Origin of the sequence: Curtobacterium sp. 8I-2 (assembly GCF_902506155.1) — a bacterium.
Lineage (GTDB): Bacteria > Actinomycetota > Actinomycetes > Actinomycetales > Microbacteriaceae > Curtobacterium > Curtobacterium poinsettiae.
Genome location: NZ_LR732827.1, coordinates 762527 through 987684 on the forward strand (window position 1 = coordinate 762527; position 225158 = coordinate 987684).

The following is a 225158-nucleotide window of genomic DNA, read 5'->3' on the forward strand; positions in this document are numbered from 1 at the left end:
CGCACGGTGTCCGTCGGGTGCGCGTGCACCAGGTCGGGCAGGCGGCCGTCCTTGCCGGCGATGAGCGAGCCGACGGTGCGCTCGTCGTCGGTCTCGGCGAACCCGTACGAGCGCATCCACCGGTCGTTGAAGATCTTGCCGAGGTACCCACGTCCGCCGTCCGGCAGCAGCACCACCACGACGTCGTCCTCGGTCAGGTCACGGGCCGCGCAGAGTGCCGCGACGACGGCCATGCCGCTCGACCCGCCGACGAGCAGTCCTTCTTCACGCGCCAGACGGCGGGTCATCGCGAAGGAGTCGGCGTCCGACACGGCGATGATCTCGTCCGGCACGCCGGCGTCGTAGGCGCTCGGCCAGAAGTCCTCGCCGACGCCCTCGACCAGGTACGGACGACCGGTACCGCCGGAGTACACGGAGCCCTCGGGGTCGGCCCCGACGATGCGGACGCCGCCGCCGGACGCCTCCTTCAAGTACCGTCCGGTGCCCGAGATCGTGCCGCCGGTACCGACGCCCGCGACGAAGTGGGTGATCTGCCCCTCGGTGTCGCGCCAGATCTCCGGACCGGTGGTCTCGTAGTGGCTGCGGGGACCGTTCGGGTTGGCGTACTGGTTCGGCTTGTAGGCGCCCGGGATCTCCTGCACGAGCCGGTCCGACACCGAGTAGTAGGACTCGGGGTCCTCGGGCGCGACCGCGGTCGGGGTGACGACGATCTCGGCGCCGTACGCCGTCAGGACGTTGCGCTTGTCCTCGCCGACCTTGTCGGGCAGCACGAACACGCACCGGTAGCCGCGCTGCTGTGCGACCAGGGCCAGGCCGACGCCGGTGTTGCCGGAGGTCGGTTCGACGATGGTGCCGCCGGGACGCAGGTCGCCGGAGGCCTCGGCCGCGTCGATGATCCGGGTGGCGATGCGGTCCTTCGACGACCCACCGGGGTTCAGGTACTCGACCTTCACCAGGATGGTCGCCCGCACCCCCTCGGTCACCCGGTTGAGCTTGACGAGCGGGGTGTCGCCGACCAGGTCGACGACGGAGTTCGCGTAACGCACGGCATGGAGTCTAGGACGCGGTCCCCGCGTCGCGCTGGGATGTGTCGAGCGCGGACAACGCATCCTGATCGCCCCGCCTGTTGCCCCGCCCTGGTCGCGCTGCGCGGCGGACGGGAGGCCCGTGCGGACGCCGCCACGGGCCTCCTGTCCGGCACCCGGTCCGGACCACCGCCGTCAGGGGCGGACGACGTCCGCCGTCGTGTTCTGCTGCCGGTGCAGCTGCGCGTACGTGCCGTCGAGGGCCAGGAGTTCGTCGTGTGTGCCCTGCTCGACGATCCGGCCGTGGTCGAGGACGAAGATGACGTCGGCGTCGCGGATCGTGGAGAGCCGGTGCGCGATCGAGATGGTGGTCCGACCGGCCGCCGCGGTGTCGAGGGCCGTCTGCACGACGTGTTCAGAGATGGAGTCGAGCGCACTGGTGGCCTCGTCGAGGACGAGCACCGGCGGGTCCTTGAGCATGACCCGGGCGATGGCGATGCGCTGCTTCTCGCCACCGGACAGCCGGTAGCCGCGCTCCCCCACGACGGTGTCGTAGCCGTCCGGGAACGACGCGATCGTGTCGTGGATGTTCGCCGCGCGGGCCGCTCGCTCGAGCTCGTCGTCGGTGGCGTCGGGCTTGGCGTACCGCAGGTTCTCGCCGATCGTGGCGTGGAACAGGTACGTCTCCTGGCTGACGATGCCGACGTGCCGCATGAGGTCCTCGTGCACCAGGTCGCGGACGTCCTGGCCGGCGAACCGCACGGACCCCTCGGTGGCCTCGTACAGCCGGGGCACCAGGTAGGACACCGTCGTCTTGCCGGCGCCGGAGGGCCCGACGAAGGCGGCGAACTGCCCGGGGTGGAGCTCGAACGACACCCCGCGCAGGGTCGGCTTGTCGGCTTCACCGTCGGGGTAGGTGAAGACGACGTCCTCGAAGGCGACGTGGCCGACCTTCGACTCGTCCACGGGCTGCGCGGTCGGCGAGTCCGTGATGGCCGGCTCGAGGTCGAAGTACTCGAAGATGCGGGCGAAGAGCGCACCGGAGGTCTGCAGGTCGAGGACCACGCGCAACAGCCCGACCGTCGGGAACAGCAGGCGGGACTGCACCGTCGTGAACGCGACGATCGTGCCGGCCGTGATCGGGACGTCGCCGAGGATCAGGTACGCGGCGACGACGTAGATGATCGCCGGGATGATCGACAGGAAGATCTGCACGATGGCGAAGAACCACTGCCCCGACATCTGCTGCCGAACCTGCAGGGTGATCTGGTTGCGGTTCTCGTCCCCGTAGCGGCGGGTCTCGCTGGCCTGCTGGTTGAAGCTCTTCGCGAGCAGGATGCCGGAGACGCTCAGTGCTTCCTGCGTGATGGCCGTCATGTCGGACAGCGATTCCTGCGTCTGCCCGGCGATCCGCGCTCGCACCTGCCCGACCCGGCGCTGCGCGATGACGAGCAGCGGGAGCAGGACGACCGCGACGAGCGTCATCTGCCAGCTCAGCAGCAGCATCGCGACCACGGCGGCGATCACGGTCACGGTGTTGCCGAGCACCGACGAGATCGTGTTGTTCAGCACGCTCGCCACACCACCGACGTCGTTCTGCAGGCGCGACTGGATGACGCCGGTCTTGGTTCGGGTGAAGAACGCGAGTTCCATCCGCTGCAGGTGCGCGAACAGGCGCATCCGCATCGCACCCATGACCTTGTTGCCGACGGTCGCGGTCAGGTACGTCTGCCACACGCCGACCCCGGCGCTCGCGATCCAGAGCAGGACCATGGCGGACACGAGCTCGACCAGCACCGGGACGTCGGGGCGGCCGGACGGCGGGAACAGCCCGCGGTCGAACGCCTGCTGGGTGAGCAGCGGTGGCACGACCGAGATGGCCGCGCCGACCAGCACGAGGACGATCGTGAGCCCGATCGCCCGGCGGTGCGGCTCGAAGAGCGCGGCGATGCGACGGACCAGGTGCGGGATCTTCGGCGCCTCGGCGTTGGCGGCCTTCTGCGCGCGGAAGTCACCGCTCGAGATGCGTCCGCTCCCGCGCGGACCACCACCCCGCCCGCTGTGTCCCATGCTCATGGAGCCACCGTAGCCCCGCGCTCGGACATCGACCGTCCTCTCCACAGCACCGCAGTATTTGACCCCGTTCAGGGGGCGTGCGAGCATGTGCCGTCCCCGTCCCCGCACCACCGAGGTCCCATGTCGTCCGCGCCGTCACGTCCCACGTCCCTGGGGGCGCAGCTCGCCCGCCGCAAGCCGATCGAGCAGCTGCAGGCCGAAGCCTCCCGCGGGGTGAACGGTGAACCGCTCCGTCGGTCGCTCGGGGTCTGGCAGCTGACGATGATCAGCGTCGGGGCCACGCTCGGCACCGGCATCCTGGTCGTCCTCGGTACCGCGGTCCCGCTCGCCGGTCCCGCGGTCTGGATCTCGTTCGTCGTCGCGGGGATCGCCGCGCTGCTCTCGGCGCTGTCGTACGCCGAGATGGCCGGTGCCGTCCCGACCTCGGGGTCCAGCTACTCGTACACCTACGCCACGATGGGCGAGGGCATCGCCTGGATCTGCGGCTGGTGCCTGGTGCTCGAGTACGCCGTCTCGGTGGCCGCGGTCGCCGTGGGTGCCAGCGAGTACGTCGACGAGACCCTCCGCGTGTTCGGGCTGCACCTGCCCACCGCGCTCGCCGCTCCCCCGGTCGACGGCGGCGTGGTCAACCTGCCCGCCGCGGTCCTGGTCCTGCTCGCCACCGTCGTGCTGCTGCCAGGAGCCCGCGAGAGCGCCTGGGTGAACACGGTCATGGTGGTCGTGAAGATCGCCCTGCTGGTCTTCTTCGTCGTCGTGGCGTTCACGGCGTTCCGGGCGCAGAACTTCGAGCCGCTCGCACCGATGGGCGCCGCCGGGGTCACCGCAGCGGCGTCACGGCTGTTCTTCTCGTACATCGGCTTCGACGCGGCCTCGACCGCAGGTGAAGAGGCGAAGAACCCCCGCCGTGACCTGCCACGGGCGATCATCGGCTCCATCGCGCTCATCACGGCGCTGTACATCCTGGTCGCGATCGCCGCCATCGGGGCCCGCTCGTGGACGGCGTTCTCGTCGTCCGAGGCGTCGCTCGTCCGCATCGTGGTCGACGTCACGGGGCAGCCGCTCGTCGCCCTCGTGTTCTCGATCGGGGCGGTCGTCGCCATCGCCAGTGTCGTGCTCACCGTCCTGTACGGCCAGACCCGCATCCTGCTCACGATGTCCCGCGACGGCCTGGTTCCGAAGGTCTTCGGCCGGGTGTCCCGCCGCACCGGCACCCCGATCGCGAACACGCTGATCATCGGCATCGCCGTGACGATCGTCGCCGCGCTCGTGCCCCTCGGGGAGCTCGCCGACGCCACGAGCATCGGGACCCTGGTCGCCTTCGCCCTGGTGAACGTCTCCGTCATCGTGCTCCGTCGCTCGCAGCCCGACCTGGAGCGCTCGTACCGGGTGCCGCTGTTCCCCGTCGTCCCGATCCTCGGCGCCCTGAGCTGCGTGCTGCTCGCGGTGTTCCTCGGCGCCACCACCTGGATCGCGTTCGGCATCTGGATGGTCGCCGGCGCCCTGCTCTACCTGGCCTACGGCCGCCGCCACAGCACGCTGCGCTGACGCGCCCCGCTGCCCCGCGGCCGCGCCGCGGCCGCGCCCCGCCCCGCCCCGCCCCGCCCCGCCCGCGACGAGTCTCGGCCAAGCGGACTCTCTACGGCTCACGAAAGCGCGAGAGTGTCTGCCCAGACGAGACTCGGCACATTCCTCGGGACAGTCGTGCACCTGCGCTCTCCACAGATCCCGCCGGAGGGCACACAGCGCACATCCGAGTCCGCACACTCGCATCATGCAGCTTCACCGGACACGCCCCGATCTCCTCCGCGCCGAGCGGTCGGATCCATCGCGAGCACGACAACTCCGACGGCTCCATGCCGCTGGGCGAGTCATCCGGCTCCGTGCGGGTGTCTACCTCGACAAGCGGGTGTGGGATGCACTCGACACGTCGGACAAGCACCTCGCCATGGCTTGGGCTCTCGCTCCTGACCTGAGTCCGACCAGCGCGTTCTCGCACGTCACGGCTGCACTCATCCATGGCTGGCCGTTGATCGGACCGGCTCCGGCGCGGATCCACGTCGTCGACTGGAAGCTGGTCGGTGTCGAACACCGGGTCGGGCTCATTCGACACGGCATCGACCCCGCTGGCCTGTGCCTCGGCCCCAGTCGATTCGACGGCGTCCCTGTGGTCGATGCGCTCGGAACGGCGGTGGCCGTCGCGCGAACGTGCGACCCGGCGGTCGCCGCCGTGGCCATCGACCATGCAGTGCGCATGAAGGCGATCGACAGGAAAGTGTTCGAGGAGCACCTGCCGCCGCCCGCATCGCGCGGTGGCCGGAGGGCTCGGCTCGTCGCCACCGCGCTCGATCCGGCACACGAGTCACCCGGTGAGTCCTACTCTTCGATCCGACTCGTGCAACTGGGAGTGACCAACATCCACCCGCAGCATGAGTTCATCACGAACGGGTTCCGTGACCGAGTCGACTTCTGGTTGCCCGACGCCGGAGTCTTCGTCGAGTTCGATGGCAAGCAGAAGTACGTCGACCGCGAGATGCTCGCAGGTCGCGATCCCAGCGAGGTCCTCTGGCAGGAGAAGCGCCGGGAGGACCGCATCCGTACCCACCGAGAAGTTCGGTCCGTCATCCGAGTGACCTGGTGGCACCTCGAGAGCCTCGACCGGTTCCGTGCGCTGCTCCGTTCGCACGGGGTGTTGATCACTCCGTGAGCAGCATCGGCGACAATCGAGTCTCGGCTCAACGGACAACTTCCCGCTCCAGCGGCCGGCAAAGTGTCCGCTCAGCCGAGTCTCGGCGAAGGTGCCGCACACAGCCCCCACCCCGCACACGACGAAGGCCGCCACCCCGAGGGGCAGCGGCCTTCGTGACCGGAACGGTCGAGACTACGCGAGCTCGATCGTGGCGCCAGCGGCCTCGAGGGTCGCCTTCGCCTTGTCGGCGGTCTCCTTGTTCGCACCCTCGAGGATCTTGGCGTCGGCGGTCTCGACGAGCGCCTTGGCCTCACCGAGGCCGAGCGACGTCAGGCCACGGACCTCCTTGATGACCTGGATCTTCTTGTCACCAGCGGACTTGAGGATGACGTCGAACTCGGTCTTCTCCTCAGCGGCCTCGGCCGGGGCAGCGGCGGCCGGAGCGGCAGCAGCGGCCGGGGCAGCAGCGGTGACCTCGAAGACCTCTTCGAACTTCTTCACGAAGTCCGAGAGCTCGATGAGCGTGAGCTCCTTGAAGGCCTCGATGAGCTCGTCCTGCGAAAGCTTCGCCATGATTTTCTCCTACTACTAGCTAGTACGTGTGGTTGATGAACGCGAGCCTGATCAGGCCGCGGACTCCTGCTTCTCGCGAAGGGCGTCCACGGTGCGGACGGCCTGCGAGAGGGGTGCCTGGAACAGGTACGCAGCACCGAACAGCGAGGCCTTGAGTGCGCCGGCGAGCTTGCCGAGCAGCACTTCACGGGACTCGAGGTCGGCGAGCTTGTCCACCTCGGTCGCGGTGAGCGGGTTACCGTCGAAGTAACCGCCCTTCACCACGAGCTCGGGGTTCGCCTTGGCGAATGCACGCAGCGACTTCGCGACGGCGACGGTGTCACCGTGGACGAAGGCGAGAGCGGACGGACCGGCGAGTTCGTCGTCGAACGACGAGATGCCGGCGTTGTTCGCCGCGATCTTGGTCAGCGTGTTCTTCACCACGGCGTACGTGGCGTGCTCACGGATCGAGTTGCGGAGCTCCTTGAGCTGCGCGACCGTGAGACCGCGGTACTCGGTGAGCAGAACGGCGTTCGAGCTACGGAAGGACTCCGTGAGCTCGGCGACCGCAGCTTCCTTGTTCGCCATGGTTCTCCTTGGGGGTCTTGCCGGCAGCCCCAGGTCCACGAACGAAAAAAGCTCCGGCGCAGAGGCTCGGAGCTGCTCTCACCAGATGGTGGGAGTGGTTCGGAACACCTGCGCGGGATGCCTCACGAGTGAGGACCTTCGGTCACGATGTTCACAAACACGTTGCAAGCAGCACGACATCCGGCGGTCTTTGGCTTCGAGAACAGTAGCAGATGCCGTGGACGAGACCAAACAGCGGTCGGGAGGCGCGGTGCGGGCCCGCCCCGCGCCTCCCCTCCGTCAGTGGGTGCGGTCCACCGCAGCGGGCGTCGCCGACCAGTCGGCGGACCCGGCCCCCTCGGCCGGCTCGGCCGACGACGACGACGACGCGACCGACCCCGCCGCGGCAGCAGCCGCAGCGGGGTCGCGCGGCAGGTGCACCGTGAACACCGTGTCCCCGGGCTCGCTCGTGACCTCGACCCGCCCGCCGTGCGCCTGCACGACCGCGGCGACGATGGCGAGCCCGAGCCCGGTCGACCCGACCGTGCGGGAGCGCGAGCTGTCGGCACGGGCGAACCGCTCGAACAGCTTCGGCAGGAACTCCGGGTCGATGCCCTGGCCGGTGTCGCGCACGGTCAGGTCCACGCCGCCGTCGACCGGGGCGAGCCCGACCGTGATGCGGGTGCCCTCGGGCGTGTGGGTCCGGGCGTTCGTGACGAGGTTGACGATGACCTGGTGCAGGCGTGCGGCGTCCCCGGTGATGGTGACCGGCTCCGGTGGGACGTCGACCTCGATGGGGTGCTCGGGTGAGGCGGCGTGGGCGTCGTTCACGGCGTCGAGCACCAGGCCGGTCAGGTCGACCTCGGCGAACTGGATCTCGCGGCCCTCGTCGAGCCGCGCGAGGAGCAGCAGGTCCTCCACCATCGAGGTCATCCGGATGGACTCGGACTCGATGCGGCTCATCGCGTAGACGACGTCCTTCGGCAGGTCGCCGCCCATGCGCCGGGTGAGTTCGGCGTACCCGCGCACCGAGGCGAGCGGGGTCCGGAGCTCGTGCGAGGCGTCGGCGACGAACTGCCGCACCTTCTGCTCCGAGCGTTCCCGCGCCTGCATCGCACTGCCGATGTGCCCGAGCATCCGGTTGAAGGCGCTGCCGACCCGGCCGACCTCGGTGCGGGGGTCGGTGTCCGGCACGCGGACGCCGTCGAGGGCGTCACTGCGGTCGAGCGGCATGCGCGCGACGGTGGAGGCGGTCTCGGCGACGCGGTCGAGCGGCCGCAGGGAGCGCCGGACCACGAGGGCGGCGACCAGTGAGGCGGCGAGGAGTGCGAGTCCGGTGACGACCAGCACGACGCCCAGGAGCTTCCAGACGCTCTCGTAGACGGGTGCCATCGGCAGGCCGACCACGAGCACGGCAGGCCCGACGGTCGCCGCGGTCACCCGGTAGCGACCGAGGTCACCGCCGAGGTCGATGGTGTGTGGACGCCCGTCGACGTGCACCCCGCCGAGCGGCGCGACCACCGGCGCCGAGAGACGCTCGATCCCCCCGGCGTTGTCCAGCACGCTCCCGACGATGACGTCCCCGTTGAGGAAGTAGACCGTCAGGGTCCCGGACGCTTGTCCGGACGGGCGGCCGATGTCCAGACCCGGCCCGCTCCCGCCCTGCTGCTCGACGGATCGCTGCGCACGGTTCGTGGCGAACTGCAGCTGCTCGTCGATCGCGGAGCGCTGGATCGAGAACAACGCGATGATGCTCCCCGCCCCGATCACCGCACTCACGGCGACGACGAGGGCGACGATGCTCAGGACGAGCCGACGCCGCAGGGTCACGAGGTCGGCTTGATGACGTACCCGACGCCGCGCACCGTGTGGATCATCGGCGTCTCGCCGGCGTCGATCTTCTTGCGCAGGTAGGAGATGTAGATCTCGACGACCGAGGACTTGCCGCCGAAGTCGTACGACCACACGCGGTCCAGGATCTGCGCCTTCGAGAGCACGCGACGGGGGTTCCGCATCAGGAAGCGAAGGAGTTCGAACTCGGTGGCCGTCAGTTCGATCGGCCGGCCGGCGCGGTGCACCTCGTACGACTCCTCGTCGAGCACCAGGTCGCCGACGACGATGCGTGAGTCTCCGGCCTCGGAGATCGAGATCTGCGAGCGGCGGATGAGCCCGCGCAGACGCGCCACGACCTCTTCCAGGGAGAACGGCTTCGTGACGTAGTCGTCACCACCGGCGGTGAGTCCGGTGACCCGGTCCTCGACGGAGTCCTTGGCGGTGAGGAACAGCACCGGGGTGTCGTCGTTGTTCTGCCGCAGCCGGCTCAGCACCTGCAGCCCGTCGAGGTCGGGCATCATCACGTCGAGCACCATCGCGTCGGGCTTGAACTCCCGCGCGGTCGTCAGGGCGTCCTGCCCGCCGTTCGCGCTCTTCACGTCCCAGCCCTCGTAGCGCAGCGCCATGGACAACAGGTCGGTGAGGCTGGCTTCGTCGTCGACGACCAGGATGCGCAACGGGGTTCCGTCGGCACGTGTGAGGCGCGGGGCTGCTGCGGGCTGGGAGATGGTCACGTCTTCGAGTATCGAGAAGTTCCTATGAGTCGTCTGTGGCCCGGCCCAGTGCGTTCTGTGGATCGAGGACACGTCCACTGCCCGACGCTCCGTACGTTGGGAGCATGTTGCGATCTGCAGCCTGGCCGTCGTCGGCCCGGCACCTGGAAACCGCGCGGATCGAACGGACGACCGGGAGGCCCGGCTCGACACCGACGGACCGCCTGACGGTCGCGCAGGCGGTCGCCGCCACCACCCCACCTCTGTCCGCCGGAACGGCCGGCGGCTTCTTCGGCACGCTCGCCGCGGTCGCCGCGGCGGACGTCGCCACTGCCCGCACCGTCGAACCGCACCTGGACGCCCTCGGGATCCTGGCGCAGGCCGGGGTCGACGCGCCGGACGGTTCCACGTGGGGCGTCTTCGCAGCCGAGGGCCTGGGGCTGCGGCTCGACGCCGCGCCACAGGACGACGGCACGGTCCTGCTCCACGGCAGGAAGCCGTGGTGCTCGTTCGCCTCGACGCTCTCGCACGCCCTGGTCACCGCGCACCTGGGTGACGAGCGCGTCCTGGTCGCCGTGGACCTGCGACAGCCGGGCGTCACCGTGCACGACGAGGCCTGGGTCGCACGCGGCATGCCCGACGTGCCGAGCGGACCGGTCGACTTCGACGGTGTCCGGGCACGAGCCGTCGGCGCCCCCGGCTGGTACCTGGAGCGTCCGGGCTTCGCGTGGGGCGGCATCGGTGTCGCGGCCTGCTGGTGGGGCGGCGCGGTCGGGCTCGCACGGGTGCTCCGCGACGCCGCGGCCGCGCACCCGGAGTCCGAGCTGCTGCAGGCGGCCCTCGGTGCCACCGTCGCCGACCTCGCCGACGCCGAGGACGCCCTCGCCGACGCCGCTGCCCGGATCGACGGCTCCGACCCGGCCTCCGACGACACCGACTGGCGGCTGCTCGCCCAGACGGTGCGATCGCGGGTGCGCCGGTCGGTCGACGCGGTGCGCGAACGGGTGGTCGCGACGATCGGCCCGGCACCGCTGACCGCCGATGCCGCCGTCGCCGCGCGGGTCGCCGACCTCGAGCTCTACGTCCTGCAGGACCACGGTGCACGCGACCTCGCCCGCATCGGCCGGATGGTGCTCGAGCGCGGCGGTGTCGCGTGGTGAACTTCGACCACCGCGAACCGGGGACCGACCCGGCGGCGTGGACACGGTTCCTCGACGGCGTGGACGCACCGGCGATCGACCTGGCCGACACCGGGTCCGTGCTCGTCGTCGCACCGCACCCCGACGACGAGACCCTCGGTGCCGGTGGCCTGATCGCGGCGGCTGCGCAGGCTGGCACCCCCGTGCACGTGCTGCTCCTCACCCGCGGCGAGCGCTCCCACCCGGACTCCCCCACGACGACCGCGGAGGCGCTCGCCGCCGCACGCGACGCGGAGTTCGTTGCGGCCGTGCGCGTCCTGCACCCCGACGTCACGTCGACCTCGGTCGGGATCCCGGACGGCACGACCCGCGAACACCGCGACCGCGTGACGGAGGCCGTCGACCAGGCGCTGGCCGCGGCCGCGCACCCGGTGCTCCTCGTCGCACCGTGGCCTGGAGACGGGCACCGTGACCACCGCATCGCCGGCGAGGTCACCGAGGCCGCCGCGGCGAGCGCCCCCGACGTCGACCTGCTCGCGTACCCGATCTGGGCGTGGCACTGGGACGAGCCGGAGCACACCGTCGCCCCGTGGGACCGCGCTCGAGCGCTGCCGCTGACCGAGGACCTCGTCGCCCGGAAGCGCGCCGCCCTCGATGCCTACCCGTCGCAGACCCGGCCGCTCTCGCCCGCGGTCGGCGACGAGGCGATCGTCGACGACCGGCACGCCGCACACCACCTGCGGACGACCGAGTGGTTCTTCGTGCCGGAGTCCGCCGCGTCGCGGTCTCGCGAGTCGTTCGACGCGCACTACGACCGGAAGCCCGAGGGGTGGGACTTCGACGGGTCCTGGTACGAGCAGCGCAAGCGGGCCGTGACGCTGGCGGCGCTCCCCCGCCCGCGTTTCCGCTCGGCGCTCGAGCTCGGTTGTGCGACCGGCGTCCTGACCGCCGCCCTGGCCGAACGCGCGGACGACGTGCTCGGCACCGACATCTCGGCGGCACCGCTCGAGCGTGCCGCCCGCCGTGCCCCGACCGCGCGGTTCGTGCAGGCGGCCCTGCCGTCCGAGTGGCCGGAGGGCCGCTGGGACCTGGTGGTGATGTCCGAGGTCGGGTACTACCTGTCCCCGGCCGACCTCGACGCCACGATCGACCGCGTGCTCACCTCGCTCGACGACGACGGCGTGCTCGTCGCCTGTCACTGGCGGCACCCCGACGACGAGGCCGTGTCGAGCGGCGACGCGGTGGACGCGCGGCTGACCGAACGCTGGCCGCGTCCCGCCCTGCTCCGGCACGTGGAAGCGGACTTCGTGCTGAGCGTGCTGCCCGGCCCGGCGGTCACCTCGGTGGCCCGGGCCGAGGGGATCGTCCGGTGACCGGACCCCACCACCGACCGCGCATCGACGTGGTCGTCCCGGCGCACGACGAGGCCGACCGGATCGCCGCGTGCCTCGGATCGCTCCTGGTGGCGGTCGACCGGCTCGCCACGGAGCGGCCCGGGGTCGACGCGGCGATCACGGTGGTGCTGGACGGTTGCACGGACGACACCGCTGCCGTGGTCGATCGGTACCCGGTCGACGTCCTGACCACGGACCGGGTCGGGGTCGGTCGGGCACGGTCCATCGGGGCGACGCACGCGCTGCGAGCGCACGACGGCGACCCGGTGGCTCGGTGGCTCGCGCACACCGACGCCGATTCGCGCGTGCACGAGCGGTGGCTCGTCCAGCAGTCCGACGCACTGGCATCCGGCGCGCAGGTGCTCGTCGGCGCCGTCGTCCCGGACCCGGACGACCTGGCACCCGCGGTGCTCGACCGGTGGACGCGGGCCCACCCGCCGGGCGCCGCGCTCGGTCACGTGCACGGCGCCAACCTCGGCGTGCTCGCCGCGGCGTACGTCACGCTCGGCGGGTTCGACCCCGTCCCCGAACACGAGGACGCCCGCCTGGTCACCCGGGCCCGAGCGCTCGGGTTCCGCGTGGACGCGACCGTCGAGCTGCCGGTGGTGACGAGCGGGCGCTTCGCCGGCAGGACCCCGGGCGGGTACGCCGAACACCTGCGCCAGCAGTACGGCGACGTCGGCTGACCGTCCTAGGTGGAGGTGGGGCGTCGGCCGGTGAACCGCTCCACCCAGCCGGCGACCGTCCCGAGGCGGATCGCCGCAGCACGTCGTCGCCGCCGGCCGAACGGTGCGCCCACGAGCGCCCATCCGGTCGCCAGGAGGTGACGGAGGACCTCGCGGGGACGCCAGGCGGCGCCGTGCGCTCGGTGCTTGTCGACGAGGACACGGTCCCAGCGCGCGTAGTGCCGGTTGTTCCGGAACAGCTCCCGGGTGCCTCGGCGGAGTCGGTACTGGACCGATGCGGACGGTTCGAAGTGGGTCGGGAACCCGAGGTAGGTCGCACGCCATGCCAGGTCGATGTCCTCGGCGGCACCGAGCGACGTGTCGAAGCCCCCGGCGGCTTCGAGGACGGTGCGCCGCATGCCGAGGTTGGCAGCGGACGTGTGCGGGAGGTGCCCGAACCGCACGATCGGCCACGCCTGCTCGGGCGCTTCCCACATCCACGGCTCGTTGAGCGCGTCGTGCAGCAGCGGCCCCGTGCAGACACCGGCATCGGCCAGCCCGCGGACCATCCCCGCGATCCAGGTGTCCGCCACGACGTCGTCAGCGTCGCAGAACAGCACGATGTCGGAGCGGAGTGCCCGCCAACCGGCGTTCCGCGCCGGGGCAGCGCCTCGGATCGCGGACGAGTCGATGGAGCGGACCGTCCAGCCGCGCGGCCACTCCTCTGCAGCGATGCGCGCGTCGACCAGGTGACGGGGTTCACCGTTGCAACTGACCACGATCTCGACGGGTCCGGTCCACGTCTGCCGGGCGAGCGCTGCGAACTGGGGGCCGAGCTCGACAGTGGTGCGCTGTCCGACCGGGATGACGACGCCGACCGTGGGCTGCGGTGCGACGCCGCTCATCGTGCGGGTTCCCGTTGGCCGGCCGTCGCGCCGATCATCGTGGCCGCCGTGGTGATCCCGGCGGCGGGGGTCACCCCCGTGGCGTGGAGGTCGCCGACGAGGACACCGCCGGCGAGCCCGGCGGTCCGACCACAGGCGAGGTCGGACGGACGGTCACCGACGATCCAGGACCCGGCGAGCCGGATGCCGAACGTCGCTGCCGCCGCGAGGACCATGCCGGGTCCGGGCTTCCGCCACGGGTCCGGGTCACCGGGCAGTCGAGCACTCCCGACGATCACGTCGACGTCCGCGCCGTGGGACTGCATGGCTCGGCGGATGCGCCCGTTCACGGTGTCGAAGCCGGACCAGTCGTACCAGCCCCGGGCGATGCCGCTCTGGTTCGTCACGACGACCACCGGGATGCCGTCGTGCCAGGCCGCAGCAGCCGATTCGATGGCGTCGGGGACGAGCTCGGTGCGGTCGAGCGACCCGACGTGTCCGTGGTCGACGATGAGCACACCGTCCCGGTCGAGGAACAGTGCATCGACGCCGTCGAGCGGCCGTTCGGAGAGCCGTTCCAACGACCGGTGGCGGTCACGCGACGCGGACACGGGTCCCGGTCTCCGAGAAGGCGAACGGGACGACGCGTTCGGGGCCGAGGGCCCGGACGAACGCAGCACGCTCGGACGGGGGCACGACGAACAGCATGTGCCCGCCTCCGCCGGCACCGAGCAGTTTCCCGCCGGTGGCCCCGAGCGTGCGTCCGTGCTCGTACAGCTCGACGACGGGGCTCGCCGTCGTTCCGAGCACCGCGGCCTTGAGCGTCCATGCCTCGTGCAGGGCCGGGCCGAACGAGTCGGTGCGACCGGCGGCGAGCTCGTCGCCCATCACCCGGGCGAGCTCCACCATCCGTGTCACGCGGTCCCGCGCTCCGCCCGGCCGCGACATCGTGCGGGACTGGCGGCCGAGTTGCTGTCCGGCGTCCCGCCCGATCAGGGTGTCGACCAGCACGAGCGACGATTCGAGGTCCTGCCTGGCACGCTCCGGCATGTCGATGGGCGTCGCGACCGTCGAGCCGTCGGTGCCGAAGTCGTAGCGACGGAGTCCCCCGTGGGCGGACGCGGTCTGGTCCTGCAGGCCCACCGGACGCGCGCAGCGGATCATCTCGATCTCACTGGCCGTGGCGGCGAGCGCGCTCGGCTCGAGGTCGGCACCGCGGAGTGCCGCCAACGCCGCCACCAGGCTGGTGACGACCGCGCCGGAGGTGCCGAGGCCGGTCCCGGAGCTCCGGACGTCGGAGTGGATCGAGACGTCGACCGGGACCGCCGGGGTGTCGTGCAGCAGGGCTTCGCGCACGAAGTCGTGCTCGATGGCTGCCGGGGAGTCCGCCGTCTGCACGCCGTCGGTCACGACGCGGATCCCACCACGTGCACGGGGGCGGACGACGGTCTCGACGGCCAGGTCGATCGTGGTGCTGACCACGCACCCGGGCTGCTCGGAGAAGTACGCGGGGAGGTCGCTGCCCCCACCGAAGAAGGAGACGCGGAGCGGGGAGCGGGCGATGATCACGAGCGGGCGACCTGGACGCCGGCGACGAAGGCACGGGTGAGCGCGTGGTGGTACGCGACGTGGAAGTCCTCGATGACGTCGATGTCACACGACGGCACCACGGCGGCGACGTCGACGAGGTCGAGGATCGGCGGGAGTCCCTGCATCGCCCCGGTGAAGGCGAGCGTGACGGCGCCGCGGTCGCGGGCGAAGTCGAGCGCGCGCAGCACGTTGGCGGATCCCCCGGAGGCGCTGAGCCCGAACACGACGTCCCCGGTGCGCATGAGGACCCGCAGCTGCTCGAGGAAGACGTCGTCGTAGTCGAAGTCGTTGCCGACGGCGGTCATCATTGCGGCGTTGTCGGTCAGGGCGAGGATCCGCAGCCGCTCGGCGACCGGAGCGAGCGGGTCGGCCTGCCGGGACGGAGCCAGGCTCTTCGCGAGGTCGGCCGCCATGTGGCTCGCCAACGCCGCGCAGGCCCCGTTGCCGAAGACGAAGACCGAGCGTCCGTCGCGGTGGGCGTCGACGAGCACGGCCGCGATGCGCGCGATCTCGTCGACGGGGAACCGACGGGCGAACCGGTCGACCTGGACGGAGTACGCCTCGACGATCTGCGCGGCGGCCCGCAGGTCAGGGGCTGTGGTGGTGAGCATGGCTGTCCTTCGTTCGGTGTCGACGACCAGCATACCCATTACACATGCGAAATATCAACGGTGGAGGGCAACCGCTGCGGCGAACGCGGTCGTGTAGCCGTCGATCGACCCGGTCTCGTGCCAGTCGCCGTGGATCCGTGCGGCCTGCACGCCCCCGTCGAGTGCGAGCGCGCCGAGCGCAGCACTGAGGTAGAGCTCCCCGTCGGCCGCGGGGGCCACGGCGCGCAGCGCTCCGAGCACCGCTGGCGTGACCACGTACCCGCCGACCGAAGCGAGCCCGTCGACGGGCGGGTCGACCGGCTTCTCGACGAGTTCGACGACCCTCCCGCTGGCGTCCACACGAGCGACACCGCAGCGTCGGAGCGCCGCACGCGGAGCACGCACGACGGCGATGACGGGCAGTCCGGTCCTGCGGTGACGGTCGAGCACGACGGCGCTGCGGTTCTCACCGAAGACGACCTCGTCACCCCAGAGCACGAGGAAGGACTCATCGCGCACGCGGGTCGCAGCCGACAGGATCGCTCCCCCGTTGCCCGGCCCGGCAGTCTGGAGACAGGTCTCCAACTCGACACCCCGGGCTCGGGCGTCCGGCCGGAGGACGTCCGTGACGTAGTCGTTCAAGGCCGTCTTGTCCGGCCGGGTGACGAGGACGATGCGCTCGATCCCGGCGCCGATCAGTTCGTCGACCACGATGTCCAGCGTCGGCCGGTCGCCGAGTGGCAGCAGCTCCTTCGGGATCGCTTGCGTCAGGCGACCGAGTCGGGTGCCGCGACCGGCGGCGGGGATGACAGCCGTCCGCACGGGTGGGACCGGGGGGACGGGATCAGGGAACCGGGCCACGGGCGAGCGCCTTCCTGGGACGGGGACGGGGAGGTCGTCGGCGCCGACGGGGCAGGGCCGATCGGACGTCGGGGAACACGAGGGCGACGAGCAGTGCCGCCAGTGCTGCCAGGATGCCCGGCACGAGCACGGAGCCGATCGGATCAGCACCGAACCCGACCCGGACCACGGCCGACACGAGGACCGCGGCGCTCGTGGCCGCGGCCGCAGGGAGGACCGGGAGTCCGAGGTCGCGCAACCGCAGACCGGATCCCTTCGTCGCCACCAGGAAGGCCGGCACCACGAGCCCGGAGCAGGCCACCGCGTACGCGGCAGCCATGCCCTGCGGCCCCCAGACGGTGCCGACGACGAGGGCGCCGACGAGGACCGGCTGGGTGACCAGCGCCCAACGGACCTGTCGCCCGGCGCGGCCACTGGCGATGAAGTACCAGACGGCCGCGAACCCGAGCGCCTGCGCCCCGCCCGCGACGACGAGGAACGGCAGGAGTGCCGCGGAGCCGAGCCAGTCGTCACCGAACAGCAGGTGGACGATCGGACCGGCGAGCACCCCGAGCACGGCGAGGACCGGCCACGCCAGGAGCGTCACCGTGCCGACGAGTCGCCGGAACCGCTCACGGAGCACCACGGCGTCGACGCCCGCCATCGCCGGGACCGCGATCCGTTGGACAGCCGCCCCGATCTGGTCCAGCGGCAAGGTCATCAGCTGCACGGCCTGGACCCACAAGCCGGACGCCGCCGGGCCGAAGAGCGCCGCCACCAGCACGCGGTCCCCTGCCCTGGCGACGAGCGAGACCAGCTGAACCAAGGACACGTCCCGCGCGAGCGCGGCCATGGTGCGGACCGAACGCCACGGTGCTCCGGTGCCGCGGGGTACGCGGCGCAGGACGACGACGCCGACCGTGATCACGATCCACAGGGCCACCACCTGCGCCACCATCGCGACGGGTCCGGCGCCGACGAGCGCGAGACCGATCGACAGCGTGGATCCGAGCACCACGGCGATCGACTCGACGAGTGCGACCCGTCCCATCTCGTGCTGGCGCACCATCGAGGCGATCGGGACGGCGACGAGGCCGGCGAGCGGGAAGGCCACTGCGATCGCCAGGAGCAGCCCGCCGGACGGCGACGACGGCAGCGCCCGGAGGACGAGGAGACCTGAGGCGGCGACGAGGGCCCCCAGCAGGATCCCAGTCAGGGAGCTCGCCCGGTGGAGTGCGACGTGGACGTCCGCCGGGAGCGCACCCGAACGCAGGACGACCGCAGCGAACCCGCTGTTGCGGACCAGCTCGAGGACGACACCGAGCGCGAGCACCGCCGCGGCGACCCCGTAGGCGTCCGGCCCCAAGACGCGTGCCACGACGACGTTCGAGACGATCTGCACGGAGGCCCGGAAAGCGGTCGCGGCGATGCTGAACACCCCACTCCGTACGATCGCCACGCATCCAGAATATCACGTGTCATCCTTTGCCGGGGGCGCTTACGCGGTTCATCGGAAGCAGCAGTGACCGCCACAACCACGCTGCCTAGGTTCTCCTCCGTCGGCCCCGCCGCGTGCTCTGCGCGGCCGGTGACCCCAGCCGGCCACCACCGAGGAGAACCATGTTCCTGACCTACCTCAGGCGCGAACTCACGAACCGCAAGAAGCAGACGGTCATCATCGCGATCGGGATGGCCCTGGCCATCGCCCTCGTGGTGATCGTGTCGTCGATCTCGGGTGGCGTGCAGGCAGCGCAGTCGAGCGTCCTGCAGTCCGTCTACGGCGTCGGCACCGACATCACCGTCACCAAGACCGCGACGGCGTCGACGAACGGCGGGCGTCCGAGCTTCGACTTCGGCAGCCGGGGCGACAGCGACGACGACAGCGGTTCGACCGACCTGTCGCAGTCGCGGCTCGCGGTCGCGCGCGGTACGAGCACCCTGGACGCCGCGAACCTGTCGACGATCACGAGCACCGACGGCGTCAAGGCCGCGACGGGTGTCCTGACCCTCGAGAACAGCACGTTCTCCGGCCAGGTCCAGCAGCAGTCGACCGACGACAGCAGCACGGACGGCAGCAGCGACTCCAGCAGCGACAGCACGACCCAGCAGGGCCCACCGAGCGGGGACACCGGCGGTGGCGGCGGGTTCGGCGGTGGGTCGTTCAGCGTCGACTCGTTCACGGTGACCGGCATCCCGGTGTCCGGCGCGACGGTCGGTCCGCTCACGAGCACCGAGCTCACGAAGGGGCGCACCTTCGCCGCGGAGGACGCGGGAAAGGACGTCGTCGTGCTCGATGCGTCGTACGCGAAGAGCGAGTCGAAGGCGGTCGGTGACACCGTCGACATCGGCGGCACGGACTTCACCGTCATCGGCATCGTCAGCTCCACCGGTTCGGCCTCGACCACGGGCTCGAACACCTACATCCCGCTCGACACCGCGCAGGCGCTGGCCGACCTCGACGGCAAGGTCACCTCGATCTCCGTCTCCGCCGAGTCGTCGTCCGACGTCAGCACCATCAAGTCCGCACTGCAGGCGAAGCTGCCGAGTGCCACCGTCTCCACCGAGGCCGACCTGGCCTCGAGCGTGTCCGGGTCGCTCAGCACCGCGTCGAGCCTGGTCGCGAACCTCGGCACGTGGCTGTCGATCGTCGTGCTCGCCGCGGCGTTCCTCATCGCGATCCTCTTCACGATCTCCGGCGTGACCCGCCGCACCCGCGAGTTCGGGACCCTCAAGGCGATCGGCTGGTCGAACGGCCGCATCACCCGACAGGTGGCGGGCGAGTCCCTGGTGCAGGGCCTGATCGGCGGCGTGCTCGGCGCTGCGGCCGGCCTGATCGGCATCCTCGTGGTGAACGTCATCAGCCCGACGATCTCGGCGAGCGCCTCGAGCACGACCGGCGGGGGTGCCGGTGGCGGCGGTGGCATGCCCGGAGGCGCAGCGACCGCGGCCGCGGGCAGCGGCACGACGGGCGGTGCACCGGCCGGTGGCTTCGGCGGCGGCGCGAGCACCGCGTCGACGACCGACGTGGTGCTGCACGCCCCGGTGACCGTCGAGGTGATCCTGCTGGCGATCGGCCTGGCGATCCTCGGCGGGCTCATCGCCGGCGCGCTCGGCGGCTGGCGTGCGAGCCGGCTCCGTCCGGCCGAAGCGCTCCGGAGCGTGGCCTGATGGCCGGCTGCACCGACACGACCGAACCGACGACAGGAGCACCCGTGACCAGCACCGACACCGCGACCGGCGAGGCGGAGGCGCGCCGTGCCTCCAGTCCGATGTACCGGCTGACGAACGTCAGCAAGACCTACCAGCAGAAGAACCGGACCGTCACCGCCCTGACGAACGTGCACCTGACGATCCCGCAGGGGCAACTCGTGGCCGTCCAGGGGCCGACCGGCGGCGGGAAGTCGACGCTGCTGCAGATGCTCGGAGCGCTCGACCGGCCGAGTGCCGGGTCGATCCACCTCGGTGGCGACCGCGACGTGGCGAAGCTCGGCGACGGCGCGCTGACCGACCTGCGCGCGACCGAGATCGGCTTCGTGTTCCAGAGCTTCAACCTGATCCCGACGCTGACGGCGCTCGAGAACGTCGAGACGGCGTTCGTGGGGTCGCTCGCGAACCGGTCCCGGACCGAGGTCCGCGAGCGTGCGGTGGCTGCCCTCCGCGAGGTCGGGCTGGGTGAGCGGATGGAGCACCTGCCGGCCGAGCTCTCCGGCGGACAGCAGCAGCGGGTGGCGATCGCCCGGGCGCTGGTGAAGAACCCGAGCGTGCTGCTCGCCGACGAGCCGACGGGTGCGCTCGACGAGTCGACCCGCGACGAGATCATGGCGCTCATCGAGAAGCAGTGGCGGGAGCGCGGGCTGACCGTCGTCATCGTCACGCACGACTCGTGGGTCGCGAAGCGGGCCGAGCGGCGCCTGCACATCAAGCAGGGGCAGGTGTGCGAGGTCTAGCGGGGCAGGCGGGTGCGCGGGCAGGCGCGGGGCGTCCGCCCGCGTTCCGCGCTGAGCGACAGTCCACGCCTCCAGGAGCGCGTGGACTGTCGCTCAGCGCGTGAGGACGCCGCCGATCCCCCCGGCGCTCCCGCTACCGCGCCACCGGGTAGTCGCAGTACGCGAACCACGTCGAGTCCGGCGCCCACGGCGGCACGTTGACCGTCCCCTGCCCGCCGTCGAGCGCCACCAGGGTCTCCGGCTGCACGGCGATCCGGGCGCCGCGGACGAGCGAGCCGGGCAGCAGCCGGAGCTCGACGCGGTGGTCGGCCGGGTGGCCCTGCACGCCGGGCTCGTACGACAGGGACAGCAGGTGTGCGCTGTCGGGCGACAGGTGCGGGAACCAGTTCACCCGCTCGTCGTTCGTGATCCGCACGGGGTCGTCGGCGCCGGGCCGGAGTGACGCGAGCTGCGCGGTCCCCGGTGTGAAGCGCTCGGTGTTCCAGAGCAGCGTGCCGTCGGCGGTGATCGTGCAGCCGTCGTCGGCGTGCTCGTCCCGCGTGACGAACGTCGGCTCACCGGTCGCGGGGTCGACCATCGCGACGTCGGTCGTCCAGACGCCGTCCTCGGACAGCTCACCCACGATCGCGGCGAGCGCGCTGCCGCCCGGGGCGATGCCGTGCAGGTAGAACTTCCGCTTGGTCGGCAGGGCCGCGGCGACGTCGGTGATCCGGGTCGCGGGGCCGCCGTCCGGCAACGGGACCCGGTACAGCTCGCCGTCGCGGGCGCTCACCACGATCGAGGTGCCGGACGGCTCGAGCACGTGGTCGTTGTTGATCTCGTCGACGCCGTCCATCGGCACCGGCACGAGCGCGGTCTCGTCGAGCACGGTGCCGCTGTCGGCCGACGGCAACCGCAGCAGCCAGAGGTCGCCGTCACCGTTCAGCACCAGGGTGTCGGCGTCCAGGACGTTCGGCGCCTCGACGAGCACCGTTGCCGACTCGAACACGAGCCGCGCGGTCCGTGACCGGACGTCGTACACGTGCACGCGGCTGGTCTGTCCGGGCAGCAGCTGCCGCCCCCGGGTTTCGTCGCTCATGCTTCCATCCTGTCGGTCGTCGGGTGGTCGGGGTCGGTGGGGAACGACAGAACACCGGTGTTCACGCTGCGCACCGCGTGATGCGGGGGTGTCGAGCGTGAACACCGGTGTCTTGCGGAAAGGGGCTCCGCCTACTTCACGGCACCGGCGGTCAGGCCGGCCACGAACTGGCGCTGGACCACGAGGAACGCGGCCACGACCGGGATCGACACGACGAGCGACGCCGCCATGACCTGGTTCCAGTACACGTTCGTCTGCGTCGAGTACTGCTGCAGACCGACCGCCAGGGTCGAACCGAGCCCGTTCGTCATGACCGAGGCGAAGAGGACCTCACCCCAGGCCGTCATGAACGAGTAGATCCCGACCGCCACCAGACCCGGACGGGCCGACGGCAGGATGACCCGGAACAGGGCACCCATCGGACCCGAACCGTCGACCATCGCGGCCTCGTCGAGCTCGCGCGGGATGGTCTCGAAGTACCCGGCGAGCATCCAGATCGAGAACGGGAGCGTGAACGTCAGGTACGTGAGGATCAGCCCGAGCCACGACCCGACGAGCTGGATCCCCAGGGTGTTGCCGAGGTTCGTGAAGATCAGGAACAGCGGCAGCAGGAACAGCACGCCGGGGAACATCTGCGTGGAGAGCACCGCGGTGGTGAAGGTGCTCTTGCCCTTGAAGTTCCAGCGCGAGACACCGTAGGCGGCGAACGTCGCGATGATCAGCGAGAACACCGTCGCCACCGTGCACACGACGAGCGAGTTGATGAAGTACCGGCCGAGCGGCACCGTCGACCACATGTCGATGAACGGCTGGAAGGTGATCCGCGACGGGATCCACGTGAAGTTGTCCTGCACGTCGCCGAGGGGCTTGATGGCCGTGGTGATCATCACGTAGAGCGGCACGACCGTGAACAGCGTCAGGACGACCAGTGTGATGATCTTGAAGGACTTGGCGCCAGTTGTCTCACGCACGGACGGACCTCCGGTTGGTCACGGCGAGGTAGATGCCGGTGACGACGAGCAGGAAGAGCAGGAGCAGGACGCTCATCGCGGCGCCGGAACCGAAGTTCCAGGTGATGAACGACGCGTTGTAGATGTGGAAGCTCAGCAGGTCCGCGGCCGGTGGCTGCGCGGTCGAGCCGAACAGCACGAACGGGGTGTTGAAGTCGTTGAACGTCCACAGGAACATCACGAGCACGAGCGTCACGTTGACCGGACGGACCATCGGCAGCGTGATCGAGCGCCACTGGCGGAACGGCTTCGCGCCGTCGACCGAGGCGGCCTCGTACACGTCGTTCGGCACGGACTGCAGGCCGGCCATCAGCATCAGGAACGCGAACGGCCAGGTCTTCCAGATGGCCACGACGACGACCGCGACGAAGGCGTTGTTGCCGATGAGCCAGAACGGGGCGTTGCCACCGAACAGTCCGAGCTGGTCGACCAGCAGGTGGTTCAGTGCCCCCGAGTCCCGCTGGAACATGAACTTCCAGGTGATGACGCCGGCGTACATCGGCAGCGCGTACGGCACGAGGAACAGGGTGCGGAACAGCCCGCGTCCGGCGAACGGCTTCTGCAGCGCGACGGCTGCGGCCATGCCGAACGTCCAGGAGAGCCCGACCACGAGGACCGTGAAGGCACACGTGATGAGGAACGAGTTGAGGACCCCGCGGCCGATCGCCTGGTCGAAGTCGACCACGACCTGGTAATTCCGGAACCCGGCGAAGGGCGCGGCGCCCCAGTTCGCGATGAAGTACTTGGTGAGCTGGATGAACGAGATCCAGATGCCGGTGAGCATCGGGACGATGTGGATGAGCAGCTCGAACAGGATGGCCGGCGCGACGAGCGCGTAGGGCAGCCAGTGGGTCTTGCGCTTGCGACCTGGCGGACGGCCCGACATCGTCGGGGCCTTCGTGTGCGTCAGGTCGATGCGCTCCGAGTCGGGCAGGACCGTCGTGGACATCTGGTGGGGCCTTTCGGCAGGAGGGGCGTGCAGGTGCGGTCCGCGCGTGCCGTGGCAGCCGGGAGGCGCGGGGTGCGTGGGGCGTGTGCCTCACGGCCGACGGGTGGTCGGCTCTGGAGCGTCAGGGGCTGGAGGCCCGGGCGCGTCCTGCGGACGCGACCCGGGCCTCCAGGGTGGATCAACCGGCGGCCTGGGACACCTGGTCCTGGGCGGTCTGCAGAGCCGACTTGATGTCGGCCTCGGAGACCTTGGAACCGGTCGCGATCTTGGCGAACATGTCGTTCATCGCCTTGCCGACCGTGGACTCGAACTGGTCCTCGGCGGGCACCAGCGGGAGCGGCTTCGCCTTGTTGTTGTAGATGTCGAGGAACGTCTTCGTCTGCTCGTCCGTGACGGAGTCAGCAGCCTTGGCGAGCACCGGCAGGGCCGAGTACGGCTTGTCCAGCGTCGTCTGCGTGTCCATGCTCGTCATGTACTTGACGAACTCGAGCGCGCCGTCCTTGTTCTTCGTGTTCTTGAAGACCGACAGGTTGATGCCAGCGGGGAACGAGGCGATCTGCTCGCCACCGCTCGGGGCGGGCAGGGCCACGACGCCGTACTCGGACGACTTCATGCCGAGCGACTCGATGGTCGCGTTCGCGTTGTTCTGGTTGAGGATGAACGCGGCCTTCTTCTTCGCGAAGTCCGTGGTGGACTGCGTCGCGTTGTCGTACTGCGCGTTCGACGGGTTGGCGACCTTCGAGTCCTGCATGAGGTCGAGGTACCGCTTGATGCCGTCGACGTTGGCCTTCGAGGTGAAGGTCGGCTTGCCGTCCTTGTCGAACCACTCGCCACCGTTCTGCGCCGAGTTGATGAACGCGAAGTGCGAGTTCTCGGTGTACGAACCGCCTGCGAGGCTGAAGCCGTAGGTGTCACCCTTGGTCAGCTTCTCGGCGTCCGAGACCATCTCCTCCCACGTGGTGGGCGGGGTGATGCCGGCGTCGGACAGCATCTTCTTGTTGTAGTACAGGCCGTAGGCGAGGCCGTAGAGCGGGACGCTCGTGACCGTCTTGTCGGGCGCGCCACCGGTGGACAGGGCGACCTTGCCGAACTTGTCCGCGCCGCCGATCGCCTTCATCTCGGCGTCACCGAACTCCTGGAAGGCGCCGGTGGCCTGGAGCGAGGTCGCCCAGGTGTTGCCGATGTTGACGACGTCCGGGCCCTGGCCCGAGGTGACGGCGGTCTGGATCTTGTTCTGCAGGTCGTTCCAGCCGATGACCTGGAGGTCGACCTTGATCCCGGTCTCCTTGGTGAACTTCTCGAGGACGGGGGTCAGCACCTCCTTGTCGTTCTGCAGGGACGTGCCCTGGTTGGAGGCCCAGTAGGTGAGCGTCTTGGAGTCGCCGGCGCCGCCGGACGATCCGGAGGAGCAGGCTGCGAGGCCGGTCACGGTGAGTGCGGCGGCCGCGGTGATGGCCAGTGCGCGGATGGCAGTGCGCATGACTCTCTACTTTCTCGTCGTTGAGATGGTGCAGGGATGGTACAGAGGTGGAGCTGGTGCTGCGGATGGTGCTGGTCGGGTGCTGCTGTGGGTTGCGGGCAGCACCCCGGCGGTCAGGCCAGGGTGCGATCCGCGGGGTCCCAGCCCTCGGGGAGGGTCGGGGAGGGCGACACGGTGCTCTCGACGAGCACCGCCTCGCCACGTTCTGCTGCCTCGGCGATGGAGACCATCACGTCGAGGACGTGGAAGGCGAGCGCACCGGGGACGCGGTTCGTCTCGCCGGCCCGCAGCGAGCGGGCCAGGTCGACCACGCCGGTGCCGCGCGAGGAGGTGGAGCCGACCGCGGGGATCGTCTCGGGCTCCTCGGCACCGAGCAGGTACAGCTCGGTGTCGCCGTCGAAGTTGTTCGGGTCGGGGAACACGACGGTGCCGGTCTCCCCCGCGATCTCGACGAAGCCGGTCCGGCCCCGGTCGGACTCGAACGAGAAGACACTCTGCGCGCTCCCGCCGTTCTCGAACTCGATGAGCGCCGAGTGGTTCGTCGGGACGTCCACCGGGAACTCGGTGCCGGCCTTCGGTCCGGAGCCGATGGTGCGGGTGGCGCGGGACTTCGACGCCGTCGCCGTGACCTTCTTCACCGGTCCGAACGCCTGGACGAGGGTGGTGATGTAGTACGGGCCGATGTCGAACAGCGGACCGGCGCCGTACGCGAAGAGGAACTCGGGGCTCGGGTGCCACGACTCCGGGCCGGGGCTCTGGAACAGCGTCAGGCCGTTGAGCGGCGTGCCGATGCGGCCCTCGCGGATGGTGCGGAGCGCGGTCTGCAGGCCGGCGCCGAGGAACGTGTCCGGGGCGACACTGACCGTCTTGCCCGCGGCGACCGCAGCGTCACGGAGCTCCGCGGCGCTGGCACGGTCGAGGGCGTAGGGCTTCTCACCCCAGACGTGCTTGCCTGCGGCCAGGGCCTGCAGCGCGACCTCGACGTGGGCAGCCGGGATCGTCAGGTTCACGACGATCTCGATGTCGTCGTCGGCCAGGAGCTCCTCGACGGTGCCCGAGCCGGGGACGCCCCACTTCTCGGCCTGGGCGGCAGCGCGCGGCAGGTCGATGTCGGCGATGAAGCGGACCGTCACGTCGGGGAAGACCGTGAGGTTCGACAGGTACTGGTCCGAGATGACCCCGGCGCCGATGACGCCGACGCCGACCGGGCCGGTGCGCAGCGTGCTGTCGGTCGCCGTCGCAGCGGCGGTCGTGGTGTCGGTCATGCGCGGGCCCCCTCGAGGAACGTGTAGGAGTCGGCGACGGCCTGGAGGACGTCACCGTCGTGGTCGTCGAGCTCGACGACGTGCAGGGCGTCGGGTGCGGCGGCGATGATGTCGCGGATCGGCATGATGCCGTTGCCGACGGCGACCTGCTGCTTGTCGTCGTGCGAGCCGTCGCCGTCCTTGACGTGCAGGAACCGGACCTTGTCGCCGTACTTGCCGATGACCGCGACCGGGTCGTCCCCGCCGACCTGCACCCAGTAGGTGTCGAGCTCGAGCACGACGTCGTCGGACAGGGCGTCGGCGAAGACCTCGTAGGCGCTGACGCCGTCGATGCGGTTCGAGAACTCGAACGCGTGGTTGTGGTAGCCGAGCACCAGACCGTGGTCGGCCGCCCGCGGGGCGAGCGCGCTGAGTTCGCGGGCGATCGCCTCGACGTCCTCGCGGGTGGTCCAGCGGGCCTCGTCGATGTGCGGGTCGATGAGCGTCCCGAACCCCAGGGTGGTGGACGCGTGGAAGATGCGCTCGAGGTCCTGCTCGCCGGCGTCGAGCAGCCGGGCGTGGCCGCTCGGGGCGGCGAGGCCTGCGCTCCGCAGGGCGGCGGCGAGTTCGTCGGCGTTGTCGACGAAGCCGAAGGCCTCGACGTTCGTGTAGCCGATGTCGGCGATGCGCTGCAGGGTGCCGGGCAGATCGGCGCTGAGGGCATCGCGGACCGTGTAGAGCTGGACCGAGAGCGGTTGGGTCACCAGGGTTCTCCTCGTCGAGATGGTGCGGTCGTCAGTGACCGATCGTCACACTACGAGCACTTTTGTCGGCGGTCAAGCAGAAGTCGAAGGAATGTCGACGGACTTCATTGCGTGGCGCGAACGATGTGTGCTTCACTCCCCACATGGTCGACTTGAACCGGACGGCAGCGTCGCCTCCGGTCGGGACGAGCGAGCTCTTCCAGATCCTCCGCGACGGCGTGCCGCGCACCAGGGCCGAGCTCGCCGCACTGACAGGACTCGCACGCTCCACCATCGGCGTGCGCCTCGACTCCCTGATCGACATCGGACTCGTCGGTGCCGTCGACACCGCCGTCTCCACCGGCGGCCGTCCGCCCGCCCAGGTGGCGCTGAAGCCCCGCGCCCGGCTCGTCATCGCCGCCGACCTCGGTGCGTCGCACGGCCGCGTCGCCGTCACCGACCTGGTCGCGGCACCGCTCGCCACCCGTGATGCCCGGATCGACATCGCGGCCGGCCCGGTGCCGACGCTGTCGTGGCTCGTCGAGACGATCGACGACCTGCTCGCCGAGGTCGGGCGCAACCGACAGGACGTTATCGCGATCGGCATCGGCGTCCCCGGACCCGTCGAGTTCTCCACCGGACGACCGGCCAACCCGCCGATCATGCCCGGCTGGGACGGCTTCGACGTGCCCTCGTGGCTCCGCCAGCACATCGCCGCCCACGTCCTGCTCGACAACGACGTGAACATCGCCGCGCTCGGCGAACGGGAGCACGGCTGGCCGGACATCGACCACCTGCTGTTCGTGAAGGTCGCCACCGGCATCGGTTCCGGCATCGTGTCCGAGGGCCGGCTGCAGCGCGGTGCCCAGGGCACCGCCGGGGACATCGGGCACGTGCGCGTCTCGCGCGCCGGCGACGTCCCGTGCCACTGCGGCAACACCGGCTGCCTCGAGGCCGTCGCCTCCGGTCCGGCCATCGCCCGGGCCCTCCGCGCGAAGGGGCACGACGTGCACACCGGAGCCGACGTCATCGACCTGGTGAACCGATCGGACCTCGACGCGATCTACGCCGTCCGGCAGGCGGGCCGTGACATCGGCGAAGTGCTGGCGACGTGCATCTCGCTCATCAACCCGTCCGTCATCGCGCTCGGCGGATCGATCACGCAGGCGGGTGAGCACCTGCTCGCCGGCGTCCGTGAGGTCGTCTACTCCCGCTCGATGCCCCTCGCCAGCGAGCACCTCGTCATCGTGCAGTCCCGTGCGGGCTCCCTCGCAGCGCTGCAGGGTGCCGCGGCCCTCGCCATCGGCTACGCCCTCTCCCCCGCCGGGGTCGACGAGCTCGTCGCCTTCGCCGAGGGCCGCGAACTGGCCTCCTGACGCACACCCGCCCGCCGCGTGAGCGCGTCGGTTTCGGTCCTGCCGGTGGTCGGGGGGACAATCGTGGGGTGACGATCGTGCAGCCCACCCTGTGGGGCGACCTGGACCCCGGTCTGGAGGCGTATCCCGCCCCCGGTACGCCGGTCCCGGCCGCGCGTGACGCGTTCACCGCCCTGCGCGGCCACACCGAGCGCATCGTCGCGCACTCCTCGGACCGCGCCGCGTGGCTCCGCGCCCGCGCCATGGGCATCACCGCCACCGACGTCGCCCGGCTCGCCTCCCTGCGCGCCGTCGAGGCCGTCGTCACCGAGAAACGCTACGGCTCCCGGTTCTCCGGCAACGCGTTCACCGAGCACGGGAAGGACCGCGAACCGGTCATCGCCGCCTGGGTGGCTGCCACCCACGGCATCCAGCCCTCGGCGCACCTGTTCCACGCCGCCGCGAACCGCGCGCACCTCGCCACCCCGGACGGCGTCGGGGTCGACGAGTCGTCCCGTGTGGTGCTCGCCGAGATCAAGACCACCGGCAAGGGCTGGCGGAGCATCCCCCGGCACTACCTGCGGCAGATCTGGTGGCAGCAGTACGTGCTCGGCGCCGACCGCACCCTGTTCGTCTGGGAACGCCACGACGGGTTCGTCCCGGTGGCCGACGAACCCGAGTGCCGCTGGGTCGACCGCGACGACGACCAGATCCGGGGGCTGGTGCAGCTCGCCGACCTGGTGCTCGACAAACTGCGCGGCTTCCGCTCCTAGACCGTCAGCTGGACCGTCTGCTGGACCGTCACCAGCTAGACCTTCACCAGCCGCAACCGGCTCATCCCAACGACCAGGATCCCGAGCAAGGTGATCGACACCGCGATCCCGACGACGTAGATCGCGACGACACCGTAGCCCTGCGCGGGGTCGAGGAACGGGTACGGCACCCACCCGTCGGTCGCACCGCGGACGAGCACCACGGTGGTCCAGACCGCCGGGTAGAGCAGGAACCACCACACGTGCCGGAGCAGCAGCCGTGCTCGGTCCGAGAACAGCAGCCAGTCGAGCACCGCGTACACCGGGATGATCTTGTGCACGATGTCGTTCGACCACGGCACCGAGGCCGACACGTTCGCGCCCGTGAGCAGCGTGTTGTAGACGATGCCCGTCGTCGCGATGTACACCGTGGCGGCACCGCGGAGCACCGAGACGGCGAGGTCCGCCCGCTTGCGACGTGCCGCGGCGACGAGCGTCACCGCGAGGGCCACGGCGATGATCAGGTTCGACTGGATCGTGAAGTAGCCGAAGAAGTTCCAGAACGAGTAGGTCGGGGACTTCGCGCTCTCGAGCCACTGCGCGACGACCGCGACGACGATGGCGATGACGGCGATCAGCCGGAGCGAGTTCACGAGGGTGCGCACCACACCACGTTATCGGGACACGCGCCCCACATGCGGAAAGGACCCGCACCGTTGCCGGTGCGGGTCCTTCCACGAGTCAGTGGACTCAGATGCTGTTGACGTCCAGCGGGATGCCGGGACCGAAGGTCGTCGAGACGGCGCCCTTCATGACGTAACGGCCCTTCGAGGACGACGGCTTGAGGCGGTTGATCTCCTCGAGCGCGGTCGAGATGTTCTCGTCGAGCTGCTCCGGCGTGAACGAGGCCTTGCCGACGACGAAGTGCACGTTGGCGTGCTTGTCGACGCGGAACTCGATCTTGCCGCCCTTGATGTCGTTGACTGCCTGCGCGACGTTCGGGGTCACGGTGCCGGTCTTCGGGTTGGGCATGAGGCCACGCGGGCCGAGCACCTTGCCGAGACGACCGACCTTGCCCATGAGCTCCGGGGTCGAGACGGCGGAGTCGAACGAGGTGTAGCCCTCGGCGACCTTCGCGATGAGCTCGTCGCCACCGACCTCGTCGGCGCCGGCGGCGATGGCGGCCTCAGCAGCCGCGCCCGTCGCGAAGACGATGACGCGGGCGGTCTTGCCCGTGCCGTGCGGCAGGATGACCGTGCCGCGGACCATCTGGTCGGCCTTGCGGGGGTCGACGCCGAGCTTGAGCGCGACCTCGACCGTGGAGTCGGTCTTCGAGGAACCGGTCTCCTTGGCCAGGGCGACGGCCTCGGTCGGGGTGTAGAACTTGTCGGCCTCGATCTTCGCGGCCGCGGCCTGGTAGGCCTTGGACTTCTTCGCCATGGTGGTCTCCTTGCGAGATACGTGGTTGGCGAGCCGGCGAGGCTCTCCCACGGAAAGGTGTCTGGTGGTGGGCCGGAGCCCGATCGGTGCTTAGGCCTCGACCGTGATGCCCATCGAGCGTGCGGTGCCGGCGATGATCTTCGCGGCCTGCTCGATGTCGTTGGCGTTCAGGTCGGCCTGCTTGGTCTCGGCGATCTGACGGACCTGGTCCATCGAGATCTTCGCGACCTTGACCGTGTGCGGGGTCGAGGACCCCTTCTGCACACCAGCAGCCTTCTTGATGAGCTCGGCGGCCGGCGGGGTCTTCAGGACGAACGTGAACGAACGGTCCTCGTAGACGGTGATCTCGACCGGCACGACGTTGCCACGCTGCGACTCGGTCGCCGCGTTGTACGCCTTGCAGAACTCCATGATGTTGACGCCGTGCTGACCGAGCGCCGGACCGATCGGGGGTGCCGGGTTGGCGGCTCCCGCGTTGATCTGCAGCTTGATCAGGCCCGTGACCTTCTTCTTCGGTGCCATGACTTGTCTTCCTCCTGGAATCGAACACACGGGGATCCGTGCACTCTCCCGCTGGTCCGGCCGTTCCGGACAGCGGTGAAGGCCCGCTCGCACGAGGCGCACGGGCCCAAACCCGTTCAGTGTAGTCGATCTCGGTGATCGCTACAGCGTGGTGATCGCTAGAGCTTGGTGACCTGGTCGAAGCTGAGCTCGACCGGGGTCTCGCGCTCGAACAGCGAGACGAGGACGGTGAGCTTGCCGCTCTCCGGCTTGATCTCGGAGATCGAACCCGGAAGACCCGCGAACGAGCCTTCCTTGATCGTGATCGTCTCGCCGATCTCGAAGTCGACCTCGGCTGCGGGCTGTGCCTGCAGCGAGCCGCTGCCCTTCGCGCCACCCTTGGTCGGGGCGGCCTCGGCCACCTGCACCAGGGACTTGAGCATCCCGAACGCCTCGTCGAAGCGGAGCGGGGTCGGGTTGTGGGCGTTGCCGACGAAGCCGGTGACACCCGGGGTGTGGCGGACGACCGACCACGAGTCCTCGTTGAGGTCCATGCGGACGAGCACGTACGAGGGGATCCGGACGCGGGTGACCAGCTTGCGCTGCCCGTTCTTGATCTCGACGACGTCCTCCATCGGGACCTCGACCTGGTAGATGTAGTCCTCCATCGACATCGAGACCATGCGGTTCTCGATGTTCGACTTCACGCGGCGCTCGAAGCCCGCGTAGGAGTGGATGACGTACCACTTGCCCGGCTTCATCCGCAGCTCGGCCTTGAAGGCCTCGTACGGGTCGACCTCGGCGGGCTCGTCGTCCTCGTCCTCGGCGTCGAGTGCCTCGTCGGCAGCGAGCGTCTCGTTGGCCTCGGCGGCGGTCTCGGACTCGAGCTCGACTTCTTCCTCGTCCTCGACGGCCTCGACGGCGGCCTCGGCCTCGTCGGCGGAGTCGATCTCGAGGGCGTCGTCCACGACGGCGTCGGCTTCGGGGTCGCGGGACTCCTGCAGAGCCGTCAGCGCTTCGTCGAGGCCGGCGTCGACGGTGCCGTCGTCGGGCTCGGAGCTGAGGCCGAGCGACTCGTCGTCGTCGCCCTCGATCGAGATCGCACGCTCTTCAGCGGACTCGACGGAGCGTCCTTCGCCGGTCTCGACGTCGCCTTCCTGGTTCTCCTCGACCTCGGAGGACTGCTCGGCAGCCGTCGCGAGGTCGATGTCATCGCGGGAGTTGTCAGACACAGTCGATTCTTTCCGTTCGGTGGTTCGGGTCGGGTTGGCGGTCGGTCATGGTCACGATCGACGCCGTCACGATCGACGCCGTCTCGGGCGACCGTACTCCTCGGAACGGCTGCGCACGGCAACCGACGTCGGGGTCAGGCCGTGGGCCCGTTGCCGAAGACGTACCCGACGCCGAGACCGAACACGAAGTCGAGGATCGACACCAGGATCATCATGACGACGACGAACACGAGCACGACACCCGTGTAGCTGAAGAGTTCCTTGCGGGTCGGCGTCACGACCTTGCGCAGTTCGCCGATCACCTGACGGATGAAGAGCACGATGGCAGCGATGGGCCCGCGGCGCTCGGCCCGGTCCTGCTTCGCCTGGGCGACGACGTCGTCCGCCGTCGTCTCCATGTCTTTGCTCGCCAACTTCTACCCTTCCAGAGTTGCAGGGCGGACAGGACTCGAACCTGCAACCTGCGGTTTTGGAGACCGCTGCTCTACCAATTGAGCCACCGCCCTTCGCAACACGGCTCGTCACCGATCCGCGTTCCGGTGGACGAGTCTACGGGAGTCCGTCACACGGTGTCCACTTGACCCCTTCCACGGCGTGCCGCGCCGGTAGGCTGAGCCCCGTGAGCACCGCAGCCCCAGGCCCCGAGTCCACCGCCCACGTGTCCCCCGACACCCTCGCCACCGCGTCGGACGATCACCCGCGCATCGCGTCGCGCATCGCCGCCATCGCCGAGTCCGCGACGCTCAAGGTCGATGCCAAGGCCAAGGCGCTCAAGGCCGCCGGGCGCCCGGTGATCTCGTTCGCCGCCGGCGAGCCCGACTTCGCGACCCCGCAGCACGTCGTCGATGCCGCCGTCGCCGCGGCGCAGGACCCGAAGAACCACCGCTACACCCCCGCGACCGGCCTGCCCGAACTGAAGCAGGCCATCGCCGACAAGACCGCCCGGGTGTCCGGCGTCACGGTCGAGCCGTCGCAGGTCATCGTGACGAACGGCGGCAAGCAGGCGGTGTACCAGGCGTTCCAGACCATCGTCGACGCCGGTGACGAGGTCCTGCTGCCCGCGCCGTACTGGACCACCTACCCCGAGGCCATCCGCCTGGCCGGTGGCGAGCCGGTCGAGGTCTTCGCCGGCAGCGACCAGGACTACCTGGTGACCGTCGAGCAGCTCGAGGCAGCCCGCACCCCGAAGACCAAGGCACTGCTGTTCTGCTCGCCGTCGAACCCCACCGGCGCGGTGTACTCGGCCGAGCAGACCCGGGCGATCGGCGAGTGGGCGCTCGAGCACGGCATCTGGGTGATCAGCGACGAGATCTACCAGGACCTGGTGTACGACGGCGTCCGCTTCGCCGGCATCCTGGCCGAGGTCCCCGCCCTCGCCGACACCACGATCCTGGTGAACGGCGTCGCGAAGACCTACGCCATGACGGGCTGGCGCGTCGGGTGGTTCATCGGCCCGACCGACGCCGTCAAGGCCGCTTCCAACCTGCAGTCGCACCTGTCGTCCAACGTCTCCAACGTGTCGCAGCGTGCCGCGATCGCCGCGCTGACCGGTCCCCAGGAACCCGTCGCCGCGATGCGCGAGGCCTTCGATCGTCGACGTCGGTCGATCGTGGACGGCCTCAACGCGATCCCGGGGTTCCGGACGCCGACCCCGCAGGGCGCCTTCTACGTCTACCCGGACGTCACCGAACTGCTCGGCCGCGAATGGGCCGGCGCCACCCCGACGACCACGCTCGAGCTGGCGGACCTGATCCTCGAGCACGCCGAGGTCGCGGTCGTCCCCGGTGAGGCCTTCGGTCCGTCCGGCTACCTGCGTCTGTCGTACGCGCTGGGCGACGAGGACATCGCCGAGGGCGTCGCCCGACTGGCGGAGTTCTTCGCGTAGACACTGCCGGACACGGAACGGGCCACCTCGTCGAGGTGGCCCGTTCTTCCCGTTCCGGGAGGCCCGTGGAGCGTCGTGCTCGTCGGTCCCGTCGCGCGGACGCTCAGCCGAGCAGGTCCCCCACCACCACGGGTTCCGGGACGAGCGAGACACCGAAGCGGTTCAGGACGCTCACCTGCACGTACCGGGCGAGCTCGGCCACCTGCGCGGCCGTCGCCCCGCCGCGGTTCGTCAGTGCGAGGGTGTGCTTCGACGAGATCGCCGCGCGCGAACCCGGAACCGCGTACCCCCGGTGGACGCCGGCGTGCTCGATGAGCCAGGCCGCACTGAGCTTGACGTCGTCGCCCGCGGGCCAGCGCGGAGCATCAGCGGGCAGGGTCTCGGCGAACGCGGGCGAGACGATCGGGTTCGTGAAGAACGATCCGGCGCTCCAGGTGTCGTGGTCGTCCCCGTCGAGCACCATGCCCTTGGAACCGCGCAGCCGCAGAACCTCGTCGCGGACGGTCGTGGGCGGCACGAGCGCGCCGAGGTCGACACCGAGCGAACCGGCGAGCTGCGCGTACTGCACGGGCACGCCGTGCTCCCCCGCGAGTCCGAGCCGGAACTCCACCGTCAGCACGACACCGCGCCGACCGTGCTTGAGGGTCGACGTGCGGTAGCCGAGCGCCAGCTCGGCTACCGGGACCCACGCGCGCTCCCCCGTGGCCGCATCCAGGAACTCGACGCGGGTGAGCACGTCGGCGAGTTCGACCCCGTAGGCGCCGATGTTCTGCACGGGGGACGCACCGACCGTGCCCGGGATGCCGCTGAGGGCCTCCAGGCCGGTCCAGCCGTTCGCGACCGTCGTGGCGACGAACGGGTCCCACGGTTCACCGGCGGCGACGCGGACGGTGACGCCGTCGGCGTCGCGGTCCGCGTCGACGCCCGTCGTGCGGACCAGCACGACGGTGCCGTCGAAGCCCTGGTCGGCGACCAGCAGGTTGCTGCCGCCGCCGAGGACGAGCCACTCGTGGTCGTCGAAGGCGTCGGTCGCGTGGGCGACGAGCTCGTCGGTCGTCGTCGCCGTCAGCAGCCGGGTGGCGGGCCCGCCGACGCGGAGCGTCGTCAGGTCGGCCAGCACCGGCTCGGACACGGTCAGTGGAACACCACCGTGACCTGCGCCTTGCCGAGCACGGTCTGCCCGGCGGCGGTCACGGTGAGGTCGATGCGCTTCGGACGGCCGTCCTCGTCGACGGTGCCGACCTTCGCGACGATGCCGACCGTGGCACCCTGCTCCGGGTCGACGACGACGGGGCGCGTGAAACGGACGCCGTAGCCCGCGACCCAGCCGCGGTCGCCGAGCCACTCGGCCACCGGCTGCACGGCGATCCCCATGGTGAGCATGCCGTGGGCGAGGACGCCGGGCAGACCGACCGAGGCGGCGACGTCGTCGCGGTAGTGGATCGGGTTGAAGTCGCCCGAGGCGCCGGCGTACCGGACGAGCGAATCACGGGTGAGGTGCACGGCACGTTCGGCGACGACGGTGCCGACCTCGAGCGCGGTGGCGGGTGCGGCGGTCATGCGTCGTCTCCTCGGACCACGAGGGTGGAGGTCGCCGTGACGACGTGCTCCCCCTCGGCGTCGTTCATGGTGCTCTGGGCCGTGACCATCGCGTTGCCGCCGAGGGTCTTCACGCTGGTCACCGTCAGGGTCGCGGTGAGCTCGTCACCGGCGACGATCGGACGGTCGTAGGTGAAGGACTGCTCGCCGTGGACCACGCGGGAGAAGTCGATGCCGGCGTCGGGCTCGTTCAGGAGCTGCGCGAGCGTGGCTTCCTGCACGACGACGGCGAACGTCGGGGGTGCGACCACGTCGGCGTACCCGGCGGCGCGGGCGGCGTCCGGATCGTGGTGGACGGGGTTGGTCGCGAACACCGCACGAGAGAACTCGCGCACCTTCTCGCGGCCGACCAGGTAGGGCTGGGCCGGCGGGAACGTCCTGCCGACGAGCTCGGGGTTCACTGACACCACGGCAGTCTACTGAAGGCCCGTGCGGGCGGGTCCGTCCGGGCGGGTCCGTCTGGCGCTCGGGCCGCACTGTCGTCCATGAGAACGCATCAGTTAGACTGTCTGAGACCGATTCGGGGGAATCGGTGCGTGCCGTTCGGCACGCGTTCGTTCGGGACGGGGAGGGCCGATGGACACCACGACGGAGTTCGCCGTGCACACGGGCGACCGGTGCACCGCCATGGAGGTCGCCGCCGCCGCGCTGCGCCGCACCGGTCACCACGTCGAGTCGACCGGTGGCACGATGACCGCGACGGCAGGCAGCCGGGCGCTCACCATCCTGCTCGGCGCGCTCGTGCAGCCGGCCCGGGAGTACCGCCGGTACGAGCTGTCCACCGTCGTGGACGGTGCCACCACGACGATCTCGCTGCGCCGGGCCGGGCACGGCACGGCCGTGTCCGGCGGCAGCATCGGAGCGAACCGGCGTCGGGCCGCCTGGCGCGAGGTCACCGCCGCCGTCGAGGACGCGTTCCGCACCGCCGGGGTGCTCGCGACGCGGACCGACACCGGCTCCCACCGCACCCGGTAGCGGGCTGCAGCACGTGGCCGCCCGGCGGACCGTGCCCGGATCGGTCACCGATGACCCCGTCGGCCATCTAGGTTGGGCGCGGGGCCCGGGAAAGGAACCGCCATGAGCATGGAGAGCGCTGCCTGGAGCTCGCTGTACAAGATCTCGTCCGCGCAGGGCGGCAAGCACGGGTTCTCCCGCGCGACCGTTAGACGGATCCTGACGTTCGCGGTGCCGTACCGGGCGAAGCTGCTGGTGTTCATCGCCCTCTCCGTCGTCGGTGCCTTCCTCGCCGTCGCGACGCCGGTGCTCGCGGGACGGGTGGTCGACGTCATCGTCGCCCGGGGCGAGGTCGCCACCATCGTCCGGCTGGCCGTGGTCATCGCCCTGGTCGCCGTCGCCGACGCCGCCGTGTCGCTGACGACACGCTGGTACTCGGCACGGATCGGCGAGGGCGTGATCCTGGACCTCCGCACCGCCGTCTTCGACCACGTGCAGAAGATGCCGATCGCGTTCTTCACCCGCACCCGGACCGGCGCGCTCGTGAGCCGCCTGAACAACGACGTGATCGGTGCGCAGCAGGCCTTCAGCGGCACCCTGTCCGGCGTCGTCACGAACCTGGTGGCGCTGGTCCTCACCCTGATCGTCATGCTCAGCACCTCGTGGCTCGTGACGGTCCTCGCCGTGGTGATGTTGCCGCTCTTCCTGGTCCCCGCGCGCCGGATGGGCAGCCGCCTGGCCGCACTGCGCCGCGAGGCCGCCGACCACAACTCCGCGATGAGCACCCAGATGACCGAGCGCTTCTCGGCACCCGGCGCCACCCTCGTCAAGCTGTTCGGTCGGCCCGACGAGGAGGCCGAGGAGTTCCGCGTCCGCGCTGCCCGCGTCCGCGACATCGGGGTCCGGACCGCGATGCTGCAGTTCGTCTTCTTCACCGCACTGATGCTCGTCTCCGCACTCGCCCTGGCGCTCGTGTACGGGCTCGGCGGCTTCCTCGCGCTCGCCGGGCGGCTGGACACCGGCGAGGTCGTCACCCTGGCGCTCCTGCTCACCCGCCTGTACGCGCCGCTGACCAGCCTGGCGAACGCCCGGGTGGAGATTATGAGCGCGGTGGTCAGCTTCGAGCGCGTCTTCGAGGTCCTGGACCTCGAACCGCTCATCCAGGAGCAGCCGGACGCGGTCACCATCCCCGACGGGCCGGTGTCCGTCGAGTTCGACGACGTCCGATTCGCCTACCCGTCCGCCGACAAGGTGTCCCTCGCCTCGCTCGAGGAGGTTGCGACGCTCGACACCCGCGGCGGCGAGGAGGTCCTGCACGGGCTGTCCTTCCGGATCGAGCCGGGCCAGACCGTCGCCCTCGTCGGGACGTCGGGTGCGGGCAAGTCCACGGTCGCGCAGTTGCTCTCGCGCCTGTACGACGTCGACAGCGGCACCGTCCGCCTGGCGGGCACGGACGTCCGCGACGTCACCTTCGCCTCGATGCGGCACACCCTCGGCATGGTGACGCAGGACGGCCACCTGTTCCACGAGACCATCCGCTCCAACCTGCGGTTCGCGCGGCCCGAGGCGACCGAGGACGAGGTGTGGGACGCCGTCCGTCGCGCTCGTCTCGAACCGCTCATCCGGTCCCTGCCCGACCAGCTGGACACGATGGTGGGAGAACGCGGCTACCGGCTGTCCGGCGGTGAGCGGCAGCGCATGACCATCGCGCGGCTCCTGCTCGCCCAGCCGCGCGTCGTCATCCTCGACGAGGCGACGGCAGCGCTGGACTCGACGTCCGAGGCCGCCGTGCAGGCCGCACTCGGCGAGGCGCTCGAGGGACGGACCGCGATGGTGATCGCCCACCGACTCTCCACCATCCGCAGCGCGGACCTGATCCTGGTGGTCGAGGACGGCTCGATCGTGGAGCGCGGCACACACGACGAGCTGCTGGCCGCCGGTGGGCGGTACGAGGAGCTGCACCGGACCCAGTTCGCCGCGCAGGAGAACGTCGATGCCGACGCGGAAGCAGCGGTGGACTGAGCGGGCGGTCGGGCAGTCGGACAGTCGGGCGGCGCAGCAGGGGTGTGCGCCGCCACCAACAGAGAAGGCCCCCTGACCCAGGTGATCCTGGACGAGAGGGCCTTGCGCGTAGCGAGGGCGGGACTTGAACCCGCGACCCCACGATTATGAGTCGTGTGCTCTAACCAACTGAGCTACCCCGCCAGAGATCCGGAGCGGCGTGCGCACCGGGTCGGAGCCCCGAGTCAGGATTGAACTGACGACCCCCTCCTTACCATGGAGGTGCTCTACCACTGAGCTATCGGGGCGATGTGCCGCGAACGGCACCACACGAGGATAGCAGACCTCCGACGCTGCTCCGGAACCGGACGAGACGCCCGGGCGTGCCGCGTCGTGGGCCGCTAGTTCGCGTTGGCCTTGAGCCACGCCAGCGGGTCCACCGGGACTCCGTCCACGTGGACCTCGAGGTGCAGGTGCGGGCCCGTGGAGTTGCCCGTGCTGCCGACGAGACCGAGGATGTCGCCGACCTCGACGTGCTGGCCGGTGACCACCTTGAAGGAGTTGTCCTCCATGTGGCCGTAGACGCTGACGAACTGCTTGCCGTCGACGTCGTGCTCCACCCAGACGTCGTTGCCGAAGCCGCCGTCGTTCGCCTGCACCTTGATCACGGTGCCGGCGGCGATGACACCGATCGGGGTGCCCTCACCCGGTGCGAAGTCGACGCCCATGTGGTTCGTCGAGCAGAACGAGCACCCGGCGACCTGGCGGCCACCGAAGCCCGAGGTGATCGGGACGCCGGTCAGGAACGGCCACTGGATCGTGCCCGTCGGGTCGTTCGTGAAGCTCGAGGAGTCGACGTTGGCGTACTGCGTGGCGTCGGACACCGTGAACTGGTCTCGGGCGGTGGAACCGTCGGCGGCGGCCCCGACCTGCATCGACTGGGTGGCACCACCGGAGGTGGCACGAGCCGCGGTCGACCCGGACTCGGGCACCCAGAGGGCCTGCGCCGGCAGGGAGGTCGAGACGACCAGGCCGGCCGCGAAGAGCAGGGCACCGACGGCGGTCACGCGCGAGGCCGACCGGCGGAACGACGCGCCCCGCTTCCGGGTCGGCGCTGCGACGGGTGTGCTGGTGGAGGGGATGTGGCGCGTCGCGCGGTCGACCGGGGCCGGGGCCGTCGTGGCTGTCCGGCCGTTGCGGCGGCGTGAGGCGGGGACCTGACCGGCCACGCGGCGGGGCTCGGACACGGGAACGACGGGGGCGACGGACTGCGCCTGCACGTCGGGCGAGGTGGGTGCCGGCGGCGTCTGGATGCGCGAGGCCGGGCGCGCAGGCGATGCCGGCGCGAAGTCGATCGGCGACACGGGGGCCGCAGGGGTCCCCGGCGTGGCCGCTCCGATGACGTCGTCGAAGCTCGGACCCGTCGAGTCCTGCGCCGTGGTCGAGCCTTTGGCCGCTGCTCGTTCTGCCTCGATCCGAGCGCGTCGGGTCTGGTGGACGACCGGGGTGGCGGCGTCGACGGAACCGTCGGTGGGAGCGGACGACAGAGGAGTACGGGGCATGCGTGCGGTGGCGATCCTGATCGGAGAAGGGCCCACTCGTTGGTAACGAGCAGATAACGGGACCTGAGCACGCTAGCAGGCGACGTCCCAGGTCGCCAGTCGTGGTCATGTCCACCCAGGACCCCCGGAGGTGGTGCCCGGCGGGTCGTCAGGCCGGCACGGATTCGAGCGCACCGGCCTCGAGCCGACGCACCAGCGCCTCGAGTTCGTCGGCGACGGCGGGGCTCGCGAACAGGAAGGAGCGGGTCCCCCCGGCCTCCCAGATGCGGATGGTCGCGCCGGCCTCCTGTGCCACGAGGGCCCCGCCCGCCATGTCCCACGGGTTGATCCCGCGTTCGTAGTAGGCGTCCACCGTCCCCGCCCCGACCGCGCAGCAGTCGAGCGACGCCGCTCCCCCACGGCGGATGTCCCGCACCTCGCCGATGAGACCGGCGAGCACCGCCACCTGCTCGCGACGACGGTCTGCCGTGTACCCGAACCCGGTGGCGACGAGCGTCTCCGCCAGCGACCCGGGCGCGGCGACGGACAACGGCTCCCCGTCACGCGTCGCGCCCTGTCCGGCGGCCGCGCGGAAGACGGTGCCCGTCGCCGGTGCCACGACGACGCCCGCGATCGGCTCCCAGGTCATCGGGTCGGCCCCGCCGCGGACGACACCGATGCTCACGCCGTACTCGTCGCTGCCGTACAGGTAGTTGACCGTGCCGTCGATCGGGTCCACCACCCACGTGATGCCCGAGGCACCCGAGGCGGATCCGGACTCCTCGCCGTGGAAGGCGCCGTCGGGACGGGCCTCGGCGATGCGGGCACGGATCAGCGCCTCGACCTCGCGGTCAGCGGCCGTGACCACGTCGACGATGCTCGACTTCCGGTCCGCGACCTCGACCCCCTCGGCGCGGCGCCGTGCGGCCAGCGCCGCGGCGTCACGGGCGATCGACTCGGCGAGGTCGGCGAACTGGGCGGGGGTGAGGTCGGAGGCCATGCACCCATCCTCCCGGAAACACCGTCGGCCCCGTCCGCAGTGGACGGGGCCGATCAGATGGTGGCAAGTGAGGGATTCGAACCCCCGAAGGCTACGCCGGCTGATTTACAGTCAGATCCCTTTGGCCGCTTGGGTAACTTGCCATGCGCACCCAGCCGGTGTGATCACCAACCGAAGGCGCGCACAAAAGCATAGCGGATCGCTGACGGTGGTCGTGACCACCGTCAGCGATCCGCGCGACCGGAACCCGGCCTCCCTCCCCATCGGCACGGCCCGGACGCCGCTGGCGCGTCGCCCGGGAACCGGCGACGCGGGCCCTCCGCCGTTAGGCTGTTCCGCATGGCAGACAGTTCCTTCGACGTGGTCAGCAAGGTCGACAAGATGGAGGCGGAGAACGCCCTCAACCAGGCGGCCAAGGAGATCGAGCAGCGGTACGACTTCAAGGGTGCCGACGCCTCGGTCGCGTTCAGCGGTGAGGACGTCCTGATCAAGGCGAACTCGGAAGAGCGCGCCAAGGCGGTCCTCGACGTGCTGCAGAGCAAGGCGATCAAGCGCAACATCAGCCTGAAGAGCCTGGACGCCGGCGACCCGTACCCCTCGGGCAAGGAGTACCGCATCGAGGTCAAGTTCAAGAACGGCATCGAGCAGGACGTGGCGAAGAAGATCGGTGCGTTCCTGCGGGCCAACGCCCCGAAGACCGTGAAGAGCCAGATCCAGGGTGACGAGCTCCGCGTCTCGTCGAAGAGCCGTGACGACCTGCAGAACACGATCCAGCTCCTCAAGGGTGAAGAGTTCGACGTCCCGTTGCAGTTCATCAACTTCCGCTGACCCGCGGCCCCTGCGAACGACACCCGACACCGGCACCCCGTGGAGCACTGGCTCACCGTCGTCATCACCGTCCTGCTCGTCCTGCTGGATCTGGCGATCCGCGTCTTCTCGATCATCTACGTCCCGATCAACCGGAAGCCGCAGACCGCGACGGCGTGGCTGCTCGCGATCTTCCTCATCCCCTACATCGGCTTCATCGTCTTCCTGGTCATCGGGTCGACGAAGCTCCCGCGCGCCCGACGCGAGAAGCAGACCGAGATCAACGCGTACATCCTCGAGCAGACCGAGGGCATCGAGCGGGTCCGCCGTGACCACCCGTGGCCCGCGTGGCTGGAGAGCGTCACACGGCTGAACCGCGAGCTCGGAGCGATGCCGTTGGTCGGGGGCAACTCGGCGGAGCTCTACCCCGACTCCGAGGAGTCCATCGCCGAGATGACCCGGGCGATCGACCAGTCCCGCCGCTTCGTGCACGTCGAGTTCTACATCGCGACGCTCGACGACACCACCCGGCCCTTCTTCGAGGCGCTCGCGCGGGCGCAGTCCCGCGGTGTGACCGTGCGGTTCCTGCTCGACCACTGGGCCAGCCGCGGATACCCGGGGTACAAGGACACCCTGGCGTTCATGGACCAGGCGGGCATCGAGTGGCACCTGATGCTCCCGCTCCTGCCGCTGCAGGGCAAGTTCCAGCGTCCCGACCTCCGCAACCACCGGAAGATCATGGTGCTCGACGGCTCGGTCGCGTTCACCGGCTCGCAGAACCTGATCGACGCCTCCTACGACATCAAGTCCCACGTCGAGAAGGGCATGGTCTACAAGGACCTGTTCGCCCGGTTCGAGGGGCCGGTCGTCGCCGGGCTCAACGCCCTGTTCGTCACCGACTGGTACAGCGAGACCGACGAGCTGCTGCTGCGTGAGAGCGACCCCGTCCAGCGGGCCGACCGCGGCGACGCGCTCGACTGCCAGGTGGTGCCGTCCGGGCCGGGGTTCGACGGCGAGAACAACCTGCGCCTGTTCAACGCGCTGCTCTACTCCGCGCAGCAGAAGGTGTCGATCACCTCGCCGTACTTCGTGCCGGACGACTCGATGCTCTACGCCATCACCACGACGGCGCAGCGTGGGGTCGAGGTCGAACTGTTCGTCGGCGAGATGGGCGACCACACGATGACCTGGCACGCGCAGCGCTCCTACTACGAGGGACTCCTGCGGGCCGGCGTGAAGATCTGGCTCTACCGCGCGCCGACGATCCTGCACGCCAAGCACTTCACGATCGACGACGAGGTGTCGGTGATCGGCTCGAGCAACATGGACATGCGCTCGTTCAGCCTGAACCTCGAGGTCTCCGTGATGGTGCGCGGTCACCGCTTCGTCGACGCCCTGCGCGAGGTGCAGGAAGCGTACAAGCAGCACAGCTTCGAGCTCACGCTCGACGAGTGGGTCGACCGTCCGCGCCGTTCCAAGGTGCTCGACAACGTCGCGCGGCTCACGGCGGCGCTGCAGTAGTCGCAGCGTCGCAGCGTCGCAGCGCGCACCGTGGCGGCGCGCACCGTCGCACCGTGCGTCGCCCTCCACCCGGTGCGACCTTGGCCGCACAGTGCGTCGCGACAGCGGGGCACCCGGCGAGCAAGCCCGCGGCGAACGGACAACCCTGCACCGTGCGTGGCGTTCGGGGCCGGTTCAGGATGCCGTGCGCCCCGCGTCGCACAACCAACCACGCACGGTGCGAAGGGGAGGCGCGGGTCGCCTCCGTCGCGCACCGTGCGTCGCCCTCCACCCGGTGCGACCTTGGCCGCACAGTGCGTCGCGACAGCGGGGCACCCGGCGAGCAAGCCCGCGGTGAACGGACAACCCTGCACCGTGCGGTAAGTGTTCCGTGGCCGGTGCGGGTCCGCCAGGTGCGCTCAGCGCAGCGGGACGAGGGACGCCAGGGCTCCCACCACCCGCTCGAGCGGGCCGGGGCCGAGGAACCGCCGCCACAGCATCGCGAAGACCACCGAGCCGAGGGCGAACCAGCCCCAGGCCTCGGCCGACTCGGGGTACGTCGGCAGCGTCGCGAGGACCACGAGGTGCCCCGAGTACACCGTCAGGGGCATCGACCCGACAGCGGCGAGCGGGAACGCGATCCGCTCGGCGACCCGCCCGCGGCCGTCGAACACGAGCACGCAGAGCGCGATGAGCGTGACCGCGACGCCGGCCGTCCCGAGCACGTCGACGACCGACGACGAGTGGTCACGCGGGGACAGGAACAGCTGGGCGAGCGCCTGGCCGGGGGTCGAGCCCTCGCCCGCGTACGGCACGCCGGGGAACGCCAGGGCCGCGTCGTCCGGCAGCGGGGCGAGGAACGAGCCCGCGACGTACGCGGTGGCGGCGACCAGTGCGCCGGACACGAGGAGCGCGACCTGCCGGCCACGGTCCTCCAGGCCGACCCGGGCGACCGCGAGCCCCACCAGGACGTACGCCAAGAAGGTGACCACGGGGTAGACCAGGCCGAGCTGGACACCGACCATGCCCGCATCCGCGTAGGCGGGGGCGATCGCCAGCGCGGCGACGGGCGACAGCAGCGCGCAGACGGCGGCGATGCCGAGCAGCGCCGCCGGCCGGAGGCGGAGCACCGGGACCACGAGCAGGAACAGCACCCCGTACGTCGGCAGGATCACGTAGACCGGGGTGTCGAGCGCCATCAGCGCGAAGCCGATGACGACCACCACCACCGCACGGATCGCGAGCCGGGCGCGGATCCGTCCGATCGTCGGCGGGCCGGGCGGGTCCGTGCGGCCGCTCGTCAAGCCGATCGAGACACCGGCCAGGACTGCGAACAGGGTCGACGGGCGGCCGTGGGCGACGGCGGTCCAGGTCGCCGGGTCGGTCCACTCGAGCTGCTCCGCGATGCCGCCGACGTGGGCGGCCACCATGCCGAGCAGCGCGATCGCGCGCGCCACGTCGACGCCCTGCAACCGGACCCCCGACGCAGACGCGCCCCGCACCGCGGTGGGCGGGACGGGGCGCGTGTCGGTCACGGCAGTCAGCTCGTCGGTGCGTCGACGCGGCCGAGCGAGACGTCGATCATCTCGTCGCGCGGGACGACCTTGATGCGCTCGCGGCCGTCGATCGACCCGAGGGCCTGCTCGTGGGTGTCGAGGTGGTGCCAGCCCTCGAGGTCGGTGTACTCGACACCGCGCTCGCGGAGCAGGGCCGGGATCGCCTCGTCCGAGGGGTCCTCCGGCGTCCACCAGCTCGCCTGGTCGTTGACGATGTGCTGCACGGTCTCCATGGCGTCGGACTTGGTGTGCCCGATGAGCCCGACCGGACCACGCTTGATCCAGCCGGTGGCGTACACACCGGGGATCTGCTGGTTGTCGTCGTCGAGGACCTGGCCCTCGTGGTTCGGGATGACGCCGTGCCGCTCGTCGAACGGGACACCGGGCAGCGGGGAACCGAAGTACCCGACGGCGCGGTAGGCGGCCTGGATCGGGATCTCGCGGATCTCGCCGGTGCCCTCGACGCCGCCCTCGCCGTTCGGACGGGTGCGCTCGTAACGGATGGCGGTCAGCTTGCCCTGCTCGTCGCCGACGAACTCGATCGGCTTCGCGTAGAAGTGCAGGTGGAGCCGACGGCTGGCCTGGCCGACCTCGCGCGTGCGCCACTGCTCGAGGACACGGTTGATGACCATGACCTGCTTGTTCGTCGCGATCGCGGTCTTCGATGCCTCGTCGTGGTCGAAGTCCTCGTCGTAGACGACCATGTCGACGTCGCGGACCTCGCCGAGCTCACGGAGCTCGAGGGGTGTGAACTTCACCTGCGCCGGGCCACGGCGGCCGAAGACGTGCACGTCCGTGACCGGCGAGGCCTTGAGTCCCTGGTACACGTTCTCTGGGATCTCGGTCGGCAGCAGGTCGTCGGCGTGCTTCGCCAGGATGCGCGACACGTCGAGGGCCACGTTGCCGACGCCGATGACCGCGACGCTCTCGGCCTCGAGCGGCCAGGTGCGCGGGACGTCGGGGTGGCCGTCGAACCAGCTCACGAACTCGGCTGCACCGTACGAGCCGTCGAGGTCGACGCCGGGGATGTCGAGGTCGGCGTCCTTGATCGCACCCGTCGAGAAGACGACGGCGTTGTAGTGCTTCTTGAGGTCGTCGAGGGTGATGTCCTCGCCGTAGCGGACGTTGCCGAACAGCCGGACGACCCCGCGGTCGAGGACGTCGCGCAGGGCGTTGATGATGCCCTTGATCCGCGGGTGGTCGGGGGCGACGCCGTACCGGACCAGGCCGTAGGGCGCCGGGAGCTGCTCGAACAGGTCGATCGACACGTCGTAACCGCGGGCCTCGCGCAGCAGGATGTCCGCGGCGTAGATGCCGGCCGGGCCGGCGCCGACGATGGCGAGTCGGAGGGTGGGCACTGATCGTCTCCAGTTCGTTCGGGTGGGGGTTCCCGGGGGTACCTCCCGACCGTGCCGCGGTGGGCGTGCCGTGTCGGGAGGGGTGTTCAGCGGCTTCGGTCGACGACGGAGTCCGCGAAGCGGGTGAGCGCCCGTTTCACGATGCCGTCGGGCAGCGGAGCGAGGGCGTCGACGGCTTCGCGGGCCCAGGCGACGGCGACCGCACGGGTCGCTGCGGTGGCCTCGTGCTCACGGAGGGCGGAGACGGCCGACTGGTACGGAGCGGAGTCGACCACGTCGTCGGGGGCGCCGTTGACGTCGCGCTCGATGCGCTCGACCAGGTGCTGTGCCGAGGGGTCCGTCACGGCCATCCGCCGCAGTTGCAGCATCGGCAGGGTGTCGACGCCTGCGCGCAGGTCGTTGCCGGCGATCTTGCCGGTCTTGTCCGTCGCGGGTGCGAGGTCGATGACGTCGTCGACGAGCTGGAAGGCCACACCGACCTTCTCGCCGAAGGTGCCGACGGCGTCGAGGTAGGCACGGTCGGCACCGGAGAACATCACACCCGCGCGGGCGGCGGTGGCGATGAGCGAACCGGTCTTGTCGCTGAGCACCTGGATGTAGTGCTCCAGCGGGTCGTCGTGCGACTGCGGACCGGTGGTCTCGTGCAGCTGGCCCATGCAGAGGCGCTGGAACGTCTCGGCCTGCATCCGGATGCCCTCGGTGCCGAGGTCCGCGGTGATCAGGCTGGCGCGGGCGAAGAGCAGGTCACCGGTCAGGATCGCCACGTTGTTGCCGTAGGTGATCTGCGCGGCGGGGACCCCGCGGCGCACCGGCGCCTCGTCCATGACGTCGTCGTGGTAGAGCGACGCCAAGTGGGTGGTCTCGATGCTCACCGCGGCCTTGACCACCGCGTCGGTCACGCCGTCGCCGAGCTGCGCGATGAGGAGCGTCAGCGTCGGACGGATGCGCTTGCCCCCGGCGGAGAGCAGGTACCGGCTGGTGGTGTCGGCGAGGGTGTCGGTGGAGCGCATGGCGTCCTCGAGCCCCTGCTCGACGAGCTCGAGCCCGTCGTCGACCGCGGAGATGAAGCGACGGTCGGCGGGCGTGGCGAACAACCGCTCGCCGATGCCCAGCGACGCGCGCAGGCTCGGCGCGCGACGTGCGACCGGGACGCTCGGATTCAAGTGCTGCTCCGTCTTCGGGGGTGGTGACCGGTCAGTCGGCGGCCGGGTCGACGCGCGGCTGCTCGCCGGTGTTCTGGTGGTCACGGCGGGCCTTCGCACGCCGTGCCGCGGACTCGCGCACCGTGTCGGCGACGGGCTTGCGGCCACGGTGCAGTGCGACGATACCGGCCGTCAGGTTGCGGTAGGCGACCACCGAGAAGCCGACACCGCGGAGCCACTGGGTCAGCACCTGCTGGTCGGGCCACGCGTCGATGGACTCGGCGAGGTACCGGTAGGCAGCCGGGTTGCTGCTCGAGAGCCGCGCGATGCCCGGGAGCACGCGCTTCAGGTAGGTGCCGTAGCCGAAGCGCAGCAGCGCACGCGGCGGCGTCGAGAACTCACAGATGACGACTCGGCCACCGGGCTTCAGGACGCGGAGCATCTCGGCGAGCGCCTGCTTCGGGTCGTTGACGTTGCGCAGTCCGAACGAGATCGTGACGGCGTCGAACGTGTCGTCGTCGAAGGGCAGCTGCTCGGCGTCGCCCTCGACGAAGGTGATCTCGGGGTGACGCTCACGGCCGACGGCGATCATGCCCGCGGACAGGTCGAGCGCGGTGACCTCGGCGCCCTTCCTGGCGAAGGCCGCCGCGCTGGTGCCCGTGCCCGCGGCGATGTCGAGGACCTTCTCGCCGGGCTGGGGGTCGACCGCGCGGACGGTGGCGACACGCCACAGCGGGGCGTTGCCCGCCGACAGGATGTCGTTCGTGAGGTCGTACTTGGCCGCGACGTCGTCGAACATCGCCGCCACCTCGTCCGGGCGCTTGTTCAGGTCCGCTCTGCTCACGTGGTCAATCCTAGAGGTCCCGACCGAGCGTTCACCGGACTCGCAGCCACCCGGGCGGTGCGGGATCGGCGCGTAGCATCGGAGCCGTGACCCGAACCACCACGGCGGCGCCCCCGCTGACGGTCTCGACCCGGATCCTCGACGACCCGGGCACCGTCCTCCGCCACACGCTCCGCGACCGACCCCTCGCCTTCGTCCGGAACGGCGACGGCATCGTCGGCATCGGTGAGGCGCTGCGGTTCACCTTCACCGGCCCCGACCGGATGCGTGACGCGGCCGCGCTCTGGCGCAGTGTCGTCGCGACCGCCGTCGTCGACGACCCCGTCCAGCTGCGCGGCTCGGGGCTCGTCGCCTTCGGGTCGTTCGCGTTCGCCGACGACTCCGCCGACGAGAGCGTGCTCATCGTGCCCCGGGTGGTCCTCGGCCGCCGTCGGGGCAAGGCCTGGCTGACGGCCATCGACACCACGGCCGGCGCGGAGCCCCTGGCCTTCACCCGGACCTCGGTCCCGGTCCCCCGGGTCGGACCGCACGTCTCCGTCGAGCTGCGTCCGGGGCAGATCGACGAAGCCACCTACGCCGCCAACGTGTCCGAGGCCGTCCGCCGCATCGTGGCCGGGAGCGCCCAGAAGGTGGTGCTCGCCCGCGACCTGGTCGGCACGCTGCCGTCGGGAGCCGATCGACGAGCCGTCCTGCTCGACCTCGCCGCCGCCTACCCGCAGTGCGTGACCTTCGCAGTGGACGGGCTGGTCGGTGCCACGCCGGAGACCCTCGCCCGCACCGACGGCACGCGGCTGACCGCGCGGGTGCTCGCCGGCAGCGCCGCACGGGGCACCGACGAGGTCTCCGACCGTGCCGCCGCCGAGGCCCTGGCCAGCAGCGCCAAGGACGTCGAGGAGCACTCCTTCGCGATCGACAGCCTGCTCGCGGCCCTCGCACCGCTCGCCACGGACCTGCGCGCCGACGCCGAACCGTTCCGGCTGCAGCTGCCGAACCTGTGGCACCTGGCGACGGACGTGCAGGCGACGCTGCCGCCCGACACGACCTCGCTCGACGTCGCCGACGCGCTGCACCCGACGGCTGCGGTCGCGGGCACCCCGACCGACGTCGCGGTGCGGCTCGTCGCCGAGCTCGAGGGCGTCGACCGCGGTCGCTACGCCGGGCCGGTCGGCTGGATGAGCGCGACGGGCGACGGTGAGTGGATGCTCGCGCTGCGCAGCGCACGGATCGACGACGACGGCAGCGTCCGCGCCTGGGCGGGCGCCGGGATCGTCGCCGGCTCGGAGCCCGAGCGCGAGGTCGCCGAGACGGCCCTGAAGTTCCGACCGATCACCGACGCCCTGGCCTGAAGCACCCAGGGGCCGCGCGGAGACCGGGTCGCGGCGAGGCCGGGGCACCCGTGGCCGGTCAGTCGGCCAGCGGTACTTCGATCACGACGCGCTCGGCGGGGTCCGTCAGCACCCGTTCGAGGTCGCCCCACGTGGCCGCCCGGCGGTACTCCCACCCGAGACCCGTGACGACCCGTTCGACGTCGACGTGCTGCGGGGTCGACATCATCCGGCGCATGTCGGCGTCCGGCGTGGTCTTCGCGACCTCGAGCCCGCGGAAGATGGCGCCACCGTGGTCGTTGCCGACGACGACCTGCACCCGGTGGGTGCGTTCCTCGGTGCCGGTGACGAACGCGCCGAGGTCGTGCAGCAGCGTCAGGTCGCCGAGGAGCACGCGCGTGGTGCCCACCGAGGCGGAGGACTGCTCGAGTGCCGCGGCGATGCCGAGCGCGGTCGAGACGGTGCCGTCGATGCCGGCCAGTCCGCGGTTCGCGTGCACCCGGATCTTCTTGCCGAGCACCCGGGCATCGGCTTCGCGGATGAGCTGCGAGGCGCCGAGGACCAGGCGGTCGTGCGGCCAGGTCGCGCCCCAGACGGCCTCGGCGAGCATGGCCCGGTCGACGGGTCGGCGACGGAGCGCGACCTCGTCACGCAGGAACTTGTTCCGCTCGGCGCGGTCGGCGGAACGCTTGGCGTCGAGGTCCGGGCCGGCGTCGCCGTCCCCCAGGATCCGTCGGCTGGCACCCACCCAGCGGCCGACCCACGCACGGTGCTCCGGGCGGGTGCGGCCCGTCACGCGGACGTCGGACACGAAGGTGGTCGCGGCGTCCGGTCGGGAGGCACGGGCCGGGTCGAAGGGGTCGGCCGCCGGTCCGCGGACGACGATCGTCTCGACCCCGTCGCGCTGCAGGAGCGCGGGGACCTCTCTGCTGAGGGTCGGGTGGCCGAGCACGACGGCGCGGCGGACGGCGCCACCGTGGTCCGCGTCGCGCAGGAGTTCACGGTAGGCCACGACCAGGTTGCGGCCGAAGCGCGCGCCGCTGGAGACCTCGGCGAGGAGCGGCGCCCCGAGTTCCCAGGCGATCCGCTCAGCTTCCTCGCCGGCGTCGTGCCCGGCGATGACGACGGTGGCCGGCTCGTCGTCCGGGGTGAGTTCGGCGACCGGCAGACCGGTGTGGGCGCGGCGGGTGGCGAAGGCGAGGTCGATCTCGTCGTCGGGGACGGCGGTGACGTGCTCCGGGGTGAGCCCGGCGGAGAGCGGCTCACGGAACGCGACGTTGAGCTGTGCGGGCCCCGGCTGCCCGGTGTGCCCGGCTGCGGCGGCGACCGCCTGTCGGGCGAGGGCGCGCAGGGTGTCGCGGACCGAGGCATCGACGCCGTGCGCCGACGGGGCCTCGACGTCGCGGACGAAGGCGACGGCCTCGCCGAAGATCCCCGGCTGCACAGTGGTCTGGTTGCTCCCGATGCCGCGGAGCTCGTCGGGGCGGTCCGCACTCAGCACGATCATCGGCACGCCCGAGTGGTGCGCCTCGAGCACGGCGGGGTGCAGGTTCGCCACCGCGGTGCCCGACGTGGTCACGACCGCGGGGGGTCGGTGCGTCTCGACCGCGAGCCCGAGCGCGAAGAACCCGGCGGTCCGTTCGTCCAACCGGACGTGCACGGTCAGTCCGCCGGCACGCTCGAGGGCGACCGCGGCGAGCGCGAGCGCCTGGGACCGGGAACCGGGGCTGACCACGACGTCGGTGACGCCGGCGCGGACGAGTTCCTGCAGGAGCGCGAGCGCGGTGTCGGTCGCCGGGCTGCCCGAGCCGGCGGGGCCGTCAGCGATCGGTGCGGCCGTCGTCGTCGCGCTCGTGGAACTGGTCTTCGAGGTCTCGGAGGGTCGCGTCGTCCTGGTCCTTGTCCGTGAGGGTGTCGCCCGGCTCCGGCGTGGTGCCGAGGAAGTCCGGGTCGTCTTCGGGTCCACGGTACCGGGCGGATGCACCGGGGTCCGTCGCGGGGGTGCGACCGAGCAGGAACCACAGGACGCCGCCCAGCACGGGCAGGATGATCACGAGCAGCAGCCACACACCGCGACGCAGGGAACGGATGCGCTGACGGGGCATCGTGCCGCAGTCGATGGCCGCGTACACCGTGAAGGCAACGGCGGCCACGACGACGATCAACCACAAGCGGACCATGCGGTGAAGTCTAGGTCGCGACCCTGTGATGCCCCTGCCGGTCGGCGCTTCCGTAGACTCACCGTGTGAAAGCGTGGCTCCTGTACACCCTGGCTCGGCTCGGCATCTTCGTGGTGGCGCTCGTGCTCCTCCTGCTCCTGACGCCGCTGAAGTGGTACTGGGCGACGATCATCGCCGCCCTGGTGGGTCTGCTCATCTCGTACATCGCACTGTCCGGACTCCGCACGCAGGTCGCCCTGAGCCTGGCGAACCGCCGCGGCGTCCCCGAGCGCGACGCCGACTCGGACTTCGAGGACGACTTCGTCGACGCCGCCGACTCGGATGCCGCAGCCGCTCCCGTCGTCCGTCCGGTGTCCGACGCGGACCGGCACGAAGCACGCCGGGACGCCGACGCCGACTGACCCCGGGCATGGGGTCGTCAGGTCGGAGCCGGAACGGTTACGGCTGCACGGCCAGGGTGATCCCGAGCACCACGCCGAAGGCGAGCGACGCGAACGACGACAGCTGCAGCGCCGTGATGAGCTCGCGGGGCTTCCGCGACGACACCCCGATCGCCAGGGCCGGCAGCGCCAGCAGCAGCGAGAAGTACGTGAAGCCCGTGCGGAAGTACAGCAGCACGAACCAGAGCAGCACGACGTACGGCAGCATCAGGAACAGGCCGAAGAGCACGCGGGCGACCGGACGGCCGACGACCACGGCGAGTGTCCGCTTGCCCGCCAGCTGGTCCTCGTCGATGTCGCGGATGTTGTTCACCATCAGGACCGCGCAGGCGAAGAACCCGGCGGCCACCGCGGCGGCCCAGCCACTCAGCGTGACCTCGCGGATCTGCACGAACTGCGTACCGAGCACGGCGACGAGTCCGAAGAACACGAACACGAACACCTCGCCGAGGGCGTTGTACCCGTACGGCTTCTTGCCGCCCGTGTAGAACCAGGCGGCGACGATGGCGGCGGCCCCGACGAGCAGCAGCCACCACAGCTGGGTGAGCAGCACGATGACCAGGCCGGCGACGGCTGCCAGGCCGAAGAACGTCAGGGCGACCGTGAGCACCGTCCGGGGCTTGGCCAGCCCGGCACCCGTGAGCCGTGCGGGTCCGACGCGGTACTCGTCGGTGCCGCGGACCCCGTCGGAGTAGTCGTTGCTGTAGTTCACGCCGATCTGCAGGAACAGCGCCACGGCCAGGGCGAGCAGCGCGACGGCGAGGTGGCTGCCCTTCGCCAGGTAGTCGCCGAAGTCCCCGGGCTCACCGCTGTCGACGAACGCGACGGCGGTGCCCAGCACGACCGGGACGACGCCGAGGGTCAGGGTGCGCAGACGCGCGCCGCCGATCCAGTCGCGTGCGGTCGCCTTCCGCTTGGTGCGGGCGGGGGCAGCGGCCTTCGCCGGGTTGCCGGACCGGCCCTGCTTCTGCGTCGAGTTCTTCGTTCGTGCCACGAGCACCGATCTTATTGCCGATGCGGCGCCCGCTGGCTCGCCCCTACGGCCCTGCCGGGTCGACGAGCGCCTGCACGGCCCGCCGGTCGGGTTTGCCGGACGCCAGCATCGGGATCCGGTCCACCAGGACCACGTCGGCCGGCCGGGCGGCACGGCCGAGGGCTGCTCCGACGTGGGCACGCACGGTGTCCGGGTCGAGCGGTTGCTCGGTGACGACGACGGGGACCTCGCCCCACTCCCCCGCCGAGCGCCGCACGACGACGGCACTCTGCTGCCCGGGCAGCCCCCGGACGAGCCGTTCGACCGCCCCGAGCTGGACCTTCTCGCCACCGGAGATCACCACGTCGTCGAGGCGTCCGAGCACGCGGACGACCCCGCCGGACAGGGTCGCGGTGTCCCCGGTCCGGTACCACCGCAGCCCGTCCCGCTCGACGAAGGCCGATGCCGTGCGGTCGTCGTCGTCGAGGTACCCCTCGGCGAGCATCGGCCCGGCCAGGTGCAGCTCGTCGTCGACCAGCGCGGTGCGCACGGTGCCGAACGGGACGCCGTCGTACACGCACCCGCCGCTCGTCTCGCTCGCGCCGTACGTCGTCACGATCCGGACCCCGGCGTCGCGCGCGCGCTGCCGGAGCGGCGCGGGGGTCGCCTGTCCGCCGACCAGGACCGCGTCGAACCCGGCGAGGGCGCGGGTGGCGTCCGGGTCGTCGAGGACCCGGGCGAGCTGGACCGGCACCAGCGAGGTGTACCGGCGGGGCGCGGCCGGACCGGTGACGAGCCGTTCGGCCGCCTCGGTGAACGCGGCGGCCGCGAAGTGCCCGGGTGCCACGACGACGGGCTCGGTGCCGGCGGTGATCGAGCGGGTCAGGACGTTGAGGCCGGCGATGTAGTGCGTCGGCAGCGCGAGCACCCAGCGCCCCGGACCACCGAGCGCCGCGTCGGCCGCCGCCGCACCGGCGAGGAGCGCCTCGGACGACAGCGCCACGCGCTTGCCGGTCCCGGTGGACCCGCTCGTCTCGACCACCAGGGCGACCGCCTGCCGGACCTCGGCCGGAGGTGCCTTCGGCAGCGCCGGAGCCTCCTCGGCGACGGGGAGCAGCGCGGGGCCGCCGGCGAGCGCTGCCTCCAGGGCGCGCAGCACGGCCGACGGGTCCGACGTACCGGTCGCGACCAGCGGACGGGGCATCAGTAGTGCCAGGGGAACGCGGTCCACTCGGGAGCGCGCTTCTCGAGGAACGAGTCGCGACCCTCGACCGCCTCGTCGGTGCCGTACGCCAACCGCGTCGCCTCGCCCGCGAAGACCTGCTGACCGACCATGCCGTCGTCGACGGCGTTGAACGCGTACTTGAGCATCCGGATCGCCGTCGGGGACTTGCCGAGCACGATCTCGCCCCAGCGGATCGCCTCACGCTCGAGGTCCTCGTGGGGGACCACGGCGTTCACCGCACCCATCTCGTAGGCGCGCTGGGCGGAGTACTCCTGCGCGAGGAAGAAGACCTCGCGGGCGAACTTCTGCCCGATCTGCTTGGCGTAGTAGGCGCTGCCGTACCCGCCGTCGAACGAGCCGACGTCGGCGTCGGTCTGCTTGAACCTGCCGTGCTCGGCACTCGCGATGGTGAGGTCGCAGATGGCGTGCAGGGAGTGCCCACCGCCGGCGGCCCAGCCGGGGACGACCGCGATGACGACCTTGGGCATCATCCGGATGAGGCGCTGGACCTCGAGGATGTGGAGCCGCCCCATCGACGCCTGCGCGGCCGCGGGGTCGACGCCCTCGGGCGGTGCACCCTCGTCACCGACGTACTGGTAGCCGCTCCGTCCACGGATGCGCTGGTCGCCGCCGGAGCAGAACGCCCACCCGCCGTCCTTCGGGCTCGGGCCGTTGCCCGTGAGCAGGACGACACCGACACGGGGGTCCTGCCGTGCGTCGTCGAGGGCGCGGTAGAGCTCGTCGACCGTGCGCGGGCGGAAGGCGTTCCGGACCTCCGGACGGTCGAAGGCGACACGGACGATCCCCTTGGAGACGTGCTTGTGGTACGTGATGTCGGTGAACTGCTCCGCGATCGGAGCGGTGGTCCAGACGTCGGGGTCGAACAGGTCGGAGACGGGAGCAGCCATGCCCCCAACGTACCGCCGGGCGTCTGCCGGGTCAGGCGCCCATGTCGGTCAGGAGCTCCGGCGCGACGAACACCATGATCACGATGAGGATCACGGGGTTCGCGAAGAACGCCAGGACGACCCCGATGGCGCCGTACCAGCGGCCGAAGGATCCGACGGCGGCGACGAACCCGAGCACTGCGGCGATGAGCGTCAGGAACACGACGACGAAGCAGATGCCGAACGCGAAGTTCGTGTCACCGCCCATGAACACGGCGAACGCGCTGGCGTCGACCGCAGCGGAGACCACGGCGAGGCCCAGGGCGATCTTGCCGACGACGGGGTTGCGGCGCTTCTTGGAGGCCGCCTGCCGCACGTCGACGGTGTTGCGCTGCATGAGCCGGGCGAAGTCGTCGGACCCGGCTGTCGGACGCGCCGTCACTCGGGACGGGTTCGCCGCGGGTCGGGCATCCGCGCTCGGACGGGCTGCAGACGCCGGACGGGCTGCCGGACGAGCGCCGGCGCTCGACGGGTCGGCCTGGCGCTGTGCTGCCCGCTGCTGTGCTGCGCGCTGCCGCGGATCCACCGCCACCGAGCCTCCCTCGTTCCGGGTCGTTCCCCTCGCCGACCGGAGCCGACCGATGCATGCTAGTGCCCTGCCCTGGCGGTCCCCTCCGAGGAACCGGCGGGCGACCTGGGTGCGGTGGGAGGATGGCGGACGTGCTCCCCGACCTCGCCGAACTCCTCGCCGACGCGCACGTGGTGGCCCTGCCCATGCGGGTGCGGTTCCGCGGCATCACCACGCGCGAGGCGGTCGTGCTGCGTGGCCCCGCAGGCTGGACGGAGTTCTCGCCGTTCGTCGAGTACGACGACGCCGAGGCAGCGGCATGGCTGCGCGCCACCGTCGACTTCGGGTGGACCGACCACGAGCCGGCCGCCGACTCCGTGCCGGTCAACGCCACCGTCCCGGCGATCGCCGCCGACGACGTCGCCGACCTGCTCGCCCGCTACCCCGGCTGCGCCACCGCGAAGGTCAAGGTCGCGGAGCCCGGCACCACCGTCGACGACGACGTCGCCCGTGTCGCGGCCGTCCGCCGGGTGATGGGGTCCGATGCTTCCGTCCGCGTCGACGCGAACGGGCTGTGGAGCGTCGAGCAGGCAGCCGCGGCACTCGAGCGGCTCGCACCGTTCGACCTGCAGTACGCCGAGCAGCCCTGCGCCACGGTGCCCGAGCTCGCCGAGCTCCGGACGCGGATCGCCGGCCTCGGGGTGCGGATCGCCGCGGACGAGAGCGTCCGGAAGGCGAGCGACCCCCTCGCGGTCGCCCGGGCCGGCGCAGCCGACGTCCTGGTGGTCAAGGCCCAGCCGCTCGGGGGCATCACCGCGGCGGGCGCGGTCATCGCCGACGCCGGGCTGCCGTGCGTCGTCTCGAGTGCGCTCGACACGTCGGTCGGACTCGGGATGGGGGCGTTCCTGGCCGCCGCGGCGATGACCCCGGGGTACGCCGCGGGCCTCGGGACGGCGGCGATGTTCGCCGGGGACGTGACGGCGGAGCCCCTGCTGCCGGTGGACGGCCGCGTGCCCGTGCGTCGGGTGGACGTCGCGGCGGAACTGGTCGAGCGGTACGCCGCGTCGCCGGAACGCTCCGCGTGGTGGCGCGAGCGGGTGGCGCGTGTGCACACCGTGCTGGCCGCAGCTGCTGCCGAGTAGCTCCGGGCGCGGGACGCCGTCGTCTCCGCAAGACGCCGTCGTCTCCGTTCGCGGGACGCCGTCGTCTCCGCAAAACGCCGTCGTCTCCGCAGAACGCCGTCGTCTCCGTTCGGCGCCGCCGAGTCGGCGAGACGCCGCCGGGATCGGCGGCGTCTCGCCGAGGACGCGGCGTCCAGCCGACACGACGGCGTCTTCCTGTCCGTGGACGCGACCGAACGACGGACGGGAGGCGCGGTGCCAGCTGGCACCGTGCCTCCCGTCCGGCCGTGGTCACGACCAGGGCCGCCTCAGCGACCGGTGTGGTTCACAGACCCGAGTAGCTGTGCAGGCCCTTGAAGAAGACGTTCACGACCGAGAAGTTGAACATCACCGCGGCGAAGCCGATCAAGGCCAGCCAGGACGACCGCGCACCGCGCCAGCCGCGGGTCGCACGGGCGTGGATGTAGCCCGCGTAGACGACCCAGATGATGAAGGTCCAGACCTCTTTCGTGTCCCAGCCCCAGTAGCGACCCCAGGCACGCTCGGCCCAGATCGCACCGGCGATCAGGGTGAAGGTCCAGAGGACGAAGCCCACGAGCAGGACGCGGTAGGTCAGGACCTCGAGCCGGTCGGCGTCCGGCAGCGTCGCCATGAAGCGGAGCTTGCCGGAGGCCGTGCGGCCCTGGCGGTACGTCTGCACGAGCTGCGCCACCGCGAGCCCTGCTCCGAGCGCGAAGAACCCGGTGCCGGAGATCGCCACGAAGACGTGGATGACGAGCCAGTACGACTGCAGGGCCGGCTGCAGCGGGACGACGGGGACCCAGTAGTTCACCGTCGCGATGCCGAGCAGGATGATCGTCAGGCCCGTGATGAAGACGCCGAGGAACTTCAGGTTCTGCCAGAACTGCACGAGCAGGAAGATCAGCGTGATCAGCGCCGTGCCCGTCAGCGAGAACTCGAACATGTTGCCCCACGGGACACGGTCGGCCGCGATGCCGCGGAGGACGACCGAGGCGACGTGCAGGACGAGCGCGAGGATCGTCATCGCCATGCCGACACGTTCGAACTTCGTGCTGCGGCCGGACGAACCGCCCGCTGGCGGCGCGGCGACCTGCTCGAGCACGACGGTGCCGCCACGGACGGTCGCGACGGTCTTCGCCCCGCGTGCGGAAGAAGCGCTGGCCGCACCCGCCGAGCTGTCGTCGGCGCCCGCGTTCTTCGCGGCGGCCGTGACCTCACCGGAGCGTTTGGCCATGTCGAGGGCGAACGAGATGAACGCGACCACGTACACCGCCATCGCGGAGTACGTGAGCACGACCGAGTAGGTCGCGAGGTTCGTGGTCATGTCGTTCACTGGGGCATCCTAACTCCGAGGTCCGACGTGTGGCGCTGTGCGATGTCCGCGACGGCCCGTTCGAGGTTCGGGTCCTCGCCGCGTGCGAGGCCGGCGTACTCGAGGTCGTACTCGCCGCCCTGCGTGTCCTTGCGCGGGACGACCTTCACCCAGACGCGACGGCGCGGGACGAACAGCGAGGTGAGCAGACCGAGGGTGGAGAGCAGGGCGAACCCGCCCACCCACAGCTGCGACGGGTCGTGGTGCACGTCGAGGGAGACGTACCGCTTGACGCCGTCGAACGTGATCGACCCGGCACCGTCCGGGAGCTTCTTCGTCTGCCCCGGCTTCAGCGCGAGGCTCGCCGTCGATGCGTCGGTGCCGGCGATCTGCTTCAGCCCGCCGGTGTTGAGCGTGTACACGCTCTGCGGCACGCCGTCGTCGAGGCCGAGGTCGCCGGTGTAGACCTGCAGCGTCAGGAGCGGGTTCTCGGTGTCCGGGTACGAGGACGTGTAGGCGCCGCTCGCGTTCTTCACCGCGGTGGGGTAGAAGAACCCGCGGATCCCGAGCTGGTCCGGCTTGGCGTCCGGGGCCTTGATCACGCCGAGCGAGGTGTAGTTCGCGTCCTGCGGCAGGAACGGCACGACGTCCTTGAACGCCACGTTGCCGTCGCCGTCGCGCACCGTGACCTGCATCGCGTAACCGTTGCCGAGCAGGTAGACGTTGGTGCCACCCACGTGCAGCGGGTCGTTCACGCCGAGACGGCTGGTCTTCGGCTCGCCGCCCTTCTCGGTGCTCGTGACGGTGGCCGAGTAGTCGAGCGCCTGGCCGAGGGCGTCGAGGTTCCGCTCCTCGTACTTCGTCACGAACTTGTCGAGGGTCAGGTTGTAGCCCTTGAGGTCGGTCTGCTGGAACCAGCGCCCGGGGTTGAACGAGTCGTACGAGCCGAGCACGTTGGAGAACGTCTGGCCCTCCACCAGCAGACGCTGACCGGTGAAGCCGAAGCCACCGCCGACACCGACCGCCAGGAGCACCCCGACGAGGGCCGAGTGGAACACCAGGTTGCCGGTCTCGCGCAGGTAGCCGCGCTCCGCGCTCACCGAGTCGCCGAACCGTTCGACGCGGTACCCGGAGCGCTTCAGGATCGCCATCGCGCGCGTCACCGCGTGCTCGGCGGACGGGAGGCCCGTGGCCGGGTCGATCCCGGTGGTGCCGTCGATCATCGCGTCCGGTTGCACCGCCACGGTGCGGAATCCCGCCAGTCGCGTCAGACGCGCGGGCGTCTTCGGCGGACGGGTGCGCAGGGCCTGCCAGTGGTGCTTCGTGCGGGGCACGATGCAGCCGATGAGCGAGACGAAGAGCAGCAGGTAGATCGCCGAGAACCACACCGAGGTGTAGGTGTCGAAGACCTGGAGCTTGTCGAGGACCGGGAAGAGCTGCGGGTGGTCCGCCTTGTACTGCACGACGCCGTTCGGGTCGGCGGTGCGCTGCGGCACGAGCGAACCCGGGATCGCCGCGAGGGCCAGCAGCATGAGCAGGAACAGCGCCGTGCGCATGCTCGTCAGCTGCCGCCAGAAGAACCGGAGGTACCCGACGAAGCCGAGCTTCGGCTGGTTGACGCCGCCGTCGGTGGGGCCGGAGCCGTCGACGTGGTCGGACGGTCGCTGCGGGTCCGAAGCGGTGTCGGCTCCGTCGCCTGCGCCCGTCGGGGTGTGCTCGTTCGGGTCAGACCGCGGGGACAAAGCTCTGGATCACCGCCCCGACGCTCGACATGACGGCCGACCAGATTCCGGTGACCATGAGCAGACCGATGACGATCAGGATCGCTCCTCCGATGATGTTGACGGTGCGCATGTGACGCTTCACCGCCGAGATGGCTCCCGTGGCCCAGCCGGCGCCGAGCGCGACGAGGACGAACGGGATGCCGAGCCCGAGGCAGTACGCCACACCGAGCCACATGCCCTGCCAGGCACTGCCCGACTGCACGCTGAGCAGGTTGATGGCCGCGAGGGTCGGGCCGAGGCACGGCGTCCAGCCGAGGCCGAACACGATGCCGAGCAGCGGTGCGCCCAGCAGCCCCGTCGCGGGGGTCCAGCTGGGCTTGATGGTGCGCTGCAGGAACGTGAACCGTCCGACGAACACCAGGCCCATCGCGATGACGACGACCCCGAGGACCTGCGTGATGAGGTCACGCCAGCGGACGAGCCAGAAGCCGAGTGCCCCGAACACCGTCGTGTACGCCACGAACACCGCGGTGAACCCGACGATGAACAGCAGCACACCGAGCACCACACGACCCCGACGCTGCCCGCCCTCGGCGACACCGCCGACGTACCCGAGGTACCCCGGCACGAGCGGCAGCACGCACGGGGACAGGAACGACACGAGCCCGGCGAGCGCCGCCACGGGCAGCGCCACGGCCATCTGGCCGCTCAGGATCGCGTCGGCGAAGGGGTTGGAGGCCACGGGTCAGGAGGCCTTGCCGGCGTCGAGCTCGTCGCTGACCAGGGTCTTCAGGATGCCCGTGCCGTCGACCGCGCCGAGGACGCGGGCAGCGACGCGCCCCTTCGTGTCGAGGACGATCGTCGCAGGCACCGCGTTCGGCGCGATCTGCCCGGACATCGCGAGCTGCATCGTGCCCGTGCGCTGGTCGAGGACGGTCGGGTACTGCACGTCGAAGGTGCGCTCGAAGGCGGCCGCGGTCGCTGCTTCGTCGCGGACGTTGACGCCGATGAACGCGACGTCGTCCGAGTCGGCGTACTCGTCGTGCACCTCGTTGAGGTACTTCGCCTCGGCACGGCAGGGCGGGCAGCTGGCGTACCAGAAGTTCAGGACGACGACCTTGCCCCGGAGGTCCTTCGACGAGACGGTGTCGCCGTTCGAGTCCTCGGCCCGGAAGGTCACCGGGTCGGTGCGGTCCTTTGCGGAGACCTCGGTCACCGCGCCGTCACCGGAGATGTAGTTCTGGGTCGTGCCGTTGCCGTACTGCTTCGCGAGGTCGCTGTTGTCCGTCGAGCACCCCGCCAGGGCGAGGGCGGCCACGACGACCGTCGCCGCGATCGTCGCGATGCGCTTCCTGCTGGTCGTGGTCTTCACACTGCTCCTTCGTCGACGGCGGTCGCGCGCAGTTCCTGCGCGGGGTCCGCGTACCCGACCTCGGTGAACCGACCGCTCGACGTGGCGGGCACACGCTCGACGGTGGTGATGCTCGACAGGTCGCAGCGACGCTTGCGCGGGTCGTGCCACAGGGGCTCCCCCGCGAGCTTCCGGTGGACCATCCAGATCGGCAGCTGGTGGCTGACCAGGACGACGTCGCCCTCGTCGACGCTCTCCCACGCCGTGGTCATCGCCGCGAGCATGCGGTTCGCGATCGACTCGTACGCCTCGCCCCAGCTGGGGCGCAGGGGGTTCGCGATCCACGGCCACTCCGCCGGACGGCCGAGCGAGCGCTTCGTGAACCCGGGGGGCTGCCCCTCGTAGCGGTTGGTCGGCTCGATCAGCCGCTCGTCGAGCGTCACGTCGAGCCCGTAGGCCGCCGACCAGGGCGCGGCGGACTCCTGCGTGCGCTGCAGCGGGGACGCGACGACCCGACGGACGTCGATGCCGGCGTCCTTCCAGGCGGCCGCGGAGGCCTCGGCCATCTGCGCGCCGAGCTCACTCAGCCCGAAGCCCGGGAGCCGGCCGTAGAGGACGCGGCCCGGGTTGTGCACCTCTCCGTGCCGGACGAGGTGGAGACGGGTCGCGGGCATGGGTTCCAGTGTAGGTCGCCCGCGGTTCCCACCGCCCCCTCAGGAGATTCACCGGATGCGGAAGCACTCAGCCGCCGAGCTCTCCGGACAGCCGTCCGTGCAGCGCGATCGACCCCGTGTTGAGGTTCACCACCTCGACCGTCGAGCCGTGCTTGGCGAACCGCTGTTCGACACCGTCGAGCGCCGCGACCGTGGACGCGTCGAACACGTGGGCGTCGGCCATGTCGATGATGATGTGCTCCGGGTCCTCTGCGTAGGAGAACCGCGTGACGAGGTCGTTCGACGAGGCGAAGAACAGCGCCCCGCGGACCCGGTACCGCACGGTGCGGTCGTCGACCGGCTCGCGCACCACGGTCACCACGTGCGCCACCCGTCGGGCGAAGACCAGAGCCGCCACGACCACACCGACGAGCACCCCGGTGGCGAGGTTCTCGGTCACGACGACCACCACGACGGTGATGAGCATGACCGCGGTCTCACCGAGCGGCATCCGCCGCAGGGTGCGCGGCCGGATGCTGTGCCAGTCGAAGGTCGCGACGCAGACCATGAGCATGACCGCCGTCAGGGCCGCCATCGGGATCTGGGCGACGAGGTCGTGGAGCACGATCGTCAGGACGAGCACCGAGACGCCGGCAGTGAAGGTCGAGATGCGCGTCCGGGCGCCCGCGGTCTTCACGTTGATCACCGTCTGGCCGATCATCGCGCACCCACCGGTCCCCCCGAAGAACGCCGACGCGATGTTCGCGACGCCCTGGCCCCACGACTCGCGCCACTTGCTCGACCCGGTCTCGCTGATGGAGTCGACGAGCTGCGCGGTGAGCAGCGTCTCGATCAGGCCGACGATCGCGACGCCGAACGCGTAGGGCGCGATGATCTGCAGGGTCTCGAAGCTGAACGGCGCCACGATGCCGTTGAAGCCGGGGAGTGCCGTCGGCAGTGCCCCCTCGTCGCCGACCGTCGGCACGGCCACGCTGAACACCATCGTGATGCCGGTGATGACGACCACCGCGATGAGCGGCGCGGGGATCGCCTTCGTCAGGAACGGGAACCCGACGATGATCGCGATGCCGAGTGCCGTCAGCGGCCAGACGATGAACGGGACGTCGTCGCCGAGCAGGTTCGGCAGCTGGGCGGTGAAGATGAGGATGGCCAGGGCGTTCACGAACGCGACGTTGACGCTGCGCGGGATGAAGCGCATCAGCCGCGCCACCCCGAGGAACCCGAGCAGGAGCTGGAACACACCGCCCAGGACGATCGCGGGCACCAGGTACTCGATCCCGTGCTGTCGGACGAGCGGCGCGATGACGAGCGCCACCGAACCGGCGGCGGCGGACACCATGGCGGGTCGACCGCCCACGATCGAGATCACGATCGCGATGATGACGCTCGAGAAGAGGCCGACCGCGGGATCGACGCCGGCGACGACGGAGAACGAGATCGCCTCGGGGATGAGGGCCAGCGCGGTGACGATGCCGGCCAGGACCTCCCGGGTGAGCATGCGGGGCGAGCGGAGGGCGGCGAGGACGCTCGGGGCCGTCGGCGCGTGTGTGATCACGGACATCGTTCGGAACTCTACCTTCACGTGAGGGTAGAGTCGCGCTCCGTGAGCACCAGCGACGTCCCCGACACGATGCACATCGGCGAACTCGCCGACCGCGCCGGCATGTCCCTGCGCACGATCCGGCACTACGACGAGGTCGGGCTGCTCGTGCCGAGCGGCCGCACCACCGGCGGGTTCCGGGTGTACACCGCGCAGGACCTGGAACGACTGCTCGTGATCCGCCGGATGAAGCCGCTCGGGTTCACGCTCGACGAGATGGCCGAGCTGCTCCGTGTGGTCGACGCCCTCGCGGCGAAGGACCCCGAGGACGAACCCGCGCTGGCTGCACGTCTCGATGCGTACCTGGACGACGCCCGCACCCGCCACGCGAAGCTCGTCGAGCGCGCCGGCATGGCCGAGGAGTTCATCGGCACCCTCGGGTCACTCCGCGCTTCGCTCCCCTGACGTCGCGCCGTCTTCGGCGAGCACCCTGGCACGCATGCGCTGCCGCTCGAGTTCGAGCTTCAGCTCCCCTTCTTCGACATGGAGCTGCCAGTCGATCGCCCCGCGTTGCGCCCAGTCCCACGGGCTCTCGCCCGGCGCAGGACCGATGTACGGCCGCTCCACGGGAACCGTGTCCTCCTTCCGCACCAGCTCTCGCCAGGCACGGCGCAGACGAGTCGTCATCACTGTCTCCTCTTCTCGATGAACAGTTCCGCCAACACCCTTGCAGCGGGTTCTTCTCCGGCGGGGACTTTCTGCATGTCGTACATCGCCTGCGCCAGATTCCGGCCGATCTCGCGACGCCCGACCTCGGCCGCGGTGATCAGGTCGAACACCACGGTCAACCGCGCCCAGCAGCGGTCCCGTTGCTCCCGCCCGACGTCCCGCCGCCACCGGATGACCGCCCACAGCCCACCGACGAACGCCGCGAGCAGTGTGAACGCCGCAGTGCACAGCGCCGCCACCACCACCGCGACCGCCGCAGGCGGCCAGGTCGCGAGCTCCCCCGTCCCCGTCCCCACCCGGTCCCCTCTCGTCCCGCGACCCGGCCACGTCGACAACGCTAGGGAGTCCTCGCACGCCGCCACGGGCCTCCCGGCCATCGGTGGAGAACGCCGGACGCGGGCGGCCCTGTTGAGGGAGGAGCGCTGCCGCCCACGCCCCCAGACGCAGGCGGTTAGACTCGACCACCGTGATCGAACGCACCCGCATCGCCGACCTGGCAGCCCTCCCCGACGGTCCCGTCTCCGTGGCCGGATGGGTCGAGACCGTCCGAGACCAGAAGAAGGTGCAGTTCGTCGTGCTGCGCGACGAGACCGGCGCCGTCCAGCTCGTGAACCCGGCGACGCGCGAGGCCGAGGACGGCGACGACGCCGCACAGTCCGCGCTCGCGACCACCAACGAGATCTCCGGCCTGGCGCACGGCACCTTCGTGCACGTCACCGGCACGCTGAAGCACGACGAGCGCGTGAAGCTCGGCGGGCTCGAGGTCAAGATCGGTGCGCTGCAGGTGGTGAGCGCCGCGATCCCGGAGACCCCGATCGCCGACGACTCGTCGCTCGACAAGCGTCTCGACTGGCGCTTCCTCGACCTGCGCAACCGCAAGCAGAACCTGATCTTCCGCATCCAGACGACGCTCGAGCACGCGTTCCGCACGTACTGGGTCGACCGCGACTACATCGAGATCCACACCCCGAAGCTGATGGCGTCGGCGTCCGAGTCGCGCGCCGAACTGTTCCAGCTCGAGTACTTCGAGACCACCGCCTACCTGGCCCAGTCGCCGCAGAACTTCAAGCAGATGGCGCAGCCGGCCGGCTTCGGTGCCGTGTTCGAGATCGCCGACGCCTTCCGCGCCGACCCCTCGTTCACGAGCCGTCACGCCACCGAGTTCACCAGCGTCGACGCCGAGTTCTCGTGGATCGAGTCCCACGAGGACGTCATGGCGATGCACGAAGCGGTCCTGGTCGCCGGCATCACCGCCGTCAAGGAGAAGTACGGCAAGGACATCGAAGAGGTCTTCGGCTTCGAGCTGCAGGTCCCCGCGACGCCGTTCCCCCGCGTGACCCTGGCCGACGCGCGCAAGATCGTCGCCGACAGCGGCTACGACGTCGTCCGCGCCGACGGCGACCTGGACCCCGAGGGCGAGCGCCGCGTCGCTGCCTGGGCGAAGGAGCACCACGGCTCCGAGTTCGTCTTCGTCACGGAGTACGACGCCTCGATCCGGCCGTACTACCACATGCGGAAGCCCGGCGACCCGTCGGTCACCAACAGCTACGACCTCATCTTCAACGGCGCCGAGATCTCCACGGGTGCCCAGCGCGAGCACCGTGTCGACGTGCTCGAGGCGCAGGCCGTCGAGAAGGGTCTCGACCCGGAGGAGCTCGGCTGGTACCTCGACTTCTTCCGCTACGGCGTCCCGCCGCACGGCGGCTTCGGCATGGGCCTCGCGCGCGTGCTGATGCTCATGCTCGGTGAGCCGTCGATCCGCGAGGTCACGTACCTGTTCCGTGGCCCGACGCGCCTGACCCCGTAGTCACCAGCGAGTGAGCAGAAGAGGTCGCCTCCGGAAATCGGAGGCGACCTCTTCTGCTCACTGGACGCACGCAACGCACGCAGCGCCGGGGCGGGACGGGAGGCCCGGCTCAGCTCTGCCAGTCGATGGCGGCCCGCGCGGTGACCAGGTCGCGGATCTCGGCTGCCGCGGCCTGGTGCGCCGGATGCACCTGGTACTCGTCGAGTCCGGCGAGGTCGTCGAAGGTGGCGACGACCGCGACGTCGCTGTTCTTCTCCGGGTAGGCGACGTTCTCGACGACCTCGAGCGAACGGATCGACCCGATGGTGCCGGTGAGGCCGGTCAGGAGCTCACGGATCCGGGCGATGGACGCGGCGCGGTCGAGGTCCTCGCGCAGGGTCCAGGCGACGACGTGGGAGATCATGCGGGGGAACCGGCCTTCTCGAGGGCACGTGCGAGCCGGTCGGCGTCGACGTGCCAGTTGCTGTGGACGCGCCCGTCGATGAGCACCACGGGGATGTCCTCCGCGTACTCCTGGCGGAGGGCGTCGTCGTCGAGGATCGAGCGTTCCTGCAGGGTGACCCCCGGGTGGTCGGTGACGACGCGTTCGACCACGGGCCGGGCGTCGTCGCACAGGTGGCATCCGGGCTTCGTCAGGAACGTCACTGCGGGCATGGTCCCAGCGTAGCCCGGGAACGCAAAAGCCCCGGCGAACCGGGGCTTCTCGTGCAGGTCCTTCGACCTGCGCAGACCTGTTGAGGATCTACTTCTTGTTGCGTCGCTGGTGACGCGTCTTGCGAAGGAGCTTGCGGTGCTTCTTCTTCGCCATGCGCTTACGACGCTTCTTGATGACAGAACCCATGTGGACCTCGCTCGGACTGATGCTGATGTACGGACACCGGGCCGAAGAGACCGCGGAAAATCAACCTGCCCGAGTCTACCGGCTGCCCGCTGTGATGTCGAACGCGCGCTCAGCCGACGTCCGCCACACCACCGCGCAGCACGTCGGCGACGGCTGACTCGGGGACGCGGAAGGAGCGGCCGAAGCGGATCGCGGGGAGCTCCCCGGCGTGCACCATCCGGTAGACGGTCATCTTCGAGACGCGCATCATCTCGGCGACCTCAGCGACGGTGAGGAAGCGCACATCGTCGAAACTGCCGGTCATGGTCCGCCTTCGGGGCTCGCACGCGCTGCGCACGCCAGTGGTGTGACCTGTGTGGTCAGTGGCAACTGTAGAGGCGCGTGCGACCCGGTGTCCAGGATCAGTCCGAGCAGCGCGCACCGACCCTCGCCAGGTGCTCGCCGGCGGGTGTGACGGGACTCAGTCCTCGTCGCCCCGACGGGTGAAGCGCTTGCGGCTGCGGTCGACGACGCGCTCCCAGCCCTGCTGCGCGCCGGAGATCGCGGCGGTCGCCCGGTACGACGCCTCCGCCATGACGCGACCGAGTTCGGTGCCGACCTCCACCGTCGCCTTGCCGGCCGCACCGTTCCGGCGGATCGACACGGGCTGGCCGTCCGGCGTCCACGCCGTGGTGGCCGGGGTGCCGTCGGCGTCGACCGCCCCCGTGAACGGCAGGACCCACTCCTCCAGGCGCACGAGCGGCTCCGGGTCGAGTCGGTAGTAGCGGTGCTGCCCCTCTTCACGGCTGGTGACGAGACCGATGTCACGCAGGACACGCAGGTGCTTCGACACCGTGGGCTGGCTGACCCCGAGGCGTTCGACGAGCTGGCCGACGCTGAGCTCCCCGCCGGTGACGTCCGAACCGTAGGCGGACAGCAGGCTGCCGAGCAGCTCGCGCCGGGTCGGGTCCGCCACGACGGAGAAGATGTCGGCCATGGTGGCAAGGCTAGCCGGGGCGCCACGGATGTACCATGACGAACCGTCCCGGCCCATGTCCTCGGAGGCATACGCATGCTCGACCGAACCGAGCCGATCCCGCACCACGTGGGTGTCGGCCGACGACGGGCGAGCCGGATCGCGACGGTGCTCCGCTCGTCACCGTCCCGGCTGGCGATCGTCGTGTTCATCGCGCTGATCTTCCTGTTCACGGTGCTCTTCATGACGCCGTGGGCCACGGCGGACCGCAGCAGCACCCACTTCGCGGACGCCCTGTTCACCGCCGCGTCGGTGGTCTGCGTGACGGGGTTGTCCACGGTCGACATGGCGACGCACTGGTCGGTGTTCGGCAAGGTCCTGGTGGTCATCGGCACCCAGATCGGCGCCGTCGGCGTGCTGACCTTCGCGTCGATCCTCGGCTTGTTCGTCACCCGCAAGCTCGGCCTGCGCGCCAAGCTGATGGCAGCCGGCGACTCGAACCCGCTCCGCACCCACCACGGCGCCGTGCCCGAGGGCCAGGCCGTCCGGCTCGGCGAGGTCGGCACCCTGCTCGCGACCGTGGCGGTGAGCACGCTGTCGATCGAGATCGTCCTCGGGCTGCTGCTCCTGCCGTCGGTGCTCATCGCCGGCATCCCGTTCTGGACCGCGGTCGGCGACTCCTTCTACTACGCGGCCATGGCCTTCACGAACACCGGGTTCTCGCCCAACGCCGACGGCCTGGACCCGTTCGCCCACGACTACTGGTTCCTGTCGCTCCTGATGGTGGGGGTCGTGGCGGGGTCCATCGGGTTCCCGGTGATCCGTGCCCTGACGAAGCAGCTGCGCACCCCGCGCCGCTGGCCGATCCACGTCAAGCTCACCCTGGCGACGAGCGCGGTCCTGCTCCTCGGCGGCGCGGCCGTCTACATCGCGCTCGAGGCGTCGAACCCGACGACCTTCGGCGAGGAAGGCGCCGGGCGCACCGCGTTCCAGGCACTCTTCCTGTCGACCATGACCCGGTCGGGTGGCTTCTCGCTCGTCGACTTCGACCAGCTCAACGGCTCGAGCCTGCTCGTCACCGACATGCTCATGTTCATCGGCGGCGGGTCCGCCTCGACCGCCGGTGGCATCAAGGTCACGACCCTCGCGGTGCTGTTCCTGGCCGCCGTCGCCGAGGCCCGCGGTCGTCAGAGCATGGAGGCCTTCGGCCGCCGGATCCCGAGCGACGTCCTGCGGGTCGCGGTGGCCATCGTGCTCTGGGGCGCGACGATCGTGGCGGTCGCGACGGTGGTGCTCCTGCAGATCACCGACGACTCGCTCGACCGCGTGCTCTTCGAGGTGATCTCGGCGTTCTCGACCAGTGGCCTGTCCTCCGGTGTGTCCGCGGACCTGCCCGAACCGGGCAAGTACGTCCTCGCCGCCACCATGTTCCTCGGCCGGGTCGGTACAGTGACCATCGCCGCTGCCCTGGCCGCCAGCCAGAGCCGGCAACTGTTCCGCCGTCCCGAGGAGAGGCCGATCGTTGGCTGACCGCACCCGTTCGTCGCACCAGCACGGTGCCATCAGTCACGACGCTCCCGTCCTGGTCATCGGGCTCGGTCGCTTCGGTGCCGCCACCGCCGGCCAGCTCGAACGCCAGGACCGCGAGGTGCTGGTCGTCGACACCGACGCCGGGCTGGTGCAGAAGTGGTCCGACCGGGTCACCCACGCGGTGCAGGCGGACGCCACCGACATCGACGCGCTCCGCCAGATCGGCGCACAGGACTTCGCCATCGCCGTCGTCGGCACCGGTAGTGACCTGGAGTCGAGCGTCCTGATCACGGCGAACCTGGTCGACCTCGGCGTCCCGCAGATCTGGGCGAAGGCCATCAGCCGGTCGCACGGCACGATCCTGTCCCGCATCGGCGCGAACCACGTCGTCTACCCGGAGCGTGAGGCCGGCGAGCGCACGGCGCACCTGGTCTCCGGCCGGATGCTCGACTTCATCGAGTTCGACGACGACTTCGCCGTGGTCAAGATGTTCCCGCCGCGCGCGGTCCGCGGCAAGGACCTCGCCACCACGGTCATCCGGACCCGCTTCGGCCTGACGGTGCTCGGCATCAAGCCGCCCGGCAGCCCGTTCGTGCCGGCGACGCCGGACAGCGTCATCGGCGAGGACGACGTCATCATCGTCTCGGGTTCCGAGAGCGACCTGGAGCGCTTCGCCGCGTACGAATAGCGCGGCCCGCTCAGCGGTGCCGCGCCAGCGGCACGCGGGCCGCGCCGACCGAGCCTGCGAGGGAGGGGCAGCGTCCGCACCGCACCCCGGCGCTGCGCTACGACGCGGCGATCTCCTCGGCACGTGCGATCGCGGCGCGCGACGCGCGCAGCAGCGTGTCCGCCAGGTCGGCGTCCTGCAGCACCGCGACGGCACGCTCCGTCGTGCCCTTCGGGCTGGTGACCGCACGGCGCAGGTCGGCGGGCTCGCGGCCGGAGCGCTCGAGCAACTCGACGGCGCCCCGGACCGTGCCCTGCACCATCGTCGCCGCCTGTTCGTGGCTGAACCCGAGCTCCTCGGCGGCACGCTGCCAGTGTTCGACCAGCAGGAAGACGTAGGCGGGTCCGGAGCCGGACACCGCGGACAGCGCGTCGAGTTGCGACTCGGGCACCTCGATGACCTGGCCCGAGGCGGTGAACACCGACGACGCCAGCGCGACGGCCTCGGCGTCGGCCGAAGCACCCGCGCTGATGCCGGTGACGCCGTGGCCGACGCCGATCGGGGTGTTCGGCAGGGCACGGACGACCCGGACACCGGCGGGCACCCGTGCCTCCATGCTCGCGGTGGTGGTGCCGACGGCGACGCTGACCAGGACGGCGCCGGGCTCCAGGACACCGGCGACCTCGTCGAGCAGGTCCGCGATCATGTACGGCTTCACGCCGACCACGACGAGGGCGGCTCCGCGGACCGCCGCCCGGTTGGCGTCCGGGTCGGTGTCGCTCGCCGTGGCGTCGAGACCGCGCTCACGGTGGGCCGCTGCGGATGCCTCGGACTTGGTTGTCAGGGTCACGGTGGCCGGGTCGAGTCCCGCGGCGAGCAGGCCGTCGAGGACCGCGCCGGACATGGAACCGACCCCGAGCAGGGCGGTGCGGGGCAGGTCGATCGTCATGCTCCCGACCCTACCGACGCCACCCGCCTAGGATCGTGTCGCAGACCACGAGAAGGGGACAGCTGTGAGCGCTTCCGGAGGCACGAAGGCGATCTTCGCCGCACTCGGTGCCAACATCGGCATCGCGATCGTGAAGTTCATCGCGGCGGCGATCAGCGGCTCCGCGTCGATGCTGGCCGAGGGTGTGCACTCCCTGGCCGACTCGGCGAACCAGCTCCTGCTGCTGCTCGGTGGCCGCAAGGCCCGACGCGCCGCGGATCAAGAGCACCCCTTCGGCTACGGCCGTGAACGCTACGTGTACGCGTTCGTCGTCTCGATCATCCTGTTCTCGGTCGGCGGTGTGTTCTCGCTCTACGAGGGCATCGAGAAGCTCGCCCACCCGCACCCGCTCGAGAACTGGTGGCTGCCCCTCGTCGTGCTCGTCATCGCCATCGGGCTCGAGGGCTTCTCGCTCCGCACCGCCCTGAAGGAAGCCCGGCCGCAGAAGGGCTCGCAGAGCTGGGTGCAGTTCGTCCGCCGCGCGAAGGCCCCGGAGCTGCCCGTCGTGATGCTCGAGGACACCGCTGCCCTGTTCGGCCTGGTGTTCGCCCTGTTCGGCGTCGGCCTGACCGCGATCACCGGCAACGGGGTGTTCGACGCGATCGGCACCATGCTCATCGCGGCGCTGCTCATCGCCGTCGCAGTGGTGCTCGGCATCGAGACGAAGAGCCTGCTCGTCGGCGAGGGCGCCACCGCCGCCGACGTCGAGCGCATCAAGCAGGCGGTGCTCGACGGCCCCGAGGTCGACGCGATCATCCACCTGAAGACCCTGTACCTCGGGCCGGACGAGCTCATGGTCGGCGTGAAGGTCGCCGTCGACGGGGACCGCCGGCTCGGTGACGTCGCCGCGGGGATCGACACCGTCGAGCAGCGGGTCCGGAGCGCCGTGCCGATCGCCCGGGTGATCTACGTCGAGCCGGACGTCCTGCGCACCGGTCCGCAGCCGCCGACCGAGGCGATCGTCATCCTCGCCGCGGACTGAAGAAGGCGTCGAGCAGCTCGGCGCACGCCGCCTCGAGCACCCCGCCGATGACCTCGGAGCGGTGCGGCAGCCGGCGGTCCCTGGCGATGTCGTAGACGCTGCCGCTGGCACCGGCCTTCGGGTCCCACGCGCCGAACACGACCCGGGGCACCCGCGCGGCCATGACCGCGCCGGCGCACATCGGGCACGGTTCGAGCGTCACCACGAGCGTGTGCTGCTCGAGGTGCCAGTCCCCCGTCACCGCCGCGGCGGCACGCAGTGCGAGGACCTCGGCATGGGCGGTCGGGTCCTGCCGCGCCTCGCGCTCGTTCCGCCCGGTGGCGACCACGGCCCCGTCGCGGTCGAGCACCACGGCGCCGACCGGCACGTCGTCGGTCTCCAGGCACCGTCGAGCCTCGTCGAGCGCGCGCTCCATCGCCGGGACGAACGGGCGGGCTGCGGGCTCCTCCACGGGACCTCCTGACGGTCGACGGCACGCTAGGCTCGACCCTATGCGAGTCCACGTCGCCGACCACCCGCTCATCACCCACAAGCTCTCGGTGCTCCGCGACCGTACGACGCCCTCTCCCACGTTCCGCGCCCTGACCGAGGAGCTCGTCACGCTCCTCGCGTACGAGGCCACGCGGGGCGTCCGGGTCACGGCGACGCCGATCGACACACCGGTCGCGCACACCATGGGCGTCGCGATCGCCAAGCCGCGCCCGCTCGTCGTCCCGATCCTCCGTGCCGGGCTCGGCATGCTCGAGGGCATGGTCAAGCTCGTCCCGACGGCCGAGGTCGGCTTCCTCGGCATGGCCCGCAACGAGGAGACCCTCGAGCCGCAGACCTACGCCGAGCGCCTGCCCGACGACCTGACCGGGCGCCAGTGCTTCGTGCTCGACCCGATGCTCGCCACCGGTGGCACCCTGGCTGCTGCGATCGACTTCCTCTTCGCCCGCGGTGCGCAGGAGGTCACGTGCGTGTGCATCCTCGGCGCGCCAGAGGGCCTCGCGATGGTCGAGCAGGCCGTCGGCGACCGCAACGTCTCGATCGTCCTCGGCGCGCTGGACGAGAAGCTCGACGAGAACGGCTACATCGTCCCGGGTCTCGGCGACGCCGGCGACCGGCTCTACGGCCTGGCCGAGTAGCGACCACCCCACGGACAGGAGGCGCGGTGCCGGTCGGCACCGCGCCTCCTGTCGTCCGTGCGGTCGCGCTCACCGCACCGTCCGTGCGGACGGTTGACACCGCGTTGGTATACCGCAGATACTCGACACATGACTGCAACCGTGTCCACCCGCGTCCTCTCCGAGGCGTGCTCCTCCGCAGGGGCAGTGGGGACCGTCGGCACGATGATGCCGACCATGTCGGTCATGCGTTGTCGAATGTGTGCCTGATCGGCACCCGTTCCAGCCGGATCCCCCGCGACACCACCCCCGTCGCGCGAGCGTGATCCCCGGGTGACGGACACCGTCGGCGACGCGCACCACGTCACGAGGTCTGTCTCCCGTTCCCCCGGGTCGGCCCCGGTCCGCAGCAGGACCGCAGGGCACATCGGCGTACCGCCGTACCCGGGATGACGCATTCGACACCGGCCGCCGCCCACCCGCGCACCGGCCACACCGCCCGGAGAACCACCATGTCGCTCACCATCGCCCAGCCCCGCACCGCGCTCCGCTCAGTACCGACCCCGACCGACCTCGGCACCGTGACGCCGATCCGCCCGCGACCCGTCTCCCCGGCGGCGAGCGGACCGGCCACCGCGCCGACGAGCCCGGTGGTCGCGCCGCAGCGGAACCGCGCCCTGCCGGAGGGCACCGAGGCTCGCGGCTTCGCCCTGTACGTCGGCATCGACGAAGCCAAGGCCGCGGCCGCCGGCACGACCCTGGCCGCGGTCGTCGAGCAGCTCAAGGCACTCACCGCCCAGCTCGTCCCGTCGTCCGAGACCTACGCGGCCGTCGCCGTCGCCGCCGAGCACTCCGGTGGCCGCGACGTCGACGTCGTCCGCCTCGCGCTGCAGGACCGCTCCGCGGTGGCCGCCCGCAAGCAGGCCGAGAAGCCCGAACCCGAGGAGACGGGCGTCGTCATCGACATCTCCCGGAAGCGCGTGACCCTCGACGGTGAAGCCGCGCCCCTGACCTACAAGGAGTTCGAGCTCCTGCAGTTCCTGGTCCTCCGCGAGGGCCAGACCGTCGACCGCTCCGCGATCATCGAGGGCCTGTGGTCCGACGGCGAGGACGAGACCCCGAACGAGCGCACCATCGACGTGCACGTCCGTCGCCTCCGCTCCAAGCTCGGCGCCTTCGAGGAGATCGTCCGGACCGTGCGCGGCGTCGGCTACCGCTTCGACCGGCACGCGGACGTCGCAGTGCGGTACGCGTCGACCCCGTCACCCGACCTCTTCTGAAACGCTCCGACTGCTCTTGGTGAACTCGCAGCGAACCGGGCCCGGAGAGGCTGGCGCCCCGTTACCGCTTCGTTATACAGTCGGTGGTGCAGACGGTGTTTGCTGTGGCACCGCCTGCGGAATGTGATTGCAGGAAACTCTTGGTGCAAGGGAGAGGGCCGGTCGCCGACAGGTGGCCGGCCCTCGTGCATGTCGCCCGGCTCCTGTCGGAGCCCGTCGGTAGTGTGGTCAGTCCGACGACCGGAGGGAACGCGAACGTGAGCGAGACACGCCGCAGTGAGAAGGCGACCGCCGTGGCCGCCTGGGAAGCGCTGTTCCGCGCCCAGGTCGCCGTGATGCGGAGTCTCAACGCGGACTTCCCCGGCGACGAGATCTCGTTCAACGAGTACGACGTGTGCTTCAACCTGTCGACCCAGCCCGGTCGACGCTGCCGGATGCGCGACCTCACCGGGCACCTGCTGCTCACCCAGCCGAGCGTCAGCCGCCTGGTCGACCGACTGCTCGCCCGCGGCATCGTCGAGAAGCAGCCGGACCCCACCGATGCCCGCGGCGTGATCGTGGCGCTGACCCCGCACGGCTTCGACGTCTACCGGCAGGTCGCCGTGCAGCACGCAGCGAGCATCGCCCAGCAGGTGGGCGCCGGCCTGTCCGACCCCGAGCTCCGCACCCTCACCGAACTCTGCACCAAGCTCCGGCTGGCAGTCGGCACGGCACCGGGCCGGCGGTCGACGCCCCGAGCGGTCACCACGCTGGATTCGGCGACGGTGTGACCGGCGCGATCGTCTGGCTCCGTGACGACCTTCGGCTGTCCGACAACCCGGCGCTCCGTGCGGCGATCGACCACGGCGGCGACGTCACCGTGGTGGTCGTCCTCGACGAGCAGTCCCCCGGACTCCGTCCGATCGGTGCGGCGAGCCGCTGGTGGCTGCACCACTCCCTGACCGCGCTCGACGCCGACCTGTGCGAGCGGGGTTCCCGGCTGGTCCTGCGACGCGGTGCCGCGGCGCAGACCATCGACCAGCTCGTCGCCGAGACGGGCGTGGACGCCGTGTACTGGAACCGTCGGTACGGCGCCGTCGAGCGCGACATCGACGCCGGGATCAAGGGCGCACTGCACGATCGCGGCATCGAGGCGCACAGCTTCGCCGCGAACCTGCTCTGGGAACCGTGGACGGTGCTCACCGGCCAGGGCGAGCCGTACAAGGTGTTCACGCCGTTCTGGAACGCCGTCCAGGCACTGCCCGAGCCACGGCACCCCCTGCCGGACCCGGACGACCTGCCCGCTGCGGCCGACGTCACCGGTGACGCACTGTCCGACTGGGCGCTGCTGCCGACGGAGCCCGACTGGGCCGGTGGGCTCCGCGACGCCTGGACCCCGGGCGAGCACGGCGCCCGGCAGCAGCTCGAGCACTTCGTCGAGCACGCGCTCGAGGACTACGACCAGCGGGACGAGCCCGCGATGGAGGCCACGAGCAGCCTCTCCCCGTTCCTGCGGTGGGGCGAGATCAGCCCGTACCAGGTGTGGCACCGCCTGCACGAGCGGCTCGAGCCCGCGCAGCGCCAGAACGCCTCGGCGTTCCTCCGGCAGCTGGCATGGCGTGAGTTCAACTGGAACGAGTACTTCCACTGCGACGACATCGCCACCGTCAACGTCCGTCGGAACTTCGACGCGTTCCCCTGGCGTGACCCCGAGGAAGCCGAGCTCGAGCGCTGGCGACAGGGCCTGACCGGCTTCGACCTGGTCGACGCCGGCATGCGCGAGCTCTGGCACAGCGGTGCGATGCACAACCGGGTGCGGCTGGCCGCCGGGAGCTTCCTGGTGAAGAACCTGCTCGTCGACTGGCGCGTCGGGGAGCAGTGGTTCTGGGACACGCTGGTCGACGCCGACCCCGCGAACAACGCGGCGAACTGGCAGTGGGTCGCGGGTTCCGGCTTCGACGCCGCACCGTACTTCCGTGTCTTCAACCCCGATCGGCAGCTCGAGCGGTTCGACCCGCACCGCGAGTACGTCCACCGCTGGGTTCCCGCCGACGAGCTGCGCCCCGAGCCGATGGTCGACCTGAAGGCGTCACGCCAGCGGGCGTTGGACGCCTACGAGCGGATGCGCCGCTCGTGAAGGATGCGCCGCTCGCGAACGATGCGCACCCCGCGGTGGCTGCGGTCGTCGACCAGGTCGACGAGCTGTTCCGCGCTCGTGTCGACCAGGGCATCGCGCCGAGCAGTGTGTGGGGTGTGTTCGACCGTTCCGGGCTCGTCGCCTCCGGCGGGCACGGCGACCGCGGTGACGGTCAGCGGCCGGACGCGGACACCGTGTACCGCATCGCCTCGTGCACCAAGAGCGTCACGGCCGCGACCCTGCTGACGCTCGTCGCCCGGGGCTTGCTCGACCTCGACGCCCCGATCACCGACTTCGTGCCGGCCTTCGACGCCGTCGCCCTGCCGGCCCCGGACTCTCCCGTCGCCACGGTGCGGATGCTGCTGACGATGTCGGCCGGGTTCCCCACTGACGATCCCTGGGCCGACCGCCAGGAGTCCATCTCGGACGCCGAGCTCGACCAGGTCCTGCGTGCTGGCCTGCTGTTCGACTCCCTGCCCGGCACCCGCTTCGCGTACTCGAACCTGGGGTACGCACTGCTCGGCCGGGTCGTCGCCGTCGTGACGGGGCAGCCCTTCACCCAGGCCGCCAGCGAGATCGTGTTGCGTCCCCTCGGACTGGCCGACACGGTGTTCCGCGCCGACGAGTCCAGCGGGTTCGTGGTCACCGGTGTCCGCGGGCACGAGGGCGACTGGGAACCCCTGCCGATGACCGGGCCCGGCGCGTTCTCGTCGATCGGTGGACTGTTCTCGACCGTGCGCGACCTGGCTCGCTGGGCGACCCACCTCGGCTCTGGCTTCTCCGGCGCGCCCGAACCCGGTCCGGTCTCCCCCGCCGACCGCCGGCTCATGCAGCAGGCGATGCGGGTCGTCCCCCCGTCGGTCGTCCCGGGTTCGCCCCGCGCAACCGCGTACGGCTTCGGGCTGTTCGTCGAGCAGGACGACCGCTTCGGCGAACTCGTGTCCCACTCCGGCGGCTACCCGGGCTTCTCCGCCCACATGCGGTGGTCCGTGCGCGACGGCCTCGGGGTCGTCGCGTTCGAGAACGCCACCCAGGCCAAGGTCTCCGCTGCCGCGCAGCAGGCGCACGACCTCGTGCTCGGGGCGGCGCTGACGACGGACGCACCCGCGGCGACCGGACCGAGCACCGGGGCGGCGGTGACCAGCCGCGCGACGCGAGCCGCGCAGGCCGCGGTGATGCGCCTCCTGGCCGACTGGCGCGACGACCTGGCGGACGCGATCTGCACGCCCAACGTGGCGATGGACGTGCCCTACGACCGTCGACGGCGCGCGGTCGCCCAGGCCGTGTCCGAGGTCGACGCCGACCTCGCTGCGGCACCGGTGGCCGAGTCCTCTTCCGCACCGTCGCACCTGCGCTGGTGGATGCCCGGCGCGTGCGGGCGGCTGCGCGTCGAGATCCGGCTCGCACCCGTGGGTGCCGGACTCGTCCAGACCCTGAACGTGGTCGCCGAGCCGTCGGAGCGCTGACCCGCAGGCAGCACCGCCGGTCGGATCGCGCAGATCACGCAGATCACCCAGGTCGCTCAGGTCGCTCAGACCGGCGGCCGACCGCCCACGAAACCGAGTGCCCGAGCGGCGACCCGGGTGCCCTCGCGTGCCGCCGCACCGACCCGCACCGGGTCGGTCGCCCAGGCGCGGACGAACCCGGCGACGAAGGCGTCCCCGGCGCCGATGGTGTCGACGACGGTCGCGGGCGTCGCAGGGACCCGTTGGACGCTCCGCCCCCGGCGCCCGATCAGTGCGCCGTCCGCCCCCGCCGTGACGACGACCAGCGGGACGTGCTCGGTCAGCCGGCGCACCGCGGCGTCGAGGTCGTCCCCTCCGCCGAGGGCGAGCGCCTCCTGCTGGTCGGGGAAGAGCACGTCGACGCCCCGCAGCGCCTGGAGGAACCGGTCCGCGCCGACGGTCTCGATCACCGCGACCGACGAGGGGTCCACCGCGACGCGCGCCGGCCCTGTCCGGGCACACGCGACGAGTGCGGCGAGCCGGTCGACCCCGCCGCCGAGCATGGCGGCACCCGTCAGGTGCACGATGTCAGCACGTGCGACCAACGAGGGCGGGACGTCGGCCGCGCTGATCTTCCCGCTCGCAGCCGGATCGGACATCGCGGTGCGGCCGTGGTCGTTGCGGACGGAGACGACGACGCCGGTGGACGTCATCGCGTCGTAGCGCAGGTGGGCTCGGACCCCGGCGTCCTCGAGCGCACGCTCGTGCCGGTAGACGTCGTCGACCCCGACCCGGGCGACGACGTCGACCTCGGCCCCGAGCCAGCCGAGCCAGGTGGCCGTGTTGCCGCCGGCCCCGGTCGGACGGTGGCGGATCTGCGCTGCCGGGTCGTGCACCCCGATCCGGTGCGCGGTGGTGTGCACGAGGACGCCGTCCAGGACGTCGCCGACGACCAGGAAGCGTTTTCCGGCGCCACGGCGACGGCCCGCGACCACCCGTCCAGCGGGGGTCCCCTCGGGCCGTGACGGCGGCAGAGCGCGCTCGAACGGCATGGACATCCGCAACAGTGTACTTGGAAACGAGTATTTCTCCGTTTCTATCGGTGGAAACGGAGGGTGCACCAAGGATATGCCTCCCGTCAGGTCCGCTCCCGAAACTGATATACCGATGCTAGTATGTGAACGGTCGCGCGACCACCGCCACGACGACGGAGATGCCATGCCCAGGAAGCCCGACCCGACCCGCAAACCCGCGATCCTCGAGAAGGTGGTCGACCACTTCGTCGAGACCAAGATCGAGGACGTCACGGTCCGGGGCCTCGGCCGTGTGCTCGGGACGAGCGCCTACCCCGTCGTGTACCACTTCGGCTCGCGGGACGCCCTGATCGACTCCGTCGTCGAGCACCTCGCGGCCAACCGCCCGGCGACGGCGCTCGATCCGGCATCCGATGTGGATGCCCTCGCCGATCACCTGGTCGCGACCTTCGGCGGACTCGACGACCCGCACCGCGCGTTGGCCGCACGACTCACCTTCGAACTCGGATCGGTCGAGTCCCTCGACGGGCGCGACCGACAGCGCCGTGCGCACCGCTGCCACGTCGCGGCCATCCGGGCGTGGTGCCGCGAACACGGTGCCGACCCCGTCCTCGCCGAACGAGCTGCCCAACGCACGGTGATGGCAGCACGCGGAGCCCAGTGGAGCGCGCTGGTCGACCGTGCACAGACCGACGTCGACGCCGCACTGCGTCGCATCGCCCACGACCTCGCCGCCAGTGCGCCCGGCCGCGACGCCGTGCGCTGAGCCCGCGTGGCGGCGTCCCCACGACCAACCGATCGCGTCCCCGGCAGTCGCGCCCGGCCCGGAGCGCCCCGGGACCACGAACGGGAGGCACGGTGCCAGCTGGCACCGTGCCTCCCGTTCGTCAGGTCGTCACCGTGGCGACCCGCCGACGCGGATCAGAGCGTGACGAACCGCTGCGACTTCGCGTTCTCGAAACGAGCGGCGACGTTCTCCCAGTCGACGATGTTCCAGACGGCCTTGACGTAGTCCGCCTTGACGTTGAGGTAGTCGAGGTAGAAGGCGTGCTCCCACATGTCGAGCATGAAGATCGGGACGAGACCGAACGGGATGTTGCCCTGCTGGTCGAAGAGCTGGAACGTGGCGAGCTTCTGGCCCACGGTGTCCCAGGCCAGCACGGACCAGCCGGAGCCCTGGATGCCGTTCGCGACGGCGGCGAACTGCGCCTGGAACTGCTCGAACGAACCGAAGAACTCGTCGATCGCCGCGGCGAGCTCGCCCTCGGGGACCTTCGTGTCCGGACCGAGGTTGGTCCAGAAGATCGAGTGGTTCACGTGACCACCGAGGTGGAACGCGAGGTCCTTCTCGAGCTTGTTGATCGCACCGAAGTTGCCCGACTCACGGGCCTCACCGAGCTGCTGCAGCGCGGTGTTGGCACCGGTGACGTAGGCCTGGTGGTGCTTGTCGTGGTGCAGCTGCATGATCTTGCCGCTGATGTGCGGCTCGAGCGCGGCGTAGTCGTACGGCAGTTCCGGCAGGGTGTACTCAGCCATGTGAGGTCCTTTCGATCAGTGGGTTGTGGACGCGGCTCCGCGGCTCACGAGAGCCGGGAACGATCGGTGAGGGAGTGGAATTCCCGGTTGTGGTAGACCAGCGGCTCGCCACGGTCGGCGCCGACGATGATGTCGAGCACCTCGGCGACGACGACGGTCGAGCTGCCGATCGGGGTCGTCGACAGCGGTCGGCAGCGGAGGGCACTCGCCGCACTCGGCAGGTAGCGGTCGCCGGACGGCAGGGTGCCCCAGATCGGGTCGTCGGCCGCCGGGCTGCCCGTCGAGGCGAAGCGCTTGGCCAGTGCGACCCCGAGGGAGTCGACCAGGTGCACGACGAAGATCGGCGCACCGAGCACGACCCCGGCCGAGCCGGAGTTGGTGGAGAGCGAGAAGACGAGGACGGGTGGGTCGACGGCGACGCTCGCGACGCTCGAGGCGGTGAGGCCGGTCGGTCCGTCCGGGCCTTCGGCCGTGATGACGGCGACGCCGGCAGGGTGCCCGCGGAACGCGGACTTGTACGCGTCGGCGATGGTGGCCGGTGCTTCGTCGGGCATGGTGATCGTGGTCGTTCCTTCGGGAGGGGCTGCCGTCACTCGGCGGCTGTCACCCAACGTATGACCTGAACCCTGGTTGAGGTCAACGATTCACAGGTTCGGGGACGGCCGGGCGCGCCGTGGCGACGACTCCGCGCCCGCTCAGCGGCGCTTGAGCATGACGAGCGCACCCGCTGCCGCCACGACCATGAGCACCGCCGCGACGCCCGCGGTGATCGTCACGCCGGAGTCGAACGCCGCCCGTGCCGACTCGAGCAGTGCCTGCCCGGCGCCACCACCGAGCTGACCGGCCGCGGCGACCGCGCCACCGAGGGTCTCCTGTGCCGCGACGTGCGCCGACGAGGACAACCCGTCGGGCACCACGACGTGCGCCCGGTAGGTCGTCGCCAGGATCGTGCCGAGGACCGCGGTGCCGAGCACGGCACCGATCTCGTACGCCGTCTCGGACATCGCCGATGCCGCACCGGCCTTGTCCGCCGGTGCCGTCGAGATGATGAGGTCGTTCGTCACCGTCTCGGACGCCCCGATGCCGATGCCGAGCAGCACGAACGCGAACGCCAGGGCCGCGATGGACGCGTGGTGCCCCAGGACTGCGACGAGGGCGTACGCCGCCGCCGAGAACAGCAGCGCCACCGACACGACCCACCGCGGTGCGACCCGGGCGACGACCGGCACGACCGCGAGCCCGGCGACGATGGTCAGCACCGACCCCGGGATCAGCACGACGCCGGACGCGAACGGGTCGAGCCCGGCCACGAGCTGCAGGTGCTGGGCGATGAAGAACAGGAACCCGGTGAGCGAGAACATCGCCGCCAGGTTCATCAGCACGCTGCCGGTGAAGGCCGTGCTGCGGAACAGCCGCAGGTCGAGCATCGGCGTGCGGGACCGCAGCTGCCGGCGGACGAACGCGATGCCGCAGACGACACCGACGGCGAGCATGGCGATCGCGATCCCCCGCTCCTCGGGGTGCACGACGGACTTGATGGCCCAGGCGATCGGTGCGAGGGCTCCGAGGGACAGGAACATGCTCGGCAGGTCGACCGGCCCGGGCAGCGGGTCGCGGGACTCCGGCACGCAGAACGGCACACCGACGAGCATGAGCACGAGGATCGGCACCGCGACCAGGAACACGCTGCCCCAGTGGAAGTGCGCGAGCAGGGCGCCACCGACGAGCGGGCCGAGCGCGTTGCCGGCGGCGAACATCGTCGACCAGACGGCGAGCGCCATCCGCCGCTCCCCCGCGTCGACGAACACGTTGCGGATGATCGACAGCGTGGCGGGCATGAGCATCGCGCCGAAGACCCCCATCGCGATCCGTGCCGCGACGAGCATCCAGGCGTCGGTCGCGAAGGCCGCGGCCACCGAGAACAGGGCGAAGCCGGTCGCGCCGATCACCAGGATCCGCCTGCGGCCGATCCGGTCGCCGATGCTGCCCATGACGACGAGCAGTCCGGCGAGCACGAGCGGGTACGCGTCCACGATCCAGAGCTGCGTGGTGGCGTCCGGGTTCAGCGCGCGGCTGATCGACGGCAGCGCGAAGCTCAGGATGGTGTTGTCCACCGAGATGAGCAGCACCGGCAGCATGAGCACGGCGAGCGCCAGGAACCGTCGGGCGCGGCTCCCGGTGACGCGGGTGGCGACGGGGCTGGTGAGCAGTGCGGACACGGCGGACTCCTGGGACTTCGAGCCGGACCAGGTCGACGGCGGGTGGTACGTGGGGCAGACGAGACGGGACGCGGGATGGACACGCGCCCCGTCAGGACTCCGTTAGTGTACCGTCCGGACGGTTTTGGTTGCAAGTGCAACTGACGACGGCCGGGAGGCCCGTGGCGGTCGTGCCGTCTGCCGTCGGGCCGTCCTCTGGTCGCGTTCTCGGACCTACGCCGATTCGCGGAGCAGCAACCGGTGTCGCACCGTGCGCTCCACGGCCGCGCCGGAGCGCGGCAGCTCGCCCGCGAGCATGCCGAGCGCGAGGTCGAGGGCCTGGCCGGCGACCTCGTCCAGGTCGACGGCCAGCGTGGTGAGTGTCGGCGCGACGAGCGTCCCGAGCGGCAGGCCGTCGACACCGACCACGCGGACGTCGCCGGGGACGTCGACGCCGGCACGACGGCACGCCGACAGCACGCCGAGGGCCAGCACGTCGTTGAACGCCAGGACCGCGTCCACACGGCGGTGCTCGGCGAGGATCCGCTCGGTCTGCTCGGCACCGGCCTCGGCGGTGGGCACGGACGCGATGACGAGGTCGGGCAGGTACCCACGGTGCCGCAGCGCCGCGACCATGCGCTCCCCCCGCTGGCTCGGCACACCGTCGGCGGCGGCGTCGAGCACGACGGGGTGCTTCACCCCGGTGTCGACGAGGTGGTCGGCGAGGTCCTCGATCGCGGCGGTCGGGTCGATCCGGACCGCGGCGCGGGTCACCGGGCCCGAGGGGTCGAGCTCGACGACGGGGACCGAGCCGAGCCGTTCGATCCACTCCGGCGCCCGGGACCCGAGGTAGCCGATCACGACGTCGGTCTGCGCGCCGAGGGACTCCACCATCCGGTCCGAGTCGCTCGCGAGCCCGACGTCCGCGAGCATGACGTTCCACCCGCGAGCGGCGGCCAGGCCGAGCACCGCCGACGCGAGCGCGGGGGCGTAGGGGTTCCGCAGGTCGTTGACGACGAGTCCGAGCTGGTGGTCGCCGCCGGTGACGAGCCCGCGGCCGAACCGCGACGGCCGGTAGTCGAGCGCCGCCGCGGCCTGGAGCACGCGGTCCTTGGTCGCCGCGCTGATGCCGGACATGCCGTTCATCGCGCGGGTGACGGTCTGCCGGGACACCCCGGCGGCCGCGGCGACGTCGATGATCGTCGCGCGGCCGCCCGGGGTCAGGCGCGGAGGTCCAGCCATGCCACCTGTTCCGGGGTGAGGTCGACGGAGAGGCCGGTCATGGACGACCGGGCCTCCGCGATCGTACGGGGTCCGAAGAGCGGGAACGTCGGGAACGGCTGGTGGAGCACGTACGCCAGGGCGATCGCCGTCGCCGGGACGCCGAACTGCTCCCCGAGTTCGCGTGCACGCCGGAGCCGCTCGAAGTTGTCGTCCGAGTAGTAGCAGCGGACGAGCTCGGCGTCACTGGTGTCCTCGGGCGTCGCGCGGCCGGTGAAGAAGCCGCGGGCCTGCGACGACCACGGCAGCAGCGGGACCTGGCGCTCCTCGAGCCAGGCCTTCGACGCGGCGTCGGTCGCGTGCTCGCAGCCGTCCCACGGCACGTCGTACGCCTCGGCGAGACCGAAGTGGTTGCTCAGGACCTCGAACCCGTGCTTCCCGTTGGCCCGGGCGTAGGCGTTCGCCTCGTCGAAGCGTGCGGGGGTCCAGTTCGAGCCGCCGTAGACGCGGATGCGGCCGGCACGACGGTGCTCGTCGAGCACGTCGACGAACTCCCCCACCGGGATGTCCGGGTTGTCCCGGTGCATCATGTAGATGTCCGCGTAGTCGGTGCCCTGTCGGTCCAGGCTCTCGAGCAGCTGCCGGGTGATCGACTCCGGGTCGCAGTGCGGGGTGTGGGCCCCCTTCGTGATGACGACCACGTCCTCGCGGATCCCCCGGTTCTGGATCCACTTCCCGAGCCGACCCTCGAGCACCCCGCCGCCGTAGATGTACCCGGTGTCGAAGACGTTGCCGCCCTGCTCGACGAACAGGTCGAAGATCGCGCTGGCGTGGGCCAGGTCGGGCTGGTTGTCGACGCCCATCACCAGGCGGGACATCCGCTTGCCGACCCCCGGCACCTCGCCGTACCGCATCGGGTTGCCGTCCTGCACGGCGAGCGGTCGGCCGGACACCGTCGGGATGTCGGCGGACTCGGCCTCGAACGGGTAGCGCAGGCCGATCGCCGCGCGCCACCGGTCGAGCGTGCGCGCGGTGGCGAGGGTCTCGTCGATGGTCATCTGCGCTGCCTCGACCGCACCGGCACGCAGGGCGTCGGTGGTGGCGTCGGCCTCTCGGGCGTAGGGGTGCTCTCCCGCGAAGGAAAGCGAACGAGGGGGTTCGTCGACCGTGCGGATCTCGATCGTGGGGTCGTCGCCGAGCGTCCAGGGGTCGGTGAGGACGATGCGGCCGCGCGTGCCGTACACCGACACCGCGTTGTCGTCCTGCACGGAGACGCCGGTGCGGACCGAGGCCGTGACCCCGCCCTTGTAGGTGAGCTGCGCCACCGTCCACTCGTCGACGCCGGTCGGTCCGAGCGTGCCGGTGGCGGTGAGGTCCACGGGCTCGGCGACCGCGACCCCGGTGGCGGCCTGCACGATCGCCGCGGCCATCGTCACCGGGTAGCCGCCGACGTCGAGGATCCCGCCGCCGGCGGTGTCGACGTCGAACAGCCGCCCCGTGCGCTCCCCCGTCCGGAACGCGAACGAGGCGTCGATGTGGGTCACGTCGCCGATCACGCCGTCGCGGACCAGGTCGACCAGCGCCGCGGTCTGCGGGTGGAAGCGGTACATGAACGCCTCGACGAGCGGCAGGCCGGCCTGGCGAGCGGCATCGGTCAGCGCCATCGCGGTGCCGTGGTTCACGGCGAGGGGCTTCTCGCACAGCACGGCCTTGCCGGCCTGGAGTGCGGCGAGCACGAGCCGGGCGTGCCCGGTGTGCACGGTCGACACGTAGACGGCGTCGACGCGCGGGTCGGCGAGGACCTCGTCGTAGGTGCCGGCGGTCACGTCGGCGAACCCGTACCCGGCAGCCTCGTCGGCGAAGACCTGTGCGCGTTCGGTCGAGGAACTGCCGGCCGCCACCAGGACGCCCCCGCTGGCGGGCAGCTGCGAGAGGAAGCGTCGGGCGATGCCGCCGGGGCCGAGGACGGCCCACCAGGGGCGGTCCGTGGTGGTCGGGGTCGGAGTGGTGGCGGTGTTCGCCGTCTGCGCTGACATGCGGATCCTTGTCGTCTCGTGAACCTTCACGGTCGCTCCGACCGTAGCCCCTGCGGGCGCGATCAGCAACGGGCACACGGCACTTCGTGAGCGTTCACGGCGACTGCGGCCGTGCTGGCGTCCGCGCCCCCGGGAACTGCTCCTAGACTCTCGGCATGGCCAGTGCCCGCGACCGTGTCCTCGACAGCTTCGTCGCCATCGTGTGCGAAGAGGGCGAGCGCCCCGCCACCCTCGACGCCGTCGCCGCGCGCGCCGGTGTCTCGAAGGGTGGGCTGCTCTACCACTTCGGCTCGAAGGCCGCCCTGGTCGAGGGGCTCTGCGAACGGCTGTCGGACCTGTCCGCGATCGACGTCGAGCGCATGCAGGACGCCGAGGACGGCGCCGCGCGCTACTTCGTCCGCAACTGCCTGTTCGTCGGCAGCGAGCTCGACCTCGCCCTGCTCGCCGCGAGCCGCCTGCAGCAGGCCGGCTACGAAGAGGCGGGTCGCACCCTCGACGACACCGAGAACGCCTGGCTCACGACACTCGTCGACGCCCTGGGTGACGAGCCGACCGCGCAGGCCGTCAAGCTCCTCGGCGACGGGCTGTACCACCAGGCCTCACTCGGGGCCGCGAGCGAGGTCCGACCGAAGCGCGGCAGCGTCGACATGGAGACCCTGCTCGCCGTCGTCGACCGTCTGATCGCGACCCGACCCGGCGCGTGAACCGGCACACCCCCTGCTGGGGATAGACTGGGGAACGATCCACTCGTCGACACCCGGAGGTATCCCGTGGGCCGCGTCATCGCCGCTGTTTTCTCGATCCTGCTGCTGCTGGTGTCGATGTACCTGTTCGGGTTCGCCTTCCAGGTCGAGTCGGGCCAGGCCTTCGTCTTCATGGCGGGTGTGCTCCTGATGAGCCTCTCCTTCTTCCTGCCGATCCACGTGTTCGGCAAGCGCTAGCGGGCGCAGCCGCTCGACGAGCGCAGACAGAACGGCCCCGCACCTCACCGGTGCGGGGCCGTTCTGCGTGGAGCGTCAGGCCGAGAGCGGCTCAGGCCAGGACGCGCAGCGACCGCAACGTCACCGCGGTGCTGATCGCGGCGTGGGCGGCCTCGGCGCCCTTGTCCTCCTTGGAGCCGGGCAGCCCCGCACGGTCGAGGCCCTGCTGCTCGTCGTCCAGGGTGAGCACACCGAACCCGACGGGCTTGCCGGTGTCGATCGCGACCTGCGTCAGCCCGGTCGTCGCGGCGCCCGAGACGTACTCGAAGTGCGGGGTGCCACCGCGGATGATGACGCCGAGCGCGACCGCGGCGTCGAAACCGGCGCCGAGCGCGGTCTTCGCGACCACGGGCAGCTCGAAGCTGCCGGGGACGGGGATGACGTCGGCCGTCGCCCCGAGCCGCTCGACCTCGCGCTGCGCCCCGGCCAGCAGTCCCGCAGCGATCGTGTCGTGCCACTGTCCGGCGATGATGGCCACCCGGATCCCGGTGCCGTCGACCTGGTCGCGGTCCGCCGCGCCTGCTCCGCTCATCGTTTCGTTCCTTCCGTGGGCGCGGCAGTCGCTGCCGCCGCCCGGTCTGCCGCGTCCAGCCACTCGGCGAGCGCAGCGATGGTGATGACGGGCACGCCTTCGCGCGCCCCGAGTGCGACGAGCGCCGGCAGTCGCATCATGCTGCCGTCCTCGTCGACGATCTCGCAGATCGCCGCAGCGGGACGGAGTCCGGCCGCGGTGACGAGCTCGATCGCTGCTTCGGTGTGCCCGGCGCGCTCGCGGACCCCACCCGGTCGGGCGCGCAGGGGCACCACGTGGCCGGGTCGGTGCAGGTCGTCGCGCACCGAGTCCGGGTCGGCGAGGACCCGCAGGGTGCGGGCGCGGTCGTGGGCGCTGATGCCCGTGGTCACACCGACGGCCGCGTCGACGGTGACCGTGTAGGCCGTACCGCGGACGTCCTCGTTGTGCGCCACCATCGGCGGCAGGTCGAGCGCGTCGGCGATCTCGGTGCTGACCGGCGCGCAGATGAACCCGGACGAGTGCGCGACCGTCCAGGCGATCCACTCCGGCGACGCGAGCTCGGCGGACAGGATGACGTCGCCCTCGTTCTCACGGTCCTCGTCGTCGACGACGATGACGGGGCGGCCCGCCGCGATCGACGCGATCGCGGTCTCGATGCTCGACGAGCCGAGCGCCTGCGGGACGGTGCCGGCCTCGGCGACCATCACCGGGCCTCCGATCCGGTGGTCTCGAGCGGCTGCGCGGCGGTCTCGAGGGACTGCGCCGCGGCGTCGAGCCGCAGCATGCGGCGGACGTGCCGGGCCAGCACGTCGGTCTCCACGTTCACCCGGTCACCCGGCACACGGAGCCCGAGCGTCGTGGCCTCGAGCGTCTCGGGGATCAGGCTCACCTCGAACCAGGCGGCGTCGGGGTGGGTGTCCTCCGGGGAGACGGCGCTGACCGTGAGCGAGACGCCGTCGAGCGCGACGGAGCCCTTGTCGACCACGAGCGGGCTGAGCGCCGGCGCGAGCGAGAACCGCACACGCCGCCAGCCGTCGCCGTCGGAGGTCTCGAGCACCGCGGCGGTGCCGTCGATGTGGCCCTGCACGATGTGTCCGCCCAGGCGGTCGCCGACCGACGCAGCGCGCTCGAGGTTCAGGCGGTCCCCCACCCGGAGTGTGCCGTGGGCGCTCATGTCGAGGGTCTGCTTCATGACGAAGGCGGTGAAGGTCTCGGGGGTCTGCTCGACGACGGTCAGGCAGACACCGCTCGTGGCGATCGAGTCGCCGTGCCGGGCGTCCTGCACGACGACGGGGCCGTGCACGGTGAGCGCGACGGAGTCGCCCTGCTGCTCGACGGCGGTGACGGTGCCGAGTTCCTCGATGATGCCGGTGAACACTGGTGTCCTCTCAACGGGACTCCGGGGGCGTTCGACGATCGTCGGCATCGACGGACGGGTCGCACCCCACGGGTCGTGGGGTCGTCCTGTCCGCCCAGCGCGCCTCCCATCCGGACTTTCACCGTCGGTCCCGGATTTCCACCGGGTCAACATCTGGCGGGTTCGCACCCGTCGTCAGTTCGTGGACTGTCACCACCGGCTCGGATTTCCACCGACCCCGGAGCGCTTGCGTAGTCGGAACGATACCCCAGGCCGCTGACGGCCGCGCTCTGCTCGTGAGCGCCGTCGTAACCGGGCGTCTCCCCCGGACGGGTCCTGCGTCCGCGGTGTCCGTCGTCCAGACCGCGACGATCCACGAGTCGATCGACGAGCGGTCCGTCGGAACTTGCACACGCATCCGATGCGCCGACGTGACCGGAGGTCTCCCCGGGCACGGTGACGAGGGGCGCCACGGTGTGACGCCCCTCGATCACCCGGCGGTCAGTGCCGGCGACGGAGCACGAGCGTGCCGGCTCCGGCGAGGAGCAGCAGGAGCGCGAACCCGGCCGGCAGGACCGGCGAGCCGGCTCCCGTGTACGCGAGCTCCGGCTGGCCGTCACCGGCCGCGGCGGCCGCCGCGACGGTCCCGGCGCTGGTCCGGACCCCGCTGGTGGCGGCGGTCGTGGTGGTCGCCACGCCCGCTGTGGAGGCCCGGGTCGGCTCGACGACGTCGACCACACCCACGGGGGTGGTCACGGTGCCGGGCTCGGTGCCGGTTCCGGGGTCCGTCCCGGTGGGGACGGTTCCCGGGTCGGTCCCGGGGTCGGTGCCGGGATCCGTGCCGGGGTCGGTACCGGGGTCCGTGCCCGGGTCGGTGCCGGGGTCCGTGCCCGGGTTGGTCCCGGGGTCCGTGCCGGTGCCGGTGCCGGGGGTGGTGCTGGTGCCGTCACCGACGATGCCGATCCCGTTGCCGCCGATCGTGATCGGCAGGCTGATCACCGGGGTGACCTGGGTGCCGGAGAGCAGGCCACCGTCGCCGGAGGTCGTGCCGCCGGTCGTCGGTGTCGTGGAGCCGGTACCGGTGGCCGGAGCCGTCGTGCCGGTGCTCGTGCCGTCACCGACGATGCCGATCCCGTTGCCACCGATGGTGACCGGGACGGCGACGACCGGGCTGACCTGCGTGCCCGACGCTGTGCCGTCCGAACCCGAGGTCGAACCACCGGCGGCCGGAGCGGTCCCGGTGCCCGTGCTCGTGCCTGCGGCCGGAGCCGTGCTCGCCGAGGTACCCGTCCCGAGCAGTCCGATGCCGTTGTCCGCCACCGTGACCGGGATCGAGACCACCGGGGACACCTGCGTGCCCGAGGCCGTCCCGTCCGAACCCGAGGTCGAGCCACCGGCCGCCGCGGCGGTCCCGGTGCCCGTGCTCGTACCTGCGGCCGGAGCCGTGCTCGTCGAGCTGCCGTCACCGAGGACGCCGATGCCGTTGCCACCGATCGTCACCGGGACGTCGACCAGACCGGTCACCTGGGTGCCGGAGAGCAGTCCGTCGGTTCCCGAGGTGGTCGGCGCTGCCGGGGCCTCGGCGGCCGGGGCCGTCGGGGCCGTCGGTGCCGTCGCCGCGGGGGCGGTCGATGTCGACGTGCCGTCACCCAGGACGCCGATGCCGTTGCCGGACACCGTCACCGGGGCCGTCACGGTCGGGGCGACCTGGGTGCCGGAGGCGGTGCCGTCCTGCCCCGAGGTGCTCGGAGCGGGAGCCGCCGGGGCCGGAGCGGGAGCCGCCGGCGCCGGGGCCGGAGCCGGAGCAGCCGCGGGGGCAGCCGCGGGGGCGCTCGTCGAGACCGCATCGCCGCCGACGGCCACGGCGTTGCCGCCGACCGTCACCGGTGCTGCGACGTCCGGCACCCCCTGCGTGCCGGAGAGCGTGCCGTCCTCGCCCGAGGTGCTCGGGGACACGGCGGCGGGCGCCGGAGCAGCCGCCGGGGCCGGGGCAGCGCCGGCCGAGCCGGTCACGGTGGTCACCGCGTCACCGAGCACGCCGATGGCGTTGCCGCCGAGGGACACCGGAGCGTCCACGGAGGGCGCCACCTGGGTGCCCGAGACGGTGCCGTCGGCACCGGAGGTCGTGGCCGCGTTCGCCGCAGCCGTGCCGCCGAGCGTGAGCCCGCCGACGAAGAGGGCGAACCAGAGCCCTCTGGAGACGTACTTGTTCATGGTCGTACTCCCTGATCGAGATCGTCACCGACCGCGGACGCAGCCGGGATGTGTGCGTGCCTGCCGTGCCGGGCAGGCGCACCGATCTCAGTCAGGGGCGACGTCGTGCTCGCCGACGACCGATGCGGGGACCGCGTCGTCGGAGAGCGTGCCGCGAGACCCCGCGGCGAGGGAGACGATGTCGTCGGTCGTACCGACGATGCCGACGGCAGCTGCGCCGCCGGAGTTCGTGGAGGCGCTGCCACCGAGCACGCCGGCGTCGGTGCCGTCGAACGGGACCCCGTGGCCGTCGCCGTCCGCGGGGAGGAGCAGCGCGTGGCCGCCGAGGGTCGCGTCCTGCACGTCGACGGCTGCGAGCACCGGGCCGGCCGGCGCCGCAGGGGTCGCCGCAACGGCGTGGTCGGGCGAGCCGAACACGCCGGAGCGAGCACCCGATTCGTCGCCGGTGCCGACACGAGCCGGAGCGGTGGACACCGCGGTGCCCTGCGCGGGCGCGGTTCCGTGCCGGACGGGGACGTCGGCGACCGGCGCCGACGGGACGGGCCCGGCGGGCGGGTTCGAGCCGCCGCCCACCGGGAGTGCTGGGACGTCGACGACGGGATCCGTGCCTCCTGGCAGGGCGCCGCCGACGGACGGGACGACGCCCTCGACCACGGCGGGGACGGTGCCGACGGTGGTGCCGACCGAGCCGAGCGTGTCGTCGACCAGGCCCGTGACCGGACCGGTGACGGTGCCGAGGGTGTCGTCGCCGAGGACCGTCCCGACCACCGGGACGCTGCCGACCACGTCGTCGACGGTGTCGACGACGGCGGTCACGGGGCGTGCGCCGGTGACGTGTTCCACGGTGCCGGTGACGGGACGCAGGACGTTCGCGACGGTGTCGGTGACCGGCCGGGAGGCACTGGTCACCTGGTCGACGACCTGTCGCACCGGGCGCGTGGCCGGGTCGGCCGCGGGGGCGGTCGTGGTCGGCTGGGCAGCCGGTGTGGAGGCGACCGGAGCGGGGCTCGACGGGGCCGGGGCGGCAGGCGCGGGAGCGGCGGGAGCAGGTGCGGCGGGGACCGCGGCAGGCGCCGGGGCTGCGGGAGCAGGCGCCGATGTTGCCGGTGCCGGTGCCGGGGCTGCGGGAGCAGGTGCCGGTGCCGCGGGTGCCGGCACGACGGCCTTGCGGACGGGGTCCGTCACGCCGCCGACGACCTTGCCGACCTCGCCGGTCACCCCCTGCACGGTGCCACCGACGCCCTCGACCACGTTGCCGACGAGTCCGCGCTGCTCGGCAGCAGGCGGGGCGGTCGTGGCGGCGGATGCCGGGCGCGCGCCGAGCAGCAGGGACAGCAGCACGAGGGCAGCGAGGGTCCCGACGCCCAGCAGGACGATGCGGAGTGCGGCGCGCCAGGGTGCGCGCAACGGGTTGTCCATGCGCTCACCTCCTGATCTCGGCTGCGCACGTAGAGTGGTTGATCGGCAATGTACGCCGATCCGGTCCGGAACACACCCTGTTTCGGAAGAAATACTCAGGAAGGGCCGTCCGTGGTCTCGATCTTCAACGCTCCGACCCGCAACCTGGACATCGTCACGCTGCACGAGATCCTGCGGCTCCGGCAGGATGTCTTCGTCGTCGAGCAGGAGGCCGCGTACGGCGACATCGACGGCCGCGACCTCGAGCCGGGGACGGTGCAGTTCTGGGCCGGCAACGGCTCGGTGGACGCGACCCTGCGTCTGCTCCGCGAGCCCGACGGCACCGAGCGCATCGGCCGGGTCGCCACCGCGCAGTATGCCCGCGGGCAGGGACTCGCCGGGCAGCTCATGGAGGCGGCGATCGCCGAGTCGCGCTCGCCGAGCATCGCCCTCGGCGCCCAGTCCCACCTGGAGCAGTGGTACGGCCGCTTCGGATTCGTGCGTTCCGGGGACGAGTACCTCGAGGACCGCATCCCGCACATCCCGATGACGCGGAAGCGCTGACCCGGAGCTACTGCCCCGGGGCCCCTGACGCGGGGTTCGTGCCTCAGGCCCGCCAGCGCCGCAGTTCGTCGAACGAGCGGCCCTGGGCGGCGCGGTCGGCGACGAGGCGTTCGAACACGATGTTCGTCTGTGTCGTCGCCACCGAGGGGTCACCGCTGAGCTCGTCGGCGACGAAGTCCCGGAGCTGCTCGGTCGACTCGCACGCGATGTGCACGAGGAAGTCCTTGTCCCCGGCCAGGAACGACACGTCCTGCACGACCGGCACCCGCAGCAGGCGCTTCGCGAAGTCCCGCAGTTCGTGGCGAGCGGCGGCGTGCACGCGGACGGACACCATCGCCTCGATCGAGAACCCCAGGCGCGCGACGTCCACCTCGGCCCGGTAGCCGCGGATCACCCCGGCGTCCTCGAGGGCACGGACCCGGGCGAGGCACGTCGAGGGCGCGATGCCGACCGCGGCCGCGAGCCGGTTGTTCGGGATCCGGGCGTCCGCGGCGAGGGTCCAGAGGATGCGCTCGTCGACCTCGTCCAGGCGCGGAGCGGGGTCGGGGCGACGTGCGGGTCGGTCGGACACCCCTCGACGCTACCGCGGCGGCGCGAGCAGGGCGCGGAGGGCGTCCTCGAGCGCCGCCGACACGACGGCGTCGGCGGCGGATGCCAGGGGTTCCACCGCGGTGGACTGCCGGAGCATCGACATCCCGAGCACCACCGCGAGCGCGATCTCGGCCCGGACGAGCAGCGCGTCGGACCCGGCACCGCCGACGGTGCCCGCGAGCCGTTCGGCGTAGCGACGCAGCGTCTCGCGGCGGATGGCGTCGGCACCGTCGTCGCCGGAGGACCGGAGCAGCAGCATCAGCTGCAGCGAGTCGTCGTCGGTGGGCGTCCGCACGATGTGGGTGATGATCCCCGTGAGCGCCCGCTCGAGCCCTTGTTCGCTCGTCTCCTCGGCGCCCAGGTCACGGACGACGCGGTCGAGGCAGGCGCGGAACAGCCCTTCCTTCGACCCGAAGTACCGGTTGATCAGGGCGACGTTGACCCCGGCGTCCCCGGCGATCTCGCGCACGGTCGTCGCGCGGTACCCGTCGAAGGCGAACCGTCGGCGGGCGGCCTGCACGAGCAGGAGTCGGGTGGCCGCGGCGTCCTTGCTCATGGAGCGCAGCCTAGCGGTCCTCACAGGGATGTAAGCAAGCGTTGACATGCGGTCGTTCCCGCGTACGCTCGTGATGTCAGCAGTTGTTTACATCGCCATCGACCACGAGGACACGGAGCACGATGACCGACACCATGCAGAGCCCACGGACCGGCTCGCACCCCACCACGAACGGGCGCCGGCCGAACAGCACGGCGATCATCGTCTCCCTGTCCCTCGGCGGCCTGTCCTTCGCGGTCCTGCAGTCGCTGGTCGCCCCGGCGCTGTCGACCATCGGACAGGACCTCGGCGCCTCCACCAGTGCGACGAGCTGGGTGCTCACGGCCTACCTGCTCTCCGCCTCGGTGCTCACGCCGATCCTCGGTCGCCTCGGCGACATGATCGGCAAGCGCAAGGTCCTGATCGTCGTGCTGTCGATCCTGCTCGTCGGGGCCGTGCTCGCCGCCCTCGCGCCGAACCTCGGCGTGCTGATCGTCGGGCGGGCACTGCAGGGCGCCGCCGGTGCCGTGATGCCGCTGTCGATCGGCATCGTGCGGGACGAGCTGCCGAAGGAGAAGGTCAGCGTCACGATCGGTCTGCTGTCGGCGATCTTCGGGATCGGTGCCGGTGTCGGCATCGTCGCGGCCGGACCCATCGTCGAGCACCTGTCCTGGCACTGGCTGTTCTGGCTCCCCGCCGTGCTCGTCGTCATCGCGCTGCTCGGGGCGGTCTTCGGCATGCCGGAGTCCCCCGTGCGGAAGCCCGGACGCCTCGACACGGCCGGCACGTTCGTCCTGGCGGTGTCGCTCGTCGCGATCCTGCTCGCCGTCAGCGAGGGCGAGACCTGGGGCTGGGGCGACGCCAAGACCATCGGCCTGCTGGTCCTCGGCGCCGTCGCACTGGTCGTGTTCGTCCTCGTCGAGCTGCGGGTCGCCGAGCCGCTCATCGACGTGCGGCTCTTCGCCGTCCGCGGCGTCTGGACCGCCCACGTCGTCGCACTGGTCTTCGGGTTCGCGATGTTCGGCACCTTCGTCCTCGTCCCGACGCTCCTGCAGCTCCCGACGGCGCTCGGCTACGGCTTCGGCAAGGACGTCACCCAGGCCGGGCTCTTCCTGCTGCCGACCGTCGTGATGATGGTGGTCGCCGGGCCGATCGCCGGCGTCCTGGTGCGCAAGGTCGGCCCGAAGCCGCCGATGCTCATCGGCGGGTTCGCCATCGTCGCCGCGTTCGTGCTGCCAGCCATCGCACACGCCGAGCTGTGGCAGGTGGTGGCCTCCGGCGTCCTGACCGGCATCGGCATCGGCATGGCCCTGGCAGCCTGCTCGAACGCGATCATCGAGAGCGTCCCCGCGAACCAGACCGGCGAGGCCATCAGCGCCAACACGGTCGTCCGCACCATCGGCTCGAGCGTCGGCACCGCCGTCATCGCCGCGCTCATCACCTCGCACAGCACGCCGCAGGGTCTGCCGACCGACGACGCCTTCACGATCGGGTTCTGGGCGTGCACCGGGGTCGCGGTCGTGGCCGTGCTCGCAGCACTCGTCGCCCCGTCGATGCGTGCGCGCCGCGCAGCGGCTGCCGCCCGCGGGATCGACGACCTCGAGGAGGTCACCGAGTAGCGCGGTGGACCCGGCCACCCCGCCAGGCCCGTCCTGCGTCGTCGACGCGGGGCGGGCCTCCGCGTCCGTTGCACAACCTGGGAACGCACCGCACGCACGCGCGGCGGCGTGACGATCATCGGGTCGGTCGCGTCCTGTCAGGGGACGCGGACCGCCGCGCCCGGACAGGAGACCCTCATGAGCAGCACCGACCACGACGACACCACCGCACCCGGCCGGCCGTCGTTCCGCGACACCGTGACCGCCGGACTCGTGCAGAAGGCCCTCGAGCCGGTGCTGCGCGCGGTACGTGAGGAGGTCGCCTCGGCGCGGCGGGAGATCGGCGAGCGCGCCAGCGGTGCGAAGACCGGGCTGGTGCTCACCGGGGTGGCCGTCGGGTTCGCCCTGACGACCCTGGTCGCACTGGCGGGCTTCGCGGTGGCGCTGTTGGCCCTGGCCCTGCCGCTGTGGGCGGCGACCGGGATCACGTTCGCGGCGTTCGCGATCCTCACCGCGATCCTGTTCGTCGTCGGCCTGCGCGGGATCCGGCGCGGGGTACCGCCGGTGCCGAAGGACACGATCCAGGCGGCCAAGCAGCGGGTGACGCACGCGGCGGACGCCCCGGCGGACAGCGCCGCGCGCGACTGACGCACCCGCTCCCGCCGTCGCTGTCGGCGCAGCCGCTGCCGCTGCCGGCGCAGCCGCTGCTGCCGGCGCGGGCTGGGCTGGGCTACATCGCCAGGGTCATGCCGACCACGGCGACGGTCATCGCGAAGACCTCGCCGCTGCGGACGGCTCGCCGGTCCTCGCGCCCCCACTCGTACCGGAGCAGCCAGCCACTGAAGGCGCAGTAGCCGATCACGCCGGCACCGAGCACCGCGGACAGCGCGATGCCGTGCCCGGCGTGGTCACCGGCGACGCCCGAGGCGTGGCCCATCAGCAGCATCCCCGCCATCACGACGGCGGAGAGCGCGCGGTGCACGTCCATCGGCTCCGCACGGCGGCCGTCGGCGCGGCGTCGACGCATGACGGGCAGCGGTGCGAGCAACAGCAGCAGGGTGGCGGCGAACAGGGTCCACACGGCGCCGGCGTCGACGACGGGCATGAGCATCGCGACGAGCATCACGCCCGCCGGCACGATCACGCCCGGACGCGGCCGGTAGCGGTCACCGACGATGCAGCACACGGACGCGAACTGCGGCACGACCAGCATGGCGTCGGCGACGGTCTCGTGCACGTGGGGCGTCCTCGGTGCGGCGGAGTGGTGCGGGTGGGGTCAGTCCTCGGCGCGGGCAGCGGCCTTGGCGGCGCGCTCCTGCTTCACGCGGGCGTTCTCGGCGTGCACGGCGGCCTGCGTCGCACGCTCGCGGACGAGCCACTCGGGCTTCTGCTCGAGCAGCGTCTTGATGTCCGCCGTCGTCAGCGCGTCGTCGATCCCGGCGCGGCTCAGACCCGAGATCGAGATGCCGAGCTTCTGCGCCACGACGGGTCGCGGGTGCGGGCCGTCGCGTCGGAGGTCCTCGAGCCAGGTCGGGGGTTCGGTCCGGAGCTCGTCGAAGGCGGTCCGGGTGAGGGGAGCGCTCTGGAAGGACTCCGGAGCGGCCGTCAGCAAGATGCCGAGCTTCTTCGCAGCCGTCTCGGGCTTCATGGTCTGTTCCTGCGCCATGAGGACAAGGGTACGGCCCCTATGCTCGTCTGCATGACCGCGGCTCTCACCATCGCCTTCGTGCCGGGGGTCTCCCCCGCAAAGTGGGCCCGTGTCTGGCGGGATCGCTTCCCCTCCATCGAGCTCCGGCTGCGGCCGATCGGTGCCGACGACGTCGACGACACGCTGGCGGGCGAGGCTGACATGGTCTTCGCGCGCATGCCCGTGTCCGAGCGGCACAACGCCATCCCGCTCTGGACCGAGACGGCCGTCGTCGCGATGCCCAAGGACTCCCCCCTCGCCGAACTCGCCGAGGTCGACCTCGCCGACGCCGAGGTCCACGTGATCGACGCGGGCCCGGTGCCCGCCGACATCGACGGATCGCTCGACCTGGTCGAGGCGAACGTCGGCGTCGTGGTGCTCCCCCAGTCGCTGTTCCGCGCCGCCAGCCGCAAGGACCTGGTCGGTCGTCCGCTCATGGACGCCGAGGGCACGCGCATCGCGCTGGTCTGGCGGGACGAGGACGCCACCGAGACCACCGAGGAGTTCATCGGCGTGGTGCGCGGGCGGACCGCCAACAGTTCGCGCCAGCCAGGAGGCCCGGATCGCGACGGCGACGACGACTCGCGTCCGGCTCGTGGCGGCGCCAAGGCCGGCTCGGGTGCCAAGGGCGCGTCGGGTGGGTCCGGCGGGTCGGGTGCGTCGGGGTCCAAGGGCGCCGGCGGCTCCGGCGGCAAGGCCAAGGCGAAGTCACCCGGCAGCGGCAAGTCCGGCGCCGGCAAGAAGTCCAACACCGGCAAGGGGCCCACGCCCGGACGCGGCAAGATGCGCGGCAAGCCGAGCCGGGGTTCCAAGGGCAACCGATGACCGACACGCGGCTCGTCGCGATGCCGGCCACGCGCCTCCCGGCCTGGCTCCACCGCACGATGGCCGAGTACGTCGAGTCGCGGATGCAGGCGGGCGAGAGCCGCGAGCAGGCCGAGGCGAACGAGCAGCAGTCGCGGGACCGCTGGTTCCCGGACGGCTCCCCCGCTGACGGCCACCTGGTGTGGGAGGTCCTCGACCAGGACGACACCGTCGTCGGGTCGCTCTGGATCGGGCCGTTCACGACGGGCAGCACCGACTGGTGGGTGTTCGACGTCGAGATCGACGAGGCGCACCGGCGTCGCGGGCACGCCCGTCGCGCGCTCGAGCTCGGGCACCGCGCCGCTGCCGAACGCGGTGCGACGAGCATCGGGCTGAACGTGTTCGGCTACAACACGGGAGCGCAGGAGCTGTACGCGGCCCTCGGGTACCAGGTGACGTCGGCGCAGATGCGGAAGCCGCTGCGCTAGCGCAGGACAGCCGCGGGCGCGGCGCCGGTCACACCCCCCGCCTGCATGGCCCCGAGCGGTCACGAAGTGTCGGCTGGCCGCGCCCGGAACGACGTGTCGTGACCACTCGGCGGAGACCAGCGGGGATTCGTGACCGTGTGGAGGTCCGCGTCAGCGCAGGACGGCTGCGGCGGCGCGGGTCACCCGGTCGCCGCGCGATTCCTCGGCTGCTGCACGGGCCCGGGCGATGACGACGGCGTCGGCGCGCTCGGCTGATCCGTGGTCGAACGGTGGCTGCGGGTCGTACTCGATCTGCAGCTGGATCGCCTCGGCCGCGGGGCGTCCGGCGAGCTCGGCCGCGAGCCACAGCGCCATGTCGATGCCCGCGCTCACCCCGGCGGCGGTGACGACGGCGCCGTCCCGAGCGATCCGGGCGTCGACCGGCTGCGCACCGAAGGCCTCGAGCATCGGCTTCGAGGCCCAGTGGGTCGTCGCGCGTCGGCCGGCGAGCAGCCCGGCGGCGCCGAGCACGAAGGCCCCGGTGCACACCGACGTCATCCACGTGGCGTCCTCGGCCTGGCGCCGGACGAAGGCCACGACGTCCGGGTCGAGCATCGCGTCGAAGGCACCGTCACCGCCGGGGACGACCAGCACGTCCGCGGCGCCTGCATCCTGGATCGTCACGGTTGGGACGAGCGCGAGGCCGCAGTCGCTCGGCACGGGGTCGAGCGTCGCCGCGACGTACTCGACGCGCGCGCCGGGCACGCGGCTGAGCACCTGGGCCGGACCGGTCAGGTCCAGCTGGGTCAGGTGCGGGAACAGCAGGAACGCGATCCGGATCTCGTCGGCCATGTCGTGACCATAGTCCCGGCGCTCTCGTTCTCGTGGGCTCGGCCGTCAGTTCCAGACGCCCGAGGTCCCGCGCCGGTGGCTGCCGACCAGGTGGGTGTCGACGATGCCGAGCGCTTCCATCAGGGCGTACATCGTCGTCGGCCCGACGAAGGCGAAGCCGCGCTTCCGCAGCGCCTTCGACAGCGCGAGGGACTCGTCCGACTTCGTCGGGACCTCGGCGGAGGACCGAGGCTCGGGCGTGGTCGTCGGCCGGAACGACCACACGAAGCCGGCGAGCCCGCCGTCCTGCCGCAGGGCGATCGTGGCGTTCGCGTTGGTGATCGTCGCGAGGATCTTCGCGCGGTTCCGGACGATCCCGGCATCGGCCATCAGCCGCTCGACGTCGTCCTCGCCGAAGGCCGCGACGGTGTCGGCGTCGAAGTCGGCGAAGGCTGCACGGAACGCCGGTCGCTTCGCCAGGATCGTGCGCCACGACAGGCCGGACTGGAACGCCTCGAGCGACAGCCGCTCGAACACCCCGCGTTCATCGCGCACGGGCATGCCCCACTCGGTGTCGTAGTAGGCGCGCAGCAGGTCGTCCGACGACGCCCAGACCGGCCGGGCCAGGCCATCGTCACCGGTGACGAGGTCGGGCACGGGCGGGGCGTCGACGGGCTCGGTGCTCATGCGACCATCCTGGCGGGCGCCGCCGACACCCCGGGACTCACTCGGCGGGCGGATCGTCCTGCGTCGCCTGCTCGTCCATCCACACGTACTCCCAGCGGTGTCCGTCCGGGTCGGTGAAGCTCCGCTGGTACATGAAGCCGAGGTCCATCTCCGGGCGGTCCTCGGTGCCGCCGGCTGCCACCGCGGCGTCGACGACACGGTGGACGTCCTCCTTCGACGGTGCGCTGAGCGAGTTGATGACCTCGATCGTGTCCGGACCGGCGATCGTCTTGTCGGTGAAGTCCGCGAACTTCGCCGTCGTCAGGATCATGACGGAGATCGTGTTGCTCACCACCACGCACGCCGCGGTGTCGTCGCTGAACGCCGGGTTGATCGAGTACCCGAGCGCCTCGTAGAACGCCTTCGAGCGCTCGAGGTCGGTGACGGGCAGGTTGATGAAGACCATCGTTTCCATGGCGGTTCCTTTCGTTCCGCTCAACCTGGACCCAGCTGGATCAGCGCGCAACCGTTTCGTGGGGGAACCAACCGGTACGGGCGTCCGACGACGAGGGCGGAAACGACGAAGTCGCTGTCGTGCGACAGCGACTTCGTCGTTCTGCGTCGGCCGGGGACGCCCGAGCCAGACGGGCTCAGGCCAGCTCGCGCCCCTCGCCCGCGGCACGCTGGTGTGCCTCGGCCTCGGCCTGGCCGATGATGTCCTCGGCGGGCACGGGGTTCAGGCGGTCCCAGAGGAAGAACAACCCGCCGCCGACGAGCAGCGAGATCCCGACCCACAGGTTGATGTGGATCCCGCCGGTCTTCTCGGGGTCGGTGTTCCAGTGCACGATCCCGACGATGGTGGTGATCACGCCGTACAGGACGAACAGGCCGCCGAGGATGCGGCGCAGGTCGAGCCGGCGGGTGGAGCGGACCAGGGCTGCCTTCTGCTCCTCGGTCATCGCGCCGGGGGTGGTGGTGTCACTCATGAGCAGTGGTCTCCTTCGCGGATCAGAGGAACGGGAGGTACAGGACGACGCACAGCACGAGCGCGACGGTGCCGAGCAGCGCGGGCGAGCGGTACCAGGCGGTGTCCGTCGCGACCGAGTCGCCGTGCAGGTCGATCTTGCCGATGCCGTAGACGAGCCCGCCGAGTTCCTTCTCGTCCTTCGGCTTGGTCAGCATCGAGACGACGAAGCCGACGACCAGCACGGTGACGAACGAGATGATCGCGCCGTACAGGGTCTCCGCGGTGGCCGTGGCGAACAGGTCGGGGTTCACCAGGTACGCGATCCAGGTGATCGTCGGGGTCACGATGCCGAGGACGTAGCCCCACAGCGCACCCTGCGTCGTCATGCGCTTCCACAGCAGGCCGAGGATGAACACGGCGAACAGCGGTGCGTTGAAGAACGAGAACAGCGTCTGCATGTAGGTCATGATGTTCGACGCCTGGGCCGCGATGAACGCGGTCGCGATGCCGACCACGACGCCGACGACGGTGACCCAGCGGCCCGTCTTCAGGTAGTGCAGGTCGGGCATGTTCGGGCGGATGTAGCGCTGCCAGATGTCGTAGGTGAAGACGGTGTTGAACGACGAGACGTTCGCCGCCATGCCGGCCATGAACGATGCCAGCAGACCGGTCACGGCGATGCCGAGCACACCGGTCGGCAGGTACATCTGGATGAGCTTCGGGATCGCGTCGTTGTAGGTGAGTGTGCCGTCCGCGAACTGGTTGCCCACGACGGCCGCGGCAATGAGGCCGGGGATGACGACGATGGCCGGGATGAAGAGCTTCGGGATCGCGGCGATGAGCGGGGTGCGGCGGGCCGCGGACATGTTCTTCGCCGAGAATGCACGCTGCACCTCGGTGAAGTTGGTGGTCCAGTAGCCGAACCCGAGCACGAAGCCCAGGCCGAGCACGATGGCGAGCCAGTTGGCACCGATCGGGTTGGTGACGTCACCGAAGCCGGTGCCGGCCCAGGCCTGCAGGTGCTGCACACCCTGGGTCTTGGTGATCGCCTTCGACAGGCCGTCCCACCCGCCGACGCGGTGCAGACCGACGATCGTCAGCGGGATGAGCCCGGCGATGATCACGAAGAACTGCATGACCTCGTTGTAGATCGCGCTCGAGAGTCCGCCGAGGGTGATGTAGACGAGCACGAAGCCCGCGGAGACGATGATCGCCAGCCACTCCGGCCAGCCGAGCATGGCCTCGATGACGATGGCCATCGCGTACAGGTTGATGCCCGCGATGAGCACGTTCGACACCGCGAACGCGATCGCGTTCACCAGGTGCGGCGCCTTGCCGAAGCGGCGCAGCATGAACTCCGGCACCGAGCGGACCTTCGAGCCGTAGTAGAACGGCATCATCACGAGGCCGAGGAACACCATCGCGGGCACGGCGCCGACGAGGTAGTAGTGCAGGGTGGCCATGCCGATCTGGGCACCGTTCGCCGCCATGCCGAGGATCTCGGTGGCACCGAGGTTCGCGGACACGAACGCCAGGCCCGTGATCCACGCCGGCATCGAGCGGCCGGACAGGAAGAAGTCCATGCTCGTCCGGACCTGCTTGCGGGCGGTGAACCCGATCCCGATGACGACCGCGAAGTACACGATGATCATCAGGTAGTCGACCCAGCCCAAGTCGAGCCGGATCCCTTCGTTCGCTGCAGCGAGAACCATTCACATCTCCACGTCAGTGTGTTGCAGTCGACAACTCTGCCGACCCGGACGAAGACGTTACACCGGTTTGTGACCGTTCACATAGCCCGCGCATGCATCGTCCGCGCCGCGCATCGCTCCCCCGGTTCGCTACGCTCGGCCCATGACCGACGCGTCGCGCATCCTCGTCCTCAACGGCCCGAACCTCGACATCCTCGGGCGCCGCGACCCGGAGCAGTACGGCACCGTGACGCTCGCCGAGATCGAGGCGATCGTGCACACCGAAGCAGCGGTGCACGGGCTCGAGGCCGACTTCCGCCAGACCAACCGCGAGGGTGAGCTGGTCGAGTGGCTGCACGAGGCGCTCGACGACTTCGCCGCGGTCGTGATCAACCCGGCCGCGTACGCGCACACCTCGGTCGCACTGCACGACGCGGTGGAGGCCCTGTGGGTCCCCGTCGTCGAGGTGCACCTGTCGAACACGTGGAAGCGCGAGCCGTTCCGCCACGTCGACCACGTCGCCACCGCCGCGACGGCGGTCATCGCCGGCGCGGGTGCCGACGGCTACCGACTGGCGGTCGCGCACGTCGCGTCCCTGCTCGCCTGACCCACAGAAGACCGGGAGGCCCGTGGCGGCGCCGCCACGGGCCTCCCGTCCGCCTGCTGCTCACGCTGGCTCGCGCCCGTTCCTTCCAGTCGCACGCGCGATGCCAGGTGGTTCCGGGCGTCCCTGATGGGAACTTCCGACCAGGGACACCCGGAAGCACCGGGTACGCCCGGAAGGACGGGGCGCACGCGCGCGGATCAGAAGTCGGCGGGACGCCGCACGTCGGTGAGGCCTGCGGTGGCGAAGCCGCCACGGATCAGCGGTACGGCGCGGCGCACGGCCTGGTCGATGCGGAGCTCGAGGTCGACGCTCGCGATGTCGTAGCCACCCTCGCGCTTGGTGAAGTCCCGCTCGTTGCCGAACACCCCGAGCGGCAGCGTCGTGGACTGGAAGAAGCCGAACAACGGGCGCATCTGGTGCTCGACGAGCAGGGCGTGCCGGTCGCTGCCACCGGTGGCAGTGAGGAGCACCGGGGTGTCGACGAGGTCGTACTGGCCGACCCAGTCGAAGAACAGCTTGAAGGCGCCGGAGTAGGCCGCGCGGAAGGCCGGGCTGCCGACGACGAGCACGTCCGCGGCCTCCACCGTCTCGAGGGCCCGGCGGGTGCGGTCGGACATCGTCTCGCGACCCGAGGCCGCGCCGAGGTCGGCCAGCAGCGGGCCGATCTCGATCGTCTCGGTCCGGGCGCCGTCGATCTCCTCGGCCAACCGGGCCACCGTCGCCGCGACCAGGGTCGAGGTCCGCGAGGGGTCCGATGGGCTGCCACTGACGCCGACGACCAGTTCTCCGCTCATGCGGTCGATGCTCACACGCTGCCGGGGCGGGCGGCACGTTCGTGACGACATGTGTCGGGTGCCAGTCGGTCGGGGTAGCGTCCGCGCCATGCAGACCTTCCTGCCGTACGCCGACTTCCGGGCTTCCGCCGAGGTCCTCGACGACCGGCGGCTCGGCAAGCAGCGGGTCGAGACCCTGCAGGTGATGCGCGCACTGACGCTCCCCGACTACGGCTGGCAGCACCACCCGGTGACGGCGATGTGGCGCGGCTACCGTCCGGCGCTGATGGCGTACCAGGAGGCCACGTGCCGCGTCTGGGCCGAGCGCGGGTACGCAGACACCTGTCTCGAGAAGACCCTGCTCGACCTGGGCCGCGTGCCGGAGGACCTGGTGGCGTACGAGCGCGGCGACGTGCCGATCCCGCCGTGGAACGACGACGAGGCCCTGCACGTCTCGCACCGGTCGAAGCTCGTGCAGAAGGCGCCGGAGCACTACCGGGAGCTGTTCCCGGACGTACCGGACGACCTTGCCTACGTCTGGCCGGGGACCCCAGAACCGGCGACGCCCACCGTCTGACCGTCAGGCGACCGCCCGGCTCTCAGGCGACCGGGATCCAGCGACCGCCCTCGCGCCGGGTGACCACGTCGGAGCGGATCTCGACGACGTCGCGCAGCCCGTCGACGGCGGCGTCCCGCACGGCTGCGGCGGTCCGGTCGTCCTCGGCCTCGAAGCGCACGACCGCGCACGGGACGCCACGGAGCAGCCGGACGTCCTCGGCCTCGACCACGGCGTGTTCGCGCACCAGGGCGGCAGCGGCGGGCAGGACGGCGTCCGGTGCCGTCCCGGACGCCAGGGCACCGATCGCCAGGGTCACGCGGTACGAGGGCATGCGACGACGCTACCGGGGAACCGGATCCCGCCGTGGGCTGCAGGGGAACCGACGCCGCTGGAGGGGTGCGGACGTCGACCCACGGCGGGATCGCGGTGTACGGCGGGACACGACGACAGGGGAACGTCGCGCCCCGCGCCGGACGCCGATCAGGGGGTCGACATCCGGTCTGGGTCCACCGCGCGGCTCGGTTCAGGGGAACCGCACGGTGGTGGACCTCAAGGGTGTTCGGTGTCCTCTCGGTACCGGTCCGTCTCGGTCGGTGCAGGCATCGACCGGTGGGCGGCGGCTGGCCGGACCATCGGGAGCAGGGCACTCCCGGCGGTCGCGAGCGCTCCGACCACGGCGATGAGCCCGAGCGGGGCCGTGCCGAGGTCGTGCTGCGCTGCCAGGGCGAGCGCGACGAGAGTGGCCGGCGCCGGCAGGAGCTGCACCGCTCGGAAGCGGTCGTCCCGTCGTGTCCGGGCCACCATCACGTTCGCCATGACGACACTCTGACGCAGATCGGTTGTCCGCAGAAGAGGGGACACGTACCCAGAGATGGAGTAGAACGTCTAGTACACCTCAGCCGAGGGCGCGGACGGTCGCCACGGCGTCGGCCACGGCCCCCACGACGAACGGGACATCGCCGGCCGTGAGCGTCGCGTCGAACGTCAGACGGAGCCCGGTCCGGGCCACGTCCTCGGGGATCCCAAGCGCCGTGAGCACGTGCGAGGCTTCCGTGCTGCCCGCTGCGCAGGCGCTGCCCGACGACGACACGACGTCGCGCTGCTCGAGCTCGAGCAGGACGGTCTCGCCGTTGACGCCCGGGAAGCAGAACGACGCGTGCCCGGGCAGCCGGTGCTCCCGCGACCCGGAGACGAACGCACCGGGGACGGCGGCGAGCACGCCGTCGAGCACCGAGTCGCGCACCGTGGTCGCCGTGCCCGCCCCCGACCGCACCGACTCCGCCGCCAGCCCGAGCGCCGTGGCCACCGCCACCGCTCCGGCCACGTCCTCGGTGCCGGACCGCCGTCCCCGTTCCTGACCACCGCCGTGCAGCAGCGGCTCGAGCGGGACGCCGGAACCCACGGCGAGCACGCCGGTGCCCTTCGGAGCACCGAGCTTGTGCCCGGACAACGACAGCGCGTCGACGCCCAGGGTCCCGAGGCCGATCGGCAGCCAGGGCGCGGACTGCACGGCGTCGGTGTGGAACCGCGCCCCGACCTCGTGCGCCACCGCGGCGAGCACGGGGACGTCCTGCACGGTGCCGATCTCGTTGTCGGCGTGCGCGATCGAGACGAGCGTGGTGTCGGGGCGGAGCGCCGCGCGCAGCACCGCCGGGTCGACGCGGCCGTCCGGCCCGACGGGCAGCACGGTGACGTCGAAGTCGTGGAAGCGGGCGAGGTAGGCGCAGCTCTCGAGCACGGCCTCGTGCTCGATGGCGCTCGTGACCACGTGCCGACCGCGGGGCGCGGCGAGGGCGATCCCCTTGATCGCGGTGTTCGCCCCCTCGGTGCCGCCGGTGGTGAAGACGACCTCGGCGGGCCGGCACCCGAGCACCGCGGCGACGGCGGCCCGTGCGGCGGTGAGTCCTCGCGCGGCCTCGTCCCCGACCCCGTGCGTCGACGAGGGGTTGCCGAACACCCCCGTCAGGTAGGGCCACATCGCCTCGAGCACCTCGCGGCGGACCGGGGTGGTGGCCGCGCGGTCCAGGTAGAACACGACTAGTCCTGCACGGGCACCGCGACGTGCTCGGGCACCGCGACGTCGATGTCGAGCCCGAGGTCGAGTGCCCGTGCCGAGTGGGTCAGCGCCCCGACCGAGATGACGTCGACACCGGTCGCCGCGATGGCCGCGACGGTGTCGAGCGAGACCCCGCCCGAGGCCTCGACGAGCGCGCGCCCGGCGACGATCCCGACCCCGGTCACCAGATCGTCGGGGGTGAAGTTGTCGAGCATGATCGTGTCGACCCCGGCCGCGACGACTGCTTCGATCTGGTCGATGCGGTCGACCTCGACCTCCACGTGCACGGTGTGCCCGAGCCGCTGGCGGGCCTGGGCGATCGCGTCGCCGATGCCGATCCCGCCGGCCAGGAGCACCGCCAGGTGGTTGTCCTTGGCGAGCACGGCGTCGGAGAGCGAGGTGCGGTGGTTGTGTCCGCCACCACACCGGACGGCGTACCGCTCGAGTGCTCGGAGGCCCGGCGTCGTCTTCCGGGTGTCGACGATCCGCGCAGCGGTGCCCGCGGCGGCGGCGACGTGGGCCGCGGTGACCGTGGCGATGCCCGACATCCGCTGCACCAGGTTGAGGGCGACCCGTTCGGCCCGCAGCACGGCCCGCGCCGACCCGGTCACGGTCGCGAGGACGTCGCCCGCCGCGAAGTGCGTGCCGTCGGCGACGTGCACCACGGCCTGGATCGACGGGTCGACGGCGTGCATCACGGCGACGAACACCGCGCCGCCGCTCAGCACGCCCGGCTCGCGCGCGCCGAGGGTGGCGGTCGCGGTCGCCTCCACGGGGATCAGGGTCTCGCTGGTGACGTCGCCCCAGGGCGCGTCCTCCTCGAGCGCGGTCTCGATCACGCGACGGAGCGCGTGCGGCGGGATGGTGCCGGGGTCGGTGGTCATGCGGGTACCTCCTGCGGGACGGCTGCGGAACCGTCGGCGCGTTCGTGGGCGTGCTGGTCGGGACCGGCGTCGGTGCGGTCGGCGACCCAGGCGTACGAGGCCGGGGCGGTGGGGTCGGTGTCGGGGTGGTCGGTGCGGGCGTGCGCCCCGCGGGACTCGGTGCGGGCCTCGGCGGCGAGCGCGACGAGTCGGGCCAGGTCGAGGAGCGCACGGTCCTCGTGCTCACGCACGCCGCCGCCGGTCGGCGCGGTCAGCGCGTCGAGGTCGCGGCGCGCGCTCGCCAGCCCGACGGCGTCACGGAGCAGGCCGACGCGGTCCGTCATGACGGACTGGACCGCCTGCCGGACGGCACCGGCGTCGTCGAGGTGGGTCGCGCCTCCAGGCCGGGTCGGACTGGGCCCACGCCTGCCGGTTCCGGCGCGCTGCGGAGCCTGCGGAGCGGCGTGACGGCCGAGCAGGTGGGGGGAGGAAGGGGTCGCGTCGGCCGCTCGGGGCACGCTGGTGACGTGCAGACCGGCGTCCCCGCGCAGGCGGAGCAGGCCGGGTCGCGGTGCGGTGACCGCGTCCGCTGCGCGGACCGCGAAGACGAGCCCCTCGAGCAGGGAGTTCGAGGCGAGCCGGTTGGCACCGTGGACCCCTGTGCAGGCGACTTCACCGACGGCGAGGAGTCCGGGCAGGCTGGAGCGGCCCTCGGCGTCGGTGGCGATGCCGCCCATCGAGTAGTGCGCGGCCGGTGCGACCGGGACGCCCTCGCGGGTCCAGTCGAACCCGGCGGCGCGGGTGGCCCGGGTGAGTCCGGGGAACCGGGCGACCAGGAACCCGGCGTCGAGGCCGGTGGCGTCGAGGAGCACGGGTGCGCCGCCCTGGTCGCGCACCGCGGCGGCGATCCCGCGGGCGACGACGTCACGCGGGGCGAGCTCGGCGTCCGGGTGCACGTCCGTCATGAAGCGGTGTCCGGCGGCGTCGCGGAGGACGGCACCTTCACCGCGGACGGCTTCGGACACCAGGCCGCCGCCGGGGACCGCCAGCCGCGTCGGGTGGAACTGGACGAACTCCAGGTCGGCGAGGACGGCGCCGGCTCGCCAGGCGGCGGCGACCCCGTCGCCCGTCGCCACCAGGGGGTTCGTCGTCTCGCGGTACAGGTGCCCCGCTCCCCCGGACGCGATGACGACGGCGTCCGCGTCGAGCCGGCGGGGTTCTCCGAGCAGGTCCAGGACGTCGGCGCCGACGACTGCCCCGTCACGGACGACGAGGTCGGTCAGGCTGGTGCGCTCCAGGATCGTGACGTGCCGTCGGTGCAGTGCCGCGATGAGGGTGCGCTCGACGGCGGCCCCGGTCGCGTCACCGTCGGCGTGCACGACGCGCCACCGGCCGTGCGCGGCTTCACGACCGCGGGCCAGGTCGTCGCCGTACCGGTCGAGGGTCGCCGGGTCCGACGACCGGTCGAAGGGCACGCCGAGGGCGAGCAGGTCGCGGACGCGGGCCGGGCCGTCGGTGCACAGGACCTCGACGGCACGCGCGTCGGCACTGCCGGCCGCGGCGACGTGGGTGTCGGCCTGGTGCAGTGCCGCGGAGTCGTCGGCACCGAGCGCCACCGCGATGCCGCCCTGGGCGTACGCGGTGGCGCTGTCGGCGAGCGCCCCCTTCGTCACGAGGGTGACGTCGTGCAGGGCACTGGCGCGGATCGCTGCGGTCAGCCCGGCGATGCCGGAGCCGACGATGACGACGTGCACGGTGGTCTCCCTCGTTCGGTCGGACTCGTGTGTCAGCCGCGGGGCTTCGCCGCGAGCATGCGCTCGAGCGCGACCTTGGCGTCGGCCTGCACGTCGGCGGGGACGACGATCTCGTTGAGGACCTCGCCGCGGACGAGTGCCTCGAGCACCCAGGCGAGGTAGCCCGGGTGGATCCGGTACATCGTCGAGCAGGGGCAGACGACCGGGTCGAGGCAGAAGATCGTGTGCTGCGGGTACTCGGCGGCGAGCCGGTTCACCATGTTGATCTCGGTGCCGATCGCGAAGGTCGTCGGTTCGGTGGCGGCAGCGACGGTCTTCCGGATCAGGTCGGTACTGCCGGCGTGGTCGGCAGCGTCGACGACGGCCATCGGGCACTCCGGGTGCACGATGACCCGCACACCCGGGTGCTCGCGGCGGGCCTGGTCGATCTGGTCGACCGTGAAGCGACGGTGCACCGAGCAGAAGCCGTGCCAGAGGATGACCTTCGCCGCTTCGAGTTCACTCGTCTCGTTGCCGCCGAGGGGCTTCCGGGGGTTCCACATCGGCATCAGGTCGGTGCTGATGCCCATCGCCTTCGCGGTGTTGCGGCCGAGGTGCTGGTCGGGGAAGAACAGGACGCGCTGCCCGCGCTCGAAGGCCCACTCGAGCACCGTCGCTGCGTTCGACGAGGTGCAGACGATGCCGCCGTTGCGCCCGCAGAAGGCCTTGAGGTCGGCGGCGGAGTTCATGTAGGTGACCGGGATCACGGGCACGCGGCCGTCGGCGTCGGGCTCGGTGCCGTACGCGGCGGTGAGCTCGGCCCACGCGGCCTCGACGCTGTCGATGTCGGCCATGTCCGCCATCGAGCAGCCGGCGGCCAGGTTCGGCAGGATCACGCGCTGGTCGTCGCGCGCCAGGATGTCGGCGGTCTCGGCCATGAAGTGCACGCCGCAGAACACGATCGCCTCGGCGTCGGGCTTGGTCAGGGCGGCGTTCGCGAGCTGGAACGAGTCACCGAGGAAGTCCGCGTGCCGGACGACCTCGTCGCGCTGGTAGAAGTGCCCGAGGACGACGACCCGGTCGCCGAGGGTGGCCTTCGCCCGCTCGATGCGCTCGTGGAGCTCGTCGGTCGGGGCCGTCTTGTACTCGTCGGGCAGGACGCCCTGGCGCGGGGCACTCGTCGGGATGACGTCGGACATCGACGATCCCGGGCCGTACCCGGGGCGGGAGTCGAAGTCCCACGTCGGCATCGCGAGGTCGGGCGTGCAGGTGCTGCCGCCGGCCTTGCCGTTGGAGATGAGCTCGATCGTCGTGGCGATGGACACGGGGTTTCCTATCGGTTCCGCTGCTGGTGCTGATCGGCCCCGGTCTGCAGCGGGCCGTTGTCCGCGTAGGCCAGGTCGGGGTTCGAGCGGTACAGCCGAGCCGGACGGTGCCGGCCCCCGCTCGTGGTCTCGTCGGTCGGCAGGACCGCGTCGGTCTTCTCGACCTGCCGACGGAAGTTCGCGGGGTCGAGTGCTCGGCCGAGCACCGCCTCGTACACGCCGCGGAGTTCGGCGAGGGTGAACCGGTCACCGAGGAACGCCTGCGCGATCCGCGAGTACGACATCTTGTTGCGCAGCCGCCACAGGGCGTACTCGACGATGCGGTCGTGGTCGAAGGCGAGCGGCGGGTGCTCGTCGGCCAGGAACCACCGGACGTTCCAGTCGTCGGGCACGACGTTCGCCTCGTCCGGGTGCACGAGCGCCCAGTACACGATCGACACGACCCGGCTCGGGGAGCGTCCGACGTCGCCGAACGCGTAGAGCTGCTCGAGGTAGCGCGGCTGGACGTTCGTCGTCTCGCGCAGTCGGGCGGCCGCCGAGTCCTCGAGCCCCTCGTCGTCGCCGACCCAGCCGCCGGGGAGCGCCCAGGATCCCTCGAACGGTTCGGCGACGCGACGCACGAGTGGCATCCACAGCGCCGGCGCACCGGTGTCGGGGTGCGGGCGCAGCGCCACGATCACGGTGGAGACCGCGACGCGGATGCCTGGTTCGTCCATGAGAGAGATAGTGTCAATCTGACTCGAAGTGTTCGGGTTGGGATGACAGTATCACTGCCGACGGGGTGCGCTCGTCACGAGCCGGAAACAGATCGTCACGGGGCCGAAAACTCCCGGGAGCACGCCGCGGTTAGCGTGGAGGGCATGACGACGGTGACGAGGGTGCATGCCGTGGTGTCGGGGACCGTCCAGGGGGTCGGCTTCCGGTACTGGACCGCTCGGAAGGCCGACGGGCTCGACCTGGTCGGCTACGCGAGGAACCTCTGGGACGGCACGGTCGAGGTCGAGGCCGAGGGCCCCTCGGTCGCGGTCGACTCGCTGATGGCGTGCCTGCGCACCGGGCCGCCGTCGGCGACCGTGACCGACGTCTCCCTGCGGTCGGTCGTGCCGCACGGGGACGCCGACGGGTTCGCGATCCTGCACTGAGCGGACACGCCCGACGTCGCGCGGGCACGTCGGGGGCGGTGCCGATCGTCCACCTGCGGACGTCGCCAGCGAAGCGGAATAATCGCATCCACTCAGGGAGTTGGCCTGTCTGCGCGTCCTGCGCCACACCCGTTCCACCCGTCGTGACCCACCAGGAGCACCCGCATGACCCAGGCCGTCGATTCCGCCCCCCGCACGGGAAGCGTCTCGCAGCCGTCCGCTGCCGAGACCCGACTCGTGATCGGGCTGCTGCTCGTCTCCGCGTTCGTCGTCATCCTCAACGAGACGATCATGGGCGTGGCGCTGCCCCGGCTCATGGACGACCTCGACATCAGCGCCGCGACCGGTCAGTGGCTGACCACCGGCTTCCTGCTCACCATGGCGGTCGTCATCCCGATCACCGGGTTCCTGCTGCAGCGGTTCAACACCCGCCCGGTGTTCGTCTGGGCCATGGGCCTGTTCTCGGTCGGCACGCTGATCGCCCTGCTCGCCCCCGGGTTCACGGTGCTGCTCATCGGCCGCATCGTGCAGGCCAGCGGCACCGCGATCATGATGCCGCTGCTCATGACGACGGTCCTGACCCTCGTCGACCCCGCGCACCGTGGCCGCATCATGGGCAACATCTCCATCGTCATCTCGGTCGCACCGGCGATCGGCCCGACGATCTCCGGCCTGATCCTCAACGCCTTCTCGTGGCGCTGGCTGTTCGGCTTCGTGCTGCCCATCGCGATCGCGGCGCTCATCCTCGGCATGGTCAAGGTGCAGAACGTCTCGACGCCGCGCAAGGCGCCGATCGACGTCGTCTCGGTGGTGCTCTCCGCCTTCGCGTTCGGCGGCATCGTCTACGGCCTGTCCAGCATCGGTGAAGCCGGCGCGACCGGTCCGCTCGTCCCGGTGACCACCCTGGTCGTCGGCGCCGTCGCCCTCGCGGTGTTCATCGTCCGGCAGACGCGCCTGCAGCGCACCGACAGCGCCCTGCTCGACCTGCGCACGTTCCGCACCCGCGGCTTCACGGTGCCGATCGTCGCGATGGGTCTGAGCTTCATGGCGATGTTCGGCACGCTCATCCTGCTGCCCATCTACCTGGAGCGCGTCCTCGGGCTCGAGGTCCTGCAGGTCGGCCTGCTGCTGCTCCCCGGTGGTCTGCTGATGGGCCTGCTCTCCCCCATCGTCGGTCGCATCTACGACCGCCGTGGCCCGCGCGTGCTGCTCATCCCCGGATCGATCATCGTCAGCGCCGTGCTCTGGGCGCTCTCCACCGTCGGCGTCGACACGAGCGTGTGGTTCGTCCTCGGTGCGCACGTGGTGCTGAGCATCGGGCTGGCCCTGACCTTCACGCCGCTGTTCACCGCGGCGCTCGGCGGGCTGCCCCCGAAGCTGTACTCGCACGGCAGCGCGGTGCTCGGCACGGCGCAGCAGCTCGCCGGTGCAGCGGGCACCGCCCTGTTCGTCACGCTGCTGACGATCGGTGCGGCCACCGCCGTCGAGGGCTCCGGTGCCCGTGGGGTCCAGGTGGCCACCGCGTCGGGCGTCGGCACCGCCTTCATGGTCGGTGCGATCATCTCGCTGTTCGGCATCCTGGCGTCGGTGTTCGTCCGCCGACCCGAGGTGCCCGAGGGCGCACCGACGCCCCCGCCCGTGCACTGACCGACGGACCCCGCCGGGCGCCGATTCCGTGACGGGGACCGGCGCCCGGCTCGCACCCGGCTCGCACCGGGCGCTGGACTGCGTGGCAGGGTGGGCGCCATGCGGTCGACGACGAGCGAGCTCAACTGGTCCGGCACGGTCACGTACACGGCCGAACGGGTCGTCCGTCCGTCGTCGATCGACGAGGCCGCCCAGGTCGTGGCGGACGCCGAACGGGTGCACGGACTCGGCACCCGGCACTCCTTCAACGACGTCGCCGACTCCCCGGGCGTCCTGCTCGACCTGACCGGGATCCCCACCGACCTGGTCGTCGACGCCGAGCACCGCACGGTGACGCTCGGTGCCGGCACCCGGTACGGCGACGTCGCGTCCGACATCGACCGCGCCGGGTTCGCCCTGCACAACACCGGATCACTGCCGCACATCTCCGTCGGGGGCGCGGTCGCGACCGGTACCCACGGCTCCGGCACGGCGCTGGGTTCACTCGCCACCGCCGTGCGCGCGTTCGAGGTGCTCGGTCCGGACGGCTCCGCCCGGACGACCGACCGGACGGACCCGGGGTTCGACGGTGCGGTGCTGCACCTCGGCCTGCTCGGCATCGTGACCCGGGTGACCCTCGACGTCGAGCCCACCTACCGGATGCGTCAGGACGTCTACGGCTCGATCCCCTGGGACACCTTCACCGCGAACGTCGCCGAGGTGCACGCCGCCGCGTACTCGGTGTGCGCGTACACGGTGTTCGGCGACGCGATCACCGAGGTCCTGGTGAAGTCGCGCGTGCCCGACGGCGGCGGGGACGTGCCGGTTCCGGACGCGCTGGCCGGGGCACCCCGCCTGCCCGGCACCCCCGGCGACGACCACCGGACCGCGCGCGACGGCTCCGTCGGCCCGTGGTGGGACCGGCTGCCGCACTTCCCGATCGGATCGGTCCCGAGCCACGGGTCCGAAGTGCAGAGCGAGCACTTCGTCCCGCTCCGGCACGCGGCTGGAGCCCTCGACACGCTCCGAGGACTGGCGGACCGGATCCAGCCGCACCTGCACGTCTGCGAACTCCGGACGATGGCCGCGGACGGCCTCTGGCTCAGCCCGACCCAGGGCGAGGACGTCCTCTGCATCGCGTTCACCTGGCAGAAGCACCCGGCCGAGGTCGCCGCGCTCCTGCCCGACCTGGAGGCCCGGCTCGCGCCCTTCGACGGCCGCCCGCACTGGGGCAAGATGAGCTCGCTCGACCACGCGGCGATCGCCGCGCTGTACCCGCGGCTGGCGGACTTCCGCGACCTGGTCGCCCGGGCCGACCCGGGTCGGACGTTCGCATCCGCGTTCGGCGAGCGGGTGCTCGGGACCTGACCCGGGCCTCCAGGCCGCGCAGCGCAGCGCCGCGCAGCGCAGCGCAGTGCAGTGCAGGCAGCGCCGCGCAGCGCCGCGCAGTGCCGGGCAGTGCTGCCGTCGCCCCGCCGGAGGTCAGATCGACGTGAACGCGAGCGGCGTGATCGTCCGTGTCTCACCGTCCCAGTGCCGAACACCGCCCACGTCCAGCGTCTCCGGCAGCGGCGCGGCACGCAGCGCCGCGACCGCCCGTGGCAGGTCCTCGTCGCGCACCCGGCGGGCCAGCGTGACGTGCGGCGACCAGTGCCCGGGCACCGACGTCTCGACGCCGCCGGGGGCGACCGCATGCACCTCGTCGTGGAAGGTGGTGAGCGCCGTGTCGAGGACCACCGCGCGCACGAGCACCGAACGGCCGGCGCCCGCGGGGAAGAGCAGCAGCCCGCCCAGCCGGATCGACGTCGGGACCGAGGTGCGGAACCCGGCGGGCACGGGCAGCGTCTCCCCGGCGGCCAGGGTGACGTGCGGCGCGTTCGACGGGGAGGGGTGTCGCCCCAGGCTCGGCAGGTCGGCGTCGATCAGGGCCTGCCAGGCCGACCGCACGGCGGCGTCCGACTCCGGGCCGAGGACGAGTTCGATGCTGCGCACGGTCCGAGTCAACCAAGTCGTGTCGGGACGCGTCCTGCGACGCACGCGGCACGGGTCGAGTGCTGCGTAACACGACGGAACGGAACTCGCTCCGGCGGTGGGGCGCAGGTCACACTCGTCTCCACGCCGCGGACCACCGCGGCTCCCCCGCACGCACGGCCCACGAGGAGCACCAGCATGTCCGCAGCCCCAGCACTGCCCGAGAAGCCGACGGGCAGGCGTCCGATCGGCTGGATCGTCGCCGCCGCGATCGTCGTCGTGGCCATCGTCGTCGCCGTGGTCGTCGGAGCCCTGCGCTCCGGCAGCGACGGTGCCGGAGCAGCCGGCGACGCCGCGCCGAAGACCGTCACGATCGGTGTCTCGGACAAGTCGCTCGGCTACTGGAGCACGTACACGAAGCTGGCGAAGGAGAAGCTCAACGTCACGGTCAAGCTGACGAACTTCTCGGACTACTCGCTGCCGAACCCCGCGCTCAAGGACGGCCAGCTGGACATCAACCAGTTCCAGCACATCCAGTACCTGGCGGACTACAACGTCACGTCCGACGACGACCTGCAGCCCATCGGCTCCACCGCCGTGTACCCGCTGCCGCTCTACGCGACGAAGTACGACAAGCCGTCCGAGCTGCCCGCGAACGCGAAGGTCGCGATCCCGAACGACTCGATCAACCAGGCCCGTGCGCTCCTGATCCTGCAGGCGGCGGACCTGATCACGCTCAAGGACGGTGGCTCGGCGTTCTCCACCGCGGACGACATCGAGACGAAGAAGGTCGACGTCCAGCCCCTCGACGCCTCGCAGACCGCGAACGCGCTGCAGCAGGGCTCCGTCGCCGCCGCCGTCGTGAACAACAACTTCGCCACCGCGGCCGGCCTGCCGATCTCGGACGCGATCTACCAGGACGACCCCTCGAGCGCAACCGCTGCCCCGTACGTGAACGTGTTCGCCGTCCGCGACGAGGACAAGGGCAACAAGACCTACCTCGAGCTGGCGGAGCTGTTCCAGGACGACGCCGTGCAGAAGGCCTTCGCGAAGGACCTGCCCGAGGCCGTCGCCCGCGACGAGAGCGCCTCGAAGCTGCAGGACGAGCTCGCCCAGGTCGAGCAGGACGCGAAGGCGGCCAAGCAGTAGTGCCGGTCCTCGTCGAACTCCGCGGCGTCTCGAAGCACTACCGCCGCGCCGACACCGGCGAGACCGTGGTGGCCGTCGAGGACGTCTCCCTGGACGTGCACCAGGGAGAGGTCCTCGGCGTCATCGGGTACTCCGGTGCCGGCAAGTCCACCCTGGTCCGCCTGGTCAACGCACTCGAGCTGCCGAGCTCCGGCACGGTCACCGTCGCGGGCCGCGAGCTGACGGCGATCCCCGAGCGGGACCGCCGTCTGGCACGTCGGAACATCGGGATGATCTTCCAGCAGTTCAACCTGTTCCGGTCCCGCACGATCGCCGGCAACGTCGCGTACCCGCTCAAGGTCGCCGGTGTGCCGAAGGCCGAGCGGGACCGCCGTGTCGCCGAGCTGCTCGACTTCGTCGGCCTGCTCGAGCGTGCCCACGCCTACCCGGAACAGCTGTCCGGCGGCCAGAAGCAGCGCGTCGGCATCGCCCGCGCCCTGGCGGCGTCGCCCGACCTGCTGCTCGCCGACGAGGCCACCAGCGCCCTGGACCCGGACACCACGTCCGAGGTGCTCGCGCTGCTGCGCCGGGTGAACCGGGAGCTCGGCGTCACGATCATCGTCATCACGCACGAGATGGACGCCGTCCGGCAGATCGCCGACCGGGTCGCCGTGATGGAGCAGGGCCGGGTCGTCGAGGTCGGGGACGTCTACGACGTGTTCTCCGCCCCGAAGACCGGTGCCGCGCAGCGCTTCGTCCGCACCGCGCTGCACGACCGGCCCTCGCCCGAGACGCTCCGGCGTCTCCGGGACCGGCACCCGGGTCGGCTCGTCACGGTGCAGATCACCGACGAGGCCGGGCTGCAGAACCGCATCGACGCCGCGTTCCGCGCCGCCGGGGTCACCGCAGAGCTCGTCTACGGCGGGGTCGGCGAGATCCGGGAGCGTCGGATCGGCTCGCTCACCTACGAGCTGAGCGCAGCGGGCGGTGCCTCCGGCGGGCCCGGAGTGCCCAGCGGGCCCGGAGCGTCCGGCGGGCCCGGGGTGACCGGCGGTTCCGACGCCATCGACCGGGCAATCGCCGCGCTCCGCGCCGACGGCGTCACCACCGACGAGGAGGCCGCCGCGTGAACAACAACTCGTTCCAGAGCGTGATCGACACGTTCGACGTCTTCCTGGCAGCGATCCGCGACACCATCGTGATGTCGCTGATCTCGCTGGTCATCGCCGGGGTCATCGGCCTCGCGCTCGGCCTGCTGCTCTACGCGACCCGGCCGGGCAACGTGCTCGGCAACCGCACCGCGTACACGGTGCTCAACGTGTTCGTGAACCTGATCCGCCCGATCCCGTTCGTGATCTTCCTCGCCGCGATCGCCCCGTTGTCGCGGGTCGTCGTGCAGACCACGATCGGCGTCCCCGCGGTGACCTTCGCGATCTCGCTGGCCGCGGCCTTCGCGGTGTCCCGGATCGTCGAGCAGAACCTGCTGTCGGTCGACCCGGGCGTCGTCGAGGCGGCTCGGGCGTCGGGCGCGCACCCCGTCTCGATCCTGCTGACCGTGCTCATCCCCGAGGGTCTCGGCCCCCTGATCCTCGGCTACACGTTCATCTACATCGGCATCGTCGACATGACGGCGCAGGGTGCGTTGATCGGTGGCGGCGGCCTCGGCGAGTACGCGATCACCTACGGCTCGCAGCGCTACGACTGGTGGGTGGTCTACGTCTCGGTGGCGGCGATCGTCGTCATCGTGCAGCTCGGCCAGTTCATCGGCAACCGCTTGGCGCGGGCGACCCTGCGCCGCTGACCCGCGGTCGCGGGCTCTGCGGGCGACCGCCTGGAGGCCCGGTGCCGGTCCACGAGACCGGCACCGGGCCTCCAGTGCGTTGCGGGCTGAACGGGCGCGCCCAGCGTCGTCCGCCGAGCGGTCACGACTCCCCGCTCACGTCCGCCGGCTGGTCGCGCCCCCGGAACGCGGCGTCGACACGCCCGACCGCCCACCACCGAGCGGTCACGACTCCCCGCTCACGTCCGCCGAGGTCGCACGAACCGTCGCCCGCCGGGCCGCCAGCCGACACTTCGTGACCAGCCGGCGGCACACCCGCGGCAGGTCGCACCCTCGGAACGCGACACCGACACGCCCGACCGCCCACCGCCGAGCGGTCATGACTCCCCGCGCGCGACCGCCGAGGTCGCACGAACCGTCGCCCGCCCGGCCGCCAACCGACACTTCGTGACCAGCCGGCGGCACACCCGCGGCACGTCGCGCACCCGGCCGCCAGCCGCCACTTCGTGACCAGCCGGCCATGCGCGCGCGGCATGTCGCGCGACCGCGGTAGCCAGCGACCAGCGCCCGAGGGCACCCGGTCAGGCGGCGGGAGCCTCGACGGTGGTGACGGCGCCGGTCTCGCCCGGGTGCTCGTAGTGCGCTCGCACCAGGATCGGACGGTGGTCGGAGATGCCCGCCGGCAGGGTCTCGACGCCGGCGATGTGCAGCCCGACGCTCGTCGCGAAGTCGAAGTGGCCCGTGAACTTGCGGTAGCGCAGGTACGTCGGCTGGTCGGACAGCGACAGCGCGAACCCGCCCTGCTCGATCTTGCGACGCAGGTTTGTCTGGAACCACGGGTAGTTGAAGTCGCCGACCATGACCGCGGGGACGTCCTTCGCGAGCTCGCGCAGGAACTGGTGCGCCGCCTCGATCTGCTTGCGGCGCAGGGAGTTCGTCGCGGTCAACGGTGAGGCGTGGAACGACGCGACGACGACCTCGGCGTCGGCCTCGGTGTCGCGCAGGTGCATCGCGATGAGTCGTTCGTGCGCGGGTGCGAGGACCCGGTCGTGCAGCGACTTCTGCAGCGAGTGGATGCTGAAGTCCTGCACCTCGAAGCGGTCGTCGCGCTTGTAGATCGCGAGCCCGAGTCGGTTGGTGCGGGTCGACGCGGCGAGCGACAGGCCGCCGATCGACGGAGCGAGGTCGTTGCTGTCGCACTCCTGCACGCACAGGACGTCGGCGTCGGATGCCTCGGCCAGTGCGGCGAGCTCGCCGTTGGCGGTGTGCTCGCGGAGGTTGTAGCTGACGACACGGAGCTGCGTGGGCTGCACGGTCTGGTCCGATGCGATCGTGCTCTGCTGCTCTGGCGCGGCCATGCTGCCTTCCTGTCCGGGTGTTCCGGTCACCCTGCCGCGGTCACCGTACTCGGGTACCGCGGACGGTTGCTGAGACTGTAACGCCTGCCGGGTTTCGTCCGTGTGACCGTGACGGAAACGGACAGCGGCGGGATCAGGCGCGGACACGGCCGACCGGACGGACGGTGTCGCCCGCTGAGCGACTCATCAGGATGCCCTCGACGCAGGCGACCACGAGCAGGGCGGCGATGACCCAGAAGGCCACCGTGTACGGTCCGTCACCCCCGAGCCCCGAGGCCGCGCGGATGACCACCGCGGCGACGGCGACCCCGAAGCCCGCGGCGGTCTGCTGCAGGGTCGACGACAGCGTGTTCGCCGGGGTCATGTCTGCTTGCTCGACGTCGGCGAAGGCGATGGTGTTGTAGGCCGTGAAGCCGACGGAGCGGGCAGCACCGCTGACGACGAGCAGCACGGCGAGCAGCCAGAACGGGGTGTCCTCGGTCATGAACGCCATCGCGACCACGGTCAGCGCGGCGATGGCCGACGACACGATGATGACCGGGCGGTAGCCCCACCAGCGCAGGAACGGGGTCGTCATCGGCTTGATGCCGAGGTTGCCGACGAACACCCAGAGCACTGCTGACCCGGCGAGCACGGCGCTCCAGCCCCAGGCGTCCTGGAACAGCAGCGGGAGCACGAACGGCACCGCGGACACCGCCAGACGGAACAGGCTGCCGCCGGCGTGCGACACCCGGAACGTCTCGAGCCGGAACGCGTCGAGCCCCATGATCGGGTGCGGCGCCCGACGGAAGTGCCGGATCGCGAACCAGCAGCAGACGGCTCCGACGACACCGGACACGACGACGGCCAGGACCGGGATGACGTCGAGTGCGAGCAGGGACGCCATCACGACGAGCGAGCCGAGCCCGACGCAGGCGAGCAGCGACCCGAACCAGTCGAACGGCACCCGCTGCGCCGCACGCTCCTGCGGGACGAGCACCAGGGCGGCGACGAACGCGATGACGCCGAGCGGGATGTTGATGAGGAAGATCCAGTGCCACGACAGCGTCTCGACGAGCACGCCGCCGATGAACGGCGCGATGATCGGGGCGGCGAGGGCCGGCCAGGTCAGGATGGCGATGGCGGTGACGAGTTGTTCGCGCCCGGCGCTCCGGAGCACGACGAGCCGGCCGACGGGCACCATGAGCGCTCCGCCGAGGCCCTGCAGGATGCGCCACAGCGTCAGCTCCACCAGCCCGGTCGACAGCGCGCACAGTGCGGACGCGATCGTGAACAGCGCGATGGCCCCGGCGAAGACGGTCCGCGAGCCGATCCGGTCGGTGAGCCAGCCGGACACCGGGATGAACACCGCGAGGGTGACGAGGTAGGCGGTGATCGCGACACCGACCGCGGCGGAGTCGACCCCGAGGTCACGCCCCATCGCCGGCGCGGCGGTCGCCAGGATCGTGCCGTCCAGCAGCTCCATGAAGTAGGCCCCGGCCACCAGCACGGCGACCGCAGTGCTGCCCGTCCGTCGTCTGGGTGTCGTCGCCGTCGTCGTCATCGCCCATCGAGACTATGCCCGCGGACGTCCCTGCCGTCACGACGTCGCCCGTCCCCACGCGGAACCGAGCGTCGGGACGGCGCGCGGAACGGGCCACCCACCGCACTCGGCACCGGCCGTCCACCGGGCGCGAGGTGGGTTGCACGACGCAGGTCGGGCCTCCAGGGGTGGTTCGGGGCGATCCTCACGCTCGGGCCGACTACCCTGGCCGGGTGCCGACCCGACCACCCGAACGCCGAGGAACTCGCGCGTGAGCCGCACCGACAGTGCCGGCGTGCTCGCCGGACGGTGGTCCGCCGGCCGACGGCGTGCCTTCGACACCGTGACGTCGCTGCCCGCGTGGGCGGCGGTCCTGCTCGTCTGGACCGGCGGCCGGGTGCTGTCCACACTGTGGCTCGCGCTCGCGTACCCGCTCATCGGTCGTGCCCTGCCGGACAACGCGATCTGGGGCAACGAACACGGGTTCGGCGCGTTCCTGGTCGCCTGGGACGGGCAGTACTACGAGCAGATCTCGCTGCACGGCTACCCGGATGCCCTGCCCCTCGACGCTGCCGGCAACGTCGCCCAGAACGCCTGGGCCTTCCTGCCGGCGTTCCCCTTCACCATCCGAGCGCTGACGGCCTCGACCGGGGTGCCCTTCGACCTCGGCGCGCCGCTGGTCGCGATCGTCGCAGGCCTGCTCGCCACCTTCTTGCTGCACCGGCTGGTGCTGGACCGGGCGGGGCACGCAGCGGCGATGTGGGCGGTCTTCTTCTTCAGCTGCGGTCCGTTGTCGTTCCTGCTGCAGGTCGGGTACGCGGAGAGCATGTTCCTCGTGCTGTCGTTCGGGGCGCTGCTCGCGCTGGAACGTCGGCGGTACGCCCTCCTGACCGCCCTCGGGGTCGCCGCGGCGTTCACCCGCCCGGGTGCCCTGGCGATCCCGCTCGTGCTCGGCGTCGTCGCGCTCGTCCGGTGGGTCCGGGCGCGGCGGGAGACCGGCCGCGTGTTCGAGGGCTTCCCGCTCCGCGAGCAGGTCGGGGTCGTCGCCGCCGGCCTGACCATGGTCGCCGCCGGACTCGCCTGGCCGGTGATCGCCTCGCACGTCACCGGGACGCCGAACGCGTACCTGGAGACGGAGATGTCCTGGTGGGTGAACTTCATCGGCCGGGTGGACTTCGTGCCGCTGACGCCGTGGTTCCTCATCGCGGGCCGCTGGCTCGGCGTGGGCGGGATCCTGATCGTGGTGTTCCTGCTCGTCGCGTACCCGATCTGGCTGCTCCGGAAGTCGACGCGCCGGCTCGGACCCACGACGGTGCTGTACTCGGCCGGGTACGCGCTGTACGTCTTCGCGGTGTCGTTGCCGATGGCCTCGACCCCGCGGCTGCTCATGCCGCTCGCGCCGCTGTTCGGGTCGCCCGAGCTGGTCGCGAAGCCCTGGATGCGGTGGACGCTCGTGTCCGCGGCGTTGGCGGGGCAGCCGGTGCTGGTCGCGGTGCTCTGGTTGCTCGGCCCGCCGTGAGCAGCTGACGCGCAGACCGGGCTGGTCTCCGCGCGACGCCGTCGTCTCGTCGCGGCAGGACGCCGTCGTCTCGTCACGACGCCGCCACGTGCGCATGACGCCCCCGAATCCGGCGGCGTCATGCGCGCGAGGCGGCGCCACAGCAACACGACGGCGTCAGCGCACCAAGCCGGCGCCACAGCACCGCCCCGCACCGGGCCGGCCCCACCACGCCGTCAGAGCCTCAGAGCTCGAGCGTCCCGTGGTCGCCCGTGTCCGGCTGGCTCTGCTTGCCGAGTGCCGCCTTGAACATCTGCACCAGGCTTCCGACCGGCCCGGTGTCCTGGGTCCAGTACTCGACCGAGACCCCCTCGACCGTCAGGAGCCGGATCGTCGGGTCCTGACGCCCCTCCGGGAACCACGCCTCGGCGAACGGAGACCACAGCTCGTCGACGACAGAGTCGTCCTGGGTCACGGTCGCGGTCCCGGCGATGGACAGGTACCCGCCCTGCGACTCGATCGAGACGTTGACGTGCGGGTTCCGCGCGATGTCCTCGACCTTCTCGCTGCCGTCCTGCACCAGGAACCGCAGGGTCCCGTGGAACGTCTTGTCCTGCACCGCGAGGGGCCTGGCGTGCAGGTTCCCGTCCTCGCTCACCGTGGTGAGCAGTGCCGTGTGGGCGCCGTGGACGATGTCCGAGATGGCGGCGCGCTGCTCAGTCTGTGTGTCGGTCATGGTGCTCCTTTGCGTCATGCGCCCCGATCCGCCCGACGTGCGACCGTCGGTTCACGGGGCCGTACCGTTCCGACCAGTGTGCCCCTCCGGCGCTGGACGCGTCAGCCCCGCGCGTCGAGGTGGTCCGGTCGAGGTCGGCCTGGAGGCCCGGCGCACCTCCGCCTCGCCGCCCCCGCCCCGACAGATCCCGGCCGTCGGGCCGCACATGCGTGTGCAGGATGCGACACCACACGAGTCGATCGACAGGTGGAACGTCGTTGCATGCACACGCACCGGATGCGTGTGCATCAAGCGATCGGACACGAGTCGTTCGACGCGTGCATCGTCGGAACATGCACACGCACCACGAGCGCGTGGCGACGAAGCAGGCTCAGACGGGTTCGCGGATGGTGGTCTCGACGTCGACGACCTGCGGGATCCTCGGCATCGAGGCGAAGCCGAACGCCACGGGCGGGTCGAGCGGCGCAAGGTCCCCCAGGGACTCCCCCGCCCAGGTGCCGCGCACACCGGTGACGTCGTGCGCCCCGGTCACGCCGTAGTACTCGCGACGGCCGTTGCCCGCCGAGCCCGCGGTGCCGGAGCCCGGCGCGAGCAGGCGCGCCACGGGGTCGATCGCAGCGAGCCAGCGCGGGTCTCGGGCGATCGGCTTCGGCACGATGCGCAGGATCCGGCCGAGCGGCGAGATCCCGCCGACGTCGATCGAGGCCTCCAGCGCACCGGCGCTCAGCTCGAGGCCGCGGGCGGTGCGGCGGGCGTGGACGTCGACGACCGACACCGTGTCGAAGCGGTAGGTGCCGGAGACGTACGCGGCGACGATCTCGTCCGGGGCGAGCAGCACGCTGGTGCCGTCGGGGAGCTCGAGGAACACGTCCGTGAACGGCCCGAACGGCGAGCGGTCCCACATGCCGACGACGATGCGGACGCCCGAGGTCGTGCCGACGCCCATGATCCGGCCGCGGAACCGGCGCTCGACGACGGAGTCGGAGGCGTGACCAGGAACGGGACCGGAGGCGTGGTCGGGGTGTGACGACATGCCCTGGACCGTACCCGCGGCCCCCGTGAGCCGATCTCGGTGGCCGCCCCGGGCCTCCCGGCCGTCGCCCGCGCGCAGCGCTGCCCGCCGGGACCCGAACGCACGACACCGGTGCTCACGCTCCGAACACCCGCGAAGGGTGGTGCGGAGTGCGAACACCGGTGTCTTGCGGACCCGGACCGGGACCGGGACCGCGTCCGTCAGGCGACGGGGACGGGCTGCGCCAGCAGCTCGCGCACGCGGGGCGCGACCTCGGAGCCGTAGAGCTCGATCGACCGCATCATGTCGGCGTGCGGCAGGCGACCCGTCGCGTACCGCATGTCGAAGCGCGAGGCACCGAGGATCCGCATGTTGCGTGCGACCTTGCGGGCGACGGTCTCCGGCGAGCCGACGTAGAGCGACCCGCCGGCCGACAGGCTCGCCCGGTACCCGGCGACGTCGAGGGGCGGCCAGCCGCGCTCCCGGCCGAGCTGGTCGGTGACGGCCTTGTGGTAAGGCCAGTACCGCTCGGCGGCCTCTTCGTCGGTGGCCGCCACGAAGCCCGGCGAGTGCATCGCGATGGGCTGCTGCGGCAGGTCGAGCTGCGCGAGGGCCTGGCGGTACAGGCGCGAGAAGGGGGCGAACTGTGCCGGCTGCCCGCCGATGATGGCGAGGAAGAGCGGCATCCCGTAGGACGCGGCACGGATGACCGACTGCGGGGACCCGCCGACACCGATCCAGGTCGGGATGGCGCCGTGCTCGAGCTTCGGGAAGACGTCCTGGTCGACCAGGCCCGCGCGCTTGGTGCCGGACCAGGTGACGGCGTCGCCGCCGCGCAGGGCCGCCCAGAGCTGGAGCTTCTCCTCGAACAGGACCTCGTAGTCGCTCAGCTCGTAGCCGAACAGGGGGAACGACTCGGTGAAGGAGCCGCGACCCAGGATGACCTCGGCGCGGCCGTTCGACAGCGCGTCCACGGTGGCGAAGCGCTCGTACACGCGGACTGGGTCGTCGGAGGACAGCACCGTGACGGCCGAGCCGATGCGGATGCGCTCGGTGCGGGCGGCGATGGCGGCGAGGACGACCTCGGGGGCGCTGACGACGAAGTCGGCGCGGTGGTGCTCCCCGACGCCGATGAAGTCGACGCCGACCTGGTCGGCGAGGACGGCCTGGTCGACGACGTCGCGGATGCTCTGCGCGTCGGACTGCAGGCTGCCGTCGGCGCGTTCGGTGACGTCGCCGAAGGTGTCGAGGCCGAGCTGCAGGGGCCCGACCCGATCGGGTGCGGGCGGCGGGACGTCCGACGGACGGTCGGTGCCGAATGCGTTGCTCATGGTGTCCTCCTGATCGCATTTCCATGCGTTTGCATCAATGTAGCACGATGCGCCCCAGCGCGCACGGGGTGGGCGGCCGGTCCGGCACGGCCCAGGCCGGGGTCGGCGACCGGTCCTGCACAGGCCCGGCCGGGGTCGGCCAGCCCGGACGAGTACGGTCACCCGCATGCCGAACCTCCCCGACCAGACCGGACGCCGCATCGTCGTCACCGGATCCAACAGCGGCACCGGACGAGAGGCCGCCCTGCGCCTCGCCGGAGCCGGCGCCAGCGTCGTGCTCGCCGTCCGCAGCACCGAGAAGGGCGAGTCCGCCGCCTCCGGCATCCGCGCCGCCCACCCCGGCGCCGACGTGGAGGTCCGCGAACTCGACCTCGCCGACCTGGCCAGCGTCCGCCGCTTCGCGAGCGGCATCGTGGACGAGGAACGTCCGATCGACGTCCTGGTCAACAACGCCGGCGTGATGGCCCCGCCGGAGCGCTTCGAGACCGTCGACGGTTTCGAGCTGCAGTTCGGCACGAACTTCCTCGGCCCGTTCGCCCTGACGAACCTGCTGCTGCCGTCGCTGCTCCGCGCCGGGGCAGCCCGGACCGGTGCACCCCTGGCCGAGGCACCCCGTGTCGTGACGATGTCGAGCCTCGCCGCGATCCCCGGCCGGATCCGCTTCGCCGACCTGCAGTGGGAGCGCGGCTACAACGGCTGGCGTGCCTACGCGCAGTCGAAGCTCGCCGACCTGCTCCTCGCGCTGCACCTGCACCGCCTGACGGTCGAGGCCGACGTGCCCCTGGTCAGCACCGCCGCCCACCCCGGCTACACCCGGACGAACCTGCAGGCCGCCGGGCGCTCGCTCGGTCGGTCGAAGCCGGTGCGGTCGAGCAACCGCGCGCTGCCCTTCACCCAGGCCGTCGAGCAGGGCACCGAACCGCTGCTCTACGCGGCGGTCGGCCCGAACGCCGTGGGTGGCGCGTACTACGGGCCCTCCGGTCCGTTCGGCATGACCGGTCCGACCACCACCGTGTCGATCCCGGGCTCTGCGCGGAGCGCCGACCTCGCCCGCTCGCTCTGGGCGGTCGCCGAGGACCTCACGGGGACGCGCCCGCCGCTCTAGCCGAGACGCCGTCGTCTCCCCAGGACGCCTCCAGCTCCACGAGACGCCGCCGAATCCGGAGGCGTCTCGTGGACCTGGCGGCGCCTGACAGGCACACCGGCGTCTCGCGCGCTCCAGAACGCAGGGACAGACGGACGGGAGGCCCGTGGTCGCGCCACCACGGGCCTCCCGTCCGGTGGTGGGGAGCGCACGCTGCACGCCGGCGTCATCCCGAGACGCCCCGGAACGCACGAGACGCCGCCGAATCCGGAGGCGTCTCGGCGAGACGCCGGCGTCTCGCGACGGGCGCGGGGCGCAGCCGGGAGGCCCGGGTCGGATCCGGCACGTCGAGCGCGTCAGGCGCGGTGCAGCTCCACCGACCCGTCCAGCCGACCGGGTTCGGTCAGCCGGGCGTGCTGCAGGACGGTGCGGCCCGGAGCTATCGCTGCCGCGACGATCGACAGCGTCGTCATGTGCCCCTCGGTCTCGTGCACGTCGCGGAGGATCGCGTCGGGGTGGTCGCTCGGCAGCGCTGCGGACTCCGCAAGCACGCCGAACCAACCACTCCACCCGTCCCCGGCGTCGGCACCGGCGTCCACGGTGCGGAGTTCGTCGAAGGGGCCGAGCACCGGCGGGACGGTCGGCGCGTCGACCGAGCGGAAGGCCTCGAGCCACCGACCGATGCGCGGTGCCGCGGGGTCGTCCGCCGCACCGTGGGTGACCATGTGGACGCCGGGACCGAGCTCGGTGGTGCGGACCTGATCGCCGTCCCAGGTCAGCACCGAGGCGCCCTCGGCCGTGGCGCGCACCAGGTTGAAGGCCCGGGTGGTCGGCAGCGTGCCGTCGTGTCCGGGCAGCAGGTCGTCGGCGACGGCGTCCACCGGCACCACCCCGCGGGTCGTCCACGTCCCGTCGGCGCTCGCGACGGGTTCGGCGCGGTTGAGCACCACGGCCAGTCCGGCACGGTCGGACGCAGCGAGCCAGGCTCCACCGGCGGAACGGTCACGGACACCGCGGACCTCGGGGTCGCGGTCCGGCCACCACGCGGCGGGCGGGTCCCACGGGCGTTCGGGCGACTCGTCCCGCAGGGCCAGGACGGTGACGGGCCACGCGGACCCGGGGTCGACGCGGACGACGACGGTGCACATGCCGTCGATCCTCGCACGTGGCCCCGGTAGCGTGAGCCAGGTGAACGCAGCAGCAGAGCGCGCCCTGACCGTCATCGTGGGGATCACCGGGGGCATCGCCGCCTACAAGGCCGTGGGGGTCGTCCGCGACCTGGTCAAGCGTGGCCACGACGTGCACGTCGTCCCGACCGAGGGCGCGCTGCGCTTCGTCGGTCTGCCCACGCTCGAGGCCCTCAGCCGCAACCCCGTCACCACGAGCGTGTGGGACGACGTCGCCGAGGTGCGCCACGTCGCGCTCGGTCGCCGGGCGGACCTGGTCGTCATCGCCCCCGCCACCGCGGACTCGCTGGCCCGGATGGCGAACGGCCTGGCGAGCGACCTGCTCGGTACGACGCTGCTCGCGACCGAGGCACCCGTCGTCGTCGCCCCCGCGATGCACCCGCAGATGTGGGAGCACCCCGCGACCCGGGCGAACGTCGCCACGCTGCGTGACCGCGGCGTCCACCTGGTCGGACCGGTCGTCGGCGCGCTCACCGGCGACGACGCGGGCATCGGACGGATGGCGGAGCCCGAGGACATCGTCGTCGCGGCACTCGCGGTGCTCGACGAGCACCCCGCCCCGGCCGGCCGCCGCGGTGGGGGGACCAGCATGGGCGCGGGAACCGGGGCCCGCGGTGAACAGGGGGACCTGGCCGGTGTCCGCGTCGTCGTCAGCGCCGGCGGCACCCGCGAGCCCTTCGACCCGGTGCGGTTCGTCGGCAACCGCTCCAGCGGCCGCCAGGGCATCGCGATCGCCGCCGACGCCGTCCGTCGTGGCGCGTCCGTGACCCTCGTCGCCGCGAACGTGGACGGCTCGCTGACCGCCGGACTGGACGCGACCGTGGTGCCCGTGGGGTCCGCGCTCGAACTCGCCGACGCCGTGCACGCGGCCGCCGCCGAGGCCGACGTCGTCGTGATGACCGCAGCGGTCGCCGACTACCGACCGGCCGAGGTGCACTCCGAGAAGCTCAAGAAGGACGCGCAGGGCGAGCGCATGACGCTCGAGCTGGTGCGGAACCCGGACGTGCTCGCCGACCTCGTCGCAGCACGGCGGACCGGGCAGGTCATCGTCGGGTTCGCCGCCGAGACCGAACCCGACCGCGATGCCCGGGTCGAACTCGGGCGCGCCAAGATCGGCCGGAAGCCCGCGGACCTGCTCGTCGTGAACCACGTCGGCTGGTCGGCCGGCTTCGAGCGCGAGGAGAACGCGATCGAGGTCCTGGTCCCCGGTGGCCAGGTCGTCCGCGAGACCTCCGGCACGAAGGCCGAGGTGGCGACGGCGGTCCTCGACCTCGTCGCGACCGCACTGACGTGAACACGCACTGCCGTGCGTCCGCACTGAACTGAGCCGCGCCTCCGGCTGCTTCCGAGGACGAGCGGGCACGATGGGCACATGCGACGACGTGAGCGGATCCGACGTGCCAACCGCACTGCCACCATCCTGGCAGTGGCCCTCGGCGGGGCGGGTGCCATGCACTTCCTGCGCCCCACCCACTTCGACCGGATCGTGCCGGAGGCCCTGCCGCCGCGGCTGACCACGCTGGCCTCCGGCGTGGCCGAGCTCGGGATCGCCGCGGGGCTCGCGTTCCCCGCGACCCGCCGCGCTTCGGGCTGGGCTGCGGCGGCACTGTTCGCGGCGGTGTTCCCGGCGAACCTGAAGATGGCGAACGACCTGCTCGAGCACCCCACCTCGAGCCGGGCGATGCGGCTGGTCGGGGTCCTGCGGCTCCCCCTGCAGCTGCCGCTGGTCCTCTGGAGCATCCGGGTCGGTCGGCACGCGCCGAAGCCGTGACCCAGCCGTCGTGGACCCGCGCGGCGGTGCCGTTGCTGCACCGCCCGGTCACCCAGCACGCGTGGGAGGACATCGTCTTCGCGCACTGGCGGCACGACCCGGCGTCGCTGCGGCGGCTCGTGCCGCGTGGCACCCGCCCGGACGTCGTCGACGGCAGCGCCTGGGTGGGACTGTCGGCGTACGTGTTCCGTGAGACCCGGGTCCCGCCGTTCCCGTCCGCCGGGCGGCTCGGCACCATGACCGAGGTCACGATCGAGGTCCTGACGGTCGACGACCAGGGACGGCGCGGGGTGACCTACCGCACGGTCGACACCGCGAACGTGCCCGCCATCGTGGCGGCGCACGCGCTGCTCGGCGTGCCGTACACGTTCGCGCACGCACGCTCCCGGCGCCGGGGTGACGCGATCACGCACCGCTCCGTCCGGCACCCGACCCGCGCACTGCACCCGGTGCGGTGGGCGCGGTCGCTCCGGCAGGAACGCCCGACGGGGGCGGCCAAGCCGAAGCACGCGGCGTCGGTGCGGGTGACCGCGGGCGAGGTCGTCGACACGCCGCTGGCCGCGGAGCTCACGACCCGGGCCGGCATCCACGCGCGGTACCTGGCGCAGACGTTGTTCTGGCAGCGGCAGCACCCGGTGCTCACCACCCGTGCGGCCACGCTCGACCGGCTCGAGGGCGACCTGCCCGACGCGGTCGGGATGCCCGGGCTGTTCGACCGGGCGCCGGACTCCCTGCTCGTGGTCGACGGCACGACGGTCCGGTACGGCTGGGGCGGGGTCGTCCGGTGACCGACGACCCGTTCGACCTCGACCGCTTCGTCCGCGCCCAGCAGGGGGTGCACGACGTCGCACTCGACGAGCTCCACCGCGGCCGCAAGTCGACGCGGTGAAGCTCCGGTCGTCGATGACGCTCTTCGCCCGGATCGCCGCCGATCCGGGCCCGTTCGTCGCCGTGCTGGACCGCTGGTACGACGCCGCCGAGGACCCGGCCACGATCCGCCTGCTCGTCGATCGAGGACCCGCCCGAACCGGCACCTGACACCCCGGTACTGACACGCGCTGAACCGATCGCAACGCCGTTGTCATATCAGGTACGGTGATGCGAGCACGTGCGATGTCGACCGTGCCCGTTCGCCCGGCGCCCCGACGCCGCCACCCCCGAAGGAGAACGCATGCCGGTCCCCCGCAGCGCCCCGACCGAGCACCAGCTGCTCCGTGACACCGTCCGACACAAGATCCACGACGCGATCATGGACGGCACCCTGCTCCCCGGGGAACGACTGAACGACGACGAGCTCATCTCGTGGCTCGGCGTCTCCCGCACGCCCATCCGTGAGGCCCTGAGCCAGCTGTCCCGCGCCGGCCTGATCGAGATGGCCCCGAACCGGTACACCCGCGTCACCACGCCGGACCCCGCCGAGGTCATCGAGGCGATGCAGACCCTCGGCGTGCTGTTCGGCGGTGTGGTCCGGCTCGCGGTCCCGCGCCTCGGCACAGCGAGCCGGAAGAAGATCCTGGCCCAGCTCGACAAGACGATCACCGAGCTCGAGGCGCACGAGGTCGCCGCCGTCAACCACGACGCCCTCGACGTCTTCGCCCTGTACGTCGCCGAGTGCGGCAACGAGAACCTGCAGCGCGTCTGCCGCGACACGATGGACGGCTTGGCGTTCCGGTTGCGGCTGCCGAACCTCGACGAACTGGTCGACTGGGACCGGATGACCGAGGACTTCCGACGCCTGCGCGCGGCCACCGAGTCGGGCGACAACGTCGCGGCCGAGCTCGCGACCGAGGCGATCCACCAGCTGCCGGGCGAGAAGCGCTGAGTCCACCTGTATCCGCGTACAGGAACCGCCCGTCTCGCCGACGCGAGGCGGGCGCTCGGCGCTCCACGGGCCTCCCGGCCGGAGCGCCGGCCACGCGCCCGGCACTCCCAGTCCCGGGGCCGCACGGACCGATAGCATCGCTGGCGACCACCTGAACCAGGCACCCGGAGCAGCACATGAACCCCCGCCCGACGGACCGTACCGAGGTCGCCGCACGCCTGGCCGCAGCGGTCGGTCGGATCAACCGACGGGCCCGCACCGACTCGGCCTCGCTCGGGTACGGCATCGTCTCCGCGCTCGCGTCGATCCAGCGGCACGGACCGCTGCGCCCCGGCGACCTGTCGCGGATCGAGGTGGTCACGAAGCCCACGATGACCCGCATCCTGACCGAACTCGAGCAGCGCGGGTTCATCCAGCGCGAAGCCGACCCGCGCGACGGTCGGGCGTTCATGGTCACGGCGACGCCGGAGGGCATCGAGGCGGTCGAGCAGGCCCGCGCGAACCGCACCGGGATCGTGGCCGAGCTCATCGCCGAGCTCGACGAACCGGACGTCGAGGCGATCGCCGGAGCCCTGGCCGCACTCGAGCGTGTGGCCCAGGGCGAGCACGCCCAGGAACCTCACACCTTCTAGCCCCGCGCAGGACCGTTACCGAACCGTTACCAAGCGGTGGACGGACCGTTCTGCCAGCGTTCCTGGACGCGCTGCCCAGTCGGACCGGTCACAGTGACCGCTCCGCCTGACCGCGGCCACCCCACGGCCGCGTACCCGGCGGACGGACGGGCCACACACCACCGTCCGGTCCTCACCGGCTCGAGGACTCCTCCGTCGTCGCCGACGGTGTCACCGACACCGCCAGCATCCGGCACGCCCGCACGACCCGTTGTGCGAGCAGGAGTCCGTCCCCACCGAGCCGCCGACCTGCGGAACCGATGCGACACACCCCTGAGCTCCCCACCCCCACCGCCTCGACCCGACGTGAGGCGCTGAACACCCCCAGCCGCCGGATGCGCCGTGCCCTGCGACACCGGGCGACGATGATCGCCGGCGGCGCCGCGGTCCTCGCCGTCGCCGGTGGCGCGTTGACCGTCGGCACGCAGCCCGCGATCGGCGAAGCCCTCGGCATGCCGACCGGCACCCCGAGTGCCTCGGCGACCGCCCAGCCCGCGCTGCACGGCACCGCACTCGACCGCGCCCAGGCCGCCGCCACGATCACCACGGCGAAGACCGTCATGCAGACCGCGAACGCCAAGGTCGACACCTCGTCGCTCGAGCAGCGGGTCGACGCCCTGAGCGACTACCCGGAACTGTCCGGTGCGGCGCTGACGAACCGGATCTCGACGACCGTCGCGTCCGCCACGCACGTCGCCGAGGCGAGTGCGACGCAGGACAAGCGGGACGTCGACGCGAAGGCAGCCGCCGCCGCGAAGGCCGCCGCCGACCGGCAGGCCGCCGCCGAGGCAGCCGAGGCCGCCCGGAAGCTCGCCGCCGGCAACACCGTCGCGGGGGCCAAGGCCACGGCGACCTCGCTCGCGTCGTCCGAGTACGGCTGGGGCGCCGACCAGTTCCAGTGCCTGGACAACCTGTGGACCAAGGAGTCCGGCTGGAACTACCAGGCCGTCAACGCCAACGGCGGTGCCACCGGCATCCCGCAGGCGCTCCCCGGGTCGAAGATGGCCACGGTCGGATCGGACTGGCGCACCAACGCCACCACCCAGATCACGTGGGGTCTGCGGTACATCAGCTCGGCGTACGGCACCCCGTGCGCGGCGTGGGCGCACTCGCAGGCGAGCAACTTCTACTGATCGGCGCGGGTCGCGACGGCGACCAGCAGACGAACGGGAGGCCCGTGGCGGATCCGCCACGGGCCTCCCGTTCGTCGTGTGGTCGCGGTCAGCCCACCCGCGCGACGCGCACGTCGACGCGGCTGAGCGCCAGGTCGTGGGCCGCGGCGGTCGCCAGGGCGACGTCGTGGACGGCGCGGGCGACCTCCGGGGCCGGGCGGAAGCCGTCGGTGCCGATGACGACGCGCAGGACCCCTTCGTCATCGACGACGATCCTGAGCGGGCCGGCGTTCGTGGCGATGCTCCGGACCGCCTGCACGGCGCTCGCGACCAGCGGGCGGGAGCGGTAGAGGTCGGTGACCCCGGAGACCTCGGTCACCGCGGTCTCGATCGCCGCGAGGGCCTCGTCGGTGGTCGTCATCGTGCCTCCTCCGGGTCGGTGCCGGTCGCGTCGTCGTGCTCCGGCAGCAGATCGCGGACGACCACGTCGATCGCCTCGACGAGCAGGTCGGTCTGCTCCGCCAGCGCCTCGCCCACCGCGGTCCGGACCAGGTCGGCGGCCGTCGGGATGGACAGGCCCGGGGCGATCGCGATCTCGACCACCACGCGCACCGGTGACGCGAGCTCGGTGACGTCGCCCTCCAGCTGACAGCGGGCGACGAGCACGCCGGTGACGGCGTCGCCGGTCCGCCGGATGAGGGAACGGATGGCGCCCTCGGTCATCACCGGGCGCTCCGTCTCGGACAGAGGGCGGAGCGGCACGTCGCGGCCGGATCGGGCCTCGATCGAGATGTTCGCCAGGACGCCACTGATCCACGACTCGTCGGCCGGGGCCTCCTCACGCGCTGCCACCTCGAGTGATCGGAGCGACGCGTGACGGACCCGGATGATCGCCGCGAGGGCGTTCTGGCACGCGGGTGAGTCGTCGATGCTCGGGTCGGCCGGCTGCATCCCCGCGTCGAGGTAGTCGGTGAGCTCGTCGATCGAGTGACCGTCGAGGTCGCCGGGCTCCAGGGCGTCGAGCGCCTCGGAGCTGTCGGGCAGGTCCGGACGGATGCCGTCGTGGTCGGTCATCGCCATCCCTCCATGAGTCGGATCATGTTCTTCCTCGCTCGGGACAGCAGTCCCCGGACCGTCGATGGTGGCAGGTCGAGTTCGGCGGCGATCTCCTCGTACCGGTACTCGAGCACCTCCTTCATGATCCAGCACCGTCGTTGGGCTTCGGGCAGTTCGGCCAGTGCACGTTCCACCGCGTCCTCGCGGGAACGCGCTTCGGCGACCCGGTCAGGTGCGTCGTCCGCGGGTGCGGCGACCTCGAGCTCGGTGACGTCGTCGTGGATGCGACGCGCACGGATGCGGTCGAGGCACTTCCGGCTGAGGATGCGCATCAACCACGACTTCACGCGGGCGAGGTCGTCGAGGGAGTCGAGGCGGTCCCACGCGGTGATGAAGGTCTCCTGCACGACGTCGTCGAGTTCGTCGGTGGAACCGAGGGTCCGACGGGCGTAGGCACGGAGCAGCGGGGTGTGGCGACGGATCAGGACCTCGAAAGCCCGGACGTCGCCGTCGGACGACCGGCCGGCGAGGACCGCGTCGTCGAGCTCGGCGAGGGACTGGTGGTGCACGCGTTCCTTCTACTGGTGGTGGATGGTGAACGGCTGGGTGCGCGGATGCGCCGGCACGACCGTGAACGGTCCGACCGGTCGGGCGGCCAGCGAGCGGACACGCGCCAGGGCGAGCACGTGCGCGGGGGCGTTCCTGGGGACTGCAGCGGTGCGGGTCACGTCGGCTCCTCGTGGTGTGGTCACCGATGAGACGGACGCCGGACCCGTTTCGTCACACACGACGTCAGGGACGCACCCGGACGGTGCCGGTGTGCGCCCCTGACCGGGCCGCTTCGTGTGCTGGGCGGTCCTACTGCTGGATGAAGGCGAGCAGGTCGGGGTTGATGACGTCCGCGTGGGTCGTCAGCATCCCGTGCGGGTAGCCCTCGTAGATCTTGAGCGTCGCGTTGGGCAGCAGCTCAGCCTGCTTGATGGCTGCGGCCTTGTAGGGCACGACCTGGTCGTCGTCGCCCTGGGTCACGAGGACCGGGACCGAGATCGCCTTGAGGTCCTCGGTCTGGTCGGTCTCGGAGAACGCCTTGATGCCCTCGTAGTGGGCCAGGGCGCTGCCCGTCATCCCCTGGCGCCACCAGTTGGCGACCACCGGGGCGGACACCTCTGCCCCCGGCCGGTTGAAGCCGTAGAACGGCCCCTCGGCGACGGCCTGGAAGAACTCCGCGCGGTTCGCGGCGAGCGCGCTCCGGAACCCGTCGAACACCGAGATGGGCGTGCCTTCCGGGTTCGAGTCGCTCTGCACCATGATCGGCGGCACCGAGGACACCAGGACCGCCTTGGCGACCCGGCCCTGGGGCTCGCCGTACTGTGCGACGTACCGCGCGACCTGGCCACCGCCGGTCGAGTGGCCGATGTGGACCGCGTTCCGCAGGTCCAGGTGCTGCACGAGCGCATCCGTGTCGCTCGCGTAGTGGTCCATGTCGTGTCCGGTGCCGATCTGCGATGACCGCCCGTGCCCGCGACGGTCGTGCGCGATCACGCGGTAGCCCTTGCCGAGGAAGAACAGCATCTGGGCGTCCCAGTCGTCCGAAGACAGGGGCCAGCCGTGGTGGAAGACGATCGGCTGCGCGTCGCGCGACCCCCAGTCCTTGTAGAAGATCTCTGCCCCATCGCTCGTGGTGACGAACGCCATCTCGTGCCTCCCTGGTTGTCTGTTCCACTCGTGACGCGGGCTGGCCGCTGCCTCCACGTCGGCGGGAGGCCGGAACTCGTTCACCGTAGTTCCGAGGGAGGCTCACCCGCTAGCACCAACGTGTCAGGTGGGTGCGAGCGCGGCTTGGCGCACGGGCCCCGCGTGCGCCAGAGTGGCTCCATGCCGCTCGTCACCGCCGTCTGCCGCGTCGACCGCCTGCTGCCGGACTCCGGCATCATCGGCGTCACCGCGATCGACAAGCGCCCGGTCGCCGGCAGCGTCCGCGTCCGGCCCCTCGGCCTGCGTGCCGACGTGCAGGCGAACCGCAAGTACCACGGCGGTCTGGACCAGGCCGTGTACGCCTACGCCGACGAGGACGCCGCGTACTTCGCCGAGCTGCTCGACCGCGAGATCACGCCCGGCCTGTTCGGCGAGAACCTGCGCACCAGCGGCATCGACGTCACCGGTGCCGTGACCGGGGAACGCTGGCGGATCGGCGACACCCTGGAACTCGAGGTCACGATCCCCCGGATCCCGTGCGGCACCTTCGCCAGGCGCATGGGGATCGACAAGTGGGTGAAGCGGTTCGCCGACGAGGGCCGACCCGGCGCCTACTTCCGCGTGGTCAAGTCCGGATCGGTGACAGCGGGCGACCCCATCGCGGTGACGTACCGGCCGGAGCACGGGGTGACCATCGGCGAGATCTTCAGCGACCTGTCGCCCGGACGTGCACGGGCCGTGCTCGAGTCGGGGGAACGGCTGGCGCCGAAGGTCGTGCAGGACCTGTCGAAGGTCGCCGCGCGGGCCTGAGCCCGTCGAGCCGCGTGCGTCCGCGCCGCTCCTTGCGTCCTGTCAGCTCCTTGCGTCCGGTCAGCTCCTTGCGTCCGGTCAGCTCCTTGCGTCCGGTCAGCTCCTTGCGTCCGGTCAGCTCCTTGCGTCCGGTCAGCCCGGCAGCGCGCCCCGCGACGGGTCGATCGGGCGCTTCGCCGCGGGCAGTCCCGCGACCACCAGGTCGTAGGCGTTCGCCACGAGGTCCTCGACCAGGGTCTCGTCGATGCCGCCACCCGGCGCCAGCGTGATCCAGTGCCGCTTGTTCATGTGCCACCCCGGCGTGATCTCGTCGTGGTCGCGCACCAGCGCCGCCCCGTGCGGCGGCGCGCACTTCAGGTTGACGATCGGTGTCCCGCGTACCTCGGTGACCATCACGAACATCTTGCCGACGACCTTGTAGACGACGGAGCCCTCGCCGAACGGCTGCGTCTCGACGGCCGCCGGCAGCGCCAGGGCCGTGCGGCTCGCGATCTCGTGCAACTGCTCGCCGTCCATCTGACCAGGATGCCCGAGGCCGCCGACAGCGCACCCCGTTCGGGGGCAGGTCGTGAGCGTCGATCACGTCGTAGGATCACCACGCCGCGTACCCGACGCGGCGATCGCTCGCGCGATCACCACCAGTTCCAGGGGGAACCCGTGCGCATCATCCGTACCCTCGGCATCGCCGCCGCCACCGCCGTCCTCGCGACCACCGTCGTCGTCGGCGGGACCTCGACCGCCCAGGCAGCACCGAAGTCCTACGCCAACTGCACCGCGGTGCACAAGGTCTACTCCGGCGGCATCGCGAAGAAGTCCGTCAAGAAGAACAAGGTCGTCTCCGGTGGCAAGGCCACCTACCGCGCGCTCAAGGGCACGGTGAAGAAGGACGACGCGCTGTACCGGGCGAACACCAAGCTCGACCGCGACAAGGACGGCATCGCCTGCGAGAAGAGCTGACGCTCCCGCTCGCTCGGTGACACCGGCAAGACACCGGTGTTCGCGTTATGAACACCCGCACGCGGGGGTGCGATGCGTGAACACCGGTGTTTTGCGTGCCCGGCGCGGTGTGACGCGCTCAGAGCGACGGGACGCCCTCGTGCCCGGACCGGGGACGAGGCGTCCCGGCGACCCCGGTGACCACCGACCCCGCCGGTACGTCCTTCGTGACCACGGTGTTGGCGCCGACGACGGAGTCCGGACCGATCGTGATCGCCCCGATGAGCGACGACCCCGCGCCGAGCACCACGCGGTCCCCCACCACCGGATGCCGTCGGGCGCTCGGGCCGTGGTCGCCACCGCGTCCACCCAGGGTCACACCGTGGAACACGAGCACGTCGTCCCCGATGACCGCGGTCTCCCCGATGACGACACCCATGCCGTGGTCGATGAAGAACCGGCGGCCGATGCGCGCCCCCGGGTGGATCTCGATCCCGGTGACCGACCGCGCGACCTGCCCGAGCAGCCGCGCCGCGAACCGCGACCCGGGCAACCCCTGTGCGTTCCAGAGCCGGTGGGTCACCCGGTACGTCCAGATGGCGTGCAACCCGGAGTAGACGATCGCGTTCTCCAGGTCGCCGCGCGCAGCAGGGTCACCGCGGCGTGCTGCGGCCAGGTCCTCGCGGATGGTCCGCAGCACGCCTCGTCGGACGGGACGACTCACGCAGTGAGTCCCTCGAAGAGCACCGTCGACAGGTAGCGCTCTCCGGTGTCGCACACGATGGCGACGATCCGCTTGCCGGCGTTCTCGGGGCGGGCGGCGATCTCGAGGGCCGCGTGGATGATCGCGCCGGACGAGATGCCCGACAGGATGCCCTCCTCGGTCGCCAGGGCGCGGGCGACACGGAGTGCGTCGTCGAGCTCGACGTCGAACACCTCGTCGATGACGCTCTGGTCGAGGACCTCGGGGATGAAGTTCGCGCCGATGCCCTGGATCTTGTGCGGACCGGCCTTGCCCTCGGTGAGCAGGGGCGAGTCCTTCGGCTCGACGGCGACGATCTGCACGCCGGGCACGCGCTCCTTGAGCACCTGCCCGACCCCGGTGATCGTGCCGCCGGTGCCCACACCAGCGACGAACACGTCGACGTGCTCCTCGGTGTCGCGGAGGATCTCCTCCGCCGTGGTCTTCCGGTGGATCTCGGCGTTCGCGGCCGTCTCGAACTGGTGGGCGAGGATCGCGCCGGGGGTCTCCGCGACGATCGACTCGGCCTTGGCGACCGCGCCCTTCATGCCCTCGGGCCCGGGGGTCAGGACGATCTCGGCCCCGTACGCACGGATCACCGCACGGCGTTCGACGCTCATCGTCTCGGGCATCGTGATGACGACCCGGTACCCGCGGGCGGCGCCGACCAGGGCCAGGGCGATCCCGGTGTTGCCGGACGAGCCCTCGACGATGGTGCCGCCGGCCTGCAGCGCTCCGGAGGCCTCGGCGGCGTCGATGATCGCGACGCCCAGGCGGTCCTTGACGCTGGCGCCCGGGTTGTAGAACTCGAGCTTCGCGAGCACCTCGGCGCCGCCCGCCTTCGGCAGGCGGTTCAGCTTGACGAGGGGGGTGTTGCCGAACGCCTGGGAGATGTTCTCGTAGATGGTGCCGCTCATCCGGTCCGTCCTTCGCAGCTCAGGTCGCGCATCGCTCTTCCTGGAGGCGCGGTGTGCGCCCGATCCTAGCCACCGGACCCCAGGTGGTCCTGTTCGTGACGGCGCGTGCGCGCCGGACCCGATTCGCGCATCCACGCCCGGGTCCCGGCCTGCGAAAGCGACAGGTGTCCGCGGAAGGTTCGCAGGGTTCTGTCGCTTTCGCGGGAGTGAGCACGACCAGCGCCGAGGAGAGTCGCTTTCGTGGCGCGATCGACCGCGTCAGCGCACGAACGCCGTCAGGGCGAACCGCTCGTCGGTCGCCTCGAGCACCCGCAGCACGTTGCCGCCGGCCAGCGCACGCAGGTCCGACTCGCCCCAGCCGCGGCGGACCAGCTCCGCCGCGAGCACCGGGTACCGCGACACGTCGCGCAGGTCCGGCGGCAGCACCGGGGTGCCGTCGTAGTCGCCGCCGAGGCCCAGGTGCGCCACACCGGCGACGTCGCGGGCGTGCTCGACGTGGTCGGCGACGTCCGACACCGTGACCAGGGGCGGTTCGCCGGCCATGCCCGACTCCTCCCAGTCGGCCCACACCCGCGACACGAACTTCGGCACGAAGGTGATCATCACGACGCCACCGTTGTCGGCGAGCCGGGCGAGCACGTCGTCGGGCACGTTCCGCGGGTGGTCGTCGATCGCGACGGTCGACGAGTGGCTGAACACGACGGGCTGGGTCGCGATGTCGAGGGTGTCCCGCATGGTGGCCGGGGCGGTGTGGGACAGGTCGACGAGCATGCCGATCCGCTCCATCTCGGCGACGACCTGTCGCCCGCGGTCGGTCAGGCCGCCGTGCGCCCGTTCCCCGGTCGCGGAGTCGGCCCAGGGGGTGTCGTCGTTGTGTGTGAGCGTCATGTACCGGACGCCGAGCCGCGCGAGGGTGCGGAGGACGGCCAGGTCGTCGCCGATCGAGTGCCCGCCCTCGGCGCCGAGCAGGGACGCGATCCGGCCGGAGTCGACCGCCGCACGGACCTCGGCGGCGGTGCGGGCAAGCGCGAGGTCGTCGGGGTAACGCTCGATGATCCGGTGTGCGAGATCGACCTGCTGCAGGGTGGTCGTCACGGGGTCCGGGTCGTCCGCGGGCACGAACACCGACCAGAACTGCCCGACCACGCCGCCGGCACGGAGCTTCGGGATGTCGGTGTGCAGCGAGTCGGTCTCGGTGTCGATGCCGTCGACGCCGGAGTCGTGGCTGTCACGGCGTTCCCAGGGCAGGTCGTTGTGGCCGTCGATGACCGGGAACGGGAGCGCGTCGAACGTCATCCCCCGACGCTACCGCCCGCGCCGTCGTGGCTAGGCTCGTTCTGTGCAGCCCGTCACCCTCCGCACCGAGCGCCTGGTGCTCTCGGTCCCCGAGATCAGCGATGCCGACGACGACCGGTCCGCCCCGACGATCTGGCCGACGTCGTGACCGTCTCGTTCCGTGTCGTGACGGAACTGCCGGTGCCGCCGGAGCGCGCCTTCGCACTGTCGCTCGACATCGGCGCGCACGAGCGCTCGATGGCAGCGACCGACGAACGCGCCGTCGCCGGCACGACGACCGGCACGATCGGCCTGGGCGAGACCGTCACCTGGCGGGCGCGGCACTTCGGGATCGTCTGGAAGATGACGAGCGGCATCACCGCCCTGGAGGCTCCCCACCGGTTCGTCGACGAACAGGTGCGTGGGCCGTTCGCCCGCTTCCACCACGAGCACCGGTTCGAGCCGTCGGCCGGCGGGACGCGCATGGTCGACACCATCACGTTCCGCGCTCCGCTCGGTCCGCTGGGCCGCCTGGCCGAGGTGCTCGCGTTGGCCCGGTACATGCCGAAGCTCATCGCCGACCGCAACGCCTCGCTCGCCGCCGAGCTGCGCGGCGGGGACGGCGATCAGGGCGCTGCGAGTTCCCCCAGGGCGTCGTAGGCGGTGGCGACGGCGTCGACCCGCACCCGGCCACCGGGACCCGAGGCGTAGTAGACGTCGTTCGTGATCGCCGCGACGACGGCGAACAGCGCGGCCATCGAGTCGAACGCCGACGGTGAGTCGACCGGGCAGAGGATCGCGGTGGTGGCGGGAGCGGCGATGACCGCGGCCGTCGGGTCGCCGAGCACGACGACGTCCGCGCCGGAGTCGACGCAGTGCCGGACGATCCGTTCGACCCCGGCGGTGTGCCGGCGCACGGTCACCAGGACGACGAGGTCGTGCCGGTCGAGGTCGGCGACCTCTTCCCCGAGCCGCTGCCCGGGCGACGGACCGACCCGGACGTCGGACCGCACCTGCGCCAGTTGGGACCGCAGTTGCAGCGCGATCGGGTAGGCCCCGCGTTCGCCGAGGACGAGCACCCGGCGGGCACGGACGATCCGACGGGCCAGCCGCGGCCGGTCCGCTCGGCCGAGGGACGCGAAGGCTGCGTCGAGGTTCCGTGCCTCCACCGCACGCTGGTCGACGTGGGCGGCGTCCTCGGCGACCCACGGCAGGCCCGAGCCCCGCGCCGACATCAGGTTCTGCCGGACCTCGGCGGCGTCCTGGAATCCCAGGGACCGCACGAGTCGCGAGACCGTGGCCTTCGAGGTGCCGGACTCGGCCGCGAGTTCAGCGGAGGTGCCGACGAGCAGGAGTTCCGGATCGTGCCGCACCATGGCGGCGACTCGTCGTTCCGCGGGCGAGAGCTGTTCCCAGACGGAGTCGATCCGGGCGCGGACGTCGGGGCCGGCGGTGCTCATGCGCGTGCCACCCGATCGACGGCGACGGCCAGGGCGTCGAGGCCGAGGGCGATGTCCGGCGTCGACACGAACTCGTCCGGGTGGTGGCTGATGCCGTCGGGGTTGCGGAGGAACAGCATCGCGACGTCGGTGATGAGCCCGAGCGACATCGCGTCGTGGCCGGCTCGTGAGAACAGCTCCATCGGTGCGGCTTCGCCCGTCGACACGATCCCGGCGCGGACGGCGTCCATCAGCCGGGGCGAGCAGAACACCGCGGGCGCACGGTGCACCTCGGTCGGGGTGACGCTCACCCCGCGCCGTTCACCGATGAGCGTGAAGGCCTTGGTGAGTTCGTCCCAGACCTCGTCGCGCTCGTCGTCGAACTCGCCCCGCAGGTCGACGGAGAACCGTGCGAGTCCGGGGACCACGTTGACGGCTCCGGGTTCGACGGTCATCGTGCCGACCGTGCCGACCTGGTGCGACGCCCGGCAGATCCGTTCCACCGCCAACGCCGCTTCGGCAGCGGCGAGCAGGGCGTCGTGCCGTCGTTCGTAGGGGGTGCCGCCGGCGTGCCGGGCTTCACCCACGGCCTCGACCGAGAACCGCCGGGCACTCGCGATGCTCGTGACGACCCCGAGGGCCTGGCCGGCCTGCTCCAGGTGCGGCCCCTGCTCGATGTGCGCTTCGAGGTAGCCGACCACGGAGGCCGGGTCGACCGCAGCGTCACCGACACGCTCCGGGTCGAGGCCGAAGTCGGTGAAGGCCTGCCGCAGGGTCGTGCCGTCATCGTCGGCAAGGTCCCACCAGGCGTCGTCCCAGACCCCGGCCACGGCGGACGACCCGAGCAGTGCCTTGCCGAAGCGGGTGCCTTCTTCGTCGGAGAACGCGATGACCTGGAGTGCGACGGGCAGCGGGCCGTCGGCGGTGAGCCGGGCGGCGGTGCGGATCGCCATGAGCACCCCGACGATGCCGTCGTACCGGCCGGCGTCCACCACGGTGTCCAGGTGGGAGCCGAGCAGCAGCACGGGGGCGTCGGGCGTCGCGCCCGCGGCCCGACCGTGCAGGTTGCCGGCGGCGTCCTGCCACGTGGACAGTCCGGCGTCCTGCATCCAGCCCGCGACGAGGGCGTTGGCCCGAGCGTGCTCCGGCGACAGGTAGACGCGGGTGATCCGGGCCGGTTCGGCGCTGAGGGCGGCGAGCTCGTCGCACCAGCCGGCGACGAGTTCGGCGTCGGCGGTGCCCACGGCGGTCGCGTTCAGGACGGGCACGGCGCTCACGCGAGCACCTCGGCCTGGGTGCGAGCGGTGGGGTCGCGGAAGACGTCGAGGGCGGCGTCGACCCCGCCGCCGTGCGGCACCGCGTGCCCTGCCCGACGCAGGGCGTGCTCGAGCGCGGCCAGGGTCGTGACGACGGTGTCCTTCCGCGCGTTGTAGCCCATGGTGCCGATGCGCCAGACCCGCCCGTGCAGCGGCCCGAACGACGTGCCGATCTCGATGCCGTGGTCGTCGAGCATCGCGGCGCGGACCTGGTCGCCGACCACGTCGGACGGGATCTCGACGGCGACGACGTTGTGCATCTTGTGGGCGACGTCGCCGAAGACCCGGAGGCCGAGGGCCTGCACGCCGTCGAGCATCGCGCGCCCGGCGGTCTCGTGGCGGGTGACGACGGCGTCGCGGCCTTCTTCGAGCAGGATGCGGGCGCACTCGTGGGCGGCGTAGAGCATCGACGCGGCCTCGGTGTGGTGGTTCAGTCGGCGCGGACCCCAGTAGTCGAGGATCATCGCGAGGTCGAGGTAGTTCGAGCGGATCGGTTCGTCGGCGACGACGTCGCCGGGTTCGCGGATGCCGGCCTCGACGCTCCGCCGCTCGTCGAGCACCGCCACGGCCTTCGGCGACAGCGTGACGGGAGCACTGCCGGACGGGCCGCCGAGGCACTTCTGCAGCCCGGCGCTCACGGCGTCGATCCCCCAGGCGTCGACCTCGAGCGGGTTGCCGCCCACGGTCGCGGTCGCGTCGGTGTAGAGCAGGACCCCGTACCGCTCGCAGATCACACCGAGCTCGTCGAGGGGCTGGTTCATCGTGGTCGAGGTGTCGCCCTGCACGACCGCCAGCACCTTCGGCCGGACGCGGGCGATGGCCGACTCGATCGCGGACGGCGTGAAGACCTGGCCCCACTCGGTCTGGATGGTGTGGACTTCGGCACCGGCACGGCCGGCGATCTCGGCGAGCAGGTGTCCGAACCGGCCGAACACCGGCACGAGCACGCGGTCCCCCGGGGCGAGCAGGGACACGAGCACCGCTTCGATGCCCGCACGCGAGGTGCCGTCGACGAGCAGCGTGGCGTCGTTCTGCGTGCCGAACACACGGCGGTAGAGCGCCTGCGTCTCGTTCATCGTCGCGGTCATCCACGGGTCGTACTGGCCGACGAGCGGCGTCGACAGCGCCCGGAGCACGCGCGGGTCGGCGTCGATCGGCCCCGGGCCCATGAGGAGACGGGCAGGTGGGTTCACTGGGAGCATGGTGGTTCCTTCCGTTCCTGATCCGACGATACCGGAACGATCGTTACAGTGGTGTTTCCGACGCGAGCACGGGGCGACCGGCCAGGCGACCCTCGACCCGCACCACGCCGCCGTCGGCCGTGGCGATGCGGTGGCCACGGAGCCAGGTCTCGGTGACGCTGCCGCGCACACGGAGCCCGTCGAACGCCGAGACCGGGTTGCGGTGCTCGAGCCCGGCGACGTCGACCACGGACCGGGCAGCGGGGTCGAACACGGCGAAGTGGGCCAGCGCACCGGGCGCGATCACGCCGCGGTCATGCAGCCCGACCAGGGCGGCGGGACCGGTCGTGAACAGCGGCAGCAGTGCCTGCAGCGGGACTCCGCGGCGCTCGGCCTCGGTCCACACCGCCCGGAACCCGACCTGCAGCCCGGCGACCCCACCCCAGGCCAGGCCCCAGTCGTCGGTCTTCAGGTCCGCGGTGGAGGGCGAGTGGTCCGACACCACGAGGTCGATCGTGCCGTCGAGCACGCCCGCCCACAGCGCGTCGCGGTTGGCGTCGTCACGGATCGGCGGACAGCACTTGTAGGCGGTCGCGCCGTCCGGGATCGTGCCCGCCTCGAACGACAGGTAGTGCGGACACGTCTCGACCGTGATGCGCACGCCGTCGTCCTTCGCCGCGCGGAGCATCGGCAGCGCGCCCGCGTCGGACAGGTGCAGCACGTGCACCCGTGCCCCGGTGGCCCGTGCGCCGTCGATGACCTGCGCGATCGCGGACCGTTCGGCGGCGACGGGCCGGGTGGCCAGGAAGTCCGTGTACCGGCCACCGAGCGCCTGGTGCGGCACGAGGTGTTCCGGGTCCTCGGCGTGCACGATCAGCAGGGCGTCGATCCGCGCGACCTCGGCGATCGCGGCGCGGAGCTGCTCGGAGTCGAGGTGCGGGAACTCGTCCACACCGCTCGGCGCCGTGAAGCACTTGAAGCCGAAGACGCCGGCGTCGTGCAGGGCGTCGAGCGTCCCGAGGCTCGCGGGGACCGCACCGCCCCAGAACCCGACGTCGACCGCCACCCGGCCCTCGGCGCTCGCCCGCTTGACGGCGAGCGCCTCGACCGTGGTCGTCGCGGGGATCGAGTTGAGCGGCATGTCCACGATCGTGGTGACACCGCCCATCGCAGCGGCCCGGGTCGCGGATGCGAAGCCCTCCCACTCGGTGCGGCCGGGCTCGTTGACGTGCACGTGGGTGTCGACGAGCCCGGGGAGCAGTACCTGCCCGTCCGGCACGGTGTGGTCCTGCACGGTGTCGACGACCGCATCGACCGGCAGGACGTCGGTGACCCGTCCGTCGTGGACGACGACCGCGGCCGGACGGAACGTGCCGTCGACCCAGGCTCGGTGCGCGCGGACGACGAGGTCGGCGGTGGCGGCCGCCGCCGGGAGGCCCATCACGCGCCCGCCCCGGCCGTCGCGACCGCCACCGGGTGGCGTTCGAAGCCGGCCAGCAGCCCCGACATTGCCTTCGTCGGCGGCAGGGCGTACTCACCACGCTTGCCCGTGGACACCCCGAGGCGGACGAGCGACTCGGCCAGGACCGTGGCAGCCGCGACACCGTCGACGACCGGCGCCCCGATCGCGAGCGAGATCTCGGCGCAGAAGTCGGCCATGCCCGCACACCCGAGCACGACGGCATCGGCTCCCCCGTCGATGACGGCTCGGCACTCCTCGGTCACGAGCGCCCGCGCACCGGACGCGGGGTCGTCGAGCTCGAGCACCGGGACCTCGCACGCACGGATCTCGGTGACGAGCGGTGCGAACCCGTAGCGCTGGGCGAGCTCGTGGGCGCGGCCGGTCGTCCGCGCCAGGGTGGTGACGACGCCGAACCGGCGGCCGAGCATCGCGGCGGCGTGGAACCCGGCCTCGGCGATCCCGATCACCGGCACCGTCGCGAGTTCCCGCGCGGCGTCGAGCCCCGGGTCCCCGAAGCAGGCGACGACGAAGGCGTCCACCCCGTCCTGCTCACCGCGGGCGATCTGCTCGAGCAACCCGGGGACGGCCAGGGCCTCTTCGTAGTGGCTCTCGATCGAGGCCGGCCCCATCGTGGGCTCGACCGCTTCGATCAGGGTGCCGGGCGCGGCGACGGCCTGGGCTGCGACGCCGATCGAACGCGTCATCGACGCGGTGGTGTTGGGGTTGACGACGCGGATGCGCATCGGGGTCCTTCCGGTGGAGCGGGTGGAACGAGTGGAGCGGTGGAACCGGTGGTGCTGGGTGGTGACCATCGTGGCGGGGCCGGGGCGGACCTCCCGGCCGTGGTGTGGATCCGTGGACGAGCGAGCGTCGCGACCCGCCCTGTGGAGGACGGGCCGCGACGCCGACGGTCAGGCGCGACCGACGGCCGCGCCGTCGTCGACCGTCGGGTCGTCCGCGTCGAGCACGGGCATGCTCGGCCGGGCGCGCTCGAGTGCCCAGAAGACGACGAGGCCCAGGCCGCAGCCGATGAACCAGCTGTAGCTCGACAGCCACGGCAGCACGCCCAGCGCCGGGGGCAGGACCGCGCTCGCGACCGAGACCGCGCCGGTGACCACGAGGGTCCAGATGGCGTTCGGGTTGAAGCCGCCGCGGTACCAGTACCGGGCAGTGCGGCTGGTGGAGTACATGTCGTCGATCGCGATGCGCTGCTTGCCGACGATGTAGTAGCCCGCGATGAGGATGCCGAACAGCGGGCCGATCAGCGCACCGAGCACACCGAGCGTGTACAGGATCGCCTGGTCGTTGCCGTACCAGTTCCACGGGGTGAGGAGCACCGAGCCGACGGCGGCGATCATGCCGCCGGCACGCCACGAGATCTTCCGGGGCGCCACGTTCGAGAAGTCGAACGCGGGGCTGATGAAGTTCGCGACGATGTTGATGCCGACGGTCGCGGTGACGAACGTCAGGCCACCGAGCAGGATCGCGAAGGGTGCTCCGATGGCCTGCACGGTCTCGATCGGGTCGGTGATGAGCTTGCCGAACACCGGCATCGTCGCACTCGCGCAGAGCACCGTCAGGACCGAGAAGAACAGGAAGTTGATCGGCAGTCCCCAGAAGTTGCCGCGCTTGACCGCCCGGAACGACCGGCCGTAGCGCGAGAAGTCACCGAAGTTGAGCATCGGGCCGGAGAAGTAGCTGACCACCAGGGCGACCGCGGACAGCATCACCGGGATCGACGCCCCGAACGACAGCGGCTCGCCCGCCGACAGGGTGAACGAGATGTTGCCGATGCCCGCCTGGCTGACCAGGTAGACCGCGAGCACGATCATCACCACGTAGACCGCCGGTCCGGCCCAGTCGATGAACCGCTTGATGGCCTCCATGCCCATCCAGAACAGCGCCCCCTGCGCCACCCAGAGGATCGCGTACGAGATCCACCCCAGGGCCGACAGCCCGAGGAACGAGTGGTCGAGCAGCCCCGCCGACGCCGGGATGAACTTGAGGAAGATGATGTTCAGCGACTGTGCTGCCAGGAAGGTCTGCACGCCGTACCAGGCCATCGCGATGAGACCGCGGATGATGGCGGGGACGTTCGCGCCGAGCACTCCGAACACCGCGCGGTTGATCACGGGGTACGGCACTCCCGTGCGTTGCGACGGCTTGGCGACCAGGTTCGCGAAGACCTGCACGATCAGGATGCCGACCACCAGGGCGATGAGCACCTGCCAGCTCGCGATGCCGAGGGCGAAGAGCGACCCGGCGGTGACGTAGCCGCCGACCGAGTGCACGTCCGACATCCAGAAGGCGAAGAAGTTGTAGCTCGTCCAGCGCTGCTCGCGGAGCGGGGCGAGGTCCTCGTTCGTGAGCGCCGGGTCGTACCCGGGCTTGACGACGCCGGCACCCGCCGGGGCAGGAGCGGCGGTCGTGGTGGGGGCGTGGGGCGCGGCGACTGGTGTCGCGATGTCGGTAGCCATGGCGTCCTCCGAGGGAGTGGGAAGCGGGGCGGTGCGTGCTTGAGCACGAAGCTACGGAGCGACTTCGCCCCCGCCGTTTCCCTCGTGTAACGGTCGTGTGTCCCAGCCCCCGTCCTGGAACGACCGTTCCGGAAGGTCGCAGGAGACCCGCACTGCGGCTTGCCGCATCGATGGGCACGCACCCCGCACGCACCCCGCACGAGCCCGAGCTGCGGCGACTGCCGGTGGTACGAATCGACCATGAGCAGGGGAATCAGGATCGATCACGTGGGCGTCACGGTGCCGGACATCGACGCAGCCACGGAGTTCTTCGAGGCGGCGTTCGACGCCGTCGTCCTGTACGACATGCGCCGTCGTGACGAGATGCCGAACAGCAGTCCCGAGGCCCACGGGTACCTCGGGATCCCGAGCACCATGGCGCAGGGGGCCATGCGGATGCTCGCGCTGCCCGAAGGCCCGGGGCTCGAGCTGTTCGAGTACCTGGGACCCGAGCAGCGGTACGCCGCACACCCGTCCGACCTGGGGTGGCAGCACCTGGCGATCTACGCCGACGACCTGGACGAGACGCTCGCCCAGGTCGAGGCGGCCGGGGGCACCCGGAACTCCGACCCCCGCGACCTGCGTGGTGACGAGGCGGGGGCCGGCAACCGGTTCGTCTACACCCGCACGCCGTGGGGATCGACGCTCGAGCTCGTCAGCTACCCGACGCCGCAGCCGTACCTGGTGTACGCGCCGCGGCCGAAGTGGGCGCCGTGGCCGATGCCGGACGACGTCTACCCGGTGCCGGCACCCGCCGTGCACTGACGAGCAACCGCCGCACCGACCGACCAACCGAGAAGCAACACACCGACCGACAGACCGCCCCTCAGTGCCGGGGCACCTGCCCCGTCCGCCGCACGGCCCGTTCGAGCAGTTCGACGTCGATCCCGACGTGCTGCCGGGCGATCACGCCCGCCTCGGGTGCGCGGCCAGAACACACCGCGTCCACCAGCCGTTCGTGCTCGTGGAGCGCACGGGTCTCCATCTCCGCCATGCCCTCGGCCGTGCCCCACAGGTGCGCCGGAGCGGCGATGGAGATCTGCGCCTCCAACCCGGCGAGCGCCGTCCGCAGGGCGTCGTTCCGCGCGGCGTCGATGATCGTCCGGTGCAGCACGGCGTCGGCCTGCTGCTTCTCGAGGCCCGAGGTGGCGTCGCGGAACACCTCGAGCCGTGCCCGGATCAGGGCGGCGTCCTCCGGGGTCACCCGTTCCGCGGCGGCCGTGGCGAGCGCCCCGTGCAGCAGCGCGATGGCGTCGGCGGTGTCCTGGATCGCCTCCCACCGCGCGAGCAGCACCCGCCCGACGGCGTCCGACGAGCTGTCCGGCCACTCGGTGCGGACGAACGTGCCACCGCCCCGGCCCCGACGGGTCTCGAGCAGCCCCCGTTCGACGAGCCGGGCGATCGCACTGCGAACGGTGACCCGGGCGACGCCGAGCAGGCCGGCCAGTTCGCGTTCCGGCGGCAGGTTCGCGCCGGGCAGGTACTCGCCCACGGCGACGGCGGTCACGAGGCGGTCCTCGACCTCGTCGACGCGCGTCTCGGTCGCACGATCGGACACACGGACCCCCCTTCACGGTGTTACGACCACGTTAAGGCAGCAGAAAAGGTATTGCGTGGGACCTTTTTCCGCTCCATGCTGACCCCCATGTCCAGCATCACCGAATCCACGATGCCGTTCCGCGACGGCGAGACCTGGTACCGGGTCACCACGCCCGACACCCCGGTCGCCGGCGCGCTGCCCCTCGTCGTCCTGCACGGCGGGCCCGGCATGGCCCACGACTACCTCCGGAACCTCGCGGCCCTGGCCGACGAGACCGGCCGGACCGTCGTCCACCACGACCAGTTCGGCTGCGGCCGGAGCACCCACCGCCCGGACGCCCCGGCGGACACCTGGCAGCCGCAGCTGTTCGTCGACGAGTACGCCGCCCTGGTCGAGCACCTCGGGCTCGGCGACCACCACGTGCTCGGGCAGTCGTGGGGCGGCATGCTCGGCGCAGAGATCGCAGTGCAGCAGCCCGCGGGCCTCCGCTCGCTGGCGATCTGCAACTCCCCCGCGTCGATGCAGCTCTGGGTCGACGGCGCCGCCGAGCTCCGCGCGCAGCTGCCCGCCGACGTGCAGGACGCCCTGACCCGGCACGAGACGGCCGGCACCGTCGACGACCCCGAGTACCTTGCGGCGACGCAGGTCTTCTACGAGCGGCACGTCTGCCGCGTGGTCCCGAGCCATCCGGACTTCGTCGACTCCGAGGAGCAGATGGAGCGCGAGCCGACGGTCTACCACACGATGAACGGCCCGAACGAGTTCCACGTCGTCGGCACGATGCGCGACTGGACCATCGTCGACCGGCTCGACCGCGTCGCCGTGCCGACGCTCGTCGTCGCCGGCGAGCACGACGAGGCCACCCCCGCCACGTGGGCCCCGTTCGTCGAGCGGATCGCCGACGTCCGACAGCACGTCTTCCCCGACGCGAGCCACTGCTCGCACCTGGAGCAGCCGGCGGAGTTCCGCCGGGTCGTCGCGGCCTTCCTGGCCGCGCACGACGACGCCTGACCCGGCCACGACCATCCCTGGAGGCGCGGGGCGGGCCCGCCCCGCGCCTCCAGACCGGAAGTCCCCACCCGAGGCGCGGGGCGGGCCCGCCCCGCGCCTCCAGACCGGAAGTCCCCACCCCCACAGCCGCACCCGTCCCTCCACCCGAAACGGAACCCGACATGTCGCAGCAGCACAGCGAGCTCTCCGCACAGCAGCAGCTCGAGGCCTACGGCTACAAGCAGGAGCTCAAGCGCTCCGTCAGCACCACCGACCTGCTCATCTACGGGCTGGTCTTCATGGTCCCGATCGCCCCGTGGGCGATCTTCGGGACCGTCTACAACGCCTCCAGCGGCATGGTGCCGCTGGTGTACCTGGTCGGCCTCGTCGCGATGATCTTCACCGCTCTGGCCTACGCGCAGATGGCGAAGTCGATCCCCCTCGCCGGCAGCGTGTTCTCGTACGTCGGCCGCGGCATCCACCCCACCGCCGGGTTCTTCGCCGGCTGGGCGATCCTGCTCGACTACCTGCTCGTCCCGACGCTGCTCTACGTGTTCGCCGCCGAGAGCATGGTCGGCATCTTCCCGGGCACGCCCCGCTGGCTGTGGGCGCTCGTGTTCGTCGCGATCAACACCGTCATCAACCTGGCCGGGGTGTCCTCGCTCAAGCTCGCGAACCGCATCTTCCTGCTCATCGAGCTCGTCTTCGTCGCGATCTTCGTCGTCATCGCGATCGTCGCGCTGACCGGCGGCACGATCCCGGACGCGTCCTTCAGCACCGCGCAGATCTGGGACCCGGCCAAGGTGTCGGCCCCGCTCATCGCGTCGGCGCTGTCGATCGCGGTGTTGAGCTTCCTGGGCTTCGACGGCATCTCCACCCTGTCCGAGGAGTCCACCGGCCGTCGTGGCGGAGCCGGCACGGCGATGATCCTGGCGCTCGTCATCGTGGCGTTCCTGTTCATCCTGCAGACCTGGCTCGCCAGCGCCCTCGCCGGGGGTCGTGACGCGTTCCCGAAGGGTGAGGCCGGCAACGCCTTCTTCACCATCGTCGAGCAGGCGTCGTCGAGCGGGTGGGCCACCGCGTTCTTCGCCGTCAACGTGCTCGCCGTCGGCATCGCGAACGCCATGGCCGCCCAGGCCGCGACCAGCCGCCTCCTCTTCTCGATGAGCCGCGACCGTCAGCTGCCCGCGTTCCTGCACAAGCTCAACGGTCGCCAGGTGCCGCAGAACGCGATCATCGTCGTCTCGGTGCTGTCCGCGATCCTGGTGCTGTTCTTCGTCGGGCAGATCGACACGATCTCGTCGCTCGTGAACTTCGGCGCGCTGTTCGGCTTCATGCTCCTGCACGTGTCCGTCTTCGTGCACCACGTCGTCAAGGGGAAGTCGCGCAACTGGCTGCTGCACCTGGTCGTGCCGCTGATCGGGTTCCTGATCATCGGGTACGTCCTGCTGAACGCCGCGGTCGAGGCGAAGGTCGGCGGCATCGTCTGGCTGATCGTCGGCGCGGCCGTGTTCCTGTACTACCGACGCACCGGCCGCTCCACCGAGGTCGGCTCGGAAGCAGAACCGACGACGGAGGACGCACGATGACCCCGGACCACTTCCTGCCGAACACCTTCGGCCGCCCCGGGTTCTCCGCAGACCGGGAGCCCGTGCTGCGGGTCCGCCCCGGCACCGGCGAGACCATCGGCTTCGAGACCACCGACGCCGTCTACGCCGAACTCGACCAGCACCACGACATGGCGCAGCTGCAGGCACCGATCAACCCGGTGACCGGCCCGGTGTTCGTCGAGGGGGCAGAACCCGGCGACACCCTCGTGGTGACCATCCACGCCATCGAGCTGACCACGCACGGGTGGTCGGTGTCCCTGCCCGGCTCCGGGGCCCTGCAGCACGTGATGGGCGACCGGGTCTTCGCCCGCCGATGCCCGATCTCGGACGGCACGGTGCAGGTGTCCGACCGGCACCGGTTCCCCGTGCGGCCGATGATCGGGTGCATCGGGACGGCCCCGGCCGAGGGTGAGAACTCGACGATCATGCCGGCCTACCCGGAGGGCGGCAACATGGACGTCACCGAGGCCCGCCCCGGCTCGACCGTGTCCCTGCCCGTCCGGGTCCCCGGCGCACTGCTGTCGATCGGCGACATCCACGCGCTCATGGCCGAGGGCGAGTCGTCGTTCGTCGCCATCGAGGCCCAGGGCACCGCGATCGTCTCCGTCGACCTGGTCAAGGGCGGCCCCGTGCTCCGCGCACCCCGCATCGAGACCGCTGACGACTGGCTGTTCGTCGGTCTCGGCGACCCCGTGCAGGAGAGCGTCCGGCGCGGGTACGAGGACGCCTTCGCGTTCCTCGTCGACGAGCACGGCTGGACCGCCGAGGACGCCTACGCGGTGCTCAGCGCGGTCGGTGACTCGAAGCTCGGCGGGCCGACCGGCTCCACCGCGCCGGACCCGTTGCACCCCTTCGCCGCCGTCGGCGCAGTCACCCTGCACCGGGTCCCGAAGTCGGTGCTGTGAGGGTTCGCTGATGCGGGTTCCCGGTACGACTGTCGTGCCGGGAACCTGCACAGGCATGTGCACGATGATGGGCGCATGCACGACACCATCCGCTACGTCGCGATCGGCGACAGCTTCTCGGAGGGCATCGGCGACGCCGGGGCCGCTCCGTTCCCCGGCTGGACCGGACGACTCGCGAGCGCGATGGCGGGCGCCTCGGACGCCCACGTCTCGTACGCCAACCTCGCGGTGCGCGGCCGACTGCTCGCCGGGGTCCTCGGCGGTCAGCTCGAGGCCGCCCTCGCGCTCGACCCGGCGCCGACCCTGATCACCTTCTGCGCCGGCGGCAACGACCTGCTGCGCCCGCGCTTCGAGGTGGACGCGCTGATCGGGCAGGTCGAGGCCGCCGCCGACCGCGTCGAGGCCACCGGCGCACGCCTGGCGCTCCTCAGCCCGGCCGACCCGAGCGCCCGCCTGCCCCTCGGTTCCCTGATCAACCGCCGCGGTGACGCCTGGGCCGAGGCGCTCGGCACCCTCGCCCGGCGCCGCGGACTGCCGTTCGTCGACGTCTCCCGCGACCCGCACCTCGGCCGCGCCGAGTTCTGGTCGGACGACCGGCTGCACATGAACGCCACCGGGCACCAGCGCGTCGCGGACCTGGCGCTGCACGCGGTCCTCGACGGCCCCGCGCCGCTCGAGCCCGCGGACGCCGGCGCCACCCGGGCCCGCCTGGGAGAAGAGCTCCGCTACTACCGCGAGTACGTCCTGCCGTGGCTGCAGCGCCGGATCACCCGCACGTCGTCGGGCGACGGGCGTTCGGCGACCTACCCGACGTGGACGCCGGTGCACGGTCGGGACGCGTAGCCAGCGTCAGCCCGCGACGTACACGCGGGTGGTGACCCCGCTCAGCGCGTGCGCGAACTCGTCACCCGTCGCCACGAAGCCACCCGCCTCGTACAGCCGCACCGCACGGTCGTTGTCGCCGAGCACGTGCAGCACCACGCGCGGGTGGCCGGCGGCCCGGGCATCGTGCACGGCCTCGGACAGCAGCGACCGTCCGACCCCGCGGGCCTGCACGCCGGGACGCACCGCGAGCAACGACAGGTAGGCGGCGTCCGCCGGGTCCGTCGACCGTCCGGTGCCGGGCGCCGTGACCAGCACGAAGCCGTCCACCGCGCCGTCCGGTCCGGGCACCACCAGCCAGGCGACGTGGTCAGCGGCGAACTTCTGCCGGGCTCGCTCCCGGACTGCCGGGTCCTCGGGGGCGCCGTCACGGGCCCCCACGGCCGCGGCCCACAGGTCGATGCAGGTGTCGGTCTCCTCCGGGGTCGCAGGACGCACGACCACGGACGACTCGATCACCCGATCAGCCTACGACCGCCCGGCTCCCGATCCTGAACGACGCCCCACGGTGCTCGTCGGGCAGCCGGTCCCCGCGGCCGTGCAGCTTCTGCCGGAGCGAACCCGGCTCGTACGCCTCCGGGTAGGCCCCGCGGGCACGGAGTTCCGGGATCACGAACTCGATGACGTCCTCCCACGTGCCCGGCGTGACCGCGTACGCCAGGTTGAAGCCGTCGACGTCGGTCAGCTCCTGGATCTCCTGCAGCCGGTCGGCGATGGTCGCTCCCCCACCGACCGCCACCGGGCCGAGCCCGCCGATCGCCGTCTGCCGCGCCAGGTCGCGGATCGTCCACTTCGACCCGTCCTCGCCGGTCGCTGCCGCGATGTTCGCCGCCGCCGACTGGATCGCGTTCGACTCGACGTCGCCGAGGGGCTGGTCCGGGTCCCACTGCGACAGGTCGACGCCCATCCAGCCGGAGTTGAGCACCAGCGCACCGAGCTCCGACGCGTACGACAGGTAGTCCTCGTACTTCGCCTGGGCCAGCTCGTCGGTGGCGTCCGTGATCACGGTGAGCAGCGTGTAGACGCGGGCGGCGTACCGGTCGCGACCAGCTGCCTCCAGGGCGTCCCGGACCTTCGCGACGGTCGACGCGAGCTGCTCGACGGTCGGTGCACCCACGAAGACCGCCTCCGCGTTCTCGGCGGCGAAGCGGATGCCGCGCGGCGACGCGCCCGCCTGGTAGATGACGGGCGTGCGCTGCACGGACGGCTCGGACAGGTGGATGCCCGGCACGTCGAAGTGCGTCCCGTGGTGCTCGATCGGGTGCACTTTCGTCGGGTCCGTGAAGACCCCGGCTTCGCGGTCGGCGACGACGGCGTCGTCCTCCCACGAGCCCTCCCACAGCTTGTAGAGGACCTCGAGGTACTCGTCCGCCACGTCGTACCGGTCGTCGTGCGACAGCTGGTCCGTCTGGCCCATGTTGCGTGCGGCGCTCGGCAGGTACCCGGTGACGACGTTCCAGCCGACCCGGCCCTCCGTCAGGTGGTCGAGCGTCGACATGCGTCGGGCGAACGGGTACGGGTGCTCGTACGCGGTGCCGGCCGTGATGCCGAAGCCCAGGTGCTCGGTCACCGACGCCATCGCCGACACGAGCAGGATCGGGTCGTTCACGGGCACCTGCGACCCGGTGCGGAGCGCGGCCTCGTTCGAGCCGCCGTACACGTCGTAGGTGCCCAGGACGTCGGCGATGAAGATGCCGTCGAACGCGCCGCGCTCGAGCGTCTTCGCCAGGTCGGTCCAGTAGGTCAGGTCGCGGTAGTCCCGCGACCGGTCGCGGGGGTGCCGCCACAGTCCGGAGGACTGGTGCGCGACGCAGTTCATGTCGAACGCGTTGAAGCGGATCTGCCGGTGCTCGCTGCTGGTGGTCACGGGTCGAGACGCTACGTCGGACACCTCGGACCGTCACGGATCGTGACGAAGCGTGACGGTCGGCTCCGGCGACGGACTGGAGGCCCGCCCCGCGTCCGGCGCGCCGCCCGCGCCCGACGCATGGCCGGCTCCGGGGCTCAGGCGCGGTCGTGGAGCGTCACGTGGTAGCCGTCGGGGTCGGCGAACGTGAACGTCCGGCCGAACGGGCCGTCGATCGGCGCCGAGACGATCCGGTGCCCGTCGGCGACCAGCGCGTCGTGGATCGCCTGGACGTCGGTCGCGTGCAGCCAGATCGCGGCGCCGATGCCGGGCTGTGCCACCGCGTCGAGGTCCGTGCCGGGGACGATGTCACGCAGGGCGAAGGCGATCGGCGTCGTCTCGAACACGACGGCGTGCGGCGGGCCGGCCTGGGAACGGACGAGACCGAGGTACCGCTCGTAGAACGCCTGCGAGGCATCGAGGTCGCGGGTCTGCAGGGAGATGAAGTCGGGGCCGGTGACGGGCATGTGGTGCTCCTCAGGTTCGTGTCAGTCTTCTGACACGGGACAACCTATGTCAGACTACTGACATGCGTCAAGACGACACCGGCATCCACCTCGAGACGTCGATCGGCTACCTGCTCAAGGAGACCGCGAGCGCCCTCCGTGCCTCGATGGAAGCCGTGCTGCGCCCACTCGGCATGACGGTGACGCACTACTCCTGCCTCGAACTGCTGGCGCAGCGACCCGGCCTGTCGAACTCCGAGCTCGCGCGCGGCACGTTCGTCACCCGGCAGTCGATGAACGTGCTGCTGCAGACCCTGGAGCGGGACGGCTTCGTCACCCGTGCCACCGAGCCGTCGGTCGGCAAGGCGCTCCCCACGCAGCTGACCGACAGCGGACGACGGAGTCTGGCGCAGGCGAGTGCGGCGATCCGCGGGGTCGAGCAGCGGATGCTCACCGACCTGACCGCGGACCAGCAGACCGAGGCCCGTCAGATCCTGCGGAGCATGGTCACTTCGCTCCGCGGTCAGGCCACGTAGCGCACGGACGCGGTGTCCTTCGGTGCGTACCGCTCCTCGAAGTCGCGCTCGTTGGGGATCCACACGTCCCGCCAGAGCGCATCGTGTCGACGCCCGAGCGCGCGGTCACGAGCCATGCCCCGACGAGCCGCAGTTTCGAGATCCACGTCACACCAGACCGTGACGTCGAGGTACGGGAGCGCCTCGGGGTGGAAGAGTCCGATCAGGTCGACGATCAAGACGTCCGTCCGCGGCAGTGGCTCAGCCGGGCCGAGGGCTCGAGCCGACCAGTCGAACCGCTGGAACGCGCTCACCCGACCGGCCCGGTGCGGTTCGAGGACCGACGAGACCAGACGGGGACGATCGACGCCGTCCCAGTCGGAGGACCGCTGATGGGACCGAACGGGGTCGAGGAAGTCGTCGCCGCGGATGCGGACCGCGCCGGGGAGCCCCTCGACGAGCGTGCGCGTCAGCGTGGACTTGCCGGATCCGCAGTACCCGGAGACACCGACGACGATCGGTGCACGCGCCGAGGCGCGGCGGGACGCGACAAGGTCGATGACGCCGTCGCGGTCCATCGGGCAAGCGTACGAGGTCGATGACCGGGCGCCGGGGTTCGTAGGCTGAGCGGATGGACGTCGCACTGCGGGACAGCACCACCGAAGACCTCGAGTGGCTCGTCGAGCTCCGGGCCGTGGTGCTGCGCGACGACCTGACACGACTCGGTGTGTTCGACGAGACGCGTGTGCGACAGCGCCTCCGCGACGCGTTCCAGCCACAGCTGACCCGCATCGTCGTGGTCGACGGCCGCGACGTGGGCTCGATCACCGTGCGCAACGAGGACGGCGTCCGCTGGGTCGAGCACTTCTACCTCGCGCCCGACGTCCAGGGCCGTGGGGTCGGGTCGACCGTGCTGCGCGCCGTCCTCGACGAGCCCCACGACGGCCCGACGCGGCTCAACGTGCTGGTGGGCAGCCCGGCTCGCCGACTCTACGAACGACACGGCTTCGTGCTCGACACCGACGACGGCGTCGACGTGTTCATGACGCTTCGGGCCGCCGATCGAGCACCCCACGGAGCGCACTGAGCTGCTCGTCGACCACGTCGGCCATCCGGCGCTCGGCCGGTCCGGTGAGCCAGGCCTCGAGGGCCAGGTGGAACAGCATCACGGTCGTCTCGGCGATGACCGCCGCCTCGGACGGATCGAGCCCGCGGTGGACGAAGGCCTCGCGCACCGCGTCCGTCAGGTCGGCACGCTTCCGGGCGTCGCGCTCCCGGAGCGAGGACTCGGACAGCACCAGCCGCCGCACCGAGCCGACCTCGCCGTGCCGCCCCTCGAACCGCTCGTCGGCGACGGTGCAGAGGCCGTGCACGACGATGTCGAGCGGGTCGATCCCGGTCGGCGCGCCCTCGATGGCAGCCCGGGCGAGGTCGGGGATCTCGTCACCGGCGAAGATCACCTCGCGCTTGTCGGCGAAGTACCGGAAGAAGGTGCGGGTCGTCAGGCCGGCCCGTGCGGTGATCTGCGGCACGGTCGTCGCCTGGTAGCCCTGCTCGGCGAAGAGCTCGAACGCCGCACGCTCGAGTCGCCCTCGGGCATCCGGAGACCAACGCATGTGTCCACAGTAGTGGTGATGACACGTCGTGTCATGGTTGACTGGACGATGACACGTCGTGTCATGACTCACTTCGAGCAAGAGATCGGGACACCATGTCGCCATCGGGCAACGCAGCACTCTGGACCACGTCGACCGGGCGGTTCACCGTCGGGCCCGCACCGGTCCCCCAGCCCGGCCCCGGCGAACTCGTCGTCCGCGCCGAGGCCGTCGCGGTCAACCCGGTCGACGCCGTCGGCGGGCTCTTCCGGCACCTGGTGTTCCCGAAGCTGCGGTTCCCCGCGGTCCTCGGCTCGGACGTCGCCGGCACGGTCGTCGCGATCGGCCCGGACGTCGAGCGCTTCCGCGTGGGCGACCGGGTCGTCGGGCACGCCGCGGGGCAGGAGCAGCACCGGAACAGCGCTGCCGAAGGCGCCTTCCAGCACCAGGTCCTGCTGCTCGAACGCGTGACGACCCCGGTGCCCGACGACCTGTCCGCCGAGCAGGCGGCGGTCCTGCCACTCGCCGTCTCGACCGCAGCGGCCGGTCTCTTCGAACCGGACCAGCTCGCACTGTCACTGCCGACGGCAGACACGGTCGACCGCGACGGCGTCGTCCTGGTGTGGGGTGCGTCCACGAGCGTCGGTGCCAACGCCGTCCAGCTCGCCCGGGCCGCCGGGTACGCCGTGATCGGCACCGCATCGCCGAAGAACCACGGGTTCGTGCAGGACCTCGGGGCCGAGGCCGTGTTCGACTACCGCGACGACGGTGCCGCACGCCGCATCCTCGACGCACTCGCCGACCGGGAGCTCGCCGGCACCCTCGCCTTCGGTCAGGGTTCGTTGACCCGCACGCTCCCGATCGTCCGGACGGCCACCGGCTCCGGCCGGCTCGCATCCGCGTACCCGACACCGGTGACGACGATCCGTGCGCGGCTCGAGCGCCGACACGGGGTCCACGTCACTGCGATCTGGGGCGGCCGCCCGACGGAGTCCGAGGTCGGCCCGGCGATCTACCGCGACTTCCTGCCCGAAGCGCTCCGCACGGGTCGTTACCGTGCCACCCCGACCGCCTCCGTCGTCGGATCGGGACTCGCCGCGATCCCCGACGCCCTGGCCGGGCTCCGCGCCGGTGTCTCCGCCCGGAAGCTCGTCGTCACGCTCCCCTGAGCCGATAGCGTCGGGAGCATGACCGATGCCGACGTGCCCGACGACGAGACCTTCAGCTTCACGATGTCGGGCGGAGGCACGCCACGGGGACACCTGCAGGACCCGAGCGCCGTCACGCTGCACCTGGACCCGCGGCTCCTCGGCGACGCCGCCAGGGGCAAGGAGATGTTCGCCCGAGCCATCGACCAGCAGCACGCGGCACTGTCCGCCTACGCCACGGCGCTCCAGGTCGCCGACGGAGACGTGACCGCCTCCGCGGTGCAGGACGCTGCGACCGCACTGCACGAGGCGCTCCAGTTCCTGCCGATCGCCCATACCGTGTACACGGGCGTCGGCTTCCCCACAGCCCGCGTCGGGGACGGCCCCCGCCCGACCTCGCTGCGACCGGAACGCGGCGAGCGCGGCCTCGGCGTCCATCCGGACATGCTCACGGCGATCCACGGCGACACCTCGCAGCGGTGGGAACTCGCGTGCGAAGAGGGCCTCCCCCTCGCCGTCGAGATCGCACTGGCGACCGATCCGGACGAGAACGTGCGGTCGGCCTTCCTCACGGCGACGAGGTCACGAACCGTCGTCCTGCTCATGGAACAGCGAGAGACCGATCCGGGCGTCCTCGACCAGCTCGCCCAGCAGAGCTACGCGAGCCCCGAACGGAAGTTCCCGCTGCGGTTCATGCACCTCGCACCGCGTGAGCTCGACGGGCTCTACGAGCTCCTCGGTCTCGACGAGCAGGCCATCGCGCGCGCGGAGGCCCGCTGGGCGCAGGCGCAGGATCGGAACGAGCGCATCAGCGTCGGTGACGCGCTGCGTGAGATCGGCGTCATCAGCTGATCCGCTTCGCGTACCAGCGGTCCGAGTACGGATCATCGTTGAACGGCGACACCCGGACGAAGCCGAGCCGTTCGTAGAGCGCACAGGCCTCGGCGAGCTCGGCCCGCGTGTCCAGCCGCAGCGACGTGGTCCCGCGGTCTCGGCAGAAGTCCTCCACGTGGCGCAGGAGCGCCGAACCGATGCCTCGGCCGCGGTGTTCCGGCAGTGTGAACACCTTCGTCAGCTCGCCGACGGCACCGACGAAGCGCACGCCGGCGCAGGCGACAGCGGCTTCCCCTTCACTCGCGACGACGAACACCCCGGAGTCACCCTGCAGGTCGTCGTACGGCTCCTCGTCGAGCGCACGGTCGACCTCGGCCGACGTCGCCGCGCGCCCGTACCACCGCGACGCGACCTCGGTCAGGTAGGCCCGCACGATCGCGTCGGCCCGGCCTGCGCCGGGTCGCTCCGTCTCGAAGATCATCGCGCCCCATGCGTGGCCGCACCCGGCTCAGCGGGACGCGGTCGCCTCGCGCGCGGCGGCTTCCGCCGCGACCCAGGCGAGCATGCCGCACTTGACGCGCATGACGAACTTGGAGACGCCGTGGAAGGCGACGAGGTCCTCGAGGACGTCCTCGTCGGGTTCACCGACGCCGCGTGAGCGCATCATGGTGCGGAACTCCTCGGTCAGTGCGAGGAACTCGGGCACCGTGCGGCCGACGGCCATGTCGGTGAGGACCGATGCCGAGGCCATCGAGATCGAGCAGCCGTCACCCTGCCAGGCGAGCCCGGCGATGCGGTCGGTGCCGGCTTCGAGCCGCAGGCTGACCGTGATCTCGTCGCCGCACGTGGGGTTCCGCTCGAAGTGCGAGCCGTCCGCGTCCGACATCGCACCGTCGCCGTGCCGCGCCTTCGCGTGGTCGAGGATGACCTGCTGGTACAGGCTGTCGAGGGCGTTCACGCGGTCGCTCCGAAGTAGTCGCGGATCTCGGCGACGGCTGCGAGGAACCGGTCGACGTCGTGCTCGGTCGTGTACACGTACGTGCTGGCACGGCTCGTCGCGACGAGGCCGAGCCGGCGGTGCAGGGGCTGGGCGCAGTGGTGGCCGGAGCGCACGGCGATGCCCTGCGCGTCGAGGTACTGCGAGACATCGTGGGCGTGCACACCGTCGACGTCGAAGGACACCAGGCCGGAGCGCGGGACACCGGCGGGCGGGCCGACCAGGCGGATGCCGGGCACGGCAGCGAGGCCGACGAGCATCCGGCGGGCGAGGTGCTCCTCGTGGGCGCGGACCCGTTCCATGCCGATGCCCTGCAGGTAGCGCACGGCCTCGGCCAGGGCGACCGCCTGGGACACGGGCTGCGTGCCGGCCTCGAACCGCTCGGGCGCCGGCATGAACTCGGAGCCCTCCATCGTCACGGTGGTGATCATCGAGCCGCCGGTGCGGAACGGCGGCAGGGCGTTGAGCAGCTCGCTCCGTCCCCAGAGCACGCCGATGCCGTTCGGGCCGAGCATCTTGTGCCCGGAGAACGCGGCGAAGTCGACACCGAGCTGCTGCACGTCGAGGGGACGGTGCGGCGCGGACTGGCAGGCGTCGAGCACCACGAGGGCACCGCGGGCGTGGGCGAGGCCGACGACCTGCTCCACGGGGGCGATCATCCCGGTGACGTTCGAGACGTGCGAGAACGCGACGACCCTCGTGCGGTCGGTGATCAGCGCTGCGGCGTCGTCGGCGGTCCAGGTGCCGTCGTCGGCGACCGGGATCCAGCGCAGGGTCGCACCGGTCAGGGCTGCGAGTTCCTGCCACGGCACGAGGTTGGCGTGGTGCTCGGCCTCGGTCACCAGGATCTCGTCGCCGGCGCCGAGCCGGAAGCGTGCGGCGTCGACGCCCCCGCGACCGCGGCTGGCGTTGGCCATGCCGTAGGCGACGAGGTTGAGGGCGTCGGTGGCGTTCTCGGTCCAGACGACCTCGGCCGGGGCAGCCGCGCCGATGAACCCGGCGACGGTGGCACGGGCGTCCTCGTAGGCGTCGGTGCTGAGCGCCGCGAGCGTGTGCGCACCGCGGTGGACGGCGGCGTTGTCGTGCTCGAGGAAGCGTCGCTCAGCGTCGAGGACCTGACGCGGGCGTTCCGCCGTCGCCCCGGAGTCCAGGTACGCCAACGGCTGCCCGTTCACGTCCTGCGCGAGGATCGGGAAGTCCTGCTTGATCGCCTCGACCTCGGTCTCGGTGAGCGGCTGGTTCGGCGCCACGACTGTCACGTCTCGTCCTCCTGGTGCTGCTGTCCGGAGCAACCCGTCCATGGTGTCCGTTGTTCCCGACCGCGTCCAGTCGGCACGGTGACGGCCCAGGACCACGCCGGGACCTGGGCCGTCGCACGTCGTTCGTTACTCGTTGCCGATCTTCTCGTCCGCTGCGTCGCGGGCGCCGTCGATCTTGTCGTCGTACTTGCCGCCCGTGGCCTTCTTGACCGCGTCGGCCACGCCGCCGAGCACCTTGTCGCTGACGTCCTCGGCCTTCTCGCTCTTCAGGGCGTCCTGGACCTTGCCGTCCTTCAGGAACTCCTGGGCCTTCTTCGTGATGTCGTCGAACCCCGCCATCGGCTGCTCCTCGTCTCGGTGCGGAGCCCGTCGCTCCGTCCTGGCGCCGACAGTAGGCCCCTGGGCCGCCGTCCGCACCGGAACGTCCGGGGTCCTCACACCATCTGGGCGCTGCGACGACGGGCGAGGACGTACCCGACGGCGACCGCGCCGGACACCGCGAGCAACGAGGGCACGAGGATGTCGGTGCCCTGCTGCGTGAACTCGACGACGAGCACGAGCGCCGTGAACGGTGCGCGCATGGTGGTGGCGAGGAAGGCCGCGGCACCGACGAACGCGAAGGCCGCCAGGCTCGGGCCGTCCGCCGGCCAGAGCAGCAGCCACGCGCCACCCAGTCCGCCGCCGATCGCCGAACCGATCGCGATCGAGGGGGTCAGCGTGCCACCGACCGCACCAGCGCCGATGGTGGCCGAGGTGGTCACGGTCCGCAGGACCCCGAGCAGCAGCAGGAACACCACCGGCGAGAGACCGGCGAACGACGAATCGTCCAGGGCGCTGTTCATCGCGACGAGGCCGAGCGCCCGCCCGTTGCCGAGGATCTCCGGGAACGGGATCGCGATGAGCCCGACCATCGCGAACACCAGCGGCAGCACGACGAGCAGGTGCCAGCCCTTCGGCGCGATGCCCTGCAGTCGGTTGGTCAGCTTCACGAACCCGACCCCGGCGAGCCCGAGCACCGGCCCCACGACGATCGCCCAGACCAGCAGCGACGGCGACAGGTGCATCGCGGGCACGTGGTAGAGCACCTCGTCCGGGATCACGAGCCGGGCGGTGATGGCGGCGACGGCACTCGTGGCGAAGGCGGGCAGCGCGGTCGCGAAGCTGATCTCGCCGAGCAGGACCTCGACCGCGAACAGGGCACCGCCGAGGGGCACGTCGTACACGGCGGCGAGGCCGGCCGCGGCACCGCAGGCCACGAGGATCTTCGTCTCGCGCGCCGTCAGCCCCGCACGACGGGTGACGAGCTGGGCGAGCCAGGCCCCGACCTCGCGCGGCGCGACTTCCTTGCCGATGGACGCCCCGAGCCCCACGGCCAGGATCTGGACGCCGGCGTTCGCGAGCGTCGCCAGGGCGGGCATCCGCTTGCCGTCGACGGCCGCGGTGACCGAGACGATCGAACGACCCCACCGACGGAGCGCCCACCAGGCGAACCCGGTCAGGACCCCGGCGGCGGTGAGCGCGAGGAACCGTTTCAGCCCGGAGGGGGCGTCGGCCGCCTCGAGGTGCCCACCGAACCCGTACCCGAAGGCGACGAACTGGATGAGCTGGAGCGCGAGCCAGACCGCGATGCCGGCGATGCCGCCGGAGACGCCCACCAGGGCGGTGACGACGGCGAGCTTGAGGGCCCAGACCGGGGTCGCGTGTCCGGAGTGCGGCATGACCGGAAGCCTAACGGGCCGGACGCACCCGATGACGGACCGCGACGGGCCCGCCGGACGCGGGGCGGGCCTCCAGGCCGGGTGTCCCGACCACCCGCCGTCAGACGGCCGTCACCCGGAACGGCACCACGCCCTCGGCCGGCATGAGCGGCGGCTGCAGGCCGACCGTGCCGAGCACCCGTCCGCTGAAGACGCGCGGGCCGGACCACCAGTCCGGTCGAACCAGGTCATGGCCGGCCCCGATGACCACGGGGTCGACGCGGTACGACGTGTCCGGGTCGAGGTCGCGGAAGGTGACCCGGCCGGTGCCGGACACCTCGGAGCGCCCGATGCTCGCCAGGAAGAAGACCGCCTGCTGCCGGTCCGGCGTGACCGTGCCGTACACGAGCCGCGAGTCGTCGACCTCGTCCGAGCGCACCAGGTCGCCGCCGTGCAGGAGCGGGCGGAGCTCCCGGTACAGCGCGATCCACTCGGTGAGCGCCCGGGACTCCTCGGCGGTCGCACCGGCCAGGTCCCACTCGATGCCGAGGTGCCCGACCAGGGCGGTACCGGCGCGGAAGGCGAGGTCGTGGACCCGACCGGTGGTGTGGTTCCGGCCGCTGGCGATGTGCGAGCCGAGCAGCTCCGGCGGCAGGAGCTGCTGCGTCCACCGGTGCATCTGCTGACGCTCGAGCGGGTCGATGTCGTCGGACACCCACACCCGCGCGGTGTGCTCGATGACGCCGAGGTCGACGCGGCCGCCACCCGACGAGCACGACTCGATCTCGAGCGCCGGGAACCGCTCGCCGAGCGTGGCCATCAACCGGTACGCCGCGAGGGTCTGCTCGTGGACCGCTGCACCGCCACCGGGGAAGCCCGCCTCGACGAGGTCGCGGTTGTGGTCCCACTTGACGTACTCGATGCCGTACTCGCCGATGATCGCCGTCATCCGCTCGAGCACGTACGCGAAGGCCTCGGGGATCGCCAGGTTGAGCACCTGCTGGTCGCGGGAGCGCGCGGGCAGTCGTCCGTCGGCCTGCAGGATCCACTCCGGGTGGGCGCGGGCGAGGTCGCTGTCCTCGTTCACCATCTCGGGTTCGAACCACAGGCCGAACTCCATGCCGAGTGCACGGACGCGGTCGACCAGGGGTCCGAGCCCGTCCGGCCAGACGTCCTCGTCGACGTACCAGTCGCCGAGGCCGGCGTGGTCGTCGCGGCGCCCGCGGAACCAGCCGTCGTCGAGCACGTAGCGTTCGACGCCGAGGGCCGCAGCACGCTCGGCGAGGTCGACGAGGCGGGCCAGGTCGTGGTCGAAGTACACGGCCTCCCACACGTTGATCGTCGTCGGGCGCGGCGTCGTCGGGTGCTGCGGGCGGCTGCGGAGCCAGCGGTGGAACCGTCTGGCCTGGTCGTCGAGTCCGTCGCCGTGCGCGAAGTACACCCACGGCCCCTCGTAGGTGGCACCGGTGTCGAGCCGGACCTCGCCGGGCAGCAGGAGTTCGCCGCCGCCGATGACCTGGCGGCCGGTGGCGAGCCGTTCGGCGTGGTGCCGGTGGTTCCCGCTCCACGCGGTGTGGACGCCCCAGACCTGGCCGCGGGCGAAGCCGAAGCCCGGCTCCCCCACCGTCAGCACGGTCGCCGCGTCGGTGCCGGTGCGGCCCTTCCGTCCCTCGCGCTGGTGGGTGCCGACGACGAGTTCCCGGCGCTGCGGGGTCCGTTCCTTGCCCCAGCGGCCGGCGAAGTCCAGGATCTCGCGGGCCCCCGACGGGATCGGCATCGCGAGCGTCAGGTCGTCGACGGTGTAGGCACCGTCGACGGTGTTCGTCACGCTCGCCCGGGCCCGCACGAGCCCGGAGCCGAGCATCTCGACCACCACCCGGATCGTGAGCCCGGCGGTGGTGTCCGCGGCGTCGGCGGTGACCGTGGTGTCCGTGACCGCGAGGGCCGTCACCGTGAACGCCGGCGACCAGTCGGCACCGTCCCGGTGCCCGGCGAGCCCCGGACGGCCGCTCCAGCCCCGGTGCGGTTCGGGCAGTACCGACAGGCGGACGGGGGCGTCCATCTCGTTCGGGGACACCGGGGTGACGTCGGCGTCGGCGAGGGCCGTCAGCGCGGCGGTGTCGAGCGGGCCGAGCGCCGCTCCCCAGTGCACGACGGCGGGGAGCGCGTCGTCGCGGCAGTCGAGGACGAGCGAGACGCCACCGGCGCTCAGGTGGACGAGTTCGTGCGGCATGCGGGCTCCAGTCGGCGTCGTTGCACGTCAGAGCTTTCCGGTCCGGGGCCGTCCGCTGCAAATCCGGCTGCGGCGCGGCTCAGAACCAGCGCTTCACCTTGAACACCACGTACAGGATCGCCGCGAACAGGACCATCGCGACGATCGACAGCGGGTACCCCCACGTCCAGCCGAGTTCGGGCATGTGCGTGAAGTTCATCCCGTAGATCGCGGCGATGAGCGTCGGTGCGAACAGGATCGCCGCCCAGCCGGAGATCTTCTTCGTGTCGTCGTTCTGCTTCTGGGCCGCCAGGGTGGAGTCGACGGTCAGGGCGTTCTGCAGCAGCTGCCGGAAGGTGTCGAGCCGCTCCACCACCCGGATCGAGTGGTCGAGGACGTCGCGGAACCGGCGCTGCATCTCCACCGGCAGGTGGTACTTCTCGGCACCGCGGTGCAGGTTCTCGATGATGTAGACGAGTGGACGCGCTGCACGCTGGAAGTCGACGACCTCGCCGAACAGCTCGTACACCCGGCGGGACACCCCGGCCTCGCCGGAGAACAGCTGGTCCTCGATCTGGTTGATGTCCTCTTCGAGCCCGTCGATCACCGGCACGTAGCCGTCCACGATGGAGTCCATGAGCGCCCAGAGCTGCGCCTGCGGCCCGACCGTCACCAGACCCGGCTTGCCGCTCATCCGCTGCAGTGCCCGGGGAACGGTCTGCTTGCCCCGCGGGTCGGCCTTCACCACGACGAGGAAGAACGTCTCACCGACGAAGGCGTGCACCTCGCCGAACGCCACCTCTTCCTGCTGGTCGTTGTACAGCGCGGGCTTGAGCACCACGAACAGCGTCGATCCGTAGCGCTCGAGCTTCGGTCGCTGGTGCCCCTCGGCGGAGTCCTCGACGGCGAGCTCGTGCAGACCGAGGGCGACCGCGACGTCGCCGAGTTCCTGGGCGTCGGGCTGGTGCAGGACGATGCACGCACTGGCGCCCTGCTCGTCGAGCATCCGGAAGGTGTCGTCGAGGGACGGACTCGCGATCGGGGCGATCCGGTCGATGTAGACGGTGTTCAGTTCGACGCTCACGCGCCCACCGTACGCAGGGTGGCCGGTCTCCGGCCTGGAGGCCCGTGCCGGCTCCGCCACACGCCCCGCGTCCTGCCTGAACGCGCGCTGCACGACCGCCGCCACCGGCCGCCTACGGTGCAGGTCATCAGCATGCTGACGAAAGGGACTGTCATGAAGAGGATCTGGAAGCGCATCGCGGTGGCCGTGAGCGCGGTCGTCGCCGTCATCGGCGCGTACGTGGGGTCGGGCGCTGCCGGCGGCACGCCCATCCAGGACGCCGCCGGTGGCGCCCTGTCGGCGTCCTCGACCGCGATCGCCCCGGACGGCCCGGCCTTCTCGATCTGGAGTGTGGTCCACGCCGGGCTCATCGGCTACGCGGTGCTGCAGCTCTTCCGCACCGCGAACGACGAACGGCACGAGCGGCTGGTGGTGCCGGCGGTGCTCTCCCTGCTGCTCAACGCCGCGTGGATCCTGTCGGTGCAGTTCGGGTTCCTGTGGGCGAGCGAACCGATCATCGTCGCACTGCTCGTCGTGCTGATCTGGACGTTCACGATCCTGCGCCGGACCCCGTCCCGGGGCGTGGTCGAGGCGATCCTGACCGACGGCACGTTCGGGCTGTACCTCGGGTGGGTCTGTGTCGCGACGGCCGCCAACACCGCCGCGGTGCTGACGGCGGCGGGCTTCCGTGGCTTCGGACTCGGACAGGACCCGTGGGGCGTGCTCGTCGCCGCGGTGGCCGGGCTCGTCGGGGTGCTCATCGCGCTGTGGGGCCGGGGACGCCTGGCACCGATGGCCTCGGTCGCGTGGGGCCTGGCGTGGGTCGCGGTGGCCCGGTTCGACGGGCCGCTCGTCTCCGTCCCGACGGCGGTGGCGGCCGTGGTGGCTGCGGCGGCCGTGGTCGTGGTGACCGTGGTGGTGCGGGCCCGCGCCGGCTGGGTCGGCGGCCGTGCCGGTCGGGCGGCGGCTCCGGTGGCGGCCTGACGCGCGACTGCCTGCGCGTCGTTTCGGGCTGAGCGACACCTCACGCAGCGATTGGGCCGTGAGGTGTCGCTCAGCGCGAAGAATCAGCGCGCGGACACGACCAGGCCGTGCGCGGCGGCGACCGCGGCGTTCGTGACCCGGCCGGCGTGCACGTTCAGGCCTCCGGCGAGGGCGGGGTCGGCCTCGAGCGCGGCTTCCCACCCGCGGTCGGCGATCGCGACGGCGTAGGGCAGCGTGGCGTTCGTCAGCGAGATCGTGCTCGTGCGCGGGACGGCGCCGGGCATGTTCGCCACGCAGTAGTACACGGTGTCGTGCACGGCGAACGTGGGGTCGTCGTGGGTCGTCGGGCGGGAACCCTCGAAGCAGCCGCCCTGGTCGATCGCGATGTCGACCAGCACCGAGCCGGGTCGCATGTCGGCGACCATGGCGTCGGTGACGAGCTTGGGAGCCGAGGCCCCGGGGATCAGCACCGAGCCGATGACCAGGTCCGCGTCGCGCAGGGCCTCGGCGATGGCGTGCGCCGACGACCGCAGGGTCGTGACACGCCCGTCGAACCGGGCGTCCAGGGCCCGGAGCCGCGGCAGGCTGATGTCGAACACGGTGACGTCGGCCCCCATGCCGAGCGCCATCGTCGCGGCGTGCTCCCCCGCGACGCCGCCGCCGATGACGACCACGCGGCCCTTCGGCGTGCCGGGGACCCCGCCGAGCAGCAGTCCGCGTCCGCCGTTCGTCCGCATCAGGTGGAACGCGCCGACCTGGGCGGACAGCCGCCCGGCGACCTCGGACATCGGCGACAGCAGGGGCAGCGAGCGGTCCGGCAGCTGCACGGTCTCGTAGGCGATGGCCGTCGCACCCGAGTCGATGAGGGCGTCGGTCAGGGGGCGGTCTGCGGCGAGGTGCAGGTAGGTGAAGAGCACCTGCCCCGGGCGGATCATCGGGTACTCCGACGCGACCGGCTCCTTCACCTTGAGGATCAGCTCGGCGCGTTCCCACACCTCGGCCGCGGTGTCGACGATCGTGGCGCCGGCGGTGCGGTACTCGTCGTCGGTGAACGCCGAACCGGACCCGGCGCCGGCCTGCACCAGGACCTGGTGGCCGTGCGATGCGAGCTCGGCGACACCGGCGGGGGTGGCCGCGACGCGGTACTCGTTGTTCTTGATCTCGGTGGGGACGCCGATGCGCATGCGGACTCCTTCGTGGGCGGTGCGTTCGTCCCGTCCATTCAGCACCGGATTCGCCCACAGCAGCGCTGAGCCGAACATCCGGACAGCGGCAGCGCGATCCGTGTCACGAGATTCGGCGGAACCGTCCGCAGCAGCAGTCGGTCAGTGCCCGCGCAGCGACTCGCTCGGCAGCTCACCGAAGCGGCTGCGGTAGGTCGCCGAGAAGCGACCGAGGTGCCCGAAGCCCCACGTCCGCGCGATCTCGGCCACGGTCGTCTCGTCCAGCGCACCGCCGACCAGGTCCGTCCGGGCGCCGTCGAGCCGCACGCCGCGCAGGAGTTCCCCCGGCGTCTGGTCGAGGTGCCGACGGAGCGACTGCTGCAACCCGCGGGGGCTGAGGCCGGCCGCCGCCGCGATGTCCGGCGTGCCGATCGCTTCACGCGCGTGCTCGTGCACGAACTCGAGCGCCCGGCGCAGGCGGTCGTGCTCGGGGCCGCTGCCGGACACCGACGCACGCCACTTGTTGCGCCGCGGGAACGCACGGATCGCCGCGGTCGCGAACGCCTCGGCGATGTCGTGCTGGACCATCGGGCTCATGGCCTGTTCGACGTCGAGCCAGACGGCCGAGTACTTCCGCACCACCGATCGCCACAGCGCGATGCCGTCGGCGGTCGGGCGGCGCATCGGTTCGAACGCGAAGTCGTCGTCACCGGCGACGGCACGGACGAAGTCGCGGTCGAGCTGCACCAGGTTCAGGGCGATGTCGTGGTGGTGCAGGGCGTAGGGCTCGGCGAACGGCAGCACGACCGGCACCCCGGCCTGGAGCTCGAACGTCTCGCCGCCCGTGGTGATCCGGCTCGAACCGCTGCGCAGCCACGCGACCAGGAACTCGTCGTCGACCTGGCTCTCGCTGCGCAGGTCGACCATGAACCGCGACGAGCGCAGGGACATCCGCTCGTCACCGACGCCCGCGAAGTCCCAGTGGGCGTTCTCGTGGGTGCGCCGGACGACGGGAGCACGGAAGTCGTAGTCGCCCGTGAAGAACGCGAGGGCCTGGTCGACGTCGCTGCCGACCATCCGCCGGAAGTACCGCGGCCCGGGCCGTTCGAGAGAAAGCACCATGCACCAGAACGTAGGACGGACCACCGACAAACTGCGTCAGATCCCGACTCAGGGCTGCAGGATCGCCTGCCCCACGCTCTCGTCGAGGATCAGGTCCGTGATCAGCCCGGCGGCCAGCGCACCCCGCAGTGACGCCGCCTTCGACCGCCCGGCGACGACGCAGACCCGCCGGGGCGCGCGCTTGATCGTGTCGAGGTCGGGAGCGCCGGCCCGTGCGTTCACGCCGATGTCCTTCCACGAGCCGTCGGACCGGTAGAACACCGTCGAGACGTCCCCGACGACCCCGGCCTGCGTGAGCTCATCGCGGTCCTCGGGGTCCAGGTACCCGCCGGAGTAGACGTGCGAGGGCACCGGGGCCTGCGGGGCGCCGACACCGAACACGACGAGGTCCATCCGCTCGTGCAGGTCGAGCACGCGGCGGATCGAGCGCTCGCGGAACAGTGCCTCCTTCGTCGCGGGGTCGTCGAAGAACGCCGGCACCGGGAACTGCTGCACGAACGCCCCGTACGCCTCGCCGAACCGCCGCAGGATCTCGGACGCGTAGACGATGCCGGTGGTGCGGGTGTTCGCGGCGCCGTTGATCTGCACGATCGTCGAGCCGTGGGTGGTCTTCGGCACCAGGTACCGGCTGACCGCGCTCACGGTCGAACCCCACGAGATCCCGATCACCATGTTCGACTCGACGTACTGCGTCAGGATCCGGGCGGCGGACAGTGCGACGCGCTCGAGCCGGTCGACGTCGCTCGTGTGGTCCGGCACCGGGACGACGTGCGCGTGCACCCCGAAGCGGGATCGGATGCTCCGGCTCAGCGCGGCGGCCTGGTCCAGGGGCGACCGGATCTGGATGTCGACGAGCCCGGTGTCCCTGGCGTACTTCAGCAGCCGCGACACCGACGAGCGCGAGGTGCTGAGTTCGTCGGCGATCGCGTCCATCGTCAGGTCCTGCAGGTAGTACAGGTGGGCGGCGCGCAGCGCCTGCTGCGTGCGCATGGGCTGAGCCGCGTCACTCATGGTGCTCCGATCTGTCGAACGCAACCATGCACGGACGTGCAGGGCCTCTGCAACCCCGGCCGCGCCTCCAGACCGCCGCGTCGGGCCTGGACGACACGTGTGCTGCACGTTCGTGCACGCGAGTTGCCCGCCCTGTCGAACGAGCGCACGATCGATCCTGACCCCACGAACAGACGAAGGAAGCGACGAACCATGTCGAAGAAGACACAGCCCCGGAACACGGTGACCGCCCTCACCGAGCGCCCGAACGCGCAGGTCCTCGTCGTCGGCGGCGGCATCAACGGCATCGCGACGTTCCGTGACCTCGCACTCCAGGGCGTCGACGTCGCCCTGGTCGAGCGTGGCGACTACGCCTCCGGCGCCTCCGCGGCCTCGAGCCACATGATCCACGGCGGCATCCGCTACCTCGAGAACGGCGAGTTCCGCCTGGTGCGCGAGAGCGTGCAGGAGCGCAACGGCCTGATCCGCATCGCCCCGCACTACGTCAAGCCGCTGCAGACGACCATGCCGATCTTCTCGACGTTCTCCGGCATCATGAACGCCCCGCTGCGCATGCTGACGCACAAGCAGCGCTCCACCAAGGAGCGCGGCGCGATGCTCATCAAGATCGGCATGACGATCTACGACTCCTTCTCGCGCGACGGCGGCTCCGTCCCGAAGCACGTCTTCCGCACCAAGAAGGCGGCGCTCGAGGACATGCCGGCCCTCAACAAGGACCTGAAGTACACGGGCACCTACTACGACGCGAGCGTGCACGAGCCCGAGCGCCTGGCCCTCGACGTCCTCAAGGACGGCCTGGCCGCGGGAGCCGACAAGGCACGCGCCGTCAACTACGTCGAGGCAGCCGGCACCCGCGACGGCGGCGTCCTGCTGCGCGACCGCGAGACCGGCGACGAGTTCGTCTTCACGGCCGACGTCGTGATCAACGCCTCCGGCCCCTGGACCGACCTGACGAACGAGGCGTTCGGCGGCGAGACGAAGTTCATGGGCGGCACGAAGGGCTCGCACATCGTCGTCCACAACGACGAGCTGCTCGAAGCCACCAAGGGCCGCGAGCTGTTCTTCGAGAACGACGACGGCCGCATCGTCCTCATCTACCCGCTCAAGGGCCGGGTGCTCATCGGCACGACCGACATCGACGCCGACCCCGCGAAGCCGGTCACGACGACCGACGAGGAGATCGACTACTTCTTCGGGCTCGTCAAGCACGTGTTCCCGCAGATCGAGGTCACCCGCGACCACATCGTCTACAGCTACTCCGGCATCCGCCCGCTCCCCCGCCACGAGGACACCGCCCCCGGCTTCGTGTCGCGTGACTACCGGATCGTGGACACCCAGATCGCCGGCCTGCCGAAGTCGACCGTGCTGTCGCTCGTCGGCGGCAAGTGGACGACGTTCCGTGCCCTCGCTGCACACCTGTCCACCGAGGCGACGACCAAGCTCGGCATGAGCCGCAAGGTCGACACCACCGGCATGCCGATCGGCGGTGGCAAGGAGTTCCCGACCACCGACGCCCAGCGCGCCCTGTGGATCAAGTCGCACCGCGACGGGCTGGACGAGTCACTGGTCGAGGGGCTGCTCGAGCGCTACGGCACCCGTGCCGCCGAGGTCGTGGACGTCCTGACCGACGGCCCGGTGGAGCCGCTCGAGTCCGACCCGTCGCTCACCCGCGCCGAGGTCGCCTACTTCGCCCGCCACGAGCAGGCCGTCCACCTGGTGGACGTCGTCCTGCGCCGCACGAACCTGGCGTTCGTCGGTGGGGTCACGATCGACCTGCTCGACGAGCTGGCCGACGTGCTCGCCGGTGCGCTCGGCTGGACGACCGAGGAGCGCGCGGACGAGGTCCAGCGCACGCTCGACGTCCTGCGCGAGTCGCACGGCGTGATCGTGCCGCTGACGTCCGCTTCGGCGCCGACGTCGCAGCTCGCGTAGTCGACGCCCCGACGGACGGACGGGAGGCCCGGTACCAGCTGGTACCGGGCCTCCCGTCCGTTCGGGGTCGCGTTGGCGGCCCGCTGGTCGCGTCAGAACCGCTCGCCGGTGGGGTCGAGCGCCGTGCGGTCGATGAGCTGGTCGCCGCCGACGGGCTCGCCTTCCCAGTCGACCAGGCGCCAGCCGTCGGCGAACGAGCCCTCGAGTTCGACGATGCCGGTGTTCTCCAGGTGGCGCTTCGTGCCGAAGTGGTCGGGGGTGTTCTGCGCAGCTGCGCTCGCCCACGTGCGGATCGCGGCACCGTGACTGACGGCGGCGGCCACCGCCACCCCGGTGGCCTCGATCTGGCGGACGGCATCGTCGTAGCGCTCGAAGAACTCGACGCCGCTCTCGGCACCGGGCATCCGGGTCGTGCGGTCACCGCCGGACCAGCCGTGCACGGTGGAGATGTAGGTCTGCACGGACACCGTGTCGCTCTTGCCCTGGGTGTCGCCCGCCTCGATCTCGCGGAGGCCCGGCAGCACCACGGGCTCGAGGCCGAGCGAGGCCGCCAGGGGTGCCGCCGTGACCTGCGTGCGGACCATCGACGACACGAACAACCGCTCGATCCCACGGTCGGCGAGCGCTGCGGGCAGGGCGTCGGCCTGCTGCTGCCCGAGCTCGGTCAGTCCTGGTCCGGGCACCACGGCATCGAGGATGCCGTGCACGTTCGCGGGGGTCTGGCCGTGGCGGATGAGCAGCAGTCGCATGCCGCCACCCTACGGACCGCCGCTGACGTCAGCCCTGCCGGGTGTTCCAGCGGGGGTTCTTCTTGTTGATGACGTAGACGCGGCCGCGGCGCCGGACGACCTGGGAGCCGGGGATCTTCTTGAGCGCCTTGAGGGAGTTGCGGACCTTCACGACGAGCCTCCTTGTTGATAACGGTTTTCAGTTACAGTAGCCCACATGCGTGCTGCTGCCATCACCCTCGTCACCGCCCTGCACCAGGTCGACGCCGACCGCGTCGCCGCCCGGATCTCCGACGGGCACCGGATGCACGTCGCCGGGAGCGCCTTCGCCACCGCCCGTGCCGTGGCGGACCGCGCCGACCAGCTCGACCGGCTCTGCGGGCCCGAGGCCGACCACGGGCTCGTCGTCACCCTGCACCCGGGGGCCGATGCCCGCGCCGTCGGCATGCTGCTCGCCAACGCGGCACGGTCCGAGACCGGCGACGACCGGGTGCTCCGGCACGTCGTCGGGGTGCTGCGGGCCGACGACGTCGCACACCTGCTCTGGTCGGACGTCGACGACGCCTTCGTGGCCGCGGACCGGATGGCGGCACTCGTCGAGTACGCGACGGTGATCGCCCTCGACCGCATCGAGCCGCTGTCCGGCCGTCGGCGTCGGGCGCTCGTGTCCCTGCTGCACCGGATGGCGCCCCAGGCCGTGATCGTCGCCCTGCCCGCGATCCGGAGCGCCGCCGACCTGCCGGCCTCGAACGGCGGCGCGGCACGGGTGCTCGCCACCGGCGCCGGCTGGATGCGCGCACTGTCGAGCGGCGCGGACACCGGGCGCGACGCCCGCGACGCCCTGGTCTCGATGCGCTACCGGGAGCCGCTGCCGTTCCACCCCGGGCGACTGTCGTCCGTCATCGCCGAGGACCTGTCCGCCGGGGTGAACGGTCGCGTGCTGCGGTCGCGGGGGTTCTTCCGCCTGGCATCGCGGCCGGACCACGTCGGCTCGTGGTCGAGCTTCGGGTCGATGCTCGCGCTCGACCCCACCGCGAACCCGTCGTGGGACGCCGATGCCCCGATCGGGCAGGCGCTGTGGTTCGTCGGCGAGCAGCTCGACGTCCGGGCGATCGAGCGGGCCCTCGACGGGGCGCTGCTCACGCCGTCGGAGCTGCTCGCCGGGCCGGACGTGTGGCGCAGCTGGGCGGACCCGTTCCCGGAGTGGCCCGCGGTGGACCCGGCGTCAGAGCACCGGCACGAGTGAGGGCGCGCGTGGGTGCGCACACGTCCCGCGACAGAGCACGAGTCGATCGTCGCGTGCATCGTCGTCTCATGCGCACACACCCGCTGCGTGCGCAGGTTGCGACAGAACGCTCGTCGATCGTCGCGTGCATCGTCGCAGTGTGCGCACGCACGCACGGACGGGAGGCGCGGTGCGGGTCGGACCCACACCGCGCCTCCCGTCCGTGGTCACGTCGAGAGCCGCAGCGTCAACGCGCCGGTGACGCCTCACGCGCAGCGGCGGCCTCGCGCGCAGCGGCAGCCGCGGCGTCCTGCGCGGCGAACGGCAGGTCGCCGAGGTCCAGGTGCGGGTTCGTGTCCTGCGTGAGCACGAGCTCCTTCGCCTCGTCCTCGGTCTCCACGGCCGGCATCGAGCCGGGCAGCGGGCGCTGCGAGGACTCCTTCATGCAGAAGACACCGATCGCGCCGACGACGCTCATCGCCATCAGGAAGTACGCCGGGGCGAGCTCGTCACCCGTCGCGGTGAGCAGCGCCTGCACGATCAGGGGCGTGGTCCCGCCGAACACCGCGATCGCGATGTTGTAGGCGAAGCCCATGCCGCCGTACCGCGTCGACGTCGGGAACAGCGCCGGCAGCGACGCGGCCTGGTTCGACACCCACAGCGCGGTCATCAGCGCGAGCAGCCCGAGGCCGGCGAGCGTCGACCACTGCGCCCCGTGCCCGATCAGCATGAACGCCGGCACGACGAGCACGACCGTGGTGGCCGCACCGATCCACATCACGACGCGGCGGCCGAGGCGGTCGGAGAGCTTGCCGGTCAGCGGGAGCATCACCGCGAGCAGCAGGAGCACCGGGATCGTCAGCAGGGTGCCGTCGATGGCGGAGTAGCCGAGCGAGTCGGTCAGGTACGTCGGCATGTACGAGGTCAGGGCGTAGCCCACGGTGTTCGACGCGGCGACGAGCATGATCGCGATGACGATCGGGCGCCAGTGCTGGCGGACCATCGCGACGACGTTGGCCGGACGCTCACCGTCGAAGGACGCCCGGGACTCGCTCGCGGCCTCCTGCGCGGCCTGGGTCGCCTGGAACACCGGCGACTCCTCGATGCGCAGACGGAAGTAGATGGCCACGACACCGATCACACCGGCCGCCAGGAACGGGAAGCGCCAGCCGTAGGCGGTCATCGCCTCGTCGCCCAGGGTGATCTGCAGCACCGACACGACGGTTGCACCGAGCGCGAAGCCCAGGTAGCTGCCGAAGTCGAGGATGCTCGCGAAGAAGCCGCGACGGCGGTCCGGGGCGTACTCGGTGACGAAGGTCGTGGCCCCGGCGTACTCACCACCGGTCGAGAAGCCCTGCGCGAGCTTCAGCACGACGAGCAGGATCGGACCGAAGACGCCGATGGTGGCGTACGCGGGCAGCGCACCGATCAGGAACGTCGACGCCGCCATCATGATCAGCGTCGTCGCGAGCACCTTCTGGCGGCCGATCTTGTCGCCCAGGCGTCCGAACACGATGCCGCCCAGGGGCCGTGCGATGTACGTCGCCGCGAAGACACCGAGGCTGAACAGGATCTGCACCGAGGGTTCGGCCGTCGGCAGGAAGACCTTCCCCATCGTGACGGCCAGGTAGCCGTACACGCCGACGTCGTACCACTCCATGGTGTTGCCGACGACCATGCCGCTGACGGCTCGTCGCATCATGCTCTTGTCGACCACGGTGACGTCGCTCTCACGCAGCCGTCGGTGTGGTCGGGTGTTGGTACTGCTGGGGTCGGAACCCATGCCTTGCTCCTCGAGAAGATCGGTGGGCCGTCGGGTACCGGCCCAGAACAGCGAGCGACGTTACCGAGCAACCGAAATGTCATTGGCCGGTGATTCTCAGGAACCGGCGTGTCACCCGGACGGGGGTCACGCCCGATCCGCACCAGCTCGCGGAAGGACGGAACTGAGTAACGACGCCGTAACATCGGGCCCGTGGCGATCGAACCCGAGACGAAGAGCTGGACGTGGGTCATCGAGACCGCGTGCCCCGAGTGCGGCTACGACGGCAGCGCCGTGACGATCCGCGACGTGCCGGGCATCATCGACGACAACACCGCAGGGTGGCCCGAGGTCCTCGGACGCGACGACGTCCGGGACCGCCCGGACGTCCACACGTGGTCACCGCTCGAGTACGGCGCCCACGTGCGGGACGTGCACCGCACGATGGCCGAACGCCTGGACCTGATGCTCACCGAGGACGCCCCCGCCTTCGCGAACTGGGACCAGGACGCCACCGCCGTCGATGACCACTACGGCGAGCAGGACCCCGCGGTCGTCGCCCGGCAGCTGCGGGAGTCGGCGGACCGCGCGGCCCGGGCCTTCGCCGCCGTCCCCGACGAGGCGCTCGAGCGCACCGGGCTCCGGTCCGACGGCAGCGCCTTCACCGTCGCGACGCTCGCCACCTACTACGCGCACGACCCGGTGCACCACCTGTGGGACGTGCGGCGCACGCGCTAGACGTGGGGACCACCGGTCGGGAGGCGCGGTGCGGCCCCGCCCCGCGCCTCCCGGCCGCAGGCGGTCGCCCCCGGAACCGGGCGTACCTGCCGGAACCGGGCGTACCTGCCACGAACAAACGACCAGGGATGCCCGGAAGCACCATCCATCGCGCGCGTGATGGGAAGGAAACGGCCACTCAGGCGAGTGCGTCGAGCACCGCACGTGCCGTCGCGGCGTCCGTCACCAGCTCGTTGACCAGGCCGCCCCGCACCGCGGCGACGATGCTCGTGACCTTGGCGCTGCCCACGGCCACCCCGACGGCGTGCGGCACGGTCGACAGGACCTCGCGCGAGGTCCGCACCATCCGGTCGCTGCCGGGGAACTCGATCGCCGAGCCGTCGGCAGCGTAGAAGTTCAGGCAGACGTCACCGGCGGCCCGGTCGAACGCGGCGTCCTCGACCGGGATGCCCCGGGCCAGCGCGTCACGGGTGTGGGTCGGCGCACCGATGCCGAGGATCGCGCCCTTCGCCCGGCTCCAGAGTCCGACGACGTGCTGGAACGCCGGGTCCTCGTCGAGGGTGGACCGCATCGCCGGGGACGGCAGCGCCTGGGCGAACAGGAACGCCGGGATCGCGCCGGAGTGCTCCGCGGCCGTCCGGGTGATCTCGTTCGTCTGGAACCACGGCATCGGGTCGGCCTGCCCACCCACGGTCGGCACGAGCTGGACGCCGGGCATGGTCGGCATGCCCGATCGTGCGACGTCGTACACGGTGCGACCGGACGACATCAGGACGGCGTCGCCGGGGACGAGTCCCATGCCCTCGACCGCGGCGGCCAGCGGTGCGGCCAGGTCGGCGCCGAGCGTCGCGGCGTGGGTGACCGCAGCGAGGTGCACCGCGCGGAGCCCGAGCACGACCTGCAGGCGTTCGGCGAGCGCCACGGTCTCGTCCTGGAACGGGTCGACGACCTCGATGCGGACGAGTCCGGCCTTGCGGGCCTCGGCCACGAGCCGCGAGACGGTCGGGCGCGAGACCCCGAGGCGCGAGGCGATCTCGACCTGGGTGGCGTCCTCGAGGTAGTACATCCGCGCCGCCTGGTAGACGGTGTCCAGCGGGAACCGGGTCCGCGACGAGTCGGGGCCGGGGCCGGCAGTGCTCTCGGACGACATGGAGCGGGACCCTTCGACTCGATCGGACACCGCGATCGTAGTCCGAGCACGGCTCAGCGGATCGTGAACCCGCCGTCCACACGGAGGTCCGCGCCGTTCACCATCGCGCTCGACTCCCCCGCCAGGAAGAGCACGGCCGCGGCGATCTCGTCGGGCGTCGCGAAGCGGCCGGTGGGGATCTCGTCCTGGTGCCGGATGCCGTTCTCGTTCGCCCAGGCAGCACGGCCGAGGTCGGTCAGGACGACGGTCGGCGACACGGTGTTCACGGTGACGCCGCGTCCGCCCCACTCGAGCGCGAGCACCGTCGTCAGGCCGATGACGCCGGCCTTCGACGCGCAGTAGGCAGCGTGCCCGTCGATGCCGACGTGGGCCGCCTGCGACGCGATGTTCACGATCCGCCCGTACCCGGCGTCGAGCATGTGCCGGCCGACGGCCTGCGCCACGCGGAACGTGCCGGTCAGGTTGACGTCGATGGTCTTCGCCCAGGTGTCGGCTGCCAGGTCCTCGGCCGGGGCGAGGGCGGCGATGCCGGCGCAGTTCACCAGCACGTCGACGCCGCCGAAGTGCCGGACGACGTCCGCCACGGTGCGGGTCACCGAGTCGGCGTCGGTCACGTCGCAGGCGAACCCGGCGTGGAGGCTCGTGGCCGCGTCCGCCCCGTCGGCGGCGGTGTCCGGTGCGGCCGTCGACGGCACGGCGGACGTGGGCAGGTCGGCCGCGGCCGACGTGGCACCGTCGGCCCGGACGTCGACGATGGCGACGCGGGCGCCCCGGGCCGCCAAGGCCCGGGCGATCGCGTTGCCGATGCCGGACGCCCCGCCGGTGACCACCGCCGTGCGGCCGCTGAAGTCGTTGGTCAGGTCGATCGTGTCGGGGCCCTGTCGGAGGGCCGCGGCGAAGTCCGTCGTCATGTTCGCTCCCTTGCGTTCGGTGCCGAACGTACCAGAAATTGTGTTCTGGACAAACGTTCTCGAAGGTGTACAGTCATCGCCGAAGCCACCCAACGGAGGAACAGCTCATGTCGACGACGACCGAGAACGCGGCCACGACCGCCCCCACCACGATCCCCACGACGATGCGCGCCGTCGTCGTCCACGGCCCCGGTGACTACCGGCTCGAGGAGCGTCCGGTGCCGACGCCCGGCCCCGGGGAACTCCTGCTCCGCACCGACGCCGTCGGCATCTGTGCGAGCGACCTGAAGTGCTACCACGGCGCCGCGAAGTTCTGGGGCGACGAGAACCGTGCGGCCTGGGCCGAGCGCGACCGCATCCCCGGGCACGAGTTCGTCGGCACGATCGTCGCCGGCGACGACGCCGCCCTGGCCAAGCGCGGCGTCGACCTCGGCGACCGGATCGCCTGCGAGCAGATCGTGCCGTGCTGGGAGTGCCGCTACTGCCTCGAGGGCGCGTACTGGATGTGCAACGTGCACGACATGTTCGGCTTCAAGGGCTACGACGGCGCGATGGCCGAGTACGTCCTCGTGCCCGCCAAGGCACTGACCCACCCGGTGTCGAAGGCCCTGCCCGGCCAGGTCGCCGCGTTCTCCGAGCCGCTGTCGTGCGCCTTCCACGCCGTCGAGCGCGGTGACATCAAGTTCGGCGACACCGTGGTGATCGCCGGCGCCGGCCCGATCGGCCTCTCCGCCATCGCCGGTGCGCGGCAGAAGAACCCGCTCCGGATCATCGCGCTCGACGTGGTCGAGGCGAAGCTCGAGCTGGCCCGCAAGGTCGGCGCCGACCTGACGATCAACATCGCCCAGGAGGACGCGGTCGCCCGGGTCAAGGAGCTCACCGACGGCTACGGGGCCGACGTCTACATCGAGGCGACCGGGCACCCGTCCGCGGTGCCGCAGGGACTGAACCTGCTCCGCAAGCTCGGGACCTTCGTCGAGTACTCGGTGTTCAAGGACGACGTGTCCGTGGACTGGTCGATCATCTCCGACGACAAGGAGCTCGACGTCCGCGGCGCCCACCTCGGCCCGCACACCTGGCCGGCGGCGATCAAGCTGCTCGAGGCCGAGACCCTGCCGATGTCGGAGATCTGCACGCACCAGTTCCCGCTCGAGCAGTTCCAGGAGGCGCTCGACCTGGTCGGCGACTCAGCCGGTGCCAGCGTCAAGGTGTCGATCATCCCGTCCCTGACCGCCCCCACCACGGCCGCGCCGCAGGCCTGACCGACTCCACCAGCAGGGAGAGAACGAGCATGTCAGCGACGACATCACGCGCCACCGGCGCCCGCACGACCACCCCCCGCGCCGAGGGCCGCCTGGACCGGATGGGCATCCCCCGTCCGCTCGCCCTCGGGTTCGTCGCCGTCCTGGTCTTCATGACCGGGAACGGCGTCGAGTCGAACTTCATCACGCCGCACATGGTGGCCGTGCTCGGCAGCCCCGAGGCCACCGTGGCGACGATCGTCACGTTCTACAGCCTGGCCGCACTGATCGGCAGCTACGTCTCGGGCGCCCTGTCCGACCTGGTCGGGCCGCGCCGGGTGATGATCCTCGGCTTCGCCGTCTGGGTCGTGTTCGAGGTCCTGTTCCTGCTGGCACTCGGCGCCGGCAGCGTCCCGTTCGCCGCCGTCACGTACGCGTTGCGCGGCTTCGGGTACCCGCTGTTCGCCTTCGCGTTCCTGGTCTGGGTGAACATCACCACCCCGGTCGAACGGAACGGCTCCGCGGTCGGCTGGTTCTACGTCGCCTTCACGGGTGGTCTGCCGACCCTCGGCTCGCTGTTCGCGATCGGTGCGATCCCGGTGTTCGGCGGCGGGACCGTCGGCGAGACCGGGGCGATGGTCGCCTCGATCGCCCTCGTCGTGATCGGGTTCCTCATCATGCTGTTCGGCGTCCGGCTGCCGAACGGGTTCACGCGCATCGCCCCCGCCGGTGAGAGCGCCTGGCAGGTGCTGACGAGCGGCATCCGCCTGACGGTCACGCGGCCGAAGATCCTGATGGGCTTCCTCGTCCGACTCATCAACACCGCACCCGAGTTCGGCATGTTCGTCGTCCTGCCCGCCGTGATCGCGAACGAGCGCGGCTGGGGCCAGAGCCGCTGGCTGCTCATGACGGTCTGCGTCTACGCCACGAACATCCTGGTCAACGCCCTGTTCGGCTGGGTCGGGGACAAGATCGGCTGGCAGCGCACCGTCAAGTGGTTCGGCATCGTCGGCTCCGCCCTCGGGCTCATCGCCTGGTGGTACGTGCCGCAGCTCGTCCCCGCCGGTTCGGACTGGGGCTACGTGCTCTCCGTCGTCGCCGGCTGCGTGTTCGGCTGCCTGCTCGCCGGGTTCGTGCCGATGGGCGCGATCATGCCGGCGCTGGCCCCCGAGCACAAGGGCGCCGCCATGGCGATGTACACCACGGCCGCCGGCGGTGCCGCGTTCCTCGGCACCGGTGTCGTCGCCGCGGTCTTCGCCCTGGGCGGCGGTGGCCAGGCCGCCACGTGGACGTTCGTCGGCCTGTACGCCTGCGCGTTCGTGATGATCCACTTCCTCAAGGTCCCGCAGGGCGACCGAGGACACTGAGACCCGGGCGACGACGGTCGTCCCGTCGTCGCCCGGTGCACCACCCCACCACCACCACCTCCGGAGGACCCGCACCATGACCACGATCCACGACGACCCGGACGAGTTCGCCGAAGACCAACTGAGCGGCTGGCTCGCGCTCTACGCCGACCGGGTCCGCGGCGTGCACGGCGGCGTCGTGACCCTGCCCACCGAGGGGGCCGCACCGCAGGTCGCCGTCGTCGTCGGGGGCGGCTCCGGCCACTACCCCGCGTTCTGCGGCGTCGTCGGCCCGGGCTTCGCCACCGGCGCCGTCGTCGGCAACGTCTTCACCTCGCCGTCGACCGCGCAGGTCTACTCGGTCGCCAAGGCCGCCGACCAGGGCCGCGGTGTCGTGCTGTCGTTCGGCAACTACGCCGGTGACACCATGAACTTCGGGCTCGCGGCCGAGCGGCTGCGTGCCGAGGGCATCGACACCCGCATCGTCGTGGTCACCGACGACATCGCCAGTGCCGACGACGAGACGAAGCGCCGCGGCATCGCCGGTGACTTCTCCGTCTTCAAGGCGATGGGCGCCGCCGCTGCCGAGGGCGCCGACCTCGACGAGGTCGAACGGATCGGCCGGGCGTCGAACGCCGCCACCCGCACCATCGGCGTCGCGTTCTCCGGCTGCACCATGCCCGGTGCGACCGAACCGCTGTTCACCGTCCCCGACGGCCACCTCGGCCTGGGGCTCGGCATCCACGGCGAGCCGGGCATCCAGGACGTCCTGCTGCTCCGTGCGACGGACCTGGCGTCGCTGCTCGCCGAACGACTGCTCGCCGACCGCCCCGCGACGGCCGGCACCCGGGTCGCCCCGATCCTCAACGGGCTCGGTGACACCAAGTACGAGGAGCTCTTCCTGCTCTGGGGCCGGGTGCTGCCGCTGCTGCAGGACGCCGGGCTCGAGGTCGTCGAACCCGAGGTCGGCGAACTCGTCACGAGCCTCGACATGGGCGGCTGCTCGCTGACGCTGCAGTGGCTCGACGACGAACTCGAACGGCTCTGGCGCGCCGACGCCTACACGCCCGCGTACCGCAAGGTGGCGGCACCGGTCGCGGCGCTCGTGCCGGCCGATGCGGTGGACGCCGCCGAGGACGAGGCGACGGTCGTGCCGGAGGCGACCGATGCCTCCCGGCAGGCCGCGCAGACGGCGCGAGCCGCCGTCGAGGCGATGGACGCGCTCCTGCGCGAGCACGAGGAGACGCTCGGCCGCATCGACGCGGTCGCCGGGGACGGCGACCACGGCCGCGGCATGGTCAAGGGGATCGGTGCGGCGCGCAAGGCGGTCGACGGGCTCGGCCCGGAGGCCGGGGTCGCCTTCGTCCTCGGACGCGCCGGTGATGCGTGGGCCGCGTTCGCGGGCGGCACCTCCGGTGTCCTGTGGGGCGCCGCACTCGAGGCGTTCGGCCGCTCCCTCGGCGACGACCGCGAGTCGTACCAGGCAGCCGACGTCGTCGACGCGGCGCAGGCCTTCGCCGACTCGATCGTCCACCTGGGCGGGGCGTCGCGCGGTGACAAGACACTGCTCGACGCACTGCTGCCGTTCGTGGAGCAGTTGCGTTCCTCGGTCGAAGCTGGTCAGCCACTCGCCGGAGCGTGGCAAGCTGCAGCGGAAGTCGCTCGGGACGAGGCCGACAAGACCGCCGACCTCACGCCGAAGGTCGGACGGGCCAGGCCGCTGGCCGAGAAGAGCCTGGGGACACCCGACGCGGGTGCCACCTCGATGGGGATGATCCTCACGCGGGTCGGCGAGGTCCTCGCCGCCCGTGCTGACAAGGAAGGAACACACGCATGACGTACCGTCTCGTGATCGGGTCCGACGACGCCGGGTTCGACTACAAGGAGATCATCAAGGCCGACCTGCTCGCCGACGACCGGGTGTCGGACGTCACCGACGTCGGCGTCGACGCGGACGGCCACACCGCCTACCCGCACGTGGCCGTGGACGCTGCGCGCCTGGTGGCGAACGGCGAGGCCGACCGGGCGATCCTGATCTGCGGCACCGGCCTCGGTGTGGCGATCAGCGCCAACAAGGTGCCGGGCATCCGTGCCGTCACCGCGCACGATTCGTACAGCGTGGAGCGCTCGATCCTGTCGAACGACGCCCAGGTGCTCTGCATGGGGCAGCGCGTCGTCGGCGTCGAGCTCGCCCGTCGGCTGGCGAAGGAGTGGCTCGGCTACGAGTTCGACCGTTCCAGTGCCAGCGCTTCGAAGGTGCAGGCGATCTGCGAGTACGACGGCAGCGCCCCCGCCGGGGTCGACGCGCAGGCGTAGGCAGGGTTCCGCACGACACCGGTGTTCGCGCACTGAACACGCCCATTCCGGTGTTCGGCACGCGAACACCGGTGTTCCGCGGAGCGGCGCCGCCGCCGATCAGCCCCGCGCGGCCAAGCGGTGCACGACGGCCTTCGTCGCCTCGTACAGGTCGCGGTAGTCGCGGTACCCCGCCTCGTACGCCGCCGTCGCCTCGGGGTCCGGCTCGATCACCGTCGCCGGCGGGTTCCACGCACCGATGTCCACGGTGTCGCCCGGCCCCGCGACGAGTTCGGCCGCCAGGAACGCCGAGCCGAAGCACGCACCGATCGTCACGCTCGGCACCGTCTGCCGCAGCCCGGTGACGTCCGACACGATCGTGGGCCACAGCCGTCCGAGCAGCCCGCCGCCAGCCCCGACGAGTTCGCGGACCTCGACCCCCGCGTCGCCGAGGGCCTCGAGGTGGTGCCGCACCGCGTACGCCGTCGCCTCGAGCGTCGCCCGGTAGATGTCGCCGCGCGTGTGCCGGACTGTCAACCCCGCGAGCACGCCGCGAGCGTCCGGGTCGGCGATCGGCGTCCGTTCCCCCGCGAAGTACGGCAGCATCAGCAGCCCGTTCGCCCCGATGCCGGAGCACCGCGCTTCCTCGAGCATGGTCGACCACTCGCCGTCGACCAGCCGTCGCAGCCAGTCCGTGATCGCCCCGGAGGTCGCCATCCCACCGGACACGCTCGGCTGCCCCGGGTGCGTGCCGACGGTCGTCCACATGCCCGGCACCGACGTGGGTTCGGCCGTCGGCACGATCATGAACATCGTGGTGCCGTACTGCAGGAACATCCGGCCCGGCACGGACTCGCCGACGCTCACGCCCTCGGCCCAGGCGTCGATGGTCCCGGCCGTCACGGGGATGCCGGCCGGGAGGCCCGTGGCCGCGGCCGCCTCGGGCGTCACGACGCCCGCCTGGTCGCCGGACCACAGCAGGCGCGGCATCGCGAGACCGGGTGCCAGTCGGTCGCACCACTCCGGGATCCAGGCGTTCGCGTGCACGTCGTAGAGGGGTGTCGTCTGACTGGCCGAGTGGTGGTCGAGGACGTACTCCCCCGTCAGCCGTTCGACCACGCGGGACGACGGCATCGTGAACCGTACGGCCCGCGCCCAGACGTCGGGTTCGTGCCGCGCGAGCCAGGCGAGCTTCACGCCGGCGGCCTGCGTGCTCAGGGCGGACCCGCAGCGGGCGCGGATCGCGCCCTCGCCGCCGAGCTCCGCCGTGACGTCGTCGAGCAGCGTCGCCGTCCGGGTGTCGATGCCGTACAGGATCGCCGGACCGAGCGGCGCACCGTCGACGTCGGTCAGCAGCGCGCACGGTCCGATGCCGCTCACGCCGACCGCCTGCACCTCGACGTCGGGCACACGGTCGAGCAGGGAGCGGGTGAGCGACGTGAACTCCTCCCACCAGACGTCGGAGTCCATCTCGACCAGGCCCTGTTCGGGGCGGTCGACCTCGTGGCGACGGCTCACCTCGGCGAGCACGGTGCCGTCGAACCGGGCCAGCAAGGCCTTCGTGCTCGACGTCCCGATGTCCAGACCGAGCACCGCGCGCATGCCGCCTCCTTCGCCGCCACACGACCGCCGCCGGTCGCCCCACGAGTCTACGAGCGACGCCCAGCTGCCTGTCGGGGGCCGGACGTACGGTACCCACGACTCGAATGCTCCACGAGGGGAACCCGATGAAGAAGTCAGCCTGGCTGCCAGCCGTCATCGCACCGGTCGTCGTCGCCGGCGCCGTGGCCGCGCCGATGATCGCGAACGCCGCGAACGACCCGATCGCGGGGACGAACCCCACTGCGGCGGCCGTCATCGCCAGCATCGCGAAGTCGTCGGATGCCCAGTACTCGGGCAAGCTCTCGCAGACGAGCGCGCTCGGGCTCCCCGAACTGCCCACCGGGTCCGGCGGCTCCTCGGTGGAAGGCGACGCCTCCGACGTGCTCGGACTCCTCACCGCGTCGCACACCGCCCGTGTCTACGTCGACGGCCCCGACAAGCAGCGCGTCCAGCTGACGCAGCAGCTCGCCGAGCAGGACGTCGTCCGCAACGGCTCCGACGTCTGGACCTGGGACTCGAAGGAGCGCACCGCCACGCACGTGACGCTGCCGAGCGACACCGCGAAGGACCCGCAGGACGGCACGACGACCCCGGCCGACATCGCGGAGCAGGCCATCGACGCCATCACCCCGACCACCACCGTGTCGAAGCCGACCCAGGTCAGCGTCGCCGGCCACGACGCCTGGCAGATCACCCTGACCCCGAAGTCGTCCGACACCCTCGTCGGAGCCGTCCGGTTGGCCGTCGACCAGCAGACCGGGCTCCCGCTCCGTGCGAGCGTCCAGGCCGCCGGCGCGGACGAGCCCGCGGTGCAGGTCGGGTTCACCAGCCTCGACTACGGCGCCCCGGCAGCCCGGCTCTTCGACTTCACCCCGCCGTCGAACGCGAAGGTGACGGAGAAGGACCTGTCCGACGCCGGCACCCACACGAAGGGCGAGCACGGCGACCGCCGTGGCACCCCGAGCGGTGACGAGCCGACCTTCACGGGCACGGGCTGGGGCACCATCGCCGAGCTCCCCGCGGGCACCGCCGACCAGTCCGGGCTCGACGGGGACGCCTCGGGCCTGCTCGACCAGCTGACGAAGCCCGTCGACGGCGGCCGCGCGGTGCAGACGTCGCTCGTGTCGGTCTACCTGACCGACGACGGCCGCGTCTTCGCGGGCGCCGTGCCGGTGGCTTCCCTGGTCGACGCCGCGAAGTGAGCACGGCCGACCACCAGGTGAGCACGGCCGGGCCGGCGCCCGACCTGGCGATCCGCACCACGGGCCTCCAGAAGGTGTTCCGCAAGCAGCGCGCGGTCGACGGCATCGACCTGGCGGTGCCGCGCGGCGCGGTCTTCGGGTTCCTCGGGCCGAACGGTTCCGGCAAGACCACCACCATCCGGATGCTGCTCGGTCTGTCGAGCGCGAGCGGCGGCACCATCGAACTGCTCGGCGAACCGATGCCGAAGGCGCTGCACGATGTCCTGCCCCGCGTCGGCGCGCTCGTCGAGGGGCCGGCCTTCTACCCGTACCTGTCCGGTCGGGCGAACCTGCAGCGCTTCGACGCGGCCGACCCCACGTCCGACCCGCGAACGCGCAAGACCCGCGTCGCCCGTGCCCTCGACCGCGTCGGGCTGACCCACGCCGCCGACAAGAAGGCGCACGCGTACTCCCTCGGCATGAAGCAGCGGCTCGGCCTGGCAAACGCCCTGCTGTCGCCGCGTGACCTACTGGTGCTCGACGAGCCGACCAACGGCCTCGACCCGCAGGGCACGCGCGAGGTCCGCAACCTGATCTGGTCCCTGGCCGACGACGGCACGACGGTGTTCGTGTCGAGCCACCTGCTGGCCGAGATCGAACAGGTCTGCACGCACGCGGCCGTCATGCGGACGGGCAAGATCGTCGCGCAGGGCCCCCTCGACGAGCTGCGCGCAGCCGGCGCCCGGACCGTGACCGTGCGGACGCCCGACGTCGGCCAGGCCGGCACCGTCCTCACGCGGCTCGGGCTGACTCCTCGGCACGACGGCGGGGCCGACGTGCTCGTGGCCGACCTGCCGAACGAGCTGCTGCCCGAGACCATCACCGCCGAACTCGTGCGCGCCGACGTCCGGGTCCGTGGCCTGGACGTCGGCGGTGGCACCCTCGAGGACCTGTTCGTCGCACTCACCGGAGAGGGATTCGATGTCGCAGCCTGACGTGGCCGTGCGCGAGGTGCCCGTGCGCCGTCGGCAGCGCACGTTCGCACTGCTCGGTTCGGAGCTCGCGCTGGTGTTCCGGCGACGCCGCACCTGGGCGATGCTCGGGGCGCTGGCGCTCGTGCCGATCCTGATCGCGGTCGCCGTGCGGCTGACCACCGACGGCGACGACGGCGGGCCGGCGTTCCTCGGCGACATCACCAACAACGGGCTGTTCGTGGCGTTCACCGCGCTGACCGTGTCGATCCCGCTGTTCCTGCCGCTCACCGTGGGTGTGGTGGCCGGGGACACCGTCGCGGGCGAGGCCAGCCACGGCACGATCCGCTACCTGCTCGTCGCACCGACCGGCCGGGTGCGGTTCGTCCTGGTGAAGTTCGTCGGCGCCGTCGCGTTCTGCCTGGCCGCCACGCTGCTGGTCGTGCTGGTCGGCGCCGCGATCGGTGCCGTGCTGTTCCCGATCGGGCCGGTCACGCTGTTGTCCGGCACGCAGGTCGACGGCTGGTCGTACGCCGGCCGGGCCCTGCTGCTCGCGCTGTACGTCGCGATGTCGATGCTCGGGCTCGTGGCGATCGGCATGTTCGCCTCGACCCTGACGAACGTGCCGGTCGGGGCGATGGCGGCGACGGTCGTGCTCGCCGGGGCGTCGCAGGTGCTCGACCAGCTCCCCCAGCTCGACTGGCTGCACCCGTACCTGTTCTCGCACCAGTGGCTCGGCTTCGGCGACCTGCTGCGCGACCCGATCTCGTTCGACTCGTTCGGGTCGAACGCGGTGCTGCAGCTCGGGTACGTCGTGGTGTTCGGAGCGCTGGCGTACAGCCGGTTCGCCTCGAAGGACATCCTGAGCTGACGCGGACGGGGCCCGGCACGAAGGTGCCGGGCCCCGGCAACGCTCAGCTCGCTCAGCTCGCGGGCGAGGCCGATCCGCCGGCCATCGTCTCCGTTTCGGTCCCCCGCGCATCGGCGTACCGGTCGCGCAGGTCACGCGCCTTCTCGGAGCGGTACCAGTCGAGCCGCGCCCCGGTCTCCACGGTCTGCATCCCGATGACGACCTTGCCGCGGGACTTCATCTCGGCCAGGTCCTCGTACGCCTCGACGATGTACTCGAACGGGTAGAAGCCCGAGATCAGGACCTGCACGCGACGGTCCTGCACGGCCTTCGCCAGCAGGGTCAGCAGCTCGCGGGTCTCCTCGTCCTCGGCGGGCGCGCGGAGGAACCGGACCTCGATGTCCCGGCGTTCCTCGGACGACACGAACCGCTCCTGCCCGACGCCGAGGCGCTCGGCCAGCAGCTCGGCGTTGCTCTCGCCGTGGTTGTCGATGAACGCGGTGATGGGCCGTCCGTCGGCGATGTCGCGGATGCGGTCCTCCTCGCCCTCGCCGTACGCGACGGGCAGCGTCCCGATCTGTCGCAGGTAGTCGTGGTTGCGCGGGCTGCCCAGGGCGATCACGGTCGCGCCGGCGTCGTGCGCCAACTGGCACTCGATGTGCCCGACGCCACCCGCCGCGGCCGAGATGACGACGGTGTCCTGCGGTCCGAGCCGCAGCGACCGGACGATCGACACCGCCGTGCAGCCCGCCAGGTACAGGCCGCCGGCGACCTCCCACCCGACGTGCTCCGGCTTCTTGATGACGGCGCCGCGCGGCACCGCGATCCAGGTGGCGTGGGCGCCGCCGGTCGGCGCGTGCCCCATCACCTCGTCGCCGATGCGCAGGTCCTTCACGCCGTCGCCACGCGCGCGGACGATGCCGGCGAAGTCGACACCCTGGTGTGCGGGGAACTCGAGGTCGACGTGGTCGCGGAGCTTCCCCTCGCGCAGGAACCGCTCGATGTGGTTCAGGCCCGCGGCCACGATCTCGACGACGATCTCGCCCGGACCTGCCGTGGGCTTCTCCTGGGGGACGAGCTCGACGACGTCGAAGTCTCCGTACCGGTCGTACTGCACTGCACTGCCGACTCGCATGGGTGCTCCTTCGCTCAGGTGTGCATCCGTGCTACTCGGTGTTCCCGCATGCAACCCGAAGACGCGGGGTACCGCGGCTGTGGACGCGACCAGACGACGGACGGGAGGCCCGTGGCGGCCCCGCCACGGGCCTCCCGTCCGTCCTGACGCGCGTGCACCGCTCGCAACGGCCGGGCGCGGCGCCCGCTGGCGCTCGGATCAGTGCTTGCCGGCGGCCGCGATGACGGACCGAACCGTCTCGGCGTCGAGGTGGAAGGCCCGCGAGTCGGCGGCGCCGCGCGGCACGCGGACCGGTGTGGACCAGACCGAGCCGTCCGCGGCGACGTCGACGACGAGTGCGCCGCTGTCGACGACGGCGGACTCTTCGTCGTAGGGGCCGACGACGTCGGTGTCGTTCGCGACGCCGGGGGCGACGAGGACCGGGACGCCGGCGAGCGACCCGGCGAAGTGGTGGTGGTAGTGGCCGGCGAGGACGACGCGGACGTCGGAACCGCGGATGACGTCGGCGAGCGCCTCGGGGTTCTGCAGGCGGAGTGCCTCGTGCAGCTCGGTCGGGGCGGGCAGCGGTGGGTGGTGCAGGACGACGACGGTGCCGTGCGGGGCGTCGGTTGCGCCGTCCGCGTCGGCGAGGGCCGTGCGCAGGTGCTCGAGCGCCGTGTCGCTGAGCTCGCCGTACCCGGCACCCGGCACGCTCGTGTCGACGGTCACGATCCGGCAACCGGCCACGACCGACTGCCCGGAGACCGGGACCGTCGGCGGCAGGTACTCCATGGTGTGCACGAGCGCCGCGCCGCCCTCGCCCAGGACGTGCCCGTTGGTCAGGACCTGACGGAAGCCCTCGCGCAGGTCGTGGTTGCCGGGCACCGCGACGAGGGCTGCACCGTGCCGTTGCGCCCAGCCGCCGACGCGGTCCCGCACGGTGGCGTAGGACTCGGGACTGCCGTCCTCGGAGACGTCGCCGGAGACCACCACCAGCCCGATGCCGGGGACGTCGTCGACGTGGGCGAGCAGCCGTTCGAGCGCGACCGTGGTGTCGACCGCGCCCTGGTGCAGGGCCCCGTCGCCGGTCAGGTGGGTGTCGGAGAGGTGGAGGATGCGGAGGGTCCCGGCTGCTGGCGGCTGCATGCGTCCACGGTAGCCACGGCCCCCGTCAGTCCGGTGCGGCGGCCACGGCAGATCGTCTCTGCCCTCGATCGATCCGGAGACGTAGGATGTCTGCATGACCTCGACGGACGACCAGCACCGGATCGACCCCGCCACCGGGGCACCGGCACCCGCGACCGGACCTGCGTCCGCCGCTCGCACGCGGGTCAAGCGGCAGCTGCCGACGGTGCGGGACCTCGCGCCGCTCATGCAGTTCAAGAAGCCGTCGCTGCCGGGTCGGCGTCAGCGCCTCGAACAGGCCTTGACGATCTGGGACCTGCGGGACATCGCCGCCCGCCGTACCCCGAAGGCCGCGTTCGACTACACCGAGGGCGCGGCCGAGGCGGAGATCTCGCTCGCCCGTGCACGGCAGGCGTTCGAGGACATCGAGTTCACCCCGGCGATCCTGCGGGACGTGTCGAAGGTGGACACCTCGCGTCAGGTGCTCGGGGCGCCGGTGTCGTACCCGTTCGGCATCGCGCCGACGGGCTTCACGCGGATGATGCAGACCGAGGGCGAGCGGGCCGGAGCCCGGGCGGCCGGGCGAGCGGGCATCCCGTTCTCGCTGTCCACGATGGGCACCACCGCGATCGAGGACGTCCGCGACGCCAACCCGCACGGCCGCAACTGGTTCCAGCTGTACATGTGGAAGGACCGCGAGAAGTCGATGGCGCTGGTCTCCCGGGCCCAGCAGGCCGGGTTCGACACGCTCCTGGTCACCGTGGACGTCCCCGTCGCGGGTGCGCGGCTGCGGGACAAGCGGAACGGGTTCTCGATCCCGCCGCAGTTGAGCGCTCGGACCGTGGTGAACGCCATCCCGCGGCCGTGGTGGTGGTTCGACTTCCTGACCACCGAGCCGCTGGCGTTCGCGTCGCTCGACCGCTGGTCCGGCACCGTCGGGGAGCTGCTCGACCACATGTTCGACCCGACGGTCACCTACGAGGACCTCGCCTGGATCCGCGACCAGTGGCAGGGCAAGGTCGTCGTCAAGGGCGTGCAGTCCCTGGCGGACGCGAAGCGCCTCGCCGACCTGGGGGTCGACGGGATCACGCTGTCGAACCACGGCGGTCGGCAGCTCGACCGGGCACCGGTGCCGTTCCACCTGCTGCCCTCCGTGGTCAAGGAGGTCGGCAACGACACCGAGGTGCACCTCGACACGGGCATCATGTCCGGCGCCGACATCGTCGCCGCCGTGGCCCTCGGCGCGACGTTCACGATGGTCGGCCGTGCCTACCTGTACGGGCTGATGGCCGGCGGCGAGGCCGGGGTGGACCGGATGATCCAGATCCTGTCCGAGCAGATCGAGCGGACCATGCGGCTGCTCGGGGTGGCCTCGCTCGACGAGCTCGAGCCGGGACACGTGACGCAGCTGCAGCGCCTGCAGCCGATCCCCCGGGCCTGATCGCGCGTTCGACTGCGGCCACCGGATGTTCGTCGGTCGATTTCCGTGACACCCCCCGAACGGGTCACAGATGATGCAAGATGTGCGTGGACGCGTCAACGAAACCCTCGGCACCCGGCCGGCTGCTGCGTCCGTCCCTCCCCGCATCCTGCGCCCGAGCATCCACGAGGAGCCCGACATCTCGACCCGAAGCACGTGCACGCCGCCGCGCGGCACGACCCCACGACACCCGTCCACTCCCAGGTCCACGACCGCCTCTGCGCCCACCGACGGGCGCACCCGATGATCCGCCACCGCGCGATCCTGGCGGCCGCGACCGCCGGCGCCCTGGTCCTCGGCGTCCCGACCGCCGCTTCCGCCCGCACCTGGTGGGGCTGGGACGGGGAGCGCCACCGGCACCACGCCCCGGTGGACCCCACCCCGACACCGGTCCCGGACGAGACGGAGCCCACGGCCCCCACCGACGAGTGGACCCCGGAGGCGGAGCCCACGCAGGACTCCGCGCCGGTCGAGGACACCGCGCCCGTCGTCGAACCCGAACCCGCGCCCGCGCCCGCGCCCGATGCGGAACCCGGAGTGGACGCTGCCCCGGACGCCGATGCCTCCCCCGCAGATCTGTCCGCACTCGCGCCCGACGCCCCGTTCGTCGAGGACTTCACCACGAACGCCGTCACCGGCCTGGTCCAGTCGCTCTACCCGCAGTCGTGGCACCCGTACCCCGACGGCACCTCGGGCATCTACGCGCCGAGCAAGACCGTCTCGGTCCACGACGGCGTGATGGACGTCGCCCTCGGCACCGGTGCCGGAGCGGCCGGCACCTTCGGTTCCTCCGACGGCGCCTGGGACCACGTCGGCGGCTCGTTCTCGGTGCGCGCGAAGGCGACCGGCGGCGACGGCAACGGCGCGGCCTTCATGCTGTGGCCGACGTCGAACGTGTGGTCCGACGGCGAGATCGACTTCCCCGAGGGCAACTTCGAGGACAGCCCCTCGGCGTTCCACCACTCGATGACCCCGGGCAAGGAGTCCGACCGGGTCCAGGTCGGCACCGGTGTCTCGTGGCGCGAGTGGCACACGTACAAGGTGGACTGGGTGCCCGGTGAATCCGTGACCTACAGCGTCGACGGCACGGTCCTCGACACCGTCACGGACGACGTGCCGACGACCCCGCACCGCTTCATGTTCCAGGTCGGCAACTGGGGCGAGCAGGGCAACCTGCTCATCGACTGGGTCTCGACGACCGAGTAGCGTCCGCAGGCCGCACCACGACGGACGGGAGGCCCGGTGCCAGCTGGCACCGGGCCTCCCGTCCGTCTGCGTGGTCGCGTCTGCTTGCCGCAGCGCGCCCGGCGGGGCCTGTGGGCTAGGGCTTCTCGTCGACGAGGGCGATGAAGCGGCTGCCGATGCCCTCGACCTCGCGCCGCGTCAGCCCGGCGGTGGGCTCGGGCGCCTGGTACGGGGCGTGGTAGTCGCACATCAGGTAGTCCCACTCGGGCCACCACTTCTTCGGACGTGCCTCTTCGTCGAAGCCGCAGACCACGCACTCCAGACGGGCCCAGACCTTCTTGGTGCCGGTGCGGTTGGCGCGGGACTGCACGAGCCAGGCGGGCGGGTCCTGCTCGATCGCGTCGAGCTCCGCTTCGCTCAGGCGCGACGGGATGCCGTGGCGGGTCGCCATCTCGAGGGGGATGTCGAGCCGGACGGCGGCTTCGCGGCGGGAGAGCATCCGTCCAGGGTAGGTCCTGCGGCGACCGCTCCCGCGCGCGGACTTCCGTCGACCGGTCGGTCCGTGTATGGTCTGGATCACTGAGGTAAAAGGCGCCGCGATCTGCGACGCACCAGCACGCGGCATCGAACGAGTCGCCACTTCTTCCCTCGAAGGAGTGCGCCATCGTGTCCCCCAGTTCCCCTCTCAGCCCCGGGCACGTGCCCGCCGGTGGCCGGTCTCCTCGTCTGCGCGACGCATGGATCGCCCTCGCCGGACTGTCGGCGGTGTTCCTGTTCGAGATGCTCGACAACTCCGTGCTCAACGTCGCCCTGCCCACGATCGGTCGCGACCTGGGCTCGTCGACGACGGGCCTGCAGTGGGTCTCGGGTGCCTACTCGGTCGCCTTCGGCGGGCTGATGCTCCTGTTCGGCGCCGTCGCCGACCGCATCGGTCGCCGCCGGGTCATGCTCGCCGGGCTCGTCCTGCTGGCCCTGGCGAGCCTCGCCACGGCGGTGGTCACGTCGACCGAGCAACTGATCGCCGTGCGGGTCGCGATGGGCATCGCTGCGGCGATGACGACGCCCGGGTCGATGGCGCTGGCGTTCCGGCTCTTCGACGACGAAGGGCTCCGGGTCCGGGCGCTCACCGTCATCTCGACGGCCGGGCTCGTGGGGCTTGCCATCGGGCCGACCGTCGGCGGGTTCGTGCTCGCCGTCGCGCCGTGGCAGGTGCTGCTGCTGGCCGACGTGCCGATCGCGGTCCTCGCGCTCGTCGGGATCCGGTCCGGTGTCGTCCGCGACGATGCTGCAGGGCTCCGCCGCGACCCGGTCGACGTGATCGGGGCACTGCTCGGCACCGCGACGACCGCAGGGGCGCTCGTGACACCGACGATCCTGGTCGAGTCCGGAACAGCGGACTGGTCGGGGTGGGCCGCCCTCGCCCTGACCGTCGCCTGCGCGGTGGGGTTCGTCGTCCGGGAGCGGACCGCCCGGCACCCGCTGATCGACCTGCACCTGCTCGCTCGTCCACTGGTCTCGAGCGGACTGGCGTTCAAGGCCGCGTCGGGTCTCGCCGTCGCGGGGCTGTCGTACCTCGTGACCCTGCAGCTGCAGTTCGCCTGGGGCTGGCCGCCGGCCCTGGCCGCGCTCGGAACGCTGCCGCAGGTGGTCGTGCTGCTCGTGGGAGGCCGCTTCGTCGGACCGTTCGTGCAGCGGGTCGGCCTGGGCCGCGCCGCCTGGACGAGCGCCGTCTCGGTCGTCGCAGGGCTCGTGGTCTTCGGCACCCTGAGCCGGTACGGGTACCCGTGGGTGCTCGTCGCGCTCGTGCTCGTCGCTGCTGGCATGCGCGTGGTGGGCGTCGTCGCCGGCGCCTCCGTCCTCACCGGTCTCCCCGCGGACCGCACCTCGGTCGGGGCCGCGCTCGTCGACACCTCGAGCGAGCTCGCGAGCGGTGTTGCGGTCGCCACGGCGGGGACGATCGTCGCAGCCTTCGTCGCCGGGAGCATCACCACGACCACCTGGACCGCCGCCCGGCTCGAGGGGTTCCAGGACGCTCTCACCATCGCCGGTCTCGGCCTCGCCGTGATCGCAGCCCTGCTCGTCGTGGCCGGCATGCTCCGAGCCCGGACGAGCGACGTCCGGGAAGGCACGATCCGCGCCGACCCTGCCGGCCCCACCCCCGCACACACCGACCAGACCACCATCACCGAGGAGCCCTCCCGTGTCTGACACCATCGCCCTCCCCCGCCCGCCGTTCGATCCTGAGTTCGTCCCCTTCCTCACCACCATGGACGCGCGCGGCCGCTTCCACCTGACGACCCAGATGCTGCCGCAGATGCGACAGCTGGACATGACCGAGGCGCAGCTCGACGAAGGACTGCGTGCTCGCGGCCTCGAGCGCCGCAGCGTCACGGTCCCGGGGCACCGCGGCGACCCGATCGACCTCGCCGTGATCCAGCGCACCGGCCGCACCGGCACGGCCGCCCTGGCCTACGCGATCCACGGCGGCGGCATGATGTTCGGCCACCACCTCGGCAACCTCGACTCCTACGACGAGTGGCTGCTCGTGCACGACGTCGTCCTGGTCAGCCCCGACTACCGCCTGGCTCCGGAGCACCCGGACCCCTACCCGGTCGAGGACTGCTACGCCGGACTCGTCTGGGCTGCCGAGCACGCCGACGAACTCGGCATCGACCCGGAGCGCATCGTCCTCGTCGGGCAGAGCGCCGGTGCCGGTCTCGCCGCAGGCACGGCCCTCCTCGCCCGCGACCGACAGGGGCCGACCGTGATCGGCCAGGTGCTCGTGAGTCCCATGCTCGACGACCGCGACGCGACCCTGTCGGCTCGGCAGTTCGACGGTGTCGGGGTCGCCGACCGGGAGATGACACGGTTCGGCTGGGACGCCTACCTCGGTGACCGGCGGGGTGGCGAGGACGTGTCGATCTACGCCGCCCCCGGCCGCGCGAGGGACCTCGCCGGGCTCCCGCCCGCGTACGTCGACTGCGGCAGCACCGAGGTGTTCCGCGACGAGACCGTCGCCTACGCCAGCGCGCTCTGGGCCGCTGGTGTCCAGGCGGAACTGCACGTCTGGCCGGGAGCGTTCCACGGGTCGACCAGCATGATGCCGGAGGCAACCCTGTCGCAGCGTGCGACCCGGGCCCTGCGCGAGTTCACCGGAGGCCTCCTCGGCCAGTCCGCCTGAGCGCGGGCAGTCCGAGGCCCGGAAGCCCACACGGAACCTGACGGGAGGCACGGTGCCAGCTGGCACCGTGCCTCCCGTCTCGGCCGTCACCCCCGCGCCCCCGCGCCCCCGCGCCACACGATCAGATCACCCACGGCGCTTCGTCGCCTGCTCGCACGCCCCGAAAGGGGGGAGACGGATCCGTCCAGAACGATCTACGTTGAAGCAACGCAAGGGGGCAACATGTGTCGAACACACAGTGCCGATCAGTCCGAACCCGCCGCCTTCATCGCTGCGTACCAGCAGCACGCTCCGGGACTGCGACGGTTCGTGGGGACGGTCATCGTCGACCGACACCTCGCGGAGGACGTCGTGCACGAAGCGTTCCTCGAGTTCTGGCAGCACCCGGATCGGTACGATCCGGACCGAGCCGATCTGCAGTCGTGGTTGCGCACCGTGGCGCATCGTCGGGCGATCGACCGGATCCGCAGTCTCGAAGCCCTGCGGAAACGCGAGCTCCGCATCGGCACTCGTGACCACCACAGCGTCGACCGCGACGACGACCAGCGCGACGCGTTGTTCCTCCGCCCCACCCTGCGCATCGCTCTGGCTGACCTCTCGGACAAACAGCGGGACGCTGTGGTGTTGCGGTACTTCGGCGAACGGAGCACCGCAGAAGTCGCCAGTCAGCTCGGCATCACCGTCGGGACGGCCAAGACCCGTGTCCGCGACGGCCTGAGCGCTCTTCGAGCGCACCGACTGATCGCTGCCACGCGGGCGGCCTGAAGACCGACCGCCACCCGTGCTGACGGTCAGGAGGGCACGGAAGCTGCATCCAGCAGACGGACGGGAGGCCCGGTGCCAGCTGGCACCGTTCCTCCCGTCCGTCTCGTGGTCGCGTCAGCGACGCGACCAGATCCGCCGTCGGAGTGTCAGCGCGATCCGACGATCGCGGCCTTGGTCTGGTCACGCAGGTACGCGATGCCGGCAGCGTTCGGGTGGAGTGCGCCGAACAGGATGGAGTACTTCGTCCCGGCCAGCGGGGTGCTGTCCGCAGCGGTACCGCGATCGGTCAGGGTGAGTCCCGACATCCATGCCGAGCCCGACGCAGCGCAGGGGGTGTGCGCAGCAGAGCCCTGGAGCGTCGAGACGTAGGTGAACCCACGAGCCTTCGCCGCAGCCTTGACCGCTCCGTCGAGCGCGTTCTGGGTGCGGTGGAAGTAAGCGGTGTCGGTCGGGGTGAAGGGGAACGCGTTCTGCGGGAACGGCGGCTCGAGTCCGGAGTCACCGAGGAGGCTCGAGAAGCATCCCTTCGGGGCCTGCGCCGTGCCGGGCGCGAGCATCGGGTAGCCGACGACGAACACCTTCGCCTGCGGCGCGCGCTGCGCGATCACGCGGAACGTCTGCGCGAGCCGAGGTGCCACGACGGTGCGGACGCGCGCTGCGAGACGGTCCCGCTCGACCCCGTGCACGACCGGTGCGTAGTAGTCCTTGCAGTGGTTGTAGGTCTTCCCGTGGATCTCCGCGAACACCGGGCCGGCCTTGTCCAGCGCGACGCAGTTCGCGATGACTCCGGCGAACCCCAGGTCGTTCCCGCCGATCGACACCGTGACGACGTCCGTGTTCTTGGACAGCGCATCGGCCTGGACGGGCGCAGTGGCGCTTCCGGCTCCGGTCTTCTGCGCGACCCGGGAGATGTTGCCGGTGGTGGCACCGGCGCAGGCGCGGTCGTCGAGCTGGAGTCCCAGCGACGCTGCGACCTGGTGCGGGTAGTCGGTGGTGGACTGGAAGCAGCCGGCCGCCGGACCCGAGCTGTAGGGGGCGACGCCGAAGCCGCCCGCGTACGAGTCGCCGAGGGCCACGTAGTCCCCACCGCTGGCGGCGGCCACGGACTGGGTGGGCGCCGTACCGTCGGCGTTGGCCGCGGAGACGGGCCCGGCTGCCCCGACAGCGAGCGCTGCCGCCGTGAGGACACCGCTGGTGATCAGCAGCGCGTTGGTCCGGCGGAGGCGAGGAGCGTGACGCATGGAGCAGGTTCCTTCCAGAGGGCCTATTCGACAGACGATCGTCTGACAAGTAGACGGTAGGTCGGTACGACGCCCCGCGCCATGAGAGGACGACCAGGGGCGGACGGGAGGCCCGGTGCCAGCTTGCACCGTCCCTCCAGGCCCGGCTGCTCACGCTGTCGCTGCAGCGACGCTGGCTGCCGTGTCGCGGCGGACGTCCGGCTGCACCGGTTCGGCCCCCTGTCGGTCCATCCTCCAGGGGCGGATCGGGGTCGGGTGCGCCGCCGCGATCGAGGCAGCCGCCCGGCGACCGGCGTCGATGGTGACGGTCCACGCCGTCGCGAGCCGAGGGTCGGCTGACTGTGCCACGGGGCGCCATCCGAGGAGGGGAGCTGCCGTCGTGACGCCGGCCGATGCCGCGGCGACGCGGAGCCCCGACGGTTCGCCGCGCAAGCCGACACCGACTGACTTGAGGAGTGCCTCCTTGTCGGTCCACACCTGGACCCGGTGGACGAGGCCATCGCGTCCGGTCGGCATCGCCGCCCGCTCTGACGGGTGCAGCGCGTAGTCGTCGAACCCGTCCCACAGGGTCTCGGGGTACTCCTCGACGTCGACCCCGAGCCGAGCCGCGTCATCGCCGACAGCAACGAGCACCAGTCGTCCAGAGGTCGAGGTGGACGCGGAGGACCCAGCGATACGAGGGCGACCGTGCGGCGCGCTGCAGTGCTCGCAGGTCCGGTCCACCGGGACGGACGCGGCGTCGGACCACGAACGGCCCTGCACGGCGCAGGCCAGGAACCGGAGCGCGAGTCGCCCGGCGAGGGTCCGCCGTCGATCCAGGTCTGCTCGCCTGCTGTCGGCAGCGGCACGATCGGCTGCGCTGACGAGCGAGGCAGCACCCGCGCCGCCCGTCGATCCGAGCAGGCGATCCCCGGTGGCGAGGACGTCGTCGACGGTGGTCAGCAGGAGATGGATCACCGCTTGCTGATGCGTCGGTACTGCACGACGGCGATGGGTGCGAAGACAGCGATGATGGCGACGCAGCACAAGGACGCGTAGAGCAGCGCGTTGTCGGCCGGCCATCCGTGCCCGACGGCGAACCCGGACGGCGGTTCGTTCCCGAAGCCCCGCCGCACCGCGGTGGCGACGGCGGTGACGGGGTTCCACTCGGCGACCACCCGGAGCGGACCGGGGAGCATGTCGGCGGACACGAACGCTCCGGAGACGAAGCACACGGGGAACAGCCAGAGCAGGCCGAGGGACTGTGCGACCTCGACGCTGCGAGCGGTCAGCGCGATGAACGCCCCGATCCAGGACGTCGCGAACGCGAAGAGCAGCAGCAGCCCGAACGTCAGCACCACGGACCCGATGTCGGAGTGCACACGCCAGCCGATCACCAGGCCGCACGCGATCACGACGACGATCGAGATGGCGTTCGTCATGAGGTCCGAGGTCGTGCGCCCGAGGATGACCCCGACCCGCGACATCGGCAGGGCCCGGAACCGGTCGATGAGGCCCGTCTGCAGGTCCTTCGCCAGGTACACGGCGGTGAAGGACGAGTTGAAGGTCAGCGTCTGCGCGAGGACACCGCCGATGAGGAACTCGCGGTAGTCGTCTCCGCCGAGTGCGTCGGCGAACACGAACCCGAGGATGAGCACGAAGATGATGGGCTGCGCGACACCGGTCACCAGCGCCCCGGGCGTTCGGCGGACGCCGAGCATGTTCCGTCGGGCGATGACCCGGCCGTCGCGGAGGACGCTCGCGATGCTCATCGGCTCGCCTCCGTCGGTCCCCCGGCGATCACCGGGTCGGGCTCGGAGGACCTCGCCCCCACCGCTGCGACGGGCGCGTCCGGATCAGCTGGCGTCCCGGTCAGCTGCAGGAAGACCTCGTCGAGCGTCGGCTGCCGGAGTGCCGCTTCGGACGTCTCGAGCCCGACGGCTCGGAGTGCGCCGACGACGTCGAGGAGATCACTGCTGCCTCCGCCGGCACCGACGGTGAGGCGACCCACTCGCCTGTCGACGGCGGGTTCGTGACCCACCCGACGGACAGCGTCCACGGCAAGGTCGATGTCGCTGCCGGGGGCGAGCACGATGTCGAGCCGTGCTCCGCCGGTCTGGGCCTTGAGTTGCGCGGCCGTGCCCTCTGCGATGATGCGTCCTCCGTCGATGACCGCGATGGAGTCAGCAAGCTGGTCGGCTTCCTCGAGGTACTGGGTGGTGAGGAGCACGGTGGTCCCGCCTGATGCCAGCGACTCGATCGCGTCCCAGGTGTCGCGACGACCGCGGGGGTCCAGCCCGGTGGTCGGTTCGTCGAGGATGACGACCGGGGGCCGGGCGACGATCGCCCCGGCCAGGTCGAGCCGGCGGCGCATCCCCCCCGAGTACGTGCCCGCACGTTTGTCGTCGGGGACGTCGTCGAGGCGGAACTCCCGGAGGAGCTCACGTGCTCGAGCCTTCGCGTCCTTCCGACGCATGCCGTACAGCTCGCCGACCATCGTCAGGTTCTCGAAACCGGTGAGCTTCTCGTCGACCGCTGCGTACTGGCCGGACACGCCGAGACGTTGTCGCACAGCGTGGCCTTCGGTCAACACCGATCGTCCGGCGACGAAGGCGTCGCCGGAGTCGGGCTGCAGCAGCGTCGTGAGGACGCGCACGGTCGTCGTCTTGCCGGCGCCGTTGGGCCCGAGGAGCCCTTGCACCGTGCCCTCGGGCACCTCGAGTTCGACGCCGTCGAGCGCCTGGTGGGTCCCGAACCGCTTCGTGATCCCTCGTACGGAGATCACGACGCGACGCGGGTGCTCTCGAAGGACGGTGTGATGTCGTGCCAGTGCTCCGACACGTAGTCGGTGCACGCCGTCTTGACGGCGGGACCGAACACGGCGACCCACCCTCGAGGAACGTCGGCGAACTCGGGCCAGAGCGAGTGCTGTCCGGCTTCGTTCACGAGCACCCGGAAGGTGCCGTCCTGATCGTCGAACGGGTTCGTCACGGTCGATGCTCCTCTGGGTCAGCTGCAGGGGTGTTCCTACCTGGGTCTTCGGAGCCGGCGCCGAGTCGGTTCGCTCTGCGTGCGTCGGTGTGTCGGACGTTCTCGAGGAGGTGGTCGAGCACCGGTGCGACGTCGTCGAGTGCCCGGTCGGTGAGCATGTCCTGGTGACGGGCTCCCACGGAACTCGACGTCACCGTCCCGGTGACGAACTGCTCCCACACCGCGGGCGCCGGACGGTTCGCGGGGACGTCCTCGGTCGCGGCGAACACGTGGAGATCACCGTGGACGACGGGGACCGGAGCGTCGTCGAGGAGCTCCCCGAGCCGGCGGAACCGCCGCACCATGCGGTCGACGACGTGCCCCGGAACGTCGGCCAGCGGGTTGCCAGCCTCAGCGAGGAGGGAGAGCACCCGTTCGCCGTCGAGGTGGCCAGCAGGAGGCGTCACACCGTTCGCGTCGAGGAAACCGCGCCACATGTCATCGGTGTCGGCCACACCGTCGAACGCTGATGCTTCGGTCGGGTACGCGTCGAGCACCGCGAGGAGCGCCACCTCTTCGCCCTCGGCCTGCAGCCGCGCCGCGATGTGGTGCGCAAGCCGGCCGCCGAACGAGTACCCGGTGAGCAGGTAGGGGCCGTGGGGTTGCTCGCCGCGGATGGCGGTGACGTACTCGGTGAGCAGCTCGTCCAACGATCCGGCCGTCGCGGGTTCCGGACGGTCCGGCGCGATCCCGGGCATCTGGACGCCGAGGATCGGTCGGGTCGTGGCCAGACGAGCGACGAACGTGGAGAACTTCCACGCGACGCCGCTCGCAGGGTGCACCGCGAACACGGGGGCACCCTGCCCGGTGGGCCGGAGGGGCAGGATCGTCCGGAGCGACTCCGCCACGTCCGCACCGCCGGACTCGACCAAGGCGGCGAGTCCGGCCACGGTCGGCGCTTGGAAGAGCGCCTGCACGGGCAGGTCCGCGTCGAGGGCTTCGTTGACCGCCTGGATCGTCGGCTGCGCGACGAACGAGTGACCGCCCAGCGCGAAGAAGGAATCGTCGGCGCGGACGCCGTCGACACCGAGTGTCGCGGCGAGCGCCGCGGCGATCGCGAGTTCCGCGGGTCCGCTCGGAGCCGCCCCGGCACCGCCACCGATCCGGAGCTCGGGGAGTGCCCGCACGTCGACCTTCCCGTTCGGCGTCAGCGGGACGGCGTCGATCGCCGCGATCCCAGCGGGCACCATGTAGTCGGGTACACGGGAGCGGAGACGGTCGGACAGTGCGGTGAGGAACGCATCGGAGGCGACTCCGTCCGTCACGACCCAGGCGCCGAGTTCCGTGCCACGTGCGGTGTCGACCGGACGGACCACGGCGTGCGTGACGCCGCCGGCACCGCGCAGGACCGCCTCGACCTCGCCGGGTTCGACACGGTGGCCACGGATCTTCACCTGCCCGTCACTGCGGCCCAGGGAGACGACGCCGGGACGCTCGTCCCCGTCGGCGTCTCGTCGGACGACGAGGTCACCGGTCCGGTACATCCGCGATCCGTCCGAGGCGAAGGGGTCGGCCACGAACCGCTCGGCGCTCGAGCCGGGCCGGCCGCGGTAGCCGTGCGCCAGCTGCTCGCCCGCCAGCCACAGCTCACCGACGCTGCCGACCGGGGTCGGGCGCAGGCGGGAGTCGAGGACGTACCCGACGGTGTCGACCGTCGTCGCGCCGAGTACCGGGGCGGGGCTGTCGGCCACCCTCGCCACCATGGAGTCGACGCCGACCTCGGTCGGACCGTACAGGTTCCACGCTGCGACGGCCGGCCGGTCGCGCAGCCACGACCAGAGACCTGCGTCGAGCGGTTCGCCACCGAGCAGGAGCACGAACGGGTCGGCCTCGTCGCGGTCATCGAACAGCGCTTCGAGCTCCGTCTGGCCGGCGAGGGCGGTGACGTAGCTCGGCGTGGTCTCCCACGCGCTGATCCGACGCTCGGCGAGGAGCGCGACGAGGGCCTGGGGGTCGCGCCGGGTGGAGTCGTCGACGACGTGCACCTCGTGGCCTGCCGCGAGCCAGACTACGGGGTCCATCGCCGCGTCGAACCCGACGCCGGTGGTGTGCGCGACGCGGACGCGTCGTTCCTCGGGGTCGGGCAGCAGCGTCGCACGGTGGCTCGACAACAGCGCGGCCAGCGCGCGGTGCGGCACCTGCACGGCCTTCGGCTCGCCCGTCGTACCGGACGTGAACACCAGGTAGGCGGGGTCGTCGAGCCGCGGCGGCTCGACGCGCGCCGGCACGGCGGGCCCCGATGCCGCATCGTCGTCGATCCGGAGCAGCCGGTCCGACGGCACGCCCGCGTCGGACGCTGCGAGGGTCGCCACGTCCGCAGGTGTGGCGTCCGTCGTCCCGCCGCCGACGCCGTGGTGCAGCACCAGACGCACGTCGGCGCTCCGCAGCATCGTGGCGATCCGGTCGCGGGGCAGCTCGACGTCGATCGGAGCGGCGACCGCGCCGGCGCGCCACGCCGCGAGGAGCGCGGCGACGGTGTCGACGCCACGGCCCAGGGGCAGCGCGACGACGTCGCCGCGTCGGAGCCCGGCGGCGATCATCCGGGCCGCGATCCCGTCGACGCGAGCGTCGAGTTCCGCCGTGGTGAGCGAGACGCCTCCGGCCACGACGGCGGGTGCGGTCGGGCGGGCGGCGACGGAGTCGGCGAACGCCTCGAGGATCGACTGCTGCCGGTGGTCGGTCGCGGCCGGCCAGGCATCGAGGCGCCCGGTGCCGGCCTGCACGGGGACGTCGAGGAGCGGCCGCCGGGGGGCGGTGGCCGCTGCTGCCAGGAACGCCGTCCACCGTTCGACGAACCCTCGCGCCGCGCGATCGCTGAACATCGACGCGTCGTACTCCAGGACGCCGTCGACCTCTCCCGAGGAACGCGGGCGCAGGACGAACGACAGGTCGACCTTGGCTGCTCCGGTGCTGTCGGGCTCGAGTCGGTCGGTCGTCACGCCGGGCAGCGAGATCGAGACCCCGCTGTCCTCCTCCACCGAGAGCATGGTCTGGAAGAGCGGGTGTCGTCCGAGTCGACGTTCGGGGGCCATCGCCTCGACGATGCGCTCGAACGGCACCGACTCGTGCTCGATGGCGTGGAGTGTTGCGGCTCGGGCCCGTTCGATGGTCGCGACCAGGTCCGGTGCGTCGGTCATCCCGATGCGCAGCGGCAACGTGTTCACGAAGAAGCCCACGAGGTCAGCGGTGTCCGGGTCGGACCGCCCGGCGGACGGTGATCCGATCACCACGTCGTCACCGGCACCGATGCGGTGCAGGTAGCCGGCGAGCCCGGCGAGCCACGCGTGGAAGCTGCTGGCCTGCGCCTGTCCGGCAGCGGCGTGCACCGCGGAGACGACGTCCTCGGGCAGTGTGAATCGCAGTTGCCGGGCAGCTCGGGTCGCCGACTCCGGCCGACGTCCGTCAGCAGGCAGGGCGAGCTCGTCCGGGATGCCGGCGAGCTGCTCGACCCACGCCGACAACGACGCGTCGTGCCGTCCACCGTCGGATTCCAGGAGGGCGCGCTGCATCCGCGCGAAGTCGGCGTACTGCACCTCGAGCGGACGCTGCGCACGCGCCGTGCTCCCGGTCCGCGCGGCGTACGCGGTGGCGATGTCGCGCGCCAGCGGGCCGAGCGAGGCCCCGTCCGTGGCGATGTGGTGGATCAACAGGTCGAGACGCCACTGCTGGTCTCCCGTCGCCACGAGCCCGGCCCGGACAGGCAGGTCCACCGTGAGGTCGAAGCCCGCTGAGGTGTCGACCGCGGCGCTGGTGACGATGCCCGGCACCACGTCGTGGATGCGCTGGACCGGCTGACCGTCGACTTCCGGGTACGTCGTCCGGAGGATCTCGTGCCGGACGACCACGTCGTCGACGGCGTCGGCGAACGCGTCCGTGTCGAGATCGCCGCGGAACGTCGCCTGCAACAGCACGGAGTAGTCGGTGGAGGTGGGGTCGAGCCGGTTGAGGAACCACAGCCGCGCCTGGTTCGGCGACAGCGGCAGCTGCTCGCCTTCCCGTCGCGGGTGCTGCGCGGCCCACGCGCGGAGCGCCGGGTCGGTCTGCCGGTCGCCCTGCTGGGTGGCGGCTCCCGCGGATCCGACCGCGGCGAGGAGACCTGCCGGGGTGGGGGCGTCGAAGATGCTGCGGAGGGGCAGCGTGGCACCGAGTTCGTCCCGGACGCGCCCGATCAGCCCGACCGCGAGCAGCGAGTGTCCACCGAGCGCGAAGAAGTCGTCGTGCATGCCGACGTCGCGCACACCGAGCACTTCGCCGAACACCCGCGACATCGTCCGCTCGTCGTCGCTCACGGGCTGGCCGTCGCCGCCGGTCGAGGTCGGTTCGGGCAGCGCGGCGGTGTCCACCTTGCCGTTGGGGGTCAGCGGGATCGCGTCGACGACGGCGATGGCCGAGGGGACCATGTAGTCGGGGAGATCGGCGGCGACGGACCGGCGGACACCCTGTTCGTCGACGGTCCCGACGACCCACGCGACGAGCCGTGCGGTGTCCGGTCCGCCGGGCACGACGACACGAGCAACGGCAGCCTCGACGCCGTCGATCCGTTCGAGGGCCTGGGTGACGTCGGCCAGCTCGATCCGGTACCCGCGGAGCTTGACCTGGTCGTCGTCACGGCGGAGGAAGTCGAGTTCCCCGGTGACGCGGCGACGCACGACGTCGCCGGTGCGGTACATACGGGTGCCGTCTCCCTGGGGGTCGGCGACGAAGCGGCTGGCGGTCTCGGCGGACCGTCCGCGGTAGCCGTGCGCGAGGGAGCTGCCCGACAGGTAGAGCTCTCCCTCGACTCCGGGCGGCACCGGCTGCAGGAAGTCGTCCAGGACGCGGGCCGTCACGTTCGCGATCGGCCGTCCGATGGTGACGGCGCCGGGCTCGATCCGCGCGACGACGGCGTCGACCGTGCTCTCGCTCGGTCCGTAGAGGTTCCAACCGTCGATGTGGTCGGCTGCGGCGACCTCGTTCCAGAAGTCCGCGGGGACGGCTTCTCCGCCCACCGCGACGGTCAGGTGACCGTCGTGCTCCGCGACGGCGTCGAAGAGTCCGACCGCGGCCAGCTGACGGGCGTACGACGGCGTGGTCTCGATCACGTCGATGCCGTGCTCGACCACGTCTCGAACGACCGTCTCCGCGTTCGTCCGGGTGGCGTCGTCGGCCACCTCGAGCGTCGTGCCGGCGACGAGCCAGACGATCGGGTCCCACGCCGCGTCGAAGCCGAGCCCGGACAGGTGCAGCATCCGCGGGGCTCGACCACCGACGCGGTCGCGGACCGGACGGATCATCGCGTCCTCGTGCTGCGCGAGCACGTTGGCGAGTGCCGCGTGGGACACCTGCACGCCCTTCGGCGTCCCGGTGGTCCCCGACGTGTAGACCAGGTAGGCGACGTCCTCCGGTGCAGGGGCGACCGGAGCTGCGGCGTCGCCGACGTCACGGTTGAGCGCCGAGGGAGCGACGACCTGCACGGGCACCCCTGCCTCGTCGGCGACCGACCAGGTGCCCTCCGCGTCGTGGGCGACCACGACGGTCGGTTCCGCCCCGGCGAGGATCTGACCGATGCGCGCGTCCGGGTAGGCGACGTCGATCGGCACCGCCACCGCACCGGCCCGGAGGACGCCGAGCACCACCGCGATCGCGTCGGAACTGCGCCGGAGCGCGACGGCGACGCGGTCACCCCGACGCACGCCGAGGCGCGCCAGGTTGGTCGCGACCGCGGTCGTCTGTGCTGCCAGGTCGGCGAAGGACACCGTCCCGGCGGTGTCGACGAGTGCGTCTGCGTCGGGCGAGCTCGCAACCGTGGTGTCGAGGCGGTCGAGCACGGTCCCCGTCACGACGAACGTCCGGCCACGCGACTGGTGGTCGAGTTCGAGGGCGGTCTCAGCGTCCACGTTCGGGATGTCGGACAGGCGACGGTGCGGACCCTCGACGAAGGCGGTGAGCACGCGGTCGAGCGCGTCGCGGAGCCGCGTGACGGTCGTCTCGTCGAACAGTGTCGCGTCGTACCCGAACGTGACGACGAGTCCACCGTCGTCACCACCGGGGGTCGTCACGTCGAGGAGCAGGTCCGTCTTCACCCCGGCACTGGTGGACTGGGCGGGAACCGTCACCGCGACGTCGCCGAGATCGAGGGCCGCCGGCCGGGTGTTCTGCAGTGTCAGCATCACCTGGAACACCGGGTGACGACCGACCGACCGGGGTGGCCGGACGGCGTCGACGACAGCATCGAACGGGACGTCCTGGTGGGCGTACGCCGCGGAGTTGCCCGATCGGATCCGTTCGAGCAGGTCCTCGACGCTCGGATCACCGTCGAGCGAGGTGCGGAGCGCGACGGTGTTGACGAAGAAGCCGACCAGGTCGTCGAGCTGCGCGTCCGTCCGTCCGGCGACCGGGGTCCCGATGACGACGTCCTCACCCGCGCCGTGCTGCTGGAGCACGGCGGCGACGGCTGCGTGCAGCACGATGAACAGACTGGTGCGGTGGTCCCCGGCGAAGCGGCGGAGCTCGGCGTGCCGCGCGGGGTCGAGGGTCAGCTCCACCGCACCGACGGCCTGTCGGACGGTTCCGTCGTCGACGGAACGTGCGCGGTTCCGGGGCAGGGAGATCTCGTCCGGCGCGCCCGCGAGTGCCATCCGCCAGAACGCCAGCTGCTGGGCGAGTTCGCTCGAGGGGTCCTCGGCGTCGCCGAGCTGTTCCCGCTGCCACAGTGTGAAGTCGGCGTAGTCGACCGGCAGCGGCAGCCACGCTGGTTCGGTCCCGGCGACACGGGCCGCGTACGCGGTCCCGAGGTCGCGGGCGAAGGGTGCGAGCGACCACCCGTCCGACGCGATGTGGTGCATCGTCGCGACGAGCACGTGGTGGTCGTCGTCGATGCGGAGCAGCACCGCGCGGAGTGGCGTCTCGCTCGTGACGTCGAACCCACGCGTCGCCTCGGCGCGGACGACGTCGTCGATGCGGTGCTCGGGGACCGTGACCGTCAGGAACGGCGGTTCGGCGGCAGCACCCTCGAGGACCTGCTGCACCGGCCCGTCGCCCACGAACGGGACGATCGTCCGGAGCGGCTCGTGCCGCATCGCGACGTCCACGAACGCTGCGCGCAGGGCCTCGGCGGACAAGGGACCGTCGAGGCGGAGCACGACGGGGATGTTGTAGGCGGCGGAGTCCGGTTCGAGGCGGTTCAGGAACCACAGTCGCCGCTGCGTGAGCGACAACGGCATCGTGTCCGGGCGCGTCCTCCGTGCCAGGCGGGCTGCGCGATCGGTCGGCGTGCCCGTGTCGAGTGCTCCGACGAGAGCAGCCACGGTCGGCCGTTCGAACACGTCCCGCACGGTGATCGTCCGGTCGAACTGTTCCGACAGACGCGCGGCGAGCCGGGTTGCCAGCAGGGAGTGGCCGCCCGCTGCGAAGAAGTCGTCGTCGATCCCGACCGCGGAGACCCCGAGGACCTCGGCGAACACCGCAGCGGCGACGCGCTCGTCGTCGTTCCGTGGCGGCAGCACCGTGCCGGAACCCGACAGCTCGGGCGCTGGCAGCGCGCGACGATCGAGCTTGCCGTTCGGCGTCACGGGCATCTCGCGGAGGGCGACGACGACCGAGGGGACCATGTAGTCGGGGACGTCGGAGCGCATGCCCTCCCGGACCGCCGCCGGGAGGTTCCCGAGGTCGCCGTCGGAGGTGACGTAGCCGACGATGCGACTGGCAGGACCCTCGCCCAGCACGACGGCCGCTGCGAGGTCCACCCCGGGGTGGCGGATCATCGCGGCCTCGACCTCGGCGAGCTCCACGCGGTAGCCACGGATCTTGACCTGGTCGTCGATGCGTCCCACGAACCGCAGGGACCCGTCACGGCGACGACGGACCACGTCTCCCGTGCGGTACATGCGGGAACCGTCGGCGGAGAACGGATCAGCCACGAACCGCTCGGCGCTGAGCCCGGGCTGTCCCACGTAGCCCTCTGCCACGTTCGCCCCGGCGAGGTAGAGCTCGCCGACGGCGCGGTCGGGTACCGGTGTGAGGGCAGCGTCGAGGATGTAGTGCCGCGTGTTCCGCACTGACGAGCCGATGTGCGGCGGGCGTCCCGGTTCCAGCACTGCGGTGAGACTGTCCACCGTGGCCTCGGTGGGGCCGTAGAGGTTGATGGCGTGCACGTCGTCGCGGTGGGCCAGTGCGTCCCACAGGGCCGGGCCGACCGCTTCGCCGCCGACGGCGATCTCCGTGGGGTGGACATCGGCGTCGAGCATGCCCGCGGCGAGCAGTGCCTCCGCGAAGGACGGGGTGGTCTCGATGGCGTCGATCCGGTGGCGGACGAAGTACTCGACGAGTCGCTCGGGGTCACGACGCACGTCGTCGGCGACGACGTGCAGCTCATGTCCGGCGAAGAGCCAGAGCAGCGGATCCCACGCCGCGTCGAACGACAGGCCAGCGGTGTGCGCGACGCGGAGCGGCCGGCCGAGCCGCGCTTCGGCCGGGTCGAACATCTCGGCCCGGTGGTGCTGGAACAGGTTCCGCAGGGCGGCCCGGTTCACGCCGACGCCCTTCGGGCGCCCGGTGCTCCCGGAGGTGAAGACGATGTAGGCGAGCGCGTCCGGGGCGATCGCTGGCAGAGCACTCGGGTCGTCCGTCCGGCGTCGCCACACCGTGGTGTCGGCGTCGACAGGGAGCGAGGGAACCTGCCAGGAGGCGCCGGCGGCCCGGTCACGGACGAGCTGCGCGCTGCTCGTGAGGACCAGCGTCGGACTCGCGTCCTCGATCATCCCGGCGACCCGGTCGGTCGGGTACTCCGGGTCGAGCGGGACGTAGACCGCGCCGGCGCGCAGCACGGCGAGGACGAGCATCGGCAGGAGAGCACTGCGCTCGATGCGGACGGCCACCCGGCTCCCGGGAACCACGCCTTCGCGGATCAGGTGGTGCGCGAGTCGTGTCGCGTCGGCGTCGAGCGCCGCGAACGTCGTCGTGCCGTCCTCGGCGACGACGGCGAGGTCGTCCGGGCGTCGACGGGCGACGTCGGCGAACGCCTCCATGACCGGTTCCGGGTCGAGGGTGACGGTCTCCCCGGCGCCTTGGCCGAGGAGGAGCGGGACCTCGTCCTCGTCGAGGATCGTCGCGCCCGTGACGGTGAGACCCTCGGGGCAGCCGACCACACGGTCGACGAACGCGAGAAACCGGTCCGCGTGCTCGGCGAGACTCGCCGTCGTGTGGAGCTCGGCGTCGCCTTCGAGCTGCAGGGTTGCGGTGGCAGCGTCGCTCGACAGCCCCGACAGGACGATGGAGAGGTCGTGGACCGGACCCGTCGAGAGGATGTTCACCGCGCCGACGGCGTCGCCGAAGCGGATCTCGTCGATGACGGGCAACAGGTTCACCGAAGGCCCAGCATGCCGAGGTGCCCCGGCGAGGGACTCGACGCGGAAACGCTGGTGTCCGACCGCGCTCCGGACGACGTCGCCAGCATGGGCGATGACGTCCGAGATCTCGGCGTTCGCGGGGACGTCGATCCGCAGCGGCAGGATGTTCGAGAGCATGGACGGGGTGCTCTTCGCCACTCTTCCCCGTCGGGCGGTGACCGGGAGGCCGAGCGCGACACGCTCCTCCCCCGTGATCTTCGCCATGTACAGGGCGACGATGGCGACGACGGTCTTGGGGAGGTCCCGGCCGAGTGCCGTGAGGCGTGCAGCACGCGCGTCGTCGAGGGGCACGGCGACCCGCACGATGGAGCTCGCTGCCGACCTCGCGGTGCCCTCGAGGCCGGCGACCGTTGCGTCGTCGTCCAGTGCGCTGCGCCAGTAGGCCTCGTCGGCGTCACGCTGCGCGGATGCTTCGTACTCGGCGATGTCACGGTGGAGGTCGTCCAACCCGGGAAGCACCGACGGCTGCCGGGCGGCGAGGTGTGCGCGGGGCTCGGCAGCGACGTCGAGGCCCCGGCTCGACGGTGCGGGCTGAGAAAGACGCGTGTACACCTCGGCCATGTACCGCAGCGCGATGACCGCCGAGTAGCCGTCGAGCAGCAGGTGGTGCACCCGTTGGAAGAGCAGCGACCGGGTGTCCGTGATCTGGAACAGGACCGCGCCGAACAGGTCGTCACCCTGCAGATCGCGCGGGGTCTCCATCGCCCGGTCCATGGACGCCATCGCCTCGGAGAGCGCCGCCTCCGGATCGAGGTGACGCAGATCGACGACCTGCACGACGTCGTCGGTCGGACGCGGACGGACGATGACCCCGTAGGGACCGTCCGCGTCCGACCGGACGCGCATGGACAGCGCGTCGAGGTCGGCGACCACCGTGTTCAGCGCGATCCGGACGAGCCGCTGGTCGAGCGCGCCCCGGAGGTCGAGGTACTGCCCGATCTGGTACGTCGCGTTCGACGGGTCCAGCTGCTGGGCGTACCAGATGCCTCGTTGCGCGGAGGTCAACGGGACGCGGATGCCGGCCTCCTGCTCGTCCCGGTCGCCATGGTGGTGCTTGCTCGTCACAGAGAGACTCTTCCTGTCGGGACGCGGCCGCTACCGGGCCGGATCGCGGTTCCGCTGGTTCCGGTTCCTCTGGGCGCTACTGGAACTGACCGATGCGGAGCGAGTCGAGGATCCCGCCGATGTCGATGAGCGGGCCCTGGACGAGGGGGCCCTGGATGAGTGCCGGGGACGTCGCGTTCGTGGAGGTGTCTTCGGCGGCGTTCGCAGCGGTCGCGTTCGTTGCGAGACCGCCGAGCGTCAGCGCCACGGCGATGGTCGCGGTGCTCAGGATGCGGGTGTTCTTCTTCACGGGAAGCTCCTCGTCGACTGTCGGCGGCCGGACTTCGGCCACCGTGGAGTCGTTCGGGGCCACCGTGGTGACCGGTTTGGTCGTTCACACGGTGTTCAGATCGCTCCGCTCGTGCGACCCACTGTGCGGACGCCCGTACTCGCGCCACCCGCCCTGGCCGTAGGTGTCGTAGGCCGCCGTCGACGCGACCGTCGCCCCTGCCCCGTCCGTCTGGACGAAGTACGGGGTCGGATCGCCCTCGGTCGTCCGCCGCACCCAGGCGAGTGACGCCACGTTGCCGGCTCCGCTCGCGTCCGTCAGGCACTGCAGACTCTCAGCCGGGAGCGCGCCGTCGGTCTCGAGCTCCACGTCGCCGCAATCCTCACGGTTCGGGAACGGATACGCCCCGGGAAACTCCACAACACTCCTTGTGCATGTAGGGTCGCACCATGATTGCAGGACGGATCGACGACCCCGCCCAGATGCGCGCCCTGGCCCACCCGACGCGCCTGCGCATCCTCGGCCTGTTGCGGGCAAACGGCCCGCAGACCGCCGCGACGCTGGGCGACGTCATCGACGAGGCTCCGGGCACGATCAGCTACCACTGCACCAGACTCGCGGCTGCAGGCTTCATCGAACCCGCTCCGGACGCCGGCACGGACCGCCGCGAGCGCTGGTGGCGAGCCGCGCACGAGGCCTCCGTGTGGGAGCTCGCCGACGCGCTCGACGACCCGGAGCGGTTGCTCGCCACGAACGCCCTCGACCACGCGGTCGCCCGTGTGTACGCGGCGAACTACGAGGCCTTCGTCGACCACGCGCCGACGTTCGGCCGCGAGTGGGTGGCGGCGTCCTCGAGCACCGACCGAGTGCTCCGGCTCACGGCGGCTGAACTCCAGGACATGGGCGAGGAACTCCGTCAGGTCGTCGACCGCTGGGCCGATGTCGCCGCCGAGCACAGCGCCGACGACGGTTCCGAGCAGGTCTTCGTGCTGAACCAGGCGTACCGATGGCCGCGCAGCTGAGCCCCCGCGCACAACTGCGCGCGCTGCTGGCGGTGCAGGTGGTGTCACGGATCGGGAACGTCGTCACCACCATCACCGTGCCGTTCGCCGTCCTGGCGCGCGGCGGTTCCGCCACCGACGTCGGCATCGCCGCGTTCATGGCGACGGTCCCGATCGTGCTCGGCGGCCCGTTCGGTGGTGCCCTCGTGGAGCGGGTGGGCTTCGTCCGCTCAAGCGTCGCCTCCGACCTCATCAGTGGGCTCACGCTGCTCGCGATGCCGGTGCTCGCCTGGACCGTCGGGCTGCCGTTCTGGGCACTCCTCGCGCTCGTCTTCGTCAGCGGCCTGTTCGACACCCCCGGCGAGTCCGCGCGACGGGTGCTCCTGCCGGGGCTGGCGACGACGGCGGGGGTGCCGCTGGAACGCGCCGTCGGCCACTTCGAGGCGTCGTCACGGCTGTCGGTGCTGATCGGCGCCCCGCTCGGCGGGACCCTGGTCGCCGTCACGGGTCCGATGCCGGGCCTCGCCTGCGTGGCGATCGCTTTCGGGGCAGCCGCGCTGCTGATGGCGGTCACGGTCCGTGGCGCAGCGGCACCGGTCGAATCCGCCGAGCCGGTGGCGTCGCAGGGGTACTGGCGTGACATCGCCGACGGGTTCCGGTTCTGCGTCCGCGACCCCCTGTTCCGGCTCGTGGTCGCGCTGGTGCTCGTGACGAACCTGCTCGACGCCGCACGCTCGACCACGCTCCTGCCGCTCTACGCCGACCAGCGGCTCGGCGGCGCGCAGGCGCTCGGGCTCGTCACCGGCGTCTTCGGGGGTGCGGCGTTCCTCGGCTCCGTCGCCTTCGGGTACGTGGCGCACCGCGTGCCGCGACGGGTGGTCTTCGCCCTGTGCTTCGTCCTCGCCGGTGGGCCGTCACTGGTCGTTCCGGCGCTCGGGCTCGGCCTGCCGTGGATGCTCGCGTCCGCCGCACTCTCAGGGCTCGCGGCCGGTTCGATCAACCCGATCCTCGGAGCCGTCGAGCTCGAGCGGATCCCGGAGCACATGCGCGCGCGGGTGTTCGGCCTGCTCGGTGCCGGCGCGTGGGCGGGCATCCCCGTCGGCGGCCTGCTCGCCGGGCTCGCTGCCGACGGAGTGGGGGTCGAGGCCACCTTCGCCGTCGTCGCGGTCGTGTACACCGTCGTGACGCTCACGCCGCTGCTCGGCGGATCGTGGCGGCTCATGGAACGCCGCTCGATCACCGTGCCAGCGGGTTCGACGGCATGACGCCGGGGCGCCCGAGCTGCCGCCGGGCTGCGATCGTGGCCGGACAGCGGCTGCTGGTCGCTCGTGTTCGTACAGCCGCTGCCGGGCGTGCGCGCGGCCGAACTGCCGACGACGCTGGGCCCCGCGCCGTTCGTCAGACTGCCCGGCACGCTGGGGGATCCCCGCGTCGTCACCCTGACGTCCGAGGTCCGGAGCGACCTCCACGTGGTCAGTGGCTGTCGGTCATCCCGCTGCTGACGTACGAGGAGTCCACCGTGTCGTCGGTGAGCGTGCAGTTGTAGACGGCGTACGGATCGGTGTGCCCGTCGTCGAAGGTGAAGGGGTAGACGAGCTGGTAGGTCCCGTCGCTGCCCGGGTACCCCGACGGGTCGTCCGTGAAGGTCAGGGTGACCCCGGCGTCCGCGGCCCCCTTGCTGCACTCGTCGTAGATGTGCTGCGCGAGCGCCGACGTCCCGGGGGCCTTCGACGGGGACGTTGGCGGAGTCGACGGAGTCTGGTCGTCCGTGGTCGCGGCGTCCGTCGCGGTCGGGGACGGGGACGGGAGCGGGGTCTTGTCCCCGGTCATCGCCGTGGTGGCGGACGGCGCCGGAGTCGGGGTGCTCGCAGCACAACCGCTGAGGGCGGCGACCACGACGCAGGCAGCCACCGCGGTGAGGCTGACGCGGGTTCGTGTGTTCATCGGTTCTCTCCTTCGGTGGGAGCAGGGTCGCTCACTGAGAGATGTCGTGCGACGGCCGATCCTGACACGGTGTCGGCCGGGTCAGCCGGTACCGGCGCACCGCGCCAGCGGGGCGACGGCCGTGCCGGGAGGGACGGTGCCAGCTGGCACCGGGCCTCCCGTCCGCCCTGTGGTCGCGTCGAAGACGCGTCAGCCTTCCCAGGGCCAGTACGTCTGGCAGGTCTCGGGGCTGCCGTTCGTCGAGTTGCACACCTGCACCGGGCCCCAGAGTGCGACGGCGACGAACGCCACCTGTAGCACCAACATGCCCAGGCCGACGATGAACAGGGCGCGGACGCGGCGACGGTCGTCGCGGACGCCGGTCAGCAGCGAGCCGAAGGCGGCGAGCAGCCCGCCGGCCGGGACCACGAGTCCGAGGACGACGGTCACGGTCATCAGGAGCGCGAATTCGCCTCGGGTCGCGCCGAAGCGTCGACCGGTCTGCACTGCAGTCACGGAAGTGAGCTTATTGGCCTTCGGGCCACGCCGATGCGCCCACTTCGGGCGGGCCGCCGACCGCGGTTCAGCCGCCGCTGCGCTCCCGGCGGCGCACCCGCAGCGTGCCGATCCCCTGCACGATGCACAGGACGCCGCTCGCGACGACGATGACCCCGGTCACGATCCGGCCGACGGAGAACCCGCCGAACAGCAGTGGGGCGACCGCGACAGCGATGAAGATCGCGCCCATCACGATGACGACGACCGGGTTCTGGGCGACGAAGAACCGGCGGCCACCGTTCGCCTCGGCGATGGCGCGGTCACGCGCACGTGGGACGGCGTCGGGGGACCGACCCGCGCGACGATCTGCACGCCGTCGACGGCTGCGCAGGACCAACCACACCGCCGCACCGATGACGACGGCCGCTCCGATCGCGATCCACTCGACGAGCTGGAAGAACCCGAAGACGAGCAGCAGGACGAACCCGACCACGACGCCCGCGAACATGTCCGTGGTCATCCGGTCGGTCCGGCCGTCGACGCTCGTGACGTAGCCGGGGCGACGTTCGTACGGATCGTGCTCGTCCACCGCCGGTCCGTCGGCGCGTTCGGTTCCCATGCACCGAACGTACCGACGGCGCTGGGGAGCCGTCCGGTTCAGCCGACGCGCGCGGCTGGCTGCTCGGCCCGGGCTGCGGGCGCCGGACGCCGTTCGCGCATGATCGCCACCGCCTGGCGGAGCGACAGCCCCGGCAGGTAGGTGCGGACGATGGCGACGCCGATCGTGGGCAGCGCCACCGGGTCCGGGTACGCCATCACCAGTGGGTGCAGGTCGGGGCCGAACTTCGCCTTGAAGCGCAGCAGGGAGCGGAACCCGTAGACCGGTTCGAGGGCTCCGCCGACGACGTCGAGGACCGATTCGACGCCGCTCCGGCCGCCGGTCTGCGGTTCCGCCGAGGACGCGAGCGGTGCCGCGGACAGACTGAGCCGCTCGGCCCCGTCGGCGCGCATCCGGTCGACCGCACTCGCGACCAGGAACTCCATGACGCCGTTCGGGGCGTCCGGGGCGCGGCGCATCACGTCGAGCGTCCAGCCGACCACCTGGCCGGCGCGGTAGGCGGGCAGCCAGCTGGTGACGGCGAGCACGGTGCCGTCCTCGCCCAGAGCGACGAGCGTGCGGACGGCGGGATCGCGCATCTCGTCGATCCCGCCCAGGGTGAACCCCATCTCGGGCAGTTCGCGCTCGGCGACCCACTCCTCCGAGATCGCCTCGATCTGGCGGGTGACCGAGCCGGGCAGCGAGGCCCAGTCCGACCAGAGCGCGGTGGTGCCGGAGCGTGCGGCCTTGTTGACGGCCGTGCGGACGTCTTGCTTGCGCTTGCCCGTGGTCGTCCAGGTGCGCGGGTCGAGGTCGGCGTCCTCGGCGACGGGAAGGGTCGTCCAGCCCAGTCGTGCGAGTGCAGCACCGAGGGTGGCGTCGATGCCGTAGAAGACGGGCGTCCAACCGTGGTCGTCCGCGGCCCGTGCGAAGCCCTCGAGTGCTGCGAGCCGTGCGTCCTCGTGGCCGAAGGGGCCACCGGTCGTCACGGCGACGCTGCCGGTGCGGTGGTACGCGACCCCGGCGCGGCCGTCCTCGGTGAACCAGTACTCGTTGCCGGGCCAGGTCGTCATCCACCCGAAGGTGTCGCCACCGCCCGCGACCAGCAGGGCACGAGCGGCCACCCGGGCGGCGTCCTGCCCGTCGAGGTCGCTGTCCGAGCGTCCGGCACCGGTCGGCCGGACCGCGGCGATCGCCACCGCCAGCCACAGGAGTGGGCCCGAGATGCCCACGACGAACCGCAGCGCCGGCTCGGCCAGTGCCAGGTGTGTGGGCAGGGTCACGGGGGCGATCGGGCCGAGCACGGCGAGCGCCAGGTGCAGGGGCTCCCGCACGCTGTCGCCCGAGGCCACGGCGACGCCGACGACGACGACCGCGAGCACCAGTGCCGCGCCGGCGACCGTGATCGCGAAGGTCAGCAGTCGTCGCCGGTCGGTCCGGACCGGGAAGTCGGCGCGGCGCAGGACGAGCACCACGGCGGTGGCGATCGGCACCAACACCGATGCGACGAGGGAGAGCGATACCGCGAGGTGGTCCGATGCCAGACGCTGCACGACGGCGTGGTGCCGCTCGGGCAGCACCCCGTACGACACGGCGGTCGCGATGCCGGTGATCAGGTCGACGGTCACCACGAGCCACAGCGCGAACCGGCTGCCACGCCGGAGTCCCACGGCGCCGACCGCCAGGACCACGAGCGGCATCACGGCCAGCAGCGACTGGAACAAGCCGTGCGGGTGCACCGCGGCGAGCGCCCGGACACAGCTGGCGGTCACCCCGGTCACCGAGCAGTGCGGCATCCTCCCGGTCGGCCCGGTGTCGAGCACCACGGCGAGCGGGGCGAGCAGTCCGAACTGTGCGCCGGTGACGAGCGCGAGCACGGGTCCGACCGCCGACACCGTCACCGCGGCCACCAGCAGCACCCGGGTCTCGCGTGAGGAGCTCCGCGTCCAGCCGCTCCGCACCGGGGACCGTCGCAGCACGCGACCGAGCACCAGGCCGACGACCAGGGCGAGCGCCGCGTGCAGGTCGGACGCGTGTCCGGCGTAGAGCAGCAGTGCCGCGACGACGGCGATCGACACGACCCGGATCCGGCGCCGCCACAGGGCGCCGGCGAACGCGCTCGCGGTGACGATGGTGCCGACGATCCACGTCCAGGGTCCGACGTGCCCCAGGTGCACGAGGAAACCGCGGTTCGCCGGGGCGCCGTCGAACAGCTGCAGCACGGCGCCGAGGCCGGTCCCCACGACGGTCGTGACGACCATCGCGAGCAGGGTGCGCCGCCAGCCGAGCAGCCGTTCGGACGCCCCGGTGCACACCACGACGGCGACGAAGGTGACGAGGAACCCGACGACGCTGCTCGTCACCGCGACCACGCCGAGCGGACCCATCGTCCCGCCCAGGGAGTCGGGCGTCCGGCCGTCGTGCGCACCGATGCAGCGGAGCACCACGGCGGCGATGCCGGCGACGACCGTCAGGGCCGAGACGACGCTCGTCAGCGGGTACCGACGGGCCACCGGCACGAGACGCTTCGGTCTCGCCCACGCGAAGGCCGCGGCCATCGCGTTCACCGGAGGCCCAGGTGCGCGATGACGCCGGGCATCCCGACGCGCAGGGCGTAGCGGACGGTGTTCCAGTCATGGGCGGAGCCCTCGGACACGAACAGCCGGGTCTGCATGCCGGCGGCGTTCGCGGCGGCGCGGAGTGCCCTGGTCGACGCGACGTAGGGGGCGTCGTCGCTGCCGTAGGCGAACACCGTCAGGTGCCCGGGGTAGGGACCGTGCGCACGCATGATCGCCCGCGGTGCCGCTGCGGCGTACCGCGAGGCCGAGCCGCCGAACCCGTACTGGATGCTGTGCTGGACGGAGCCGTTCAGGGGTGCGAGCTCGCTCGAGATGGCGAAGGTCGTGCCGAACACGCCGGGGTGTGCGGTGGAGAACTGCATGGCGCACGTCGCGCCCTGCGAGAACCCGACGATGCCCCAGGCGGAGGGGGACGCTCCGACGCGCAGGTGCTGCCGGATCCAGTTCGTGGTGTCGGTCATGATGTACGTCGCGGAGCGGCCGAGGGACGAGTCGACGCACATCGGGTTGCGGTCCGGCGCCCCGAGCTGGTCGGGTGCGACGACGATCGGGGCGAGCCCGTGGTGTGCCGCAGCGAAGGCGTCCATCACCGCGCCGAGCCGGCCGGCCTGGAACATGTCGCTCGGCTGGCCGGGTTGCCCGGCGAGGCTGATCAGGACGGGCAGGGTCGGCGGCCGTTCGGTCAGTGCTGCGGGCGGCAGGTACACGACCGCCGGCCGTGCGTGGAAGTGGGAGACGGTCGACGGGATGTCGACGGAGAGCACCTTCCCACGTCGCGGCATGCCGGCGGGTGCCCGCCAGGTGGCCGGGTCCACCACCGGACTGGAGGCGCGCCCCACCCCCGTCTCGTGTCCCAGCGGACCGGATGGGTACGGATCGGTCGTCACGGCCTGCTCGATCGTGCGGTACGCGCCGAAGTCGACGTTGACGCCGAGGACGGCGGCCAGCGCCACCGCCACCGCCGCGAGCAGGCCGAGGACGCGGCGCAGCCAGCCGCCCTGGACGACGACCACGACGAGCAGGCCGACACCGCCGAAGGCCAGGGCCACCCACATCCGGGTGACCGGCGTGAACGACACCCCGTACAGGTCCTGCACGTCGCCGAACCACCACACCGCGACCAAGCCGAGCACGGCTCCGACGGCCATGGCGCCGAGCCGCCAGACCAGGCCCCGGACCGGGTGCCGGGAGCGACGACCGAACGCAGGCAGGAGCGCGGCGACGGTGAGGAGCACCGCGATGACGTCGACCGGGACGAGCACGGACGGTGCGACGACGGCGATGTGGAACAGGGGTCGGAGCAGATCGTGGAACATGGGGCCTCCCGGCGGACGTTGCCATCGTGGCGGTGGCCCGCTGCGAACGGGGCACCGAGGCGCTTCCGGTTCCCACAGTTCCCACCTGCCCCGCTCCCAGGAGACGCCCGAACAATCCCCAGTGAAGGGTCCGGCGCGCCAGCGTCACCCGACTGCCGGTGGCCGCATCTAGGGTGAACGGGTGACGCACGACGGATCAGCCCGGGCAGCACTCGCCGCGGTCGCTGCGGACGGCTGGGGCGACGCCGGGCCGATCGGCGAACCCGGCGGGACGTCCACCCCGCGACGGGCGGCCGTCCTGATGCTCTTCGGCGTCCTCGACCGCATCCCGAGCGACCGACCCGCGACGGCACCCGGGGTCCCGCGCGACCTCGACGTCCTGCTCCTCGCCCGGGCCACGACCCTGCGCGCCCACGCCGGCGAGGTCGCGTTCCCCGGCGGGCGCATCGACCCGGGCGACGTGGACGCCGTCGCCGCCGCACTGCGCGAGGCGCAGGAGGAGACGGGCCTCGATCCCGCCGGCGTCGAGGTGCTCGGCCCCCTGCCCGCCGTACCGCTGGCGTTCTCGAACCACCTGGTCCAGCCGGTCATCGGCTGGTGGCGGGACCCGTCACCGATCCACGTCGTCGACGAGCACGAGTCGGCCGCGGTGTTCCGGGTGCCGGTTGCCGATCTGCTCGACCCGGCGAACCGCGGCGTGACGGTGATCCGCCGCGGTGGTCAGGAGTGGCGCGGAGCAGCGTTCACGATCGAGGCCGACGGCGACGACCACCTGGTGTGGGGCTTCACCGCGATGCTGCTGGATGCACTGTTCGACCGACTCGGCTGGACGGAACCGTGGGACCGGGACCACGAGGTGCCGCTGCCCGGCTGAGCAGCGGAAAGGACAGCGGGTCGGCCCGCACCGCATCGACCGCGTGGGCCACGGCCCCGATGACGACGACGTCGGCGCCGAGCGACGACGCGACGAGTTCGGGCACCGGGTCGAAGTGCCCCTCGGCGAGCAGGTCGCGGGCACGGTCAATGACGGCGACCGCCGGTTGGGCGATCGCGCCGGCGACCACCACGCGGTCGATGTCGAGCAGGCTCGCGAGCAGGACGCAGACCCGGGCCAGGCGGTCGCCCAGGCGGTCGACGATGGTGCGCGCGACCGGATCACCGCTCCGTGCGGCCGCGAACACCAGTGCGGCGTCCGCGGCGAGCGCGGCGTCCGCGGGGATGCGCCCCGCGGCGACGGCGTCGGCCACGAAGGTTCGGGCGACGGCGCCGATGCCGGCGGACGAACCGACGCCCTCGACGAGCTCGAGCACCCGCATCTCCCCCGCTCCGCCGTGGGCGCCGCGCAGCAGGACCCCGTCGACGACGAGGCCCGCGCCGTAGCGTTCTCCGGACAGCAGCGCCGCGAAGGACGCGTCACCCGAGGACGGCCGTTCGGCGAGCGCGGCGAGGTTCGCATCGTTCTCGACGAGCACCCGCCCGCCCGGCACGGTGCCGTCGAACCCCGGGTTCATCCGGACCCAGAAGCCGCCGTCGTCGGGCGAGGCACCGGCGGCGTCGACCGGTGCGGGGACACCCACGACGGTGACCAGGACCCGGGTGCGGTCGACGCCTGCCGAAGCGAGCGCAGCGGCCACGGTGTCGGCGATGACCCGGAGCCGCACGGGCACGTCGAGGCCAGATGCACCGAGCGCCCCCTCGGCACGGCCCAGGACGGTGCCGCGCAGGTCGGCGACGAAGGTGGTGACCCGGTGCTGGCCGGCGTCCACGCCGACGACGACCCCGGCGACGGTGTCGAGTTCGTAGCGCCGGGCGGGGCGTCCCATCCGGTACTCCCCCGCGGCACGGGCGTCGTCGAGCTCGCGGAGCCAGCCGAGCCGGACGAGTTCCTCGGCCGCACCCAGGACGGTCGACCGGGTCAGCCCGGTGGCGTCGATCGCCTCGGTCGCGGTGAACGCCGCGGAGTCGAAGGCGTACGCGAGCAGCGTCTCTGCGCTCGTTCCACGGGGTGGCGGCATGCCGTGACCCTATCGTGCGACGAGTTCCTTGCAGAATTAGATTTTCTCGCTACATTTAGTTCCGCGGGCTGCATCGGAGCCGCTCGCGGGACGGAACGGCAGGGACGCCGGGTCCGGACGGACGGAGACGACGTGCAAGCACACGCCACCGCCAGGAACGCAGCCTCGGTCAGCCGACGCTCGTTCCTGCTGGGAGCGGGCGGCATCGGGGCGGGCCTCGCGCTCGCCGGGTGCGCCCCGATCGGGTCCTCGAGCGCCAGGCCGGAGACCATCACGTTCTACGTGTCGAAGCCCGAGGTCATCGGCTACTTCGACGAGCTCATCGCACGGTTCCACCAGACCCAGTCGAAGATCCGGGTCGTCCGCGACTCGACCTCGAGCATGTCCGCGAACTTCGTCCGGAACCGACCGCCGGACCTCGGCTGCTGGAACTACAAC

General features: G+C 71.6%; 227 protein-coding genes, 4 tRNA genes and 1 riboswitch (2 of these 232 running past the window's edge). Of the genes, 85 read left to right on the forward strand and 146 right to left on the reverse strand.

From position 1 onward, the window contains the following. A protein-coding gene (locus BOSE127_RS07240; protein WP_159556729.1) for a cystathionine beta-synthase crosses the window boundary here: on the reverse strand, positions 1 to 1046 show its 5' portion. Its footprint begins 319 nt before the window's first position; only the first 1046 of its 1365 coding nucleotides appear in the window; its start codon is at positions 1044 to 1046; the stop codon falls past the left edge of the window. A gap of 174 nt (positions 1047 to 1220) precedes the next feature. Next, the gene (locus BOSE127_RS07245) at positions 1221 to 3095 is read right to left on the reverse strand and encodes an ABC transporter ATP-binding protein (RefSeq protein ID WP_056070697.1); all 1875 of its coding nucleotides are present in this window, start codon (positions 3093 to 3095) and stop codon (positions 1221 to 1223) included. Between the two features lie 126 nt (positions 3096 to 3221). Between BOSE127_RS07245 and BOSE127_RS07250 the strand changes: the two genes are divergently transcribed. Further along, positions 3222 to 4646 carry an amino acid permease gene (locus BOSE127_RS07250; protein ID WP_056070694.1) on the forward strand — a complete coding sequence of 475 codons (1425 nt, stop codon included), beginning with the start codon at positions 3222 to 3224 and terminating at the stop codon, positions 4644 to 4646. 400 nt (positions 4647 to 5046) lie between these two features. Then, positions 5047 to 5805, forward strand: a complete 759-nt coding sequence (locus tag BOSE127_RS07255; RefSeq protein ID WP_159556731.1) for a hypothetical protein — start codon at positions 5047 to 5049, stop codon at positions 5803 to 5805. A gap of 174 nt (positions 5806 to 5979) precedes the next feature. Here the strand turns inward: BOSE127_RS07255 and rplL are convergent, their stop codons facing one another. From rplL to BOSE127_RS07275, 4 genes are all read right to left on the reverse strand, one after another. Beyond that, positions 5980 to 6360 (reverse strand): 50S ribosomal protein L7/L12, encoded by a 381-nt coding sequence (gene rplL, locus BOSE127_RS07260; protein WP_017888664.1) that lies wholly within the window; start codon positions 6358 to 6360, stop codon positions 5980 to 5982. Positions 6361 to 6411: 51 nt separating this feature from the next. Beyond that, on the reverse strand, positions 6412 to 6927 hold the full coding sequence (rplJ, locus tag BOSE127_RS07265; protein WP_017888663.1) for a 50S ribosomal protein L10: 516 nt from the start codon (positions 6925 to 6927) through the stop codon (positions 6412 to 6414). Positions 6928 to 7206: 279 nt separating this feature from the next. After that, entirely contained in the window at positions 7207 to 8736 is a 1530-nt protein-coding gene (locus BOSE127_RS07270; protein ID WP_017888662.1) for a sensor histidine kinase, read from the reverse strand. Next, complete coding sequence (locus tag BOSE127_RS07275; RefSeq protein WP_017888661.1) at positions 8733 to 9473, reverse strand: response regulator transcription factor; 741 nt, start codon at positions 9471 to 9473, stop codon at positions 8733 to 8735. Before BOSE127_RS07275 ends, BOSE127_RS07270 begins: the two co-directional genes overlap by 4 nt. 104 nt (positions 9474 to 9577) lie before the next feature. Here BOSE127_RS07275 and BOSE127_RS07280 point away from each other — a divergent pair, with 104 nt between their 5' ends. Genes BOSE127_RS07280 through BOSE127_RS07290 form a run of 3 tightly spaced genes read left to right on the forward strand, consistent with a single transcriptional unit; the run spans position 9578 to position 12671 of the window. Then, positions 9578 to 10612, forward strand: a complete 1035-nt coding sequence (locus BOSE127_RS07280; protein WP_159556733.1) for an acyl-CoA dehydrogenase family protein — start codon at positions 9578 to 9580, stop codon at positions 10610 to 10612. Beyond that, a complete protein-coding gene (locus tag BOSE127_RS07285) occupies positions 10606 to 11964 on the forward strand; it encodes a PIG-L family deacetylase (protein WP_140448987.1) in 1359 nt (452 codons plus the stop codon). The genes BOSE127_RS07280 and BOSE127_RS07285 overlap by 7 nt, the downstream gene beginning before the upstream one ends. After that, positions 11961 to 12671, forward strand: coding sequence for a glycosyltransferase (locus BOSE127_RS07290; RefSeq protein WP_159556735.1), 711 nt, complete (start codon positions 11961 to 11963; stop codon positions 12669 to 12671). Before BOSE127_RS07285 ends, BOSE127_RS07290 begins: the two co-directional genes overlap by 4 nt. 5 nt (positions 12672 to 12676) lie before the next feature. On the opposite strand, the gene BOSE127_RS07295 is transcribed toward BOSE127_RS07290, so the two are convergent. Genes BOSE127_RS07295 through BOSE127_RS07320 form a run of 6 tightly spaced genes read right to left on the reverse strand, consistent with a single transcriptional unit; the run spans position 12677 to position 18013 of the window. Beyond that, entirely contained in the window at positions 12677 to 13555 is an 879-nt protein-coding gene (locus BOSE127_RS07295; RefSeq protein ID WP_020381117.1) for a glycosyltransferase family 2 protein, read from the reverse strand. Next, positions 13552 to 14145: a D-glycero-alpha-D-manno-heptose-1,7-bisphosphate 7-phosphatase gene (locus BOSE127_RS07300; RefSeq protein ID WP_017888655.1), complete on the reverse strand. Its 594-nt coding sequence runs from the start codon at positions 14143 to 14145 to the stop codon at positions 13552 to 13554. Before BOSE127_RS07300 ends, BOSE127_RS07295 begins: the two co-directional genes overlap by 4 nt. Beyond that, entirely contained in the window at positions 14129 to 15103 is a 975-nt protein-coding gene (locus BOSE127_RS07305; protein ID WP_017888654.1) for a GHMP family kinase ATP-binding protein, read from the reverse strand. Before BOSE127_RS07305 ends, BOSE127_RS07300 begins: the two co-directional genes overlap by 17 nt. Then, a complete protein-coding gene (locus BOSE127_RS07310) occupies positions 15100 to 15735 on the reverse strand; it encodes a D-sedoheptulose-7-phosphate isomerase (protein WP_017888653.1) in 636 nt (211 codons plus the stop codon). Before BOSE127_RS07310 ends, BOSE127_RS07305 begins: the two co-directional genes overlap by 4 nt. 54 nt (positions 15736 to 15789) lie before the next feature. After that, entirely contained in the window at positions 15790 to 16536 is a 747-nt protein-coding gene (locus BOSE127_RS07315) for a sugar phosphate nucleotidyltransferase (protein ID WP_056070674.1), read from the reverse strand. A 22-nt stretch (positions 16537 to 16558) separates the two neighbouring features. Continuing rightward, the gene (locus BOSE127_RS07320) at positions 16559 to 18013 is read right to left on the reverse strand and encodes an oligosaccharide flippase family protein (protein ID WP_071251877.1); all 1455 of its coding nucleotides are present in this window, start codon (positions 18011 to 18013) and stop codon (positions 16559 to 16561) included. Between the two features lie 161 nt (positions 18014 to 18174). On the opposite strand from BOSE127_RS07320, the gene BOSE127_RS07325 reads away from it, so the two are divergent. Together BOSE127_RS07325 and BOSE127_RS07330 are read left to right on the forward strand one after the other, a co-directional pair. Next, a complete protein-coding gene (locus BOSE127_RS07325) occupies positions 18175 to 19722 on the forward strand; it encodes an ABC transporter permease (protein WP_071251878.1) in 1548 nt (515 codons plus the stop codon). A gap of 101 nt (positions 19723 to 19823) precedes the next feature. Then, on the forward strand, positions 19824 to 20501 hold the full coding sequence (locus tag BOSE127_RS07330; RefSeq protein ID WP_071251893.1) for an ABC transporter ATP-binding protein: 678 nt from the start codon (positions 19824 to 19826) through the stop codon (positions 20499 to 20501). Positions 20502 to 20634: 133 nt separating this feature from the next. On the opposite strand, the gene BOSE127_RS07335 is transcribed toward BOSE127_RS07330, so the two are convergent. The 6 genes from BOSE127_RS07335 to BOSE127_RS07360 form a co-directional block, all read right to left on the reverse strand. Continuing rightward, complete coding sequence (locus tag BOSE127_RS07335) at positions 20635 to 21579, reverse strand: TolB family protein (RefSeq protein ID WP_159556737.1); 945 nt, start codon at positions 21577 to 21579, stop codon at positions 20635 to 20637. A gap of 131 nt (positions 21580 to 21710) precedes the next feature. Beyond that, positions 21711 to 22550 (reverse strand): carbohydrate ABC transporter permease, encoded by an 840-nt coding sequence (locus BOSE127_RS07340; protein ID WP_071251880.1) that lies wholly within the window; start codon positions 22548 to 22550, stop codon positions 21711 to 21713. Next, positions 22543 to 23538 (reverse strand): carbohydrate ABC transporter permease, encoded by a 996-nt coding sequence (locus BOSE127_RS07345; RefSeq protein WP_017888646.1) that lies wholly within the window; start codon positions 23536 to 23538, stop codon positions 22543 to 22545. Before BOSE127_RS07345 ends, BOSE127_RS07340 begins: the two co-directional genes overlap by 8 nt. Before the next feature lie 178 nt (positions 23539 to 23716). Beyond that, a complete protein-coding gene (locus BOSE127_RS07350; protein WP_017888645.1) occupies positions 23717 to 25018 on the reverse strand; it encodes an ABC transporter substrate-binding protein in 1302 nt (433 codons plus the stop codon). A gap of 113 nt (positions 25019 to 25131) precedes the next feature. Further along, the gene (locus BOSE127_RS07355) at positions 25132 to 26283 is read right to left on the reverse strand and encodes a Gfo/Idh/MocA family protein (protein ID WP_159556739.1); all 1152 of its coding nucleotides are present in this window, start codon (positions 26281 to 26283) and stop codon (positions 25132 to 25134) included. After that, the gene (locus BOSE127_RS07360) at positions 26280 to 27026 is read right to left on the reverse strand and encodes a sugar phosphate isomerase/epimerase family protein (RefSeq protein WP_159556741.1); all 747 of its coding nucleotides are present in this window, start codon (positions 27024 to 27026) and stop codon (positions 26280 to 26282) included. The genes BOSE127_RS07355 and BOSE127_RS07360 overlap by 4 nt, the downstream gene beginning before the upstream one ends. A 143-nt stretch (positions 27027 to 27169) precedes the next feature. On the opposite strand from BOSE127_RS07360, the gene BOSE127_RS07365 reads away from it, so the two are divergent. Both BOSE127_RS07365 and BOSE127_RS07370 read left to right on the forward strand, forming a co-directional pair. Further along, positions 27170 to 28381 (forward strand): ROK family transcriptional regulator, encoded by a 1212-nt coding sequence (locus BOSE127_RS07365; RefSeq protein ID WP_017888642.1) that lies wholly within the window; start codon positions 27170 to 27172, stop codon positions 28379 to 28381. Between the two features lie 68 nt (positions 28382 to 28449). Then, a complete protein-coding gene (locus BOSE127_RS07370) occupies positions 28450 to 29133 on the forward strand; it encodes a YqaJ viral recombinase family protein (RefSeq protein ID WP_159556743.1) in 684 nt (227 codons plus the stop codon). A 35-nt stretch (positions 29134 to 29168) separates the two neighbouring features. Here the strand turns inward: BOSE127_RS07370 and BOSE127_RS07375 are convergent, their stop codons facing one another. From BOSE127_RS07375 to BOSE127_RS07400, 6 genes are all read right to left on the reverse strand, one after another. Further along, the gene (locus BOSE127_RS07375) at positions 29169 to 29777 is read right to left on the reverse strand and encodes a Pr6Pr family membrane protein (RefSeq protein WP_139179796.1); all 609 of its coding nucleotides are present in this window, start codon (positions 29775 to 29777) and stop codon (positions 29169 to 29171) included. Between the two features lie 85 nt (positions 29778 to 29862). After that, positions 29863 to 30552, reverse strand: coding sequence for a 50S ribosomal protein L1 (rplA, locus tag BOSE127_RS07380; protein WP_017888639.1), 690 nt, complete (start codon positions 30550 to 30552; stop codon positions 29863 to 29865). A 90-nt stretch (positions 30553 to 30642) separates the two neighbouring features. After that, positions 30643 to 31074: a 50S ribosomal protein L11 gene (gene rplK / locus BOSE127_RS07385; protein ID WP_017888638.1), complete on the reverse strand. Its 432-nt coding sequence runs from the start codon at positions 31072 to 31074 to the stop codon at positions 30643 to 30645. A 158-nt stretch (positions 31075 to 31232) separates the two neighbouring features. Then, complete coding sequence (gene nusG, locus BOSE127_RS07390; RefSeq protein ID WP_017888637.1) at positions 31233 to 32285, reverse strand: transcription termination/antitermination protein NusG; 1053 nt, start codon at positions 32283 to 32285, stop codon at positions 31233 to 31235. Positions 32286 to 32419: 134 nt separating this feature from the next. Further along, entirely contained in the window at positions 32420 to 32683 is a 264-nt protein-coding gene (secE, locus tag BOSE127_RS07395; protein WP_017888636.1) for a preprotein translocase subunit SecE, read from the reverse strand. A gap of 35 nt (positions 32684 to 32718) precedes the next feature. Continuing rightward, positions 32719 to 32791 (reverse strand) — tRNA-Trp (locus BOSE127_RS07400). 152 nt (positions 32792 to 32943) lie between these two features. Between BOSE127_RS07400 and BOSE127_RS07405 the strand changes: the two genes are divergently transcribed. Then, entirely contained in the window at positions 32944 to 34170 is a 1227-nt protein-coding gene (locus tag BOSE127_RS07405; RefSeq protein WP_159558115.1) for a pyridoxal phosphate-dependent aminotransferase, read from the forward strand. 103 nt (positions 34171 to 34273) lie between these two features. On the opposite strand, the gene BOSE127_RS07410 is transcribed toward BOSE127_RS07405, so the two are convergent. The 3 genes from BOSE127_RS07410 to BOSE127_RS07420 are packed head-to-tail and all read right to left on the reverse strand — an operon-like array spanning position 34274 to position 36176. Next, the gene (locus tag BOSE127_RS07410) at positions 34274 to 35302 is read right to left on the reverse strand and encodes a UDP-N-acetylmuramate dehydrogenase (RefSeq protein WP_140448995.1); all 1029 of its coding nucleotides are present in this window, start codon (positions 35300 to 35302) and stop codon (positions 34274 to 34276) included. A 2-nt stretch (positions 35303 to 35304) separates the two neighbouring features. Next, a complete protein-coding gene (locus BOSE127_RS07415) occupies positions 35305 to 35730 on the reverse strand; it encodes a MaoC/PaaZ C-terminal domain-containing protein (RefSeq protein WP_042541105.1) in 426 nt (141 codons plus the stop codon). Then, entirely contained in the window at positions 35727 to 36176 is a 450-nt protein-coding gene (locus BOSE127_RS07420) for an FAS1-like dehydratase domain-containing protein (RefSeq protein ID WP_082047026.1), read from the reverse strand. The genes BOSE127_RS07415 and BOSE127_RS07420 overlap by 4 nt, the downstream gene beginning before the upstream one ends. A 169-nt stretch (positions 36177 to 36345) precedes the next feature. Here BOSE127_RS07420 and BOSE127_RS07425 point away from each other — a divergent pair, with 169 nt between their 5' ends. Both BOSE127_RS07425 and BOSE127_RS07430 read left to right on the forward strand, forming a co-directional pair. Continuing rightward, positions 36346 to 36744, forward strand: coding sequence for a hypothetical protein (locus BOSE127_RS07425; protein WP_159145897.1), 399 nt, complete (start codon positions 36346 to 36348; stop codon positions 36742 to 36744). 102 nt (positions 36745 to 36846) lie between these two features. Then, positions 36847 to 38745 carry an ABC transporter ATP-binding protein gene (locus tag BOSE127_RS07430; RefSeq protein WP_017888630.1) on the forward strand — a complete coding sequence of 633 codons (1899 nt, stop codon included), beginning with the start codon at positions 36847 to 36849 and terminating at the stop codon, positions 38743 to 38745. A 109-nt stretch (positions 38746 to 38854) separates the two neighbouring features. Here BOSE127_RS07430 and BOSE127_RS07435 read toward each other — a convergent pair. The 5 genes from BOSE127_RS07435 to BOSE127_RS07455 all read right to left on the reverse strand — a co-directional run bounded on the left by BOSE127_RS07435 (position 38855) and on the right by BOSE127_RS07455 (position 41408). Next, positions 38855 to 38928, reverse strand: a tRNA-Met gene (locus BOSE127_RS07435). 32 nt (positions 38929 to 38960) lie between these two features. Beyond that, a tRNA-Thr gene (locus tag BOSE127_RS07440) sits at positions 38961 to 39032 on the reverse strand. A gap of 93 nt (positions 39033 to 39125) precedes the next feature. Then, positions 39126 to 40286, reverse strand: a complete 1161-nt coding sequence (locus tag BOSE127_RS07445; protein ID WP_017888629.1) for a M23 family metallopeptidase — start codon at positions 40284 to 40286, stop codon at positions 39126 to 39128. A gap of 148 nt (positions 40287 to 40434) precedes the next feature. Then, entirely contained in the window at positions 40435 to 41265 is an 831-nt protein-coding gene (locus BOSE127_RS07450; protein ID WP_159556745.1) for an inositol monophosphatase family protein, read from the reverse strand. A gap of 58 nt (positions 41266 to 41323) precedes the next feature. Then, positions 41324 to 41408 (reverse strand) — tRNA-Tyr (locus tag BOSE127_RS07455). Positions 41409 to 41604: 196 nt separating this feature from the next. Between BOSE127_RS07455 and BOSE127_RS07460 the strand changes: the two genes are divergently transcribed. Together BOSE127_RS07460 and cls are read left to right on the forward strand one after the other, a co-directional pair. Continuing rightward, the gene (locus BOSE127_RS07460) at positions 41605 to 42093 is read left to right on the forward strand and encodes a YajQ family cyclic di-GMP-binding protein (protein WP_017888627.1); all 489 of its coding nucleotides are present in this window, start codon (positions 41605 to 41607) and stop codon (positions 42091 to 42093) included. 39 nt (positions 42094 to 42132) lie between these two features. Next, positions 42133 to 43593: a cardiolipin synthase gene (gene cls, locus BOSE127_RS07465; RefSeq protein WP_159556747.1), complete on the forward strand. Its 1461-nt coding sequence runs from the start codon at positions 42133 to 42135 to the stop codon at positions 43591 to 43593. Between the two features lie 398 nt (positions 43594 to 43991). Here the strand turns inward: cls and BOSE127_RS07470 are convergent, their stop codons facing one another. The 4 genes from BOSE127_RS07470 to BOSE127_RS07485 form a co-directional block, all read right to left on the reverse strand. Further along, complete coding sequence (locus tag BOSE127_RS07470) at positions 43992 to 45107, reverse strand: heparan-alpha-glucosaminide N-acetyltransferase domain-containing protein (RefSeq protein ID WP_159556749.1); 1116 nt, start codon at positions 45105 to 45107, stop codon at positions 43992 to 43994. 5 nt (positions 45108 to 45112) lie between these two features. Further along, the gene (locus BOSE127_RS07475) at positions 45113 to 46486 is read right to left on the reverse strand and encodes an FAD-dependent oxidoreductase (protein ID WP_159556751.1); all 1374 of its coding nucleotides are present in this window, start codon (positions 46484 to 46486) and stop codon (positions 45113 to 45115) included. An 86-nt stretch (positions 46487 to 46572) separates the two neighbouring features. After that, on the reverse strand, positions 46573 to 47649 hold the full coding sequence (locus BOSE127_RS07480; protein ID WP_017888623.1) for a polyprenyl synthetase family protein: 1077 nt from the start codon (positions 47647 to 47649) through the stop codon (positions 46573 to 46575). A 31-nt stretch (positions 47650 to 47680) separates the two neighbouring features. Further along, complete coding sequence (locus tag BOSE127_RS07485) at positions 47681 to 48472, reverse strand: demethylmenaquinone methyltransferase (RefSeq protein WP_159556753.1); 792 nt, start codon at positions 48470 to 48472, stop codon at positions 47681 to 47683. A gap of 86 nt (positions 48473 to 48558) precedes the next feature. Between BOSE127_RS07485 and BOSE127_RS07490 the strand changes: the two genes are divergently transcribed. Continuing rightward, complete coding sequence (locus BOSE127_RS07490; protein ID WP_159556755.1) at positions 48559 to 49818, forward strand: isochorismate synthase; 1260 nt, start codon at positions 48559 to 48561, stop codon at positions 49816 to 49818. Positions 49819 to 49876: 58 nt separating this feature from the next. Here BOSE127_RS07490 and menD read toward each other — a convergent pair whose 3' ends face one another. Both menD and BOSE127_RS07500 read right to left on the reverse strand, forming a co-directional pair. Beyond that, on the reverse strand, positions 49877 to 51625 hold the full coding sequence (menD, locus tag BOSE127_RS07495) for a 2-succinyl-5-enolpyruvyl-6-hydroxy-3-cyclohexene-1-carboxylic-acid synthase (protein ID WP_159558117.1): 1749 nt from the start codon (positions 51623 to 51625) through the stop codon (positions 49877 to 49879). Continuing rightward, on the reverse strand, positions 51618 to 51977 hold the full coding sequence (locus BOSE127_RS07500; RefSeq protein WP_017888619.1) for a PLDc N-terminal domain-containing protein: 360 nt from the start codon (positions 51975 to 51977) through the stop codon (positions 51618 to 51620). Before BOSE127_RS07500 ends, menD begins: the two co-directional genes overlap by 8 nt. A gap of 65 nt (positions 51978 to 52042) precedes the next feature. On the opposite strand from BOSE127_RS07500, the gene BOSE127_RS07505 reads away from it, so the two are divergent. Beyond that, the gene (locus tag BOSE127_RS07505; RefSeq protein WP_017888618.1) at positions 52043 to 52378 is read left to right on the forward strand and encodes a DUF4229 domain-containing protein; all 336 of its coding nucleotides are present in this window, start codon (positions 52043 to 52045) and stop codon (positions 52376 to 52378) included. 37 nt (positions 52379 to 52415) lie between these two features. Here BOSE127_RS07505 and BOSE127_RS07510 read toward each other — a convergent pair whose 3' ends face one another. The 4 genes from BOSE127_RS07510 to BOSE127_RS07525 are packed head-to-tail and all read right to left on the reverse strand — an operon-like array spanning position 52416 to position 56094. Next, a complete protein-coding gene (locus tag BOSE127_RS07510; RefSeq protein WP_042541197.1) occupies positions 52416 to 53417 on the reverse strand; it encodes a 1,4-dihydroxy-2-naphthoate polyprenyltransferase in 1002 nt (333 codons plus the stop codon). 37 nt (positions 53418 to 53454) lie between these two features. Continuing rightward, the gene (locus tag BOSE127_RS07515; RefSeq protein WP_159556757.1) at positions 53455 to 54594 is read right to left on the reverse strand and encodes an AMP-binding protein; all 1140 of its coding nucleotides are present in this window, start codon (positions 54592 to 54594) and stop codon (positions 53455 to 53457) included. Continuing rightward, positions 54594 to 55523 carry a 1,4-dihydroxy-2-naphthoyl-CoA synthase gene (locus tag BOSE127_RS07520; protein ID WP_017888615.1) on the reverse strand — a complete coding sequence of 310 codons (930 nt, stop codon included), beginning with the start codon at positions 55521 to 55523 and terminating at the stop codon, positions 54594 to 54596. The genes BOSE127_RS07515 and BOSE127_RS07520 overlap by 1 nt, the downstream gene beginning before the upstream one ends. 31 nt (positions 55524 to 55554) lie before the next feature. After that, positions 55555 to 56094 carry a hypothetical protein gene (locus BOSE127_RS07525; protein WP_159556759.1) on the reverse strand — a complete coding sequence of 180 codons (540 nt, stop codon included), beginning with the start codon at positions 56092 to 56094 and terminating at the stop codon, positions 55555 to 55557. A 119-nt stretch (positions 56095 to 56213) separates the two neighbouring features. Between BOSE127_RS07525 and BOSE127_RS07530 the strand changes: the two genes are divergently transcribed. Beyond that, positions 56214 to 57212 carry an o-succinylbenzoate synthase gene (locus BOSE127_RS07530; protein WP_071251889.1) on the forward strand — a complete coding sequence of 333 codons (999 nt, stop codon included), beginning with the start codon at positions 56214 to 56216 and terminating at the stop codon, positions 57210 to 57212. A gap of 304 nt (positions 57213 to 57516) precedes the next feature. Here the strand turns inward: BOSE127_RS07530 and ccsB are convergent, their stop codons facing one another. The 6 genes from ccsB to BOSE127_RS07560 all read right to left on the reverse strand — a co-directional run bounded on the left by ccsB (position 57517) and on the right by BOSE127_RS07560 (position 63834). After that, a complete protein-coding gene (ccsB, locus tag BOSE127_RS07535; RefSeq protein ID WP_031260492.1) occupies positions 57517 to 58536 on the reverse strand; it encodes a c-type cytochrome biogenesis protein CcsB in 1020 nt (339 codons plus the stop codon). 5 nt (positions 58537 to 58541) lie between these two features. Beyond that, complete coding sequence (gene resB / locus BOSE127_RS07540; protein WP_140449001.1) at positions 58542 to 60266, reverse strand: cytochrome c biogenesis protein ResB; 1725 nt, start codon at positions 60264 to 60266, stop codon at positions 58542 to 58544. Continuing rightward, positions 60250 to 60948, reverse strand: a complete 699-nt coding sequence (locus BOSE127_RS07545; RefSeq protein ID WP_042538234.1) for a cytochrome c biogenesis CcdA family protein — start codon at positions 60946 to 60948, stop codon at positions 60250 to 60252. The genes resB and BOSE127_RS07545 overlap by 17 nt, the downstream gene beginning before the upstream one ends. Before the next feature lie 45 nt (positions 60949 to 60993). Next, positions 60994 to 61620 carry a TlpA family protein disulfide reductase gene (locus tag BOSE127_RS07550; protein WP_017888588.1) on the reverse strand — a complete coding sequence of 209 codons (627 nt, stop codon included), beginning with the start codon at positions 61618 to 61620 and terminating at the stop codon, positions 60994 to 60996. Next, entirely contained in the window at positions 61617 to 62273 is a 657-nt protein-coding gene (locus BOSE127_RS07555) for a histidine phosphatase family protein (RefSeq protein WP_159556761.1), read from the reverse strand. Before BOSE127_RS07555 ends, BOSE127_RS07550 begins: the two co-directional genes overlap by 4 nt. Before the next feature lie 67 nt (positions 62274 to 62340). Next, on the reverse strand, positions 62341 to 63834 hold the full coding sequence (locus tag BOSE127_RS07560) for a SulP family inorganic anion transporter (protein WP_159556763.1): 1494 nt from the start codon (positions 63832 to 63834) through the stop codon (positions 62341 to 62343). A 42-nt stretch (positions 63835 to 63876) separates the two neighbouring features. On the opposite strand from BOSE127_RS07560, the gene BOSE127_RS07565 reads away from it, so the two are divergent. Beyond that, on the forward strand, positions 63877 to 64278 hold the full coding sequence (locus BOSE127_RS07565) for a MerR family transcriptional regulator (protein WP_371830321.1): 402 nt from the start codon (positions 63877 to 63879) through the stop codon (positions 64276 to 64278). Here the strand turns inward: BOSE127_RS07565 and BOSE127_RS07570 are convergent. Further along, positions 64255 to 64500, reverse strand: a complete 246-nt coding sequence (locus BOSE127_RS07570; RefSeq protein WP_139179824.1) for a hypothetical protein — start codon at positions 64498 to 64500, stop codon at positions 64255 to 64257. The genes BOSE127_RS07565 and BOSE127_RS07570 overlap by 24 nt on opposite strands. Further along, entirely contained in the window at positions 64500 to 64838 is a 339-nt protein-coding gene (locus BOSE127_RS07575) for a hypothetical protein (protein WP_159556765.1), read from the reverse strand. Before BOSE127_RS07575 ends, BOSE127_RS07570 begins: the two co-directional genes overlap by 1 nt. A gap of 170 nt (positions 64839 to 65008) precedes the next feature. Between BOSE127_RS07575 and aspS the strand changes: the two genes are divergently transcribed. Beyond that, positions 65009 to 66349, forward strand: a complete 1341-nt coding sequence (gene aspS / locus BOSE127_RS07580) for an aspartate--tRNA(Asn) ligase (protein ID WP_017888582.1) — start codon at positions 65009 to 65011, stop codon at positions 66347 to 66349. Between the two features lie 109 nt (positions 66350 to 66458). On the opposite strand, the gene BOSE127_RS07585 is transcribed toward aspS, so the two are convergent. From BOSE127_RS07585 to BOSE127_RS07605, 5 genes are all read right to left on the reverse strand, one after another. Further along, positions 66459 to 66752: a Dabb family protein gene (locus BOSE127_RS07585; RefSeq protein WP_017888581.1), complete on the reverse strand. Its 294-nt coding sequence runs from the start codon at positions 66750 to 66752 to the stop codon at positions 66459 to 66461. Beyond that, positions 66749 to 67003, reverse strand: a complete 255-nt coding sequence (locus tag BOSE127_RS07590; protein WP_159556767.1) for a glutaredoxin family protein — start codon at positions 67001 to 67003, stop codon at positions 66749 to 66751. Before BOSE127_RS07590 ends, BOSE127_RS07585 begins: the two co-directional genes overlap by 4 nt. 88 nt (positions 67004 to 67091) lie before the next feature. Continuing rightward, positions 67092 to 67190, reverse strand: a complete 99-nt coding sequence (locus tag BOSE127_RS07595; RefSeq protein ID WP_003792170.1) for a 30S ribosomal protein bS22 — start codon at positions 67188 to 67190, stop codon at positions 67092 to 67094. Between the two features lie 109 nt (positions 67191 to 67299). Continuing rightward, entirely contained in the window at positions 67300 to 67494 is a 195-nt protein-coding gene (locus tag BOSE127_RS07600; RefSeq protein WP_017888579.1) for a helix-turn-helix domain-containing protein, read from the reverse strand. Positions 67495 to 67650: 156 nt separating this feature from the next. Further along, entirely contained in the window at positions 67651 to 68166 is a 516-nt protein-coding gene (locus BOSE127_RS07605) for an ArsR/SmtB family transcription factor (RefSeq protein WP_159556769.1), read from the reverse strand. 75 nt (positions 68167 to 68241) lie between these two features. On the opposite strand from BOSE127_RS07605, the gene BOSE127_RS07610 reads away from it, so the two are divergent. Together BOSE127_RS07610 and BOSE127_RS07615 are read left to right on the forward strand one after the other, a co-directional pair. Beyond that, positions 68242 to 69675 (forward strand): TrkH family potassium uptake protein, encoded by a 1434-nt coding sequence (locus BOSE127_RS07610; protein WP_017888577.1) that lies wholly within the window; start codon positions 68242 to 68244, stop codon positions 69673 to 69675. After that, positions 69668 to 70363 (forward strand): potassium channel family protein, encoded by a 696-nt coding sequence (locus BOSE127_RS07615; RefSeq protein WP_017888576.1) that lies wholly within the window; start codon positions 69668 to 69670, stop codon positions 70361 to 70363. The genes BOSE127_RS07610 and BOSE127_RS07615 overlap by 8 nt, the downstream gene beginning before the upstream one ends. A 97-nt stretch (positions 70364 to 70460) precedes the next feature. On the opposite strand, the gene proC is transcribed toward BOSE127_RS07615, so the two are convergent. Further along, positions 70461 to 71291, reverse strand: coding sequence for a pyrroline-5-carboxylate reductase (gene proC, locus BOSE127_RS07620; RefSeq protein WP_159556771.1), 831 nt, complete (start codon positions 71289 to 71291; stop codon positions 70461 to 70463). A 64-nt stretch (positions 71292 to 71355) separates the two neighbouring features. Between proC and BOSE127_RS07625 the strand changes: the two genes are divergently transcribed. Continuing rightward, a complete protein-coding gene (locus BOSE127_RS07625) occupies positions 71356 to 72312 on the forward strand; it encodes a cation diffusion facilitator family transporter (protein ID WP_017888574.1) in 957 nt (318 codons plus the stop codon). Here the strand turns inward: BOSE127_RS07625 and BOSE127_RS07630 are convergent. Continuing rightward, positions 72293 to 72727 (reverse strand): nucleoside deaminase, encoded by a 435-nt coding sequence (locus BOSE127_RS07630; protein WP_042538238.1) that lies wholly within the window; start codon positions 72725 to 72727, stop codon positions 72293 to 72295. The genes BOSE127_RS07625 and BOSE127_RS07630 overlap by 20 nt on opposite strands. A gap of 76 nt (positions 72728 to 72803) precedes the next feature. On the opposite strand from BOSE127_RS07630, the gene upp reads away from it, so the two are divergent. From upp to BOSE127_RS07655, 5 genes are all read left to right on the forward strand, one after another. Then, entirely contained in the window at positions 72804 to 73439 is a 636-nt protein-coding gene (gene upp, locus BOSE127_RS07635; protein WP_017888572.1) for a uracil phosphoribosyltransferase, read from the forward strand. Positions 73440 to 73930: 491 nt separating this feature from the next. Then, positions 73931 to 74698, forward strand: a complete 768-nt coding sequence (locus BOSE127_RS07640; RefSeq protein WP_017888571.1) for a winged helix-turn-helix domain-containing protein — start codon at positions 73931 to 73933, stop codon at positions 74696 to 74698. A 257-nt stretch (positions 74699 to 74955) separates the two neighbouring features. After that, a complete protein-coding gene (locus BOSE127_RS07645; RefSeq protein WP_235045702.1) occupies positions 74956 to 75468 on the forward strand; it encodes a MarR family winged helix-turn-helix transcriptional regulator in 513 nt (170 codons plus the stop codon). Continuing rightward, positions 75465 to 76814 (forward strand): cryptochrome/photolyase family protein, encoded by a 1350-nt coding sequence (locus tag BOSE127_RS07650; protein WP_159556773.1) that lies wholly within the window; start codon positions 75465 to 75467, stop codon positions 76812 to 76814. The genes BOSE127_RS07645 and BOSE127_RS07650 overlap by 4 nt, the downstream gene beginning before the upstream one ends. After that, positions 76811 to 78280, forward strand: coding sequence for a serine hydrolase domain-containing protein (locus tag BOSE127_RS07655; protein WP_159556775.1), 1470 nt, complete (start codon positions 76811 to 76813; stop codon positions 78278 to 78280). The genes BOSE127_RS07650 and BOSE127_RS07655 overlap by 4 nt, the downstream gene beginning before the upstream one ends. Positions 78281 to 78345: 65 nt before the next feature. Here BOSE127_RS07655 and BOSE127_RS07660 read toward each other — a convergent pair whose 3' ends face one another. After that, positions 78346 to 79317, reverse strand: coding sequence for a carbohydrate kinase family protein (locus BOSE127_RS07660; RefSeq protein ID WP_159556777.1), 972 nt, complete (start codon positions 79315 to 79317; stop codon positions 78346 to 78348). A gap of 160 nt (positions 79318 to 79477) precedes the next feature. Between BOSE127_RS07660 and BOSE127_RS07665 the strand changes: the two genes are divergently transcribed. Next, positions 79478 to 80059 carry a hypothetical protein gene (locus BOSE127_RS07665; protein ID WP_159556779.1) on the forward strand — a complete coding sequence of 194 codons (582 nt, stop codon included), beginning with the start codon at positions 79478 to 79480 and terminating at the stop codon, positions 80057 to 80059. Between the two features lie 155 nt (positions 80060 to 80214). Here the strand turns inward: BOSE127_RS07665 and BOSE127_RS07670 are convergent, their stop codons facing one another. From BOSE127_RS07670 to BOSE127_RS07690, 5 genes are all read right to left on the reverse strand, one after another. Continuing rightward, positions 80215 to 80829 (reverse strand): superoxide dismutase, encoded by a 615-nt coding sequence (locus BOSE127_RS07670; RefSeq protein ID WP_159556781.1) that lies wholly within the window; start codon positions 80827 to 80829, stop codon positions 80215 to 80217. Positions 80830 to 80873: 44 nt separating this feature from the next. Next, positions 80874 to 81383, reverse strand: coding sequence for a flavin reductase family protein (locus BOSE127_RS07675; protein ID WP_042538085.1), 510 nt, complete (start codon positions 81381 to 81383; stop codon positions 80874 to 80876). 141 nt (positions 81384 to 81524) lie between these two features. Further along, positions 81525 to 83048, reverse strand: a complete 1524-nt coding sequence (locus tag BOSE127_RS07680) for an MFS transporter (protein ID WP_159556783.1) — start codon at positions 83046 to 83048, stop codon at positions 81525 to 81527. 213 nt (positions 83049 to 83261) lie between these two features. Beyond that, on the reverse strand, positions 83262 to 84269 hold the full coding sequence (locus BOSE127_RS07685) for a LacI family DNA-binding transcriptional regulator (RefSeq protein ID WP_042538087.1): 1008 nt from the start codon (positions 84267 to 84269) through the stop codon (positions 83262 to 83264). After that, complete coding sequence (locus BOSE127_RS07690; protein ID WP_159556785.1) at positions 84248 to 86284, reverse strand: aldo/keto reductase; 2037 nt, start codon at positions 86282 to 86284, stop codon at positions 84248 to 84250. The genes BOSE127_RS07685 and BOSE127_RS07690 overlap by 22 nt, the downstream gene beginning before the upstream one ends. 155 nt (positions 86285 to 86439) lie before the next feature. Here BOSE127_RS07690 and BOSE127_RS07695 point away from each other — a divergent pair, with 155 nt between their 5' ends. Next, positions 86440 to 86988: a TetR/AcrR family transcriptional regulator gene (locus tag BOSE127_RS07695; protein WP_017888560.1), complete on the forward strand. Its 549-nt coding sequence runs from the start codon at positions 86440 to 86442 to the stop codon at positions 86986 to 86988. A gap of 66 nt (positions 86989 to 87054) precedes the next feature. After that, positions 87055 to 87225, forward strand: coding sequence for a hypothetical protein (locus tag BOSE127_RS07700; protein ID WP_017888559.1), 171 nt, complete (start codon positions 87055 to 87057; stop codon positions 87223 to 87225). Positions 87226 to 87316: 91 nt separating this feature from the next. Here the strand turns inward: BOSE127_RS07700 and ribH are convergent, their stop codons facing one another. The 5 genes from ribH to BOSE127_RS07725 all read right to left on the reverse strand — a co-directional run bounded on the left by ribH (position 87317) and on the right by BOSE127_RS07725 (position 92768). Further along, entirely contained in the window at positions 87317 to 87796 is a 480-nt protein-coding gene (gene ribH / locus BOSE127_RS07705) for a 6,7-dimethyl-8-ribityllumazine synthase (RefSeq protein ID WP_017888558.1), read from the reverse strand. Further along, a complete protein-coding gene (gene ribB / locus BOSE127_RS07710; RefSeq protein WP_017888557.1) occupies positions 87793 to 88482 on the reverse strand; it encodes a 3,4-dihydroxy-2-butanone-4-phosphate synthase in 690 nt (229 codons plus the stop codon). The genes ribH and ribB overlap by 4 nt, the downstream gene beginning before the upstream one ends. Continuing rightward, positions 88482 to 89156 (reverse strand): riboflavin synthase, encoded by a 675-nt coding sequence (locus tag BOSE127_RS07715; RefSeq protein WP_017888556.1) that lies wholly within the window; start codon positions 89154 to 89156, stop codon positions 88482 to 88484. The genes ribB and BOSE127_RS07715 overlap by 1 nt, the downstream gene beginning before the upstream one ends. A 94-nt stretch (positions 89157 to 89250) precedes the next feature. Then, a riboswitch (FMN riboswitch) is annotated at positions 89251 to 89385 on the reverse strand. 251 nt (positions 89386 to 89636) lie between these two features. Next, positions 89637 to 91349 (reverse strand): hypothetical protein, encoded by a 1713-nt coding sequence (locus BOSE127_RS07720; RefSeq protein WP_159556787.1) that lies wholly within the window; start codon positions 91347 to 91349, stop codon positions 89637 to 89639. A gap of 87 nt (positions 91350 to 91436) precedes the next feature. Next, positions 91437 to 92768, reverse strand: a complete 1332-nt coding sequence (locus BOSE127_RS07725) for a hypothetical protein (RefSeq protein WP_201300440.1) — start codon at positions 92766 to 92768, stop codon at positions 91437 to 91439. Positions 92769 to 92879: 111 nt separating this feature from the next. Here BOSE127_RS07725 and BOSE127_RS07730 point away from each other — a divergent pair, with 111 nt between their 5' ends. Next, positions 92880 to 93311, forward strand: a complete 432-nt coding sequence (locus tag BOSE127_RS07730; RefSeq protein WP_159556789.1) for a GNAT family N-acetyltransferase — start codon at positions 92880 to 92882, stop codon at positions 93309 to 93311. A 43-nt stretch (positions 93312 to 93354) separates the two neighbouring features. Here BOSE127_RS07730 and BOSE127_RS07735 read toward each other — a convergent pair whose 3' ends face one another. Both BOSE127_RS07735 and BOSE127_RS17440 read right to left on the reverse strand, forming a co-directional pair. Next, complete coding sequence (locus tag BOSE127_RS07735) at positions 93355 to 93882, reverse strand: Lrp/AsnC family transcriptional regulator (protein ID WP_017888554.1); 528 nt, start codon at positions 93880 to 93882, stop codon at positions 93355 to 93357. A gap of 9 nt (positions 93883 to 93891) precedes the next feature. Continuing rightward, complete coding sequence (locus tag BOSE127_RS17440; RefSeq protein WP_042538093.1) at positions 93892 to 94458, reverse strand: TetR/AcrR family transcriptional regulator; 567 nt, start codon at positions 94456 to 94458, stop codon at positions 93892 to 93894. A 122-nt stretch (positions 94459 to 94580) separates the two neighbouring features. Between BOSE127_RS17440 and BOSE127_RS07745 the strand changes: the two genes are divergently transcribed. Continuing rightward, positions 94581 to 96056, forward strand: coding sequence for an MFS transporter (locus BOSE127_RS07745; RefSeq protein ID WP_052481698.1), 1476 nt, complete (start codon positions 94581 to 94583; stop codon positions 96054 to 96056). A 177-nt stretch (positions 96057 to 96233) separates the two neighbouring features. Beyond that, a complete protein-coding gene (locus BOSE127_RS07750; RefSeq protein ID WP_017888551.1) occupies positions 96234 to 96683 on the forward strand; it encodes a phage holin family protein in 450 nt (149 codons plus the stop codon). 82 nt (positions 96684 to 96765) lie between these two features. On the opposite strand, the gene BOSE127_RS07755 is transcribed toward BOSE127_RS07750, so the two are convergent. Then, a complete protein-coding gene (locus BOSE127_RS07755; RefSeq protein WP_017888550.1) occupies positions 96766 to 97272 on the reverse strand; it encodes a hypothetical protein in 507 nt (168 codons plus the stop codon). 39 nt (positions 97273 to 97311) lie between these two features. Beyond that, positions 97312 to 97701, reverse strand: coding sequence for a DUF5997 family protein (locus tag BOSE127_RS07760; RefSeq protein ID WP_017888549.1), 390 nt, complete (start codon positions 97699 to 97701; stop codon positions 97312 to 97314). 33 nt (positions 97702 to 97734) lie between these two features. Here BOSE127_RS07760 and BOSE127_RS07765 point away from each other — a divergent pair, with 33 nt between their 5' ends. Together BOSE127_RS07765 and BOSE127_RS07770 are read left to right on the forward strand one after the other, a co-directional pair. After that, on the forward strand, positions 97735 to 98547 hold the full coding sequence (locus BOSE127_RS07765; protein ID WP_159556791.1) for a LysR family transcriptional regulator substrate-binding protein: 813 nt from the start codon (positions 97735 to 97737) through the stop codon (positions 98545 to 98547). Continuing rightward, positions 98544 to 99014, forward strand: coding sequence for a GNAT family N-acetyltransferase (locus tag BOSE127_RS07770; protein WP_017888547.1), 471 nt, complete (start codon positions 98544 to 98546; stop codon positions 99012 to 99014). The genes BOSE127_RS07765 and BOSE127_RS07770 overlap by 4 nt, the downstream gene beginning before the upstream one ends. Before the next feature lie 150 nt (positions 99015 to 99164). Here BOSE127_RS07770 and BOSE127_RS07775 read toward each other — a convergent pair whose 3' ends face one another. From BOSE127_RS07775 to BOSE127_RS07795, 5 genes are all read right to left on the reverse strand, one after another. After that, complete coding sequence (locus BOSE127_RS07775; protein WP_017888546.1) at positions 99165 to 99845, reverse strand: DJ-1/PfpI family protein; 681 nt, start codon at positions 99843 to 99845, stop codon at positions 99165 to 99167. A gap of 45 nt (positions 99846 to 99890) precedes the next feature. Continuing rightward, positions 99891 to 100511, reverse strand: coding sequence for a DNA-3-methyladenine glycosylase I (locus BOSE127_RS07780; RefSeq protein ID WP_017888545.1), 621 nt, complete (start codon positions 100509 to 100511; stop codon positions 99891 to 99893). Between the two features lie 37 nt (positions 100512 to 100548). Next, the gene (locus BOSE127_RS07785) at positions 100549 to 100965 is read right to left on the reverse strand and encodes a VOC family protein (protein WP_017888544.1); all 417 of its coding nucleotides are present in this window, start codon (positions 100963 to 100965) and stop codon (positions 100549 to 100551) included. A gap of 175 nt (positions 100966 to 101140) precedes the next feature. Beyond that, on the reverse strand, positions 101141 to 101476 hold the full coding sequence (locus BOSE127_RS07790) for a hypothetical protein (protein ID WP_017888543.1): 336 nt from the start codon (positions 101474 to 101476) through the stop codon (positions 101141 to 101143). Between the two features lie 22 nt (positions 101477 to 101498). After that, the gene (locus tag BOSE127_RS07795; protein WP_017888542.1) at positions 101499 to 103169 is read right to left on the reverse strand and encodes a sodium:solute symporter family protein; all 1671 of its coding nucleotides are present in this window, start codon (positions 103167 to 103169) and stop codon (positions 101499 to 101501) included. Positions 103170 to 103311: 142 nt separating this feature from the next. Between BOSE127_RS07795 and aroQ the strand changes: the two genes are divergently transcribed. Next, positions 103312 to 103755, forward strand: coding sequence for a type II 3-dehydroquinate dehydratase (gene aroQ, locus BOSE127_RS07800; RefSeq protein WP_017888541.1), 444 nt, complete (start codon positions 103312 to 103314; stop codon positions 103753 to 103755). Positions 103756 to 103952: 197 nt separating this feature from the next. On the opposite strand, the gene BOSE127_RS07805 is transcribed toward aroQ, so the two are convergent. Continuing rightward, positions 103953 to 104549, reverse strand: coding sequence for an NAD(P)H-dependent oxidoreductase (locus tag BOSE127_RS07805; RefSeq protein WP_056071056.1), 597 nt, complete (start codon positions 104547 to 104549; stop codon positions 103953 to 103955). Positions 104550 to 104637: 88 nt separating this feature from the next. Here BOSE127_RS07805 and BOSE127_RS07810 point away from each other — a divergent pair, with 88 nt between their 5' ends. Beyond that, entirely contained in the window at positions 104638 to 105105 is a 468-nt protein-coding gene (locus tag BOSE127_RS07810; protein WP_140449016.1) for an MSMEG_6728 family protein, read from the forward strand. Between the two features lie 22 nt (positions 105106 to 105127). Here BOSE127_RS07810 and BOSE127_RS07815 read toward each other — a convergent pair whose 3' ends face one another. The 7 genes from BOSE127_RS07815 to BOSE127_RS07845 form a co-directional block, all read right to left on the reverse strand. Then, entirely contained in the window at positions 105128 to 105418 is a 291-nt protein-coding gene (locus tag BOSE127_RS07815) for a hypothetical protein (RefSeq protein ID WP_159556793.1), read from the reverse strand. A gap of 218 nt (positions 105419 to 105636) precedes the next feature. Next, entirely contained in the window at positions 105637 to 105903 is a 267-nt protein-coding gene (locus BOSE127_RS07820; protein ID WP_017888537.1) for a hypothetical protein, read from the reverse strand. A 79-nt stretch (positions 105904 to 105982) separates the two neighbouring features. Beyond that, positions 105983 to 107122: a cysteine desulfurase family protein gene (locus BOSE127_RS07825; protein ID WP_159556795.1), complete on the reverse strand. Its 1140-nt coding sequence runs from the start codon at positions 107120 to 107122 to the stop codon at positions 105983 to 105985. Positions 107123 to 107124: 2 nt separating this feature from the next. Then, positions 107125 to 108027: a carboxylating nicotinate-nucleotide diphosphorylase gene (gene nadC, locus BOSE127_RS07830; protein WP_159556797.1), complete on the reverse strand. Its 903-nt coding sequence runs from the start codon at positions 108025 to 108027 to the stop codon at positions 107125 to 107127. Beyond that, complete coding sequence (locus BOSE127_RS07835) at positions 108024 to 109760, reverse strand: L-aspartate oxidase (protein ID WP_159556799.1); 1737 nt, start codon at positions 109758 to 109760, stop codon at positions 108024 to 108026. Before BOSE127_RS07835 ends, nadC begins: the two co-directional genes overlap by 4 nt. A gap of 32 nt (positions 109761 to 109792) precedes the next feature. Then, positions 109793 to 111064 carry a quinolinate synthase NadA gene (gene nadA, locus BOSE127_RS07840; protein ID WP_159556801.1) on the reverse strand — a complete coding sequence of 424 codons (1272 nt, stop codon included), beginning with the start codon at positions 111062 to 111064 and terminating at the stop codon, positions 109793 to 109795. A gap of 8 nt (positions 111065 to 111072) precedes the next feature. After that, entirely contained in the window at positions 111073 to 111780 is a 708-nt protein-coding gene (locus tag BOSE127_RS07845; protein ID WP_017888532.1) for an NUDIX hydrolase, read from the reverse strand. A gap of 144 nt (positions 111781 to 111924) precedes the next feature. Here BOSE127_RS07845 and BOSE127_RS07850 point away from each other — a divergent pair, with 144 nt between their 5' ends. The 3 genes from BOSE127_RS07850 to BOSE127_RS07860 all read left to right on the forward strand — a co-directional run bounded on the left by BOSE127_RS07850 (position 111925) and on the right by BOSE127_RS07860 (position 115200). Beyond that, a complete protein-coding gene (locus BOSE127_RS07850) occupies positions 111925 to 112206 on the forward strand; it encodes an acylphosphatase (RefSeq protein ID WP_052481700.1) in 282 nt (93 codons plus the stop codon). Between the two features lie 165 nt (positions 112207 to 112371). Continuing rightward, positions 112372 to 113853 (forward strand): MDR family MFS transporter, encoded by a 1482-nt coding sequence (locus BOSE127_RS07855; protein ID WP_159556803.1) that lies wholly within the window; start codon positions 112372 to 112374, stop codon positions 113851 to 113853. A 99-nt stretch (positions 113854 to 113952) separates the two neighbouring features. After that, positions 113953 to 115200: an FAD-binding protein gene (locus BOSE127_RS07860; RefSeq protein ID WP_159556805.1), complete on the forward strand. Its 1248-nt coding sequence runs from the start codon at positions 113953 to 113955 to the stop codon at positions 115198 to 115200. Between the two features lie 114 nt (positions 115201 to 115314). Here BOSE127_RS07860 and BOSE127_RS07865 read toward each other — a convergent pair whose 3' ends face one another. Beyond that, the gene (locus BOSE127_RS07865; protein ID WP_159556807.1) at positions 115315 to 115824 is read right to left on the reverse strand and encodes a 2'-5' RNA ligase family protein; all 510 of its coding nucleotides are present in this window, start codon (positions 115822 to 115824) and stop codon (positions 115315 to 115317) included. Positions 115825 to 116001: 177 nt separating this feature from the next. On the opposite strand from BOSE127_RS07865, the gene BOSE127_RS07870 reads away from it, so the two are divergent. From BOSE127_RS07870 to BOSE127_RS07880, 3 genes are read left to right on the forward strand one after another with little or no spacing between them, the layout of a single operon-like run. Beyond that, complete coding sequence (locus BOSE127_RS07870; protein ID WP_042538113.1) at positions 116002 to 116952, forward strand: MetQ/NlpA family ABC transporter substrate-binding protein; 951 nt, start codon at positions 116002 to 116004, stop codon at positions 116950 to 116952. Beyond that, positions 116952 to 118061: a methionine ABC transporter ATP-binding protein gene (locus BOSE127_RS07875; RefSeq protein WP_159556810.1), complete on the forward strand. Its 1110-nt coding sequence runs from the start codon at positions 116952 to 116954 to the stop codon at positions 118059 to 118061. The genes BOSE127_RS07870 and BOSE127_RS07875 overlap by 1 nt, the downstream gene beginning before the upstream one ends. After that, on the forward strand, positions 118058 to 118732 hold the full coding sequence (locus BOSE127_RS07880) for a methionine ABC transporter permease (RefSeq protein ID WP_017888525.1): 675 nt from the start codon (positions 118058 to 118060) through the stop codon (positions 118730 to 118732). Before BOSE127_RS07875 ends, BOSE127_RS07880 begins: the two co-directional genes overlap by 4 nt. 560 nt (positions 118733 to 119292) lie before the next feature. On the opposite strand, the gene BOSE127_RS07885 is transcribed toward BOSE127_RS07880, so the two are convergent. Together BOSE127_RS07885 and BOSE127_RS07890 are read right to left on the reverse strand one after the other, a co-directional pair. Then, on the reverse strand, positions 119293 to 120069 hold the full coding sequence (locus tag BOSE127_RS07885; protein ID WP_017888523.1) for an endonuclease/exonuclease/phosphatase family protein: 777 nt from the start codon (positions 120067 to 120069) through the stop codon (positions 119293 to 119295). A gap of 133 nt (positions 120070 to 120202) precedes the next feature. Then, a complete protein-coding gene (locus tag BOSE127_RS07890) occupies positions 120203 to 121612 on the reverse strand; it encodes an MFS transporter (protein ID WP_159556812.1) in 1410 nt (469 codons plus the stop codon). Positions 121613 to 121862: 250 nt separating this feature from the next. On the opposite strand from BOSE127_RS07890, the gene BOSE127_RS07895 reads away from it, so the two are divergent. Then, positions 121863 to 123110 (forward strand): mannosyltransferase family protein, encoded by a 1248-nt coding sequence (locus BOSE127_RS07895; protein WP_159556814.1) that lies wholly within the window; start codon positions 121863 to 121865, stop codon positions 123108 to 123110. A gap of 223 nt (positions 123111 to 123333) precedes the next feature. Here BOSE127_RS07895 and BOSE127_RS07900 read toward each other — a convergent pair whose 3' ends face one another. The 3 genes from BOSE127_RS07900 to BOSE127_RS07910 all read right to left on the reverse strand — a co-directional run bounded on the left by BOSE127_RS07900 (position 123334) and on the right by BOSE127_RS07910 (position 126168). Beyond that, the gene (locus BOSE127_RS07900) at positions 123334 to 123825 is read right to left on the reverse strand and encodes a pyridoxamine 5'-phosphate oxidase family protein (RefSeq protein WP_017888520.1); all 492 of its coding nucleotides are present in this window, start codon (positions 123823 to 123825) and stop codon (positions 123334 to 123336) included. A gap of 370 nt (positions 123826 to 124195) precedes the next feature. Next, positions 124196 to 124858, reverse strand: a complete 663-nt coding sequence (locus BOSE127_RS07905) for a hypothetical protein (protein WP_159556816.1) — start codon at positions 124856 to 124858, stop codon at positions 124196 to 124198. A gap of 200 nt (positions 124859 to 125058) precedes the next feature. Next, entirely contained in the window at positions 125059 to 126168 is a 1110-nt protein-coding gene (locus BOSE127_RS07910; protein ID WP_017888518.1) for an LLM class flavin-dependent oxidoreductase, read from the reverse strand. 166 nt (positions 126169 to 126334) lie between these two features. Between BOSE127_RS07910 and BOSE127_RS07915 the strand changes: the two genes are divergently transcribed. Further along, complete coding sequence (locus BOSE127_RS07915) at positions 126335 to 127273, forward strand: SDR family oxidoreductase (RefSeq protein ID WP_159556818.1); 939 nt, start codon at positions 126335 to 126337, stop codon at positions 127271 to 127273. Positions 127274 to 127608: 335 nt separating this feature from the next. Here BOSE127_RS07915 and BOSE127_RS07920 read toward each other — a convergent pair whose 3' ends face one another. Then, positions 127609 to 128400 (reverse strand): NRDE family protein, encoded by a 792-nt coding sequence (locus tag BOSE127_RS07920; RefSeq protein WP_159556820.1) that lies wholly within the window; start codon positions 128398 to 128400, stop codon positions 127609 to 127611. A gap of 64 nt (positions 128401 to 128464) precedes the next feature. Between BOSE127_RS07920 and BOSE127_RS07925 the strand changes: the two genes are divergently transcribed. The 8 genes from BOSE127_RS07925 (at position 128465) to BOSE127_RS07960 (ending at position 133836) form a co-directional block, all read left to right on the forward strand. Then, entirely contained in the window at positions 128465 to 129733 is a 1269-nt protein-coding gene (locus tag BOSE127_RS07925) for a bifunctional phosphopantothenoylcysteine decarboxylase/phosphopantothenate synthase (RefSeq protein ID WP_159558119.1), read from the forward strand. 78 nt (positions 129734 to 129811) lie between these two features. Beyond that, positions 129812 to 130210 (forward strand): DoxX family protein, encoded by a 399-nt coding sequence (locus BOSE127_RS07930; RefSeq protein ID WP_017888514.1) that lies wholly within the window; start codon positions 129812 to 129814, stop codon positions 130208 to 130210. After that, entirely contained in the window at positions 130207 to 130998 is a 792-nt protein-coding gene (locus tag BOSE127_RS07935; RefSeq protein ID WP_159556822.1) for a YqjF family protein, read from the forward strand. The genes BOSE127_RS07930 and BOSE127_RS07935 overlap by 4 nt, the downstream gene beginning before the upstream one ends. After that, complete coding sequence (locus BOSE127_RS07940; protein ID WP_193558931.1) at positions 130995 to 131099, forward strand: DUF1810 family protein; 105 nt, start codon at positions 130995 to 130997, stop codon at positions 131097 to 131099. The genes BOSE127_RS07935 and BOSE127_RS07940 overlap by 4 nt, the downstream gene beginning before the upstream one ends. Then, positions 131096 to 131248 carry a DUF1810 family protein gene (locus BOSE127_RS07945; RefSeq protein ID WP_236559518.1) on the forward strand — a complete coding sequence of 51 codons (153 nt, stop codon included), beginning with the start codon at positions 131096 to 131098 and terminating at the stop codon, positions 131246 to 131248. The genes BOSE127_RS07940 and BOSE127_RS07945 overlap by 4 nt, the downstream gene beginning before the upstream one ends. A 133-nt stretch (positions 131249 to 131381) precedes the next feature. Beyond that, on the forward strand, positions 131382 to 132032 hold the full coding sequence (locus BOSE127_RS07950) for a GntR family transcriptional regulator (protein ID WP_017888510.1): 651 nt from the start codon (positions 131382 to 131384) through the stop codon (positions 132030 to 132032). A 176-nt stretch (positions 132033 to 132208) separates the two neighbouring features. Next, the gene (locus tag BOSE127_RS07955; RefSeq protein ID WP_017888509.1) at positions 132209 to 132664 is read left to right on the forward strand and encodes a MarR family winged helix-turn-helix transcriptional regulator; all 456 of its coding nucleotides are present in this window, start codon (positions 132209 to 132211) and stop codon (positions 132662 to 132664) included. Positions 132665 to 132963: 299 nt separating this feature from the next. Next, positions 132964 to 133836, forward strand: a complete 873-nt coding sequence (locus BOSE127_RS07960) for a hypothetical protein (protein ID WP_139179821.1) — start codon at positions 132964 to 132966, stop codon at positions 133834 to 133836. Between the two features lie 88 nt (positions 133837 to 133924). On the opposite strand, the gene BOSE127_RS07965 is transcribed toward BOSE127_RS07960, so the two are convergent. The 5 genes from BOSE127_RS07965 to BOSE127_RS07985 all read right to left on the reverse strand — a co-directional run bounded on the left by BOSE127_RS07965 (position 133925) and on the right by BOSE127_RS07985 (position 136566). Further along, complete coding sequence (locus BOSE127_RS07965) at positions 133925 to 134236, reverse strand: hypothetical protein (RefSeq protein WP_017888507.1); 312 nt, start codon at positions 134234 to 134236, stop codon at positions 133925 to 133927. After that, positions 134233 to 134889, reverse strand: a complete 657-nt coding sequence (locus tag BOSE127_RS07970) for a hypothetical protein (RefSeq protein ID WP_139179820.1) — start codon at positions 134887 to 134889, stop codon at positions 134233 to 134235. The genes BOSE127_RS07965 and BOSE127_RS07970 overlap by 4 nt, the downstream gene beginning before the upstream one ends. Continuing rightward, entirely contained in the window at positions 134886 to 135440 is a 555-nt protein-coding gene (locus tag BOSE127_RS07975; RefSeq protein ID WP_017888505.1) for an RNA polymerase sigma factor, read from the reverse strand. Before BOSE127_RS07975 ends, BOSE127_RS07970 begins: the two co-directional genes overlap by 4 nt. 9 nt (positions 135441 to 135449) lie before the next feature. Continuing rightward, positions 135450 to 135599: a hypothetical protein gene (locus BOSE127_RS07980; RefSeq protein WP_156155306.1), complete on the reverse strand. Its 150-nt coding sequence runs from the start codon at positions 135597 to 135599 to the stop codon at positions 135450 to 135452. Positions 135600 to 135729: 130 nt separating this feature from the next. Then, positions 135730 to 136566, reverse strand: a complete 837-nt coding sequence (locus BOSE127_RS07985) for an alpha/beta fold hydrolase (protein WP_159556824.1) — start codon at positions 136564 to 136566, stop codon at positions 135730 to 135732. 180 nt (positions 136567 to 136746) lie between these two features. On the opposite strand from BOSE127_RS07985, the gene BOSE127_RS07990 reads away from it, so the two are divergent. Then, positions 136747 to 137376 carry an MOSC domain-containing protein gene (locus BOSE127_RS07990; RefSeq protein WP_042538266.1) on the forward strand — a complete coding sequence of 210 codons (630 nt, stop codon included), beginning with the start codon at positions 136747 to 136749 and terminating at the stop codon, positions 137374 to 137376. A 132-nt stretch (positions 137377 to 137508) separates the two neighbouring features. Here BOSE127_RS07990 and BOSE127_RS07995 read toward each other — a convergent pair whose 3' ends face one another. Beyond that, positions 137509 to 137892 carry an MmcQ/YjbR family DNA-binding protein gene (locus tag BOSE127_RS07995; protein WP_159556826.1) on the reverse strand — a complete coding sequence of 128 codons (384 nt, stop codon included), beginning with the start codon at positions 137890 to 137892 and terminating at the stop codon, positions 137509 to 137511. Between the two features lie 141 nt (positions 137893 to 138033). Here BOSE127_RS07995 and BOSE127_RS08000 point away from each other — a divergent pair, with 141 nt between their 5' ends. Next, entirely contained in the window at positions 138034 to 138333 is a 300-nt protein-coding gene (locus tag BOSE127_RS08000; RefSeq protein ID WP_017888500.1) for an excalibur calcium-binding domain-containing protein, read from the forward strand. A 118-nt stretch (positions 138334 to 138451) separates the two neighbouring features. On the opposite strand, the gene epsC is transcribed toward BOSE127_RS08000, so the two are convergent. The 3 genes from epsC to BOSE127_RS08015 form a co-directional block, all read right to left on the reverse strand. Further along, a complete protein-coding gene (gene epsC, locus BOSE127_RS08005; RefSeq protein ID WP_235045701.1) occupies positions 138452 to 139036 on the reverse strand; it encodes a serine O-acetyltransferase EpsC in 585 nt (194 codons plus the stop codon). Next, positions 139033 to 139971: a cysteine synthase A gene (gene cysK / locus BOSE127_RS08010; RefSeq protein WP_017888498.1), complete on the reverse strand. Its 939-nt coding sequence runs from the start codon at positions 139969 to 139971 to the stop codon at positions 139033 to 139035. Before cysK ends, epsC begins: the two co-directional genes overlap by 4 nt. 258 nt (positions 139972 to 140229) lie before the next feature. After that, positions 140230 to 141267 carry a dipeptidase gene (locus BOSE127_RS08015; protein ID WP_017888497.1) on the reverse strand — a complete coding sequence of 346 codons (1038 nt, stop codon included), beginning with the start codon at positions 141265 to 141267 and terminating at the stop codon, positions 140230 to 140232. A 144-nt stretch (positions 141268 to 141411) separates the two neighbouring features. Here BOSE127_RS08015 and BOSE127_RS08020 point away from each other — a divergent pair, with 144 nt between their 5' ends. Continuing rightward, a complete protein-coding gene (locus BOSE127_RS08020; protein ID WP_056070522.1) occupies positions 141412 to 141906 on the forward strand; it encodes an SRPBCC family protein in 495 nt (164 codons plus the stop codon). On the opposite strand, the gene BOSE127_RS08025 is transcribed toward BOSE127_RS08020, so the two are convergent. From BOSE127_RS08025 to BOSE127_RS08050, 6 genes are all read right to left on the reverse strand, one after another. Next, positions 141873 to 142706 carry a MurR/RpiR family transcriptional regulator gene (locus BOSE127_RS08025; protein WP_159556828.1) on the reverse strand — a complete coding sequence of 278 codons (834 nt, stop codon included), beginning with the start codon at positions 142704 to 142706 and terminating at the stop codon, positions 141873 to 141875. The two genes, BOSE127_RS08020 and BOSE127_RS08025, sit on opposite strands and share 34 nt — an antisense overlap. Next, complete coding sequence (locus tag BOSE127_RS08030; RefSeq protein ID WP_140449028.1) at positions 142703 to 143962, reverse strand: allantoate amidohydrolase; 1260 nt, start codon at positions 143960 to 143962, stop codon at positions 142703 to 142705. Before BOSE127_RS08030 ends, BOSE127_RS08025 begins: the two co-directional genes overlap by 4 nt. Continuing rightward, complete coding sequence (locus tag BOSE127_RS08035; protein WP_159556830.1) at positions 143959 to 145203, reverse strand: pyridoxal-phosphate-dependent aminotransferase family protein; 1245 nt, start codon at positions 145201 to 145203, stop codon at positions 143959 to 143961. Before BOSE127_RS08035 ends, BOSE127_RS08030 begins: the two co-directional genes overlap by 4 nt. Before the next feature lie 43 nt (positions 145204 to 145246). Beyond that, positions 145247 to 146623, reverse strand: a complete 1377-nt coding sequence (gene allB, locus BOSE127_RS08040) for an allantoinase AllB (RefSeq protein WP_159558121.1) — start codon at positions 146621 to 146623, stop codon at positions 145247 to 145249. Beyond that, entirely contained in the window at positions 146623 to 147387 is a 765-nt protein-coding gene (locus tag BOSE127_RS08045) for an aspartate/glutamate racemase family protein (protein ID WP_159556832.1), read from the reverse strand. The genes allB and BOSE127_RS08045 overlap by 1 nt, the downstream gene beginning before the upstream one ends. 168 nt (positions 147388 to 147555) lie before the next feature. Then, complete coding sequence (locus BOSE127_RS08050; RefSeq protein WP_042538149.1) at positions 147556 to 149121, reverse strand: NCS1 family nucleobase:cation symporter-1; 1566 nt, start codon at positions 149119 to 149121, stop codon at positions 147556 to 147558. Between the two features lie 240 nt (positions 149122 to 149361). On the opposite strand from BOSE127_RS08050, the gene BOSE127_RS08055 reads away from it, so the two are divergent. After that, on the forward strand, positions 149362 to 149925 hold the full coding sequence (locus BOSE127_RS08055; protein ID WP_159556834.1) for a VOC family protein: 564 nt from the start codon (positions 149362 to 149364) through the stop codon (positions 149923 to 149925). Positions 149926 to 149986: 61 nt separating this feature from the next. Here the strand turns inward: BOSE127_RS08055 and BOSE127_RS08060 are convergent, their stop codons facing one another. Then, the gene (locus BOSE127_RS08060; protein WP_017888487.1) at positions 149987 to 150718 is read right to left on the reverse strand and encodes a FadR/GntR family transcriptional regulator; all 732 of its coding nucleotides are present in this window, start codon (positions 150716 to 150718) and stop codon (positions 149987 to 149989) included. Between the two features lie 87 nt (positions 150719 to 150805). Between BOSE127_RS08060 and BOSE127_RS08065 the strand changes: the two genes are divergently transcribed. From BOSE127_RS08065 to BOSE127_RS08080, 4 genes are all read left to right on the forward strand, one after another. After that, positions 150806 to 151711, forward strand: a complete 906-nt coding sequence (locus BOSE127_RS08065; protein ID WP_236559519.1) for a proline iminopeptidase-family hydrolase — start codon at positions 150806 to 150808, stop codon at positions 151709 to 151711. 161 nt (positions 151712 to 151872) lie between these two features. After that, on the forward strand, positions 151873 to 153279 hold the full coding sequence (locus BOSE127_RS08070) for an APC family permease (protein WP_017888485.1): 1407 nt from the start codon (positions 151873 to 151875) through the stop codon (positions 153277 to 153279). Beyond that, the gene (locus BOSE127_RS08075; RefSeq protein ID WP_159556836.1) at positions 153276 to 154205 is read left to right on the forward strand and encodes an acetamidase/formamidase family protein; all 930 of its coding nucleotides are present in this window, start codon (positions 153276 to 153278) and stop codon (positions 154203 to 154205) included. Before BOSE127_RS08070 ends, BOSE127_RS08075 begins: the two co-directional genes overlap by 4 nt. Positions 154206 to 154280: 75 nt before the next feature. Next, positions 154281 to 155048 (forward strand): SGNH/GDSL hydrolase family protein, encoded by a 768-nt coding sequence (locus tag BOSE127_RS08080; RefSeq protein WP_235517588.1) that lies wholly within the window; start codon positions 154281 to 154283, stop codon positions 155046 to 155048. A gap of 6 nt (positions 155049 to 155054) precedes the next feature. Here BOSE127_RS08080 and BOSE127_RS08085 read toward each other — a convergent pair whose 3' ends face one another. The 3 genes from BOSE127_RS08085 to BOSE127_RS08095 all read right to left on the reverse strand — a co-directional run bounded on the left by BOSE127_RS08085 (position 155055) and on the right by BOSE127_RS08095 (position 157460). Next, entirely contained in the window at positions 155055 to 155546 is a 492-nt protein-coding gene (locus tag BOSE127_RS08085; RefSeq protein ID WP_159556838.1) for a GNAT family N-acetyltransferase, read from the reverse strand. 4 nt (positions 155547 to 155550) lie between these two features. Beyond that, positions 155551 to 156954 (reverse strand): LLM class flavin-dependent oxidoreductase, encoded by a 1404-nt coding sequence (locus tag BOSE127_RS08090; RefSeq protein WP_201300442.1) that lies wholly within the window; start codon positions 156952 to 156954, stop codon positions 155551 to 155553. Between the two features lie 137 nt (positions 156955 to 157091). Next, positions 157092 to 157460 carry a VOC family protein gene (locus tag BOSE127_RS08095; RefSeq protein ID WP_017888480.1) on the reverse strand — a complete coding sequence of 123 codons (369 nt, stop codon included), beginning with the start codon at positions 157458 to 157460 and terminating at the stop codon, positions 157092 to 157094. Between the two features lie 62 nt (positions 157461 to 157522). On the opposite strand from BOSE127_RS08095, the gene BOSE127_RS08100 reads away from it, so the two are divergent. Then, a complete protein-coding gene (locus tag BOSE127_RS08100) occupies positions 157523 to 157975 on the forward strand; it encodes a MarR family winged helix-turn-helix transcriptional regulator (protein ID WP_159556840.1) in 453 nt (150 codons plus the stop codon). Here BOSE127_RS08100 and BOSE127_RS08105 read toward each other — a convergent pair. Then, positions 157963 to 158532 (reverse strand): uridine kinase family protein, encoded by a 570-nt coding sequence (locus BOSE127_RS08105; protein WP_042538166.1) that lies wholly within the window; start codon positions 158530 to 158532, stop codon positions 157963 to 157965. The genes BOSE127_RS08100 and BOSE127_RS08105 overlap by 13 nt on opposite strands. Before the next feature lie 53 nt (positions 158533 to 158585). Between BOSE127_RS08105 and BOSE127_RS08110 the strand changes: the two genes are divergently transcribed. Beyond that, positions 158586 to 159041: a GNAT family N-acetyltransferase gene (locus tag BOSE127_RS08110; RefSeq protein ID WP_159145892.1), complete on the forward strand. Its 456-nt coding sequence runs from the start codon at positions 158586 to 158588 to the stop codon at positions 159039 to 159041. Here the strand turns inward: BOSE127_RS08110 and BOSE127_RS08115 are convergent. Next, positions 158995 to 159570, reverse strand: coding sequence for a TetR family transcriptional regulator (locus BOSE127_RS08115; RefSeq protein WP_071251998.1), 576 nt, complete (start codon positions 159568 to 159570; stop codon positions 158995 to 158997). The genes BOSE127_RS08110 and BOSE127_RS08115 overlap by 47 nt on opposite strands. A 95-nt stretch (positions 159571 to 159665) precedes the next feature. Here BOSE127_RS08115 and BOSE127_RS08120 point away from each other — a divergent pair, with 95 nt between their 5' ends. Together BOSE127_RS08120 and BOSE127_RS08125 are read left to right on the forward strand one after the other, a co-directional pair. Next, positions 159666 to 160718: a zinc-binding alcohol dehydrogenase family protein gene (locus tag BOSE127_RS08120; protein ID WP_056070474.1), complete on the forward strand. Its 1053-nt coding sequence runs from the start codon at positions 159666 to 159668 to the stop codon at positions 160716 to 160718. Between the two features lie 18 nt (positions 160719 to 160736). Further along, entirely contained in the window at positions 160737 to 161549 is an 813-nt protein-coding gene (locus tag BOSE127_RS08125) for a hypothetical protein (protein ID WP_071251997.1), read from the forward strand. On the opposite strand, the gene BOSE127_RS08130 is transcribed toward BOSE127_RS08125, so the two are convergent. The 7 genes from BOSE127_RS08130 to BOSE127_RS08160 form a co-directional block, all read right to left on the reverse strand. Next, a complete protein-coding gene (locus BOSE127_RS08130) occupies positions 161542 to 162012 on the reverse strand; it encodes a GNAT family N-acetyltransferase (RefSeq protein WP_017888473.1) in 471 nt (156 codons plus the stop codon). The genes BOSE127_RS08125 and BOSE127_RS08130 overlap by 8 nt on opposite strands. Before the next feature lie 27 nt (positions 162013 to 162039). Next, on the reverse strand, positions 162040 to 162489 hold the full coding sequence (sufU, locus tag BOSE127_RS08135) for a Fe-S cluster assembly sulfur transfer protein SufU (RefSeq protein WP_159556842.1): 450 nt from the start codon (positions 162487 to 162489) through the stop codon (positions 162040 to 162042). Then, a complete protein-coding gene (locus BOSE127_RS08140; protein ID WP_017888471.1) occupies positions 162486 to 163778 on the reverse strand; it encodes an aminotransferase class V-fold PLP-dependent enzyme in 1293 nt (430 codons plus the stop codon). The genes sufU and BOSE127_RS08140 overlap by 4 nt, the downstream gene beginning before the upstream one ends. Before the next feature lie 135 nt (positions 163779 to 163913). Continuing rightward, positions 163914 to 164126, reverse strand: coding sequence for an antitoxin (locus tag BOSE127_RS08145; protein WP_017888470.1), 213 nt, complete (start codon positions 164124 to 164126; stop codon positions 163914 to 163916). 95 nt (positions 164127 to 164221) lie between these two features. Then, positions 164222 to 165505, reverse strand: a complete 1284-nt coding sequence (locus tag BOSE127_RS08150; RefSeq protein WP_159556844.1) for a chloride channel protein — start codon at positions 165503 to 165505, stop codon at positions 164222 to 164224. A gap of 100 nt (positions 165506 to 165605) precedes the next feature. Next, positions 165606 to 167717, reverse strand: coding sequence for an alpha-galactosidase (locus tag BOSE127_RS08155; protein ID WP_071251995.1), 2112 nt, complete (start codon positions 167715 to 167717; stop codon positions 165606 to 165608). A gap of 79 nt (positions 167718 to 167796) precedes the next feature. Continuing rightward, the gene (locus BOSE127_RS08160) at positions 167797 to 168780 is read right to left on the reverse strand and encodes a magnesium and cobalt transport protein CorA (protein ID WP_017888467.1); all 984 of its coding nucleotides are present in this window, start codon (positions 168778 to 168780) and stop codon (positions 167797 to 167799) included. A 153-nt stretch (positions 168781 to 168933) separates the two neighbouring features. Here BOSE127_RS08160 and BOSE127_RS08165 point away from each other — a divergent pair, with 153 nt between their 5' ends. Then, complete coding sequence (locus BOSE127_RS08165) at positions 168934 to 169743, forward strand: tryptophan-rich sensory protein (protein WP_159556846.1); 810 nt, start codon at positions 168934 to 168936, stop codon at positions 169741 to 169743. 83 nt (positions 169744 to 169826) lie between these two features. On the opposite strand, the gene ald is transcribed toward BOSE127_RS08165, so the two are convergent. The 3 genes from ald to BOSE127_RS08180 form a co-directional block, all read right to left on the reverse strand. Beyond that, positions 169827 to 170927: an alanine dehydrogenase gene (ald, locus tag BOSE127_RS08170; protein WP_017888465.1), complete on the reverse strand. Its 1101-nt coding sequence runs from the start codon at positions 170925 to 170927 to the stop codon at positions 169827 to 169829. 141 nt (positions 170928 to 171068) lie between these two features. Continuing rightward, on the reverse strand, positions 171069 to 172028 hold the full coding sequence (locus tag BOSE127_RS08175) for a helix-turn-helix transcriptional regulator (protein WP_083389395.1): 960 nt from the start codon (positions 172026 to 172028) through the stop codon (positions 171069 to 171071). Between the two features lie 48 nt (positions 172029 to 172076). Further along, entirely contained in the window at positions 172077 to 173039 is a 963-nt protein-coding gene (locus tag BOSE127_RS08180; protein WP_031260420.1) for a sugar-binding transcriptional regulator, read from the reverse strand. Between the two features lie 192 nt (positions 173040 to 173231). Between BOSE127_RS08180 and BOSE127_RS08185 the strand changes: the two genes are divergently transcribed. Next, positions 173232 to 174971 (forward strand): glycerol-3-phosphate dehydrogenase/oxidase, encoded by a 1740-nt coding sequence (locus BOSE127_RS08185; RefSeq protein ID WP_017888462.1) that lies wholly within the window; start codon positions 173232 to 173234, stop codon positions 174969 to 174971. A 92-nt stretch (positions 174972 to 175063) separates the two neighbouring features. Here BOSE127_RS08185 and BOSE127_RS08190 read toward each other — a convergent pair whose 3' ends face one another. Both BOSE127_RS08190 and ykgO read right to left on the reverse strand, forming a co-directional pair. Beyond that, positions 175064 to 175720 carry a histidine phosphatase family protein gene (locus tag BOSE127_RS08190; protein WP_017888461.1) on the reverse strand — a complete coding sequence of 219 codons (657 nt, stop codon included), beginning with the start codon at positions 175718 to 175720 and terminating at the stop codon, positions 175064 to 175066. A gap of 28 nt (positions 175721 to 175748) precedes the next feature. Then, positions 175749 to 175871 carry a type B 50S ribosomal protein L36 gene (gene ykgO, locus BOSE127_RS08195; protein WP_017888460.1) on the reverse strand — a complete coding sequence of 41 codons (123 nt, stop codon included), beginning with the start codon at positions 175869 to 175871 and terminating at the stop codon, positions 175749 to 175751. 45 nt (positions 175872 to 175916) lie between these two features. Between ykgO and BOSE127_RS08200 the strand changes: the two genes are divergently transcribed. Next, the gene (locus BOSE127_RS08200; RefSeq protein WP_017888459.1) at positions 175917 to 176945 is read left to right on the forward strand and encodes a GTP-binding protein; all 1029 of its coding nucleotides are present in this window, start codon (positions 175917 to 175919) and stop codon (positions 176943 to 176945) included. A gap of 226 nt (positions 176946 to 177171) precedes the next feature. Here the strand turns inward: BOSE127_RS08200 and BOSE127_RS08205 are convergent, their stop codons facing one another. Continuing rightward, the gene (locus tag BOSE127_RS08205; RefSeq protein ID WP_042538189.1) at positions 177172 to 178707 is read right to left on the reverse strand and encodes an MFS transporter; all 1536 of its coding nucleotides are present in this window, start codon (positions 178705 to 178707) and stop codon (positions 177172 to 177174) included. A gap of 192 nt (positions 178708 to 178899) precedes the next feature. Here BOSE127_RS08205 and BOSE127_RS08210 point away from each other — a divergent pair, with 192 nt between their 5' ends. Then, on the forward strand, positions 178900 to 179424 hold the full coding sequence (locus tag BOSE127_RS08210) for a DinB family protein (protein WP_159556848.1): 525 nt from the start codon (positions 178900 to 178902) through the stop codon (positions 179422 to 179424). A gap of 178 nt (positions 179425 to 179602) precedes the next feature. On the opposite strand, the gene BOSE127_RS08215 is transcribed toward BOSE127_RS08210, so the two are convergent. Both BOSE127_RS08215 and BOSE127_RS08220 read right to left on the reverse strand, forming a co-directional pair. Next, positions 179603 to 180574, reverse strand: a complete 972-nt coding sequence (locus BOSE127_RS08215; protein WP_017888456.1) for a sugar-binding transcriptional regulator — start codon at positions 180572 to 180574, stop codon at positions 179603 to 179605. A gap of 53 nt (positions 180575 to 180627) precedes the next feature. Further along, positions 180628 to 181485, reverse strand: coding sequence for a GolD/DthD family dehydrogenase (locus BOSE127_RS08220; protein ID WP_159556850.1), 858 nt, complete (start codon positions 181483 to 181485; stop codon positions 180628 to 180630). A 107-nt stretch (positions 181486 to 181592) separates the two neighbouring features. On the opposite strand from BOSE127_RS08220, the gene BOSE127_RS08225 reads away from it, so the two are divergent. From BOSE127_RS08225 to BOSE127_RS08240, 4 genes are all read left to right on the forward strand, one after another. Beyond that, positions 181593 to 182747 (forward strand): erythritol/L-threitol dehydrogenase, encoded by a 1155-nt coding sequence (locus BOSE127_RS08225; protein ID WP_017888454.1) that lies wholly within the window; start codon positions 181593 to 181595, stop codon positions 182745 to 182747. Positions 182748 to 182776: 29 nt separating this feature from the next. Next, positions 182777 to 184093, forward strand: coding sequence for an MFS transporter (locus BOSE127_RS08230; protein ID WP_042538194.1), 1317 nt, complete (start codon positions 182777 to 182779; stop codon positions 184091 to 184093). A gap of 76 nt (positions 184094 to 184169) precedes the next feature. Continuing rightward, positions 184170 to 185909 (forward strand): dihydroxyacetone kinase family protein, encoded by a 1740-nt coding sequence (locus BOSE127_RS08235; protein WP_159556852.1) that lies wholly within the window; start codon positions 184170 to 184172, stop codon positions 185907 to 185909. After that, positions 185906 to 186388: a ribose-5-phosphate isomerase gene (locus tag BOSE127_RS08240; protein ID WP_017888451.1), complete on the forward strand. Its 483-nt coding sequence runs from the start codon at positions 185906 to 185908 to the stop codon at positions 186386 to 186388. The genes BOSE127_RS08235 and BOSE127_RS08240 overlap by 4 nt, the downstream gene beginning before the upstream one ends. 99 nt (positions 186389 to 186487) lie before the next feature. On the opposite strand, the gene BOSE127_RS08245 is transcribed toward BOSE127_RS08240, so the two are convergent. Then, on the reverse strand, positions 186488 to 187969 hold the full coding sequence (locus tag BOSE127_RS08245; protein WP_042538198.1) for an FGGY-family carbohydrate kinase: 1482 nt from the start codon (positions 187967 to 187969) through the stop codon (positions 186488 to 186490). Between the two features lie 125 nt (positions 187970 to 188094). On the opposite strand from BOSE127_RS08245, the gene BOSE127_RS08250 reads away from it, so the two are divergent. The 3 genes from BOSE127_RS08250 to BOSE127_RS08260 are packed head-to-tail and all read left to right on the forward strand — an operon-like array spanning position 188095 to position 190992. After that, positions 188095 to 189171, forward strand: a complete 1077-nt coding sequence (locus BOSE127_RS08250) for a LolA family protein (RefSeq protein ID WP_159556854.1) — start codon at positions 188095 to 188097, stop codon at positions 189169 to 189171. After that, positions 189168 to 190145: an ABC transporter ATP-binding protein gene (locus BOSE127_RS08255; protein ID WP_159556856.1), complete on the forward strand. Its 978-nt coding sequence runs from the start codon at positions 189168 to 189170 to the stop codon at positions 190143 to 190145. The genes BOSE127_RS08250 and BOSE127_RS08255 overlap by 4 nt, the downstream gene beginning before the upstream one ends. Beyond that, positions 190132 to 190992: an ABC transporter permease gene (locus BOSE127_RS08260; RefSeq protein ID WP_017888447.1), complete on the forward strand. Its 861-nt coding sequence runs from the start codon at positions 190132 to 190134 to the stop codon at positions 190990 to 190992. Before BOSE127_RS08255 ends, BOSE127_RS08260 begins: the two co-directional genes overlap by 14 nt. 52 nt (positions 190993 to 191044) lie before the next feature. Here the strand turns inward: BOSE127_RS08260 and BOSE127_RS08265 are convergent, their stop codons facing one another. Continuing rightward, a complete protein-coding gene (locus BOSE127_RS08265; RefSeq protein WP_082046853.1) occupies positions 191045 to 192106 on the reverse strand; it encodes an NADP-dependent oxidoreductase in 1062 nt (353 codons plus the stop codon). Between the two features lie 198 nt (positions 192107 to 192304). After that, positions 192305 to 193231, reverse strand: a complete 927-nt coding sequence (locus BOSE127_RS08270; RefSeq protein ID WP_159556858.1) for a metallophosphoesterase — start codon at positions 193229 to 193231, stop codon at positions 192305 to 192307. A gap of 226 nt (positions 193232 to 193457) precedes the next feature. On the opposite strand from BOSE127_RS08270, the gene BOSE127_RS08275 reads away from it, so the two are divergent. Further along, positions 193458 to 194651, forward strand: coding sequence for an alpha-hydroxy acid oxidase (locus BOSE127_RS08275; RefSeq protein ID WP_042538277.1), 1194 nt, complete (start codon positions 193458 to 193460; stop codon positions 194649 to 194651). 282 nt (positions 194652 to 194933) lie between these two features. After that, positions 194934 to 195896 carry a glycoside hydrolase family 16 protein gene (locus BOSE127_RS17355; protein WP_228499926.1) on the forward strand — a complete coding sequence of 321 codons (963 nt, stop codon included), beginning with the start codon at positions 194934 to 194936 and terminating at the stop codon, positions 195894 to 195896. A 115-nt stretch (positions 195897 to 196011) separates the two neighbouring features. Here BOSE127_RS17355 and BOSE127_RS08285 read toward each other — a convergent pair whose 3' ends face one another. Next, positions 196012 to 196374 carry a hypothetical protein gene (locus BOSE127_RS08285; RefSeq protein ID WP_071251986.1) on the reverse strand — a complete coding sequence of 121 codons (363 nt, stop codon included), beginning with the start codon at positions 196372 to 196374 and terminating at the stop codon, positions 196012 to 196014. A gap of 167 nt (positions 196375 to 196541) precedes the next feature. On the opposite strand from BOSE127_RS08285, the gene BOSE127_RS08290 reads away from it, so the two are divergent. From BOSE127_RS08290 to BOSE127_RS17490, 3 genes are all read left to right on the forward strand, one after another. Then, positions 196542 to 198083, forward strand: coding sequence for an MFS transporter (locus tag BOSE127_RS08290; protein WP_328698928.1), 1542 nt, complete (start codon positions 196542 to 196544; stop codon positions 198081 to 198083). Then, positions 198076 to 199056 carry an alpha/beta hydrolase gene (locus BOSE127_RS08295; protein WP_159556860.1) on the forward strand — a complete coding sequence of 327 codons (981 nt, stop codon included), beginning with the start codon at positions 198076 to 198078 and terminating at the stop codon, positions 199054 to 199056. The genes BOSE127_RS08290 and BOSE127_RS08295 overlap by 8 nt, the downstream gene beginning before the upstream one ends. A 222-nt stretch (positions 199057 to 199278) precedes the next feature. After that, positions 199279 to 199821 (forward strand): sigma-70 family RNA polymerase sigma factor, encoded by a 543-nt coding sequence (locus BOSE127_RS17490; RefSeq protein WP_052481708.1) that lies wholly within the window; start codon positions 199279 to 199281, stop codon positions 199819 to 199821. 146 nt (positions 199822 to 199967) lie between these two features. On the opposite strand, the gene BOSE127_RS08305 is transcribed toward BOSE127_RS17490, so the two are convergent. From BOSE127_RS08305 to BOSE127_RS08340, 8 genes are all read right to left on the reverse strand, one after another. Continuing rightward, positions 199968 to 201062, reverse strand: coding sequence for an SGNH/GDSL hydrolase family protein (locus BOSE127_RS08305; RefSeq protein ID WP_159556862.1), 1095 nt, complete (start codon positions 201060 to 201062; stop codon positions 199968 to 199970). A 150-nt stretch (positions 201063 to 201212) separates the two neighbouring features. After that, complete coding sequence (locus BOSE127_RS08310) at positions 201213 to 202019, reverse strand: 4'-phosphopantetheinyl transferase family protein (RefSeq protein ID WP_159556864.1); 807 nt, start codon at positions 202017 to 202019, stop codon at positions 201213 to 201215. After that, entirely contained in the window at positions 202016 to 202813 is a 798-nt protein-coding gene (locus BOSE127_RS08315) for an ABC transporter permease (protein ID WP_017888437.1), read from the reverse strand. Before BOSE127_RS08315 ends, BOSE127_RS08310 begins: the two co-directional genes overlap by 4 nt. Continuing rightward, entirely contained in the window at positions 202810 to 203826 is a 1017-nt protein-coding gene (locus BOSE127_RS08320; protein WP_017888436.1) for a daunorubicin resistance protein DrrA family ABC transporter ATP-binding protein, read from the reverse strand. The genes BOSE127_RS08315 and BOSE127_RS08320 overlap by 4 nt, the downstream gene beginning before the upstream one ends. Next, the gene (locus BOSE127_RS08325; protein ID WP_017888435.1) at positions 203823 to 204032 is read right to left on the reverse strand and encodes an MbtH family protein; all 210 of its coding nucleotides are present in this window, start codon (positions 204030 to 204032) and stop codon (positions 203823 to 203825) included. Before BOSE127_RS08325 ends, BOSE127_RS08320 begins: the two co-directional genes overlap by 4 nt. Then, the gene (locus BOSE127_RS08330) at positions 204029 to 214522 is read right to left on the reverse strand and encodes a non-ribosomal peptide synthetase (RefSeq protein WP_159556866.1); all 10494 of its coding nucleotides are present in this window, start codon (positions 214520 to 214522) and stop codon (positions 204029 to 204031) included. The genes BOSE127_RS08325 and BOSE127_RS08330 overlap by 4 nt, the downstream gene beginning before the upstream one ends. A 76-nt stretch (positions 214523 to 214598) precedes the next feature. Then, positions 214599 to 214811, reverse strand: a complete 213-nt coding sequence (locus BOSE127_RS08335; protein ID WP_139179817.1) for a hypothetical protein — start codon at positions 214809 to 214811, stop codon at positions 214599 to 214601. 84 nt (positions 214812 to 214895) lie between these two features. Next, positions 214896 to 215159: a hypothetical protein gene (locus BOSE127_RS08340; RefSeq protein ID WP_042538212.1), complete on the reverse strand. Its 264-nt coding sequence runs from the start codon at positions 215157 to 215159 to the stop codon at positions 214896 to 214898. Positions 215160 to 215239: 80 nt separating this feature from the next. Between BOSE127_RS08340 and BOSE127_RS08345 the strand changes: the two genes are divergently transcribed. Both BOSE127_RS08345 and BOSE127_RS08350 read left to right on the forward strand, forming a co-directional pair. Continuing rightward, the gene (locus BOSE127_RS08345) at positions 215240 to 215812 is read left to right on the forward strand and encodes an ArsR/SmtB family transcription factor (protein WP_031260402.1); all 573 of its coding nucleotides are present in this window, start codon (positions 215240 to 215242) and stop codon (positions 215810 to 215812) included. After that, positions 215797 to 217056 carry an MFS transporter gene (locus BOSE127_RS08350; protein ID WP_159556868.1) on the forward strand — a complete coding sequence of 420 codons (1260 nt, stop codon included), beginning with the start codon at positions 215797 to 215799 and terminating at the stop codon, positions 217054 to 217056. Before BOSE127_RS08345 ends, BOSE127_RS08350 begins: the two co-directional genes overlap by 16 nt. Before the next feature lie 208 nt (positions 217057 to 217264). Here the strand turns inward: BOSE127_RS08350 and BOSE127_RS08355 are convergent, their stop codons facing one another. The 5 genes from BOSE127_RS08355 to BOSE127_RS08375 all read right to left on the reverse strand — a co-directional run bounded on the left by BOSE127_RS08355 (position 217265) and on the right by BOSE127_RS08375 (position 222705). After that, positions 217265 to 217735 (reverse strand): hypothetical protein, encoded by a 471-nt coding sequence (locus BOSE127_RS08355; protein WP_042538216.1) that lies wholly within the window; start codon positions 217733 to 217735, stop codon positions 217265 to 217267. A gap of 189 nt (positions 217736 to 217924) precedes the next feature. After that, entirely contained in the window at positions 217925 to 218230 is a 306-nt protein-coding gene (locus BOSE127_RS08360; protein ID WP_139179816.1) for a hypothetical protein, read from the reverse strand. A 67-nt stretch (positions 218231 to 218297) separates the two neighbouring features. Further along, positions 218298 to 218831 carry a hypothetical protein gene (locus BOSE127_RS08365; RefSeq protein ID WP_056070413.1) on the reverse strand — a complete coding sequence of 178 codons (534 nt, stop codon included), beginning with the start codon at positions 218829 to 218831 and terminating at the stop codon, positions 218298 to 218300. A 38-nt stretch (positions 218832 to 218869) separates the two neighbouring features. Continuing rightward, positions 218870 to 221368, reverse strand: coding sequence for a bifunctional lysylphosphatidylglycerol flippase/synthetase MprF (locus BOSE127_RS08370; protein ID WP_159556870.1), 2499 nt, complete (start codon positions 221366 to 221368; stop codon positions 218870 to 218872). Between the two features lie 5 nt (positions 221369 to 221373). Further along, the gene (locus BOSE127_RS08375) at positions 221374 to 222705 is read right to left on the reverse strand and encodes an alpha/beta hydrolase (protein ID WP_017888425.1); all 1332 of its coding nucleotides are present in this window, start codon (positions 222703 to 222705) and stop codon (positions 221374 to 221376) included. 181 nt (positions 222706 to 222886) lie between these two features. Here BOSE127_RS08375 and BOSE127_RS08380 point away from each other — a divergent pair, with 181 nt between their 5' ends. After that, positions 222887 to 223579, forward strand: coding sequence for an NUDIX hydrolase (locus BOSE127_RS08380; RefSeq protein WP_081612352.1), 693 nt, complete (start codon positions 222887 to 222889; stop codon positions 223577 to 223579). Here the strand turns inward: BOSE127_RS08380 and BOSE127_RS08385 are convergent. Next, positions 223491 to 224720, reverse strand: a complete 1230-nt coding sequence (locus tag BOSE127_RS08385; protein ID WP_017888422.1) for an ROK family protein — start codon at positions 224718 to 224720, stop codon at positions 223491 to 223493. The genes BOSE127_RS08380 and BOSE127_RS08385 overlap by 89 nt on opposite strands. A gap of 132 nt (positions 224721 to 224852) precedes the next feature. Between BOSE127_RS08385 and BOSE127_RS08390 the strand changes: the two genes are divergently transcribed. Further along, positions 224853 to 225158: the 5' portion of an ABC transporter substrate-binding protein gene (locus tag BOSE127_RS08390; RefSeq protein WP_017888421.1), read on the forward strand. The gene runs 993 nt beyond the window's last position; 306 of the gene's 1299 nt are visible here — the first part of the coding sequence; it begins with the start codon at positions 224853 to 224855; its stop codon lies beyond the right edge, outside the window.

Bases quoted from the DNA above. Each gene is read 5' to 3' on its own strand.
- BOSE127_RS17355 (WP_228499926.1), top strand. From the start codon at position 194,934: ATGATCCGCCACCGCGCGATCCTGGCGGCCGCGACCGCCGGCGCCCTG.
- BOSE127_RS08240 (WP_017888451.1), top strand. From the start codon at position 185,906: ATGACGTACCGTCTCGTGATCGGGTCCGACGACGCCGGGTTCGACTAC.
- BOSE127_RS07280 (WP_159556733.1), top strand. From the start codon at position 9,578: ATGTTGCGATCTGCAGCCTGGCCGTCGTCGGCCCGGCACCTGGAAACC.
- BOSE127_RS08070 (WP_017888485.1), top strand. From the start codon at position 151,873: ATGTCGCAGCAGCACAGCGAGCTCTCCGCACAGCAGCAGCTCGAGGCC.
- BOSE127_RS08055 (WP_159556834.1), top strand. From the start codon at position 149,362: ATGAGCAGGGGAATCAGGATCGATCACGTGGGCGTCACGGTGCCGGAC.
- BOSE127_RS17440 (WP_042538093.1), bottom strand. From the start codon at position 94,458: ATGAGCAAGGACGCCGCGGCCACCCGACTCCTGCTCGTGCAGGCCGCC.
- BOSE127_RS08365 (WP_056070413.1), bottom strand. From the start codon at position 218,831: ATGGGAACCGAACGCGCCGACGGACCGGCGGTGGACGAGCACGATCCG.
- BOSE127_RS07745 (WP_052481698.1), top strand. From the start codon at position 94,581: ATGACCGACACCATGCAGAGCCCACGGACCGGCTCGCACCCCACCACG.
- BOSE127_RS08110 (WP_159145892.1), top strand. From the start codon at position 158,586: ATGGACGTCGCACTGCGGGACAGCACCACCGAAGACCTCGAGTGGCTC.
- rplJ (WP_017888663.1), bottom strand. From the start codon at position 6,927: ATGGCGAACAAGGAAGCTGCGGTCGCCGAGCTCACGGAGTCCTTCCGT.
- BOSE127_RS07960 (WP_139179821.1), top strand. From the start codon at position 132,964: ATGCGACACACCCCTGAGCTCCCCACCCCCACCGCCTCGACCCGACGT.
- BOSE127_RS08265 (WP_082046853.1), bottom strand. From the start codon at position 192,106: ATGCGAGTCGGCAGTGCAGTGCAGTACGACCGGTACGGAGACTTCGAC.
- BOSE127_RS08345 (WP_031260402.1), top strand. From the start codon at position 215,240: ATGATTGCAGGACGGATCGACGACCCCGCCCAGATGCGCGCCCTGGCC.
- BOSE127_RS07600 (WP_017888579.1), bottom strand. From the start codon at position 67,494: ATGACCGGCAGTTTCGACGATGTGCGCTTCCTCACCGTCGCTGAGGTC.
- BOSE127_RS07610 (WP_017888577.1), top strand. From the start codon at position 68,242: ATGCTCGACCGAACCGAGCCGATCCCGCACCACGTGGGTGTCGGCCGA.
- BOSE127_RS07295 (WP_020381117.1), bottom strand. From the start codon at position 13,555: ATGAGCGGCGTCGCACCGCAGCCCACGGTCGGCGTCGTCATCCCGGTC.
- BOSE127_RS08215 (WP_017888456.1), bottom strand. From the start codon at position 180,574: ATGTCGTCCGAGAGCACTGCCGGCCCCGGCCCCGACTCGTCGCGGACC.
- BOSE127_RS07415 (WP_042541105.1), bottom strand. From the start codon at position 35,730: ATGACCGCCGCACCCGCCACCGCGCTCGAGGTCGGCACCGTCGTCGCC.
- rplL (WP_017888664.1), bottom strand. From the start codon at position 6,360: ATGGCGAAGCTTTCGCAGGACGAGCTCATCGAGGCCTTCAAGGAGCTC.
- BOSE127_RS07810 (WP_140449016.1), top strand. From the start codon at position 104,638: ATGCAGACCTTCCTGCCGTACGCCGACTTCCGGGCTTCCGCCGAGGTC.
- BOSE127_RS07450 (WP_159556745.1), bottom strand. From the start codon at position 41,265: ATGGCCTCCGACCTCACCCCCGCCCAGTTCGCCGACCTCGCCGAGTCG.
- ald (WP_017888465.1), bottom strand. From the start codon at position 170,927: ATGCGCATCGGCGTCCCCACCGAGATCAAGAACAACGAGTACCGCGTC.
- BOSE127_RS07350 (WP_017888645.1), bottom strand. From the start codon at position 25,018: ATGCGCACTGCCATCCGCGCACTGGCCATCACCGCGGCCGCCGCACTC.
- BOSE127_RS07860 (WP_159556805.1), top strand. From the start codon at position 113,953: ATGCGGTCGACGACGAGCGAGCTCAACTGGTCCGGCACGGTCACGTAC.
- BOSE127_RS08350 (WP_159556868.1), top strand. From the start codon at position 215,797: ATGGCCGCGCAGCTGAGCCCCCGCGCACAACTGCGCGCGCTGCTGGCG.
- BOSE127_RS07555 (WP_159556761.1), bottom strand. From the start codon at position 62,273: ATGCCCGCGACCCGTCTCCACCTCGTCCGGCACGGAGAGGTGCACAAC.
- BOSE127_RS07785 (WP_017888544.1), bottom strand. From the start codon at position 100,965: ATGGAAACGATGGTCTTCATCAACCTGCCCGTCACCGACCTCGAGCGC.
- BOSE127_RS08245 (WP_042538198.1), bottom strand. From the start codon at position 187,969: ATGCGCGCGGTGCTCGGTCTGGACATCGGGACGTCGAGCACGAAGGCC.
- BOSE127_RS08100 (WP_159556840.1), top strand. From the start codon at position 157,523: ATGCGTCAAGACGACACCGGCATCCACCTCGAGACGTCGATCGGCTAC.
- BOSE127_RS08080 (WP_235517588.1), top strand. From the start codon at position 154,281: ATGCACGACACCATCCGCTACGTCGCGATCGGCGACAGCTTCTCGGAG.
- BOSE127_RS07255 (WP_159556731.1), top strand. From the start codon at position 5,047: ATGGCTTGGGCTCTCGCTCCTGACCTGAGTCCGACCAGCGCGTTCTCG.
- BOSE127_RS07765 (WP_159556791.1), top strand. From the start codon at position 97,735: ATGACCGCGGCTCTCACCATCGCCTTCGTGCCGGGGGTCTCCCCCGCA.
- BOSE127_RS08305 (WP_159556862.1), bottom strand. From the start codon at position 201,062: ATGCGTCACGCTCCTCGCCTCCGCCGGACCAACGCGCTGCTGATCACC.
- BOSE127_RS07845 (WP_017888532.1), bottom strand. From the start codon at position 111,780: ATGGACGAACCAGGCATCCGCGTCGCGGTCTCCACCGTGATCGTGGCG.
- BOSE127_RS07905 (WP_159556816.1), bottom strand. From the start codon at position 124,858: ATGTCGTCACACCCCGACCACGCCTCCGGTCCCGTTCCTGGTCACGCC.
- BOSE127_RS08270 (WP_159556858.1), bottom strand. From the start codon at position 193,231: ATGCAGCCGCCAGCAGCCGGGACCCTCCGCATCCTCCACCTCTCCGAC.
- BOSE127_RS07570 (WP_139179824.1), bottom strand. From the start codon at position 64,500: ATGACGACTCGTCTGCGCCGTGCCTGGCGAGAGCTGGTGCGGAAGGAG.
- BOSE127_RS07545 (WP_042538234.1), bottom strand. From the start codon at position 60,948: ATGGCCGTGGCGCTGCCCGTGGCGGCGCTCGCCGGGCTCGTGTCGTTC.
- BOSE127_RS08185 (WP_017888462.1), top strand. From the start codon at position 173,232: ATGTCGAAGAAGACACAGCCCCGGAACACGGTGACCGCCCTCACCGAG.
- BOSE127_RS07805 (WP_056071056.1), bottom strand. From the start codon at position 104,549: ATGAGCGGAGAACTGGTCGTCGGCGTCAGTGGCAGCCCATCGGACCCC.
- BOSE127_RS07985 (WP_159556824.1), bottom strand. From the start codon at position 136,566: ATGGCGTTCGTCACCACGAGCGATGGGGCAGAGATCTTCTACAAGGAC.
- ribH (WP_017888558.1), bottom strand. From the start codon at position 87,796: ATGAGCGGAGCAGGCGCGGCGGACCGCGACCAGGTCGACGGCACCGGG.
- BOSE127_RS07950 (WP_017888510.1), top strand. From the start codon at position 131,382: ATGCCGGTCCCCCGCAGCGCCCCGACCGAGCACCAGCTGCTCCGTGAC.
- BOSE127_RS07885 (WP_017888523.1), bottom strand. From the start codon at position 120,069: ATGGCCGCGCCAGAGCAGCAGAGCACGATCGCATCGGACCAGACCGTG.
- BOSE127_RS07245 (WP_056070697.1), bottom strand. From the start codon at position 3,095: ATGGGACACAGCGGGCGGGGTGGTGGTCCGCGCGGGAGCGGACGCATC.
- BOSE127_RS07910 (WP_017888518.1), bottom strand. From the start codon at position 126,168: ATGAGCAACGCATTCGGCACCGACCGTCCGTCGGACGTCCCGCCGCCC.
- BOSE127_RS07815 (WP_159556793.1), bottom strand. From the start codon at position 105,418: ATGCCCTCGTACCGCGTGACCCTGGCGATCGGTGCCCTGGCGTCCGGG.
- BOSE127_RS08155 (WP_071251995.1), bottom strand. From the start codon at position 167,717: ATGCCGCACGAACTCGTCCACCTGAGCGCCGGTGGCGTCTCGCTCGTC.
- BOSE127_RS07605 (WP_159556769.1), bottom strand. From the start codon at position 68,166: ATGGCCGACATCTTCTCCGTCGTGGCGGACCCGACCCGGCGCGAGCTG.
- BOSE127_RS07425 (WP_159145897.1), top strand. From the start codon at position 36,346: ATGGACACCACGACGGAGTTCGCCGTGCACACGGGCGACCGGTGCACC.
- proC (WP_159556771.1), bottom strand. From the start codon at position 71,291: ATGACGATCGACCTGCCCCGCACCGCCCTGCTCGGGGTCGGTTCCATG.
- BOSE127_RS07640 (WP_017888571.1), top strand. From the start codon at position 73,931: ATGTCGCTCACCATCGCCCAGCCCCGCACCGCGCTCCGCTCAGTACCG.
- BOSE127_RS07585 (WP_017888581.1), bottom strand. From the start codon at position 66,752: ATGATCTCCCACGTCGTCGCCTGGACCCTGCGCGAGGACCTCGACCGC.
- BOSE127_RS07970 (WP_139179820.1), bottom strand. From the start codon at position 134,889: ATGACCGACCACGACGGCATCCGTCCGGACCTGCCCGACAGCTCCGAG.
- BOSE127_RS07725 (WP_201300440.1), bottom strand. From the start codon at position 92,768: ATGGACAACCCGTTGCGCGCACCCTGGCGCGCCGCACTCCGCATCGTC.
- BOSE127_RS17490 (WP_052481708.1), top strand. From the start codon at position 199,279: ATGTGTCGAACACACAGTGCCGATCAGTCCGAACCCGCCGCCTTCATC.
- BOSE127_RS08130 (WP_017888473.1), bottom strand. From the start codon at position 162,012: ATGATCTTCGAGACGGAGCGACCCGGCGCAGGCCGGGCCGACGCGATC.
- BOSE127_RS08075 (WP_159556836.1), top strand. From the start codon at position 153,276: ATGACCCCGGACCACTTCCTGCCGAACACCTTCGGCCGCCCCGGGTTC.
- BOSE127_RS08175 (WP_083389395.1), bottom strand. From the start codon at position 172,028: ATGGTGCTTTCTCTCGAACGGCCCGGGCCGCGGTACTTCCGGCGGATG.
- BOSE127_RS08355 (WP_042538216.1), bottom strand. From the start codon at position 217,735: ATGAACACACGAACCCGCGTCAGCCTCACCGCGGTGGCTGCCTGCGTC.
- BOSE127_RS08105 (WP_042538166.1), bottom strand. From the start codon at position 158,532: ATGGACCGCGACGGCGTCATCGACCTTGTCGCGTCCCGCCGCGCCTCG.
- BOSE127_RS08115 (WP_071251998.1), bottom strand. From the start codon at position 159,570: ATGCGTTGGTCTCCGGATGCCCGAGGGCGACTCGAGCGTGCGGCGTTC.
- BOSE127_RS07310 (WP_017888653.1), bottom strand. From the start codon at position 15,735: ATGCTCACCACCACAGCCCCTGACCTGCGGGCCGCCGCGCAGATCGTC.
- upp (WP_017888572.1), top strand. From the start codon at position 72,804: ATGCGAGTCCACGTCGCCGACCACCCGCTCATCACCCACAAGCTCTCG.
- BOSE127_RS08120 (WP_056070474.1), top strand. From the start codon at position 159,666: ATGTCGCCATCGGGCAACGCAGCACTCTGGACCACGTCGACCGGGCGG.
- BOSE127_RS07930 (WP_017888514.1), top strand. From the start codon at position 129,812: ATGCGACGACGTGAGCGGATCCGACGTGCCAACCGCACTGCCACCATC.
- BOSE127_RS08250 (WP_159556854.1), top strand. From the start codon at position 188,095: ATGAAGAAGTCAGCCTGGCTGCCAGCCGTCATCGCACCGGTCGTCGTC.
- BOSE127_RS08230 (WP_042538194.1), top strand. From the start codon at position 182,777: ATGTCAGCGACGACATCACGCGCCACCGGCGCCCGCACGACCACCCCC.
- BOSE127_RS07915 (WP_159556818.1), top strand. From the start codon at position 126,335: ATGCCGAACCTCCCCGACCAGACCGGACGCCGCATCGTCGTCACCGGA.
- BOSE127_RS07365 (WP_017888642.1), top strand. From the start codon at position 27,170: ATGGTCGACTTGAACCGGACGGCAGCGTCGCCTCCGGTCGGGACGAGC.
- rplA (WP_017888639.1), bottom strand. From the start codon at position 30,552: ATGGCGAAGAAGTCCAAGGCCTACCAGGCCGCGGCCGCGAAGATCGAG.
- BOSE127_RS07690 (WP_159556785.1), bottom strand. From the start codon at position 86,284: ATGTCAGCGCAGACGGCGAACACCGCCACCACTCCGACCCCGACCACC.
- cysK (WP_017888498.1), bottom strand. From the start codon at position 139,971: ATGAGCGGCACCATCTACGAGAACATCTCCCAGGCGTTCGGCAACACC.
- BOSE127_RS07660 (WP_159556777.1), bottom strand. From the start codon at position 79,317: ATGTCCATGCCGTTCGAGCGCGCTCTGCCGCCGTCACGGCCCGAGGGG.
- BOSE127_RS07990 (WP_042538266.1), top strand. From the start codon at position 136,747: ATGCCGCTCGTCACCGCCGTCTGCCGCGTCGACCGCCTGCTGCCGGAC.
- BOSE127_RS07345 (WP_017888646.1), bottom strand. From the start codon at position 23,538: ATGTCCACGACGGTCCTGCCCGACTCGGAGCGCATCGACCTGACGCAC.
- BOSE127_RS07330 (WP_071251893.1), top strand. From the start codon at position 19,824: ATGTACCGGCTGACGAACGTCAGCAAGACCTACCAGCAGAAGAACCGG.
- BOSE127_RS08190 (WP_017888461.1), bottom strand. From the start codon at position 175,720: ATGCGACTGCTGCTCATCCGCCACGGCCAGACCCCCGCGAACGTGCAC.
- BOSE127_RS08205 (WP_042538189.1), bottom strand. From the start codon at position 178,707: ATGGGTTCCGACCCCAGCAGTACCAACACCCGACCACACCGACGGCTG.
- BOSE127_RS07250 (WP_056070694.1), top strand. From the start codon at position 3,222: ATGTCGTCCGCGCCGTCACGTCCCACGTCCCTGGGGGCGCAGCTCGCC.
- BOSE127_RS08025 (WP_159556828.1), bottom strand. From the start codon at position 142,706: ATGAGCACCGCCGGCCCCGACGTCCGCGCCCGGATCGACTCCGTCTGG.
- BOSE127_RS08375 (WP_017888425.1), bottom strand. From the start codon at position 222,705: ATGTTCCACGATCTGCTCCGACCCCTGTTCCACATCGCCGTCGTCGCA.
- BOSE127_RS08275 (WP_042538277.1), top strand. From the start codon at position 193,458: ATGCAGTTCAAGAAGCCGTCGCTGCCGGGTCGGCGTCAGCGCCTCGAA.
- BOSE127_RS07530 (WP_071251889.1), top strand. From the start codon at position 56,214: ATGGCGGACGTGCTCCCCGACCTCGCCGAACTCCTCGCCGACGCGCAC.
- BOSE127_RS08220 (WP_159556850.1), bottom strand. From the start codon at position 181,485: ATGACGACGGACTTCGCCGCGGCCCTCCGACAGGGCCCCGACACGATC.
- BOSE127_RS08200 (WP_017888459.1), top strand. From the start codon at position 175,917: ATGCGTGCTGCTGCCATCACCCTCGTCACCGCCCTGCACCAGGTCGAC.
- BOSE127_RS08150 (WP_159556844.1), bottom strand. From the start codon at position 165,505: ATGCCGCACTCCGGACACGCGACCCCGGTCTGGGCCCTCAAGCTCGCC.
- BOSE127_RS07955 (WP_017888509.1), top strand. From the start codon at position 132,209: ATGAACCCCCGCCCGACGGACCGTACCGAGGTCGCCGCACGCCTGGCC.
- BOSE127_RS07500 (WP_017888619.1), bottom strand. From the start codon at position 51,977: ATGGTCCGCTTGTGGTTGATCGTCGTCGTGGCCGCCGTTGCCTTCACG.
- BOSE127_RS07520 (WP_017888615.1), bottom strand. From the start codon at position 55,523: ATGGCTGCTCCCGTCTCCGACCTGTTCGACCCCGACGTCTGGACCACC.
- BOSE127_RS07760 (WP_017888549.1), bottom strand. From the start codon at position 97,701: ATGGCGCAGGAACAGACCATGAAGCCCGAGACGGCTGCGAAGAAGCTC.
- BOSE127_RS07995 (WP_159556826.1), bottom strand. From the start codon at position 137,892: ATGGACGGCGAGCAGTTGCACGAGATCGCGAGCCGCACGGCCCTGGCG.
- BOSE127_RS07675 (WP_042538085.1), bottom strand. From the start codon at position 81,383: ATGCCCGACGAAGCACCGGCCACCATCGCCGACGCGTACAAGTCCGCG.
- BOSE127_RS07900 (WP_017888520.1), bottom strand. From the start codon at position 123,825: ATGACCGACACACAGACTGAGCAGCGCGCCGCCATCTCGGACATCGTC.
- BOSE127_RS07430 (WP_017888630.1), top strand. From the start codon at position 36,847: ATGAGCATGGAGAGCGCTGCCTGGAGCTCGCTGTACAAGATCTCGTCC.
- BOSE127_RS07790 (WP_017888543.1), bottom strand. From the start codon at position 101,476: ATGAGTGACACCACCACCCCCGGCGCGATGACCGAGGAGCAGAAGGCA.
- BOSE127_RS07685 (WP_042538087.1), bottom strand. From the start codon at position 84,269: ATGGCTGGACCTCCGCGCCTGACCCCGGGCGGCCGCGCGACGATCATC.
- BOSE127_RS08370 (WP_159556870.1), bottom strand. From the start codon at position 221,368: ATGGCCGCGGCCTTCGCGTGGGCGAGACCGAAGCGTCTCGTGCCGGTG.
- BOSE127_RS07515 (WP_159556757.1), bottom strand. From the start codon at position 54,594: ATGCCCCGTCCGCTGGTCGCGACCGGTACGTCGGACCCGTCGGCCGTG.
- BOSE127_RS07820 (WP_017888537.1), bottom strand. From the start codon at position 105,903: ATGGCGAACGTGATGGTGGCCCGGACACGACGGGACGACCGCTTCCGA.
- BOSE127_RS07965 (WP_017888507.1), bottom strand. From the start codon at position 134,236: ATGACGACCACCGACGAGGCCCTCGCGGCGATCGAGACCGCGGTGACC.
- rplK (WP_017888638.1), bottom strand. From the start codon at position 31,074: ATGGCACCGAAGAAGAAGGTCACGGGCCTGATCAAGCTGCAGATCAAC.
- aroQ (WP_017888541.1), top strand. From the start codon at position 103,312: ATGACCGACGCGTCGCGCATCCTCGTCCTCAACGGCCCGAACCTCGAC.
- BOSE127_RS07335 (WP_159556737.1), bottom strand. From the start codon at position 21,579: ATGAGCGACGAAACCCGGGGGCGGCAGCTGCTGCCCGGACAGACCAGC.
- BOSE127_RS07720 (WP_159556787.1), bottom strand. From the start codon at position 91,349: ATGAACAAGTACGTCTCCAGAGGGCTCTGGTTCGCCCTCTTCGTCGGC.
- BOSE127_RS08235 (WP_159556852.1), top strand. From the start codon at position 184,170: ATGACCACGATCCACGACGACCCGGACGAGTTCGCCGAAGACCAACTG.
- BOSE127_RS07595 (WP_003792170.1), bottom strand. From the start codon at position 67,190: ATGGGTTCTGTCATCAAGAAGCGTCGTAAGCGCATGGCGAAGAAGAAG.
- BOSE127_RS07770 (WP_017888547.1), top strand. From the start codon at position 98,544: ATGACCGACACGCGGCTCGTCGCGATGCCGGCCACGCGCCTCCCGGCC.
- BOSE127_RS08165 (WP_159556846.1), top strand. From the start codon at position 168,934: ATGAAGAGGATCTGGAAGCGCATCGCGGTGGCCGTGAGCGCGGTCGTC.
- BOSE127_RS08285 (WP_071251986.1), bottom strand. From the start codon at position 196,374: ATGCTCTCCCGCCGCGAAGCCGCCGTCCGGCTCGACATCCCCCTCGAG.
- BOSE127_RS08225 (WP_017888454.1), top strand. From the start codon at position 181,593: ATGTCGACGACGACCGAGAACGCGGCCACGACCGCCCCCACCACGATC.
- BOSE127_RS08035 (WP_159556830.1), bottom strand. From the start codon at position 145,203: ATGCTCCCAGTGAACCCACCTGCCCGTCTCCTCATGGGCCCGGGGCCG.
- BOSE127_RS08180 (WP_031260420.1), bottom strand. From the start codon at position 173,039: ATGAGTGACGCGGCTCAGCCCATGCGCACGCAGCAGGCGCTGCGCGCC.
- BOSE127_RS08145 (WP_017888470.1), bottom strand. From the start codon at position 164,126: ATGGCGGGGTTCGACGACATCACGAAGAAGGCCCAGGAGTTCCTGAAG.
- BOSE127_RS07560 (WP_159556763.1), bottom strand. From the start codon at position 63,834: ATGTCCGTGATCACACACGCGCCGACGGCCCCGAGCGTCCTCGCCGCC.
- BOSE127_RS08065 (WP_236559519.1), top strand. From the start codon at position 150,806: ATGTCCAGCATCACCGAATCCACGATGCCGTTCCGCGACGGCGAGACC.
- BOSE127_RS07870 (WP_042538113.1), top strand. From the start codon at position 116,002: ATGTCCGCAGCCCCAGCACTGCCCGAGAAGCCGACGGGCAGGCGTCCG.
- BOSE127_RS07665 (WP_159556779.1), top strand. From the start codon at position 79,478: ATGCCCAGGAAGCCCGACCCGACCCGCAAACCCGCGATCCTCGAGAAG.
- BOSE127_RS07355 (WP_159556739.1), bottom strand. From the start codon at position 26,283: ATGACCGACACCACGACCGCCGCTGCGACGGCGACCGACAGCACGCTG.
- BOSE127_RS07670 (WP_159556781.1), bottom strand. From the start codon at position 80,829: ATGGCTGAGTACACCCTGCCGGAACTGCCGTACGACTACGCCGCGCTC.
- BOSE127_RS08050 (WP_042538149.1), bottom strand. From the start codon at position 149,121: ATGGCTACCGACATCGCGACACCAGTCGCCGCGCCCCACGCCCCCACC.
- allB (WP_159558121.1), bottom strand. From the start codon at position 146,623: ATGGGCCTCCCGGCGGCGGCCGCCACCGCCGACCTCGTCGTCCGCGCG.
- BOSE127_RS07920 (WP_159556820.1), bottom strand. From the start codon at position 128,400: ATGTGCACCGTCGTCGTCCGCGTCGACCCCGGGTCCGCGTGGCCCGTC.
- ribB (WP_017888557.1), bottom strand. From the start codon at position 88,482: ATGGTCGCCGAGGCCGGCACCGTCCCGCAGGCGCTCGGCTCGTCGAGC.
- BOSE127_RS07590 (WP_159556767.1), bottom strand. From the start codon at position 67,003: ATGCCCGCAGTGACGTTCCTGACGAAGCCCGGATGCCACCTGTGCGAC.
- BOSE127_RS07855 (WP_159556803.1), top strand. From the start codon at position 112,372: ATGACCCAGGCCGTCGATTCCGCCCCCCGCACGGGAAGCGTCTCGCAG.
- BOSE127_RS07445 (WP_017888629.1), bottom strand. From the start codon at position 40,286: ATGCCCCGTACTCCTCTGTCGTCCGCTCCCACCGACGGTTCCGTCGAC.
- BOSE127_RS07630 (WP_042538238.1), bottom strand. From the start codon at position 72,727: ATGGAGCGCGCGCTCGACGAGGCTCGACGGTGCCTGGAGACCGACGAC.
- BOSE127_RS08045 (WP_159556832.1), bottom strand. From the start codon at position 147,387: ATGCGCATCCGCGTCGTCAACCCCAACACCACCGCGTCGATGACGCGT.
- BOSE127_RS07750 (WP_017888551.1), top strand. From the start codon at position 96,234: ATGAGCAGCACCGACCACGACGACACCACCGCACCCGGCCGGCCGTCG.
- BOSE127_RS08315 (WP_017888437.1), bottom strand. From the start codon at position 202,813: ATGAGCATCGCGAGCGTCCTCCGCGACGGCCGGGTCATCGCCCGACGG.
- BOSE127_RS07460 (WP_017888627.1), top strand. From the start codon at position 41,605: ATGGCAGACAGTTCCTTCGACGTGGTCAGCAAGGTCGACAAGATGGAG.
- BOSE127_RS07795 (WP_017888542.1), bottom strand. From the start codon at position 103,169: ATGGTTCTCGCTGCAGCGAACGAAGGGATCCGGCTCGACTTGGGCTGG.
- BOSE127_RS07890 (WP_159556812.1), bottom strand. From the start codon at position 121,612: ATGACGACGACGGCGACGACACCCAGACGACGGACGGGCAGCACTGCG.
- nadC (WP_159556797.1), bottom strand. From the start codon at position 108,027: ATGACCACCGACCCCGGCACCATCCCGCCGCACGCGCTCCGTCGCGTG.
- BOSE127_RS07325 (WP_071251878.1), top strand. From the start codon at position 18,175: ATGTTCCTGACCTACCTCAGGCGCGAACTCACGAACCGCAAGAAGCAG.
- ccsB (WP_031260492.1), bottom strand. From the start codon at position 58,536: ATGACCACGAACCTCGCGACCTACTCGGTCGTGCTCACGTACTCCGCG.
- BOSE127_RS08385 (WP_017888422.1), bottom strand. From the start codon at position 224,720: ATGCCGCCACCCCGTGGAACGAGCGCAGAGACGCTGCTCGCGTACGCC.
- BOSE127_RS07775 (WP_017888546.1), bottom strand. From the start codon at position 99,845: ATGGCCGACGAGATCCGGATCGCGTTCCTGCTGTTCCCGCACCTGACC.
- BOSE127_RS07850 (WP_052481700.1), top strand. From the start codon at position 111,925: ATGACGACGGTGACGAGGGTGCATGCCGTGGTGTCGGGGACCGTCCAG.
- BOSE127_RS08015 (WP_017888497.1), bottom strand. From the start codon at position 141,267: ATGACGTTCGACGCGCTCCCGTTCCCGGTCATCGACGGCCACAACGAC.
- BOSE127_RS07695 (WP_017888560.1), top strand. From the start codon at position 86,440: ATGGCCAGTGCCCGCGACCGTGTCCTCGACAGCTTCGTCGCCATCGTG.
- BOSE127_RS08260 (WP_017888447.1), top strand. From the start codon at position 190,132: ATGTCGCAGCCTGACGTGGCCGTGCGCGAGGTGCCCGTGCGCCGTCGG.
- BOSE127_RS07780 (WP_017888545.1), bottom strand. From the start codon at position 100,511: ATGAGCACCGAGCCCGTCGACGCCCCGCCCGTGCCCGACCTCGTCACC.
- BOSE127_RS08095 (WP_017888480.1), bottom strand. From the start codon at position 157,460: ATGCCCGTCACCGGCCCCGACTTCATCTCCCTGCAGACCCGCGACCTC.
- secE (WP_017888636.1), bottom strand. From the start codon at position 32,683: ATGGAGACGACGGCGGACGACGTCGTCGCCCAGGCGAAGCAGGACCGG.
- BOSE127_RS08125 (WP_071251997.1), top strand. From the start codon at position 160,737: ATGACCGATGCCGACGTGCCCGACGACGAGACCTTCAGCTTCACGATG.